Raw genomic sequence first — 188061 nt, 5'->3', positions numbered from 1 at the left:
TAGCTAAGACAGACTTGAAAATAAGACCAATCTATCATAGAGTTCAGCGTAGGATTGAAGCTCACATTTGCATAGCTTTTGCAGCATATAAAATACACAAGGAACTAGAAAGGCAACTCAATGAAAAGAAATCTTCATTAAGTCCTGAGAAGGCTATCAACATAGCAAAAACAATTTATGCGGTAAAAATAAAACATCCAATAACAAAAGAGATAACTTATCTAACTCACATCAAAAGTGAAGAGCAGAAAAAAATTGCAAATCTATTCGATTTTTGATTTGGGTGTCCCAGCGACGAAAACAGGAAAAAGAAGTTTCCAAACGCAGGGCAGATGTTTTCTTTCGTTTGAAACAAGGCGAGTTTATAACTTTTGCTGATGGCAAAGATAAAAGAGTTCAATTTAAACTACAAACGATTAAAAGAGAAATACCAAATCCTCATCAACATTTTACAACCGATGAATTAAAGCTCAATTTTGAACGGATTTATAGAGAGGCAAAATCTATATTTAAGGTTAACTAAAATTAGTAAATAAAGAACAACCATAGTTTTTGCACAACCTGTGCATCGATTAATTTGTATCTTTGTCAAACTTTATGAAAATATTCTTTTCCATATCAATGTCTATTTTATTCTTTTTTCAGGGAATCAGCATTGATATGGACTTTTGTGGGCCAATTAAAGAAATTTCAAGCATTATTACCCATTATCAAGACCATAAAGTTTATGGAGACTCTTTCCTTGAATACGTAGTCGAAGATTACATTGACAATGATGCAAAAAATGAAGGGCATCATAATAACCCAGATAAGGAGAATACACCAGTTCATTCTCATCATCAATGTTGTCACCCTTTAGTGTTAATGATTGCGAACAACAATTCGGCTTTAACCAATCGACTAAAGTTTGAAGATAAAAAACAGTTTAACTTACATAAAGTAAACTTCACTTCCAGATATCTGGAATCGCTTTTCCAACCCCCTAAAGTATAATTCAGTTTTTTTAAGGATAGCTATATCCTAACGTGATGCTTCTCAAGATAGGCATTGCTATATAAATGCGTTGCACTTATTCGTAACGTAAGTTTTAAACTGAATTAATACATTTTCTATGATTAACAAAATCATTTCATTTTCCATTAATAATAAATTTATTATTGGACTACTTACCTTAGCGCTGATAGGGACGGGTATTTGGTCCATGATGACCGTCAACCTGGGATCGGTGCCAGATATTACTAACAACCAGGTTCAGGTGATCACCCAATCACCTAATCTTGCAACAGAAGATATTGAACAATTTGTAACCTATCCTGTAGAACTCTCAATGGGGAACCTGCCCGGGGTTACGGAAATACGATCTGTTTCCCGGTTTGGCCTTTCCGTGGTTACAATTGTTTTTGAGGACGATATGGGCATTTACAAACCCCGTCAACTGGTTCAGGAAAAACTAAACGAAGTCAGGGACCAAATACCTGAAAAATTTGGAAGTCCCGCTATGGGGCCCATTACTACAGGTTTGGGTGAGATTTATCAATATACGATAAAGCCCCAAAAAGAGTATGACACTGTTTATTCCCCTACGGAATTGCGTACCATCCAGGATTGGATCGTAAAGCGTCAAATGACCCTCGTCGAAGGTGTAGTAGAGGTAAATTCATTTGGGGGCTCTATAAAACAATATGAAATTGCCATTAATCCCGAAAAACTGAATGCGTTAAACGTTTCTATTTCCCAAGTCTTCGATGCCCTGCAAAAAAATAATGTTAATACAGGCGGTGCATATATAGAAAAAAATAATATGGCCAATTTTATCCGTGGTGAGGGTTTAATCAGGTCACTAGATGATATAAAATCTATTGTTATCAAGAATGAAAATGGAGTACCTGTAACAATTGGAGATGCAGCTGAAGAGGTCCAGTTTGGTAGCCAGGTACGCTATGGTGCTTTTACCCAGGACGGCCGTGAAGCTGTTGGCGGTATGGTGCTCATGTTGAAAGGTGCAAATCCTAATAAAGTAATTGCAAATGTTCAGGATCGTATGGAGACGGTAGAACAATCTTTGCCTGAAGGTTTATCAATAGAACCCTTCCTTGACAGAAGTGTTTTAATTGAAAGAACTACGAGTACCGTGACCCAGAATCTTCTGGAAGGTGCTTTAATCGTGATTTTTGCCCTGGTGATACTATTAGGTAGCTTAAGAGGTGGACTTATAACAGCGACTACCATTCCTTTATCACTTCTTTTTGCTTTTATATTAATGAAGCAATTTAATGTCTGGGCCAATCTAATGAGTTTGGGAGCTATTGACTTTGGAATTATTATAGACGGTGCTGTGATCATCATTGAGGGTACGGTATATGAAATACAAAAACGGATGCGTTCCGGCAAAATAAAATTTAATAAGGCTAAAATGGATGAAGTAGCCTATGATGCCGGAAGTACGATGATGGGTTCCGCCTTTTTTGGACAAATTATCATTCTTATCGTATTTGCGCCCATTCTTTTTCTAACGGGGGTAGAAGGGAAAATGTTTCGGCCAATGGCATTTACTTTTGGTTTTGCCATGATAGGTGCTATTTTCTTATGCCTTACCTATGTCCCTATGATGTCTGCTTTATTTATGAAACCAATTCAGAATAAAAAGAACTGGTTTGGAAAGTTTGAACGCTGGCTGGAAAAAGTTAGTGATAAAATTATTGGAGGGATTCAAAAAGGATACATGCCTTTATTAAAAGGAGCTTTAAGATTGAAGTTCATAGTATTGGGGTCTGCGGTTGTCTCACTTATAGTAGCCGGTTTTATCTTTTCCAGAATGGGAGGGGAATTTGTCCCTCAACTTGATGAAGGGGATATCGCCATGCAGGCGTTAATCAGGCCTGGAAGTGGGTTGAGTGAAACAATCGATGTTTCCACAAAAATAGAAGATATCCTTCTTGAGAATTTCCCGGAAGTAGAAACCGCCGTAGCGAGGATTGGGGTTGCCGATATCCCTACTGATCCAATGCCTATGGATATTGCCGATATGTTTATTGTATTAGAGAAGGATATGGATAATTGGACTTCGGCAAGTTCTAAAGAGGAATTGATAGAAAAGATCAAAGAGAAACTTAATGAAGAACTTACGGGAGTCAACCTGGTTTTTAGCCAGCCTGTAGAGCTTCGTTTTAATGAACTGCTTACCGGGGTCAGGGAAGATGTTGCGGTAAAATTATATGGCGAAGATTTAGACCTTCTTGCTGAAAAAGCTGATAAAATGGCTGAAATAATACAGACTATACCGGGCGTAGGAGATGTGAACCCTGAACGAACATCTGGTCTTCCACAAATGACGGTGCGGTTTAATCGTAAAAAAATTGCGCAATATGGATTGGACATTGAAAAGATTAACGATTATATAAGTGCAGCTTTTGCCGGAGGAACGGCCGGAGTGATCTTTGAAGGGGAAAAGCGGTTTGATATGGTAATACGTTTTGATGAGGCGCACCGCCAAAGCATTGATGATTTACGTACCCTCTATATAGATCTGCCGGATGGAACCCAGGTTCCGATTAAGGAAGTAGCTGATATTAGTTATGTACCGGGTCCTATGCAAATTTCCAGGGATAACACCTTTAGAAGAACCTATGTGGGAGTTAATGCCCGCGGGAGGGATGTGGAATCTGTGGTAAATGACATCCAGCAAAAATTGGATGAAGAGTTAGATTTACCTCCAGGATATTACATTACTTATGGTGGGGAGTTTGAAAACCTTCAAAGAGCAAAAGGGCGTTTACAAATAGTAGTGCCCATCGCTCTATTTCTGATATTCGTGCTTCTGTACTTTGCACTCCAATCTTTTTCCCAATCAATTATGATCTATATAGCCATTCCACTGGCGGCTATTGGAGGAATATTTGCTCTTTGGTTAAGAGATATGCCGTTTAGTATTTCAGCTGGTGTAGGCTTCATTGTATTGTTTGGGGTTGCCGTTTTAAACGGGCTGGTGCTTATTAACAGGTTTAATTCCTTAAAAGAAGAAGGGGTAACCAGTATAAAAGATAGAATTTTTACAGGAACCAAAGAACGAATACGTCCCATTATGTTAACAGCAACAACAGATATTTTTGGATTTCTGCCGATGGCTTTTTCATCGTCAGCAGGAGCTGAAGTACAACGACCCCTTGCTACGGTTGTTATTGGTGGCATGCTTACAGCTACCTTACTTACGCTGGTTGTTCTTCCTGTCCTTTATACATTTGTAGAGAAGAGACGAGAGAAAAAGGAACAGAACAAGCTTGGTTCTTCCAATTCACGATCTTTAGCCACAATTTTGATAATTGGCTTGATGTTAGGCGGAACCTTTTCCGTAAATGCACAATCTGATGAAATGTCATCGGAAAATCCAATACAGGATTCTTTACAAACTATTAGTTTGGAAGAGGCTAAAGAAATGGCAATCCAAAACTTTCCACAATTAAAAGCTGCCCAACTTGAAATTGAAAGTGAGGAAGTATTGCGTAAAACCGCCTATGATTTTGGGAATACCCAAATCTTTACAGGAAAAGAAGAGGTAGGAAATGGCTCTGATGGGATCTATACCCAAATTGGTGTTCAACAACAAGGCATAGATGTTTTTGGAATAGCTCCCCGTTTGAAATTACAGAAAGAAAGGGTGGCCCTTGCTGAAAATGCTTTAGAACTAAATACCTTAGAAGTGGAACGTGAAGTAAGCAGGGCCTGGGCTTCAGTTTATACAAGTAAAAAGAGGTATCGGGTATATAAGAAAATGGATTCAATTTTTGAAGACATTGAAAGAGCAGCACGAATCAGGTATGAAACAGAAGCTACCTCTAAACTGGAGTATCTTGCTACTTCAAATCAGGGGAATGAGGTGAAAATACAGTTAGAACAAGCTTATAGAGATTACCTGAAATCATTACAGCGTCTAAATTTATGGTTTGTTAGTGATACGATCTATGATGTACCAGATTTGCCTGTTGAAACTTTAGACGAACCTTTAAACTTTCTGGTAGAGTCGCTTGAAAATCATCCGTTGCTGCAGGTTTCGGAACAAAGGATAGATGTTGCCAAAGCGGTTACCAGAGAACGAAAATCTGAATTTTTGCCCAAATTTCAGGGTCAGTACGGTAGGCAGGAAATAGCCGGGCAATCGGGTTTCTTCCAATATCAAATAGGAATTCAAATTCCGCTGTTTTTTGGGCCGGAATTAGGCCGTACACAGGAAGCACAAGTAAATAGACAGATTGCAGAGCAAAACTTTTATCAGGATAAAATCGAACTGGAAACCGCCTATAAAAATATGCGTGAAGACTACATCAAATGGAGAAACTCATGGAATTATTATAGGGATGAAGCACTTCCGCTGGCCAAAGAGCAACAAGGTGGATCAGTGCTGGCCTTTAAGGAAGGCGCTATCGATTATGTGACATTTCTCCAAAATATAAGAGATGCCATTAGAATCGAGGTAAATGCCTGGAGTGCTTTTAACGATTATCTCGACAGCCGCTACCAACTGGAATATTACCTTAAGAATTCAAATTAAAAATTAAAAATTAAAATAAGAAAATCGATATGAATACAAGATCAATAAATATTCTAATGCTTGCCTTAACGCTCAGCATATTCTTTGGATGTAAAGAAAATCCTGCGGCAGGGGAAGATGCTTCCAGCGAAACTGCAACTACTAATACCGAAGAAGGTGAAAATCACGGTGAGGAAGGAGATGAAGAACACGGTGAAGAAGAAGGTGGGATGCGTTCGGTACATCTTTCAGAAATGAAATTCAATAGTCTGGGGATTAAAGTAGATACCTTGCCTAAAAAAGCTTTGTCGGGTATTGTGGAAGCCAATGGCCAGTTAGAAGTGCCGCCACAATATGAAGCTACCGTTACGGCAATTTTAGGCGGTAATATAACTTCTATAAAGGTTATTGAGGGGGATAAGGTAAATAAAGGTCAGGTGTTGGCTTATCTTTCTCACCCAAATTTAACCAGAATGCAGTCTGATTATATTAATGCATATAGTAGGATGCAATTTTTGGAAAAGGAATTTGAAAGACAGAAACGTTTATATGAAGCAGAGGTAGGATCTGGAAAATCTTTTCAACAAACCCAATCAGATTACCAGTCTGTACAAGGTGAAGTGCGGGGGTACGAATCGCAATTGCGCCAGTTAAACCTAAATGCTTCCCAGGTTAGAGACGGTGAATTATATGAATATATTCCGGTAGTAAGCCCAATTGGAGGTTATATTGAAAAAGTACTGGTACAGGTAGGACAATATGTAGACCCTCAGACCAGTATGTTTATGGTAGTTGATAATGAACATGTTCATGCCGATCTAATGGTTTTTGAAAAAGATATTTATAAGGTGAAAGAAGGCCAAAAGATTGCGTTTACACTGGAATCGGTTCCAGGCAGTAATTTAACCGGGGAAATTTATTCAGTGGGGAAACAATTTGAACAAAACCCCAAAGCGGTACATGTGCATGCAGAAATCGATAATAAAGAAGATTTTCTAATTCCGGGGATGTATATAAACGGAAAAATCAGGACCGGTGAAGAAGCTGTTCCTGCCTTACCGGAAGAAGCAATAATTGAAGAAGAAGGAAATCCCTACATCTTTACGGCCCAAAAACACCAGGAAGATGGTGAAACCGAATGGGAATTGAAACCAGTGCAGGTTAGAACGGGAATAAATGAAGATGGTTGGGTTGAAATTAAACTGCTGGAGCCTCTGCCTGAAGGTACGTTGGTTGCCTATAATAATGCCTATTATCTGGTTTCTGAAATGCAGAAAAGCCAGACTTCCCATGGTCATTAAATTAAAAAAATTAGATGGATGGACTCTCTGTTAAATGTTTATCTTAATTAAAATTCCAGAGGGTTCATCCTTAATACTAAAATTAATATTACAGCAATGAAAGAAATAAAAGCATTTATAAAACCGAAACGAGTTCAAAATGTAATTGAAGCTCTTAGTGAAAGCGGATTTAAAAGTATGACCCTTTCCCAGGGAGAAGGAACGGGGGCTTTTAAAGCAAAAGGCGCATCACCTTCTTTAGATTTCCGTGTAACAGACAGTCCGGTTGTAAAGTTAGAACTGGTATGTCAAAACGAAGAAGCACAATCAGCAATAGATATTATCCTTGAGAATGCAAAAACAACTGAACCCGGTGACGGAATAATTTATCTTTCCGATATTGAAGATGCCTTCCAGATAAAAACCGGGGAATCCATAAAGCGTTACGACCCCTAAATACTTTTATAGCAAATGGAAAAAATAGTAAAAAAGTTGGAAAGCAAAGGCATCCGCCCTACGGCAATGCGCTTGATGACCTATAGACGGCTGGCACAACTGAATGTGGCCGTTAGCTTAGGCGACCTTGGAAAGGATTTCGAAAGCTCGGAAAGGAGTACGCTTTTCCGTACTATGAAGACATTTGAAGAAAAAGGAATCGTGCATCAAATTGAGGATGGCACCGGCATCATTAAATATGCCCTGTGCGAAGACAATTGTGAATGTGAGGTGGGAAACGACCTTCACTTACATTTTCATTGCAACAATTGTAATGAAACGGTCTGTTTAACAGAGCATAAAATCCCTCACATCAACTTACCTGATGGTTATATTACCGAGGATATCAACTTGGTGGTAAAGGGTATTTGCGAAAAATGCAGTGGCAATTTGGATTAAACGTTTGGTTTTTAAATTCAATTATTATTTATAAATAGTGAGCAATGATATCAATCTATAAAAAAGAAGCTATTGTATATATGGTGGCAGAGAATAAGCTGGATGCCAAGGATTATGAAAACTTGATACCGGTCTTAACAGAACATATAACTGCATATCAGGAAGTTTCTTGGTATATTGAAATGAAAAATTTTGAAGGTTGGACGGCAGAGACATATTGTAAGGGAATTGAATTAGACCTTCCGAATGGAACGCATTTAAAGCGTGTTGCTTTGGTGGGTAGCGTTAAATGGCAGGAGCAATTTACCGAGGTATTGCTTCCTTTTTCAGAAGCTCATATAAAATTTTATAAGACCGAAGAAAAAGACGATGCCAAAGAGTGGATAAAATAAAAAATGGAAAAACTACAACTAAAAATACCGGTCATCCTTCCGCAAGTTCCTAACGAAAAAGATTCTTGTGTTGAAAGGCTTATTCAAAAACTACAAGCTAAAGAGGGCATCGAAAAAGTGCACATTACCGATGCAAACGGAGATGATGTGCCACAGCTCTGTTTTCATTATGACCCAGATATCATTTCCATTGACCACATTCAATCCCTCGCCGAAAGTACTGGTGCGGAGATTACCGAAAAGTACGGGCATTTGCTCATTGAAGTTAAAGGAATCAGACACACAAGGCAGGCTCGTTCCATAGAGAAAAGCCTTTTGGCAATCAATGGAGTTTTGGAAGCTTCCGTTTCAGGCTCTGGAATGGTACGACTTGAATTTGATAAAAAGCAAACAAATTTTGATGAAATAAGTAAACAAATTGAAAAAGAAGACCTTCAGATTCAGCGGAGTTCTTCAAACGAAAATGATTACACCAAAGCATCCAAAAAACAGGAGCGTTCAAAGAAGGAAGATACTAAAGAACAAACTTCCACAGAGGGCCACGAGCACACAGAGGGCGAGACCCACGAGGAAGGAGAAGAGCACGCCCACGGTGGTATTTTCGGTAAAAATACGGAGCTTATTTTTTCCATTATCTGTGGGGCACTTCTCGGGATAGGTTTCGGCCTTTCCTATGTAGAATCCATCCCAGATTGGGTCAGTCTTACTTTATACATTGGTGCTTACTTTTTCGGTGGTTTCTTTACGGCCAAGGAAGCAGTACAGACTGTCGCCAAAGGCGGTTTTGAAATTGACTTCTTAATGCTTGTTGCAGCCATTGGTGCAGCCATTCTGGGAGAATGGGCAGAAGGTGCATTGTTATTGTTCCTGTTTAGTTTGGGACACGCTCTTGAACATTATGCTATGGAGAAAGCCCGAAAATCTATCGCAGCACTGGCAGATTTGGCACCAAAAACAGCCTTGCTGAAAAAAGATGGCAAGACAGAAGAAGTCGGGATTGAAAAATTAAGTATAGGCGACATCATTGTGGTCAAGCCCAACAGTAAAATATCCGCAGATGGCGTCGTGGTCAATGGAAAAAGCAGTGTAAACCAGGCACCTATTACCGGGGAAAGTGTACCTGTGGACAAAATTCCCGTGGAAGATACTAGCAGGGACTATTCAGCAGACGATGATATCAAGGACGAAAACCGCGTTTTTGCCGGAACTATCAATGGTAATAATACTTTGGAAATTAAGGTAATCAAAGAAGCCAAAGACTCTACGCTGTTCCGACTGGTCAAACTCGTTAACGAGGCACAGACCCAAAAGTCGCCAACGCAATTGCTAACCGATAAATTCGAAAAATATTTTGTGCCTTCTGTACTTGTATTGGTAGGTCTTCTACTGTTGGCTTTTTTGGTCATCGACGAGCCATTTAGTGCCAGCTTTTATAGGGCGATGGCGGTATTGGTCGCAGCAAGTCCCTGTGCACTGGCCATTTCAACACCAAGTGCCGTATTGAGCGGTGTCGCAAGAGCGGCTCGTGGCGGGGTACTTATTAAAGGTGGGCGACCTCTGGAAGACTTGGGCGAATTGACCGCCCTTGCATTTGACAAAACAGGTACGCTTACCGAAGGCAAGCCCAAACTTACCGAAGTAGTACCATTAGGGGATATTGAAGAAAATGAACTGTTAAAGATAGCTGTTGCTGTTGAAAACTTGAGCGACCACCCTTTGGCCAAAGCCGTTGTAAGGGATGGGAAAGAGCGTCTGGAAGGCACTTCAGTACCCAATGCAACCGATTTGGAAGCGGTTCTCGGAAAAGGTATCAAAGCTTCTTTGGGCAAGGATAAAATCTATATTGGAAACCTTGACTTGTACGAAGACCTCGATGAAGCAAAACCATCCGAAGATATATCTAATAAAGTAAAAGAACTTGAAGGTGGTGGAAATACCACAATGCTTATAAGAAGGAACAAAGAATATATAGGTATCATCGCCCTGATGGATACCCCACGGGAAGCGGCCAAGGAAACACTTAAAAAATTAAAGGAAATCGGCATCAAACGGATGATAATGCTAACCGGGGATAATCAAAAGGTTGCCGATGCCGTTGCTAAAGAAATTGGGTTGACCGATGCCTGGGGAAGCCTGTTGCCGGAGGAAAAAGTTGATGCCATTAAAAAATTAAAAGAACAGGAATCCAAAGTCGCAATGGTAGGCGACGGTGTGAACGATGCCCCTGCAATGGCAAACAGCACCGTAGGAATCGCAATGGGTGCTGCGGGCAGTGATGTGGCATTGGAAACAGCTGACATTGCCCTAATGGCCGATAAACTGGAAACCCTGCCCTTTGCCATAGGTTTGAGCAGGAAGGCAAAGACCATTATCAAGCAAAACCTTTGGGTCAGCCTCGGTATTGTGGCATTGCTTATCCCATCGACCATTATGGGTTGGGCCAATATCGGTATTGCAGTGGTCATCCACGAAGGCTCAACGTTACTGGTGGTTTTTAATGCGTTAAGACTTTTGGCCTATAAAAAATAAATTTAATAAAAAGGGTTGCTTTTGAATCAAGGTTAAAATGACCAAAACGGAAAAAATATTATCATATCATGGTATTCGACCTACTCAAATGAGGAAGAAGATATACAAGTTCCTGAAAAGGAAACAAAGTGCTGTGTCCTTTTCCGATTTGAAAAAGGCCTTTGTTCAAAAGAGCGAAACCAATAAAACAGCAAACAGAACGACCTTTTATCGCAACCTAAAGATTTTTGAGAATAAAGGGTTGATTCATCAGATAAATGATGGTGTCGGAGTGTCAAAATATGCGATTTCTGATAAAAATGCCAGAAATAAATACGGTACAGATTTACATATGCACTTTCATTGTACCGAATGCAGAAAAACAATCTGTTTACCAAATAAAATATCGGAAGAAAGCCTGCCAGAAGATTATGAAGTGAACGATGTGAACTTGGTTTTGAAAGGAATATGTGAAAAATGCAGGAAAAAATAACAGCTGGGAGTACTTGAACCTTGAACCCTTGCGCCCAATGGTCCAGTTCAGGTTTCTTCCACCCTCTTTAACTAAAAAATATGGCAGAATTAAAAAAATCATTGGGAACACTTCGACTCACTTTTTATGGCGTTGGGACAATTGTTGGCGCAGGAATCTATACAGTAATCGGCGCAGCAGCTGGACAAGCGGGCACAGACCTTTGGTTGAGTTTTATTTTTGCAGCAATTGCGGCTAGTGTCTCTGCAATGTCCTATGCAGAGCTCTCCTCTACCTATCCCAATGCAGGTGCGGAATTTATTTTTGTACGCAAGGCATTTCCAAAAATTGATATTCCGTCTTTTCTCACGGGTTGGACGATTGCGTTTCATAGTTCGGCCACCATTGCAGCCGTGTTACTTGCCTTTTCGGGGTATTTCAATACGTTTTTTAATATGCCCTCTCTTCTAATAAGTTATGGCATTTTATTGGTGTTGTCATTAATTAGTATTACAGGCATCACAAAATCGTCGACAGCAAATATTATTATGGTCAGCATTCAACTTTTGGGATTGTTATTATTGATAGTATTCGGACTTTTGGAAACTGGTCCACCCAAAGCAGAATTTTTTAAAGTTGAATCGATTTCTGGAACTTTGGCGGCCACAGCCACACTGTTCTTTATCTATACTGGTTTTGAACATATGGCAGCTTTGGGTTCGGAAGTTAAAAACCCAGGGAAAACAATTCCTCGTGCCTTTTTATTGACAATGGTAATAACTACCATAATTTATTTATTTATTGCTTTTACGGTTTTGAATATTGCAGACCCTTCCGCCTTGGCAAACGTGGATTCGCCACTTTCTCTTGCAGCTTCCAATCTCAACAATTGGTTGCCTGTGGTATTGGCTATCGCTGCACTTTTTGCTACGGCTAATGCTGCTTTTAGTGGTATCATATCCATAAGTAGGTTGCTTTTTGGAATGGCCAGTGTGGGAGAACTTCCAAAGTTTATGACCAAAACCAATGCACAGAAAGTACCGTGGGTTACTACCATTGTAGTTATGGCAGCAGTTGCGGGATTTTTATTGTTGGGCGATATTAAGATTGTAGCGGGTATGTCTTCTTTAGGCGCTTTACTTGTTTTTGTTGCCGTAAATGTCGCACTTATCGTGCTTCGGTTTAAAGCACCAGAGCAAGAACGACCATTTAAAGTTCCTTTGGCTATAGGACGAGTGCCGATTTTACCCATTTTGGCGATACTTATAAGTCTATCATTGATAATCCAATTTAATTGGCAGGTTTATGCAGCGTTCGTAGGTGCTGTTATCGTGGGAATTGTGCTTGATTATTTTTTGGACAAAAAGTCAAAAGATGAAATAGACCCTGAAAAAGAAAAGGAACTTTTTAACCATTAAAATGAAGCTATGGACTGGATGTTTGAAGATTTTAAAACCGACCTAGATACCTTAAATCCTATAGTCCGAGAAAAAGCTCTGTCCATAGCTAAAGAACTAATTGAAAAAAAAGATATTTCAGCCAAAGAAGCTTTAACCCAAGGCATCATAAGGGCAGAAGAATGGTTTTACGATTTAGAAGGATAATAATTAATTAAAAATTATATAAAATGTTACAGATAATAGAGTTAAAAGAAAAAAAAATTGTTGCAACAAAAGCTTCGGGCAAATTGAGAAAAGAAGATATAGAAAAAATCCATCCACTTATCCACGCCATACTGGACAAAGGAATGAAAGTCCGGTGGTATTTTGAGATGGTCAACTTTACGGGTTGGGATTTACCTGGTTTATGGGAAGACCTAAAAATGGACACAGCCCACGCCACGGACTATGAAAAAATAGCAATGGTAGGAGATAAAAAATGGCAGGAATGGATAACCCAATTTATGAAGCCTTTTACGAACGCCGAAATTAAGTATTTCAATATAGACCAAAAGGACGATGCCAAAAATTGGATTGAGAGCCAGCCAGTAAGCATACTTCCGTAAAAGACAGACGATGAATAAAAAAAGCATTCTTATTACCATTTTAATTGGGTTTGCCATAGGTGTTTTTATCCTTCAACCTTTTGGGATAACAATTTTCACGTTTATCAGACAGAATTATGAAATTAATTGGTGGCAATATTTAATAAATAATTTCATTGAAATTTTGAATATCAATGGGAATCAAATTTTTGAGAATATTCTTTTCGGATTATTAGGTGCCACTGTTGCGCTGATGTATTATTTCGGTAAAAGAGAAAAGGATATAGATAATAAGTAGGGGGTAAATAGTTGTGTGAAAGAGTGAAATTTTTTATTTAAAATAAATTAAGTGAAAACTTAATTAATAGCAGGCAGCTTTTATGATGCTTCTTAAAGCAAAATGATTAATAGCATTAAAAGCACAAGTAGAAGCTGCTTTTTTTTAATTATACAATTAAAAATGGATATTATGAATTTTAAACATTGTATTTTAATAATCTTGTTGGTTAGTTATTATAAGGTAAACGCCCAAAAAATTTATACAACTGAAGAAGGTCATATTATGATGATGGCTTTGGTTGATGATAAACCCGTCAAGGCAGAAAGCCATAAACTCGCCTTATATCTTGATTATGATTCCAAAGGTGTTAAAGGTGTACTCGACCTTAAAACTTTATCAACAGATAGTCCTAAAATCAATGCCCTTTTAGAACAGCGGGAAGACCCTTTAATACTTCGGTTTACTGGCACTATTCCATCACAGGATTTTTTATCAAAACGGCACGACCCAATTAATTTTAATTGGTTGGTAACGGTTACGTACAAAGACAAAACCTATAAATCAGTCTTTAAAACGACTCTTAACCATTTTGACCAAGGAACAACCACTTCTTGTTTGATAAGTGCCAGAGGGCAGGTTTTGGTTCCAAATACTGGTTTGGATTCCTTAATAGAGGGAATCGATGAAACCATAGAGGTGCAGTTTGCGCAATTGGTATTGAGATTGGAATAACTACAAATTTAAATGAAATTATAATCGAAATTATGAAAAAAAAGAAATTGAATTTAAGAGATTTAAATAAAACTTCATCCGATAATCACAAGCGCAATGATGGCCACAACCATAGCAGTCCGGAAAGTATAGGGAAATTTAAAATTTATGTACCAGCAATTTTCAGCTTTGTAATGCTGATTATTGGTATTGCGATGGATTATTTTGACGTAGCTTTTTTTAAAGATTGGATACGTATTGTCTGGTATGCAGTCGCATATCTTCCAGTAGGTTTTCCTGTGATAATGGAAGGTTGGAACAGCATCAAAAATGGCGATTTTTTTACCGAGTTTTTATTGATGTCCATCGCAACCATAGGTGCATTCGCCATTGGCGAATATCCCGAAGGTGTGGCAGTAATGTTGTTTTATGCGGTAGGCGAATTGTTCCAAAGTGCCGCGGTTAAAAAAGCCAAGGGAAGCATCAAGGCATTACTGGATGTACGACCTAATGAAGCCTTGGTCTATAGGAACAACAATTATGTTTCTGTAAATCCCGAAATCGTTGCTATTGGCGAAAAAGTTCAAGTCCGTGTGGGCGAAAAAATCCCTTTGGATGGTGTTTTATTGTCCGAAAAAGGCTCATTCAATACAGCAGCTCTAACAGGCGAAAGCAAACCTGACACCATTGCAAAAGGAGAAAAAGTATTTGCAGGAAGCATCAATCTGGATGGCGTTATTGAAATTGAAACTACCAAAGAATTTAAGGATAGTTCCATTGCACGTATTCTCGATATGGTGCAAAACGCCACCGCTCGTAAATCAAAAACCGAATTGTTCATTAGAAAGTTCGCAAGAATCTATACACCAATCGTTGTCTTTCTTGCGATTGGATTGACGTTTATACCCTACATTTTTGTGGACGATTATGTCTTTAGCGATTGGTTGTATAGAGCCTTGATTTTCTTGGTTATTTCCTGTCCGTGTGCTTTGGTTATCTCAATTCCGTTGGGCTATTTTGGTGGATTGGGAGCAGCTTCAAAAAATGGTATTCTATTTAAAGGTGCATCATTTTTAGATGAAATGACAAAGGTAAACACCATTGTAATGGATAAAACAGGAACCGTGACAAAAGGTGTTTTCAAGATAAAGGAAATAAAAGCCATTGATTGGAAAGAACCTGAATTTATGAAATACCTGATGGCGATGGAAGAACAATCCACCCATCCCATTGCAAAAGCTATTATGGAATATAAAGCTGATGGCGAAGATTTTCAGGCATCCACAGTAACCGAAGTTGCAGGAAAAGGATTAAAAGGAACAGTAAACGGCAAAACCGTATTGATTGGGAATAAACCATTGATGATTTCAAACAATATCGAAGTTCCATCTGAAACTGATAACATTGTAGAATCCATCGTAATGGTTTCCATTGATGGTAAATTCGCTGGCTATGTCATCATTGCAGACGAATTGAAAGAAGATGCCCACGAAGCCATCAAGCAAATTAGAGAATCTGGAATTTCCAAAATCATAATGCTTTCTGGCGACAAGGATCCCATAACCCAACAAGTGGCAAAAGAAATGGGTGTGGATTGGGCAAAAGGCGGATTGTTGCCAGAAGACAAATTAGCCGAAGTGGAAAAACTGATGGCCGAAACCGACAACAAAGTTGCCTTTATAGGCGATGGCATCAACGATGCGCCAGTATTGGCAGCGAGCGATGTTGGGATAGCAATGGGCGGTTTGGGCAGCGATGCGGCAATAGAAACGGCGGATGTAATCATTCAGACAGACCAACCGAGCAAAATTGCAAAAGCTATTAAAATTGGTCGTTCAACACGTCGTATCGTTTGGCAAAATATAGGTTTAGCTTTTGGTGTGAAAGCAGTCGTATTGGTTTTGGGCGCAGGCGGTCTGGCGACGATGTGGGAGGCTGTTTTTGCAGATGTTGGAGTGGCATTGTTGGCGATTTTAAATGCTGTGCGATTGCAGAAGATGAAATGGAAATAACCAAAAGTAATGTATCAAAAACAGAGAAAAAAAACAAATAAGAGAGTTAGTAAATCATCGAATAACAAAATCACAAAAAAAGATAAGTTCAATAGGATTCTTGCAATAATCTTTGTGGTAATAACCGCGTTCCTATTATACTATTTTGTGCTAAAAGGGAATATTCATAAGCATTAATGAATTAAGGGAATATAATATTCCAAGTGGTTTGTGTGGTTACAAAAATTGAAGTGGAAATGATTGATAAGTAGTAAAAGCGATATTCTATGTTGGAAAATAGACGAAATAAAAAAAACAATAAAGTACCCTAACCAAGAACTCATTCATCATTCCGATAGAGGCTTCCAGTATTGTAATCCTAAATACACAAACTTTGCTGAAAACAATGGTATTACAATGAGCATGACCGAACAATACGACCCTTATGAAAATGCTGTAGCTGAAAGAATTAACAGAACTCTTAAATATGAATATGGTTTAAAGCAAACCATCAAAAACACTGAAATAGCTAGAGATATGACTCATCAAGCTGTATATATTTATAATAACCTAAGAACGCATTTTAGTCTAGACTTTAGAAAACCAGCAGAGGTTCATTTAAATCCGAACATCAAATACAAATCGTATAGAAAAAATAACTTAAATTTACAGGAAATTAAAATATGAGCACAAAGTAAAAAGTTATTCTAATTTTTTTTGGGTCCATTCAAAAGGCCCAGAAAAAAAATTGGAAATAACTTTTGATCGATAATCTAATCAATAACCAAAAAAGAGTCAACCTATATCAGTATAATACACTAAAGAATCTTATGGAAATTTTTCTTCACCCCGAAATTTGGATATCCTTACTTACCTTAATTTTTATGGAAATCGTTTTAGGGATTGATAACATCATTTTTATCTCTATTGTTTCAGGAAAATTACCAAAAAACCAACAGCAAAAAAGCATATATGTCGGCTTGACTTTAGCCTTGCTCATGCGTATTGCTTTATTGTTTAGCATTACTTGGATAATTGGTTTAACAGAACCTGTTTTAAGCATTTACGAGTTTGATTTGAGTTGGCGAGATATCATATTGGCAATTGGTGGTATATTTTTGATTATAAAAAGTATTTTTGAAATTCATCACAAAATAGAAGGAGACGAAAAAGAAACTACAGTCAAAAAAGTCAGTTCATTTAGCAATGCCATTATACAAATTGTAGGTTTAGATATAGTGTTTTCTTTTGATTCTATCCTCACTGCTGTCGGGCTAACCGAAGAAATTATTTTGATGATTATCGCCGTGATTATATCCATTATCATTATGATGATTTTCGCCAAAAAAGTCAGCAATTTTGTCAACAAATATCCAACTATTCAGATTTTAGCTCTTTCATTTCTGATTTTGATAGGCTTTATGCTTTTTGTTGAATCACTGCATTATCATGTGCCTAAAGGCTATATCTATTTTGCCGTATTCTTTTCATTGATTATAGAAATGCTGAATATTCGTTTTAGAAAAAACCGAAAGCAAAAGTAGCGATATGGCAAAAGTTTATAGATCTTTTATTATTTTAACGTGAGTTCGATATAATAAAATACAGATATTTAATCATTTGTAATGTCGATAGAGCGAAGCATGAGCGACGAGACATCTCAGTAGGATGAGATTTCTCCTCATTCTTCGTTACCAATGACAAAATTTGCTAACAAAAACATATAATCATCTGATTTACAGCTTACAATAAATCGAACTCACGTTATTTTAAAAAAATGCAGTACATAAACGATGGTTTTAAAAAAGCCTGTTATATAAAAGTCATCTCACATCTCTCAAAAAATACTCTGAAATATCTTTAGCACACTCATCACAGAAGGCATTAGCAAAGAAATAGCTATACTTTTAAACCCCTATTCACAAGGAAATTGGCAAATAGTTTAGAGATATTAGAGTTACAAATAATTGAATCTGCGAAATTCATATGATTGATTTTATATGAATGTGTTAAACATTAACTAAACCTGAGTTTAGAACTTGTTGATGTGCCAAGCTCTGCTAAATTTGCTCAAAAACAAAAAACATGAAATTTAATACCAAAACCATACACGGTGGGCAAGATAATGTCGATCCAGCATACGGCTCGGTAATGCCTCCTATTTATCAAACATCTACTTATTCTCAAACCACACCTGGAAGCCATAAAGGCTATGAATATTCAAGAAGTGCTAACCCAACACGAACGGCTTTAGAAAAATCTTTGGCTTCTATTGAAAACGGAAAATTTGGTTTAGCTTTTGGCTCTGGTCTTGCAGCTATTGATGCTGTCATAAAAACCTTAAAACCAGGTGAGGAAGTGATTTCTACCAACGATTTATACGGCGGAAGTTATCGTTTGTTTACCAGTATTTTCAAAGATTTTGGCATCAAATTTCATTTCATCGGTTTAGGTGATGTCAATAGTATTGAAGCTCATATCAACGACAACACAAAAATGATTTGGGCAGAAACGCCAACAAATCCTATGATGAATGTTGTTGATATTAAAGCTCTTTCTAAGGTTTCTAAAAAACATAATTTGTTATTGTGTGTTGACAATACTTTTGCTACGGCATACTTACAGCAGCCTTTAGACTTGGGTGCTGATTTAGTAATGCACAGTGCCACAAAATATCTCGGTGGGCATTCTGATGTTGTTATGGGTTCGTTGGTGGTTAATGATGAAGCCTTAGCAGAAAAACTCTATTTTATCCAAAATGCCAGCGGTGCAATTGCTGGACCGATGGACAGTTTTTTAGTATTGAGAGGCATTAAAACACTTCATTTGCGTATGCAAAGACATTCGGAAAATGGTCGTGCTGTTGCTGAATTTTTACAGCAACATCCAAAAGTTGAACAAGTATTTTGGCCTGGACTAACAACACATCCTAATCACGAAATTGCTAAGCAACAAATGAAAGATTTTGGTGGGATGGTGTCTTTTACTACGAAAGGCAACTCTTTTGAAGATGCTATTAAATTTGTTGAAAACCTTAAAGTTTTTACCCTTGCAGAATCGCTTGGTGGCGTTGAATCTCTTGCAGGACATCCCGCAAGTATGACGCATGCCAGTATCCCAAAAGAAGAGCGTGAAAAAACTGGAGTTGTAGATTCTTTAATCAGATTGAGTGTTGGTATTGAAGATAAAGAAGATTTGATTCAAGATTTAAATCAGGCTTTGGGGTCTTAAAACTCTAATTCATATTCTTGTAATATTTCATTCTGATTGTGCATTTGCATAATAACTTTATTTTGTTCAAAGTTGTAGTTCAAGATGCCGTATGAATTTTCAGCTACAACTTTACCTTCTCTATCGGCATTGGGTTCTGATGTGAAGCTAGAAAAAGAATGGGTCAAACTGCTTGAGGTGAAATCAAATATTGGGTAATCATAAGCATCAAGATTTTGACTAGAAAATTCAGAGATATGTCTATCTCCTGACAACATCACCAAATTCTGAGGTTGATATGTATTCAATAAAGTTTTCAATTTTTCTACTTCATGTGGAAAATTGCCCCAAGTTTCAAAGCCGTGTTCATCAGACCAAATTTGAATACTACTCATAATGATGTGGTAATCAGCTTTTGAATTTTTTAGTTCATTTTCTAACCAATTCCATTGTGTTTCACCGAGTAAAGTTCCTTCGCCATTTTGCCAAGGTTTATAGCGTTTATCACTGTTTTTATTTTTTTGCAAAGGACTTCTAAAATAACGTGTGTCTAATAAAATTAACTTTACAGTCTTGTCTTTAACTTGAATATTTTCAGCATAATAAATGCCTTTTTGGCTTCGCCTCTTGTCGGTTGAAGCAACTCCTATAAAGTCTAAAAAAAGGTCTTGGCTTTCCGTTTTGTATTGCCATTCTATACCAGCATCATTTTTGCCATAATCATGATCATCCCAAACGCCATAAACTTGATTATTTATCGTTTCTATAAAATTTTTGTAATCAGGGTTGTTGAGTTGAGTTTGGTAATCTTTTGCCATTTTAGCCATATCTTTAGTATCAGCATAAATATTATCGCCACCCCAAATAAAAATATCAGGCTTTTGTATAGCCATGGCATTCCAGAGCGGTTGTTCTAAGTCTTGTCTGTTACAGCTACCAAATGCCACGACAAAATCAAATGAATTATTTTCAAGAGTTTCTAAATTATTCCCTGTTTGTGTATCAGGTTGTTTTTTATCAGGTTGTTTTTCATTTTTACAAGAAACCATGAAAAGTGTCAAAAAACAAAACCCTAAAATGCGTAAATTAGACATGATTAAAAAGATTAATTAATCATCAAAAATAATTCAATTAACTTCTAAGTGTTTTAAGCATAAGTCAACAAAACATAAAGAAGAGATAAACAATTTTAAAAAGCAATAAGCCAAGACTCAAAAAAGCAATAATAAATTGTCAAAGATTTAAAGAAAAGTTATATTTGTGCCTATTTTTTGATGATTTTACAAAACTAAATTTATGGATTTCAAATTAACCGAAGAACACGAAATGATTCGTCAAGCTGCTAAAGATTTTGCTAAATCAGAATTACTTCCTGGCGTTATAGAAAGAGATAACAAACAAGAGTTTCCAAAAGAACAAATCAAAAAACTCGGCGAGCTTGGGTTTTTAGGTATGATGACTTCTCCAGAATTTGGCGGTGGCGGAATGGATACGATATCTTACGTATTAGCCATGGAAGAATTATCAAAAATAGACGCTTCTGCATCAGTTGTTGTTTCAGTTAATAATTCATTGGTCTGTTGGGGAATAGAAGCTTATGGCAGTCAAGCCCAAAAAGAAAAATATCTAACAAAACTCACTACTGGAGAAGCACTTGGTGCATTTTGCTTAAGTGAGCCTGAAGCAGGTAGCGATGCCACTTCTCAAAAAACAACAGCCATAGATAAAGGCGATTACTATCTTTTAAATGGCACAAAAAACTGGATAACCAACGGAGGCAATGCAGATTATTACCTTGTTATTGCCCAAACCAATAGAGAGAAAAAACACCGTGGCATCAATGCATTTATTGTTGAAAAAGGATGGGATGGTTTTGAAGTTGGCCCAAAAGAAGACAAAATGGGTATCCGCGGTAGCGACACTCATTCTTTAAATTTTAACGATGTTAAAATTCCAAAAGAAAACAGAATAGCCGAAGACGGATTTGGATTCAAATTTGCTATGAAAACCCTTTCTGGCGGTCGTATTGGTATTGCTGCACAAGCCTTGGGCATTGCATCAGGAGCATACGAGTTGGCTAAAGAATATTCAAAAACCAGAAAAGCCTTTGGTACAGAGATTAAAAATCACCAAGCTATTGCCTTTAAATTAGCCGATATGCACACTCAAATTGAGGCTGCTCGACACCTCGTTATGAAAGCCGCCTGGGATAAAGACCAAGGTCAAAACTACGATTTATCAGGTGCTATGGCAAAACTCTATGCCTCACAAGTCGCTATGGATGTGTCAACTGAAGCCGTTCAAATACACGGAGGAAACGGTTATGTTAAGGAATATCATGTAGAACGCATGATGAGAGATGCCAAAATTACCCAAATTTATGAAGGTACCTCAGAAATTCAAAAAATTGTAATCTCACGATCTATTTTAAACGACTAGTTTTAATGCAGTTATGACAATAAATTGTAAGGGACAACTGATAGATTTTGATTGTCCCAAGGTTATGGGTATTCTTAATTTAACACCTGACTCTTTTTACGATGGTGGTAAATACCAAACCCAAAATGCAATATTGAAACAAGCAGAAAAAATGCTCACTGAAGGTGCTACCTTTATAGATTTAGGTTCGTATAGCTCAAGACCAGGTGCAACACATATTGATGTAGAAGATGAAAAAAAAAGGCTTATCCCAGTTGTTGAGCTCTTGGTTAAAGAATTTAAAAACGAGATCTTATTGTCAATTGATACGTTTAGAAGTGAAGTGGCAGATTTGACACTTCAAATTGGTGCAAGTATCATTAACGATATCTCTGCGGGTCAATTAGATACTAATATGCTCCAAGTTGTTGCAAAGCACCAAGTACCTTATGTTATGATGCATATGAAAGGGAATCCTCAGAATATGAAAACTTTAGCCCAATACGACAACTTACTTGTTGAAATTAAAACTTATTTTTCTGAACGACTATCTATAGCTTATCAAAAAGGGATTAATGATATCATTATTGATCCAGGTTTTGGATTTTCCAAAAGCATCCAACATAACTTTGAGTTACTCAACCATTTTGAATTATTTAAAAGTTTTGACTTGCCCCTACTTTGTGGCTTATCAAGAAAATCTATGATTTACAAAACTTTGAAAACACAACCCATGCATGCCTTAAACGGCTCTACAGCACTGCACGCTATTGCGTTATACAAAGGAGCCAATATTTTACGCACTCACGACGTAAAAGAAGCCGTTGAATGTATTAAGCTTATACAGGCATTAAACGCATGACAAAATATTCACCAAATTATAAAAAACCAAATATTCTATAATTTTATCAACCTAAAATATTAAGGCAAACTAAAGCTCAAATAACCAGCTTTATATGTCCAATGAAACGGAACATTGTATTTTTTTGCCGTTTGTTGCCAACGTTCTACATAACTTCTATAATTATTACCATCCGCAATAATATGTTTAGGATGTAAAGTTTCAATTAGCTTCCCTAAATGTATATCAGGCGACTGACATAACACAATAATTTCAGTTTTAGATTCTTTTAAATAAACCCCTGAGCTATCTATTACAGTTAAACTATTTTTATTGAGTTTAAAACTATTTTTCAAAGGTCTAAATTCAGTACTATCAATGCGATGTATCAATTGATAATTACTCAACAAATAAGAGTCTGAAAACCCCTCAGTTTTATCTGAATAAATCTCAAGTTGCCGACCTTGCTTGATGCCAATAAGACTTTGTCTATTTTGATGAAAAACAATTAATTCTGAATGTTTATCAACTTCAGAAATCTCTGAAATACTAACCACTATAAAAGCTAAAAGCGAAAGCAAAAACACAGTGATATAAGATTTTTTAAATTCTCGCATCGTAAACATAAAGCTCAGAACCAAAAGTAAAATGGCTAAAAACATATTTCTAGTAAAGAAAATGTCCTGAAATATAAAATCCTTGAATTGACCAAGCCAGTTGACATAAGCCACTAATAAATCTAATAAATAAGCATAAACCTCAACCAAAGGCGAAATTAAACCTCCAACCAAAGCCAAAACAATACAGATTAAACCACCACCAATTAAAATTCCTAAAAATGGTATAATGACAAGATTTCCTAATAAAAACAAACCTGGAAACTGATGAAAATAAAACAGTTGAAACGGCAACACCCCAATTTGTGCAGCTAAACTCACATAAGCCGTATCCCAAAATATTTTGGGGATTTTATATCGTGGCTGATAGAGTTTTGAAAATACAGGATACAACATCACAATAGCAAACACCGCCGAATAAGACAACTGAAAACCAACTTCAAATAGCAATTGTGGTCTGTAAATTAAAAGAGCCACAGCCGACAAGCATAACATATTAATGCTGTTGGTTTTTCGTCTAAACAATTGACCAAAAGCCAAAAAAGAAAACATTGTTACTGCACGCATTACCGAAGGTGAAAATCCCGCTATGGCCGCAAAAATCCAAAGTGAAAGAATTGTAAACAAAACCTTAAACTGCCTCCCGTATTTGAGACTTAACAAGGGTGAAAATATAAAATTAAGAATAAGAAAAACAATACCTACATGCAATCCCGAAACCGCCAAAATATGTACAACACCGACTTCTGCAAACTCGGCATAAACCTCTCGATTTATCGATTGTTTTTGACCTAAAATCAAAGCTTGAATGAGCTCTAAATGTTCGTTGTCAAATCCTGATTTTTGTAGAGCAGAAACCATTTTTATTCGCCATTGCCCTGCGTAAGCATTTATACTAAAATGAGTTTGTGGAACGACTTCAAATTTATCTTCATAAACCACCGCAAACACGTCCCGATTTTGCATAAATGAAGCATAATCAAATGTTTGAGGGTTTTTGGCTTTATAAAACGGATGTAATGAAGTTGACATTATAACCTTATCACCAGGTTTCAACTCTTCGGTTACAGAATCCTTTGAAACATTGAGTAATATTTTGCCTTGATAAAGTTGGTGGTCAATCTTTAAATGATCTAAAATATATTTTTGGTTGTAAGCATTTTCTCTTAAAACTTCACTAACATCAGCTTCAATCCCAAAGTATTCTTGGCTTTTAAAATCTAAATGAATAAGATGATGGGGTTGATTTTTTGGTAAATGGATATGGGTTGACAGACTTCCTAAAACAGCAAAAAGCACAACACTCGACCATAAAAAAAGTGATTTTTGATTCCAAATCCATCTAAAAATAACCAATAAAGCAACCAAGCTTAATACAAGTGTTACTAGTACTTTGAATTGTAAATCAATAAAAAATCCCAAGTAAATTCCACCGATAAAACCCAAACACAGTTTAATTAAGGTGAAATTGAGAAAGTGCATAATTTAAATCATAAAATCCGCTTCACAAACTTAAAACTTTTTTTCCAGTATTTTTGATATAAGTTTGTTACAACAACACCTTGACTTGTAGTTGAGTGAATGAAACTGATATCACGACCATTAGCACTAACAACCAGACCAACATGATTGATCCCGCGTCCTTTTCCAGGTGTTTTAAAAAACACTAAATCGCCAACTTTAGCTTTTTTGAGCTTTGTTTTGTTACCAAGTTTAGACATGGCTTTTGATGTTCTGGGTAATACAATACCATGTCTGTAAAACACACGATAAACTAAACCTGAACAGTCCATACCTGATGAGTTAGTGCCACCATAACGATATGAAGTGCCTAAAAAACTTTGAGCATAAGTGCTGATTTGTCGGGCTTTACTGTTTTGAGCTAAACGTTTTTTGCTGCCACAAGAAATGAGAGCTAATAGCATAAATAAAACGAAAATCTTGTTTAAAATGTTAGTGCCGTTTTTCATCTTTATCGCTTCAATGTAAAATTTCCTGTAAAAGTCTGACCATCAACATCTAATTTATACCAATAGTCTTGTGACGGTAGAGCTTTGCCTTGATACGTCCCATCCCAAACAAAAGGAGCCTTTACTCCAGATGCAATTAACTTTCCGTATCGGTCAAAAATATAGATGCTAAATTCATTAAAAAACCTGTCTGCTGGAATTCTAAAAAAGTCATAAAAGCCATCGGCATTTGGGGTAAAAAATTGAGGAATCTCTAAATGCGGAAATTCTATAACTTGAATTCCACAATCATTACTTTGAATACTTATATTGTATAAACCGCCAGCTACGTTTTCAAAAATTGGAGAAGTCTGAAAATTTTGACCGTCTATTGAAAAAGAAAAATCGCCTTGGTTTTCTAATGAGATAATAATATCTCGACCATCACTCACAATATCACTAACGACAGCTTCATCTAAGAAAGCTACTTCAAAGATTTTTGTAGAAGTGCAGCCGTTTGGTGTTGTACGTTCAACACTAAAACTGCCTGCTTCATCAACTTCAATTTGTGGTGTGGTTTCATCGGTTGACCAAAGATAGGTTAAATTTGAACTTTCAGCATCCAAAATAACGGAATCACCTGGGCAAATGGCTATGTTTTCGGTTTCATTCTCAGGAGTGCTATTTATAGTTAAACTAATTGGAGTACGGGTTGGGGAAATGCAATTACCAACAATTGTTGTGCTTTCAGCATAAAAAGTACCTTCATTATCAGGTTCAAAACTAAAGCTATTTTCAAGTAACAAATTCCCACCATTTGGAGAATCATACCAATCTATACTAATATTAGAATTGTTCTGAACTTCTAAAACAACACTTTCACCATCACAAATTTCAACATCACCTAAACTTACAGCTGGAATAAAACTTTGGACATTAATTTCAAATACATTAGAAATGCTATTACACAAATTGTTGTTCACATTAATTAAATCTTCTGAAACTTTGACTCTAAAAAATTGAGTAGAATTAATGTTATTAAGCTCTAAAGTTTGAGAAGTTTCACCAGGAATATCATTCCAATTGTTGTTATCATCACTTTGTTGCCACTGATAAAAATGGTTGTCATAAACTGAAAAATCAGGTACAGCTGTCAGCGAGAGACTGTCAATATTTTCGTTTTCACAGACTTCAAGGCTATTAGTATTGTCTTCATCAAAAATTTCAGTTAAATCTCCACAAGACTTAAAGGCAATGTCGTCTATGGCTAAATCATTTCCACATCCGCCTTCACCGTTGTTGAGCATTTTTAGAATTATTGATGTTTGCCCTGGCAAAGTTTCAAATGTAACAGCAAATTGCTCCCAACTAGGGTTTGTTGTGCCAGGAATATCACCAGTACTCCCTTCGGATAGAAGTGTGGTATCGGTTTCGTCCCAAATTTGAAATCTTACGTTTACTGGAATACCTGTGCCAGGACATGCCGCTGACGAAGCATCATAAATGTTTACAAGAAATGCTGAAAATTCATAGGGATTGTTTTCACACAAACCACTAATGGGAATTTGAAAAAACAAACCCGCATCAAAAGATGCATTCACAATTAGAGCTTTGCCGTTAACGTCACCAGTAGTGTTATCAGGAATGTTATGAAAACTACCCAACTGCATCAAATTTGATGAAATGGTGTATTGCCCATCTTGTGGTCCTTGGTCAACAAATGTATAAGTTGTTACACTGGCACCAAGTGGCGGACCATTAGTAGTACCTTGACCAAAATCTTCTTCAAAAATAGCTTCACCTGTATTGCCTGGGCAAAAACTTATTTGTGACCAACTATTCGAGTAAACAATTGAAAATAAGATTAAACTGTATAAAAGTCTTGATTTCATATATATAACTAAGCTTGCTAATTTAATAATTTAAAGCTTTCATCTATCAGCTTTTACTATGGATTACAAGTATTTATCAAATGAACATTATTTTTTATCTATCGATAGCATTTTCTTAAAGCTTCTATACTTTTCTCAGCATTATTAAAAGCATTGGAGCAAGTTTTGTTTTGACAAATAAAAATTTGATTTAGATGTGATTTAACTTTGTGTTGAAGCAGAGGTAAATTTTCAGTTAAGCCACCACAAAAATTACAAAATGGCCAATAGTGTTGTTGTATTTTACTAAGGTTTTCTAAAGCATCAGGACCAGTTATAGCAACATCAATTTGACCTTTATGAATAGCAATATTGAGCTTGTGCCAACGAGCAAAATAAAGCTTGTATTTTTTATTCAATGGTTTGACTTTTTGAAGCATTTGCTTGGCAGTTTCAATATACTTTTCATTGTATAGCATATGCCCAAGTCGCCATAGATTTTCGGCCATCACAGCATTTGAAGATGGTATAACGTTGTCGATAGATTCTATTTTTCGAGCGATGAGTTGTGTTGATTTTTCGGTGTAATAAAAAAGATGTTGGTCTTGGTCAAAAAAATTGTTGTAGCAAAATTCTACTAAGTTTTCTGCAATTTTTAAATATCGTATTTCAAAACTGATCTCATAGCTATACAATAAGGCTTCTATAAAAAAAGCATAGTCGTCTAAAAATCCTTTTGGTGTAGCGTTATCCATCAAACGATTTACAGAAGAGGAATTAGTAATACTTTTTTTAATAAGATTCTGCATAAGGTCAAAAGCTAATTCTTTATACGTTTCGTCTGACAAGGCTTGGTAAGATTTAATTAAACCCTTAACCATCAAGGCGTTATGAGCTGTTATTAACTTGTTGTCTAAACCAGGTTTTTTACGCCTACTTCTTTCAATTTTAAGTTTGGTTTTAATATCTGATAACTGCTTGGTGGCTTGCTCAGATGAAATTTTAAATGTATCAGCCAATTTTTGTAAAGGTAATTTTTGGGCTAAAATATTTCTTTGGTTTTCCCAATTTCCGTTAGGCTCAAGCCCAAAAAAGCTTTCGGCGAGTTTAAATTCATCTCCGTTTAAAATTTGCTTTAATTCCTGAAACGTCCAAGTGTAAAATAAGCCTTCTTCATCATCTGAATCAGCATCAAGAGCGGAATAATAACCGAGATGATTACTTTTTAAATCTGCATTCAAAAACCAGATAGTTTCTTCTATACATTTTTTGTAGTCTTGATTGTGTGAAACTTTATAAACATCAGCATAGAGGCTAATCAATTGGGCATTGTCGTAAAGCATTTTTTCAAAATGTGGTGCAAACCAATTTTCATCTACACTATAACGTGAAAAACCACCACCAACCCAATCATAGATGCCACCTTCCAACATTTGATTTAAAGTTAAATCAATAACCTTTAAAGCTTGTTCATCTTTGTAGGTTACAAAATATTCTAGTAAACTATCCCAAACGACAGGCATGGGAAATTTTGGGGACTTATTGATTCCACCTTTTTCAAAATCAATATGTTGATACCAAGATTTATAAGATTTTAACAATTCATCTTCCGAATGATTTTCAGTTGAAACTTGGGTGTCAAAAATATCTATACTATCAATGCTATCAGTTAATCTTTTGGCGGTTTTAATCAAGGTTTCGGGTTGCTTTTTATAGGCTTCAGCAATATTTCTTAAAATTTTTATCCAGCTGTCCTTAGGAAAATAAGTTCCTGCATAAAAAGGTCTGCCATCAGGTAGTGCAAAAACATTAAGTGGCCAACCACCACGACCCGTTAGGATTTGTGCTGCATCCATATAAATTTGATCAATGTCAGGTCGCTCTTCTCGGTCTATTTTTACGTTGATAAAATAGGTGTTCATCAAAGTTGCCACTTCTTCACTTTCAAAACACTCATGAGCCATCACATGACACCAATGACAAGCTGAGTAACCTATGCTTATCAACAAACATTTGTTTTGATCTTTAGCCAATTGAAGTGTTTGCTCATTCCATTCTTGCCAATGTACAGGATTATCTTTGTGTTGAAGCAAATAAGGATTTGAAGATTGAGAAAGCGTGTTTTTGAGCATAGTATAATAAATGGAAAAATCAACCCAAATGTAAATAATATAGAGTGATTTTAAGCTTACTTTTGTTATCGTTTTGCTTTTTTCTAATTTTAAAATACTTAAAAAAATTTAAAACTCAAACCATCCACTTTAATTTTTACAAATAATTACTTTTGCAGTTATAATTTAAGAAAGTGTTTAAACCTAAAGAAATTACAAAAGTTATTGACAACATTAGCATAGGCTATTCTGCACCAAGCAATATTGCTTTAATTAAATATTGGGGAAAATATCCAATACAAATTCCAGCTAATCCATCTATCAGTTTTACGCTTCAAAATTGTAAAACAGAAACATTTATAGAGGCTAAAAAAAAAACAAAGCCTACAAATACTTTCGATATAGAAGTTTTGGTTGATGGCAAAATACGGGAAGACTTTAAACCTAAAATTTTAAAGTTTTTTGAACGTGTTGAGCCTTATTTTTCATTTCTTAAAACCTACTTTTTTAAAATAAAAACTCATAATACATTCCCGCACAGTAGCGGTATTGCTTCTTCTGCAAGTGGTTTTGCAGCTTTGGCTTCGTGTTTGGTTAGGCTTGAACAATTGCTTTCTGAAAATGAAACCGAAAATTTAGATGTTCAAAAAACATCTTTTGTTGCTAGGTTAGGTTCAGGAAGTGCTACAAGAAGTCTTTCAGGGCCAATGATGTTGTGGGGCAAGCATAAAAACATTGAAAACAGTCAAGATGAATTTGCCATTCCACATACTGATATTGCAGATGTTTTTAAGACCTATCAAGATGTTATACTTTTGGTAGATAAGGGTCAAAAGCAAGTCAGCAGTAGTATAGGTCATGAGCTAATGCAAAACCATCCTTTTGCAAAATCACGCTTTGAGCAAGCCTATAAAAACATGTCCGCTTTGATAGAAATTCTAAACAATGGTGATTTAGATAAATTTATTAGCATTACAGAAAATGAAGCTTTATCTTTACATGCTATGATGATGAGCAGCCAACCTTATTATATTTTAATAAAACCCAAGACTTTAAACATCATTGAACAGGTTTGGGAGTTTAGAAAATCCACCAAAATTCCGTTGAGCTTTACACTTGATGCGGGTGCTAACGTGCATCTGCTATTTCCTAAATCACACAAAGAGAGAGTTTTAGAATTTATTAATACAAGTTTAATTGGCTATTGTCAAAATGAACAGTATATTTGCGATAATATCGGTCAAGGTGTAATACCTTTATCATAAACCAATATATTATGAAAGGTCCTTTATTTTATTCAAAAATTTTATTATTTGGTGAATATGGAATCATTAAAGACTCTAGAGGCTTATCCATTCCATACAATTTTTACAAAGGTGCTTTAAAAATCGATGATTTAGATTCTGATCTTAAAACAAAATCTAACCGAGAATTATCATCTTATGTCAATCATTTAGAAAGTATTCATCATAAAAAAGATACGCCTGTAAAATTTGATTTAGAAAGTTTGAAAGACGATATCGGACAAGGCATGTATTTTGACAGTAGTATTCCACAGGGTTATGGCGTTGGGAGTAGTGGTGCTTTAGTCGCAGCTATTTATGATAAATACGCTTTAGAAAAAATAACCATTTTAGAAAACCTTAACCAAACTAAACTTCAAAAACTCAAAAAGATTTTTGCTGAAATGGAAGCCTTTTTTCATGGTAAATCTTCTGGCTTAGATCCTTTAAATAGTTACTTGAGTTTACCTATTCTTATCAAATCTAAAAATAATATTGAACCTGCTGGCATTCCATCTCAAACCAAAGTTGGCAAAGGTGCCGTATTTCTACTTGATACGGGCAAAGTAGGTCAAACTGCACCGATGGTTAATATTTTTATGGAAAACATGAAGCAAGAAGGCTTCAGGAAAATGTTGAAAGATAAATTTATAAAGCACACTGATGCTTCTGTAGATAGTTTTCTGAAAGGCGATATCAATGCATTGTTTTCTAACGTAAAATCACTTTCAAAAATTGTTTTAGAAAATTTTAAACCTATGATCCCTAAACATTTTCATAGCTTATGGGAAAAAGGCATAGAGACCAATGCTTACTATCTCAAACTTTGCGGTTCTGGTGGCGGTGGCTATATGCTTGGTTTCACTGAAGATATTGAAAAAGCTAAAAAAACTTTAAAAGATTATAAAGTTGAGGTAGTTTACAACTTTTAATACACACAATCATATGGTATGAGCAGTTCAAATAAGTCCATAGTTTATAAACTTGTAGGCTTGTTTGTTAATGTTAGAGGTTATAATATCTTAGTCATTGTCTTGGCACAATATTTAGCTTCAATATTTATTATTTCTCCAGACTATCTCTCTTTAAGAGATGTTTTATTTGACTTAAACTTATTTTTAATTGTGTTTTGTACAAGTTTAGTCATAGCTTCAGGTTACATCATAAATAGCTTTTATGACTCAGAAAAAGATATTATAAACAAACCTTTAAAAACCTATATAGACAATACCGTTAGCCCACAAACTAAGCTTTCGGTTTATTTTATTTTAAATTTTTTAAGCGTTATTCTGGCCAGTTATGTCTCTTTTAGGGCAGTAATTTTTTTTTCAGCTTATATTTTTGGGATTTGGATATATTCTCACAAACTAAAAAAAATTACTTTTTTAGGAAATATCATTGCAGCTCTGTTAGCTATAACCCCTTTTTTTGCGGTTTTTGTGTATTTTAAAAATTTTGAGAAAGTGATTTTTTTTCATGCTATATTTTTGTTTTTACTCATTTTAATCAGAGAAATAGTAAAAGATTTAGAAAACTTAAGTGGCGATTTTGCTCTGGATTACAAAACTTTACCCGTAAAATATGGAGAAAAAACTACAAAAATAATATTGAGTATTCTCATTGGTTTAGCCCTGATAAGTAATCTATTGCTCATAAAATACTTTGATTTGGGCTATATGGACTACTATTTTTATGTCAGTTTAATCGGTTTTGTAATTTTATTTCTATTAATTTGGAACTCTAACCAAAAACTTCAATTTACCCTTATCCACAATTTGCTTAAACTGGTCATAGTTGTTGGTGTTTTTAGCATTTTACTTATTGATGTGGATTTGGTTTTAAAGAAAATTATTAATTTTTAAAACCCTGTGTTTTAGTTAACTGATAGGTTGGTCATAACAATTAAATGTTTTTTGTCTTAGGCTCAATAGCATAAACGCATATAAAATCTTCAATTTCAAAAAAATTTAAGTGGTAATGTTTTTTTAAACCGTGATATGTCACTTCAGCATCAGTTGTTGACGTTTTAAAATCAAAATCGACTACATAAATATCGTGCAGAAACAACAATCCTTGCTTTCCAAACAATTTATACAAAGCTTCTTTTGCACCCCAAACTATGGTTAGTTTTTTTATTAAATCTCGCTGACCTAATGAACGGTATTCTTCTATTGGTGTGAATTTTGGAGCTATACGTTTTATTTTTTCGCGTTGCTTTTCTATATCAACGCCAACTTTCCTATCACTCACGATGACCGTCGTAAATTGGTATGAATGAGAAATTGAAATATGTTTGCCATCTTTGAGATGAGGTTTGCCATTGTCGTCATAGTCCAGATCAAAATCAGTATATCCAAAATTTTTGAGCAAATGCCTGATGCTAATAAATGCCCGTCTGTGTATATCAGATTTCATGGCATCAAAACGCTGCTGACAATAGGCTGAAAGTTCAATACCTTTTGAGAGTTCTTCTAAAGTTTCTTCAACTTTCCAGATTTGAAGTTTTGAAGTTTCATCTATTGTTATTGTTTTGTAAACGGGCATAGTTTTATAAAGATTATGTTTAATTTTGCCAAAATTTTAAACAAATATACAAGATGAGTTCAAAAACAACGAATTACATTCCTTATAAAGTAAAAGATATTTCACTGGCCGAATGGGGTCGCCGAGAAATTGAATTAGCCGAAGCAGAAATGCCAGGCTTAATGTCACTAAGAGAAGAGTACGGTGCTAAAAAACCTTTGAAAGGTGCAAGAATTGCTGGTTGTCTTCATATGACCATTCAAACGGCAGTATTGATTGAAACATTAGTGGAACTCGGTGCTGAAGTCACTTGGAGCTCTTGTAATATTTTCTCTACACAAGATCACGCTGCAGCAGCCATTGCCGATGCTGGAATAGCAGTTTATGCCTGGAAAGGTATGACCGAAGAAGAATTTAACTGGTGTATCGAACAAACTTTATTTTTTGGCGAAGAGCGCCAACCGTTAAATCTAATTTTAGACGATGGTGGCGATTTAACCAATATGGTTTTAGATCAATTTCCCGAACTAGCCGAAGGCATCAAAGGTCTTTCTGAAGAAACTACCACAGGCGTTCACCGTTTGTACGAACGTATGAAAAATGGCACTTTACCAATGCCGGCCATCAACGTCAATGATAGTGTAACAAAATCTAAATTTGACAATAAATACGGTTGTCGTGAATCTGCAGTTGATGCTATTCGTCGTGCAACTGACCTTATGTTGGCTGGAAAACAAGTTGTGGTTTGTGGTTATGGCGATGTTGGTAAAGGCACAGCAGCCTCTTTTAAAGGTGCAGGTTCTATTGTAACCATTACAGAAATTGATCCGATTTGTGCTTTACAAGCCGCTATGGATGGCTTTGAAGTCAAGCGTTTAGAAAACGTATTGCACAAAGCTGACATTGTGATTACCACAACAGGAAACAAAGATATTGTGCGTGGCGAACATTTTAAAGCCATGAAAGACAAAACTATCGTCTGCAACATTGGGCATTTTGATAACGAAATTGATGTGGCTTGGTTAAAACAAAATAGCGATGGTCCTAAGGTAGAAATCAAACCACAGGTTGATAAATATACTATTGATGGCAAAGACATTATTCTATTGGCTGAAGGTCGATTAGTCAATTTAGGTTGTGCTACAGGTCATCCAAGTTTTGTGATGAGTAACTCGTTTACCAATCAAACTTTGGCTCAAATAGAGTTATGGGAGAACGAAGATAAATACAAAAATGAAGTCTATATGCTTCCCAAACATCTCGACGAAAAAGTTGCAGAATTGCACTTAAGTCGTGTTGGTGCAGAGCTTACAAAACTCAAAAAAGACCAAGCCGATTATATTGGCGTTGATGTTGATGGACCATTTAAGCCTGAGTATTATAGGTATTAAAAGTTTATAAAACAACAAGTAAGAAAAATCAAATTTAAACCTCACAGGTCTTCGAGACCTGTGAGGTTTTTTAGTGTTACATTATTATTTTGGTTTAAAAGTCTATTATTTATTTTTGAAGCATGTAACTAATCAGTTTTGAATTCATTAGTGCATTCGTGGTAAATTTAAAATAAATTCCTATTTTGTTTTGCTTGTTTCGTTTATTTCGTTTATTTTTGATTTAAATCAAATCCGAAATGGAACTGTTTAAGACTATAAATAAACCAAGCAAAGACGAACAAAAAATTGCTTTCTCTTCTTATGATACTTTAATTTCTGTTATTAATAAAATTAAAACAGAACATCCTATCATTGAAATAGAAGAGACTGAAGAAAAAATTAAGTTACCCTTAAATGCTTTAAAATTATTAGGGAACATTTTGAAGACTATGAGCGAAGGTAAAGCATTCTCTTTAGTGCCTTCAGCCACAGAAGTCTCTACACAAAAAGCAGCGGAAGTTTTGGGTTGTTCAAGACCCCATTTAGTGAAACTATTAGAGAAAGGAGAACTCAACTATACAAAAGTCGGCAAACATCGTAGGCTAAAATTTGAAGATGTAATGGACTATAAGATACAAATGAAAGCAAACCAAAAACAACACATCATCGATATTATGCAGTCTGATGAAGAATCAGAATTGTATGATTCATAGTGTGAAATTTATTGCCGTATTAGACACAAATGTTGTTTATCCCTTAGAAGTGAGAGATTTGCTTTTTTGGTTCGCTTATTATGATTTGTTCACACCCAAATGGAGTAAACACATTTTTGACGAATGGAAAAGTGTTATGTTTAGAAAAAATATTTCAGAGAAAGAGGCTAATAAAAGAATTAGAAAAGCAAATTTAGCTTTTCCGTATGCATTTGTTAAAAACTATTCAGGCTTGATAAATGCCTTATCACTTCCTGACAAAGATGATTGCCATGTTTTAGCTGCTGCCATTAAAACTAATGCAAATGTAATTGTTACAAATAACCTAAAGCACTTTCCGAATTCATATTTAGCATCCTTTGGTTTAAAGGCTAAATCTGCAGACGATTTTTGCACAGATTTAATCGATCTTAATATAAAACAATCTGTCGAGGCTTTTAGAGAAATGGTCTTTAACAAAAAGAACCCTAATCTTGATGAATATGAAGTATTAGACATATTGAGAAAAAGAAATCTAAAAAATACTGCCGATTTTTTACATTCTCAGTTGTAAATCATTTCAATTTACTTCACCAGCTTTATCAACTTAGGATAATTTAAGTTCGTTTTGCCTTTATTTGTTTTGACTGCAAAAATTACTGGTAAAGCCATATTTAGTACATAAAGACCTATAAAAATAAAAAAGAAATATTCATAATCAGTAGTGTCCGATAAACATTTTTTAAAAGCGGGATTTCCTATATAGGATTTTCCACTTATTTTTATCTTAGTTTTTCCACAAAACTTACATGTGAACAAAAGTAAAAATTTTAGCGGTCAACCCATTATCAAAAAGGTTTTAAGTCTTATTTTACCCAACGATGTTTATCGAACAACAATGATTAACTTATATTTAACAAAACAAAAAAATACAAGTTGTAATTTTGGTTATGTTCAACTTTAAAATTTAATTATCATGAAAAATTTTTCAAAAATTATTGTAGTATTATTTTTTGGAGTATAGACATCCAATCATGCTGTTAGCGAGCTGAATTCAGTTGCAGAAAGTACAGACGGCTATGTGGTAAACGACTGTTCGTTTGGAGAAAAACTATTAGCCACAGACATGCTATATTTTATTGACATCGAATTAAATGGGTCAGTAACTATTAGTGATTGCACTATGACTTATGATATTACAGTTAGTTATAGCATTTTTGATAATAAGGTCACTAGAGTACGTGGAAATTTAACTTTCAGTGGTTCTTGCTCGGGCTCGGTTGATTTTGATATAGAATTGAGGTCTAATAGTGATGATACAATTAATGAATTGCCGGTCATCTATGATGTGGATGTTAATAATAAACGTGATTTTGAACAGTTTCTTGTTAAAGAAATCAATCAAGCTATAATCAATAATTGAAGATAGTATTGCTATTTTAAAAGCCACTCTACGTTTAGAATGGCTCTGTTTTTCTTAAGTTAGATAATTTTAAGATGAATATTATGAAAACTAAAAAATTAAATTTTAATAGTGGTTTAGTAATTGTGTTTTTATTACTTAATCAACTTTCTTTATTTCCCCAAGATTCTTCTCTACAAAATTCCAAGCATGATTCAAAAAAGTTTGTGCCTTCATTCTTTTCATACAAGACAATTATTACAAATGATTTGGGAACAGATATTTCTTTAGAAGAAAAAATCGCTAAATCTGCATTTGATAATATTCAAAGAGATTTTATAGCAAACTCTAATGTTCTTCTCTTAGATGGTTATACTTTTCCCAATCTCAATCCCGGTATATCGGTGAATATTGAGGATCAAAATTTCGTGATCTCTTATCGACAAGGAAATTTCAAGAAAGATGTGTCATCTGATGAATGTTACGAATTTGAACCTGTCAACTTCAAAAAAATGCAAAAACCCGATATGTTCAAGCTCAAACCTACAGAAAGTGCATACGTTCACGAGGATGGTAATTTTATTGTAGTTATCGATAGCACTTTGGATTGGAAAATTCAACCTGCTCTCTTTGCAAAACAAATGTTCCCTTATGGTGTATCGAAAGTTTACGATAAAAATGAAAAAAAATTAACAAAGCTCATTCATGTTGAAAACGCAACATCCGAACAAATCTCTAAATTGGAATCAAATGATTTTAATTCTACCAATTGTACTAAAATTACTAAAATTAAACCATCTTTTTTGTAATGTAAGATAAAATTGTGGCTAAATTAAGTATATTGGAATTTTGTTCATGTGACTTTAAGAAAATGCGATCCAACATTTCTCACTTATTTATAGATATTTTCATTTTCTATGCACTTAATAGTTCGGGGGCTCAAGTTTTTAGTTTAGTCAAATCTGTTTGTTAGTTTGCACTAAATACGGTTCAATACCTTACTTAAGAACTTTTTTTAACGAACATATTGTCCCAATTAGCCGATTATATTGGCGTTGATGTTGATGGACCATTTAAGCCTGAGTATTATAGGTATTAAAAGTTTATAAAACAACAAGTAAGAAAAATCAAATTTAAACCTCACAGGTCTTCGAGACCTGTGAGGTTTTTTAGTGTTACATTATTATTTTGGTTTAAAAGTCTATTATTTATTTTTGAAGCATGTAACTAATCAGTTTTGAATTCATTAGTGCATTCGTGGCAATTACTTATTATAAATCAATCTACTTCACAAACTTTATCAATTTAGGATAATATATTTGGGTTTGCCCTTTATTGGCTTTGACTGCAAAAATTATAGGTAAAACTATGTTCAAAACATAAAGCCCTGCAAATACGTAAAAGAAATACTCATAATTTCCGTAATGCAAAATTTTGAATAGAGCAAATGTTATGATTGATAAAAAAGAAACAACAGTCCAAACCATCTGAAAGTTTAATAGATTGGCTCCTATAGTGTGAAGTCCGATAATTTTATCTTTTTTATTCATCCACAGTATGAGAGGAAGAATAATATTCCCCATAGGAATAACAAGAAAACTCAAAACAGACAAATGAAAAACGACTAAGAAATTATGATTGGTTTGTTTCCCATAATCTAAAATATCTTCAATATTGACCTCCAGAACATTACAGATTAATTGCAGGGTTTTACCGCGTGGTTCGCTCTCGGCATTTTCTATGCGTTGAATGGTTCTTAAATTAACTTTTGCTCGGTCGGCAGGTTCTTCTTGTGAAAGTCCTTTTTGGTTACGAATGCTTTTGATTTTTTGTCCTATATTTTTCATAAATTGTAGGATGTTTTTATTTATCCAAAATTAGCATTTATTTGCTCATAACTCTTACAGTTTTAAACCGACAAGTTAGCGACATTTTTGCCTTAGCTTTGGAAATTGCACAATAGATTTGCAAAAAAAATTTTATTTTTACAAAATGCAAACAAGAACAACATCTTTAAATTTACTCAAAAAATATTTCGGTTATGATAGTTTTCGCCCCAATCAAGAAGCTATTATTCAAGATTTAATAGAGCGTAAAGATGTTCTTGCTATTATGCCAACAGGTGGTGGTAAATCTTTGTGTTTTCAATTGCCAGCTTTGATGCTTGATGGCACTGCAATTGTGGTTTCGCCACTTATCGCCTTGATGAAAGACCAAGTAGATGCCTTGCGAGCCAACGGAATTTCTGCAAATTACTACAACAGCTCGCAGCCTATTGAGGTTCAAAATCAGGTGTTAAATGATTTACATCAACAAAAAATCAAACTATTATATGTCGCACCCGAAAGTTTAAAACTATTAATACCACATCTCAAGGAAACCCAAATTAGCCTTTTCGCCATAGACGAAGCCCATTGCATTTCGGCTTGGGGTCACGATTTTAGACCAGCTTATCAAGAATTAAGTCAGCTAAAAGAGAAATATCCAAACATTCCAATTGCTGCTTTTACGGCTACTGCCGATACGGCAACACAAGATGATATTTTAAATCAGCTGAACATCACAACAGCCCAAAAACACTTAGCATCTTTTGATAGAGCAAACCTGTATTTAGAAGTCAGACCAGGCACCAAACGTTTACCACAAATTTTAGAGTTTTTAAAAAACAAACCTGATGAAAGTGGTATTATTTATTGTTTAAGCCGAAAAGGCACAGAAAGTTTAGCTGATAATTTGGTCAATTACGGTTATGATGCACAAGCCTATCACGCAGGTTTAGACTCTGATGAACGCAGTCAAATTCAGGATGATTTTGTCAACGACCGCACACCGATTATCGTGGCTACCATCGCCTTTGGAATGGGCATTGATAAAAGCAATGTGCGTTGGGTGATTCACTACAATATGCCCAAAAATATAGAAAGTTATTACCAAGAAATTGGTCGAAGTGGTCGCGATGGTTTGCCAGCTCATACGTTGCTTTTTTACAGTTATTCCGACGTTGTAAAACTCAGAAAATTTGTTGATGAGTCTGCAAATCAAGAAGTTCAGTTGGCAAAACTTGAACGCATGCAGCAATTTGCTGAGGCTTTGAATTGTCGGCGAATTACATTATTGAATTATTTTGGCGAGCATACCTCTGAAGATTGTGGAAATTGTGATAATTGCAAAACGCCACCCCAATTTTTTGACGGCACTATTTTAGCTCAAAAAGTTTGTTCAGCAGTATATCGACTCAAACAAAAAGAGCCCATAACTATGTTAATTGATGTGTTGCGAGGCTCAAGAAATGCTCAGGTTTATGACAAAGCTTATCAAAACATCAAAACTTATGGCGTAGCCAGAGATGTGCCTTGGTTAGACCTTCAACAATACATCATCCAAATGATAAATCAAGGAATTCTTGAAATTCGCTTTCACGAAAAAGGACGATTGCTATTGACACCTCTGGCTAAAAAAATACTGTTTGAAGGCCAAAAAGTGAAACTGGCAAGATTACAAACTCAACCCAAACCACAAGAAGTTACCGATTTACCTCAACAACATTCATCAGGTTTATTTGATGAATTGCGACAGTTGCGAAAACAAATTGCCCAAGAAGAGCAAGTGCCAGCTTATGTGGTGTTTAGCGATGCCAGTCTAAAAGATATGGAAAAGCAATTACCTCAAGACGGAAAAGATTTTTTACAAGTCAGTGGTGTTGGTGAAGCTAAAAACAAAAAATACGGACAACGGTTTTTAGCAGTAATCAAAAAATACCAAAAGCAAAAAAAATCAAAATCTAAACAGACTAAAGGTTTGAATTCAACTCATATCGAAACTTTTAATTTACTTGAAAAGGAACATTCTGTAAAAGACATTGCTAAAAAAAGAGAGCTCAAAGAAGAAACCATTTACAACCATTTGACCCGTTTGCACCAAGCAGAAAAACCGATTGACCTGTGGCAATATATCGACAAAACAGAAGTTGAAAGCATTTTGAAAGCCAAAACAGAATTAAACTTAGAAGAAGAAGCACTCAAACCCTATTACGAGTATTTTGAAGAAAAAATGCCGTATTGGAAAATTAAGATGGGCTTGTATTTGGGTGAAATTGAAAGCGAAATAAATTAATGCTTATTACTTATCTTCCTCAATCTCTCTAATCAAATACACAAATACTGGAAAGTGGTCACTGTAGCCTCCAGTAAACCCACCAGCAAAACTTCTATAAGGATAACCTTTCCATCGACCTTTAGGAGTTTGCAAAAATGTTGGTGCAAAAACACCAGATTTATAATATCTAAATTCAGAATAATCTTCACTATTGAGCAAAGGCTCGCTAAAGAAAATTTGATCAAAAATATCCCAACTGCCACGATAGGCGATTGTGCCACCACCTTTTTTACGAATTTCTTCATAAGGATTATAAAATTCTTTAAGGCCAACTTCTTCTTTGTTAAATTTAGCACCGATAACTTCAGCAATACTTTTGTTATATGGTCCATCATTAAAATCACCCATGACCATAATTTTAGCGTAAGGATCTATAGCTTGTAAAGAGTCAATGGCTTTTTTAGTAACTTTGGCAGCAGTAAGTCTTCCTGGCTCAGAACGCTTTTGCCCGCCACTTCTAGATGGCCAGTGGTTGACAATAAAATGAAAATCTTCTCCTCTTAATTTTCCAGATACAACAAGCACATCGCGGGTATAGTTACGCTTACTTTTATCTATTCCATAAAATATTTTGACTTCATGAGCCACAGAATTTGTAGGAATAAACTGTGATTTTTGGTAGAGTAAACCTGTATCGATACTTCTTTCATCAGGCGAATCATAATGAATCACACCATAATTAAATGGACGTAATCGCGGATGATTGACCAAGTCGAGAAGCACATCATCATTTTCAACCTCACAAACCCCAATTATAGCTGGTGGCACTCCAGCAAAATCCGTTCCAATTTTAGAAATAACTTTTGCCATATTGGCAATTTTCTTTTTATAAACATCAGGTCGAGCCGTCGAATCCATTTCCATAATTGGTGAACGCTCATCTAGTTTATTTGGATCATCTTCTATGTCAAATAAGTTTTCTTGATTATAAAATGCCACAGTTAATATCCTGTATTTTTTATCTTGAGATCTTGCACTAAAGGCTATGAGCAATGCTAATGTAAGCAGTCTTAAATCTAAAATTGTTTTCATGTAATATTATTTAATTGTAAATTTTTTAATTTTTATGGTTCAAAAATAGGGAATAAATAAATATTAAATACATTTGCAGTCAAAACATAATAATTTCTTAAAGAGGTTAGACTCATATAATTTTTCAACCAATGAATAAATCAATTTTTCTCTCTTTATTTCTACTTTTTTCTAGTTTAGTTTTTAGCCAGCAAACAAGTGTAACTGGTATTATTGTTCAAGACGTTGATGAGCAACCTATTCCTGATGTAGAATTAAGCATAGAAGGGACATTACTGAGTGTCAAAACCAACAACAAAGGTGTTTTTAACTTACAAGGTTCAGAATTACCACTTGGCGAACAAATGCTGTTAGTCGATAAAGAAGGCTATGTGTCTAAACGATATCCTATCATTATTAACGAAGGCGAAACTTTAGACTTAGGCACTTTATACATAAAAGTAGATATTAGTGAAGAGTCAGAGCAAACAGGCATAATCAGTTTATCAGACAACGAATTGGCTAGCGATGACAATGTTTTATTCAATGTCTCTGGTTTACTCCAATCTACACGTGATGTGTTTTTAAGAGCAGCGGCCTATGATTTTAGTGCGACATTTTTTAATCCACGTGGTTATGACAACGCCCGTGGTAAAGTCCTGATTAATGGAATGGAGATGAATAAATTTTCAACCGGAAGACCACAATGGACGCAATGGGGTGGCTTAAATGATATCCAAAGAAATCGAACACTAAGTATGAATACTCATGCTAATGAATTTCAATTTGGTGATCTTGCTGGAACAACCAATATTGATATGAGAGCTTCTGGTCAACGCAAAGGCGGACGTGTGTCTTTTGCGTCTTCAAACCGTTCTTATCAAGGCAGAGTTATGGGAAGCTATAACTCTGGCATATTGTCTAACGGCTGGTCTTACTCCGTATTAATGTCTAGACGTTTTGGCGAGGAAGGTTTTCAAGATGCTACGCTTTACGATGCCAATTCATTTTCTGCTTCGGTAGAAAAACAAATCAATGACAAACACAGTTTAAACTTTACTGGCTTTTATACTCCAAATCGAAGAGGTTTATCTAATGCTATAACCCAAGAAGTTGAAGACCTGAAAGGTCGTCGATACAACCCAGAATGGGGTTACCAAAATGGAGATAAACGAAATGTAAGAATCAGAACCATCGAACAACCAGTATTTATGTTAAACCACTATTGGGATATCAATGAAAATATTTCCTTAAACACCAATGTTGGCTACCAATTTGGAACTCTGGGAACAACCCGTATTGATAATGGTGGAACCCGAAGAATTCAAGGACCAAATGGTGAAGATACCTACATCGGTGGTGCCAGAAATCCTTCACCAGTATATTGGCAAAAGCTACCGAGTTACTTTTTGCAAGACCCAAATCCTACAACAACAGACCTCGCAAACGCATATACAGCTCAACAAGCTTTCTTAGAAGATGGTCAATTTGACTGGAATGCCGTTTACGAAGCCAACTTAAACAACGCCATTACTGGTGGCAACTCCACCTACATCTTAAAAGAAGATTTGGTTGACGATGATTTGATACAGTTTAACTCTGTATTGAACGCTAAACTTAATGATAGAATAACTTTAAACGCCAGTGTTGATTACCGTTCATTAAACAGTGAAAACTATGCAGAAGTTGCGGATTTACTCGGTGGGCAACAATTTTTAGATATAGATTTCTTTGCTGATGAAAGCACACAAGCTATTGGTTCTGCTGTTGATATTGCTCAATCCGACTTAAGAAACCCAAACCGATTAGTGGTTGAAGGCGACCGTTATAAATATAATTATGAAATAGACGTTGAAGAATACAACGCCTTTGCACAAGCTCAATTTCAATATGATTGGGTGGATTTTTACGTAGCTGGTAAATTTGGACAAACCACTTATCAACGAACTGGTTTATATGAAAACGGATATTATCCTGGTGAACAATCCTTTGGTGAAGGTGAAGAACTTAGTTTTGATAACCTCGCAGCTAAAATTGGTGGTGTTTTTAAAGTTAAAGGCGGTCATTATTTAGATGTTAATGCAGCTTACATTCAAAAAGCACCAACGATAAGAAACTCTTATAGCAACCCGAGACAAAATAATATGGTTGTTGAAGACCTTAAAGAAGTAATTTCTACCTCGGCAGATTTGAGTTACATCTACCGCTCGCCTATAATTCAAGCAAGATTAACAGGTTATTATACCAAAATAGAAGATGAAACCAATGTCGGTTTTTACTTTACCGAAGACCTTACAGGCTTTAATTCAGACAACGCCAGTGCTTTTGTACAAGAAGTGATGACAGGTATAGATCGCCAACACATTGGTGCTGAATTAGGAATTGAAGCTCAAGTCACACCAACCATAAAGCTTAAAGCTGCTGGTGCTTGGGGTCAACATACCTATGATAGCAACCCTAATTTATACTTAACAAGCCAAGATTTTGGCACTCAAAAAATCAGATTCGGAAGTGGTAAAACTGCTTTGAAAGACCTTAAAGTATCAGGTGGACCACAACAAGCCTATCAACTTGGTTTTGAATATCGCGATCCTGATTTTTGGAACATCGGGATTACCTCTAACTACTTTTCTAATGCTTATGTGAGTCCAAGTGGTTTAGTGCGTTCAGATAACTTTAGATTAGATTTAGACGGACAAGAGTTTGCTAACTTTGATCCAGAAATTGCAAGACAAACTTTAAAGCAAGAAGAGTTTGATGACTATTTCTTATTTAACGCTATTGGAGAAAAATCTTGGAAAGTTGGCGATTACTACGTTGGATTTTTTGCTGTGATTAATAATATTTTTGGAGAAGACTACAAAACTGGAGGATTTGAACAATCTCGAAGAGCTAACTTCCAAAATCGCACAGAAGATTTGAGCCGTGAAAACCCGCTATTTGGCAACCGCTACTTTTTTGGTCGTGGCACGACCTATTATTTAAATTTTTATCTTAGATTTTAAAGCTTTATATTCAGAACAAATTAATAATACAACAATGAAGACAATTTCTTTTAAACTTACATTTTTATTAATCTTAGCACTTGGCTTAATGACAACCTCATGTGTTGAAGATGATGATTTTGCTATACCAGATGTGACTGTAACAGATCCTGAAATAGACGGAGAAGTAGTTACTATAAGCTCTATGCTTGGACTTATACAGCAAAACCAAGGCGAAATCAAAACTATTGAAGAAAACATTTATGTAGAGGGTTACGTTATCTCATCTGATGAAGGCGGTAACTTTTTTGAAGAACTCATCATTCAAGATAAACCTGAAAACCCCACTGCTGGGATAAGAGTTTCTGTTAACGTTAATCCTTTATTTACCAAATACAATTTTGGACGCAAAATTTTTATAAAAATGCAGGGGCTTAGCGTTGGTATTTCAAACGGTGTTGGCGTTATAGGAACAGTTGATGGCAATGAGCTTGGTCAAATCCAAGAGGCTCAAGCCGAAGATGTTCTTCTCAGAAGCTCTGAAACGGCTGAAATTGTGCCTTTACCTAAAAGTATAAACGAATTGAAGTCTAGTAATCTTAACACTTTTATTAGATTAAATGAAGTTCAATTTTCTGCAACAGCCTTAGGAAAGACTTTTGCTGCTGAACCTGCAGATGAATTTGATGGTGAAAGAATTCTCGAGGATTGTCAAGATGGCGGCACTATAATTTTTAATACCAGTACATTTGCCGATTTTAAAGCCTTAACAATTCCCGAAGGTTCAGGAAGCATTGATGGTGTATTTTCACTTAACTTCTTTGGCGATACTAATATATTTGCTATCAATGAACCTGCCAATATCAACTTTACAGACACAAGATGTAATATAGAAGAGCCTCTTGAGCCTAACATTACTCTAGCAGAGGTTAAAGATTTGTTTGGGGGAAATCTTATTGAATTTTCTCCTAATCAAAATTTAGTGACCGAAGGCTATGTTGTATCTAGCGATGTCAGTGGTAACTTCTTTAAAAATCTTTATATACAAGATAAACCTGAAAATCCTACAGCAGCTATTCAAATTTTAGCTGATGAAGATAATTTATTTCAAACCTATTCCCCTGGACGAAAAGTGCTTATTAAATTAGATCGATTAGCACTTGGTCAGGCATTTGGTGGTGTAGTCTCTCTTGGTTTTATAGATGGCAACGAAGTAGACAGAATACCAGAAGGACAAATCGGTAATTTTGTTTTTGCTACAGATGAGTCAGTCGATATTGTTCCTACGCCAGCTCAAATTAATCCAGGTGGCATTAGCATAGACGAATTAGACGACAATGGTAACCCCATAGATGACGATGGCGATGGCACTCCAAATCAAATACAGGCTCCTCAAGGCATTCTCATTAATCTTGACGGTGTTCAACTCCCACTTGATGAAGTTGGAAGTGCTTATGCTTTCTTTTCAGGCACTTCTTCTGCCAACCGAAGCATTGAAAGTTGTGATACAGGAGCTGTAACGATTATGAGAAATAGTGGTTTTTCGGATTTTGCTAACGACCCATTTCCAACTGGTCAAGGTTCTATCACCGCTGTGCTTAGTGCATTTAATGGAACAGAACAACTGTTAATTAGAACGACTAATGATGTGGATTTAACAGGTGAACGTTGTGATCCTCTTATTTTTGAATGTGGAACACTACAAAATCCAGCCGCTAATAGTTTTGAAAATGTAGATTTTGAAGGCGAACCGACTAATCAACCCGTTAATATTCCTGGTTGGACAAATATTATAGAAGCTGGTACACAAACTTGGGAAACCTACACAGATAATGGAACAAATGCTTCGTTAGGGGTTTCTGCAAGAGTTGGGTCATTCCAATCTGGTGATGCAAGTTCAGTGGCCTGGTTAATAAGCCCAAATATTCCAATCAGCAGCAACCAAACTGTTTCTTTAGAGTTTCAAACCTCAAATAGTTTTTCTGATGGCAGTACACTTCAAATTTTGTTTTCAACAGATTGGGATGGTACAGAAGCTGGCATAAGTGACGCAGAATGGGGTGTGCTCGCTGATGCGAATGTTGTCAGTGATAGTGAATTTTTTGGGAATTGGGTGAGCTCTGGTGTTGTTGATTTATCCTGTATTGGACAAGATGGCTATGTGGCCTTTAAATATTCTGGTAGCGGTAGCTCAAATCAAGACGGCACTTATGAACTTGATGAAATCGAAATTAACGTAGAATAAATAACCTCAATAGTATTATAATTATCAATCAAAACCTGTCAGTTTTCTCAAACTTGGCAGGTTTTTTTATGTATATTTTTGTATTTTTAAATGATGGAACAACAATTTTCAAGAATTATTCAAGGCTGTATGACTTGGGGTGTTTGGGGTAAAAACTTCAATACCTCTGAGATGGCAAAGCGTATTTCAGAAAATGTTGACCTAGGGGTCACTTCATTTGATCATGCTGATATTTATGGTAACTATACGACGGAAGAAGCTTTTGGTCATGCATTATCACAAAGCCAGGTCCAGCGTGAACAAATTCAGCTTATTTCTAAATGTGGAATTCAACTTGTGAATGAAAATCGACAGTCTTTTGTAAAACACTATAACTATCAAACCAATTATATTATTAGACAAGCTGAACAGTCACTAAAAAATTTAAAAACCGATTATCTCGATTTGTTTTTACTACATCGCCCGAGTCCCTTAATGCAAAATGATGAAATTTTAGAAGCAGTGTCTCAACTCCAAAAACAGGGTAAAATTAAAGCTTTTGGAGTGTCTAATTTTACACCACAGCAAATTGACTATGTAAGTCAAAATTTAAAAGTCTCAGCAAATCAAATTGAATGTTCGTTAACTCATACAAAGCCTATTGATGATGAGGCTTTGCTTTATCATCAACAAAACAACATCACAACAATGGCATGGTCACCTTTGGGTGAGAGTTTAAAACTCGGTGAGAATTCTGTATTAAAGCAAAATCTCAATAAGCTTTCAAAACAATATAATTGCTCAATTTCTCAATTGGTTTTGGCTTGGCTACTCCATCATCCCGCTCAGATTTATCCCGTTATTGGCACTACCGACTCACAAAGGGTTAAAACAGCTATTAAAAGTCTCAATATAAAATTAAAGCATCAAGATTGGTTTGTGCTCTATGAAGCAGCAAGAGGTTACGAAGTCGCTTAAAACTTGAAATCATTTTTTTTTAAATTACGATAGCATAAAAAGAAGTTTCAGCATAGAATTTGGAAGCCTTATGGGTTTATGGTTTTTAACAAATACACCTTTTTATAATATTTGTAAAAAATTAGAAAAAACATGAAAACTTTAAAATCAACATTCCATCTCTTATCTATAGTATCAATTTTACTTTGGTCATGTCAATCTGAAGCCCAACGCCCAAACTTAAAAGATGCCTCTGCTGAAGATATTGCCAAAATGCAAACTGGATATCAAAGCAAACAACTAGATTTAACTGATGAGCAAACTCAAGAGCTCCAATCCATCAATCTAAAATATGCTAAAGAATTGGTGACATTTCGAGAAAAAGATAAATCTGAACGTTCATTTGAAGAGTTGAGATCTTTGAATCAAAACCAAAATCAAGAGGTTAAAGCTATTTTGTCTGATGAGCAATTTAAGCGGTATTTAAAGTTAAAACGAAAAACCCGTGAACGCCTCAGAGAAAGACGACAAAAACAAATGAAAAAAGGTCAAAATAATCAACAAAGAGAATTTAATAAACAACACTAATCATTCACCTCACTTTAAATTCAAGTAGGATTTAAACTAATATTTATGCAGATTTGAGAATTCTGACGGCTAAAGACCGACTTTTTATATAACTTGAAGCTGTCTCAAAACCTTAAAGGCTAGTTATTATAAATTCATTTCAGAATCCTAACCGTTTAGTTTTTCTTTTTGTTATAGAATCTGAAACGCGTTCAGATTATCAAATTAAAAGTTTTGCGGCAGCTTCTTTTAACTGAATTATAATCTGTGGTTTTAATTTAAAAAGTTTCATATTCTAAACCTTGACTTGACGAATCATAATATTAAAACTAAACTGATAAAAGTCACTGTATAGATTTAAAATTTGTTTTAGTTTTAAATCAAATTTTTAAGCTATGACAGACTTAGATATTGCGAATGCCGCTCAACTCCATCATATTAATAGTGTTGCCGAAAAACTTCATATTAAACCCGAAGACCTTGAGCATTACGGCAAATACAAAGCCAAGCTTCCGCTAAGTTTGATCGACGATAAAAAAGCACTAAAAAGTAAATTGATTTTGGTCAGTGCCATTTCACCAACACCGGCAGGTGAAGGCAAAACCACCATTTCAATTGGCTTAAACGAAGGATTTAGAAAACTCAACAAATCAAGTATTGTGGTTTTACGAGAACCTTCATTAGGACCAGTCTTTGGGCTAAAAGGTGGGGCGACAGGTGGTGGAAAATCGCAAGTATTACCTATGGAAGATATCAATCTGCATTTTACAGGCGATTTTTCTGCTATTGAAAAGGCAAACAACTTGCTCGCTGCGATGATTGACAATAATATACAAAGTAAAACCAATAACCTCAATATCGATGCACGAACCGTTAAATGGAAACGGGTTTTAGATGTCAATGACAGAGCTTTACGTCAAATCATAGTGGGCTTAGGCGGAACAACCATGAGTGTTCCTCGTGAGACAGGTTTTGATATCACTGCAGCTTCAGAAATTATGGCAATTTTATGCTTAAGCAACAATTTATCTGATTTAAAGGAAAGACTAGGTCAAATATTTATTGGGTTTACCCATGACAAAACACCAATCTATGCAAAAGATTTAAAAGCTAACGGCGCCATGGCTGCCTTACTTAAGGACGCTATAAAACCAAATTTAGTGCAAACCATTGAAGGCAATCCCGCTATTATTCACGGTGGTCCTTTTGCCAATATTGCTCAAGGCACCAATTCGGTTATTGCCACTAAAATGGGGATGAGCCTTGCCGATTATACCATCACTGAAGCCGGTTTTGGATTTGATTTGGGTGGAGAAAAGTTTTTAAATATCAAGTGCCAAAGCGCTGGCTTAAAACCCGAAGTCGTTGTGTTAACTGCTACGATAAGAGCCCTAAAATACCACGGCGGCAAAAGTCTAAAAGAACTTAATTCACTTGATGCTGAAGCCGTAAAAAAAGGATTGCCAAACTTAGAAAAGCATATTGAAAACATTCAAAAATTCAACATCACACCTATCATTACCATCAATCAATTTACAGCAGATACTCCAGAAGAAATTCAAGCCGTTAAAGATTTTGGAAAACAATGTGGTGTAAAAGTTGCTCTTGCTAATGTTTGGGCTGAAGGTGGAAATGGTGCTTTGGAATTGGCAAAAGAAGTAATTGAAACATTAAAAACAACATCTAAAAATGATTTTTTAGCTTTGTATAAATGGGAATAACCTATTGAAGAGAAAATAGATACTATTGCTAAAAATATTTACGGGGCTTCAAATATTGAATATACTGCTAAGGCTAAATCTGATTTGAAACGCATTCAAAAGCTTGGCTTAAATCATCTTCCTATTTGTATGGCAAAAACGCAGAAATCTCTTTCTGATGATGATTCGCTTCGTGGTAAACCTGAAAATTTTACCCTTTCAATCAGAGAAATTGAAATCGCTTCTGGTGCTGGTTTTATTATTCCTATCGCAGGAAATATGATGCGTATGCCAGGACTGCCAGCTTATCCTGCTGCTGAAAAAATAGACATTGATGCTGATGGAAATATAAAAGGCCTATTTTAAATTTACTAGTTTTTTGACCCATTTACATATTCCATCAGATCTACATCATTACCCAACAAAACATCTTTCGGATTGATGCGGTCTTTGAGGCTGTCATTCTCTAAATTCAACACACCACGAGGACAAACTGCAGAACATATGCCACAACCTACGCAAGAGGAACGCACAATATTTTCGCCTTTTTGAGCGTAAGCTCTTACGTCTATGCCCATTTCACAATAGGTAGAACAGTTTCCACAGGAGATGCATTGTCCGCCGTTGGTTGTAATTCTAAATTTTGAAAACAAGCGTTGCTGAAAGCCTAATATTGCTGCCATAGGACAACCAAATCTACACCAGACCCGATTACCAAAAATAGGGTAAAACCCTGTGCCAATCACACCAGAGAAAATACTGCCAATTAAGAAACCATAAGTGCTTCGCAACTTATAACTATCAAATAAAAACAATTGCACATCTTGAAATGCATGTAATCCCAAAAGTGCTAAAATAACCACCATATAGGCTACAGCACCAATTTTAGCATCTTTTTTAAACTGTTCACGTTTAAAAATCATCACACCAGCAAAAATAAGTGTGAGCAAAATTCCAACTGTCCATAAAAACGTGTCACCATGTAACCAATATTGATCGGTTTTGAGATAAGAATACACCACTGCAGTCGTCATAAGCGTGACGAAAACCAAAACACTGTGGATAACCCAACGCTCTACACGCCAGGCAAAAAGCGATTTGTCGCTTAACTGTCGGAAACTATCGCCTGAGGTTTCTGCTAAACCACCACAGCCACAAACCCAGGAACAATACCAACGTTTGCCATAAAAATAAGTCAATATTGGCGTTATAATAAATATAGAAGCTAAACCAAAAATCAACAAGGCAATGCCAATATCACCAGAACTTATCATGGCATCAATTCTATATTGATCAAAATTGTAATAATTTAAAGGCCATATATTTTTTAAATCGTAATAAGGTAAGTTTAATTTATCGCCATTTAAACGTGCCATAAATTCCGGAATCAAAAAGGCAAAAGAGGTTTGAAAAAACATCACAGAAATGGTTCTGATTTGCTGATATTTGCTGTGTCTATATTTCCAAATAAATTTGATCCCAAAGGCTAAAATCACTAAAGTATAAAGTGTGCCATACACAAACCACTGGCTGGCCGGATTGTCGCTTAAAGCTTTGCTTAAAGGATCAAATAAAGCAATGACACCAGTGTTATCGCCATCTTTTACTAAGCCTAAAAATTCAGGATAAAAATAAAGTAAAATATAAAAACCCGTTAAACCAATACCTGTGAGATAAGCCCAAAGTCCGCGTGATGAAATGGACTTGAAAAATACGCCATCATTTTTAATACCTGGTTCTGTTCCTGCATAAGAAGCTTTGGCATACCAAATAATTCCACCAGCAATCATAATTAGTGACACCGTCAACCAAAGTGCTTGTGGTTGTAATTGCACATTAAAAGCTGAAATACCCAAAATTAATAGACCAACCATACCAATAACAGCCGCTATTTTTTGCTGTGCATTTAAACTATCTGCTGCACGTCCAGTCATAGACATATTTTGTGATGTACTCATATTTTTATGTTTTTTTGACCTCACAGGTCTTTGAGACCTTTGAGGTCTGAATTTAGGTTCTATATCAAACTTCTACAAATTGCTTTCTATAAGTTTCATATATGTCTTTTTCATACCGTTTAAAAAATTCAGGATCAAAATTAGCCTCTTTTAAATGCTCAACCACATCATCGATATCGCGTTCTTCAGTCAACCATTTATCAAAAACTTCGTGACGCATCCGTATGCCGAAAGTATTGATTCCTAAAAACTTGCGTGTATCTTTATGATAAGATAAAGTCACGCAAATCTTCTTTTCAGGATGTCTCCAATGAAAGTGCTTTTCGTATTCTTCACAATGGCGTTTTGGGAAAACCCATCCGTAGGTTTGGTATTCAATATCAAGAAATTTTGCAGAATTAAACCAATGTCCAGGCTTATAGGCGGTTCGTCTTCCGCAAATCGTTTGAGCGACGACTTCGCCCATCATTCTTCCTGTATACCAAACTGCTTCTACAGGTGGTCGTTTCCCCGTAGGCTCTTGTTGTTCCGCACAATCGCCGATGGCATAAACATCTTCAATATTGGTTTCTAAATATTTATTCACTTTTACACCTTTTCCCGTTTCAATACCACTGTCTTTTAAAAAGCCAATATTTGGTGAAACTCCAGCGGTCAAACCGACGTAATCACATTCAATTTCTTCACCAGTTTCTTTAATGATAACGGATTTGGCTTTGCCGTTTTCATCGGCCTTAATACGCTCTAAGTTGACACCAAGTCTTAAATCAATATGATGTTCTAAAATGTGTTCGTTGATCATTTGCGACTCGCCATCGGGCAAAACGCCATTCCAAAAGCTTTTTTCGCGGACTAACATCGTAACTGGTATATCTCTTGAACGTAGCATCTCAGCCAACTCGATACCTATTAAACCACCGCCAACAATTACGCCTCTTTTGCACTGTTCAGGATTTGACGCATATTCTTCTATGGTTTCTAAATCTTGTTTAGAATACATTCCGCTAACCCCATCAAGGTCTTGACCTGGCCATCCGAATTTGTTAGGTTTGGAACCACAGGCAATGATAAGCTTGTCATATTTCAATTGAGATTGATCTTCAAAAAGCAATTGTTTGTTATCTGTATCCACCGTTTTTACATAACCTTGTTTTAGTTCAATACGGTTTTTATCCCAAAACCAATCTTCGTAAGGTTTGATGTGTTGCCATTTCATATGACCCATATAGACATACATTAATGCCGTTCGAGAAAAGAAGTGTTTAGCTTCGGCAGAAATCAATGTGATTTTATAATCCGTTTGTTTTCTAATATGTCTAGCCGCAGTAACACCAGCTATACCATTCCCAATTATTGCGATATGTTTCATAAATTGCTCTTTGCAAAATTAAAGTCGTGTATAAAGCTTTGACCTTAATTATTTTTGAATATTTTAACCCTATAAATCTAATCAAATAACCATAATTGTTTTATTTTCATCACTTTAATTTTTCTATTTAAATCCATTTAAAATAAAATATGCACAAAGCTTTTTTAGGTTTTAGCCTAACAGTCTTGATTTTTCTCTTGTTTAGTAATTGTCAACCACAGACCCAAAAAATATCAAAAATTAACGGATTGAGTTTTGTTGCTTCGAGAGATACAATTCAGCAAAAACACATTAATCCTATTTTAGATATTCACGCGAATTGGGTGTCAATTATGCCATTTGCATTTATGAGAAAAGCAGATTCAACACAACTCTTTTACAATAATGAAAGACAATGGTATGGCGAACGTGTTACAGGTGTGAAACAATACATTAAACTGATGCACAGCAATGGTATTAAAGTGATGCTTAAGCCACAAATATGGATTGGTGGTGGCGATTTTACAGGTTATATTTCAATGAAAACAGAAAGCGATTGGAAAACCTTTGAGCAAAATTATTTGGATATGCTTATGTTATATGCCAAAGTTGCTGAGGAAACCAACGTAGAAATGTTTTGTATTGGTACTGAATTAAACAACTTTGTTTCTGAACGACCTCAATTTTGGACCTCATTAATTAAATCTGTAAAAAAAGTTTATTCTGGCGAGTTGACTTATGCTGAAAATTGGGATAAAATTGAAAATGTGCCTTTTTGGTCTGAATTAGATTATATAGGTGTGGATGCGTATTTTCCTATTTCCAAAGAAAAAACTCCGAGTTTAGATTCAGTAAAAATGGCTTGGCAACCCATTTCGCAAAACCTGAAAACTTTAAGTGAAAAACACGATAAACCAATTTTATTTACAGAATATGGTTATCGTAGTATAGACTTCGCGGGTAAAGAGCCTTGGCATTCAATCAGAATAGATGGTCAAACCAATGAAGTAACACAAGATGTTTTATTAAAAGGTTTAATGGAAAGTGTTTGGGATCAACCTTGGTTTGCGGGTGGTTTTCTTTGGAAATGGTTTCACAATCACGATCAAGCTTCAGAAAGACACGCTAATCGCTTTAGTATTCGACATAAACAAGCTGAAAAAAGTATTAAAAAATATTATGCTAAATTTGAATAAAAATCACATCCATTGGGGAAATACAATCAGTTATAGTTCCCATTTTTTAGTGTGGAAACATTTTATTTTTTGATTAATTTTTTCTGAACCTCGCCATGTGAAGTATAAATTTTTAAAATATAAATCCCTTGTCTTAATTTGCTTACATCAAATTGGTAATTTTCTAAACTGTCTTGTTTTAAAACAATTCTTCCGCTTAAATCATAAATAAGAAGCTCTTGAATATTTGTTTGATTACTTTCAATAAACAGTTTATCTACAACAGGATTAGGGTAAACTTTTACCTTTTGTCTTAAAAACTCCTCTTGACTTAACACATTATCATAAAACGTTGCAACACTACCTTCACTGTTAGTGATATCAAGATAAATTGTGTTGTTTTGGGTTGTAAATGTGTAATAAAAGGGGTTGTAAATTACATCATTTAATTGATCCTCAAACAAAAAGTAATCAACTAAAAATCCTGATGCTGAAGAACTCTCACCTAAGGTTAAAGTTATACTTGAAATCACAAAACTTTGGTTATTAGAAAAAATTAAATTATCGCCTAAAACACTACCATAAACACCAAATTGAAAATAATAAGGAACACCATCATTTTGATTATGAAAGACAATATGATTAAATGTGCCAGTATTTGGGTCTGGATTTGAATCAGGTATAAAAGAATTTGTATCTGTAATTATAGATTCTAAACGCCAATTATATTGAAACAGCTGGGGATCTTGAGCATAAGAACAGCAAACTACCAAAAGTGATATAAAATTTATTAACGTTTTCATGGTCTTTAATTTTTAATTAAGTTTTGTGTATCTAAAACTTGTCCTCCTGAAATCAAATTGACGATATATTGTCCGGAGCTTAAGTTTGTAAGGTCTAAATCTACACTATCTATAGAATTATCTAAGATATAATTATAAAATGAGCCATTTGTTATGTGAGTGAGTTTTATAATGGCGTTATCTTGATCATCAATTAAATACTTAATTGTCACTTGATTTTGAGCAGGATTTGAATCTGCAGTTACGATTTTTTCTAAACGCCAAGTGTGGTCTTCAAATGGTGTAACTTGTGCTTGACTTGAACTTAAAATTAAAAAAAATATAAATATTGAAATAGGTTTCTTGGCATTGGTTTATTAACTAACAGAATACAATTCACTGTTTCACAAATTTTCTCCTAATAATACTGTTATCGCTTGTTAAACTCATAACATACAAACCATTTGCTAAATCACTAACATCCAAATTTTGAGTCTCTAAGTTGTTAAAAAATTTGACGAGTTGACCTTGAAGGCTAAATATTTTGACGGATTTGAATTGTATATTATTAGCTTTAATATTTATAATATCACTAGTAGGATTGGGATATATACTTACCGATTCAAGCTTAAAACTTTCTGTGTTTAAGGTGCAAGTTTCAGAAAAAAAGTAGGGATTGTTGTTGGCACTGATAGTCCATGTGCTGTAAACACCTGTTCCTGCTGTGGCTGCGGTGGCATCTGTAACTTTTATGCAAAACAAATCATCATTATTGCTATCAGCTGATTGTTCCATTAGTGCTAAAGGGGAAATAGATATATCTATGCTTAAATTACTCACATCGGTTGTGCCTGTTTTTAAGTCTATTTGTTTTAAAAGCCAAATTCCAGGCGTCTGAATTAGGTTGATGTTGGGATTTTCGCTTAAGTCTATTTGTTCTACGAAATGTGTAAAAGCATCATCTCCACCATTCATAGTCAATGTTTCCAACATCGTATTAGCCGTAAGGTCTAATGTTAGATTGCTACTACTATTTGATAAATCCAAATTATCTAAAGTAAGGTTCTGAAGCTGGGCAAAATCTTCTAGACCTGTTAAATCGGTAATAAAATTAAATCCAAAGTTCAAGTCATTTATATTATCAATATCACTGGTAAAAACTTGTCCATTGATGATGCCATCCGAATCAATATTTTGATCGATTAAAGTTTGTTCAAAGTTTTGGTCTGGTATTAAGGTAACTTGTGCATTAGTTATAATACACAAAAATAATGCGTTAATCAATAAAAGTTTAAGTTTCATAATTTTAGTTTTTGATTATTGTTTTAGTATCTACAATAACATTGTCTTTTATCAAATTCAGGTTTTCTGGAAATGAAGCTAAAAAATTTGGGTCAGTTGAATAGCTATAATTTGTATTAGGGCTACAGCTACTAGTGGTAAGAGTTGACGGACTTTCAAACGCTTCTGTCATGCAGTCCATATTTTGGCTATAAGATAAAAATGAAAAAAAAACATTAAGCCAAAGAACAAGATGACTTTATGGTATCTAAAGTTGCGTTGTTGCGTTGTTGCGTTGTTGCGTTGTTGCGTTGTTGCGTTGTTGCGTTGTTGCGTTTCATAATAAATGATTTGATATCAAATATTAACTAAATTTTAATAAAATACAAGTTTTAAATGTTAAATTTTTGGTTTTAAGGTTTCCAGCCGTTGAAAAAACCAAGTAGTTTAAAATGTGAATATATTAATCTGCAAAGGTTCAACAAAAAACAATAACAGTTGTATTTTTATTACAAAGTATAGTTATATTGCTCTCGACAAGCTTCAGAAAGACACGCTAATCGCTTTAGTATTCGACATAAACAAGCTGAACAAAGCATTAAAAAATATTATGCTAAATTTGAATAATTAATTATAGAATAAAATGCAAGATTTAATTACAAATAAAAAAGAAAAGCTCAATAAGCTTTGTTTAGAGTATGATGTTAAAACTATGCATATTTTCGGCTCTGCTATCACGGAAAACTTTTCAAAACACAGTGATATTGATATTTTAGTTTCTTTCAAGGCTATTTCTATAGAAAAATATACTGATAACTACTTTGATTTACACGCACATCTTGAACAACTGTTCAACCGAAAAGTTGATTTAATTACAGAAAATTCTCTTTCAAATCCTTTTTTTATTGAAAGTATAGAAAAAACAAAAAAACTGCTATATGTAGCATAACATTAAAAAATATCTGTATGACATCAAAGAGTCTATATCATCGATAGATGACTATTTAGGTGAAGAAAAAAATTTCGAAAAATTTAGAACTAACAAGTTACTTAAAAGAGCAGTAGAGCGTGAACTCGAAATTATTGGCGAGGCTACAAATCGCATACTTAATATTGATGATCAAATTAAAATTTCAGAAGCAAGAAGAATTGTAAATTTGAGAAATATGGTTATTCACGCTTATGATAGTGTAGATGATATTATTATATGGGGTATTTTATCTAAGGATTTGCCAAGACTTAAAAAAGAAGTTGATAGTTTATTGCAAATGTAAAACATACTCAAAGAGGCCAAAATAACATAAAATTTTATAGCATTTTGAATCAATTATCTATCCATAGAAAGTTAACCATTGTAAATTTTGCAATTGTATTTTATTTTATTCTGATTTGGTTAGTTAATGTTTATCAAATTGATTTTGTTTTGGTTGGCGTTTTTAGGGAACTACTAACGATACCGTTTCTTATGGCACAAATTGTATTTTTAGTCCTTGGAAAAATCTATTTAATGAAAAGCAAAAAGAATTTATTATTTACCCTTAGTGTTTTAGCATTAACTATTTGTGCAATTATTACCATTGGTAGTTTCTTTTAAAATTATAAGCTTTGCACAAAAAATATTTCAGATGAAAACCAAAAAAACACTTAAATCCCGCATCAAAACATTAAAAGCCATCTTGTATGTAGTTATGCTTTTTTGGGTGGTTATTCTGATTTATACCATCTACGATTTTATCATTAATGAGATTAATCCTTATTTGGTATTGGCCTTGATTTTGTTGGTCACTTCAATGACCATAATCCGTCAAATAAAAGCGGCTCAGGAAAAAAAGTTGTCAGAATTAGAAGACAATAAAGACTAAACACTCACCGCTTTATTGAGGTATCGTCTAAACGCTAACATCTCTAAATACACTTTTTTGATTTTAATTTTAAAGTCTTTATCTAAAATTTCTTTCTTAGATAAATTATGCATCACTGCAAAACTTTTATAGCGAAGCAAATCAATATGTTCGTGATCTTTTGCATAGCCTTTTGGAGAGGTTTTTAATTTATCGTCGTTCATCATTTCGCCAAAAGTGTTTTTAAAAGAAGTCTTTTTTAGAATAGCTTTAAGAACTTCTCCGTTATAATCTATGGCTTCTCGAATACTTTTTAAATTTGATGATTTGGGTTTATAAAAGCCACCTGCCAAAAAGCTTTCATTGACACCAATATGAATATAAAAATCACTGGTGTTAGGGCGTTTATCCAGACCTGCGCCAAAATGGTCTTTGTAAGTAGGTTTGTTAGGGTGATAAAGCAAATTGTTATTGATGCGATTGAGAATTTTTTTCTTTGGCGTAGGATAATAATCTGAATCAATCTCAGAAAGTTCAACGTCCAATTGCATCAACCATTTTAAATATTCATCTCGTATGTTATGGTAGCGTTGGCGATTAGCATCCATCCAATCCTTATGATTGTTGTTTTGAAGCTCTTCTAAAAAATTAAATAAATTATTAAAATCCATTAATTAATTTTAACCTGACTTAGTTGGGCTTTAAGTTCTTCCATTGAGGCTTCGAGTTTTTTCAGCATACTGTTTTCTGAATGTTCATTGACACTAAAAGTCAATTTACTGGTAACTTCCCACAACTCTTGAATATCTTTAGTTTCGATGGTATAAGGCGGGTAAATTTCGTTAGTAGAAATTAATTTTAAGGTTCTACCATCGCTTTGTTTTTCAATTTTTTTCAGCAAAACAGAATCGTATAAAACGATGATATAAACTTTGTTGTTGGTGGCTAAACTCAAGTTTTCAACGGCTTTGGCCAAAACCCAATCGTCTGGTCTAAAATCAGGCAACATACTGTCGCCTTCTACTTGAAAACCACGATAGGTAGCGTGTCTGTATTCAGGCAGTGGCATATCAAAAGCAGGCAGTTTTTGGTACCACTCAGTATCTTGCACGTTATGCGGGTAACCTGCTGCAGCTTTTTGATTGACCATTGAAATGTTATCTTGACCATCAGGATTGACAGTGACAACTTTAGGCATTGTGTCAGCTTTGTATAAATCAATTTCTTTTTGACGGCTTTCGCCATATAACCAAAGTGGATTGATATTGAAATTTTTAAGCAATTGCATCACCACTTGGCCTGAAAGTTTTGTGCGCCCACGTTCAATATCTGCCGTAGAGTTTTTGATCCCTAAAACCTCAGCAAACTCAGTTTGAGTCAAGCCTTCCGTATCACGTATTTGTTTAAAACGTTGAATTTCAAGAGGTAAATCAGTTTTCATAATATTAGTTTAAGGAAATATTCCATAAAATTAAGGAATTTTTCCACATAAGCAAATTAACTTTGATGTTTTTAATCCAATACTTAAAACTAAGGATAGCTTCGGCTACGCTCATTCACCTTTTAACCTTTAGACCCCACAGGTTTCAAAAACCTGTGGGGTCTTGGAAATTAAGTTGATTTTGTGTGCAAAAGGCTTAATCAATTAGATTAAAACCTAAAACTCGCACCAAACAACACATTAATTCCCGCTTGTGGATAAAAACCTGCACCTTCAACGGTTGTAGGATTGCCGTTTTCATCAGCGCTTTCAAAGAAAAAGAAGAAACCATTAGACTCGTATTCAGCATCAAACACATTATTGATGAGACCTGTTAAGACAATTTCATCAAAAACTGAAATGTTTTTAAAACGGTAAACCAAATTTAAATCATTGACAAAAAAGTCATCCAATTTTGAAGCTTCACTATCAATATTACCCATATACTGCTCACCGACATATTTGCTTAAAAAGTTAATTTGAAACTCTGGAATAGGTTGAAAACTCAATTGATTTCCAGCCACAATTTCTGGCGAAAATGAAATGTTAGTATCACCTAAGTTAATCAATTCACCATTTAATGGTGCCACAAAATCTTGGTTTTTATTTGTGCTTAAAGCGATATTAGGCTGTAGTGACCATTGCTTGCTAAGCTTAAATTGACCTTCAACTTCAAGTCCTAAACGATAAGATTTTCCGCTGGTTTCTCGAATGGGATTTCCCACATCATCTAAAGCTCCAGAAAGCACCAACTGATCATCAAATTTCATATAATAAATATTGGTATTAATATTGGAATTTGCGGTTTGAAAGCGCCAACCCAATTCAAAATCATCTAAGCGTTCAGCAGTATCAATGCCGTTTTCAAAATCCTGTCGGCGTGGTTCGCGATGAGATCTACCATAGGAAAAATAGAGTTGATGATTGGTGTTTACGCGATAGGTCAAACCTGCTTTAGGGTTAAAAAATTCATAACTTTCATCTACCAGCAAATTGACCTTATCTGAAGTTAAACCAGACGTTTCGTAATTGATAAACCGACCTTGCAAATCTCCATAAACTTGCCACTGGTCATCAATTCGCCAAGTAGCTTTGGCAAAAGTGGTGAATTCTTGTTTAGTGCCATTGCCATTGTAATAACGGTCTCGAATCAGGCTATTGCCTGCAAATCTTGACCAAATGACTTCACCAAAATGGTCACCGTCGTAATAGCTATAAAAAGCACCAGAAGTAAAATCCCACTCGTCATCTGTATAGTTTACGTTGGCATTCACAACGAAGTAATCATTATCTAACCAAAGGCGACGGATCAAGTCTGAAGTTTCAATGCTTTCGTTGCCAACTTCAACTGAGCCAATTTCGTGAAAAGCCAAATCGGCGTCTTCCACAAATTGTTCAAAAAATCCTCGACCATAGGTATAATTTAAACTCAAGTTAGAAGACCAATTTTGATCAAAACTTTGGTTCCAATGCAATTGGTAATGGTCTTGAGCATAATCATCAACTTCATTGTCATAAAATTGGGTATTGCCATTCTCGTCAGTGAATTGACCCGCTGGATTAAAAGTTCGGTCGGTTTCAAGCGTTTCTCTATCAACGCCAAACCAAGATTGATAGGTCACTTCTGTTCCGCCAAACACCAAGGCTTTAATTAAAGTGTTTTCATCCGTGTAATTGGCTTGCAAAAAATAAGATTTCAAATCAGATGTAGCACGATCTACATAACCGTCAGATTCGATTTTAGACAATCGACCAGAGACTTCAAAGTGGTCGTTGAGCAAGCCCGTGCTAAACTTCACATTGTTTCGCCAGGTGTTAAACGAGCCGTAACTGGTGTTGTATTCCGCATAAGCTTCTTTAGAATATTTATCGGTCAAAATATTCAAGCTTGCACCAAAAGCACCTGAACCGTTGGTAGATGTGCCGACACCGCGTTGCAACTGAATATTTTCGGTTGAAGATGCAAAGTCTTGTAAATTGACCCAAAACGTGCCTTGACTTTCTTGATCGTTATACGGAATACCATTAATTGTAACATTGACCCGAGAATTGTCATTTCCGCGAACACGAATAGAGGTATAACCCACACCATTTCCTGCATCTGAAGTTGAAACAACCGAAGGTAAAAACTTCATTAAAATCGGAATATCCTGACCGAGATTTCGTTTGGCAATTTCAGTTTTTGAAAAATTAGAATGCGTTATCGGTGAATCTGCATCTACACGAACGGCTTGCACAGAGACTTCTTCCAAGCTTTCTACAGCTTTTGATAAATCGACGTCAAGCGTTTTAGATTCGTTTAAATTAACTTCAATGGTTTTAGTGTTACCAAATGCAAAGACGATTTGATACTTTCCCGACGGAAGTTCAAGCTCATAATAACCCGTTTGGTCAGTTTGTGTAGAATAGCTCGTGCCTTTGGCATAGACCAAAGCATTTTCTAATTGGAGTTGATTTTGAGTGACGGTTCCACTCAATTTAAAGTTCTGGGCGTTTATGTTAAAGCCAAACACCAAAAGGCTAAATAGAAATAATACAGTTTTCATCCGTAAAAATTTTACGAATAAAAGGGGCGATTATTCTGGTTAATATTAATTGATTAAACCCAAATTATAGCTGAAGCTATAATTTGCCCTACGGGCCGACGAAAAGCAAGTTTTGTCGGGATTTTTGCCCTAAAAAAACTTTGTTTTCATCAGGGTAAAAAAAAACCTTGACACCATTATGGTCGTCAAGGAGTTGCATACGTTTAAGATAAAATTCTATCTTAATTATCCCTTGGCAACATTACTTGCCCAGGTTCTTTGGGTATGATCTCAGTCTTGATTCCGATACTTCGGGTCAAAACACCCCTTTGAGATATTGTGCAAAGTTATAAAGATTTTATCATATAGCAAAAATAAGGAAGATGATTTTTGTATTGATATAGCAATATCTTTACTCATCATAAAATTCAAAATGAATCAAATTGTTATATGCAAATACCATTATTAAAAATTGCTTTTTATAATTAACAAATTAACGAATTGTTAATTTGGATTAACATTTTAGTCAATTATATTTGACATATATAAATTATATATTACTTTTATCATAAAATAATTGACTTATGAAAACATATTTATTTCCAAATTCAGTAAAGCTTTGGGCTTGGCTATTACTTTGTATTGGTATTATAGGCGGGATTTCTGTGACTGTGTTTGAATTTGAACCAGAAATATTTGACCTTAAAGTATTAAGCCTTTATAGTACAGATGATTTTTTTAGTCAAAACAATGGATTTTTCAAATGGATAGAACAAAATATATTTGATGATATTTGTGGTATATTCATCATTATTGGCGGTGTTATGCTTGGTTTTTCTAAAGAAAAAATAGAGGATGAGTTTATTATGCAACTGCGTTTGTCTTCTCTGGCTTTAGCGGTTTATGTGAATTATGGAATTTTGCTTTTAGCCTTTTTATTGGTACACGGGTTTGATTTTTTTACGGTTATGGTTTATAATATGTTTACTTTGTTGTTGATTTTTATCATCATATTTCAAGTTAAATTGAAAACTGCGAAAGATGGAAGGTAATTTAAAAAATCACATTAAAGTTTGGCGAGCTAAAAACGATATGACGCAAGCCGATTTAGCCAAAAAAATTGGCAGTAGTCGCCAAGCAGTGCATGCTATTGAAAAAGGAAAATATGTACCTTCTACGCTTTTGGCTTTAAAAATTGCTCAAGTATTTGAAACTTCGGTTGAAGAGGTGTTTGAAATTACAAGTGATTAAAAAATATTACTTTTTTTGAAAATCACAATATTTCTATCGCCTTTTTCTGAACCTCAACTTCACTCCTGATTTCCAAATAAGAAGTGTCTTTCATATTTTTAAAATTCAAAAACTCATATATTTTTCGCATCAAAGTTTATTCTATCTTTGTAAGACATAGGAATAAGTATGGCAAAGAAAAAAACCAAAATCATAAAAAAGCTCTTGCACCGTTATCGTTTGGTTATTCTCAATGAAGACACATTCGAAGAGCGAGTTTCTTTTAAAATCAATAGATTGTATGTCATTGCTTTGCTAATTTTGTCAACTATTGTCATCATAGCTCTGACCTCTGCACTAATTGCTTATACGCCGCTTAAATCTTATATTCCTGGATATACAACCACAGATTTTAAAACAGAAGCCACAAAACTGAATATTCAAATTGACTCTTTACAACAAGTGGTAGAAACCAAAAATGCTTATTTCAATAGTTTAAGAATGGTGTTAAAAGGCGAAACTGATACTATCGTTTTTAATGAAAAAGATGTTGTTGAAACTCAACCTGCAACTGTGGATAAGTCAGAATTATTGCCGAGCAAAAAGGACTCTTTACTTAGAGCAGAAGTAGAACAAGAAGATAAATTTAATGTTTTTCAGCAAGCGGTATTTGAAGGTGATTTCACATTGTTTCCTCCAGTACAAGGTATCGTTTCTGATGGTTTTAATCCCAAGAGCAAACACTATGCAGTTGACATTGCAACAGACAAAAACCAATCGGTCAAATCAGTTGCTGATGGTCGTGTGATTTTTTCTGAATGGACAGCTGACACGGGTTACGTGATTATTATAGAGCACAAGTTTTCGCTGATTTCGGTTTATAAGCACAATGCTTCACTGCTCAAACAACAAGGTGATTTTGTAACCTCTGGCGAAGTTGTTGCTCTCACAGGCAATACTGGAGAACTTTCTACTGGTACGCATCTACATTTTGAATTGTGGAGTGATGGCAACCCGATTAACCCCGAAGAATTTATAAATTTTAATTGATGTCTTTAAAAACTTTTGCCGCAAGAATTTATGCCAAATGGACGCACCGACAAATTAGTCGTTGGGCTAACAATCCTATTGAAACACAACAAAAAGTGTTTAAAAATTTGATGGCTAAAGCCAAAGATACCGCCTTTGGTAAAGACCACAACTTTAAAAATATTCAAACCCCTAAAGATTTTGCAAATCAAGTACCGATTAGAGATTATGAGCAGCTAAAACCTTACATTGACCGTGTGGTTGAAGCTGAAGAAAACGTATTATGGCCAGGTTTACCTTTGTATTTTGCAAAAACTTCTGGCACCACAAGCGGAGCAAAATATATTCCATTGACCAAAGAGTCTATGCCAACGCATATTCAAGCTGCAAGAAATGCAATATTGAGTTATATTGCTGAAACAGGCAACACCGCATTTGTCGATGGCAAAATGATTTTTCTGCAAGGAAGCCCAGAACTCACTGAAACCAATGGTATAAAAACTGGTCGATTGTCGGGAATTGTAGCCCACTTTGTGCCTTCATATCTTCAGAAAAACCGTTTACCCAGTTGGGAAGTCAATTGCATAGAAGATTGGGAAACCAAAATCAACGCTATTGTAAAAGAAACCATTCATCAAGATATGACAATCATAAGTGGCATACCGTCTTGGGTGCAAACTTATTTTGAAAAACTGAAAGACGCTTCGGGTAAACCTATAGGAGAATTATTTGAAAACCTTGAACTTTTTATCTACGGCGGTCTTAATTATGAGCCTTATCGCCCAAAGTTTGAAAAGCTTATTGGAAGAAAAGTTAACAGTATTGAGCTGTATCCAGCTTCAGAAGGCTTTTTTGCTTTTCAAGATCAACAGGATGATAAAGGAATGTTGCTACAACTCAACTCAGGGATGTTTTATGAATTTATAAAATCAGAAGAGTTTTTTGAAGACAATCCCAAAATTTATAGTTTAGACGAAGTTGAATTAAATCAAAATTACGTTTTAATTATTTCTACAAATGCAGGTTTATGGCGCTACAACATTGGAGATACCATTCAGTTCACAAGTCTAAAACCTTTTAAAATTATAGTATCAGGTAGAATTAAACATTTTATTTCAGCTTTTGGTGAACACGTCATTGGTAGCGAAGTAGAAAACGCGATGAAAACCGCTTGTCAACAACATCAATGTAGCATCAACGAATTTACAGTTGCGCCACAAGTCAATCCTGATAAAGGTTTACCCTATCACGAATGGTGGATAGAATTTGATCAACCGCCAAAAGACCTCAATCAATTTGCAGAAACTATAGATCAATCTTTGATAGAACAAAACAATTATTACAAAGATTTGAGAAAAGGCAAAATGCTCAGATCTATTGTTATAAGAAGCTTGCCAGCGGAAAGTTTTAATGCTTATATGAAATCTATAGGAAAATTAGGCGGGCAAAATAAAATACCACGATTGTCAGACCATCGCAAAATTGCTGACCAACTATCAAAACTTTTAAAATCTTAACTAATGAAAAAAAATATCGATAACCATAGAAATCGTGCCCAAGAAAGCACAGCAGCTATAGAACGGATTTACATCACAATGCGTCATTTGTTTATTCGTGGATTTTACAAACCTATGGGCGTTTCAGGAAAAACTTTAAGAGAATCTTTACTCACGTTGAGACCCGAAATATACGGTAGCATCGCCGAACCTAAAGTAGAATTAAACGGTTTACTTTATGTGATGGAAAGATTGCCTTTGGGCATCGAGCAATGCCGATATATCAATTTAACCAGTGATGAAGGTTATGCCAATTCTCATTTTAAAGCCATAATTCCCCATAAAAGACGTCGAAATTGTTATCGTATTGATGATGAGCAAATGAATATTGAAATTACACGAGGTCGAAGCGATATCTATGATGTGCTGACACATTTGACCTTCTTGGTTATTGAATCACATAAAATTATGGAAAACGTCATTATAGATGAAGGTAATAATTTGACAAGAGATTGGGATAAATTAAAAACCGCAGTTAAGAAATCTGAACTGTCACAAAAAGAAAAAGAAATATCCATAACACATACTGCCAATATTTTAGGACGAACATTTTTAGAAGTCAATGAAGTTTATTCACAATTTGCTACATTAGATGATGAGCATCGGTTCTTAAAAATTATATACTATTTAGGCAAACTCGCTCTTGAAGAATTTATAGAAAACGAAAAGCGTGTCATTACTTTTAGTCCAGTATTGAGAGAACGATTAGGACATCATATCCATGGCGAAATATGGGCAAACACAATCAAAAACACACTAAAAGAGAAAGGCTTATTAGAACGCGAATTACACATTATCAGTGCTAATATGCATTCGGTGATGAATACCTTATTTGCAAAATCGGCTTTAAAAGACTTTTGTAAATCTAAATCTGATTTAGAAATTTATGAAGCTTTAAGTAACAGTGAAAACCAAGAACTCAGGGACAAAGTCACGGCTTACGCTTTAAAAAACGGAATGACTTATATCGATGACCAAAGTGGAGCAAACATTGATGTGCAGATTTTTGATATGTCAAAAATGGAGCCATATAAAAATGATCCCGTAATTATTGTTATGGATTATGCTTTTGGTGAGCAAGCTTATGAAACTATGGATGAGCTGCTCAAACCTTTTAAAGCAAACTCTAAAAAACCACAATACCTAAACGTAGATTCTATTTCTATAATGGGAAAAGCAGGAATTTTGGAAGGTGCAAAAGGCGATATTATGATACCAAAAGCACATTTATTTGAAGGCACCGCAGACAACTACCCTTTTACCAATGAATTAAAATCAGAAGATATTAAAGGTAACGGTTTACGAGTATTTAGTGGAACGATGGTTTCTGTTTTGGGAACATCGCTTCAAAACCGCGACTTACTTAAGTTTTTTCACAACTCAACTTGGGATGTCATCGGTCTTGAAATGGAAGGTGCACATTACCAAAAAGCCATCCAAGCTGCATCACAATTACGGGGCAATATTAAACCCGACATCAAAGTGCGTTACGCCTATTATGCCAGCGATAATCCCTTAGAAACTGGAAGCACTTTAGCTTCTGGCGGTTTAGGCACAAGCGGTGTAAAACCAACGTATTTGATTACTGAAAAAATATTAGAACAGATTTTAAACTAAGCGGCAACTGCCATGGTTAAAAGGCTCAGTTTAACATTTTTCAATTTTGATAATTGAATAAAGCACGCTTCTGCAGTAGCACCAGTGGTGATAAGGTCATCTACAAGAACTAAATGTTTACCATCAAAGCTTTGATTTGTTTTAAGTTTGAAATTATGTTCAATTACTTCTGTCCGAGATATACGATTTTTAAAGACTTGTGTTCTTGAGTAGTGGTGTCGGTAAAGTATGTTATCATTGTATTCACAGTTTAAAACTTGACTAAGTGCCTTGGCATAATCTTCAACTTGATTATAACCGCGTTGACGTCTTCTTCTGGCATGAATGGGTACGGGAATAATAACATCAAAGTTTTGAAACCAAGCTTTTTGTTTAAGATTTTCGCCATGCCATAAACCTAAATAACGGCTGATTTGTTTCTGTTGTTTATATTTTAGCTGATGGATAAGTTTCTGGGTCTTGTTTCCTTTTTCAAAATACAATAAAGCATCGGCATAAGCCAGATGAACCCTACCTTTAAGTCTGTCGGTAATTAAATTATCTTGAGCATCTTTCCAATCACAAGTTGGAATGTCAAATCTACATTTTGTGCATAATAAATCTTCACCAGTATGCAAAGCGGACTCACAAGACATACAAATTTGTGGGAATAATAAGTCGATTAAGCCTTTGAAAAGCATAAAATTAAAATCTTTTAATGTTATTTTTAAAGCATTGTTATGTTTTTGAATCACTAATTTAGATAATATAAACAAAATATCCTTTCAGGCAGCTAAATATTCTGTTATTTACGGCTTAGTCAATTACTAAAAGTCGGTACTATTTAACGTGAGTTCGATTTATTGAAATCTGTAAATCAGATGATTATGTCTTTTTGTTAACAAATTTTGACATTTCTAACGAAGAATGATAAGAAATCTCATCCTACTGAGATGTCTCGTCGCTCATGCTTCGCTCTGTTGACATGACAAATGATTAAATATCTGTATTTTATTTGAATTTATATCGAACTCACGTCATTTATTTAAACAGTTTTGTGTATTCTTTAAATAAAAAAATTTTTCCTCTTTTTGCACCTGTAATTTCAGTTAATATATCTAATTTTTCAAGATCCCTAATTAGTTTATAGACAGAAGGTAAAGACAGACCCGTCAATTCTTTAGCCTTTTGTGCATCTACAACAGGTTTTTGGTAAAGATGATTTAAAATTAATTGTGCATTGTATGTTCGATTACCTAATGTTTGTATTTTAAATTCAACTTCTTTTTGTAACTTTAAAATACCATCAAAAGTATTAATTCCAATTTTTGCTGTTTCTATAATACCAACTAAAAAAAATTTAAACCATTGCCTTAAATCATTTTTTTCTCTAACTCTAGTTAGGTTGTCATAATATAGCATTCTGTTTCTTTCAAAAAAATCAGAAAGATAAAGAATAGGTTTTTTTAATATGTTTTTTTCAACCAAATACAACGTGATCATTAATCGACCAACCCTACCATTACCATCAAGAAACGGATGGATTGTTTCAAATTGATAATGTATTAAAGCTATTTTAAGTAAATCTGGAAAAAACGATTCGGTGTTGTGAGCAAACTTTTCTAAATCACTCATATATTCATTAACACTTGTATGAATTGGTGGAACAAAGGCAGCGTCATTAATACTTGCTCCACCTATCCAATTTTGACTTTTTCTAAATTCTCCAGGTAATTTATGCTTTCCTCTTACACCTTGAAAAAGAATTTTATGAGTATCTCGTATTAATCTTGAAGAAAAAGGTAATTTCTCTAAACGCTTAATAGCAGAATTTAAAGCTTCTATGTAGTTTTGAACCTCTTCCCAATCATCTCTTTTTTCATCATCTACGTCTTCTTTGTCTAACAAAGCATCTTCTATGTTTGTTTTCGTTCCTTCAATTTTGCTTGATTGTGTTGCCTCTTTTAAGACGTGCATACTGATAAACAAATCAATATTTGGAATATATTCTGAATACATATCTAACCTTCCAAGCTGTCTGTCTGCTTGGCTCAAAAGGCTTATAACTTCCATATCTTCAACCGTAAATGCTTGATTTATTTTGTGAGGTTGAAAACTTTTATAAGTTCCTTGATTGACGTAATTACCTGCCTGGAAGTTTTTCATTTTAAACAAACATACGTCTTATTTAAGAATATTACAAAAAACTTAAATAGTAGGAAGTGATAATCAAGTATTGACTTAAAATGTTAATTAAAAAAATATTAATTTTAAATTTCTATACTGAAGTCATAAAATGGTAACAGCTGAATCCAGACATAATTCTTACTTTTTATCAAAGAATATATCTCTTTGAAGTCATACAATTAAAGCTCTAAAGCCTTTTTCACATCACCGCCCATCAGCAATTCTTCTGGATTTTCTAAAGCTTTTTTCACTTCAACAAGAAAGCCAACAGATTCTTTACCATCAATAATTCTGTGGTCATAAGATAAGGCGACAAACATGATTGGGCGTATTTTCACTTCACCATCAATAGCTACGGGACGTTCTACGATGTTGTGCATGCCTAAAATACCACTTTGCGGTGGATTGATAATTGGCGTTGAAAGCATTGAACCAAACACGCCTCCATTAGAAATAGTAAACGTGCCACCAGTCATTTCATCAACTGTGATTTTACCATCTCGAGCTCGCGTTGCAAGGTTTTTTACCTCTTGCTCAACACCTCTAAAACTCAAGTTTTCAGCATTTCTGATGACAGGAACCATTAAACCTTTTGGTCCAGAAACAGCCACACTGATATCTTTATAATCGTAAGTAATCATTTCTTTACCGTCAATCATACTGTTGACTGCTGGATATTCATCTAAAGCTCTAACAACTGCAAGAGTAAAAAACGACATAAAACCTAGACTAACGCCGTGTTTTTCCTTAAATTCTTCTTTATATTGTTTTCTAAGATCAAAAATAGGTTGCATATCAACTTCGTTAAAAGTCGTAAGCATTGCCGTTTCATTTTTTGCACTCACAAGACGTTCGGCAACTTTGCGTCTCAACATTGAAAGTTTTTTTCTACTCTCACCGCGTTTGCCCTTACCTGGCGTGCCCATAGCTGGTTTGGGCTGTGCTTTCACTGCGTCATCTTTTGTGATGCGTCCATCACGTCCAGTGCCTTTAACATCATTTGCAGGAATTTCTTTTTCGTCTAAAATTTTCTTGGCTGCAGGCGATGGTGAACCGCTAGCATAGGTGGTCTCTCCCGACCTCTCCGAAGGAGAGGAGCTTTTATGCTCTGACTCTTCTTTAGAAGGTTCTTGTTCTTTTTCCTCAGAGGGACTAGAAGAAGCCTGTTCTTCTCCTTTGGAGGAGCCAGAGGAGGCTTCAGGCTTTTCGGCATCGGTATCTATAAGGCAAACCACTTCGCCGACAGCTACAACATCGCCTTCTTCGGCTTTAAGGGTAATAATGCCGCTAGCTTCGGCTGGTAGTTCTAGGGTTGCTTTATCGCTATCGACTTCGGCTACAGCTTGGTCTTTTTCTACGTAATCGCCGTCTTTGACTAACCATTCTGCGATTTCAACTTCGCTGATGGATTCTCCTGGTGAAGGAACTTTCATTTCTAAAGCCATAATTTTTTTAGTTTCAAGTTAATAGTTTCAAGTTAAAAAGTTGTAAGTGACAAGTTTAAAATTATAATTTACAACTTTGACTTATTAATATTTATTACAAATTAAAATTATCTTTTGAAGCATCAAATACATAATTGATAACTTCTTGGTGTCTTTTTTCAAACCGTTTGGCACTACCTGCTGCTGGCGAACCGTAAAATCTTCGGCTACATACTCTAAATGTTCTTGCTTTTTCGTAATGCAAGACAAGATAGGAATAAGCTCCCATATTTCTTGGTTCTTCTTGTGCCCAAACTATATCTTCAGCAGAGCTGTATCGTTTTAAGACTTTTTCTATCGCTTTAATAGGAAGCGGAAAAAGTTGTTCAATACGAACTAAAGCAACGTCATTTCTGTTATCTTCCTCTTTTCGTTTTAGTAGGTCATAATAAAATTTACCACTACAAAAGACAACTGATTTTGTAGTTTTTGGTTTTGCATCGGCATCATCAATGAGTGTTTTAAATTCGCCTTTTGCCAAATCTTCTTTGGTTGAAACCACTTTAGGATGTCTCAACAAGCTTTTTGGCGTAAAGACAATAAGCGGTTTTCTGAATTTAGTTTTGAGTTGTCGTCTTAAAATATGGAATAAATTGGCAGGTGTTGTACAATTAGCCACATACATATTGTTTTTAGCACAAAGCTGAAGATAACGTTCCATACGGGCTGAAGAGTGCTCAGAGCCTTGACCTTCATAACCGTGAGGTAAAAGCATAACCAATCCGTTTTGGGTTTTCCACTTGTCTTCAGCCGATGAAATGTATTGGTCAATCATAATTTGAGCACCATTGCTGAAATCTCCAAACTGAGCTTCCCAAATAGTAAGCGTTTGTGGACTTGCCATAGCATATCCATAATCAAAACCGACAACGCCATATTCAGAAAGTAAAGAGTTGTAGATATAAAACTTAGACTTATCGTTGATGTTATTGTGCAAAACAATTTCTTCTTCACTGTCTTCCACTTTAATAACCGCATGGCGGTGAGAAAATGTGCCACGCTCTACATCTTGTCCGCTCATTCTGACGTCGTGACCTTCTTCTATAACCGAAGCATAAGCTAAAACTTCTGCCATGCCCCAATCTAAACTGTTTTTTTCAAAATACATTTGGTGACGTGTGTCAATAATCTTGGCTGTTTTTCTAAGAAACTTTTTCTCTTCAGGAAGTTTGGTGATGATTTCAGCAACTTTGTCAAGTTTTTTTAAATCATACGAAGTATCAACAGGCTCGAGCATTTTAGATTGGTCGGCATATTCTGCACCTTCCCATTCTTCTTGCATAATTGGTGTTACAAAGGCAGTATCTTCTTTTTTAGAATCAGCAAGTTTTTCTTCTAAGTCATTTTTATATTCTTCTTCTAATTTTTGAACATAATCATCATCAATAAACTTTTCTTCTTTAAGCTTTTTAGCGTAAATATCTCTAGGATTATCGTGTTTTGAAATAGCTTTATAAAGCTTAGGTTGTGTAAATCTGGGTTCATCGCCTTCGTTATGACCATATTTTCTATAACCCAATAAGTCGATAAAAACGTCTCTTTTAAATTTCATTCTAAACGCCAAAGCAAAATGCATAGCATGAACTACAGCTTCAACATCATCGGCATTGACGTGTAAAACAGGAGAAAGAGTTACTTTGCCAACATCAGTGCAATATGTAGATGAACGTCCGTCAAGATAATTGGTAGTAAACCCAATTTGATTATTAACGACAATATGAATTGTGCCTTGAGTTGTGTAACCTTCTAGTTTTGCCATCTGAACTACTTCATAAGCAATTCCTTGACCAGCAATAGCGGCATCTCCATGCACCACAATAGGTAAAACATTTTGTTCTTCGCCAAGATGGTGATCGTCTTGCTTGGCTCTGGCAATTCCTTGCACTACAGCACCTACAGTTTCAAGATGCGACGGGTTTGGTGCAATGTTGAGGTTGATTTCTTGACCAGAATCGGTTTTACGCTTACACGTCCAACCGAGATGATATTTTACATCGCCATCAAAGACTTCTTGCTCGTAGTCTTTGCCTTCAAATTCGTTGAAAATGGCTTTAGGATCTTTACCAAAAATATTAGCCAAAGTGTTTAAACGGCCACGGTGAGCCATACCCATAACAAATTCTTTTACGCCTATGTCAGCGGCTTTCTCAATTAAAGTGTCAAGAGCTGGAATCAGGCTTTCGTTACCTTCAAGGGAAAAGCGTTTTTGACCTATAAAATTTTTATGTAAAAAACTTTCAAAGGTTACTGCTTGATTGAGTTTTTTGAGAATTTGTTTCTTTTCGTCACTACTAAACTGCGGTTGATTTTCGTTTTTATATATTCTATCTTGAATCCAAGAAACAATTTCTGGCTGTCTAATATAAACGTATTCAATACCTATAGCATCACAGAATACGTTTTCTAAAAATTCAATAATTCTTCTTAAGCTTGCTTTGCCTATACCGATAATTTCACCTGCGTTAAACTCTTTATCTAAATCACTTTCAGAAAGGCCAAAGTTTTCAATGTCAAGTTTTGGACGATAAGTTCTTCGCTCTCTAACGGGGTTGGTTTTGGTAAACAAGTGTCCACGTGTTCGGTAGCCATCAATAAGTCTGATAACTTGAAATTCTTTATGAATACTTTCAGAGCCTTTGACGTGACCATTTTCTTTAAAGCTGATTTCTTGTTGTTGCTCATCGGATACAGACACTTCTTCTACGGTATCTTTGCCAAAATCAAAGCCTTGAAAAAATGCTTTCCAGCTTGGCTCAATGCTGTCGGGGTATTTTAAATATTTTTGATAAAGTTCATCAAGTTGTTGTGGATGAATACTGTTTAAAAAGGAAAATGGATCCATATATGTTTAGGATTTATACCGCAAATTTAAGAATTTAACTCTAATGCAGTAAGGTTTTTTAACGAACACTTATGCTAAATATTCATTTTTTATAAGTCATACAAGGTTTAGACTTCACGTTGCATTAATTCTTGTGCAAAATTTATAAGTTTTTGCTTTTTGTTTTCAGATAAAATCAATTGATCTAAAGACTTCAGTGCCTTGTGTTTGTATTTTTCTATCTGTTGATTTGAAAGTGATTTAACATCGTATTGGTCATAAATTTGTTTAACAGTTTCTATTTTAGCTTTAGTGTTTTTTGGACTTATGCTAAATAAATGTTTCAACTGATTATGATCATCTTCAGAAGAAATTTCAAGAGCTTTTAAATAGAGAAAAGTTTTTTTGTTTGTAATGATGTCTCCACCAATTTGTTTACCAAAAGTTTTTGGGTCGCCATAAACATCGAGTAAATCGTCTTGAATTTGAAAAGCTATACCTAAATTGAGACCAAAATTATAGATGTGGTCTTGATTTTCAATATTTGTACCAGCAATGATAGCACCCATTTTAAAAGCACAAGCTACCAAAACAGCGGTTTTTAGACGTATCATTTCAAGATAATTTTCTATGCTGACTTCTTGCAAGTTTTCAAAATCCATATCGTATTGCTGACCTGAGCAAACTTCTTGAGCTGTTTTGGAAAAAAGTTTTACTAAGGCATAAAAACTGTGTTGGTCATAATCTTCAAAACATTGATAGGCCCAAATGAGCATAGCATCGCCAGATAGTATAGCCGTGTTGACATCCCATTTTTCGTGAACTGTGGGGCGTTGGCGTCTCAACGGGGCGTCGTCCATAATATCATCATGAACGAGCGAGAAATTATGAAAAACTTCTACTGCCATAGCTGCACTATATGCAGTCTCAACATTACCCTCAAACAAATCTGTTGTCATCAAAACTAAAGCTGGTCTGATGCGTTTGCCTCCGAGATTTAAAATATAATTAACTGGCTCAAAAAGACTTGAAGGTGCTTGATTATTACATTTTCGGGTTAAATAAGCATTAAAAACTTCTGTGTATTTTGTTATGCTTTCCATCAAAAAAAATAAAGTTTAAAACTGCTAAAATAGAACCTGAAAATTAAATATTTGGTTAAAAAGATGTAAAATTTAAATTGTCTAATTAATTTTTTAGAAACAATTATTTAGTTAATTTTGTTTCGTATGAATATTCAATTTCACATCAAAAATCTCTTATATCGCCACGACTGCGTTATTGTTGGTGGTTTAGGTGGTTTTGTTACCCAAAAGCAAACGGCTAAAATTGAAGATGGTTATTTTTTACCACCAAGAAAAAGGCTGACATTTAATCAAAATCTTAAAGAAAGTAGTGATGCTTTGCTTGCCAATCAAATCGCGAAAGAAGAAAAGGTGTCATTTCAAATTGCCCAACAAAAAATTAAAGTTTTTAGCCAAAAAATTTTAGAGACTTTAGAGGACGAAGCAGATATTTATCTCAAAGATTTAGGACATTTTAAATTGAATGCTGATCGTAAATTGGTATTTGAACCAGACACTAAATTAGATTGGCTCATTGAAGCTTATGGCTTGCCTAAGTTTAAAGTTGACGAGATAACCATTGCACAAAATAAAGTTGCTAAAACTAAACCTGTTGAACCTATTTCATCACCTGATGTAAAAACGCTTAACGAAGTTCAGTCGAGAAGATCCAACTATTGGAAATATGCTGCTATAGGAATTGTGGCTATAGGTATATCTGGCTTAGTAGGTTCACAAATCTATCAAAAAGAAATCAAAGCATATAATCTTGTTCAGCAAGAAAAAGCAAAACACTTGATAGATCAAAAAATTCAAGAAAGCAGTTTTTTAGTCTCAAAGCCATTAAAGGCTTTGTCTGTAGAAGTCGAGTCTAAAAAAACAGGCAAATATCATATTGTTGGTGGTGCTTTTAGGATAAGAGCCAATGCCAATAAAAAAATTAAACAACTCAAAAAGCAAGGTTTTGATGCTAAGTATATTGGTGCCAACAAATATGGTTTACATCAAGTGGTTTATGCCAGCTTTGATGATAAGCTTAAAGCCTTAAAAAAACTTAGGCAAATCAAATCCCAAAACAATCCTTATGCTTGGCTTTATGTTAAAGAACTTTAAGATTGGTTTAATGCACTAAACCTTATCTTTGCAAAAAAAAAGTTGATGGATATTAAACACCCTAAGGATTCAAAAACAGAACTTACGGATTTGGTTTTACCAAGCGAAACCAATCCCATTAATAATTTATTTGGCGGAGAACTTCTCGCAAGAATGGATAGAGCTGCAAGTATAGCTGCGAGAAGACACTCCCGAAGAATTGTTGTTACAGCTTCAGTAAACCACGTTGCATTCAACAAAGCCATTCCTCTTGGTAGCGTGGTTACGGTGCAAGCAAAAGTATCAAGAGCTTTTAAAACCTCTATGGAAATCTATTTGGATGTATGGACCGAAGACCGAGAAAGTGGACGCCGATTGAAAGCCAACGAAGCTATTTATACCTTTGTAGCCGTTGATGATATGGGCAATCCCGTAACTGTTCCAAAAATAGAGCCAGAAACAGAACTTGAAAAAGAACGTTATGAAGGTGCTTTGAGGCGAAAACAACTCAGTTTGGTATTAGCTAGAAAAATGAAACCACACGACGCCACAGAGCTTAAAGCACTTTTTGATTAAACCTATTTAAAAAATACCATTATGTACACCGCTATTCAAATTCTTCATTCTTATTGGGCTTACTTAGTATTGCTTATCGTAATATTAGCCACTTTTAACGCTATTGTTAAACTTACTACTAAACAACCTTTTGTTGCCCACGATTTTAGGATATCATTGTTTGCTCTTATTGTCATGCATTTGCAACTTCTTATTGGCTTAGTATTGTATTTTGTTTCTCCTTATTTTTCTGCATTTTCAGATGAAGGTATGAGTAGCATTATGAAAAATGAAACCTTGCGTTTATATCTCATCGAACACCCAATAACGATGATTTTGGCCATCGTTTTTGTCACTATAGGTTATTCTAAACATAAAAAGAAACTCTCATCAAATAAAAAATTTAAAACGATTTCTATTTTTTATACCATTGCACTGCTACTTCTTTTGTCAAGAATTCCTTGGCAAGCGTGGTTTTAAGTTAAGCGGTTAACATTAATACATTTGTTTTTAGCTGTTTTTAGCTCGGATCCATAAAGACATGAATTTTGTGCTTTGGTGATAATGATGTTTAAGCAACTGACCTACAATGTTGTGATGCTTTAAATGCCTTAAATTTTTAAGACTTTCATCTATTTTCATTTTAAAACTATTTTTAAAATCAGATAGATTGAAATTTTCTTTTAATATTTGAAAACCATGTTTTTGCTTTATATTCCAAAGCTTTTCATCAGTATATAAATTTACTGAACTTTTGATAAAAGCTTCGTCGTTATCTTCAACGAATCCTGGCCAATCTTTATGAATGCAAATGCCTTCTGCTCCAATATAAGTCGTCACAGATGGTGTGCCAGCTTGCATGCTATCAAGACATTTGCCTTTTAATCCAGCTCCAAAACGCAAAGGAGCTAACATAACTTTATATTTTTTTAAAGTGGTTATAGCTTCTGAGGTTCGACCTTTTACCATTATGCCTTTGTTCTCATTGTGAATTTGCTCTACACTCTTAGGGCAATATGCTCCGTAGATATGCCATTCAGTATTGGGTAAAACACGTTTGATTTCTGGCCAAAGTTGCTGATGTAAAAAATGAACCATATCAAAATTAGGCTTGTGTCTAAAATTGCCAATACTCACAAAATTTTGCCGATCTTTAAAACCTGGACTTTGTTTTTGAATTTCTTCTTTTGTTTGATATACAAATGGTAAATAGAATAACAATTGCTTAGGAATATTGTAATTTTCAACTAAAATTCGAATTTCTTCTTTTGAAATCATCAATGTTAAATCACACCTGTATATTGCAGCCAATTCTCGTTTGGCTTTATCGTTTAAAACTAAATCAGATTGGGTTCTGACAGGCTTTTTTAAACTCTGCTCACGCATATCTCTTAAAAAATGTAAATCTTCTGTATCTAAAATTTTTAAAGCTTTTGGACATTGTTCATCGACAACCCAACCAAACTGTTCTTCTGTAAAAAACCGATCAAACAAGACAATATCAGGTTGAATTTTTTTTAAAATTAACTCAAAACTTTCATCGTTTAGTTTAATAAAATGACAATCTATAGACCACTGCTCAAGTTTAAAAGACAAATTGTTTTTAGGGCTGGAATATGCAAAATTAATATTGTAGCTATAAGACCTAAAGAGATCTATAATTTGAAGCATTCTAACACCGGCAGCAGTAGAAAGAGGTTCAGGAATTTGTGTGCTGATAATTAATATATTCAAGGCGAGTAAATTTTAAGAATTAATTAAAGAATATGTAGGTTAAAACTACTAATTTTAAAACTTAAATCTTAAGTATGCCGAATAAAAAGCTTTCACCAAATTTATGGGTAGATAATTATGCAAATTATTTATTCAATTATGCGATTACACGTGTAAATGATTCAGATATTGCTAAAGATTTAATTTCTGAAACTTTTCTTGCTGGCTTAAAATCTAAAGACAATTTTAAAGGCGACTCAACCGAACGCACTTGGTTGGTGTCTATTTTGAAACATAAAATTATTGATCACTATCGAAAAATAAACTCTAAAAAAGGTAAAGCTGAAGTCAGGATGGATTACGTTTCTGAAGATCAAGAAGGTGATTGGATAGAAGAACGCGTAACTGATCAGTCTGATATGACTGCAGAAGATGATTTTGAAAACAGTGAGTTAGGTTTAGCCATAGAAAATTGCCTTGAACATATCAATGAAAAACAAGCCCAAATCTTTAGGATGAAAACCGTTCAAGAATACGATACTGAAGCCATTTGTAATGTCTTTGATATTACGCCGTCTAATCTATGGGTAATTATTCATAGAGCTAGAAAGTCTTTGGCAGACTGTTTGGATAGGAATTGGTTTAAAAATTAAAAAACAAAATAATAAATGAGTCAAGAATATATAGAAGAAGAAAACATCCCTAAATCTTGTCAACAAATAGCACATTACAGCGACAAACTGCAATACGGTGAAGCCAGTTTTTGGGAAAAATTAAAACTTAAAATACATATTTCATATTGTGAGCGATGCAGGAAATACAATGCTAAAAATGGTTTGTTGACTAATCTTTTTAAGAAAAAAGACTATGAGGTTTTAGATGTTAAAGATTTAGAAGAAATTAAACAAAAAGTCAATTCTAACAATTAAACTAGCCCGCCATTAATCGTGAATTCATTAACTTTGCAAAAACTATAAACAATATTGTGCTTTATGTTTAAAATTTACCTTGCTTTTTTGTCTTTTATAATGGTTTTTAGTTGTCAAGATAACAGCTCTACAACAGAAATAAACCCTATTAAAGAATCCCAAATTGCAAAAACTCCAGTAGAAAAAAAAATAAAAGCCTTTGGGTTTACGCTTAATGATTTTGAAGTTGTAAACGATACCGTAGCAAAAGGTGATTTTTTTGGCTCTATTATGGATAAACATGGTATAACTCCAAATGAAGTTTATAAAATCACACATAGTATTTCCGATACTATTTTTAATTTTAAACGCATCAATGTCGGCAAACCCTATACGATTTTAAAAACAAAAGATAGTCTATCAAAACCTTATGCTTTTATTTATGAAAACAACAAAATAGACTATACCAAAGTTTTTCTAAGCGATAGCATTTATGCTGAAAAATCCAAAAAACCTGTGACTATTAAAACTAAAACGGCTTCAGGTGTTATCAATTCTTCTTTGTCTCTAACAATTGATGAAGCCGGTTTAGATTATATGTTGACTAATCGTTTGGCTGACATCTATCAATGGACAATCGACTTTTTTAGAATTCAACCTGGCGATCGATTTAAAATTGTTTATAAAGAAAAATACATAAATGACAGTATTTACGCTGGAATAGAAAGTGTTGATGCCGCGGTTTTTGTGCATGATGATAAGCCATATTATGCTTTTGAATTTGAAGTTGATTCAATTACAGGCAGAACTGAGTATTTTGATGAGAGTGCTAAAACTTTAAGACGATTTTTCTTAAAAGCACCCGTTCAATATTCACGCATTTCGTCTCGATATAGTCCAAGGCGATTTCATCCCGTCCAAAAACGTTGGAAAGCCCATAAAGGAACAGATTATGCCGCTTCTCGCGGAACACCTATTTGGTCCACAGCCGACGGTGTTGTCATTAAATCAAGCTATACAAGAGGTAATGGGAATTATGTTAAAATAAAACACACTAACAAATACACTACACAGTATTTACACATGAGTAAACGTGCTGTCAAAGTGGGTCAACGCGTTAAACAAGGTGAAATAATTGGCTATGTTGGCAGTACAGGTTTAGCCACTGGACCACATGTTTGTTATAGATTTTGGGTTTACGGTAGCCAAGTTGATCCTTACAAACAAGACTTGCCAGACGCAAAACCAATGCCTGAAAGCTTGAAACCAAAATATTTCAATTATATTGAAAATCTCAAAAAACAACTCGATTATAATTTCTTACAGGAAAACCGACAAAGTATAGCCAATTTAAAATAAATTCCAATTTATACTGGCTAGGGTGTAAATCAAAACAACTATTTTAAAGACTTTGCTCCTTCAATCACTTTTTGTTTCAGCTGTTCTTTATAATCTTCAACTTTTTTGCGGATATCCGCTTGCGTTGCACCGAGAATTTGTGCGGCGAGAATGCCTGCATTTTTGGCTCCATCTAAAGCAACTGTAGCCACAGGAACACCACTGGGCATTTGCAAAATAGACAACACCGAATCCCATCCGTCAATTGAATTTGTGGACTTGACAGGAACACCTATCACAGGCAAAGCCGTAACCGAAGCAATCATTCCTGGCAAATGGGCTGCACCACCGGCTCCAGCGATGATTACACCTATATTTCTGTTTACGGCAGATTTGCCATATTCCATCAATTTTTCTGGGGTGCGATGAGCTGATACAATATCGACCTCTACTGGAATTTCAAAAGATTTTAAAATATCTATGGCGCCTTGCATCACTGGCAAATCGCTTGTGCTTCCCATAATTATAGCTACGGTTTTCATGATTCAATGATTTATTTCTTAAAAGTCATGCTGAATTCATTTCAGCATCAACGCTTTAAACCTTTTCGTTTATGCTTAATTACCGCAAAAATACCAATAAAGATGATAAAAAAATAAGCAATCCGTGCAATATAATCACCGTGCTTAACGTAAAACGTCTTTTTAGTCATCAAAGGAATTTCAGCTTTTAGGCTAATTCTTGTGTTATAAACCGACTGAGACATCACTTCACCTAAGGGATTGATAAAGCCAGAGATTCCTGTATTAGCACTTCTTGCCACGCTTCGACGTGTTTCTACAGCTCGTAATTTAGCATAAGAAAAATGCTGTTTGTGACCTTGGGTTTCGCCCCACCAAGCATCGTTGGTGATGATGCCTAAAATTGTTGCTCCGTTGTTTATATATCCTGTTACAAATTCGCCATAAACGGATTCATAACAAATTATTGGAGCGACTTTAATTTGCTCATCAGCTTTAAATACAGAACGATTTTTTTGGGTAGTTTTCATCGCCACGGTTCCACCTAAATCTAACATAATATCACCCAAAAGCGGCTTGAGAAGTCCTTGATAAGGAAAGTTTTCTACACCAACTACCAATTTTGATTTGTGATAAAATTCTATAGGTTGATCAGCTTTTGCAAAAAACGCTGAGTTGTAGTCATTAAACCAAATGCCTTTTCTTAAGAAATTGGTTTGGGTTTTTATTTGAGATGAATCACGGATGATTTCATACATCGAAATTCCACTAATTAAAGACGATTGAGGAAATTGATTTGTGACTTGTTGAGAAAATTGATATGCTGGACTTGCATTAAACTGCTGTAATCTTGTACCATCAGCAAATACCGTTTCTGGTGCTAATATAACAGTGTTATGGAGAGGTTTTTGTTGTTCAATGAGCTCAAATAAATTTTGAGCAACTTGTGGGTCTTTGGTGTTGTATTTTTCAGAATAAGGATCAATATTGGGCTGTAAAACTACCACTTCTGCAGTTTTTTCAAAGTTGGTGTATTGCGTTTTTATGATATAAGATAAAGCGATTGGTATGCCCAAAAGTAAAATAAGTGAAGCTAAAAATTTAGTTTTATGCAAACGGTTTTGTCGCCATTTGAGATAAGCAATGAAAAGCAAGAGATTAATAATCCAAATCCATAACGTACCACCAAAAGTACCTGTGTATTCATACCACTGAATCCAGTTGATGTTGTCTGAAAACACATTACCAAGATTGAGCCAAGGCCAGGAAAATTCCCAGTGTAGATGTAGTTTTTCAAATCCAATCCACAAAGCGATTAGAAACACCAAGGCATTACGGTTTGAAGTGCGTTTGGCAATAAATTGATAAATTGTAAACACCAAAGCCATCAAAGCCGAATTGACCAAAACAGCAAACCACATCCCAAATGCAGTAGAATAATACAACCAAAAAGTAGTCGTGATATTAAAAATAAAAAAAGTAATGTAAGCTGAAATAAAACTTTTAAGTAAAAGTCGTTTAGGTTTTTCCATCCGCAATTGATAAAACACAATCAACAACGGCACAAAACCCAAAAATATAAAAGGGGAAAACCCATAAGTTGGCCAAGACAAGCTCAGCAAAATACCTGACAACAATATAAGTCCGAGATGTTTGAGGCTTGGCATATAATAATTTATAAATAATATTCTTAAATAAATTAACTTAGTAGTCTTACCACATCCCTCGCAAAATAACTCGCAATCAAAGATGCACCAGCACGTTTGAAGGCGGTGAGTTGTTCTATCATCACCGCATCGTGGTCAAGCCAACCCTGTTGTGAGGCGGCTTTTATCATGGCATATTCGCCGCTGACTTGATAAACCGCTATGGGTTGCTCAATCGTATTGGCTAAATCTCTGACGATATCTAAATAACACAAGCCAGGTTTGACCATCACGATGTCTGCACCTTCTTCAATGTCTAAAAGCGTTTCGGTTATGGCTTCTTTGCGATTCGCAGGATCCATTTGGTAAGTGCTTTTGTCTTTAGGCACATCGGCTTCATCAACGGGTGCAGAGTCTAAAGCATCTCGAAACGGACCATAAAAGGCTGATGCATATTTAGCCGAATAACTTAAAATACCTGTATCATCAAACCCATTTTTTTCTAATATTTCTCTGATGGCTCCAATGCGGCCATCCATCATATCGCTTGGAGCAACCATATCGGCACCAGCTTGAGTATGACTTAAAGCCATTTTGGCAAGAATTTGCACACTTTCGTCATTGATGATTTTTCCGTTTTTAACAATGCCGTCGTGGCCTAAAGATGAAAATGGATCTAAAGCCACATCAGTCATCACGTACATTTCAGGAACAGTATCTTTAATGCTTTTGATAGCTTGTTGCATTAAACCATTATCATCAATAGCAGATAAACCAGTATTGTCTTTGAATTTGTCATCCACTTTTACAAAAAGTAAGACCGATTTTAAGCCCATAGCCCATAAGTCTTTGACTTCTTGTTTAATCAAATCTAAACTCATCCGATAATAATTAGGCATTGATGGAATTTCTTCTTTGATATTCTGACCTTCAACTATAAATAAAGGCACAATAAAATCATCGGGATGCAAACGGTTTTCTTGAACCAAATCTCTGATGGCTTGGCTTTTTCTTAATCGTCTTGGGCGTTGGTATGGATACATAATTTTATGAATTTATCCAATCTTTTGGATGTTGTAAAACTTGAATTAATTGTTCTTCTTTTGAGTTTTTCTCAGGTTGATAATCATATCGCCATTGCACATGTGGTGGCAAACTCATCAAAATACTTTCTATGCGACCGTTGGTTTTAAGACCAAATAAAGTGCCTTTATCATGCACTAAATTAAACTCAACATAGCGACCACGTCGTATTTCTTGCCAGTCTCTATGATGCTTCTCATAAGGTATATCTTTTCGTTTTTCTACAATAGGAATATAAGCTTCAAGGAAACTATCGCCAACTTCGGTAACAAAATCATGCCATTGGTCAATATCTCTGTCAGCAGTGGGTTTTAGGTAATCAAAAAACAAACCACCAATACCTCGACCTTCTTGGCGATGATGATTCCAAAAATAGTCATCACATTGTTTCTTATATTTGTGATAAAATTCTGAATTGTGCTTATCACAAGCCGTTTTACAAACCTGATGAAAATGTTTAGCGTCTTCTTCAAACAGATAATACGGCGTTAAATCCAATCCACCACCAAACCATTGATCTATCATTTTCCCCGATTTATCAAACATCTCAAAATACCGCCAATTGGCGTGTACTGTTGGGACAAAAGGATTTTTAGGATGAAGCACCAAACTCAAACCACAAGCATAAAAATCACAATCTTCAACATTAAAATACTTTTGCATAGATTGTGCTAATGGACCGTGGACTGCGGAGATATTGACGCCACCTTTTTCAAAAACATCACCATTTTGAATGACTCGTGTTTTTCCGCCACCACCTTCTTTTCTTTGCCATTGGTCTTCGTGAAATTTGGCTTTGCTGTCAATTTCTTCAAGAGTAGAAGTAATTCTGTTTTGAAGATTTAAGATATAATTGTAAAAAAAGTCTTTCATATTAAACTTAATGTATTACAAAAGTAATTTTTTCTATATTAAAACTTTCGAACAATAAGTTTTAATAAAAATTCTATAAGCTTATCTGTAAATTTAGCATGTGGGTATTCTAAAGTTTATATGTATCTATTCAAAAGATATCTCAAACATTATTATTTTATCACTTTCATATAAAACAAGAATATTTTAGCTTATAAAAAACTCCTATTGTTGATACTAATTCAGAGATTTTACCTTAAAATTCGCATCTTGTGATTTTAAAACTTGCATAACTTCATTGTAACTTTCTAAATTAACATCAAAGTTTTCTGCAAAATCTGCAGGCAAAATCGCAATTCTAAATGTTTGATTATTAGTAAATGCTGGTCCTAAACTGTCCAGGTTGACATTGCCATCTAAAAATAGGTTAACATCAAGAAAAGTATGATTAAAGGTATAAACCACTTGAGAACCATCGTCTAAAAAGAAAGACTGGGGCAAGGGCGTCCACACGTCAATTGGACCGGTTGGGTCACTGACTTGTTCTTCAAGCAGATAAACCATTACTACATCGCTTTCAAAAACTTCAATATTGTTAGGAAAAGCAATTAAATTTGCATAAGCATTATTGGGTGTAAAGTCAACAGTAACGTCAAAAACGTTACCCAAAATATTCACACCATCTAATCCTGGAGGTCCTGGAGGTCCGGTATCGCCTTCGCAACTGATTAGAGCTAAACTGAAAAGCAGTACAATTAATTTTTTCATCATTATTTATTTTTAGGATTAAAATTCAAACTTAAGGAGTTAACACAGTAGCGTTGTCCTGTTTCGGTTGGACCATCATCAAAAACATGACCGAGATGACCGTCGCAATTGTTACATAATATTTCTACACGTTTCATTCCAAGAGAGTGATCGGGTTCGTAGCGAACAGCTCCTTCTTTGGCTTTATCAAAACTTGGCCAACCGCAGCCACTATCAAATTTGGTGTCACTATCAAATAATTCAGCACCGCAACCTTTGCATACATAAGTGCCATTTTCAAAATGCATATTATACTTTCCTGAATGTGGTGGCTCGGTGGCTTTTTTTCTTAAAACTTCATATGCTTCAGGAGAAAGTTTTGATTTCCAATCGGTATCTTTTAGATTTTTCATTCTTTTATTTTTTTTATTTTTTTTGAAACAAAGTTTAATGCCACACCATTAATGCAGTGTCTTTTGCCTGTGGTTTCACTTGGACCATCGTTGAACATATGACCGAGATGGCTACCGCATTTTGCACAAAGCAATTCGGTTCTTTTATATCCAATTTTTTTATCAGAAGATAAAACTACACTTCCTTCAATAGCACGGTCAAAACTCGGCCAACCTGTTCCGCTATCAAATTTGTGTTTGGTTTTATATAAAGGGTTACCGCAGGCTGCACAGACAAATGTACCAGGTTGTTTTACCTCAAGTAATTCACTTGTAAATGCTCTTTCAGTTCCTGCTTCACGTAAAACTTGATATTCTATATCGCTGAGCTCGGCTTTCCATTCAGCATCCGTTTTAGTTACTTCATAATTATTTTTTTTGCTTTTTTCGTCTTGAGCTGAAGATTGACAACTATATAAGCTGAATATAAGAATAAATGATAGAAATGTTTTCATAACTTTTTGATGTAAAATAACAAATTAAAGTTAGTTTTGAAATATGAGGTTTCGTTAATATTTTGATAAGTTATGATTTAATTTAAACAATTTCGATGCCATAAATTTAAAATTATAAATCTTAAAAAATTAAATCACTGAAAAACAAATGTTTAATGAGGTTAAGGTGTCAGAAATTAATATATTTTTAACGTAATCATTCTATAAAATGAAAATCAGTAGCACCAAAAACTCTCAAATTAAATATTTAAAACAACTCCAATCCAAATCAAAACTTAGAGTTGGCGATGCCCGTTTTGTCGTTGAAGGCGTTAGAGAAATTGAAATGGCGTTGACCTATAATTATCAAATCGAAAAAGTTTTTTTTGCTGAAAATCTCTATCAATCTGATTTGAATTTTTCTGATAAAACTGAAGTGATTTCTATTTCAACTGATGTTTATCAACATTTGGCTTATCGATCTAGCACAGAAGGTGTTGTGGCCTTGTGCAAAAGTCCTAAACATAATTTAAAACATTTGAAATTTAAAGCCTCAAATCCTTTAGTTTTAGTTTTAGAATCGCCAGAAAAACCAGGAAATATCGGAGCTATTCTTCGCACCGCAGACGCAGCTCAGGTCGATGCAATCATCATTGCCAACCCCAAAACAGACTTGTATAATCCCAATACGATTAGGGCGAGTTTGGGTGCGGTGTTTTCAAACCAAATTGCCCTTGGATCTTCAAAAGAAGTTTATGCGTTTTTAAAAGAACATTCATTTTATATGTATTCAGCAACTTTGCAAAATTCAAATTCTTATTTAAATGAAGATTATAAAAACAACACAGCTTTTGTGATGGGTTCAGAAGCCTATGGTTTAACAGAGTTTTGGAGAAATCAACCTGACATCCAAGCCATAAATATTCCGATGTTAGGCCAAATCGACTCGATGAATCTTTCAGTTTCTACTGCTGTTTTGACTTTTGAAGCTCTTAGGCAAAGGCGATCTAAAGTTTAATATCTACTGATTTAAAACTTCAAACCAACAATTTTCACGCTTAACCTTTAATTTTTAATATCTTTACGTTTTAATTTATTCATCAACTAAATAATCGTATTTAGTTTCAATATATAGAAATATGGGATGTGGAAGTTGCTCGACTCAAAAAGATGGCACGCCAAAAGGCTGTAAAAATAACGGTACATGTGGAACAGACAGCTGCAATAAACTCAGTGTTTTTGATTGGTTGTCTAATATGCAATTGCCCAAAGGTCAAGATGCCTTTGATATGGTAGAAGTCCGATTTAAAAACGGAAGAAAAGAATTTTTTAGAAATCCAGAAAACATACAAATTTATATGGGCGATGTTGTGGCTACAGAAGCACAATCTGGTCATGATATTGGTATTGTAAGCTTAACTGGTGAATTGGTCAAAGTTCAAATGAAGAAGAAAAAAGCCAAACCTGAAGGAGATGATTTCCCGAAAATTTATCGTAAAGCTAACCAAAAAGATATTGATGTTTGGCAAAAATACCGTCAAAAAGAAGAAGAGGTAAAAATCAAAGCTAGACAAATCGCTATTAGACTAAAGCTGAAAATGAAAATCAGCGATGTCGAGTTTCAAGGCGATGGCTCTAAAGCTATATTTTACTACACAGCTGAACAACGTGTTGACTTTAGAGACTTAATCAAAGAATACGCTTATGTTTTTAAAGTCCGTATTGAAATGAAACAAATCGGCTTACGTCAAGAAGCATCTCGCCTTGGTGGCATCGGTTCATGTGGCAGAGAACTTTGTTGTTCAACATGGCTTACCGATTTTAGATCTGTCAAAACCTCTGCAGCACGATACCAACAGTTGTCTTTAAATCCATTGAAATTGGCTGGTCAGTGCGGAAAACTCAAATGTTGTCTCAATTACGAATTGGATATGTATGTTGAAGCACTTAAAGATTTTCCAAAATCAGATTATAAACTAATCACCAAAAAAGGAAAAGCCAGTTTACAAAAAATGGATATCTTTAAACGAAAACTATGGTATGCTTACTTTGATGAACCCAATCCTTGGCACGAATTAGACGTTGATGATGTTAATGATATTATTCAAGCCGAAAAACAAAACAAACCTGTGGATTGCTTAGAAGATTTTGTTGACGACACACCAACTCAAACCATAGATTATTCTAATGTTGTTGGTCAAGATAGTTTGACACGTTTTGACAAACCCAAACGCAAAAAACGCCGTAAAAAAAGAAAACCAAGACAAAACCAACATAAAAAGAATTCAAATTAAAATGCTTAAACAAATTTTAGCCATAAGTTTATTGCTCTTCTGTTTTGGAGCTTGCCAAAACAAGCCTTTTTATTATGAATCTAAGTCTTTTGATGGATTTTGGCATAAAGATAGTATAGCTAAATTTGAATTTAAAGCACCTGATACTACCAAAAATTATAATTTTTTTATCCATATTAAAAACACAGCAGATTATCAATACAGCAATTTGTTTCTTATAACAGCTATGCAATTTCCACATGGTAAGATTATTGTAGATACTTTAGAATACAAAATGGCGTTTAAAGATGGAAGACTTATGGGACAAGGTTTTGGAAGTTTAAAACACAATAAACTTTGGTATAAAGAAAACCTTAAATTTAATGAGCAAGGACAATATCAATTAAAAATAAAACAGGCTATGCGTAAAGCCAATGAAACCAATACATTGGCCAAACTCAAAGGTATTGAAGAAGTTGGCTTTAGTTTTGAATTAGCAAATCCTGAAAAATCATGACGGCAAAAAAGAAAAAAACAGACCAGAGCAAATACATCAAAAAATTTTGGATGCTTTATGTATTGCTGTTTCTATTTGTAATATCAATATTTCTACTGGCAAGTGTAGGTGTTTTCGGAAAAATGCCAAGCTTTGAACAATTAGAAAATCCACAAACTGATCTGGCAACAGAAATTATTTCACAAGATGGAAAAACCCTCGGTAAATATTTTAAACAAAACCGAACACCGGTTGATTACGATCAACTTCCTAAACATTTGGTCAATGCCTTAGTCGCTACCGAAGATGAACGATACTATTCGCATTCAGGTATTGACGCCAAAGGTACTTTAAGAGCTATTGCCTATCTCGGCAGTAAAGGTGGTGCAAGTACCATCACACAGCAACTCGCTAAACAGCTTTTTACAGACATGAATCAAACGGGTTTAGCCAATAGATTAACTCAAAAAATCAAAGAATGGGTTATTGCCACACGTCTGGAAAAGCAATATACCAAAGACGAAATCATTGCCATGTATTTCAATATTTTTGACTTTACACGTGGAGCTGTTGGCATACGCTCAGCAGCACGTATTTATTTTGGAAAAGAACCACAGGACTTAAATATTGAAGAATCTGCAACTTTGGTTGCGATGTTCAAAAACCCTGTACTGTACAATCCTTATCGCGATATTTTTAAAGACAACGCACTTCAAAGACGCAATCAAGTGTTAGTGCAAATGGCAAGAAACGAGTTTATCACAGAAGAAGAAAAAGATTCACTAAAGGCATTACCTCTTGAGTTGAATTATACGCCAGAATATCAAAATGACGGTCAAGCCACTTATTTTAGAGCTGAATTAAAAAAATTTATGAATAATTGGATTGCAGAAAATCATAAAGAAGATGGCGAACTCTACAACTTATACAGTGATGGTCTAAAAATTTATACAACACTTGATGCTAAAGCTCAAACTTATGCAGAAAATGCTGTTGAAGCCCACATGAAAAATCTTCAAAAAGTGTTTTTTGAAAAAAATAAAAACAATAAAACAGCTCCTTTTAGAAGTCTTTCCCAAAAAGAAATCGACAGAATAATCGATAGATCTATCAAAAACTCTTCGAGATATAAACAAATGAAAAAGGCTGGTGTATCCGAAGATTCTATTCTGGCTTCGTTTGATAAACCAATCCAAATGAAAGTCTTTAGCTGGGAAGGCAAAAAAGACACCATCATGACTCCAAGAGATTCTATTTATTACCATAAATCATTTTTAAACGCTGGGATGATGTCTATGCGTCCACAAACTGGTGCTATAAAAGCTTGGGTTGGTGGCATTGATTTTGAATACTTTAAATACGAACACGTTCAACAAGCTAAACGACAGGTTGGCTCTACTTTCAAACCTTTTGTTTATGCAACCGCTATCGATCAGCTTCATCTTTCGCCTTGCTATAAACTGCCTAATACAAAGTTTACCATACCTAAAGGAAAATTTGGTTTAATTAAAGACTGGACACCTGTAAATTCTAGTGATGATTACGGAGAAATTAAAACCTTAAAACAAGCTCTTGCTGAATCTATCAATACCATTACCGCAAGAGTAATCGACAAAACTGGTCCTCAACCCGTATTGCAACTGGTTCAAAAATTAGGAATTGATACCAAAAACATTGAACCTTATCCTTCAATAGCTTTAGGAACACCAGATTTGAGTGTTTATGAAATGGTTTCAGCCTACAGCACATTTGCTAACAAAGGCGTTTATGTTGAACCTTACTACGTCAGCAGAATTGAAGATAAAAACGGAACGGTTTTGTATCAACACAAGTCCAAAACGCAAGATGTTTTAAGCTATGAAACGGCTTATGTTACCGTCAAACTTTTAGAAGGTGTAACCCAATACGGTTCAGGTCAACGCTTGAGAGGAACTTGGGCTAAAAATTTACCACACTACAAAAAAGCTGTAACAGGTTATCCCTATGATTTTAAAAACCCTATTGCAGGAAAAACCGGAACCACTCAAAATCAAAGCGATGGTTGGTTTATTGGTATGGTGCCTGATTTGGCTACTGGCGTTTGGGTTGGTGGCGAAGACCGTTCGATTAGATTTACCAACCTCACATATGGTCAAGGAGCAACTATGGCTTTGCCCATTTGGGGAATGTATATGAAAAATCTTTATCAAGATGAAGAATTTGAAGTCTCTGCAGAAGAATTTGAAAAGCCTGAAAACCTAAGTATTCAAGTGGAATGTGATAACGAAACTAAAGACGGTGATAATGCAACATCTCAACCAGATTACAATATCGATTTTTAAGATTTAAACTCCTCTACAATGGCGAACACCAAAAATCATTTTCAGAAATTATCTCAACCTGTTCGCCCAAAAAAGTTTTTTGGACAACATTTTCTGAAAGATGAAACCATTGCCCAAAAAATAGCTGATGCATTAAATTATGAAGCTTTTGATAAACTCATAGAAATAGGTCCTGGCACAGGAATGCTTACCAAATTTTTACTCAAAAAACCTGTTGAACTTTTTGCCTTTGAAATCGATAAAGACTCTATAGCATTTCTCAACGAACATATTTTAAACCCACTTGAAAACCAATCTCGTTTTAAAATCATTGACCAAGATTTTTTAAAAGCAGATTTAGAAACTATTTTAGATGACGATAGCTTTGGAATCATAGGTAATTTTCCTTACAATATTTCCAGTCAAATTTTATTTAAAACCATAGAATTAAGAAATGTTGTACCTGAATTTGCGGGTATGTTTCAAAAAGAAGTCGCCAAACGCATTTGTGCAGAAAGCGGTAATAAAACATATGGTATTCTATCTGTACTAACTCAAGCGTTTTACGAAACTAAATATTTATTTACTGTAAAGCCTCAGGTGTTTAATCCACCGCCAAAAGTAGATAGTGGTGTAATCAAATTGACCCGTAGAGAAAACTACAAATTAGATTGCGACGAAAAATTATTTTTTAAAGTGGTTAAAACCGCTTTTCAACAACGCCGAAAAACCCTTCGTAACAGTTTAAAAACATTCAATTTGAGCGATAATTTAAAATCTGACCTTATCTTTGCTCAACGACCCGAAAGATTAAGTTATCAAGATTTTGTTGATTTAACCCAAAAAATAGCTAAAGATGCAGTTTGAAATTTCAAAAGCATTTATTGAAAAAATAAAATACCTGATTGAAGAAAAAAATAATCAGGAGCTTATGTCGCATCTCGATGATATGCATCATGCAGATATAGCTGAAATTTTAGACGAACTCACACTTGATGAAGCCACCTATATCATCAAACTTTTAGACAGTGAAAAAACGGCTGAAATTTTGATGGAAATCGACGAAGATGATCGAGATAAACTCCTCGAAAATCTGACGCCAAAAGAAATAGCAGACGAGATTGAAGAAATGGATACCGATGATGCAACCGACATCATTTCAAACTTATCTGTAGAACTCAAAGATGAAGTATTTAAAAACCTTAAAGACCGCGACCACGCCCAACATATAGTTGAGCTTATGCGTTATGACGAAGATTCTGCAGGAGGTTTGATGGCTAAAGAACTCATTAAGGTCAATGAAAACTGGAGTGTTACAGGCTGTATGGAAGAAATGCGTGCTCAAGCTGAAAATGTCACAAGAGTGCATTCAATTTACGTTGTTGATAACAAAGGAAAATTAAAAGGACGATTATCGCTTAAAGATTTAATTACCGCTCCAAGTAATGCCAATATCGCTGATGTTTATATCGAAAATGTAGATTATGTCGATGTACATACCTCTGCTGAAGAAGTGGCTCGTATAATGCAAAAATACGACCTTGAAGCCATACCCGTAGTTGATGAAATCGGACGATTGGTCGGTAGAATTACCGTTGATGATATTATCGATTTTATTAGAGATGAAGCCGACAAAGATTACCAAATGGCTGCTGGTATTTCTGAAGATGTCGATGCCGATGATAGCATTTGGGAACTTACACGTGCTCGTTTACCTTGGTTAATTTTAGCACTTTTTGGCGGGTTTATAGCTGTTACCGTTGCTGGTCAATTTGAAAGTGCTATGGTCAATTATGGATTTCTGTTTTTCTTTATGCCACTCATTGCTGCTATGGCTGGTAATGTTGGGGTTCAATCTTCTGCCATTATTGTTCAGAGCATAGCCAAAGGCACACTGACAGGCTCCATTTGGAAACGTCTCGCTAAAGAAGTTGGGCTTAATGTTTTAAACGGCATTGTTTTATCACTCATTCTTTTTATTGGGTCACATTTTATCCTAGGACGTGATTATCTAGTGGCTTTCACGGTATCTATTGCATTAATATCAGTGATTATTATCGCTTCACTCATCGGAACTTTTGTCCCAATTATGTTAGACCGCTACAAGATAGACCCAGCATTAGCAACAGGTCCTTTTATCACGACAAGCAACGATATTTTTGGCTTGCTGATATTTTTTACCATCGCTAAATATATGTTAGGTTTCTGAAATAATTTGCTATGCTAATCCCTATTCCTTTCGAAAAAAAAATTAAAGTTGAAAACGATGTGATAGACCATTTTAATCACGTCAATAATTTAGCGTATATCCAATGGGTTTTAGATATTTCAAAAAAACATTGGACAAGTTTTAGCTTAGAAAGCGTGAGAAATCAATTTGGTTGGATGATTTTAAAACACGAGGTTCATTACAAAAAACAAGCTAAACTCAACGATGAGTTAATCATCAAAACTTGGATAGATGATTTTTCAACAGCAACTTCTGTGAGAAAAACCACCATTACAAACACCAAAACCAAACAACTTATCTTTGATTCTGAAGCACAATGGTGTTTTGTAAGTTTAAAAACCTTAAAACCTACTCGACTTACTTCAGATATTTTGAAACCCTATTTTGAAAACTTATGAAAATTCTTCATCTTGATCAAAACCATCCTTTACTCATCAATCAGCTTGAAGCTATTGGTATGACCAATGAAGAAGATTATTCATCATCAAAATCTGAAATTGAAAAGCATATTGAAAACTATGATGGCATTATCATTCGTAGCCGATTTCCTATTGATAAATCATTTTTACAAAAAGCTAAAAACTTAAAATTTATCGGTCGTGTTGGTGCTGGTTTAGAAAACATTGATGTTGACTTTGCAGAGCAACAAGGCATAAAATTGTTTAATGCACCTGAAGGCAATCGTGATGCCGTTGCCGAACACGCCTTAGGACTTTTGCTGAATTTGACCAATCGGTTATTCATCGCACATCAAGAAGTTAGAAATGGCGTTTGGAAACGAGAAGAGAATCGCGGTGAAGAAATTATGGGTAAAACCATGGGTATTTTAGGCTATGGTTATATGGGAAAAGCTTTTGCAAAACGCCTCCAAGGTTTTGGTTGCAAAGTGATTTGCTATGACATCAAAACTAAGGTTGGCGATAAATTTGCAAAACAAGTCGATTTAAAAACCTTTTTTGAAGAAACTCAAATTTTAAGTCTTCATTTGCCTTTAACTGAAAAAACTCGACATATCGTTGATGAAAAATTTCTATCTCAATTTTCTCACCCTATTTGGTTAATCAACACCGCTCGTGGTCAGGTTATAAAAACTGATGATTTGGTAAAAGCTATAGAAAATAAAAAAGTGAAAGGTGCAGGTTTAGATGTTTTAGAATATGAAAAAAATTCATTTGAAAATTTGTTTACAAATCAATCTCAAATGCCCGAAGCTTTTAAAATTTTAATACAACTCGATAATGTGATTTTATCTCCACATATCGCTGGTTGGACCATTGAAAGTAAGGCTAAATTGGCTCAAACCATTGTAGATAAAATCAAAAGAGAATTTTTAAATTAAAACCTCTAAACAATTATCGGCTTTAAACCCGATATTCTTAATTATCGGCTTTATAGCCGATTTATTTGAATATCTGTTCTAAAACCGATATATTTGTAAAAAATATCAAATAAAAATGATAGCGGTATTAACAGGAGATGTTGTAAATTCTAAAAGCGAAAATGCTGAAGTATGGCTTCAAGTGCTTAAATCGACATTAGAATTTTATGGCAAAGCACCAAAGGATTGGGAAGTTTTTAGGGGTGATAGTTTTCAATTAGCTATTTCAAATGAAAAAGCGATATTAGCGTCAATACATCTTAAATCTGCCATTAAACAATTTGAAGATTTGGATGTGCGAATCGGTATAGGTTTGGGAAAACAAAATTATGAATCAATTCATATCACCGAATCTAATGGTTCAGCTTTTATAAGGTCGGGAGAAAGTTTTGATGCGTTAAAAAAACAAAATATGATTTTAAAATCTGAAAACAAAAAGTTTGACGATACCATAAATCTAATGCTATCTTTATCTTTACTGACAGCAGATCGTTGGAGTCCAACGGTGGCTAAAATCATTAAACTTTCGATTGAAAATCCAAATCTCAAACAAAAAGAACTCGCCGACAAGCTCAACAAATCTCAAAGCAGTATCAGCGAAGCCTTAAAACGTGGTGGATTTGACGAAATGATGATGATGAATAATTATTATAAAAATCAAATTGCTGAATTATGTTAGCTTTTACTTTAAAATTATTGATTGCTCATATCATTGGTGATTTTGTCTTACAACCCAATACTTGGATAAGCGAAAAAAAACGCAAAAAACATAAATCCAAATATTTATATTATCATATTTTGGTGCATACCATAGCACTGTTGCTTCTTTTAAAATTAGATTTTAGCCTTTGGCCTTATATTTTGATGATTTTATTAAGCCATTTTGTTATTGATTTGGCAAAACTCTATTTACAAAATTCTAAAAATGAAAGACGTTTGTTTTTTATAGACCAAGGGCTACATTTATCAGTAATTGGTCTTGTGGTTGATCTTAATTTTCCATTTTCAATTGGTTTTGATAACATCTTTTCAGGTGATTTTTTACTGACGTTATTAGCCATTTTGATGCTAACATCAGTAACTTCAGTTGTTATAAAAACGCTGATGAGTAAATGGCAATTAGATGAAGACCAACCTAAAAGTGCTTTAAAAAATGCTGGTGCTTTTATTGGTATTTTAGAACGCTTGTTTATCTTTTTATTTATTGTATTAGGTCATTGGAGTGCAATTGGGTTTTTAATCACGGCAAAATCTGTATTTAGGTTTGGTGATCTTTCAAGAGCAAAAGACAGAAAACTCACAGAATACATTTTAATCGGAACTTTATTGAGCTTTCTCATAGCTATTGTTATAGGTTTGGGTTATAAATATTTAATTACAATCTAAATTACATAAATGATTTTCAAACAAATCTTTTTGTTTTTACTATTAGTATTTTTAAGCATTCAAAAAGCTTATCCGCAATTCAAAACCGCTTTTGAAATCAACAACAATGACATCAAAGTCGTGTTGTTTCAAGCCAATCAAGTTTCAAAAATTGAAATCAAGACGCATAAATCAGCTTATTTTAAATTCAATTCATCAGCAGAAAGCACCTATAAAACCGAGTTGTATTTTGACTATCGCATTCAAAATGACAGTTTGATTATAAAAAGTATTTATCCTAAAGCTTTAGAATTTGGCGATAATAAAATGACTTCAATGCAGAGTTTTTCCGTAAGCGTTACATTTGATCTTCCTCAACAATCTCAACTTATCATAGAGTCAGATTTAGCTTCAGTTGAAGGTCAGGGTGAATTTGAATATTTTCAACTCAATACAAAATCTGGACATTGTAACCTCAAAGCTTTTGTTGGTCATGCAGATATCAATACGTTTAACGGGAATATAAAAATAAACACCAAAAGAGCTGATATCAAGGCGTTTTCACAAAATGGAATGATAAAAATTGATTCGTTTTATTCAAAAAAAAATCAAATCAACCTCAAGAGCGTAAACGGCAATATCATTGTTAGGCAAATGGAATAAAAACCCTATTTTTGCCTTTCACATCTTTTATATAGATGAACTTAAAAAAATCAATCTGGTTTATAATCGTGATTTTAATTATAGATCAGATTTCTAAAATTTATATCAAAACCCATTTCAAACTGTATGAAAGCATTGAAGTGTTTTCCTGGTTTCAGATTCTTTTTATAGAAAATGAAGGTATGGCTTGGGGAGCAAAAATTCCGGGTGATTATGGCAAAATCATACTCACTGTATTTCGCCTATTTGCTATTGTTGGCATTGGTTGGTGGTTATGGGATTCGACTCGAAAAAAAGCACCAAAAATCTTGTTAATTGCCATCAGCTTTAAGAAAAAAATAAAAGAAATAGCCTTTAATGAGAATTGTCCAATAAAGAAAAGTATAGAAAAAAGAATGGATATCATCTTAAATCATGATCCGCCAAAAGAACATAGAGAATTAATAACCTTTAAAAAAAGACTTATAAAATACAGGAACTATATCTTTACATTCCTCTATCATCTGGATGTCCCTCCAGATAACAACGCCTCTGAAAGAGCTATAAGAAATATAAAAGTAAAACAGAAAATCTCTGGACAATTTAGATCAGAACAAGGCTGTGATAACTTTGCCAAACTTAGATCTGTAACAGGTTCTTGTTTAAAAAATCAGCAACCAGTTTTATCTACACTAAATATTTTTGCTAATTTGCGGATTGATTAGTTACAATTTATTTAAGAAATAATTCTTAAAAAATCAAATATTCCTTACTGAATGAAATTTATCCCAAATTATTTAGAATACGGTGAAAATTCGCCAAAACATCTATCAGATTATTTTTCAATAAATACCATAGAAAGTCTGGCCCAGACAGTAAGGATACTAGAACCCCACCGCCATAGCCATCTTTTTCAGCTGGTTTGGATATCGGATGGTAAATATATTGTCACAATAGATGAAGAAGAACATGAAATACAAAACAATCATTTTCTGCTCCTGTATCCAAACACCATTCACGCAACAAATTTTACTAAAACAGTACAGGGATATTCCATGCATTTCAGCTCAGATTTTTTTGAAATCCATTCTGAAAATAAAAGTCACTTGGCAGGAATTATCAAGCACAATATTTCAAAAAAGTTCTTAATCGTGAAGATGAATAGCTCCACTTCAAAAGAAGTGAATGGTCTAATTCAATATATGAATAGCACTTATGTTAGTGGGTCATTTTTGAAGGATGAGATTATTAGATCCTATTTACATCTTACATTATTAAAACTCTTTGAGTATTATAATTTACATGATAGTAGCACCCAATACACGTCATCTCAAGTGATTGTGAATAAATTTTTTCAAGCTGTTGAAGAACATTTCGTAAGCAAAAAGAGTGTGGCCGAATATGCACGTAATTTAAACCTTTCAGAAGGATATCTTAACCATGTAGTAAAAAACGAAACGGGGCATCCAGCTGGAAAAGTTATAAGAGAGAGAATTCTCCATGAGGCAGAGAGATTACTTATTTATTCGGACAAAACAATATCTGAAATTGCATATCAGCTAAACTTTAATCATCCCACCTATTTCTTTAGGATGTTCAAGAAATATATAGGTAAAACACCTAAAGACTTCAGGAATAGCTATCGTAAAAGATAAACAAACTTCCCATTTCCGAAATCACTACCCATCCAGGACGAAAGACAATATTCGAATTGTGCACTTTTAAGACAATATAATGTATAAATCGTAAGAATTTATATTTTTAACTTTGACGAAACGTTTAGTTAATCTTTAATAATATTAAAACTTAAAACTTATGGAAGAAGTTAATAACCGTATCGTAAAAAGTGCGAATAATACATATATTAATGAATGTGGAGCAAGTCATAAAGAAGCGATTTTGTTTTTGCACGGTTCTGGTCCAGGAGCTAGTGCATGGTCAAACTGGCAATATATTATGCCCGAATTTGGTGAAAAATTCCATTGTATTGCACCAGATTTAATTGGTTTTGGAAAAAGCAACCATCCAGAAAACCCACCTAAAGGAATGCGTAACTGGATGCGGCTATGGATTGATCAAATTATTTCTCTATTAGACGAACTAAAGCTAGAAAAGGTGCATATGGTCGGAAACTCAATGGGAGGAGCTATCAGTCTTCAGCTTTTAATGGATTTCCCCGACCGGTTTAATCGGGTTGTACTCATGGGTCCTGCCGGAGCACCAACCACTATTACTTCAGAATTAGATAGAACATGGGGATATTATGACGATCCTTCACCTGAACTTATGGCAAATATAATTTCCTGGTTTTCATACGATAATAGCTTTATAGGAGATCAATTGGGAGAAATTGCTAAAATGAGACATGAGGCTTCATTAGATCCAAATATCCGTAGATCATTTGAGGCTATGTTCCCAGCCCCTAGACAACAACATCTTGATGAATTGATAATCCCCAATGGTTCTTTGAGAAACATGAATCATCCCATTTTGATCATTCATGGTCAGGAGGATCTATTAGTCAATGTAGAAACCAGCCATTATCTCATCAAACATCTTCCAAATGCTCAGATGCACATTTTTGGTCACTGTAGCCATTGGACCCAAATTGAATATAAAGAATCTTTTCATTTTTTATTGAAAGAATTTTTCGAAAAGAATTATTAATAAAAACAAATTTAATTATGGAAAAAAGACTTGCAAAGTTGGGGCATGTAGCCCTTGTTACTCCAAATCTTGAAAAATCACACTGGTTTTTTCATGATATAGTGGGATTAAATGAACAAAAGCGCGAAGGAAATAAAATCTATTATCGTGCATGGGCAGATTTTGAACATCATTCTTTGATTTTAATTGAAGGAAAGGTAGCTATGTTAGATCATATTGCTTGGAAAACCCAGGAGCCTGATGATGTAGATTATTTTTATGACAAGGTAAAAAATGCTGGCTTAAATCCCTCTTGGGTTCCTGAAGGTGAAGAGGCTGGTCTTGGAAAGGCGTTTCGTTTTAATTTACCGACGGGACAGACTTATGAAATCTATTATGATATGGAAAGACCATTAGCTCCTGAAGGCAAAAGATCCAGACTTAAAAATCAAGTATTTAAATCTTTTGACCATGGAATATCTCCTCGGTGCATAGATCACGTTAATTTCAATGTTGGTAATCCCAGGGAATCTATGGAATTACATGAAAAACTTTTTGGATTTAAAAATCGTGAATACGTCCAATTAGACAATGGATTTGGATTGGCTTTTTGGACATCTGTAACCACTTTAGTACATGATTTGGCTATAATGTTTGACGAAGCTGGACGTAAAAACAGATATCACCATACGGCCTTTTATCTTGATAATTTCCAAGACGTGGCAAGAGCCGCAGATATTTTCAAGGAAAATGGTATAGAGCTTAGTTTAGCTCCTGGAAAACATGGCATCTCCCAAGCAGGGTTCATTTATGCAATTGATCCGGGAAGTGGACACCGGCTGGAACTGTTTAGTGGTGGTTACCATATTTATGATCCCGACTGGAAACCTGTTCTTTGGAAAGAAAATGAATTGGCTGAGGGCATCATTTGGTGGGGACCAGAGTTGTCTCCTGATTTTTTAGCAAACTCTATTGGCCCCGATAAATAAAAGCACGACGCAATGAAACGTTTAAGTAAAATTCTTCGAGAAATACGAAAGTCATTATTGTTAATTCTGTTTTCTTGCCTGCCTCTCTTTCTTCAAGCGCAAGTGAATTTACCTCCAAATGATGTAGGGTTAACAAGTATTAATGACGGAGTTGCTGGTCCAGGAATCCTTTACGAGGCTTTCCTGGGTAGCCAAAATTCAACTAAGCTGACCGATGCAAATGGTGATGAAATTCCTGGGGACAATAGTTTGAACAATTTTCTTTTTATCAATCATTTGGCTATAGTCTCAAAGAAGCCAATGCTGAATGGTTTTCCAGTGGCTGAAATCTTAATTCCCCTGGTTAATGTAGGAATTGAGGTGCCTCCTGCTTTAGATGAAAGCGAATTTGGACTTGGCGATATTATTATAGGAGCAGGTATTCAATGGCCAAATAAAAAATTATTCGGCAAAACATTCTTTCACCGTTTTTTATTGAATGCCATCCTGCCCACGGGGACTTATGATGAAGAAAACTTAGTGAATGTGGGATCTAATGTATGGAGCATTATGCCATATTATGCCTTTACAATATATTGGGACGAAAGCAATACATGGGAAACTTCAATGCGGTTCCGCTATATGTGGAATTCAAAGAACAAAGATCCATTTGTTGGTCTTGGCGTTGAAGAAACCAAACCAGGTCAAGCTTTTTATGTGAATTATGCGGCCTCTTACAATTTGGGGAAAGAATTTAGAGTCGGGGTAGCAGGCTATTTTTTACAGCAATTGTCAGACCATGAAATAGGGGGAAACTCAATACCAGATTCAAAAGAAATGGCATTTGCCGTCGGTCCAGCATTTTTTAAACAATATAAAACTTTTATGTTTCGATTAACAGTAGCATTTGATGTGACAACTGAAAACAGATGGTCTCAGGCACCTTTTGTGAATTTCACATTCACAAAAATTTGGCCTAAATAGACCTTTGGATTTAAAAATTAGTTATATTCAATTTTTTAAAAATAATATGATTTTATGAATAAAAGTAAATATGTACAAATGAATGAACTTCCCCATCTCCAGGTGGAGAAGTTAAAGCTTTTTCCTTTTGCCGGGGATAAGCTAATGACAGTGAAGGCAGAACTACCAAAAGGAAGTATAGCTGCCAAACATTCTCATCCTCATGAACAAATGACTTATGTGGTCAAAGGTCGGGTGAAAGTAAGAATGAAAGGAGAAGAATTTATTTTATCTCAAGGCGGAATTGTACACTTCCCTTCTAATGAAGAGCACGAATTAGAAGCTGCAGAAGACACTATTCTTCTTGACATCTTCACCCCTGTGAGAGAAGATTTTATCCAAAAATTAAAAGATGTTTAAATGATGGAAAGAAAAATTGCATTACTTACAGGAGCTTCTAAAGGCATCGGATATGCCACTGCACAAATGATGGCAAAAAAAGGATATGAATTGATCATTAACAGCAGGAATACATCTAATGCGGTGAAAAAACTCAAGGAATATGGCACAATAGTAGAGGGAGTGGATGGAAGTTTGGGCGATGATGCCACAATCACAGCTTTAATAGCTAAGGTAGAAGAAAGAGGTCAGATAGATGCTCTGCTCCTCAACCATGGAGGACCTCCTGTTAAGTCTTTTTTAGAAGTATCACATGCAGAATGGGAAACTTATACCAAAATCATGTTGCATGGGCCGCTTAGGCTTTTGCGCGAATTGACACCCATCATGCAGAAACAGCAGAAATGTAGGGTGGCAGCAATAAGTTCTTTTACGGTTAAAAGCCCACGTGCTGGGATTGTCTTATCTAATAGTTTGAGGGCAGCCTTGGTTAACGCATTAAAGACCGTAGCTATGGAATTAGGCAGTGACGGGATATTAATCAATACAGTAGCTCCAGGTTACATCGCTACTCAACGAATCCTGGATTTTAATCAGCGTTACGCAGATCAAGAGAACATCAGCAAAGAAGAGGTCGATCAAAGAACAATCAAAGAAATTCCGTTGAAAATGTTTGGAAAACCAGAAGATGTGGCTGGGTTGATTGCTTATCTACTATCGGAAGAAAACCAGTACATAACGGGACAGAATATACATGTAGATGGAGGATTAATAACAGCCAATTAATATAAAATGGATTTACAACTTAAGAATAAAATAGCCTTTGTGGCTGGAGCCAGCCAGGGTATGGGAGCAGCTGTAGCTGAAGAGCTATCCATGGAAGGAGCAATAGTTTATGCATGTGCACGCACAAAAGAAAGTATTCAAGAAAAAACAAAAAATATTCAAGGGCAAACTGGAAACAAAGTCATTCCTTTAGTATGCGATGTTACTAACGAAAGCGACATAATTAAAGCTTTTGATATAATACATGAACAACAAGGAAAATTGGATTTGCTTTTCACAAATTCAGGAGCCCCTTCTGCGGGAAATCTATCTTCCCTTTCTTCCGAAGATTGGGAAAATGGTTACACGACCATTATAGCATCTGTGAGGCATCTCTGTTACCATGCCTTGAAAATTCTTAGTGATAAAGGGAGTATTGTGCTCAATACTTCAAGTTATATACGGCAACCGTCCGTAGATTACACACTGGCTTCCAATCTACGACTAGCTGTGGCTGGTATGGTCAAAACTTTTTCAGAAGAATTGGCGCCTAAGGGTATTCGGGTAAATGGTATTGCCCCGGGATATACCAATACCGAAGTTGTGGCTAAATACGTAGAGATGGTGGCAAATGAAAAAAGTCAAAACATAGAAGAGACAGAAAAACAAATGGCGGCAAACATTCCTTTAGGTCGTTTTGCAGCACCGGAAGAGATTGGTAGAGTAGCAACTTTTTTGCTTTCTCCGGCAGCTTCTTTTGTCACTGGATCAATATGGACTGTTGATGGTGGAGAGTCTAAATTCCCAATTTAGGATATGAAAAACTCAAGGCATATTATTTCAGTCAGCAATAAAGTAAGTGATGAGGAGTTTGAATACTATAAAAAGGAACTTGATGGAATAGCAGAAGTTCATTTTCTTAATGGCTTATCAGCAGAAATTCAGAATAAAAAACTCAAAGACTCGGACATTTTAATTGCTCGAAATCCCACCGTTGAACTACCCGAAGTGGAGGATCGAGCCTTTAAAGGAATTCGGTTTATCCAACTCCTTTCGGCTGGTTATGACCATCTGGATTTTAGCAGGTTTCCTCAGGACACCATTGTAGCTGGTAATATGGGTGCCTATGCAAAGCCAATGGCAGAGCATGGAGTGGGTATGATTTTATCATTGGCCAAAAATCTAAGACTAAGGCATGAAGAAATGAAACATGGAGAATTCAATCAATTTGAGAGTAAATCAATGTTGATTGATCAAAAAGTTTGTGGAATAATTGGTTTTGGAGGTATTGGAAAGCGTATTGGACAAATAATGAAGTCTGCTTTTGATTGTAAAATATTCGCCATAAATACCAGTGGTAAGAGTAAAGAAAAAACCGACTGGGTTGGAACACTGGATGAATTGGATTTCCTGCTCTCTAATTCAGATTTTGTGGTCATTACAATCCCGCTAACAGAAAAGACTAATAATCTTATTGGCCACGCAGAACTCAGTAAAATGAAAGATAACGCTATCCTGGTCAATCTGGCTCGGGGACAAATCATTGAGGAAGAACCTTTATTCCAAAAGCTTAAAGCGACCCCTACTTTCAAGGCGGCTATAGATGCCTGGTGGATAGAACCTTTTTTTGTAAATAAATTTGAATTGAATTTTCCGTTTTTAGAATTACCAAACGTCCTGGGATCTCCGCACAATTCAGCAATGGTTGAAGGAGTGCTGTTGCATTCAAGTAAGATGGGAATAAGGAATGTGAAAAAGTATATCACCACAGGAAAAGCGGAAAAAATCCTGGATCTGTCCAACCATAAAACTTTTTATAGAAAACCATGAATCGGTTATTATCTTCTAAATTTTAAAGACTTCATATAAGTCTCAGCGGACTAATACGCCCGTATAATTGAGGATTTCAATAGATAAGATCAATTTTTAAATTCCAGATATACCAGTTTCTGACCTGGTACTAAGTATTTAATTACAATCTAAATTACATAAATGATTTTTAAACAAATCTTTTTGTTTTTACTATTAGTATTTTTAAGCATTCAAAAAGCTTATCCGCAATTCAAAACCGCTTTTGAAATCAACAACAATGACATCAAAGTCGTGTGGTTTCAAGCCAATCAAGTTTCAAAAATTGAAATCAAGACGCATAAATCAGCTTATTTTAAATTCAATTCATCAGCAGAAAGCACTTATAAAACCGAGTTGTATTTTGACTATCGCATTCAAAATGACAGTTTGATTATAAAAAGTATTTATCCTAAAGCTTTAGAATTTGGCGATAATAAAATGACTTCAATGCAGAGTTTTTCCGTAAGCGTTACATTTGATCTTCCTCAACAGTCTCAACTTATCATAGAGTCAGATTTAGCTTCAGTTGAAGGTCAGGGTGAATTTGAATATTTTCAACTCAATACAAAATCTGGACATTGTAACCTCAAAGCTTTTGTTGGTCATGCAGATATCAATACGTTTAACGGGAATATAAAAATAAACACCAAAAGAGCTGATATCAAGGCGTTTTCGTAAAATGGAATGATAAAAATTGATTCGTTTTATTCAAAAAAAAAATCAAATCAACCTCAAGAGCGTAAACGGCAATATCATTGTTAGGCAAATGGAATAAAAACCCTATTTTTGCCTTTCAAATCTTTTATATAGATGAACTTAAAAAAATCAATCTGGTTTATAATCGTGATTTTAATTATAGACCAGATTTCTAAAATTTATATCAAAACCCATTTCAAACTGTATGAAAGCGTTGAAGTGTTTTCCTGGTTTCAGATTCTTTTTATAGAAAATGAAGGTATGGCTTGGGGAGCAAAAATTCCGGGTGATTATGGCAAAATCATACTCACTGTATTTCGCCTATTTGCTATTGTTGGCATTGGTTGGTGGTTATGGGATTCGACTCGAAAAAAAGCACCAAAAATCTTGTTAATTGCCATCAGCTTGATATTTGCTGGTGCGATGGGCAATATTATCGATTCTGTGTTTTATGGGACTATTTTTAGTGACAGTTTAGATCAAGTAGCTACTATGTTTCCAGAAGGTGGTGGTTACGCTCCTATACTCAAGGGCAAAGTTGTTGACATGCTTTATTTTCCAATTTACGATGATATTTTACCGAGCTGGATTCCCATTTGGGGTGGCGAACGCTTTGTGTTTTTTGAACCTGTTTTCAATATTGCTGATACGGCTATAAGCACAGGTTTTGGAATTCTGTTGGTATTTCACAAAAAAGCTTTCCCAAAAAAAGATAAGACCTCTTAACTATGAACCTCATTTCTGTTGAACACATCGCCAAATCTTATGGCACGCTAAGGCTTTTTGAAGATTTATCTTTTGGCATTAACCACGGTCAAAAAATTGGTTTAGTAGCTCAAAATGGTAGTGGAAAGACCAGTTTGCTCAAAATTTTAGCCCAAAAAGATGTACCCGATCGAGGCGAAATCAATTTTAGAAATGACATAAAAATCGGTTTCTTATCTCAAGAACCTGACCTCAACCCCAATCTAAATGTAGAACAAAGCATTTTAGCATCAGACAACGAAATGCTCAAGGTCATTAGTCAATACGAAAAAGCACTTCAAAATCCCAGTGATGCAGATGCCTATCAAAAGGCTTTTGAAGCTATGGAAGCTCATCAAGCTTGGGATTTTGAAAGTCAATACCAGCAAGTGCTTTCTAAATTAAAACTACAAGATTTACAAAAACCTGTAAAAAGCCTTTCTGGCGGACAGAAAAAGCGACTGGCTTTAGCTATTTTGTTATTAGATTCGCCTGACTTACTTATTCTTGACGAACCGACAAACCATTTAGACCTTGATATGATTGAATGGCTTGAAGGTTATTTTACTCAAGCCAAAATGAGTTTTTTTATGGTGACTCACGATAGGTATTTTTTAGAACGGGTGTGCAACCAAATTATGGAGCTCGACCAAGGCGAACTTTATACTTATAAAGGCAATTACAGCTATTATCTTGAAAAGCGAGAAGAACGACTACAACAGCAAGAAACCTCAACTGAAAAAGCCAAACAGCTTTTCAAAAAAGAACTGGGCTGGATGCGTCGTCAACCCAAAGCCCGAACCAGCAAATCAAAATCGCGTATAGATGATTTTGAAGACATTAAAAAACGGGCTCAACAACGCCGAAAAGACCACGAAATAGAGCTTGAAATCAATATGGAACGCCTCGGTACCAAGATTGTTGAATTTCATAATGTGTCTAAATCTTTTGACAACAATACTTTGTTTGAAAATTTTGATTATAATTTTAAACGTGGCGAACGCGTTGGAATCATCGGTAAAAACGGAAGCGGAAAATCTACATTCCTTAATATCTTAACTGAAAACCTTAAACCCGATACTGGCAAAGTAGTTTTAGGCGAAACTTTAAAGTTTGGTTATTACCGTCAAGGTGGTTTAGAGGTGAAACCCGGCAAAAAACTCATTGAAGTCATCAAAGATTTTGGCGAATATATTCCGTTGGCTAAAGGTCGAAAAATATCAGCTTCGCAATTATTAGAACGCTTTTTGTTTGACCGTAAAAAGCAATACGACTATGTTGAAAAATTGAGTGGTGGCGAATTGAAACGCTTATATTTATGTACGGTTTTAATACAAAATCCTAATTTTTTAATTCTCGATGAACCCACCAACGATTTGGATGTGGTGACGATTAATGTGCTTGAGAATTTTTTGATGGATTTTCCAGGCTGCTTGATTGTTGTCTCTCACGACCGTTATTTTATGGATAAAATCGTTGATCATTTGTTTGTATTTGAAAATGGAAACATCAGAGATTTTCCTGGCAATTATTCAGATTATAGACAATATGAAGCCCAAAAGCCAGCTGAGAAACTCGAACCCAAACCAACAACTTCAAAACCTCAAGAAAAAGAAAAACCCGAAAACAAACTCAGTTATCTCGAGCAAAAAGAACTCAAACAATTGGAAACCCAAATCAAAAATTTAGAAAAGGAAAAAGAAAAACTACAACAAGCTTTTCTAGAAGACTTATCGGCAGAAGATATTAAAGAAAATAGCATTAAGCTTCAAGAGATAGAAACAGATATTGATAAAAAAACGGAGAGGTGGTTTGAGTTGACAGACTAGATTTTATGCACTTCAATAGGTTTAAAACCATTGGAGAATGAAAAAATTCAAGGAATCATATTCCTTTGGTAAGTCTTGAATTGCAAATCAAAAAACCCCTTGCGAACATTGCGAAATCATAGCGACCCTTGCGGTAAAATAACCATCCTGCATTTAAACACCGTTCAAAAAAAGACTAATCTTTACTAAACTCATCCAATCGCCCATCATACTGCATAACAGTTTTATGAACAGGTCTGATGTTGACCCTTACATTTTTGTTGGGGTAAATATCTATTGACACGTCATATTTTTCGTTATTATTTCTTTTTTGTTCTGTTGTAAACTCTAATTTCAATTTAGGCTTTTCCGTATTGATTTGTTTTTTTAAATCCTTAAGAGGTTCTTCAAATTGAATAGCGAGATCTGTTCCGCCATAAGAGCCAGAACTTGTTCGACTTTCTCCAAAAAAAGGCAAATAGCCTGAAACGGTATCGTTTTGTATTTTTATAAAATTGCCATCGCCACTAACATCTATTCTGTTAGCAGAATTGCCTGTGTTTCTCAACAATTCATTAGCTACTTTTGTGGTTGCTACTGAAGCAAAAGGATAAGCCACATTTATTTTTATATGATAATCTTTTTTAGCATATAATGAATCCAAAATCTTTAAATCATTAGCCTTAGCTTCTGCTTTGGCAATTTGATTGGTTTTACAACTCCAAAACAAGCTCAAAATGCTTATCAAATAAAGTAAATTCAGTGCTTTATGTGTTATAATTCTATTCATAATTTTTAAAAATAACATTAATTTTTAAAAATATCAGTCTTATTAACAGAGTGATAAGGCTTTAGTACTTATAAGATACTTATTTTAAAATTCTTTATATTTGAAATAGAAAATGATGAGTTATGGATAACACAAAATTAAGAGCTAAATGGCAAAAGTCAATTTCTGAAGTTGATGAAGATTTTTTGATTCTAATAGATGAAATATATGAAAGTTATAGGAACCATAAGCCGAGTGATTTTTTTGATAATCTTCCTGATGACATTCAAAATTTACTTTTAATAAGTAAAAAACAATCAGATGATCATCAGACGTCACCTCACAGTGAAGTTGTAAAGGAAATAAGAGCAAAGTATAATGTCAAATGACAGGTATTCTATATTTTGGACAAGTATCGCTAAGCAATCATACGTAAACGAATTAGACTTCATAAAATACAAATGGAACCTTAAGGAAGTTGAAAAGTTTATGCATATGGTTGAACATCAACTTTTATTATTGTCAAATAACGTTTTACAAGGAAGATTATCAGTAAAAACAGGGATTTATAAATTAATGATTTCAAAACAAACGAGCTTATTTTATGTTTATAGAAAAGACAAAAAGCAGATTGATTTACTGTTGTTTTGGAATAATAGCAAAAACCCTAAAGCCCTTAAAAATCTACTTTCAAAATTTAAGTCGTAATAATTTTATAATAAAAAAATACAAAAGGCACGATAAAAACCCTTGGTCACTCAAACTGCGTATTTGGAGTTGATTATTTAAAAGAAGAAACTTCAATTAATCCTTTGCATTCTTTTTTTCGCGTTCTTTTTTTGCTGAAGAATTTATGAAATAAATCACAAAACCAACTAGACCGATGATAACAAGTCCAAAAACAACAGTCATCAAAATAGCACCACTAGTCCAATCTACAAAAGGGATAAGATATTGCATAGGTTTGGTTTTAAAAGTAGTCAAAATTATGAATAAGGTTTTTGGTTTAAAATGACAAAGGTCAGTTTTGTGTTGAAAACAAATTATGAATTGGTTTGTTGTTAGGGTTTTAAAACACCGATTGGGTGAATAGCCCTGATTGGAGTGGCATCTTTTTGGGCTGAGCCTTAGCAGATGTTGACTAAACAGAGTGTCGCCACAAGCGGTAATCCTGCCAAGCCAAACAGATGCTTGAGCTCAACCCAAAAAATATAGCGGAAATCAGGTTTCTGCTCCTTATTCTAGGATTCGTTTTCTAAATCTTTAAGTTCGGGATAGAGAAAATTGTTGTAGGGAAATCGCGTTACGTGAATGGAACGCACTTTTTTATATACCTTTCGTCTAAAGGATGTAATGTTTTGTTTTTTGATGGCTGAGATGAAAATGGCATCGTCGCCAACTTTGTTCATCCAAGTATTTTTCCAATCTTTAAGGCTAAAGTGTTTTTCGGTTTTTTCGTTGATGAGGTCATCTTCGTCGAAGCTTTCGGCTTGGTATTGGTCTATTTTGTTGAAAACCATAAGGCAAGGTTTGTCCTTGGCGTCAATTTCGCTAAGTGTTTGGTTGACAGACTCGATGTGGTCTTGAAATTGTGGGTGCGAAATGTCAACCACATGAAGCAATAAATCGGCTTCACGCACTTCGTCAAGCGTGGATTTGAACGATTCTACAAGTTGAGTTGGCAGTTTGCGAATGAAACCCACAGTGTCTGACAACAAAAAAGGCAGGTTGCGGATAACGACTTTTCTTACCGTGGTGTCGAGCGTGGCAAAGAGTTTGTTTTCGGCAAAGATATCGCTTTTGCTGATGATATTCATCAAGGTAGATTTGCCTACGTTGGTGTAACCTACAAGTGCTACACGGACAAGGCTACCACGATTGCCACGTTGAACGGCCATTTGTTTGTCGATGGTTTTGAGCTTTTTCTTGAGTAAAGATATTTTGTCTCTTACGATACGGCGGTCGGTTTCGATTTCGGTTTCTCCAGGACCACGCATACCGATACCACCGCGTTGGCGTTCAAGGTGTGTCCACAGACCTGATAATCTTGGCAACAAATATTCATATTGAGCCAGTTCAACTTGTGTTCTGGCATAGCTGGTTTGGGCACGTTGTGCGAAGATATCAAGGATGAGATAAGTTCGGTCAACGACTTTGCATTTGAGTATTTTCTCGATGTTTTTTTGTTGAGCAGGTGAAAGCTCGTCGTCAAAAATAGCGGCTCCAATGTTGTTGGCATTGACAAATTCGCGGACTTCTTCCATTTTTCCAGAACCGATAAAGGTTTTGGGATTAGGTTTGTCTAACTTTTGCTGAAAGCGTTTAAGGACTTCGCCACCTGCGGTGTAGGTTAAAAACTCGAGTTCGTCGAGATATTCGTCTGACTTGTCTTCGTCTTGGTATTGGTTGATGATACCAATAAGAACTGCTGTTTCGTATTCGGTTTTTTTGGGTTCAAGCATAGATTATAATCTGTTGCAAAGGTAAAGATTTATCGCTGATTATGGTTTTGTTATTCAATTTGCTGAATATCTTTTTAAATATGTTATTAATAACTAATTTTTTAAGATTTATTGTTGATAGAGTTTTGATTTATAGGGTTTGAACTTGTAAAATTTTCTATATTTGTGCTATGATAAATATAGTATTTTTTATTAGCGGTAGTGAGATTGCCGTGGTTTTTTTTATTGTGTTGTTGATATTTGGTGCTGACAAAGTTCCTGAAATTGCAAGAACTTTGGGCAAAACCATAAAATCAATACGCGAGGCTACTGATGATATAAAATATGAAATTACAAAAGAATCTTATAAAGTCAAAGATACGGGAGTTGACTTAAAAAATGAAGTCAAACAGCAAGCCAAATCTCTTGAAAAAGAAGGACAATCTTTAAAAGAAGATATTGAAGAAAAAATTGGACCAATCAAAAGACAATTTTAAGACCTTGAGACTTTTACCCTTAGTTTTATGCCTTTTAGCGAGCCCATGTGCTGTATCAATTCTCAAAATAATTTAGCTTTTTTACAAACAAACCCTATCAAAACCACCGATAGCATTCATTTAATTTTAAGGGATTTTAGAGGTCAAATAATTGATTATAAAATTAAAGACGACAAACTCAAAAACCATTGCGTTAAAGCTATAGAATCTGAAACAAGTTCAGATTGACAAGTTTGGGTTCAGATTGACAAGTTTGGGTTCAGATTGACAAGTTTTGGTCTAGGTTGACAAGTTTTGGTCTAGGTTGACAAAATTGGGTTAAGATTGATAAGATAGAGTGAAACTGGCAAAACAACTATTTTTTATTTTATAGGCTTGAAAAATTTCAATTCATCTTCAACTATTCGTTCAGATTTGATCAGTTGACCTTTAAAAATCGGTGATTTTGTGCCGAGTTTGAGTTGTTTTGGACTTTTGAAAACACGAGCTTCGTCCCATAAATCGGCGTTTATAAATTCCTGTAGCGTAACTCGTCCGCCTTCTACGAGCAGAGACTGGATGTTTCTTTTGTGAAGTTCGTTTAAGAGTTGAGGTAATATCGGTTGTTTAAAATCTATCTGACAAAATGTTGTGGTCTTAAAGTCTGATTCTTGACGACTTGTAAACACTAATGTTTGAGCTTCGTTAGAAAATATTTTGGAAGTTTTAGGAATTTTTAAATTTTTATCAATGACGATTCTCATTGGGTTTTGACCTTTCCACAGTCTTGTGGTCAAGGCTGGGTTGTCCATTAAAGCAGTATGCGTACCGACTAAAATAGCTTGCTCTTGGCTACGCCACTGGTGAACACGTTGTTTGGAATACGAATTGGTCAGCCAAACAGGATCTTGATGTTGGTCTTTACCATATTCAAATGGACTTAAAAACCCATCTTGAGACTCGGCCCACTTGAGAATAATATAAGGGCGTGTGTGTGTGTGAAACGTGATAAAGCGTTTGTTAAGGTCTAAACATTCATCTTCCAAAACGCCCAAAATCACTTCGCAACCCTTAGCCATTAATTTTTGAATGCCCTTGCCTTTCACTTTTGCAAAGGGATCAATACTGCCGATTACTATTTTTTTAAAGCCTTTGTCTATGATTAAATCTGCACAAGGCGGCGTTTTACCGTAGTGACTGCAAGGCTCTAAACTAACGTATAAGGTGGCGTGCTTTATAAGGCTTTGGTATTTAATTTGGTTGATAGCATTAACTTCGGCATGGGCTTGACCTGCACGTTGATGCCAACCTTCGGCAATGATTTTGTCTTTATGCACAATTACGCAGCCCACCATTGGGTTTGGATAGGTTTGACCTAATCCATTTTTGGCCAAATCTAAACAGCGTTTCATATATTTTTCGTGTATATTCACATCGCAAAAATAAGGTTTTTCGTATGAGTCAACGCATTGCAATTAGACCGATTCAAAAAAAAGATAATCAAGCCACTGCAGAAATGATTCGTTATGTTCTCATCGAGCAAAACGCTCCAAAAACGGGCACGGCTTATGAAGACAAAGCACTTGATGATTTGTATGAAACTTACAAAGACGAACGTGCGGTTTACTATATTTTGACTGAAAATGATGAAATCATTGGCGGTGCTGGCATTCAGGCTTTGGATGATGATGACAGTATCTGCGAACTACAAAAAATGTATTTTCATCCCAAAGCCCGTGGTAGAGGACTTGGACAGCAAATGATAGAACAGTGTTTGAGATTTGCAAAAAATCAAGGCTATAAATCTTGTTATATAGAAACTTTGCCGAGTATGAAAGCTGCACAAAAACGTTATCTTAGAAATGGGTTTGAGTATATTGATTACAGATTGGGACAAACCGGTCATCACGCTTGTACGGTTTGGATGTTGAAAGAATTGTAAATATGAATCTAAAAGAAACCCAAAAAAAGTTCCATAAAACCCTTTCAGAAATTTATCCTAAATCTGAAATCGACACGTTTTTTTATTGGATAGTTGAAGATGTTTTACAACTCAAACGTATTGATGTGAGTTTAAATCCTGATTTTGAAATCAATGAAAAGGATTTAAAAACGATTAAAAGTCAAATGAATCGTTTACAACAAAATGAACCGATTCAATATATCTTAGGACATACTGAATTTTACGGAATGCACTTTCAGGTTAATCCTAATGTTTTGATTCCACGACCTGAAACTGAAGATTTAGTTAACTGGATAGTTTCTGATTTAAAACATCAACCGAAAAAACACTTATTAGATATTGGCACAGGAAGTGGCTGCATTGCCATTGCTTTAAAAAAAGAATTGCCAAAATGTGAAATTTCAGCCTTTGATATTTCAGAAACTGCTCTTCAAATGGCTTCAGAAAACGCAAAACAAAATGAGGTAAAAATCAACTTTGTACAACAAGACATTTTAAAGCTTGACTCACTTCCAGAGGATGTTGATATTATGGTTTCAAATCCACCTTATGTCAGAGTTCTTGAAAAAGAACAGATGTGCGATAATGTCTTAAAATTTGAACCGCATCAAGCCTTGTTTGTCAAAAATAATGATGCTTTAGTGTTTTATAGAAAAATCATTGAGTTAGCTATAAATTCTTCAAAATGCAAAACGATTTATTTTGAAATCAATCAATATTTAAAAAAGGATTTGAAAAAATTGATACAGTCTTACGACATTAATAAAATCGAGTTTCGAAAAGATTTTAGAGGCAATGAGCGTATGCTAAAGCTTTTGATTGATTAGCTTTGAAATCTTAGAAATTGTTTTAATTTTATTTTAAAAGAAGAGGTATGAAAATTTATTTTGGGCTGTTGATTTTATTTACTCAAATATTTTGGGCTCAAAATGAGTTGCCACAAGATTATTTTCAAAAACCTATAGATATTCCTTTAGTTTTATCAGGTACCTTTGGTGAGTTGCGGTCTAACCATTTTCACGCTGGTTTAGATATTAAAACACAAGGGCACATTGGATTGGAAGTCAAAGCCAGTGCAGAAGGTTATATCAGCCGAATCAAGATACAGAGATTTGGTTATGGCAAGGCAATTTATATTACACATCCCAATGGTTATCAAACGGTTTACGCACATTTAAATAAATTTGCTCCAAATATTGAAAAATATGTCAAAGCTTACCAATACGATAAAGAAAGCTACGAAGTTCAGCTTTTTCCTTCGCCTGATAAATTACCCGTAAAAGCTCAAGAAGTGATTGCTTATAGTGGCAATACTGGCTCAAGTGGTGGTCCGCATTTGCACTTTGAAATCAGAGACAGCCAATCTAGACCAATGAATCCTTTTCTTTTTGGTTTTGAGGAAGTTAAAGACACAAAGCCACCGAAATTGAAAAATATTTATGCCTTTACCGCCTCTAAGGATGCCCATATTAATTTTAAACGTGGTCGCATAAAACTAAAACCTATAAGAGACCAAAACGGGAATTTCAAATTACCTGAAATTAAAGCTGCTGGCGATATTTATTTTGGCATAGAAGCCTATGACCAATTAGATTATGCTTTTAACAGAAATGGATATTATGAAGTTGATGTCAAACTCAATGGGTTACCTTTTTTTACGTCAACTTTCAACCGGTTTGCTTTCAGTGAATCCCGATATATCAATAGACTCATTGATTATGGTTATTATAAAGAATACAAACGCAAAATCCACAAGTTGAGAAGTTACGATTATCAACGTTTAGAAATTAATGGTAATCCTGTCAATAACGGTATTTTAAGAATTGAAGATACTTTAAATTATAAATACGATATTAAAATTAAAGATTTTAAAGGCAATACCACTCAAATTCATATACCGATAAGCTACGAACCTTTAAATGAAAACATAAAAGATAGTATTGCTAAAACCAATTATTTTGTCAAACACGACTACGCTTTTGCTTACGACAAAGGATTAGTAGATATTTATATTCCAAAACACGCTTTGTATAATGATACTTATTTGGATTTAGAAGTTGAAGGCGAAAGCGTAAAACTACACGATTACAGAACACCTGTTCATAAAGGTATAACGATTGGTTTTGATGTTTCTCAATATACGGATGAAGATAAACAACATTTATTTATAGGAAAAAAAATGCCTTGGGGGAAAATTTATTATGTGAATACCACCAAGAAAAAAAACCGCTTTACGGCTGGTGTTAAAGAATTTGGAGAATATATTCTAACAAAAGATACCACGCCACCTACAATAAAACCGCTCAATTTTCGTAATAAACAATGGTTGTCGAGGTTTCGCTATCTCAAATTAAAAATAGAAGATGATTTGACGGGGATTGATAGCTACAGAGCAACGGTGAATGGTAAGTTTATTTTGATGGAATACGATTACAAAACCAATACACTTGTGCACGATTTTAATGATGGCGTGGTCAACGAAACCGAAAATAATTTTAAGTTGGTAGTTACAGATAAAGTGGGAAATACTACTATATTTGAATCCAAGTTTTTTAGAAAAAATTAAAATCTATTTTTTGAACAAATACGTCTATTTTCTTTTAGTCAGCTTTTTGCTTACCTGTGGATATACACAAACCGCTTCTATCAAAGGTATAATTTTTGACGAAAACCAAAACCCATTGCCTTTTGCAAATATCACTTCGCAAAGCTCGGGAACGACATCAAATGAAAACGGATTTTACGAGCTAAGAATTCCTGCTAATCAAAAAGTAAAAGTGGTGATAAGTTATACAGGTTTTAAAACCATAACCGCTACAATTGAGTTAGGCGTGAACCAAAGTAGAGAATTGAATTTTGTTTTAAAAACCAATGTAGAACAAATAGGTGAAGTTAATATAACCAGCGATAAGCAAACACGAGTTGAAGGTATCGTCACGCTTGAGCCAGCAACGGTAAGACGTATTCCTGGTGCCAATCCTGGCGTTGAAAATTTACTAACATCTTTGCCAGGCGTGAGTTCAAACAATGAGTTGAGCACCCAATACAACGTTCGTGGTGGTAATTTTGATGAAAACTTAGTTTATGTCAATGATATTCAGGTATATCGTCCATTCTTGATTAGAAGTGGTCAACAAGAAGGTTTGAGTTTTGTCAATCCTGATATGGTGCGAAATATCAAATTTTCTGCTGGAGGTTTTAAAGCTCAATATGGCGATAAAATGTCATCGGTTTTAGACATCACTTACGAAAGACCAGTTGATTTTATGGCGAGTTTTGATGGTAGTTTTCTCGGCGGTTCGGCTATGGTTGGTGGCATTTCTAAAGACAAAAAACTGTCTGCTATTACAGGCATAAGATATCGAGACAATTCGCTTTTTGTCAATGCCAAAGATACCGAAGCCAATTTTAAACCGCGTTTTTTTGATGTGCAAAGCTATATCACCTATAAATTTAACGATAAATTTGAATTAGGATTTCTAGGCAATATCTCTATCAATAATTATGAATTTGAACCTTTTACACGACAAACTAATTTTGGAACACTTCAAGACCCAAGAGCTTTGTTGGTGTTTTACGAAGGTCAAGAAGATGATAAATACGAAACTTACTTCGGTGCTTTAAAAGCCACTTATGATGTGTCAGAAAATTATACGGCAAAATTTATTGCCTCAACCTATCACACCCAAGAGCAAGAACACTTTGATATTTTAGCTCAATACCGATTAGGCTCTGTAAATTCAAGTATTGGTGATGAAAACTTTGGCGATGTAGAATTTAGCCAAGGTGCTGGAAGCCAATTTAAACACGCCAGAAATGATTTGGATGCTCTAATTTTTAACTTTGATCACCAAGGCGATATCAAAATAGATGAACATTTAATCAAGTACGGCATAAAATTCACACACGAAGACATTAGAGACAGACTTCAAGAGTTTGAAGTTGTGGACTCGGCTGGTTTTAATGTCAGACCACCTTTGCCAGATTTTGCCAATGACCAGCCATACGCTCCTTTTGACGAACCGATAGAACCGTTTATTAGAATTCGGTCGTTCAATGATATGCAAATCAATCGGTTTACCAATTATTTGCAATGGAGCTATCAAAGTGAAATAGGCAATGCCAAAGCTTGGTATAATGTGGGAATTCGCTCTCATACGTGGAATGTGAGCGGTGATGATATTGAAAATAACACCCAAACGGTAGTCAGTCCACGTGCCCAATTTGCCATAAAACCCGATTGGGATAAAGACATGATTTTTAGAGTAGCAGCAGGATTGTATCATCAACCGCCGTTTTATCGGGAGTTGCGTCGTCCTGATGGAAGTGTAAACGAAAAGGTCAAAGCCCAAGAATCGTTTCATATTGTTGCAGGACACGATTATAGTTTTAAACTTTGGGACAGACCGTTTAAGCTTGTGTCTGAAGTCTATTACAAAAGCCTTACAGATGTCAACCGATTTACGGTAGAAAACGTAAGAATACGCTATCAAGCCAACAACAATGCTGAAGCCTATGCTTATGGGCTTGATATGCGACTGAATGGCGAATTTGTACCTGGCACAGAAAGCTGGTTCAGCTTTGGATATTTAAAGACTGAAGAAAAATTTGACGAACGCGGTTACATCGCTCGACCTACCGATCAACGTTTAAAATTCGCAGCTTTGTTTCAAGACTATATTCCCAACATCCCGAAAATGAAGCTGTATTTGAATTTGGTTTATAACACGGGTTTGCCAGGTGGTCAACCGCAATTTGAAGATCCTTTTGATTTTCAAAACCGTTTGCCCGATTATACACGAGTTGATGCTGGATTTTTCTACACTTTAAAAGAAGAAGGCGATGTTTTAAAAAAAGGGCATTGGCTAAATCCTTTTAAGCACTTAGAGGTTGGTTTTGAAATTTTTAATCTTTTTGACCGCTTAAATTCCATTACCAACACTTTTGTGAGAGATGCTGAAAGCAAAAATCAGTTTGCTATTCCCGATTTTTTAAGTCCACGGGTTTTTAATTTAAGGATTAGAGGGCGATTTTAATCGTTTGAAATAACTTTAATTTCTACCATTTTCATCAGGATACAATTTGTAAACTGGTGTGCTTTGCCAATAGTTTTTAGTTTCTATATCTAAAATAGTTAGAGGTCCTTTAAAAGCCGCAGCAGTATCAACATTTATTACATTTTGAGCTTGCATTGGCGTGAGTTGCCCATATCGATTTACTGGCGTGTGACCGATATAAATTTCTTTAAAGAGTTTGAAGCGTTTAGGATATTTCACATCATTTTTGCTCAAATTTCTATCAGTTGCTACAGCCGTTTCCCAAAGTGTTCTGTCCCAATATACCGTATTGTCATAATACTCATAATCTGGACCGTGCATATTGGCAAAACCTGCATGAACAAATAAACGATTTTGGTTATCAACGTGGTAAGTGGACAAATTTTTGATGAATTTCTGATGAATTTTTTTATGGGTTTCATCCAAATTTTTATAGGCTTCTAAAGTGCTTTTGCCACCGTGCATTAACCACTTTTCGTTTTCGGTTTGATGGATGAGCCAATCGAGTAGGAGTTCATCGTGATTGCCTTTAAGCATAATACAATTATGAGTTTGTTGAAGCGAAATCAAAAAATCTAAAGTCTTAGCACTATCGCTCCAACCGTCAACATAATCGCCTAGAAAAATGAGTTTGTCATCTTTTGTAACTTTTGCCTTTTCGAGAATTTCTTTTAAAGCTTTTAAAGCTCCGTGAATGTCTCCTATAACTAATGTTCTAGCCATAATTAATTGTATTTTATTTTTCTTAAAACCCGCATGGCTTCTTTGTATTTTCTATAAGCTTTACGACTTTTAGCTTTTAAAAAGGATTTAGCCGATTCTAATTTTTCAATGCTATTTTCAAAACCATTTAAATAACCTATCAAATAAACGGATGGCAAATATCGAAGTTCGATGGTTTCTTGTTTGTTCAGACCCTGATTTTTATTTAACTTTTTTAATAAATGATCGTTGGAATTCATATAATGGTGCAAGGTTTTTTGATCAAACTTTGGCGGTTGAAACACCAATTCGCTTTCAATATCGTAACTCATATTGTCTTTAAAGCGAATAGAAGTTTTTTCTAAAGGATAATAATAATACTCGCCTTGTAAACCGAGATGAATGTATTCTAAAATCTTAAACTCGTTTTCACTGATTTCAATTTCAACTTCATCTTGGTCGGAATAAAACAACTTGACTTGCTCGTTAATCAACTCTATATTGACTCTTGAGTAGTAGGTTTTGTTGTTGACTTTTTGTGTTTTTCCAGCCCAACACAACACAAAATATTCTTTAAACACTTTATAAGTTGGATTGAAATCTTTGCTGTTTTGCATAAATTCAAATACACTGTCTAAAGTCATTTTGATATTGTTCTGAGAGTGGTTTTCAATAGCTTTGACCATTTCAGAATTGATGTCTTTAATTTCGATATCAAAAACTTTGGGTTTGCTGATGCTTCCTTCGCGCATAAAAACTGAACCACCATAATATTTCCAAATATTGCGTCTCAAGGCACAAATGCTGTCGTCGTTACGCGGTCTAATGCTTACCAAGCCTACAACTTTGTCAGCAGGCAAATGTGGGAAAGGAATATTTTCATAATTTACCAGTGGTGGATTATCCAAGTAAGCATTAATCAGATTTTGAATTTTAGAGTCGTCAAAAAAATCTACACCAACAATACTGTTATCATCGTCTTTTACGCCAATAACAAGATAAGAGTTGTTTTTGGGGTTGGAATTACTCATGGCACAAACGTGTTTTAAAAACTTAGCTTTGCCTTCACGATTGCTAAAATCGAGTTTGAGTTTTTTATCATAAAAACTATTTTCATCATTATGCGCCAACAGGTTTTTAATCAAAAGTCGTTTGTTAATCATATTCTCATCCCAATTGTTCAAATTTAAGGGTTTTGAATTATAAAAACATACTTTTGTTTTTTATATGATTGTAAAAGTTTTTATCGGATACAGGCATATTGTTTTGATTTCTTTTATATTTTAACACTATCATAACATAAATTAACATATTTTTTGTAAATTTGGTTTTATGAAAGATTATTACACAGTTGGCAGTTGGCAGTTGGCAGTTGGCTTTCGGCTTTGTTCAGCACAAGGCATTGGCTAAATTCTGATTGGATTTTTGGGTTTACTTAGGTTATAAAGTTGATGACATCGAAAACTTAAAAACTTAATTAAAAACCTAAAAATTAAACCCAATTATGAAATTTTATAAATTAATAAAAGCCCTTATTTTTTGTTTAGGGTTAGTTTTTGTGATAAGTTGTGAGGATGATTTCTATAAAGAAGCACCTAATTTTCAGAACATAATTACACTTAAAGGAGATAAAAATACCTTTAAAAAATTAGTATCAAAGTCACAGCAAAAAAAGATTTTAAAACCTTTTAAAAATAACATTAAGTCAAAATCTACTGCACTATATAATCAAGAGTATGATATTTATATTGACACTTCTACAGTTCAAAAAATAAGTTCAGACTACTTTGAAAGTTATACATTTAAAGTGAGTAGATCTAATGCAATTGCCCAAGATTCTATCGAAAACTATGTAGTTAGCTATTTTGCAGACAGCACTTACTATAGTTTCATAATTAAATATGGTGTAAGTATAAATGACCCTAATTTAAGTTATAATGCAGATTTGAGTAGTATTGAAATTGTAGATGGTGATAATCTAGTAGACACTAAAACCAGCTGTATGCCAGAGTTTATAGAAGTTGTAGATTATGTTACAACATGTGTTGATTTTGATTGTGCTTCTGGTCAACACTCCGGAGCTGAACAGAGTAGTGCATGTGATTACGAAGAACCTAACGGTCCTTCAACCCAATGTATTTCAGAATGGGTAGTGGTGGATTGCATGGGTGGTTACAAGCCACCCGACGGTACTCAAACTGACCCTCCAACACCACCAATTGGAGGTGGTTCTTCAACAAATAATGATAATGAAGATACTGAGGAAAATAATACACCTTTAGTGCCTTTAGACGATACTTTAGGAACCATAAAAGAATGTGATAAAATTTTTGATTTTTTATCAGATGAAGAAAATGAAGATTTTAAAGATAAATTGTTAGAACTAGCTAATCCTGATAATTTTAATGAAAATTTAGATATTGAATTTGAAAAATCTATAGCTAAATATAAAAATAATAGTACTTTAGATGAAAGAGAGGGTGATGATAATCAGGCATCTGTAGAGATTGATAAAAACCCTCAAAATAATTATGTTGCCTTAGCACATACGCACCCTAATGATACAGAAGGTACCTATTCTATATTTTCCTTAGCAGATTTAGAAGCAATTGCACTTATAGACAAAGAGAACAATATCGATATTAATAATTTTGTTTCTTTTTTAATAACAAAGAAAGGAAATGAAGTTAAGCATTATGCTTTTACTATACACAGTAAATCAAAATTTAGAGACTTTTTTTATTATCTAATTAATGAAAAAGACTTTGATATAAACACAGCTAGTAGCGATGAAAAAGATAAATACAGGGAATCTGCAAAAAATTATTTTGATCTCACAAAAATATATTTCACTGGTGATGATCCTTTAATAAAATCGAGCGAAACAAATTCAGAATTAATTTTACAACGATTTTCGCTTTTTATGAGTAGAGGCGATTTAGGCATTACACTATTTGAAACAAATGAAAATTTTGATACATTCACTAAAGTAAATTTTGATAATTCTCAAAGCGATAACCTTAAAAGAACAAATTGTAACAACTAAAAAACAAAACCATGAAAACCATAAAACATATATTATTAAACATAAGTCTTTTACTTACAGTAGGTATGCACTCCCAAACAACTCCTATGGATTTGTTTACAGGAACTTGGGAATATCAAGAAAACAATGAAGTTTTTAGAGTAATATTATGGGAATACAATGAAGCTCCCGATGTAATTGTAGGTCATTTTGAAAAGTTTGTCGTAGATGATAATGGCATTATACAAAACTATATATATGCCTCAGAAAAAGGAAAAATACCAGGCGACAGTAAAGGATGGATTCCCTTTGCTATTTATGCGGGTGTTTCAACAGATTTTATAAAAGGTATTTTTAAAGACAATACGATTAACCCTAATTTGTACGATAGAATAAAAACGGGTGAAGTGAAAATTGAAATTTTATCCAATAATCAGCTTACCAATACCGTTACTGCCCGATGGACTGTTAAAGTAAGGGTTGGTGATCATCTTACTTTTAGTTCTGTTTCGCCAGATTTTAATGTACCTACGGATATTATTTTAACTAAGGTATCCGACTAACATAAATCAACCACCCTCTACAACCCCAAGTAGAGGGTGGTTTAAAAAAAAGTTAATGAACCTAAACTCAAAAATTTTAATATTCAGTACCAGTTTAATAATTTCAAATGCTCTTTACTCCCACTAACTCCTATGGATTTGTTTACTGGAACTTGGGAATATCAAGAAAACAATGAAGTTTTTAGAGTAATATTATGGGAAAGTGATATTGTAGATAACTTTATTCAAGGTCATTTTGAGAAATTTGTAATAGATGATAATGGCATTATACAAAACTATATATATGCCTCTGAAAAAGGAAAAATTCCTGGCGATAATAAAGGATGGGTTCCTAGCTCGATTAATGTTGAGGTCACGCCAACTTACCTTTCTGGTTACTTTGTTGACAATACGATAAACCCAAATTTGTACGATAGAATAAAAACAGGTCAAGTCAAAATTGAAATTATTTCTAATAATCAACTTACAAATACAGTTACTGCCCGATGGACAGTTCAGGAAAGTGAAGGGCGGCATCTTACTTTTAGTTCTGTTTCGCCAGATTTTAATGTACCTACGGATATTATTTTAACTAAGGTATCCGACTAACATAAATCAACCACCCTCTACAACCCCAAGTAGAGGGTGTTTTTTAAAAAAAGTATTATTTTTAAGTCATGAACAAAAACGTTTTAAAAATACTTATGTTTGTGTGTTTTACGATTCAAATTTTGAATTGTAAAGCTCAAGGTGATTTGATAGAAATGGCTGATAATACTGATTTGAATTATTATTTTTCAAATATCTCACAAGTCAACGTAAAAAACCATAGTCTTTTTTCAAGAGCAATGTTTGTAAATGTTTATACCGTAGATGACGCCAAAGCAACGCCAGAAAATTATTTTGATGGCTATGACGGCATTTTACATTTTACAAAGCCTTTTTATTTCTGTAAAACCAGACGGTGATTATTATTCGTGGAGTAAATTATTTAAAATAGAAGGTGTTTTAAATCCTGAAATTATAACAATAAACGAATTGAAATACCCTAAATTTGAAATAGTTATAAAGTTTGGAAATAAAAATGATAGAAGTTCAAAATCTTATTTTTTCAGTGAAGCATTTGATTAAAATTAAAGTCCCTCTACAATACTAGCAGATAGTGTTTTTTAAAAAAACATAATTTTTGTTGGCCTACTAGGGCTTCCCTCGGCTACGCTCGGGATAAACTTCTCGCCATATTATGCTTTAAACTCCATAAAAAAAACCTGAACTACCTTAGCAATTCAGGTTGATTTTTGTTGGCCTACTAGGGCTCGAACCTAGACTCTTCTGGACCAAAACCAGATGTGTTGCCAGTTACACCATAGGCCAAAATGGATTTGCAAATTTAAAACATTCTTTTGTTTACGCAAATCTTTACTGCCAATTTTATTTATCTTAATTTTGCGTGTTATGACATTTGATGATATCATCGGACAAGATCACCTGAAAAAACACCTTAAGGCCTGTTATTCTAACAACAGAATGCCACACGCTCAACTCTATGTTGGCGAAACGGGTTATGGCACTTTGCCTATGGCTTTGGCTTGTGCTAACTTAATTTTAAATTCTGATCCGTCCAGACAAACTTATTCATCGGTTTTACAACATCCTGATTTTCATATTGCAGTGCCTGTTAATAATAATAAAGGAAAGCCAAGTAAACCTACAACTTCTGACTTTATTAAACCTTGGTTGAATTTAGCAAAATCTAATCCGTATATGGATTTGAAAACTTGGTATGCTGAAATAGGTATTGAAAAGAAAAAAGGCTTGATGTCAGTTCACGAGGCTGATCGTATTGCAAATGAACTCGCTTTAAAACCACATTCTGGAGTGGCTAAAGTTATGGTCATTTGGTGTGCGGACAAGCTTAATACTCAAGCCGCTAACAAACTATTAAAACTCATTGAAGAACCACCAGAAAAGACGTTTTTGATTTTAACAACAGATAAAGAAGAACTTCTTTTAGATACTATAAAATCGAGGTGTCAACGTTTATATTTTCCACGATTAAGTCAAGAGGCTATTCGAGAAGCATTGGTTAATCGCTTATCTCTCGACTCATCTCAAGCCGATTTTGTGGCTCAACAAGCTGATGGCAATTTTTCAATAGCCTATAATTTAGCTCAAAATAATCAAGAAGAACTCGAGTTTGAACAATGGTTTATCGATTGGGTTCGATTGGCCTTTCAGGCAAAAAAGAATAAACAAGTTGTGATGAAATTGGTAGAATGGAGTCAAACTATTAGCGAAAATACGCGCGATAAACAAATTCGATTTTTAAAATATTGCTTGCATTTTTTTAGACAAGCTTTACTTCAAAATTATCAAGCAAACGACTTGGTTTATTTAAAAACTCAGACTAAATTTTCGTTAGATAAATTTGCCCCTTTTATTCACGGTAACAATATCGAACACATTTATACCACTATACAAGAAGCTATTTTTCATATTGATAGAAACGTCAATTCTAAAATGGTTATCACAGATACGTCTATAAAATTATCGCGGTTTATTCACATGAAAGCATAAAAAACCCAAGCAAAAACTCGGGCTTAATGATTATAAAGTGAATTTTAAACTTTACTGAACCGAATCATTTTTAGGTTCAGCTTCGGCAGATTCATCTGAACTTTCTTCTTTTACGCTATATTTTTCATTTAAAGCTTTAATTACTTTTTCTGTGATGTCTAAGTCTTCTTTGCCATATAAAATATTACCAGATTCGTTGGCACCATAGATATAAGTATAGCCATTTTTTTTGCCATAATCTTTGATAAAATCTTTTACCAAAGTCACTAATGAATCCATTTCAGCGTTTTTGCGTTGTTGAAATTGCTGATTATTCATTTGTTGTTGCTGACCTAAACGCTGTTGAATTTGCATAATTTTGTTATACAGTTTTTCTTCTTCCGTTTTAGACATTTGACCTTGTTTACTTTGGTATTCTTTTACCAAATCTTGATAACCGCTTTCGGCAACCATCGCATCGATTTTTGCTTTTAAAGCTTCTTCTTCTTGCGTGAATTGTTCTTCAGTTTGGGTAAGTTTGTCAAAACCTTCCATTATTTTGGTATTGTTTACGTAAGCGGTTTTGTTTTGTTGGCAACTATAAACGCCAACACTTAAAATGAATAGAATTGCTAATTTTTTCATATTTGATTTATTTTGGTGCGAATGTAAATGCGAATGTAAATAAGAATAAAAGATTGACCTAAAATTTTTACTATAAATATTATTTATTAAATTAAAGTTTTAAATATTCATAAACTATTAAAATTAAATTTGTTTTAAAGCGATTAAAGCCACTTCTTAAAAAATATGTATCAAATGTCGTTTAGGTTTGATGATGGTTTAAAAACGTAAATAATGGATGAATACTCTTTGTTGAACCAAGCTTTTAAGTTTGATAAACTTGCAACCCAAAAAGCAGTTAATAAATTACTCTTAGGTTGATATTGTGTTGATAACATAGACACATAAAAGGCATCAAAAAACATTCCTTTATCTTTTATACAATTAAAATTATGCTTAGAAAAAATAGACGTCATTCCTAACTTAGAAAAATGCCACAAATGCCGAGGCACATCCCAAGCGGCCCAATATTTATCGTAATATTGAGCATCATAGCTTTTGTGATTTGGTACAGCTATAAATAAAACGCCATTAGGTTTTAAAATTCTTCTGAGTTGTTTGACAGTTAATTCAAGATCAGGAATATGTTCAAGGCTATGCCATAATGTAATGACTTCAAAAGATTGGCCATCAAATTGCTCAAGATCATTTACTAAGTTGATTCCTTTTTTAGATAAATTTGACTGTAATTTTTTAGAAGGTTCAATGCTAAATTTTGTCCAAAGTGAATGATCAAAAGCATCCAAAAATTCTCCTGTTCCAGCACCAATATCCAAAATATTTCCTTGTTGATGATGTTTTAACACCATCTTTTTTTTCTTATCAATCATAAAAGATTTGACCTTTTGGTAAATTTTATCTTTAAATGATTTGGCTTGAGTTTGATGCGAAATATATTTGGGCGAATCGTAATATTTAGGTAAATCTTTTTTGGAAGGTTGCGGAAAAGTTTGAAGAATTCCCTTATGTTTTGAAGGTTTAACTTCAAAAGTTTCTTGACTTAAAAAATAATCTTTGATTTTCATACTAAAATGTTCCACGTGGAACTTATCGACCTAAATGCACTAATAACACTGAGATGTCGCTTGGGTTGACGCCACTAACTCTAGAAGCTTGAGAAATACTTTGAGGTTGTATTTGAGACAATTTTTCTCTGGCTTCATAAGACATCGATTTTAACTGAGAATAATCAAAATTTTGTGGTATTTTGATGTTTTCTAAACGATGTAGCTTATCGGCATTTAATTTTTCTTTTTCAATATAGCCTGCGTATTTGATCTGTATTTCGGTTTGTTCTTGCACGTCTTTATCAAGATTGTTTACTTTGATAAATGCATCAACTTTTTTGATTTGTTTTAAATCTGAAAGCGTAACATTTGGACGGGCAAAAATTTTAAACAATTTGCCTTGTTGGTCAACAGGATTTGAACCTTTTGATTCTAAAATCGGATTAATTTCAGAAGTTGTAACGCTGGTGTCTTTAAAAAACTGAACAAACTTTTTGGTTTTTTCTATCTTTTTATCGACTTGTTTCATTCTTTCTTCCGAAGCTAAGCCAAGACGATAGGAACGCTCTGTCAATCTGATATCAGCATTATCTTGACGTAAAAGCGTTCTATATTCAGCACGGGAAGTGAACATTCTGTAGGGTTCTTCAGTGCCTTTAGTGATTAAATCATCTATTAAAACTCCGATATAAGCTTCGTCTCTTCTAAGGATAAACGGGTCTTGAGCTTTGACTTTAAGAGCCGCATTTATTCCAGCCATTAAACCTTGCGAGCCTGCTTCTTCATAACCCGTTGTGCCATTGATTTGTCCAGCAAAATACAGTCCAGAAACTAATTTGGTTTCTAAAGAATGTTGTAGTTGAGTTGGTGGAAAATAATCGTATTCAATAGCATAACCCGGTCTGAAAAATTTGACGTTTTCAAAACCTTTGACTGATTTTAGAGCTTTGTATTGCACATCTTCAGGAAGAGAAGTTGAAAACCCATTCACGTAATATTCAATGGTTGTCCAACCTTCGGGCTCAATAAACATTTGATGACGATCTTTATCGGCAAAACGGTCTATTTTATCTTCTATACTTGGGCAATATCTTGGACCTATGCTTTGTATTCGTCCATTAAACATTGGTGAACGGTCAAAACCTTCTCTGAGTAAATCGTGAACTTCAGGAGAAGTATAGGTCATATAACAAGAACGCTGTTTGTTGATGGTTTTTACATTTTTAAGGAAAGAAAATTTACCAATATTGTCGTCTCCTGGTTGTTCAATCATTTTAGAAAAGTCTAAAGAACGACCATCAACTCTTGGTGGTGTTCCTGTTTTCATTCGACCAGCTTCAAAACCCAATTCTTCAAGCTCTGCTGTGATTCCAGTTGATGCTCGCTCACCTGCTCTACCGCCACCAAAATTTTTATCTCCAATATGAATTAGGCCATTTAAAAATGTTCCATTGGTGAGGACAACAGTTTTAGACCTAATTTCAAGTCCTAAAGAGGTTTTAACGCCTTGAATTTTATTGTTATTAACGATTAATCCAGAAACCATTTCTTGATAAAAATCAAGATTTGGTGTAGCTTCAAGTAATTCTCTCCAACGCTGTGAAAACATCATACGGTCAGATTGCACTCTTGGGCTCCACATGGCTGGTCCTTTAGAACGGTTAAGCATTTTGAATTGTATGGCAGATTCATCAGAAACAATTCCAGAATAACCGCCTAATGCATCAATCTCACGAATGATTTGGCCTTTAGCAATACCGCCCATAGCTGGATTACAAGACATTTGAGCAATGTTTTGTAAATTCATCGTGATCAACAAAGTAGAACAACCCATATTGGCAGCAGACGCAGCGGCTTCACTTCCAGCGTGTCCTGCTCCTACAACAATAACATCATATTCCGTATTAAACATTTCTTCAAGATTTTTTATGTTCCACGTGGAACATATTAAGTGCTTTTTCTTCTTCTGAACGCATTATCTGTTTTTGTTTCTCGTCTTTATCATTATAACCCATACAATGTAAAATACCGTGAACCATCACACGTTTGAGTTCGGTTTCAAAATCTACATTGTTTTGATTTGCATTTTCTTTTACTCTATCTATACTGATGGCGATATCTGCTGATATGGCATTTTGTATGGTATTATCAAAAGTGATGATATCTGTATAAAAATTATGATTTAAATGGGTATTATTGATTTTTAACAACTCATCATCAGTATAAAAGTTGTAGTTGATTTCAGTATATACAAAATCTTTTTTATAAATAAAATCTGAAAGCCAATTTTTAACCTCAATATCTAAAGCGAGATTGAATTTTTCTAAATGATTAAAGTTGATTTGTGCTTTCATCAAAATACTTTTTAATTAAGTTTTTGTATTTGTTTTGCAAAGGTAATTGTTGGCGATTTAATATTTCAAAACTTTCAAAATATTCTTTTGCTTTATCTAAAGGCTGTGAATTGACATTATTTTTATACTCCTTATAATTGGTAGTAGCTTGGCGTCTGTTGTCTTGACCTTGTTGTTGAGCCGCCTTTTCTAATTTTAATAATTGATGTTTGATATTTTGCATTTGTTTTAAAACATCAGATGAAAAACCTTGCATCAACATATCTTCTTCCAATTGGTCAAGACTGCGTTCAAGGTTTTGAGATTCAGATTCTAAACCCAATTCTTTAATTTTGTCTTCAAGTTGATTTCTTAAGTCTTGTTGTTGTTTATAGATTTCAAATATCTCAGCACTCATTTCTTCAGATAAACCATGTTGTTGACCGTTTTCTCCTTTGCCTTGTTGGTTTGAATTTCCACTTTTTCCCTCATTAGCATTTTGGCCTTGTTGACCTGAATGCTGACCACCTTGCTGTTGTCCGCCTTGCTGTTGACCTTGATTTCCATTTTGACCAGGTTTTTGACCAAGTTTTTGACCTTGACCTTTTTGACTCATTTGCTTTTGCAATTCTTCGTGTGATTGAATAATATCAGACAACTGAAAACCTTGCCCTTGCGATTCGCCTTGTTTTCCTTTTCCTGATTGGCCTTGACCTGAGCCTTGCATCTGCATTTGCAATTGATCTAAAGATAAATCAAGCATATTAGCTAATTCATTAGCGTTAACCATAACGTATTGTTGGCTTGTTGTGCCAAGACGCATCTCTGTTTCGGCTAATCGTTCTATAGATTTTTCTATATCAAACTGAATATCAGTAAGTTTTGACGTAATACTTTCTGAAATTATCGGGTTTCTTAAAGCGAGAGCAAACAAACTATCATCTATATGTTCAAAATTTTCTCGAAGTTGACCTTGACGTCGTAATTTTTTGGCAAAACTTGGATTGGTAGCATTGATAGCTTTAAAGTCATCCATCAAGGCTTCTTGTTCTTTAGAAAACGTGATTAGATTATCTAAAATTTGCTTGAGCATTTCAGCGTCTTCACTTTGTTGTTGAGCAGACATACTCATCATAGATTGCGACATTTGTTGAGCCATTTGTTGCATCTGTTCGCTGGCTTTTTTCTGCTGTTGATTGGCTTTTTGTTGCTGTTGTTGTTTTTGACTTTGAGAGCTTTCCTCAGATTCGCTTTTCTCTAAATTGTCTTGAGCTTCTTTTTGAGCTTGTTCCACCTGTTTTTCAGCTAATTCATCTCGCTCAATGGAAATCGGTGTTTTCAACTTTTCATTTTCTTTGTCAAGTTCGTCAAGTTGTTTTTGTAGATCATCAAATTCTTTGTTGAGTTGCTCTTGCTTTTCACTTTCCTTGTCGCTTTCTTGCTTTGAAAGTTCTTCTTGTTTTTCAGCCAATTTATTTAAGTCTTCGGCGAGTTTTTGAGTTTTTTGCTCTACGTAATATCGTTTGGTTAGTTCTAATAATTGTTCTAAACTTCTCTCCTGCTTTTTAGATGATTTTGAAAATTTATCGAGTTTTTCTTTAAGCTGTTCGTTGTCTAATTTATTTTGGTATTTTTCTAATTCTTTCAACAAATCTTCATTTTGTTGAAGCATTTTTTCGTTGTTTTTAATCCGCTCTTGAAGTGCCTTTTTTTCTTCATTGTTTTGTTCGGGTTGAAATTCGGAAAGCGATTTTTCTAAAGATTTCATATACTCTTTCATCATTTGGCGTTGCTGCTTTTGGCGTTCAATGAAGTTTGAAATCTTCTGTTTATCTGAATAGTTGAACTTTTGTTTTTCTTTTTGTAATTGTTCAATAGCCTTGAGGTCTTTCTTTTGTTTCTTTAAATTTTCTAAACCAGAATCTAAGCTATCTAAACTTCGATTTTGTTGGTTCAGCAAAGCATCATCAACTTCTGATTGGGTTTTTTGGCGATAGCCAAACACCTGAGATTGACTTGATTTTGAACCGTTAACCGCATCATTATCAAAAACTTGAAAGTAATATTGATACGATGTTCCTTCTTTTAAATCAAGGTTTTCATTTGGAAATACATAGAAAAATTGTTCGTAAGTTAAAGGTTTTATAGGAATGTCAACTTTAAACGTCTCCTTAGGATTATCAGATTCGTAATATACTAATTGACTGCGTTTTAAGCCATAATCATCTGTCAAATTAACTTGGTAATAAAAGGTTTTTTGGCTGATAGAATCCGCTTTTTGTTGAACACTAATTTTAGGAAATTGATCTTTGATGACCTTGATTTTATAGGAAAGCATTTCGTAATCTTTAAGGTTTTGATTTGAAGTTGAAATGCTGTAATCTAAGTTTTTAGTGATTTTTTTATTGAATAGAAAAAGATTGTTTTGATTTTGAAATGTATCAATTTGAGATTCGCTTAAAAACTTAACGTGGTTTGTAGTTTGTGTTTTTAATTGCCACTCTATTTTAGTGCCTTCGGGAATATTGACACTGCCTTGACCTTGAATGATTTTGTTTTGGTTTTGCGTATAGTTTGGATAATCTAAAAGCATTTTAAAGTCTAAAATTTTAGGCACTTTAATAACCTCAATTTGGTAGTTTTTGGACTTAATACCGTTGGCTGAAAAGTTAAAATTTAGATCATCATTAATTTGATTGAATTGATATTCAAATTGTCCATCGCCAATGGGTTTTAAGAAATAAGATTGGTTATTAATATTGATTTTAGCTTGATTGGGCAAAACTTCTCCAGCGGTTGTAACTTTAAGCTTTAAGCTTTCGCCTTCTTCTACTTTTAGACTTGAGTTATTGAGTTGAAAATAAAACGGTGCTGGCGGTTCGTAATAGGTTTGGTAATTCACGACACGTTTATAAGAATCAGTAAAAAAATCGATTTTCCCAAAAGCAATCACAATGATGATAATGCTTATAGGAATAATGGCGAATTTCAAATACTTGAGATTTGAAGTGAGGTCGATTGCCAATTGAAAAGGAACAGGTTTTAAGTCTTTAGCTTTTTGCTCTATACCAGCAATAACCAACTCATCATGTGCACCTTGAGCTTTAAGTTGAAGCAAGTTGGTCAGCTTATCACTCACTTCAGGAAAATGTTTGCCGATTTGATTAGAAGCGTCGCTATAGTCAATGCCTTTAAACCAACGCATCAGTTTGGCGATAGGCCAAAAAATAAATTTAGCAAACAATACCGATGAAAACAAAACAAAACTCCAAAATAAAATCGCTCGCCCCGTTGAACTTAGCCATAATACATATTCCAGTGCGGTTGTGATGATAAAGTAGAGCAAGGTTGCAGAAAAGAACAATATCAGACCTTTTATCAATTCATTGATATAATACTTGCGTATATATTGATTGATTTTTTGTTCTATGGTTTTATAATTCTGCATTGCTATCGTTTCTTGAAACTCAAATGTAAGATTTATTTGGTAAGCTTGAAAAAGGTGTTGCTAAAGTTTAACCTTTTTAAGGGTTTCTTCTGCTTAGGGTTTTTAGGGTTTTAATATAGGGGTTCACTAATACGCTGTGATGATAGTGAACCCCTATATAGTTAGGAGCGATGAATGAAAACCCTAAGCAGAAGAAACCCTAACATACTCAAGTGCTAATTCTTTATTGATTAAACTTCCGTTTCTATTTTCATAATAATCTTTAGCTGAAGAATAATCCCAATCAGTTGTGGTTATGACTAAGCCCGCTTTATAAGGATTGTTATGAATATAATCAAAGCATATTTGTGGATATTGAGATTTTGGATGTTTGATATTTAAACTTTTTCCATAAATCGTATTCACTGAGTTTGGTGTTAATCCTTTGTGACAAGTAATACAAATGGCTTTGGTTTCTTGTCTGAATAAAGAACCCGAAGTGTTTTCTTGTTTATTAATAGCTCTGGTATATGACCTTAGTAAAATGCCAATAGAATCATTAAACGATCTTGACTTTTGTTGTGAATTTAGTAATTCAAGATGTTTAACATAAACCATTAAATGAAAGTGATTAGGCATCAAACACCAAGCTAAGACATCTGCATAGGGTTTAACGTAAATTTTAAGTTTTTTGACAAAGTAATAATAATTTTGTCTTGAAAAGAAAATGCGACGCCTATTATTACCTTGATTGTAAATGTGATATAAATGCCCTTTTTCAAATTGCATATTGAGTTAAAATGCTTGATTTACAGGGCTAAGATAATATTTTTTTACAATTAAGACTCCTATCAGCAACAATTAAGACTTCACTATCACTGCCTGTTAATTAAGACAACGCTGTGGATAATTAAGACTTCACTATAAACAGTGTGGTGATAGTGAAGTCTTAATTAGGTGGGCGGTGTGAGTGATAGTGAAGTCTTAATAGGGTGAAGTCTTAATTAGGTGGGCGGTGAGTGATAGTGAAGTCTTAATTAAGGGTTGCGTGGCGATACATCGCCACATGGGGAATACCATCTTCAAGATAGCCATCGCCTTGTTGTTGAAATCCGTGTTGTTGATAGAATGATTTCAAATGTTCTTGGGCTGAAAGTTTTATGGTTTGAGGCTTGAATTGTGTTGAAATAAAATCTATGCAAAAGGTCATTAATTTATGGCCTAAAGCTTGTCCACGATGTGTTTCTTTAACAATAATTCGCCCTATACTTAACTCTTCAAAATAGGTTTTAGGTGGTAAAATTCTCGCATAGGCGACTAAAGCTTTCTCATCATAAGCTAAAACATGAGTAGCTATTTGATCGTAACCGTCAATATCTTGATAGACACAATCTTGTTCAACAACAAAAACTTCTGAACGCAGTTGTAAAATGTCATAAAGCTGTTGTTTTTTTAATTCTAAAAAGCTGGAAGTTTGAAATATCATAACTTAATCTTGGACAATAATGTCTTTTGGGTCGGGTTTATTATATTCAGGTTGAATAGTCACGTGATTGATATTGTATTTGGAATTGAGTAAATCTTCTATTTCAATTAAAATATGATCAAATTCAGAGATTTTTAAATTGTTTTCAAAATCTAAATGAGCTTCGAGATGAACTTCATCTTCATTGAGTTGCCATACGTGAACGTGATGAAGTAAAGCCACGCCTTGAATCTTATTGACGTGCTCAACAATTTCTTCAACATCAGTTTCTTTTGGAGTAAACAACATCAAGACCCTATAAGATTTTACGAGTAAATCTATACTCACGACAATAAGATAAATGGCAATTGCTAAGGTAAGTAAACTGTCAATCCAAAAAAATTCATAATATTTCATTAGCAAACCGCCTATCAAAACAGCAACTGAGGCCAACATATCGGTCAACAAATGCAGATATGCCGAACGCATATTCATATTTTTACCGCTTTCTTTTTTAAGCAATAACACACTAAAGCCATTGCCTAGTATAGCAACTAAGGATAAGATAATAACTAAATCAGATTCGATCTCTTGTGGTGAAAAAAAACGCTCAATTGCTTCTATAATTAATATAATAGCTATTACCACTAAAGTAGCGGCATTAACAAATGCCGCTAAAATTTCGGCACGTTTATATCCAAAAGTGCGTTGTGTAGAAGCGTCTTTTGACGCAAATACAGAAGCAATATAGCTGATGATTAAGGAAACAACATCAGTAAAGTTGTGTAAAGCATCAGAAAGTAAGGCTAAACTACCACTAATTAAACCACCAATGACTTGTGCCACGGTAATCCCAATATTGAGAAAGATGGTAATCAGAATTTTTCTGGAATGCGAATTTTTAATATGATTGTGAAAATGATCCAAATTCTAATTTATAAACAAGCTATTTTTTCAACTCGTCTTTGGTGACGACCGCCATCAAATGGAGTATCGAGAAAAATATCTACAAATTTGATGGCTTGTTGAAGTGACACAAATCTTGCAGGAATGCTTAATATATTTGCATTATTATGCTGTCTAGCTAAGGCTACAATTTCATTATTCCAACATAAAGCGGAACGCACACCTTGATGTTTGTTGGCCGTCATGTTAGCACCGTTGCCACTGCCACAAATAACAATGCCAAATTGAGCTTTTTGGTTTTCAACATCTTCAGCAACAGGATGTACAAAATCTGGATAATCTACAGCATCTTCTTGATCTGTGCCGTGATTGATAATTTGATGACCATTTTCTTCTAAATGCTTAATAATGGCTTGTTTATACTCGGTTCCAGCGTGGTCATTACCAATTGAGATTTGCATAATATAATTTTAAACAAAATTACATAAACTCTGCAAATCTCTTATTGATAATTAGAAAATATATAAAGGAATTAACCTTGCATTAAAGAAGTAAGGCGTTGTTGTAGTTCTTTATTATTTTGAAGTAAAGCTGAAATCTTTTGAAAACGCTCAAGTGTTAAACCCGCGTCTTGAATTTTAGTCTCTAATTGCTTCTGAACTTCAGTTTGAATAGCTTCAACTGATTGCATAGCTAATTTATATTTTTTAAGCTCATCATCTGTAGCTTCAACTTTTTTGTTTGGATTTTGCTCCGCTTGGTTGATGAGATTAAAACGTTCTACGGTTAAATCTTCATCTTGAACAGCTTTTATCATTTTCTGTTGTGAAGATTGGTTCAACATTCTCACTTGCTGAAATGCATCTGCAAATTGTTTCAGTTCTTGGTCTGAAATGTCTTGATTTTGTGCAACGAACACTGTTGTGGTAAAGCACAAAATTAAACTTGTGATTGTTTTTAACATGAATCTATTTTTTAAAATTAATTTTCAAATAAAAGAAAAGTTGAAAAGAACTCACAAACTCAATTAGGTTTTAACAAAGACTTATAAGTTTAGATTTATAGAAATGATTTATTTAGTAAAAAAAGTGCAATCAAAGAGTAATATTTTTAATGATATTGACCTAAAATACTGTTTCTCTTAATGTTAACCTAAAGTTAAGGCATTGTTAATTAAATTTTGTAAATATTTGATTTTCAGTATTTAAGTAATTAACAATTCTGTTGATATGTTTTAAGCAGAAAATGAAAAATAGATTTGTTTTTTAGGAAAAAATATTCAGATAGATAAACCAATTTAGTAAGCAAATTTTTTATTCATTTTTTAAAACAAATTTATCAGCACAAAAAACAACTTTATAAACATAAAATTTAGGAGATGAAAATTCCTTTTTATTAAAAACTGAAGTTATAAACAGATGTTGATAAAATTGAATACAAATTGAAATTCAAAACTTTAAAATTCAAAAAGATGTTGATAACCATAAATGAAATTTTAAGAACTTAAAAATCAACTTTTACTTCAAAAAGTTATAACGCTTATTAACACACCATAATAAGCATCATTTTGTTTTAAAATTTTTAAATAAAATAAATGATATGGTATATAGTGTTGATAACTTCATTGTCATTTTTTTAGATTTTCTATTGAAAAAAATAACCACAATATGAAATTTAATATTATCGAAAGTCAGACAGTTGAACGGTTGTCAAACCAACTTCAAAGGCGAATCTGAGGCTTTAAAATCTTTTAAAATTTGCTTGGCTTCAACTTCGTCAGCTTGATGAACCATCAGTAAAATTCCATTGTTACCAATTGCATTCATAGGCATAATACTGGCAAATTGTTCATTTTTAAAAAAATACCGAATGTCAGCTTTGTCTAATAAAAGCTTTAGAATTACATATTCAAAAGTGTAAGAAAAACGTGCTATTGTGGTATAGGTTTGCAAAATATTTTATTTAAATATTACTTTTTAGTGTTATTTGTAAAAATACTATAAAATAGATGATCAAATTTAAGCTAATTACACTTTTACAACGCAATAGCTTCATCTAAATTATGATTTAAAAATAACCATTACTTATGTTTATCAAAAAATAAATACTAATTTTAACTAAAACTATTTTTATTGAACAGTTAGTTGAAATTTATAAAACAATGAACAGAATTTTAAAAAAGAGAAACAAAAGCGAAATTGGTCTATCACCTGATGCACTCATATTTAGGGGTCAAAAAAAACAAGAAGATGTTTTGCTTAGGCTTATTGATTTTGATCCTGAAAATTTAATAGAAAACAATCTGAAATCGGTTAAGGAAATCTCTGAATTTCAAAAACAAGACACCATCACTTGGCTAAACATTGATGGCTTGCACAATACTTCAATAATGCAAGAAATTTCAACATCATTCAACTTTGATACCTTAGTGATGGCAGAAGTTTTAAATACAGATGCCAGACCGAGAATTGTTGAATATGATAACTGCACCTTGATAACAATCAAGATGTTAAGACTGAATGAGACCAGCAATAGAATTATTGTAGAAAACTTGAGTTTGATTCTCACCAAAACCGTTTTAATTTCATTTCAAGAGCAAAAAGGCGATGTGTTTGAACCTGTAAGAGAACGGATAAGAAAGCAAAAAAAACGAATTCGCAATGGTGGCATCGATTATTTAACCTATGCTTTATTAGATATTGTTATTGATAATTACCTATATGTAATTGGTATTTTAGGCGAAAAAATTGAAACCTTAGAAGAAAATCTTTTAATCGACCCTAATCAAGATGTTGTTAACGAAATCAACAATTATAAAAGAGAATTAAATTTTTTAAGAAAAAGCATCAAACCTGCTAAAGAAATGATTTTTTCATTAGCTAAAACCGATTCTGACTTTATCTCAGAAAGCACTTATGTTCATTTTAAAGAACTTGAAGATAATATTAGTCAAGCCAACGATGCTTCGGACAATTACCGAGAAATTCTGTCAGACCAGCTAAACATCTATCACACCACAATCAGCAGTAAACTGAATGATATCATGAAATTTCTCACGGTGTTTTCAGTCATTTTTATTCCTTTAACCTTTATAGCAGGTATATACGGCACTAACTTTGAAAATATCCCTGAGCTTTCATATAAATATAGCTATTTTATAATGTGGTTCATAATGATAGTTATTGTCATAGGTATGCTTTTATTTTTTAAAAAGAAAAAATGGCTTTAAATTAAGCAACATCAATTTTTATAAACACATTTTAAATCCATCGATTAATGAACATAGATTTTCAAGACATATTTAGTGATTTTTTCTATAAAATAAGCCTTCTATTACCAAATATAATAAGTGCAATAGTGGTTTTAATTATAGCAATTATAGCAGGAAAAGTCGTTTTTAAAATAATTGAGAAAGCCACAAATAAAAAATGGAAGGACAGTATAATTTCAAGTTTTTTAGCACAAATAATAAAATGGACATTCTATCTTTTTGGGGTCGTAATAGCTTTAAATTTTTTAGGTTTTACAGGCATAGCAAACACATTATTTGCTGGAGCAGGCGTGAGTGCTATCGTGATAGGTTTTGCTTTTAAAGATATTGGAGAAAATTTTTTGTCAGGAATTATCTTAGCTTTAAAAAGACCTTTTGAAATTGGTGATATCATCGAAATTCAAGGTGACAAAGGCACGGTAAAAGCCCTTGATTTAAGACTCACACATATCAGAAATCCAGAAGGAAAAGACATTTACATTCCCAATTCAACAATCATAAAAAACACACTTACCAATTACACAAAAGATGGGTTGTTAAGAATTAATTTTATGATAGGTATTGCACCAGAATGCGATATTGAAAAAACGAGAAAACTCATTTTAGATTACCTAAAAACAAATAAAAATATTTTAAAAAATCCAGAGCATAATGTAGTTGTTCAAGAATTAGGAGAATACACAACAGATATTCAAGTTTTCTTTTGGATAAATATTCTCTCAGTTAAAAATTTACCCGATGAATATTTAGGTCATAGCATCAGGAGTAAAGTGATAACAGACATCAAAACTATTTTAGATGAAAACAACATAGAAATGCCTTCTCAGGTTATTGAACATAAAATGTATAGACAGAATAAAATTCTAATTGAAGATAATTAACGTAAGTTTGATTTATTGAAGTCTGTAAATCAGATGATTACATATTTTGTAAGCAAATTTTGTCATTTCGAACGAAGAATAAGGAGAAATCTCACCCTACTGAGATGTCTCGTCGCTCATGCTTCGCTCTATCGATATGACAAATGATTAAATATCTGTATTTTATATGAATTTATATCAAACTCACGTTAATTAAATTGAGCGATATGAACCAAGCACTCTAACTTATACACAACAGAAAACTAAAGCGACTGCTCAATCAAAATCTCTAAGTAAATCCAAGTCGCAATTACCCCAACAATAAAAATTGAGACAAACCACAAGATTATTTTTAGAGATTTAGACATAAAATAGAAGTTATTTAGATTACAAATTTAACATTTATTTAAGTGTTTGACAAATATTTTGAGTGTTCAAAGTTTACCAAATCGTTAAGAAAATAAAACAACATTTGTAGCTCTTAACAAATTATTACACACATATTTATAATTTCTTAGTTTATAAAACGTAAATTTGACCGATTTTAATATTTTTATGCAAAAACAAAAACACCACAAAAGCAATAAACCTTCGGAAAAATTCTCTCAAAAAATCCTTAATATCCTTAGAAAACAACCTACTAAAGGATTTAAATTTCCACAAATTGCTGAAAAACTCAACGCCAAAGACACCAAAACCCGAAATAGAATTATCAGGACTTTAGGTGAATTGACGGCAAAGAAAAAATTAGTGCAAACCCAATCTGGTCAATTTCAATTTAACGATACTTCAAATGTTTTTGAAGGTGTTGTCGATATGACCAATCGTGGTGATGCCTACATAAAAGTTGAAGATTTAGAAACTGATATTTACGTACCAGCCAAAAAACTCAACACCGCTTTTCACAAAGACATAGTAGAAGTTTATGTCGCCAACCTTAAGCCACACGGTAGAAAATCTGAAGGTGAAATCACTAAAATTATTGAACGCTTCAAAACCAAATTTGTCGGTAAAATAGAAATCAACGAACGTTTTGCATTTGTCATTGTGCAAGACCCTAAAATGTACACAGACTTTTTCATCGACAAATCAGATTACAACAACGCAAAAGATGGCGAATTAGTTGTTGTAGAAATGACCAAATGGCAAGACAACAAAGATTCCCCAAACGGAAAAGTGCTTGAAGTTCTCGGCACGCCAGGCGACCACAACACTGAAATGCACGCTATTCTGGCACAATATGATTTGCCAGAAGCATTTCCGAAAGAAGTTGAAAATTTTGCCAATCAACTCGATACTAACATTACACCAAAAGACATAAAATCGCGTCGAGATATGCGAGAGGTTTTAACCTTTACCATAGATCCCGCCACTGCCAAAGATTTTGACGATGCGTTGAGTTTTAGAACCTTAAAAAACGGCAATTACGAAGTTGGTATTCACATTGCTGATGTGTCGCATTATCTACAACCTGATACCATTCTTGATGAAGAAGCTTACAACCGTGCAACTTCCATTTATTTGGTTGACCGCGTTGTGCCGATGTTACCTGAAATATTATCAAACGATGCTTGTTCATTAAGACCAAATGAAGACAAATTAACCTTTTCAGCCGTTTTTGAATTAGGCAATAACGGACAAGTTATTCAACAATGGTTTGGAAGAACAGTCACGCATTCCGACCAAAGATTAGCCTACGAAGAAGCCCAATATATTTTAGATACCCAAGATACTACAGTTGATCAATCCGTGTCTTTGACTGGAAAATCCTATGAAGTTTCAGAAGACATAAAAGAAGCCATCCTAAAACTAAACACCTTAGCTGAACAAATGCGGAATCAGCGCTTTCAAAAAGGGGCAATTTCTTTTGATAAAGTAGAAGTTAATTTCAACCTAAGCGACGATAATGAACCAGAAAGCGTTTATTTTAAAACCTCAAAAGAAGCCAACAAACTCATAGAAGAGTTTATGCTTTTGGCCAACAAAAAAGTATCTGAATTTATAGGAAAACAGAAACCACCAAAAACCTTTGTTTACCGCTGTCACGCTGAACCAAGCGAAGATAGACTTGAAGCTTTGGATAAAATCATCAGCCAGTTTGGGTATAAATTAAATTATAAAAACCCAAAATCGTTGAGTCAGTCTATCAATAAACTCTTGAAAGATGTAGAAGGCAAAAACGAACAAAATTTGGTAGATACCTTGGCTATTCGCAGTATGAGTAAGGCATATTATTCTACGCAAAACATTGGTCATTACGGTTTGGCGTTTCCTTATTATTCTCACTTTACTTCGCCTATTCGCCGTTATCCTGACGTGATGGCACATCGTTTACTGCAACATTACCTCGATGGCAAATCCAGCCAAAGCGAAGCCCTTTACGAAGACAAATGTAAGCACTGCAGTGCGATGGAAAATTTATCGACCAACGCTGAGCGTGACTCTATCAAGTTTATGCAAGTCAAATTTATGCAAAAACACGAAGGCGAAATTTTTACAGGCGTGATTTCTGGCGTCACAGACTTCGGTATTTTTGTCGAACTTATCGAGAATAAATGCGAAGGCATGATTCGCCTTAAAGACTTACCAGGCGATTACTACACCTTTGACCCCGAAACCTACGAAGTGGTAGGTAAAAAAACAGGTCAAAGCTACCGCCTTGGTGATGAAATAGACGTGAAAGTCAAAAAAGCCGATTTAATAAAACGGAATTTAGATTTTGAGATGGTTTAAACCATAAATTAGTGCATAGTGATTTAGTTTTAATTGAATAAGATAAATCACTCTTCATCAATAAACATCTCCACAATATCTGTTTTAAACAAAATACTCAGCTTAATTGTTAAAACTAAACTTTACATAAAAATATTTTTTTTAGTAGAGTTTCTTTTTTATTAACTTGCTAAAAATTTTAAGATATGTCAAATACAATAAAGATTTGTGGATTATTAATATTATTCGTTTTCAGCTTTACAGCTTGTGACGATGAACCGCTTCCAGAAGATTTTGAATTAAACGAAAATATCCCTTTAGAAGGAGTTAATGTTGAAGAAAATGAATTGACTGGAGAATGGATGATGACAAGCCACAACTTTTCAGTATCTCAAACTGGTAATGTAACCTTTGATGGTCAAACTATACCTTTTAACCAGACAACTGAGGGAAATTATGTTGAGGGTGACTTAACTATTGTTTTTGAAGAAAATGGTGATTATATAACTTCTGGTACTGCGACTTATAACTTAACTGTGACTCAAGAAGGACTTCCACCACAAACAGAGGAAATTCAAGATAGCTTTGTACCAGAATCTGGTACGTGGTCAATCAGTAATGGTGTATTAACATTAACTAACAGTAATGGGGAAACACAATCTACTATCACGTCTTTTAATTCTCAACAAATGACAATGAGTCAAAACGAAACTTTACCTGGTTTTGATGAATTATTAGATTTAGACTTTAGTAGTATACCAGGCTTTGAAGATTTTCCTGATTTCAATTTCGATGTTGAAAATTCTGTTGATAGTGAAATGATTTTTACTAAAGTAGAATGATTAACATTTGTAAATTGATTTGATTGTAATAAAAATTTACTCTTCCATCGTATGATATACATTCTGCACATCATCGTCCTCTTCAATTTTTTCTAAAAGCTTTTCAACATCTTCAACTTGTTCAGGAGAGAGTGATTTTGTGACTTGTGGAATACGCTCAAACCCTGAGGATAAAATTTCTATATTTCTGGATTCAAGTTCGGATTGTATGGCTCCAAAACTTTCAAAAGGGGCGTAAATTAAAATACCGTCTTCATCTTCAAAGACTTCTTCTGCACCAAAATCTATCATTTCTAATTCGAGTTCTTCTACGTCAACTCCATCAGCATTGACTCTAAAATTGCAAGTATGGTCAAACATAAAAGACACAGAACCAGCAGTGCCTAAATTACCATCGCATTTATTAAAATAACTACGGATATTGGCTACTGTTCTCGTGTTGTTATCGGTAGCGGTTTCTATCAGAACAGCAATGCCGTGCGGAGCGTAACCTTCAAAAAGCACTTCTTTGTAATCACCTTGATTTTTGTCTGAAGCCCGTTTAATAGCCCGTTCAATATTATCTTTAGGCATATTGACCGACTTGGCATTTTGGATAACAGCTCGTAGTTTGGCGTTGGTGTCTGGATCTGGACCGCCTTCTTTTACAGCCATTACAATGTCTTTGCCTATACGTGTAAAGGCTTTGCTCATCGCTGCCCAACGCTTCATTTTTCTAGCTTTTCTAAACTCAAAAGCTCTTCCCATATGTTAAAAATTTTTGAGAGAATAATTCTTAGGCAAATATAATTCTAAATATTGTTTTTAACTCAAATTATTCACAAACCATAGCAAAACTGTGTTTTCGTCGGCTATTATGGAAGATTATGCTCTAATGTATAATTTGGGTTTAATATCAACTTGTTAGAAAAAGACTAAGAAGGTTAGATAAAATAGAATGATAAATTTCTCAATTAGTATAATCTGTTTTATGCCAAAGTAAAATTAAACCCCATATTTCCAACTACTGCCCTTGAGATAAAGAGCGGTTCTTAAAATATCTTTTTGACTGACAATGCCTATAATTTTATTGTTTTCAACCACAGGAAAACGTCGTCTTTTGGAAACTAAAAACTGATTTGCAGCATCAAATAAATTGATATCTGGCGACATAGTATCAACTTGTGTTGACATATATTTTTCTATGCTTGTATCTTCCATGGGCATATTGTAATAACGACTTTCAGAAATTTGCTTGATACAATCGCCTTCAGAAATTATGCCTATAACATGTCTATATTCATCCACAACAGGACCGCCAGAAATACGGTGTTTTATCAATTTTTCTACAACCTCTATCACGTTTTGATCCTTGGTGAAAAGAATCATGTTTTTTGACATACAATCTCTTACCGTTATCTTTTCTGCTTTGGCGTTGACTTCACCAATGTGATTACCTTGAAAACTCTTAATGCCCATAATACTTTAATTTGACAATAAATAAACAAAATATTTATGAATTATTAAAATATATAGATAAATATATTTCATTTTAACAATTTTATACAGAAAGTAAATAGTAAAAATTATGTGTCAAAATTTCGTAACCTAAGTATTTCTCAAACCCTCAAAGTCTTTATTTTTGATAAGATCTTCAACTTTAACCCAAACATTTCCTTTTTGATGAGATTCCACAGCTTTTTCTACAAAACTCATTCCTCTGACGCCGTCAATAATTGTCGGAAACTCGCCTTGGTTGTAAGGTTCTTTATTTATGGCTTTAGCAATGCCTTTATAAATGTTTCCCATAGCATCAAAAATGCCTTCTGGATGACCTGGTGGCAACTTGGTGCCGTCTAAAGAAACACCTGAGTTGTAACCGTGACCTGGCTTCAAAACTTGTAAAGGTTTTCTCTCTTCCATTAAATACAGAAAGTTAGGATTTTCTTGCTCCCATTTTAAACCTGCTTTGTCGCCATAAATTTTTATGATAAAACTGTTTTCTTCACCTGTAGCTATTTGGCTGGTACAAATCACGCCCTTAGCTTTATTATTGAGTCGCAATAAAACTGTAGCATCTACATCCATTTTATTGTCTGAATACACAAAATTGAGATCAGATAAAACAGATTCTATTTTAAGTCCGCTCACGTATTCCAACATGTCAAAAGCATGTGTACCAATATCGCCTAAGCAGCAACTAATGCCAGATTTTTCAGGATTTAAACGCCACGTTGAAGAGCGCTCAGCTTCACTGTGAATAATAGGGTTTATCCAACCTTGGTAATATTGTGCATCTATTTTTTGAACTTTACCTAAAACCCCATTTTTTATCATTTCACGCATTTGCCGAATCATAGGATAACCCGTATAGGTGTAGGTTACCGCAAAAATAAGTTCGCTATCTTTTAAAGTTTGATATAAAATTTTAGCTTCTTCAAAAGTTGTGGTCATAGGTTTTTCACAAATCACATGAAACCCATTTTCCAAAAGCTTTTTAGCCATACTAAAGTGCAGATAATTTGGCGTAAGCACAGACAGGACTTGCATACGCTCATTTTTTGGCAACTTTAATTCTTCTTCAATTAAGTTATCTAAATCATTATAAACTCTATGTGTTGATATACTAATAGATTTTGCAAACGCAAGACTTTTACTAATATCGGTATTAAAAACACCGCCAACAAGTTCGTATTTGTCGTACATTTTTGAAGCAACACGGTGCAAAATTCCAATAAGTGAATTTCCACCACCGCCGAGAAAGCCTAGTCTGATTTTATTGGACATAATTTAAGGTTAAAATCACAGTAAAAAGTTTTCTAAAGCTTATCAATTGATAGACTTAGCTGATTTTAGTAATAAATTTTTGATGGCTAAAATCCCTTCTTTTTCAGATAATCGATCGCCTTCATATTCAACACCAATATAGCCTGTATAACCAGATTCTTTAACTAATTTTATAATTCTAGGAAAATCTAATGTTGTTTCATTGCCGTTTTTATCAAAATCATAAGCTTTTGCACTTACAGCTTTAGCTTTGGTCAGCAACAGTTCTATACCCTGGTACTTGTCTGGATATTCTTCTATGCATTCGCCCCATTGTTCGCCATCTTTTCGTTTTACACACCAATTCCCAAAGTCGGGTAATGTACCACAATTATCCATATTAACTTTGTCAATGGCTTCTATAAGCAATGGTGCATCAGAAGACAACCATCCATGATTTTCACAAAGCACATTGATGTTTTTTGTTGCCGCATAAGTAGATAGTTTTTTGAGACCATCAACTACCGCAGGTAACCATTCTTTGGGATTATTAGTGCCAAAAGTATTCACTCGAATAGAATGACAACCTAATTTTTGTGCCGCATCTATCCACTTTTTGTGATTTTCTACAGCCTGATTTCTTTCATCAATGTTTGGGCTAGCTAAATCGCCTTCGCCATCAACCATAATTAGCACATTTTGCATGCCGTGTTTTTGACTCAGTGTGTTAAGTGAGTCAATAACGGTGTCAAATCCCAAATCTTCAATTTGTTGAGTGTAAATATGGTTGACATATTCTAAGCCTTCAAAACCCATCTCTTTTGCTATTTCAGCAAACTTGAATGGGTCAACACCATCATCGTTAAAAGTGCGGTGCAATGACCATTGAGCTAAAGATAACTTAAAAAATGTGGCTTCATTTTCTGTTTTAGTTACTGACTTGGTTTCATTTTCGGAAGGTTTTTTAGTCTCATTTTTACAGCTTACTGTAAATACTAAAAAACAAGAAATTACTAGGTTTAAAATTATTGATTTCATTAAAAAATGGATTTAATTAAAGTATTCTCAAAAGTGCAAAAAAAATCTGTATAATTAAAAAACAATGTAAAATATTGTATAGATTCGACTAATATTGTTTTTGCTTTAGTAAAAAATCAAACCTTATTTCAAATTTGTTTGATCATGTCATAGAAATCAAACTGACTCATTTTGGATTAATTGAGCTCAGGCTAATATGATATTGTTTTGTTAAGTTCCTGTAAAACTTTAAAAACTTTTATTGTTCTTAAAGTTTCCTAACTAAATTTGCGGCCATGAAAAAGAAAATAATTCAGAAAGCGATGAGTCTGTTTTTAGAATACGGTTTTAAGAGCGTGACTATGGATGAGATTTCGGAGCAACTCGGGATATCCAAAAAAACACTTTATGACCATTTTGACTCTAAAACTAACCTTGTTAAAGTTACAACAACTTATGTTTTTGATAATATTTCATCTACTATTGATAAATTAAGAGCTGAAAAATACGATCCAATCGAAGAAACTTTAGCCATAGAAAATCAAGTTATGCGTCATCTTAAAAATGAAAAGTCATCACCTCAATATCAACTTCAAAAATATTATCCGCAAATTTTTAAAACCCTCAAAAACAAAATTTGGCATAAGTATGACTATTGTATTGAAAATTTTAGACGTGGTATTAAAGAAGGATTCTACAGACCAAATATTGATATTGAAGTTATTTTTAGGTTATATTATTATGGAATGAATTTACTGAAAGATCAAAAGGTTTTTCCTGTTCAAGAATTTTCAAACCAAGACATACAAGATCATTTTTTAGAATATCACCTACGTGGAATTGTTTCTGAAAAAGGGCTAAATCGTTTAGAAGAATTACTCGCACAACAATCAAAATTATGAAATACATACTTTCTATAGCTTGTTTATTAACGAGTTTTTTGGCAAACTCTCAAGAACAAAATCTCTATAAGTTTTCTTTAGAAGAAGCCATAGAAAGAGCTCTTGATAGTAGCTACGTTTCTTTAAATGCAAAACGTGACCAAGCTAAAGCTCTAAAACAAAAATGGGAAACTACAGCCGATGGTTTGCCACAAATCAACGCCGCTGTTGACTATGAGTATAATCCTAAACTCATCGTTACACCGCTTCCCGCCGAAATCATCGGTGGTGAACCTGGCACAACAGTGCCTGTTAGTTTTGGTCAAAAACAAAATATGCGTGCTACAGCTTCGCTTAATCAATTAATTTTTGACGGTTCTTATATTGTTGCATTAAAAGCAGCCAAAACTTTTTTAGAGTATTCTAAAAATTCAAACGAAAAAACACGTCTGCAAGTTCGGCAAAACGTAGTGAGTGCTTACGCGAGTGCTTTGTTGGTAGAATCTAATGTCAATATCATTAAAAATAATGCTACAACCGCTAAAAAGAATTTAGACGAAACCCAAAAGATATTTGAAAACGGTTTAGCAGAGCAAGAAGAAGTCGAACAGCTACAAATCACTTATCAGCAAGTGAACAATCAGCTTAGAAATGCACAACGCAATTTAGACCTGTCTAAGCAAACCCTAAAAATGGTTTTGGGATTACCTGTCAATGCTGACATTGAGCTCACAGACGATTTACAAACCTTGGCTCAACAACAACTTGCAGACTTTGATTTGTTAGAATCTCAACTTCAACTCGAACAAAATGTTGATTACAAAATTGCTGATAATTTGGTTCAACAACGCACTTTAGAATGGCAACTCGAAAGGAGTAAAGCATTACCGACTTTATCAGCTTTTGCCAATTATGGCACAACCGCTTTTGGAGATGATTTTGTGTTTTTAGAGTCTGATACACAATGGTTTCAATTTTCAACGATTGGTGTCAGCCTAAACATTCCTATTTTTAGTTCTTTAAAACGAGCCAAACGCACACAGCGTGCCGAAATTGCTATGCTGCAAGCCAAAACAGATTTTAAACAATCGGTTGAACAGATCAAACTAAACTTTAACCAAGCTAAAAGCGATTATAAATTTGCTTTAGAAAATTATCAAACCGCTAAAGCCAACTTAAATTTAGCAGAACGCATTGAATACAAAAACATTATAAAATACAAAGAAGGCATCAGCACAAGTTTTGAATTACGTCAAGCACAATTACAACTTTACGATGCACAAAATCAATATTTACAATCTATGTTGCAACTTATCAATTCTAAAACCAGTTTAGAAACCATATTAAATGAACCAGATATTAATTGAGATTATGGTAAAGCGTATAAGATTTATGAGTTTAAAGGTCTGAAAAAATTAAAATTTTAACAGCAAGGGACGCCAAGAATACGCAAGTGACGCAAAGAAAATAAAGAATAAATATGTTTAAAACTAAAATCAACAAAACACTTGGCGAACCTTGCGAAACCATAGCGAGCCTTGCGGTAAAAACTTCACCTCAATTAACGTCGAGTTGTTTAGAATATTAATAAAAAATGATTTAAAATGACTGAAAACGAGATTTCTAAAATAGTATTTGATTCAGCTTTAAAGGTTCATAAAACCTTAGGACCAGGTCTTTTAGAAAGTGCTTATGAAGAGTGTTTGATTCACGAATTGAGAAAACATAAACTTAAAGTTGACAAACAAAAGCCATTGCCTTTAGTGTATGAAGATGTAAAATTAGAAGTAGGCTATCGGGTAGATGTTTTAATTGAAAATAAAGTGGTGATTGAGGTCAAGTCCGTAGAAGCCCTGAACGATGTCCATATGGCTCAGGTTATTACATATTTAAAATTATCTGACTGTAAATTAGGTATGCTTATAAATTTCAACGTTTCACTTATAAAAAATGGTATTAAAAGAGTAGTAAACAATCTATAGCGAACCTGGCGAGACCTTAGCGAACTTAGCGGTAAAATTTTAACCGCAAGGAACGCCAAGAATACGCAAGTGACGCAAGGAAAATAAAGAATAAATATGATTAAAATTAAAATCAACAAAACACTTGGCGAACCTTGCGAAACCATAGCGAGCCTTGCGGTAAAAAAAAACACCAAACTATGAAAAATATAATCAAAATAACATTCATCTCACTACTTCTAATTTCCTGTGGGAAAGAAAACTTAGAAAGTCGAGTGGATAAAGCATTAGAATCTAATGACCAAAAAGCTTTGACGGACTTAAAGAAAGAAATCAAAACCCAACAAGAGCAATTGAAAAGCTTAGAAGGTAAAATTCAAAAGGAATTGGCTTCTAAACAAGCCCATCAAACCAACTATACGTTGATCACTGCACGACAAATCAAAACAGACACGTTTAAGCATTTTTTCAATCTTCAAGGCAACGTCAAAACCGATCAAAACATTTTGATTTATCCAGAATACAGTGGTGAATTAGAAAAAATATTTGTCAAAGAAGGTGATGAAGTTAAAAAGGGGCAAGTTTTAGCCAAAATAGACGACGGTGGTTTACGCGATCAGATAAGCGAATTACAATCTCGTGTAGATTTAGCACAAACCACTTTTGAACGCCAAAAACGCCTTTGGCAAGACAGCATAGGGTCAGAAATTCAGTATTTACAAGCCAAAACTAACTTCGAATCTTCTCAAAACAGTTTAAAAAGCCTTCAAAAAAAATTGGATAAAACTGAGATTAAAGCCCCATTTAATGGCAAAATTGACGACATTATTACCGAAGAAGGTCAAGTTGTTTCTCCAGGTGGAATGGCGGTGTTTAGATTAGTTAACCTTTCCGAAATGTATATCGAAACCGAAGTTCCTGAAAACTATCTCAATGATATTTCTATCGGAACACCAGTTCAAGTTCGTTTAAATGCTATTGGCAAAACCTTTCAAGCTCAAATTGACCATATGGGTAGCTTTATCAATCCCAACAATCGAAAATTTAAGGTTAAAATCAATATTCCTAACAATATCAAAGGCGTAAAACCTAATCTGATTGCTAATGTTTTAATCAATGATTATCAGAACAACGAAGCAATTGTTGTATCTGAAAATATTTTGCAAGAAACGGCAGACGGCACTCAAATTTGTTTCAAAATAAAAATGGATAACGACAGCTTAGGTCAAGCCGTACGAATTCCACTTAAAACGGGAAAACACTATAATGGTCTAGTAGAAGTTTTAGAAGGTATTGCCGTTGGTGACATCATTGCTCAAGAAGGTGGGCGAAATCTAAGAGATAAAGAAAAGGTCAAAATCACACAATTAGAAGATTAAATTATGACAAAGTCAAAAATTGATAAAGAATTTAAAATATCCTCTTGGGCCATAGATAACAAAATGACGGTTTACGTCATTATGCTTATTATTTTGGTAGGTGGTATTATGGCTTATGTCAATATGCCAAGAGAAAATTTTCCTGAAGTTGTAGAAACCAAAATCTACGTCAACTCTATCAATCCTGGAAATTCGGCCAAAGACATCGAAAAATTTATTACAGAACCGCTCGAAGAAGAGTTCAATAATGTCAAAGGCGTAAAAGAAATAACCTCGACCACGCAGCAAGATTTCTCAATGGTTATTGTTGAATTTGAAGAAGATATCGAAGTAGAAACAGCCAAACAACTCATTAAGGATAAAGTAGATATCGTTAAATCTGAAACCACTTGGCCAACTTTAGATAATGGTGCCAAAGTTGAACCCAATGTTTTCGATTTGAATATATCTGAAGAAATGCCCATTTTAAATATCAATTTTACGGGTGATTATAAAAGTCAACAACTCAAAGATTTTGCAGAACATCTTCAAGACAAGATAGAATTATTGCCACAAATCAAAGAAGCCTCCATTCGTGGTGTTGATGAAAAAGAAGTTGAAGTAGCGGTTGACATCTATAAAATGACTGCATCTCAAGTCAGTTTTAATGATATTTTTAATGCTATACGATCCGAAAATAGTACCGTTTCAGGTGGAAACATCAAAAATGAAGGTTTGCAAAAAAGCATTCGTGTGATTGGTGAAATTTCAGAACCTTCAGAGCTTGAAGACATTGTTGTTAAAAAAGATGACGGTATTGTTTATTTAAAAGATGTTGCAGAAGTCAATTTTAAAGAAAAAGACCCAACTACTTTTGCCAGAGAATGGGGTAAACCCGTTGTTATGCTTGATGTGAAAAAGCGAGCAGGCAAAAATATGGTAGAAGCAGTAGATCAAATCAAAACCATTGTTGAACACGAAAAAGAAAATTATTACCCACAAAGTTTAGACATCACTTTATCAAATGACCAATCCATTAAAACCATCAATCAAGTCAACGATTTGGTCAACAACATAGTGTTTGGAGTTATTTTAGTGGTTTTGGTCTTGATGTTTTTTCTCGGCTTTAGAAACGCTCTTTTTGTCGGTGTGGCTATCCCTTTATCCATGTTGATGTCTTTGATAATTATATCTAGTTTAGGCTTTACGCTGAATACAATAGTTTTATTTGGTTTGGTCATGGGGCTTGGTATGTTGGTTGATAATGGTATAGTGGTTGTAGAAAATGTTTATAGCTTAATGAGTCAAGGCTATTCTCGTATTGAAGCTGCTAAACAAGGTATTGGCGAAATAGCTTTACCAATTATTGCATCTACGGCAACCACTCTTGCTGCATTTTTTCCGCTTGGACTTTGGCCAGGAACCATAGGAAAGTTTATTATTTATTTTCCTATTACACTTTCAATTGTTCTCGTGTCATCACTATTTGTGGCTTTACTCATCAACGCCATGCTAACGTCCAGGTTTATGAAAATCAAAGAGAAACAACTCACCAGACAAAAAACCATACGTTGGACTTTAATTTTGAGTGTTATTGGCACGTTGATTTTAACACTAGGAATATTTCAAGACTCACGTGTTTTGAGAGCTATCGGAAACTTAGCTTTACTTAGTGCTATAATATTGTGGCTGTTCAAGATGTTTTTAGTGAGAGCTATATTTTATTTTCAATTCGATTTTTTACAACGTCTTGAGAATTTTTATCAAAGACTATTAGCCACTTTTATTAAAGGAAGAAGAGCTTATCTTGTTTTTTTTGGTACACTTAGTTTGCTGATTATAGCTTTTTTAGTTTTAGCTATAGCAAAACCCCAAGTTTTGTTTTTTCCAGAAAATCAGCCCAACCAAACCATAGCCTATATTGAATATCCTGAAGGTACGGCGATTGAAAAAACCAATGCCATGACCAAACAGATAGAGCAACGCATTTATAATGTGATTAAAAAATATGAAGATGAAAATGGTTATAACTTTATGGTAGAATCTGCAGTGAGCCAAGTTGGCGTAGGTGCGGGCAATCCTCAAACTGATGGTGGTATAGTTAGTGAAATGCCACACAAAGGCAAAGTCACTTTATCAATGCGAGAATTCAAATTGAGACGTGGCGTAAAAAGTAGCCAAGTTTTGAGTGAAATACGCCAATCTGTTAAAGACTTTTCAGGTGTGGTTGTTACTGTAGAAAAAGACCAATTAGGACCACCACAAGGTTATGAAATCAATATAGAAATCAAAGGCGAAGACTATGAAGAAATGCTTAATGAAGCACAACAAATGCGACAATATATAGAAAATCAAGAAATTGCAGGCATTGAAGAACTCAAAATAGATATCAACAAGTCTAAACCCGAAATGGAAATTAGAGTTGACCGAGAAAAAGTTGGACAACTAGGAATTTCAACAGGACTGGTTGGACAAACTATCAGACAATCGGTCTTTGGTCAAGAAGCCTCAACCTATAAAGATGGCGATGATGATTATCAAATCAATGTGCGTTTTAATGATAAATATCGTTATGATGAAAGTGCTATTTTTAACCAACCCATCACGTTTAGAAACAACCGCGGGCAATTAAGACAAGTGCCGATTTCAAGTTTAATCAACGTCAAACCTACAGCGACTTTTAACGCCATAAAACGAAAAGACTTAAAACGGGTCATCACACTTTACTCTAATGTTTTGGAAGGTTATAATCCTACAGAAACGGTCAACCAAATCAAAACTGCTTTAGAATCAGGTTATCAAATTAAAGAAGGAATGAATTATGCTTTTACAGGTCAACAAGAAAAACAAGCTGAAAATTTAGCGTTTTTAATTAAAGCTTTATTGTTAGCTGTTGCAGGCATAGCAATAATTATGGTGGCTCAGTTCAACTCGATTTCAAAACCTTTGATTATCATTATGGCGGTGATTTTGAGCTTAATCGGTGTGTTGTTTGGTTTAGTTAGCTTTAAGATGGATTTTATTGTAGTTATGACTATGATGGGCGTGATTACTTTGGCGGGAATTGTTGTCAACAACGCCATTGTTTTGATTGATTATACCCAAATTTTAATCGACCGTAAAAAACAAGCATTAGGTCTTGAAAAAGATGATATCCTCAGCAAACACGATTATTTTGTGAGCATTGTCGCTGGTGGAAAATCTAGATTAAGACCAGTGTTACTAACCGCCATCACAACAGTTTTAGGTTTGATTCCCTTAGCTATCGGTTTAAACATCAACTTTTACACGCTAATCGCAGACCTTGACCCACAAATTTATATCGGTGGTGACAACGTTATTTTTTGGGGACCTTTGGCATGGACAGTTATTTTTGGATTGATTTTCGCCACTTTCTTAACTTTAATCGTTGTACCTGCGATGTTTTATTTGAATATTAGAGCGAAGCTGAGGTTCAGAAAAGGACGATAGAGATATTGTGATTCGAAAAAAAAAGGTTTAAACACTTACAAATCAACAAAATAATTTCGTTTTTGTTATGTAACATAATGATATTCAACACATTAAAGTGTTACTCTCTAATTAGGATTTCCTCAGAAAGTCAGAATTTAAAGTTATAGAATTACTAACACTATTCAAAGCTCATTTTAGCAAACATCTTAATTTAACGTGAGTTTGATTTAAGCTGACAATTTATTTTCAACAATTTCAAGCTTCTGTCGTTGGCATACCATTATTTTATCATTAGAGAGTTTTTCCTAAAATTTTGCCATAGGATGAAATTTATCAATGACATTTTTTAAATGCGTTTTGTCTAAATGTGTGTAAATTTCAGTCGTGATGATGCTTTCGTGCCCTAGCATTTGTTGAATGGCTCTTAAATCTGCCCCATTTTCTAGCAAGTGTGTGGCAAAAGAATGTCTAAACGTATGAGGACTGACGGTCTTTTGAAGGTTTATGGCTTTAGTCAGTTGTTTTATAATGGTAAAAACCATAGCTCTAGTTAAGCGTTTGCCCCGTCGATTGAGAAATAAAATATCTGTTTCGCCAGGTTTGGGTTCTTGATGAATGCGGACGTCATTTTTATAAAGGTTGATATATTTGATGGCACTTGAATTAATCGGCACAAAACGATCTTTTTGACCTTTGCCGTGGACTTTGATAAAGCCTTCGTCAAAAAATAAGTCTGATAATTTTAGATGGGTCAACTCACTCACACGTAGGCCACAGGCGTAAAGCGTTTCAATAATCGCACGGTTGCGTTCGCCTTGTGGATGTGTTAAGTCTATACTGCTGATAAGCTTGTCGATTTCTGCGGTGCTGAGCACTTCGGGTAATTTTTGACCAATTTTAGGCGATTCTATCAGTGCCATAGGATTGTCTGCTCTTTGGTTTTCAAAGATTAAATAATTAAAAAAGCGTTTTAATCCTGAAATTAATCGGGCTTGGCTTCGGGCATTAATGACTTTAGACATCGCATAAATAAAGGTTTTGAGTTCCTCTTCATTGATAGTTTCAGGTGAAGATTTTATATTAAACTCGTCGAGATACCTGATCAATTTTTTGATATCAAACTCGTAGTTGAGCACAGAATTTGCAGTCAAACCGCATTCTATTTTCAAATACATTTTAAAGTCGTCTAAAGCTTGGTGCCAGGTCATAAAAAATTGTTATCCAATATTGATATCCTTATTGAACGTTATGTATTGTCAATAAAGTCCTCATATGAATCTAACGGCAAAACATCTATCTTGTAATTATCCTCATCAACTTTTTCAATAATTACACTATCATAACCAATAACTTCTAACATTCTATATTTTACTAATTCATTTTCCTTTAATTGTAGAGCTTTTCTAAGTATCCACTCTCCTAAGCCTTTATTTGATGATGTCATTAAACCTTTTCCTTTGTTCAATACTTCTCCATCTATTTTAATCTTTGCAGTTTGACACATTTTAGCTTTATAAGTTTTGCCATTTGGTAAATGTAAATCAAAATATAATTTTTTATTTTTTAATATAGGGGGGAAAAAATTTGGAAACTTATGATGAATTATTGCTGGAACAGGAATATAAACTTCATTAAAATCTCTTTTTCTACCACGAGCATTCCACTGATTTAAGCCACTTCTCGGAAAAACAAATTTATCTCCATTATTATAACCATATAGTGGCAATACTACGTAATCGACACCAGGGACTTGTTTTTCTACTTCTAAATATTCATTTTCGTGTTTAAATAGTTTTAATATCAACTCGAAAGGGTCTTTTAATATATCTATATCTTTGAAGTAAGCATCCTTAGATATATAAAATCTTCTGTATAAAGTACTTTTTGATCGATTAAAAGAATACTCATTAATACCATCAGAAAATTTAATTCCTGCTTTAGTTTCCTTAATAAGTCTTATTCTATCTAAATCAATCTCAGCATAATCAGTATCAAATAAAACAAGTTGTTTGTTTTTTCTAGCAACAATATGATAAAGAGAGTCTTTAATATCATAAAGCCTATTTGCTAAAAGTATTCTTTCATTTCGAAATTCCGAAAGTTTATATGCTAATTCATCATTCTTAATATCTAATAATTCATTAGCCTTTGAGTTAAATTCAGCTATTTTTTCCAAACTGTTGTTGGATTGACAAGTAAATGTCTTGAGACCAATTCCTGTGTTTTTCATTTTAGCATCATATGCTGTATCTGATCTAGAAAGGTTTTCAGCGTTAAATGCCTTACAAAAAATATTTTCTGCAACTCTATAATTAATAAATGGAATTGAACTTTCACTGAACAAACCTGATAGTTTTGCAATAGCAGATAGTAAGGTGATGTAATTATTGAAATCTTTATTAGGAAATGATTTCATATCATAATACTTTCATAATTTCTTGACTAATCCTTTCAACTAAAGTAGTTGTTACTGAGTTTCCAGCTTGTTTGTAAAGTTTACTATTAGACAAATCAGGTAGGATAAATTTATCCACTTGATAGCCTTGAAAAGCAAAACATTCTTTTGGCGTAAGTTTTCTTATTCCAAAATCGTCTTTAATTAATGGAACATTATGACCACCTGTTCCCATATTCGCAGTTAAAGTTGGGCAAACTTGACTTTTGTTTTCTCTTACATAAACTCTTCGCCATTGGTAAACTGTATCTTTACTGGTCATTGTTTTTTCTAATTCTGGATAGTATTTATGATTATTTGGGTAGTAAAATTTATCATCTTTTTTATCTTTTTCTAAGATATTATGTATGGTTTTAGTGAGTTTAATTTGTTTTGGAAATTTGAATTTATTATAATCTTTAACTTGCTTAGGGTCAAAAGCTACTATAAAAATACGTTCTCTATTTTGTGGTATATTAGCGTGAGTCATTGAATTAAGCACCTCATAAAAAACTTTATACCCTAATTTTTTTTCTAATATTTCAAGTATTACCTTGAATGTTTTTCCTTTATCATGAGAAATCAGATTCTTTACATTTTCTAAAAAAACAACTTTTGGGTTATGCTTTTCTATGACTTGTTCAACATCAAAAAACAAAGTTCCTCTAGTATCTGAAAATCCTTTTCTGTATCCAGCTATAGAAAATGCCTGACAGGGGAAACCCGCACACAAAATATCAAATTTATGTGGGATAAACTCTTTTACCCTTTTTTTAGTAATATCACCAAAAGGAATATCACCAAAATTTTTATAATAAGTCTTTTGAGCGTTTTCATCCCATTCACTTGTATAAACACATTTTCCTCCAACATTTTGTAGTGCAATACGAAAACCTCCGACACCAGCAAATAAATCAATAAAACTGAAGTATGGTCTTTTTGGTGCTGGATAAGGTATATCTTCTGTATTATTGAATAATAAATACTGTAGAGCATCTTCTGCTACTTTATCAGATATTTTTTTGGTTGTAGATTTGCCTTCTAAAATTTCTTTTACATATTCAACAGCAGAATTTTTATAAGTGCTTGAGTGACCATTTTCTTGGTTTTGTAAAAAATGAGTAAATGAAGCTTGCTTGGTATTATCGGGATCGTATATATTAATCTTAAATTTCAGATTATCGACATTTTCAAAAGTAGTTGTCTTCTTCAACATTTTTTTTAAATCTTAGTTTTCATTGCAATATAAAAAAGTAATTTTTTAAAACTTAAATTCGAATGAAATTTAGCGTTTATATAAAGGTAATTACTTTTCCTCAGTTAAAAGTTCCGCAACAGTAAAAATACTGCCACCTACAAATATAACATCTTTGAGTTGAGCTTCTGATTTTGCACTTTCAAAGGCTTCTTCTAAAGTTAAAAAAAACTGCTTTTGTAAAGACGTATTTTGGAGTTCATCTTTTAAGTCTTCTACACGTTTGGCTCTTGGAATTTTTGGTGCTGAAAAATAATAAACGGCATCTTGTGGCAATATTTTTAAAATGCTTTTCACATCTTTATCATTCACAAAACCCATAACCATGTGTAAGGTTTTATAGTTTAAAGTTTGAAGTTGTTTGGCAACATATTTTATGCCTTCCAAATTATGAGCTGTGTCTGCTACACAAAGTGGATTTTGACTTAAAACCTGCCAACGTCCTTGAAAACCTGTGTTTTTTATGACATTGGATAAACCTTTAGCGATTTGTTCTTCTGAAATTTGCCAGCCTTGGGTTTTTAAAATATCAATAGCCTTTAAAACCGTTTGTTGATTTTTAGTTTGATACAAACCTTTTAAATCAGACACAAACCTCTTAAAATTGTGGTCTTCTGCAAAATAAATTTCGGATGAAGTGCTTTGTGCCGTTTGCCTAAAAACGGGTTCGGTTTCAGGCTGCTTTTCGCCAATCACAACAGGGGTTTTTGGTTTGATGATGCCAGCTTTTTCTTTGGCGATTTGTTTCAAATTATCGCCGAGAAATTTGGTGTGATCTAAACCGATATTGGTGATGACAGCCAATTCGGGTTTAATGATATTGGTAGCGTCCAAACGACCGCCCATTCCTACTTCAATAATAGCTATGTCAACTTTTTTGTCTGCAAAGATTTGAAATGCCAAACCGACTGTCATTTCAAAAAAAGACAAATTTTCTTTTTCAAAAAATGCTTTGTGTTGGCTTATAAAATCAACAACATTTTCTTTTGAAATCATTTGTCCATTGACACGAATTCGTTCTCTAAAATCTTTTAAATGTGGTGACGTATAAAGCCCAACTTTATAACCCGATTCTTGCAAAACAGATGCCAGCATGTGGCTACATGAACCTTTGCCATTAGTACCACCAACGTGAATACTTTTGAATTTCTGTTCGGGATGATTCAAATGAGCAGAAAGTGCTTTGATGTTATGTAAGTCTTTGCGATAAGCAGCTTGTCCCACACGTTGATACATAGGAAGTTGAGAAAAAAGCCAGTTTATGGTTTCTGAATAGGTCAAGAGATGTTTTACACTTTTAGGCATTCCATAAAATTATCTTTGTTTTTAAAATCGCATAATAAATTTAGTTTTCTTCACTGAGTGGTTTTTTGGTTTTCTAATATGTTACTCATTCAATTTTTCGACAAAGTAAATCATAATACCATCATGTTATACCAATTTTGATTAATATAGTTATCCATATTGGTTGAGATAGAATCACAAAACAGGTTTTCTAATTCTTTCTATCACTAATTATTTTTACCTGAGTCATTTCTATTAAATAGTCAGCGTATTTTAAACTGTAAAATTGATTAAAAAAAACTTTTTATACCAATATTAATATTTAATTTTACGGTCAATTTAAATTGTAAATCTCAGTCTAAATGTCTTTAAACCAAACCAAACAATATCGTCTCTTTGAAGAAGAAGCTAATCATAAATCAATAAATAATGATGAAAAAATAAAAGTTCCCGAAATGTTGAACAAGCTTCAAATTTCAGAAGAAGACACCAAAAAAGAAAGCAAGTTAAAACAACTTATCAGTTCTAGGCTAAAGAAAATTGAAAAACAAAAATCTCTTTTAGAGGAAGACAGAAAATTATTAAATAAAATAAAAGCACTTTACCACAAAAACCTACCAGACGATTTAAATGGCTTATGTAAAGATATTGAACGATTTACCGAAAAACTTGTAAAACGCTATAAACAAAAAAGCTTTTCTGAACACCAAAGACGACTTTTAGAATATTTGATAGAAGATAATTTTGATCAACTCTTATTTAAAAAATATACCAGCGAAACTTTGGACTCTTTAATTGATGAATATAATGAATATAAAGAAAAGTATTATGGCTTTGATGAAGATGATAGCATCTATGAAGAAAATGACGACGATGAATTTGGAGATAGTTTTGCAAAGTCGATAGAGAAAGAAATGATCAAACATATGTTAGAAAATATGGGCGTAGATTTGGAGGATGAATTTTTTAAAGATATAGATTTAAACGACCCAAATTTCCAAGATAAATTTAAAGCACGGTTTTTTGAATACAAAGAAAAGCAACAAGAAACTGAAAAACATGAAGAAAAAAAACAGCAAGTAATTACTACAGACAAAGAATTTACAAAGCTGTATAAAACCTTAGTTAAAAAAGTTCATCCAGATCTCACAACTGATGAAACAGAAAGAAAACGCCGTGAAGAATTAATGAAAGAATTGTCTATGGTTTGGAAAAATCGAGATTTATATCAATTGTTGGTATTGCAATCTCAAATAGAGCCAAACAATGATACAAGCATAGAACTTAACAAATCTCAACTCCAGCAGATTGCTGATAATCTTTTAGAAAAAACCAAAGAGTTAGAGCAAGAACGATTTGTGTACAAAAAACATCCTGAAAATGAATTTTATTATAAAAACTTTTTTGGTAGATCAGAAAGAAAAATTTTGCTTCACATTGAAAACTTCAAGAAGCAATTAAAAAAAGAGTCTAAAGAAATAAACAATAATATCTCAAAACTCAAAACCCAAAAAACCACTAAGGAGTTTTTGAAATCTGTAGATGAAAAATTAAATGAAGAAGATATTTTTGATGCTTGGTTTTAAGTCCGTTTTTTAATACACAACTAATCCGACAACTTAAACACATAAGTGATATAGCCAACCTGCCTTGAAGGAGCGTTGCTGTCTTTGTTGAATTTGGTATCTAATGCAGCACGTTGAGCGGGTTTTAATAAACACGGATCGCTGTTGGTTGTGCCTTTTTCACCTGGTGTAGCTTTGATGACATTCCCATTTTGATCCACTTCTATTTTCACAACCACGGTTCCAGATTCGTTGCAGTCTTGGGTGTATTTTGTTTTGGTTAAAGCTTTTCTACCACCAAGCCTATAATTGCCATCGCCGTCAAGACCTTTGCCCGTGCCGTAATAAGATTTAACCTCGGGGTCACCGTCAGGATCGCCTTTGTCGCCTGCGGTTTGGTCGTTGCCTTCGCTGTTTTTAGATTCGCCGTTATTTTCTGGACCATTTAGTAAGTTGTCCATAGCATCGGTTACGGCTTTATCAGGTTTGGGGTCTGGTTTTTTTTCTGGAACTTCTTCGGGTTTTTTCTCTACGGGTTTGGTTTCCTCTTTTGGGACTTCTTCTTTAGGCTCTTCTTTTTTAGGTTCATTTTTTTCGGGTGTGATTTCTTTTTTCTGCTCTTCTTCTTTTATCACTGGAGCTTCTTCGGTCTCTTGAGTTGCCACTTCTTCTTTGACTTCAGAGCTTGTAGGTTGAGTTTGTGGCTGTGGCGTAGGTTCAGGTATATTTTGTTCAGGAGTCGTTTTTACGGGTTTGGTGGGCTGTGTATTGCCTTGCCCCATTTCTGTGGTTCCGAAATTGACGAGAATACCTTTTTCTTTTGGTGGGTCAAAATATTTTAAGCCTAATAGCAACAATAACAAAATCAACATCACATACAAAATGCTTGTGATGACAAATGATTTTTTTTCGTATTTGGTTTCTAAAAAAGACATTTCATAGGTTTAATTCATCTCGATACATCCTGACTGTAAACGGTCAGAGCATTCATGCAACGTTAGCAGGCTCAAAAACTGACACTAATTTGGTTTCACGGCCAAAACGACTTTAAATCGGTTTCTATTTGCAATATCCATTACTTTAACAGCTTTTTCTATAGGAACGCCTTCCTCAGCTCTTAAAATAATGGTTGGATTTTCTATATCTTTTAAACGATTAATCAAATTTTGTTCCAAACCGCTTTCGCTGACTTTATCTTGATTGATATAAATTTCTAAGTTTTTGTTTATGCTTACCGATATGTTGTGTTTGTTAGTCGTTTTGCCTTTGGCTTTTGGCAAAATTAAATCTAAAGCTTCGGGTGTAATCACAGGCGAAGTCAACATAAAAAAGATGAGCAATAGAAAAACAATGTCGGTCATAGACGACATGCTGAAGTCAGCACTGATTTTATTTCGTCCTCTTAAATTCATATCAAGTCGGTTCGTTTAATAAGTCTAAGAAATCAACGGCTGTGGCTTCCATTTGATGCACCACTTTATCGGTTTTAACCACCAAATGGTTATAACCAATATAAGCGATGATACCAACAATAAGTCCAGCAACAGTAGTTGTCATAGCGGTATAAATTCCTTCAGCCAACAAGCCCATTTCAGCTTGACCGCTACTTGTTGCTAACTCATGAAAGGCTAAAACCATACCGATAACCGTTCCAAGAAACCCAATCATAGGAGCTGCACCAGCAATAGTTGCGAGAATACTGACGTTTTTTTCAAGCTTATAGACTTCAAGTCGTCCAGCATTTTCAATGGCAGTATTGATATCTTCAAGTGGAGTGCCAATTCTTGAAATGCCTTTAGCAGTTAACCTTGCTACTGGCGAATTTTCTTGGGCACATCGCACTTTGGCACCTTCAATATTGCCGTTGCTCACATTATCTTTAATCTGAGACATAAAGTTTTTATCGGTTTTGGATGCTGCTTTTATGGCAAACAAACGCTCGAAATAAATATAAATCGCAGCAAAAAGCAAAACGGCAAGGATGATAATAATTATGGTACCGCCTAAACCACCACTAAACAGCAATTCGAGTAGGGAAATAGATTTCTCTTCTGAAACCTCTGCAACTGGATTGGCTTGGTCAGTAACCTCTTGTAAAAGGCTTATAAACATCATTAGATATAGTTTTATGTCTTAACGAAAAATTTTGGACTAAATTACATTTTTAGGTTTAACCTTGTAAGCGGTTTGATGAAAAAATTATTAATGTTTTATCATTTTCATTTTAGCCTTTAAACCATCACGGAAAATTTTAAACATAAGTTTTAATAGTAATGTCAAAAATAAGTATGGCATTTATTAGATTTGCAAATAATTAATTCTCATCTATTTCTCATTTTATGTTAGATATTAAAAATATTAGAACCCATCGTGATAGATACGAAAAAGCTTTGGCAAAAAGAGCTTTTGACGCCAAATCACTTTTTGACAAACTGCTTGAATTAGACAATAAAAGACGATCTACTCAAGTTGAACTTGATGAAATTTTGGCCAAATCTAACAGTATTTCAAAACAAATTGGGCTACTTTTTAAAAACAAGCAGACTCAAGAAGCCAATGAGCTTAAAAAAGAGACTGGCAAACTAAAAGAAAAAAGTAAATCTCTGTCTGAACAAAAAGATACATTAGAATCAGAAATTGAACAGCTATTGTATCAAATTCCTAATGTGCCTCATGATAGCGTCCCTAATGGACAAAGTGAAGAAGATAATGTAGAGGTTTATGCCGAAGGTGATATTCCAAAACTACATAACGAGGCTTTGCCACATTGGGAAATTGCTAAAAAATATGATATCATAGATTTTGAACTTGGGAATAAAATCACAGGTGCTGGATTCCCTGTGTATAAAAATAAAGGTGCTAAACTACAGCGGGCATTGATACAATATTTTTTAGATAAAAATATCGCAGGAGGATATCAAGAAGTACAGGTGCCACTTGTTATCAATGAAGCTTCTGGTTATGGTACAGGTCAACTACCAGACAAAGAAGGTCAAATGTATTATGTGGGTGAAGATAATTTGTATTTAATCCCAACGGCAGAAGTTCCTATCACTAATATATACAGGGGCGACATTATCAACGAGTCTGATTTACCGATCAAATTAACAGGCTATACACCATGTTTTAGACGTGAAGCTGGCAGCTATGGTGCTCACGTAAGAGGCTTAAATCGGTTACATCAGTTTGACAAAGTTGAAATTGTCAATTTTGTGAAGCCAGAATTGTCATATAAAGTTTTAGATCAAATGGTAGAGCATGTGAAAGACATTCTTAAAGAACTTCATTTACCTTATAGAATTCTTAAACTATGTGGTGGCGATTTGGGCTTTACCTCAGCTTTAACCTACGATTTTGAAGTGTATTCTACTGCTCAAAAAAAATGGTTAGAAATATCGTCTGTTTCTAATTTTGAAACCTATCAAGCCAATCGTTTAAAAATCAGGTATAAAGATAAGGCTAATAAAAATAAGCTTATTCACACTTTAAACGGAAGTTCATTAGCATTACCTCGCGTTATTGCAGGTTTACTTGAAAACTTTCAAACCAAAGATGGAATAGAAATCCCTGATGTTCTTAAACCTTATACAGGTTTTGATAGAATCGATTAGATGCTAAAGATTGCTTTTGATTCTATATACCAACACCCACTTCCTGAAGGACATAGGTTTCCTATGGAAAAATACGAATTATTGCCCAAACAATTATTGTATGAAGGAACTTGTGAAGCGGAGAATTTTTTTAAACCAGAAATTGATTTAAAAAATGAAAATTATATTAAACTCGCTCATGATAAATTCTATTTAAAAACACTTTATAATTGTGATTTAGAGCGAAAAGAAGCAAAAAAAATAGGATTTCCTCTTACGGCTCAGTTGGTTAAACGCGAAAGACTTATTGCCAATGGAAGTATAGAAGCATGCAATTATGCTTTAAAAAACGGTGTTGCAATGAATATAGCAGGAGGAACTCACCACGCTTTTAGGCAGAGAGGCGAAGCCTTTTGTATGCTCAATGATCAGGCGATTTGTGCTTATTATTTGCTCCAAAACAATCTGGCACATTCTGTATTAATTATAGATTTGGATGTTCATCAGGGAAATGGCACCGCTGATATTTTCAAAAATGAGTCAAAAGTTTATACCTTTTCTATGCATGGCAAAAACAACTATCCTTTTCAAAAAGAAAAATCTAATCTTGATATTGCTTTAGATGATAAAACAGGAGATGATGAGTATTTAAAAACCCTAAAATCTATATTACCAAAGCTCATTGACAAAGTAAAGCCTGACTTTGCATTTTATTTGAGCGGCGTTGATATTATAAAAACGGATAAGTTAGGCCGATTGAGCTGTACAGTTGAAGGCTGTAAAGCTAGAGATGAATTTGTTTTAGAAACGCTTCATCAAAAGCATATACCTGTTGAAATTAGTATGGGCGGTGGTTATTCTAAAGACATTAAAATTATCATCGAGGCACATGCTAATACATTCAGGTTGGCTCAACAAATTTATTTTTAGTCTTAGCTTTACATAGATAGAATCTTTTTCAGGTTATATCAAAAAACCCTGAAGTTCAAAACTTCAGGGTTGTAGGAATTTTTAATAAGCGTTTCAAATTTTAGCTTATATCAATCAAACGCTTAGGTTGTGTTTTAGCTTCCTCGCGTTTTGGTAAATCTAAATACAAAATACCATTTTTGTAATTAGCTTTTATTTTGTTAGCGTCAACAGTATCTGGTAATGTAAAGCTACGTTTAAAGCTTTCATAACTAAACTCTCTTCTAGTAAAGTTTTTGTCTTCTGTTTCCTTTTCATCTTTAGTTTCAGATGAAATAATCAATAAATCATTGTCTAATTCAATGTTAAAATCTTTTTTAGATTTACCAGGAGCAGCCAATTCCAAACTGTATTTATCTTCTTTTTCTTCGATATTTACAGCTGGTAAGGATTTCAAGGCACTAAAGCCATTTTCGGTTAGCCTGTCATCAAAAATGTCTTCTAATAAATTTGGCAACCATCCGTTACTTGTTCTTGTCATTAGTCCCATAATAATTAAATTTTTTAAGGTTAAACTTTTTTTTAATTTCAAAAACAAATATTCAATTCTTATACCAAGCCAAAACATGTGACGTTTTGGCTGTTTTTTTGAATTTATGAATGACTTTTTGTCTTAAAGCATGTGAGCGAATTAGAGTTTTGTTCAAAAAATTTACTTGTCATAGCAATCTGACTGACATAAATTTTGATAGTCGAACTTATGATAATTTAATATTCAATTTTTAGAAGAAAAACCTTCGAGTAAACGGTCAGTTATAGCAGTTAGCGTGAATTCTATATAAATTCCAATAAAATATATTCATATAAAATACAGATATTTAATCATTTGTCATGTTGACAGAGCGAAGCATGAGTGATGAGACATCTCAGTAGGATGAGATTTCTCCTCATTCTTCGTTCGAAATGGCAAAATTTGCTCACAAAAAGATGTAATCATCTGATTTACAGCTTTCCATAAATCGAACTCACCTGCAGTTAAAGACAATGTTTTGGGTTGTTCAAAGCATTTAATAATAAAACCTTGTTGATTAATACCTTTTTAAATTTTATCCGTCGGGTTTTTTCAAAGCGGTGTTTAACGTATTAACTCTAAACTTTCTCTTATTTGATAAAAGAAAATGTGCTGTCTGTAAATTCTGAGGCTAACATCCCATATGCTTCATCTATATAAACATAAAAATCTTTAGGAAAATAGTTGATTCTATTTGGACTTCTATGGTGACCTAATCGAACGATAAGCAAATCATCTTTAGGAATGCCTATCACGTATTGGCCTAAAATTCCTCGCATTGCAAAAATGTGTTTGTCTTTATAATCACTCAACCAAAAACCATAACCATACTGAGGAGACTCTTCAAACCTTGGATGAGTTGCTTTTTTTACAAATTTATCTTCTATAAGTTGCTGACCATTCCACCACCCATTTTGTAAATAAAGCTGACCCAGCTTTGCAAAATTTCTAGCGTTTGTTGCAATGCAACAATAGCTTTTTTCCATACCGCTTTCTGCACTATCGAGTTGCCATAAACCAAAGTCATTCATGCCAAGTGGACGCCAAAAACTTTGGCTCAAATATTCAGATAAAGATTTATGAGTTGCTTTTTCTATAATCATTCCGAGAAGTTGCGTATTCCCGCTTAAATATTTAAAAGATTGACCTGGTTGGTCTTCAATAGCTAAGCTTTTTATCAATGTTCTGATGTTTTTGTCATAATAGGACTTTGCCGTCATAGAAAATGGACTGTAATATTGCTCATTCCAATTCAAACCGCTTGACATTGAAGCCAAATCGCCTACTGTGCATTGTGAAGCAAATTTGCCTTTAAATTCTGGAAAGAAATCTGTTATGGGTTGATCTATACTTGTAATGTAACCCTCTTGAATGGCTTTAAAAAGAAGGCTGACTGTAAAGCTTTTAGCTACAGAAAAAGAATTGGTTTTTGAAGTTTTGCTATAGTTTTCAGCGTAGTTTTCATACCAAATTTTTCCGTCTTTTATGATAAGAAAAGCTACAGTTCCTAGTTCATCATTGATTTCTTCAAGTTTTTTAGATGCAGAAACCGAATTGTATTGGTCAGACAATTTCCACGGTTGTGGTGTTGATGTTTCTATAGTGCGGTTGTCAAAATAAGGATAATCATCTATAAAAGCTGTGGTGTGACCAGTGAGATAAACCACTTGAATCCCTTTAAATATATAGCCGTAACCTAAAATATAAAGTCCTACGACTAAAATTAATATGCTGACAAGAATCCATTTTAAGGTTTTAATAAATTTTTTCACAATTCTTAAAATTTTCGTTTATTTCAAATCAGTGTAAGGAAAATTAGAATACTCTAAAGACCAAGATTTGCCTTGTGTTAATTCTTGTAAGTTGCCACAATAATAGGTTCCTGGAATAGGGTCATAGGCTAAGACTTCTTCTCCAATTTTTTCGGTTGTTAAATAGGCTAATATACTAAAGTTTTTCAAGACGTCTAAGCATTCAGAAGTGGTTAAGCCTTTAAAGTCAGGGTTGTTCTCTCTTTCTGTGTCTGTTTCTCCTTTTACTTTTAAATGTTGATCTAAAAACAATTGAATATCTTTAGCTTCAATTTTATTGATTTCTTTTTTTGATTCATCTTCAAATTTTAATAACACTTTGTCAAAAGCCAGTTTAAAGCGTTGCTGGTCTTTAATTTTAAACACTTCATTTATATAACGGTCAATAAACTCTGGGACATTTAATTCTGTAGCAGATGGTAAATCGGTTTTAGGTAAAAACACATTGACTATTTTTGTGAGAAATTGTCCTTGTGGAATGCTTAAGAATTTTGGTGTCCACAGTTGAGGTTCTGTAGTACAACTATTTAATATACTCAACACTGTTGGTGTAGCAACCACGGCTGCTGATGCAATACCTATACGTTTTAAAACTTCTCTACGATTCATGAGTAATAGGTTCTTTAAATTGAATTCTTTTTAAGTTGTTTAGCCGCATGATTGGCTGCTCTTGCTGTAAAAGCCATATAGGTCAACGAAGGGTTTTGGCTTCCTGATGAGGTCATAAATGCACCGTCGGTAACATAAACGTTTTTACAAGTATGCACTTGATTGTAGGCATTGAGGACAGATGTTTTTGGGTCACGTCCCATTTGTGCACCACCCATTTCATGAATACCTAAGCCCATTGCTCTGTTTTCTTTAACATCATAGCCTTTTACATTTTTAAAACCAGCAGCTTTCAGCATTTTGACGGCTTGGTCTTTCATGTCTTTTCGCATAGCCAGTTCGTTTTCTCCAAAATCAGCATCGAAAGTTATAGTTGGCAAGCCCCATTCGTCTTTTTTATCATAATTCATAAATAACCTGTTATTATGATTAGGTAAAGTTTCTCCAAAACCAATGAGATCTATCTTCCACTCACCTGGTTTGAGAATGGCCTCTTTCAGTTTAGGTCCATATTTTAGTTCGGCTACCATTTCAGAAATATTTGATCGTGTAGCACCGCCTTGGTAGTTGTAACCACGAACAAAATCTTTGGAGTTGGTTTTGCCCCCAATATTTCTAAACCGTGGAATAAAAACTCCATTAGCACGGCGTCCTTTGTAGTATTTATCATCAAACCCATCAGCAATTGCCGTAGCACCAACCCAAAAATGATGATCCATAAGGTTTCGACCAACCAAATCATTATCGTTACCTAAACCGTTTGGAAATCGTTTTGATTTTGATTGAAGTAAAATAGAATTAGAAGCCATTGCAGAAGCACAAAGGAAGATAACTTTGGCTTTATATTCAATTTTTTCATGAGTTTGTGCATCTATAATTCTCACACCAGAAGCTTTTTGAGTAAGTTCATCATAAACAACTTCATAGACAATAGAGTGTGGTCTTAACGTCATATTACCTGTTGCTTCTGCTGTTGGTAAGGTTGATGCATTGCTACTAAAATAAGCACCATAGGGACAACCACGCATACATCGGTCTCGATATTGACACGTGGTTCGTCCAGCTCCAGGTTTTGTGCCTTCGGTGATATGTGCAACTCTACCAATAGTTAGCAATCGACCATCATCAAAGCTTTCTTTTATTTTTTTCTTTAAATGTTGTTCTACACAATTCAAATTCATAGGCTTGAGCAGTTTTTGGTCTGGCAATTGCTTTAATCCTAAATTTTCGCCACTAATGCCAATAAATTCTTCAACTTTATCATACCAAGGTTCAATATCTTTGTATCGCACAGGCCAATCTATGCCAATGTTTTCCTTTTTGTTGGCTTCAAAATCTATATCGCTTAAACGATAGCTTTGCCGACCCCAAACCAAAGATCGGCCACCTACGTGATAACCGCGAATCCAGTCAAATCGTCTCTTTTCGTTGTAAGGATGTTTGATATCATCAACAAAAAAATGTTGGTGAGGTTCTTGAGTCGTATAGCCTGTTCGGTGTTGTTTAAATTTTCTTTCTTTTGTTTTTCGCGTTGCTGCTATACCGTTAGGAAAGTCCCAAGGATCCATATGAGCGGTTTTGTAGTCTGTGATATGTTCTATATTTCTACCGCGATCTAATACTAAAGTTTTTAAACCATTTTCACATAATTCTTTAGCCGCCCAACCGCCTGATATACCTGTACCTACAACTATAGCATCAAATTGTTGTGGGGAGACTTTAATATTGTTTTTGCTCATATAAATTCTGATTTTTGAAATAAAAATTAAAAATACATTTTAAATTTTTATTTCAAAGCTGGATTTAAGTTGCATATGCAACTTTTTCGTTAAACGATAATTTATCCTTTATAATTATTAGATTTTCATAATTAAATCTTTTTCTGTAAGAGAGGTTGCTATGCGTATATAATTTAACGTGAGTTCGACTAACAACATATATTATGACGAGGGCGAGTTTAGAACTTAAATACAATTCCAGAATAGACGCCTAAAAAATAGGGTTGAAAATCGGTTGTTCCGCTTTGAAAAGTATTGATTTGATATTTGAAAGTCGGTTCAAAATTAAACATAAATCGCTCTGTGAAGTTGTATTCTAAACCGATAGCAAAGTTGGTTGAAAAACTTAGATTGTTGATATTGTTGGCTTCGCCTAATGAAGTTGTTCCGTTTTGGTTTTTTACATCAAGGTTGTTATTGTTTAACAAAAGTGTGCTTGCACCGCCAATGAGATTGATATCGATTTTACGGTCTAAGACTTTATATTCTATCTCCATAGGAAATTCAATATAACCTAATTCTTGTTGAAGTTCAGACGGCACAGTTTCAGACCTGTTAAAATTACCGTTTGTTGAGAGGTTTTGCAATTGTTGCCTATTCAAAACCGATGCTGTAAAGTTGGGGTTAGTCTTGACGTTGTTTAAATTGGCTGTGCCTTGGTTTGGCACTAAAAACACGTCGTTTGTGGTATAGTTAAGATTGACACGATTAACACCAGTTCGGAGTTTTATTTTATCGTTAATTTGATAGGCCACATTTATACCGTAAGACATATTGACTTCGCCTTGACCGTTGTTTTGGGCAAAATTGGGGTCAACGGCACTTCCACTGCCTAAATTACCATAAAAAATAGGGGAGATTTGTGGTTTAATAAACCAAGCGTTTTTTTCTGAGTTTGAAATTTTTAATTCATCTTCATTATTGAGGTTTTCAGCGACTTCTACCAAAGATTTTTTTGGAGATGCCACTTTTTTAATGATTGGATTTTGAATTGTTGAAGCATCAATAGTAGTAGATTTTTGAATAGAACCTTTGGAAGAAAAATTTGAATATGCTAAAGCTTCATCAGTTGAAGTGCTATTGGCTTTTAAAGATTTATTTTTCCTTTCATCTTGTTGTGTTTTGCTGATAATGTTTTTGTTAGCCTTGTTTGACAAAGAATTACTGTTGGTATTTTGAGCTATGCTGGATTTGGGTTTATTAGAAATAGTCTTGTTTTTATTAGAAATACTTGACTCATTTAGAGGGTTTTTATCTTGATTTGAGCTTGTAATGATTGTATTGTCTTCTTGATTGTTTTGTGTGTTTTGTTGAGATGAATTTACGACAGGAATATTATTGAGTTGAGTTGGGTTAAAAAACCACTGCGAACCAGCTATAATCAAAATGGCAATCACTGCTGCAGCACCACTGAGTTTGAGCCAAAGTGGAACAACGCGTTTTTTAGACTTTTGAGTCAATCGTTTTTCAATGCCACTCCAAGCAGATTTTGGGGCATCGACTTCAAAATCTTTAAAAGATTCTTGAAACAACCGGTCTATGTTATGCTGATCACTCATAAAGTTTTGGCTGTTTTATTCAGGTTTTTATTATCGATTATTCTGTTGACTTTATCTTTTAAAATTTGTCTTCCGCGGGCTAAATTTGATTTTGATGTGCCTTCGGATATATTCATCATTTCTGCAATTTCTTTATGTGAATGTCCGTCAAGCACGTAAAGGTTAAACACCATTCTGTATCGATTAGGCAATTCTTGAATACATTTTAAAAGTTCTTGCAGGCTTATGTTGTTTTCGGTGTAATCATTATCGGGTTGGATTAGGTTTTCTTCATAATTCAAAGAAAACACCTTTTGATTGCGATAACGCTGAAGTGCCGTATTAATGGCTATGCGTTTCATCCAACCTTCAAAAGAGCCTTTGTGTTTAAACTGATGAATGTTTTCATAAATGCTTATAAACGCATCTTGAAGATTGTCTTGTGCTTCTGCGTAATTTTTTGAATACTTCAAACACAAGCTAAATAATTTTGAACTGTATATCTCATACAAAGCTTTTTGAGCCTTTAGCTCTTTGTTTTGGCATTGTTTTATGAGGTTTTTTAATTTCAAAACTATTCGATATTTACAGGAATATTTAAGGTAATAAATTGCAATTGACCACTATCTGAAGCCCCTGATAGAAATTTGAAAACATGGTCTTGTTGGATATCAACAAAATATTCAAATTGAACAGTTTCAGTATTAGTTGGTGTATCTTCACAATTGAAATTATCTTCGAATCTTGTTTCCGTTCTTATCGTAAGTTCAGGAGCTTCACCTAAAACATCAAAACCTTCAAAAGTGTGACAAGTTGTTGGTTTTATATAAGTAATTTCAAAGATTTCTGTTTGTTGATAATTTAGAGTATCTGGAGCTACAATATCTACAACATTGGCATTTTGAACAGTTACTATGCTTGGGTTATCAACTGAACAAGATGTTAGTATAGATATTAGACTCAAACTTAAAATAAATTGTTTCATGTTATTTCTAAGATACATAAATTTAAAAACGTTGCGTTTAGTCTTTACTTTTGGCAATTTTTATGGCTTCTTTGATTTTTACTTCAAGTTCGTCCATCAAGTCTGGGTTTTCTTTGAGTAAAGTTTTTACAGCATCACGACCTTGACCGAGTTTGGTGTCGCCATAGCTGAACCACGAGCCTGCTTTATTGATAATTTCATAATCCACACCGATATCTATAATTTCGCCGACTTTAGAAATACCTTCGCCGTACATAATATCAAATTCTGCAACTTTAAATGGTGGTGCGACTTTGTTTTTAACGACTTTGACACGGGTTTTGTTTCCTTTAACCTCGCTATTGCTGTCTTTAATTTGTGTAGAGCGACGTATATCAAGTCTTACCGAACAATAGAATTTCAAGGCGTTTCCACCTGTTGTTGTTTCTGGGTTGCCAAACATCACGCCTATTTTTTCACGTAATTGATTAATAAAAATCACCGTACAATTGGTCTTACTGATACTTGAAGTTAATTTTCTTAAAGCTTGTGACATCAATCTGGCATGAAGACCCATTTTGGAGTCGCCCATTTCGCCTTCTATTTCGCTTTTTGGGGTCAATGCGGCAACGGAGTCAATCACAATAATATCAATTGCACCAGAGCGAATCAAGTTATCTGTAATTTCAAGAGCTTGCTCACCGTGGTCGGGTTGCGATATGATTAAGTTGTCAATATCAATGCCTAAGTTTTCGGCATAGGTTCTGTCAAAGGCGTGTTCGGCATCAATAAAAGCAGCAATGCCACCTTTTTGTTGAGCTTCGGCTATGGCGTGCAAAGTTAAAGTGGTTTTACCAGAAGATTCTGGTCCGTAAATTTCAACAACTCGACCGCGAGGATAACCACCAACACCAAGAGCCAAATCTAAGCCCAGTGAGCCTGATGAAATGGCATCAACATTGACTACCGATTGGTCGCTCATTTTCATCACCGTGCCTTTGCCGTAGGTTTTGTCTAATTTGTCTAAGGTGAGTTTAAGCGACTTTAGTTTAGCTGCTTTTTCTTTATCTTCTGTACTCATGGTTTATTTTTTATTGGAAAGGTAAAAATACAATTTTTTTGTTAGACTGTTTAATTCAACATGAGTTCTATTAATCCAAATTGAGTTAGTTTCGTTTATAAACACCCATTTTCGATATACTTTTCTCTACTTTTTTTGTTGAGAGAAGTCCTACCAATGACATGGGTTGTATTGACTATAAGCGAATTATAGATAATTCAATATTTTGTTTCATTTTTTGTTGAGGCTGAGTCAATATCTTGTTAGTGTTTTAATACACTACCCATACTTAAGCCATACTTAAGCTATAGAGGATCTATACTGGAGTTAAAAATATAATATTAGCAATAAATGTCTTAAATTTTTGAGAATTTAAAAATTGTTGTGTGTTCTCGATACAATTTCTACGGGCTTGCAGCCCATAGAAATCACTCGAACCGACAAGGGGGTTTGTTATTGCGATACCGAAGCTTTGGTAGAGGAATCTTTTTTCACGTTTTGGGGTTTGGTTCACTGAGAGATTCTTCACTCCGCAAGCTCCGTTCAGAATGACAAGGGGTCGGCGGGCTCCGTTCAGAATGACAAGTAGGTTGTCATTCCGACGGCAGGAGGAATCTTTCTCACGTATTGAGGTTCGGTTCACTGAGAGATTCTTCACTCCGCAAGCTCCGTTCAGAATGACAAGGGGTCGGCGGGCTCCGTTCAGAATGACAAGGGAGGTTCGGCTCGCGGAGAGATTCCTCGTCACTGCGTTTGCCTCGGAATGACAGGAGATGTTTGGCTCACTGAGAGATTCTTCACTCCGCAAGCTCCGTTCAGAATGACAAGTAGGTTGTCATTCCGACGGCAGGAGGAATCTTTCTCACGTATTGAGGTTCGGTTCGCTGAGAGATTCTTCACTCCGCAAGCTCCGTTCAGAATGACAAGGGAGGTTCAGTTCGGGGAGAGATTCCTCGTCACTGCGTTTGCCTCGGAATGACAGGAGAGGTTTGGCTCACTGAGAGATTCTTCACTCCGCAAGCTCCGTTCAGAATGACAAGGGAGGTTCGGTTCGGGGAGAGATTCCTCGTCACTGCGTTTCCCTCGGAATGACAGGAGAGGTTTGGTTCACTGAGAGATTCCTCGTCACTGCGTTTGCCTCGTAATGACAGGGGTTTTTGGTTTACTCCGTAAAATCACTCAATTTGACGGCTTTCACGTTAATTTAAGTCAAAACCGATATCTTTTCTGAAATAGAGATCTTCAAAACAAATTTTTTTGATTTGAGTATAAGATTTTTCGAGGGCTTTTTTATAGTTGTCAGCCAAAGCCGTAACCGCTATGACTCGACCGCCATTGGTTAAAACTTGATTATTCTCAACTTTTGTCCCGGCGTGAAATAGCATAGCTTCTTTGGTATCTATATTATTGAGGCCTTGAATGGTTTTTCCTTTTTGGTATTTTTCTGGATATCCGCCAGATACAAGCATTACTGTAGCAGCAGATTGTGATGAGATTTTTAATTCAGCTTTGTTGAGCTGTTGATTGGCCGTTAACTTAAAAAGTTCAACTAAATCCGATTCTATTCGTGGCATAACCACCTCTGTTTCAGGGTCGCCCATTCTCACATTGTATTCCACAACAAAAGGCTCATCGCCCACTTTCATTAAGCCTATAAACACAAAACCTTTGTAGTCGATGTTTTCTTTTTGCAAGCCTTTAATGGTCGGTTGAATAATTTTGGTTTCAACTTTTTGCATAAACTCTTCATCGGCAAACGGCACTGGCGAAATAGCACCCATTCCGCCGGTATTCAAACCTGTATCGCCTTCGCCAATGCGTTTATAGTCTTTGGCATTAGGTAAAGTCAGGTAGTTTTTTCCATCGGTCAATACAAAAACGCTGAGTTCAATACCGTCAAGAAATTCTTCAATGACAACCGTTTGAGAAGCTTCTCCAAATTTGTTTTGCGTGAGCATATTGGCGAGTTCAGTTTTAGCTTCTTCTAAGTTTTTTAAAATTAAAACCCCTTTGCCGCTAGCAAGACCATCGGCTTTTAAGACGTAAGGTGGTTTTAAGGTTTCTAAAAACGCTTGGCCTTCATCGAGGTTTTCAGCTGTGAAACTCTTATAAGTGGCAGTAGGAATATTGTGAGCTTGCATAAAAGTTTTTGCTCGTTTTTTGCTGCCTTCAAGTTCAGCCCCTTTTTGTGATGGTCCAATGACCATCAAGTCTTGAAAATCAGATTTATTGTCAAAAAAATCTTTAATTCCTGCAACTAATGGTGCTTCAGGACCAACGACGAGAATTTTTATGTCTTTGTTGTTTATGATTTCTGCTACAGCTTCAAAATCTGTGGGATTGAGGTTGAGGTTTTGAGCAATTTGAGCTGTTCCTGCATTGCCAGGAGCAACAAAAAGCTGATCGCATTGAGCACTTTCGGCTATTTTTTGTGCTATGGCGTGTTCGCGACCACCACCGCCAAGGACTAAAATATTCATGATGATTTAATTAAAATGAATGAGGTGTCAAAAATAATTGTTTGTAAATTGTCGCCCTAATTAAAATTGATATTATTTGAATCGGTTTGAACGTGTTTTAGAGTTATCGGGCTTTCCATTGAAAAAAGCCAAACCGCATCTTTTGCAAATAGAAAACAAGTTGCAAAATGATGCAAAATCTTATATAGCCGAACAGCGTCAAACCATTTTTCAATATCATCAGCAAAATAATCCTTTTTACAAAAAGTTTTTAGACCAAAACAATATTTCATCTTGGGACGATATACCTGTTATGACCAAAGCCGATTTACAACAACCTCTACATCAGCGTTTGTCTGATGGCTACAAATTAAAAGATGTTTTTGTTAACAAAACCAGTGGTTCAAGTGGTCATCCGTTTAGTTTTGCCAAAGATAAATATTGTCATGCTTTGACGTGGGCAAATATTATCAAGTTGTATCAACAACACGATATTGAGATGGGCAAATCGCTTGAAGCTCGATTTTATGGCATACCAAAATCAGGTATTGCACATTATAAAGAACGCCTGAAGGACAAATTTGCCAAGCGGCATCGGTTTGATATTTTTGATTTGTCTGATGAAGCATTAGCACGTTTTTTAAAAACTTTTCAAACTAAACCTTTTGAGTTTATCAATGGCTATACGAGTTCTATTGTAAGATTTGCCAAACATTTGAAAGCACAAAACAAGATTTTAAAAGACGAATGTAATAGTTTAAAATTGTGTATTACAACCAGTGAAATGTTGTTTGAAAACGATAGAAAATTATTAGAAAAACAATTGGGCGTTCCTATTGTCAACGAATATGGTGCAAGTGAATTAGATGTGATTGCTTTTGAAAATCATAACAATGAATGGTTGGTTAACCGCAAAACGTTATTTGTAGAAGTTGTTGATGAAAGCGGAAAAGCTTTGCCTTTTGGAAAAGAAGGTGAGATTGTTATTACCAGTTTATACAACAAAGCCCATCCGTTTATTAGATATAAAATTGGAGATAGAGGAGTTCTGGCAAGAAATTCTAAATCAGATCAGCCTATTTTAGAACAACTTACAGGAAGAACGAACGATTTTGCAAAATTGCCAAGTGGTAAAGTGATTCCCGCATTGACGTTTTATTATGTTACAAAATCTGCCATAGAAAACACAGGACAAGTCAAAGAAATTGTAGTGGTTCAACATCGTATAGATCAATTTGAAATCAATTATGTAGCAGATAAGATCTTAAACGACCAACAAAAACAGACTATACTCAAAGCCATAGATAAATATCTTGAGCCGAATTTAAAGATTAATTTTAACCGAAAATCACAAATCAAACGTTCAAAAAGCGGGAAGTTGAAGCAGTTTGTGTCTAAGATTTAAAAGCTAATAATTTATTTGGACAATAAAACAGTAATAGAGCTAGCCAAAATTTCTTGCTCACTATATTTTTTATAATCATAGTGGATGTTTAGTTTTTTAAACTTTTTGTATTTATCAGAATTCTTGTTTACATCCTCATAATTCAGAAACTCTATTTTAAAACCAGCTTTTTTAAAAATATTAATGTAATCTGGTAATCTTAGCCTATTATGATAATCAAACTTAGTTTGAATTTTATCCCATTCTTTGTCAGAGTATTTAAGAAAATCGTATAGTGATAATGATTTATCAGAATATGCTCTATGGTCAGATGGCGAGATTAAATGCAATATTTGAGCACTTTTAGAAATCTGATTATATAAATGATAATGTATTTTTAATAGTTCATCTTCGCTAATATGCTCAAGTACAAATCTTGATATCACAAAGTCAATATTATCATTTATTTTGAAATTGCTTACATTAGTAGAAGGAAAGTACTTGATAAATGAAGGTAAATTATTTTTATTAGTCTTAAAGTTATTTTCAAATATTTTTAAAGTTGATTTTATTCTCTTTTTGCTGTAATGTTCATTAATGTCAAAGGTGTAACATTTATTTATGTTCAATTCATTTTTAAAAAGAATTGGGATAATTGGGAACCAACCCGAACCTATTTCTAAAACATTTTTGCCTTCTAAGTTTACCTTGTTATTTCTTAATATTTTTTTAATTTGATTAAAACTTTTTCTGTTGGTATGTTGGTAAAACGAAACCTCTTTTAGGGTTATTTTTTGAAAACCGTGATAAGCCCAATATCCTATTCTTTTTGGTAAGACGTCTAAAATTTTAAAAACTATAGTCTTAACTTTATGCCTTTTCATTTAATTTTTTTTCATAATTTACAATAAATTTCTTTCTAATAATGAAATATTCTATTGAGAATAGAAATAGATAAAATATAGATTTTAATATGTTATAATTTAATTGTTGATAATATACTAAAAAATTATATTTTATTAAATTTAGCTTATTACTACTAATAGAATTTAAAGAAATTCGATATTTAGCCAAAGGTTTTTGTATACCTAAAGCAGGTTTTGTAGATTTTTTTAAAGCATAAAGCCATAAACACCAATCTTGTCTTTTTCTTATTAAAGGATTATATATTTTTCCTAACCTATCACAATCATAGATTCCTGTTAGATTTCCAATGTAATTATTTTTTAATAGTTTTTTGTAAGTTAAATTTTTTAAAGCCACAATTTTCTTTCCTATTTCTTTCCCATTTTCATCAATTTGTAAATAGCTAGTAAAAGAAACTGATACTTTATGTTTAATCATTTGACTTAGTTGTATTCTCAACTTTTCGGGAAGCCATAAATCATCGGCATCAAGAAAAGCAATAAATCTACCTTTAGCTTCTTTTATAGAATTATTTCTCGCGACTGCTGGACCGGCGTTTTGTTTGAGTTTAAATAATTTAATTCGAGAATCTTTATCGGCTAGATTTTGAACAATTTGACAAGTGTTGTCTGTTGAGCAGTCATCAGTGATGAGCATTTCCCAGTTTTGATAGGTCTGGGCTTGAACAGATTTTACGGTCTGTTCAATATACTTTTCAGCATTGTAGGAAGCTGTTATAATAGAAACGAGGCTTTGCATCAATAAGCTTTTTTGTCACCTTTAAAAGCATTAAATATGGTCATAAAAACAATTTTAATATCCAAAAACACCGACCAGTTTTCGAGATAGAAGATATCGTATTTCACGCGGTTAATAATGTCTTTGTCGGTTTCTATTTCACCGCGATAGCCACTGACTTGGGCCAAACCAGTAATGCCAGGTTTTATGAAATGACGCACCATAAATTTATCGATTTTGCCCACAAACATTTCTGTATGCGAAACTGGATGTGGTCTTGGGCCAACAACAGACATATCGCCGAGCAAGACATTGTAAAATTGTGGCAACTCGTCTATGCTGGTTTTTCTGATAAATTTACCGATTTTTGTTACTCTGTTATCATTGGGTTTGACCCAAGATGTTTCAATTTCAGTATTAGGTCGCATTGATCTGAACTTAAAACAGACGAATTCTTTGTAGTTTAAACCATTGCGTTTTTGTTTAAAAAACACAGGACCTTTAGATTCTATTCTAATGAGTAGTGCTATTAGAGGTGTAAGCCATGATAATATAAAAATCACAACAGCAAGTGAAAAAATAAAATCAAAAGACCGTTTGACAAATTTATTGAAAGGTTCTTCTATAGGAATGCTTCTTAGAGATAATATGGGTAAAAAGCCATAATAATCAACTTTGAGTTGTTTGGCATATATGTCTTTTGTGTCTGGTAGAAACTTTAACACAATAAGGTTGTTGTCTGCAAAATGAACTATGGTGTTAATTTGTTTTTGTGTGAGTTCTGCCATAGAACAATAAATTTCGTCAACGTTATTTTCAATTATATAATGAAAACAATGATCTAAAAATTTATCATTTTTTTTTGTACAAAACATTTTTAAAAATTGGTATCCAAATTCAGGGTTTTCATTAAAAAAAGTTTTGAGTTGGTGTGTTCTTAAATTGTCTCCAATTATGATGGTTTTTCTTAAATTTCCTTTATAAAATTTTCTATAATGTTTAAGTAGATAATTGACTAAAAGCTTAAAGCTAAGTATGATAGAAAAGCTTAAAATTAAATATTGAAAAACTAATGCAACTTCAAGCTCAAAGCCTTTATAAATTGCAAAATAAGAGAAAACAATAAGGGTAAACAGAAAAAATTGTTCAAAGGCAAGAGAGAGTATTTTAACAATTTTGGTAAATCTATAAACTTCGTAGTAGTTGGTTTTTAGCGACAATATTAACCAAGCTATGCTATGAAATAAAACAAAAGAGATGGCTTCGTTAAGACTTAAACTTAATAACCAAATGGCAAGTATGCTTATAACAGAAATATCAATTACATAAATAATAGGTCTAAGATATCCGATGTAGCGCCATCTTTTTCTCATAAATTACCTTTGATTGTGTTTTGAAAAATCTTTATGCTCACTGGCATGTAGTTCTTCTTTTGATAAGCTTTTAAAATAGTTATAGGTAGTTTTCATCCCTTCGGCTCTATCGACTTTTGGTGACCAGTTTAATTTTTCTTTAGCTAAAGATATATCAGGTTGGCGTTGCATAGGGTCATCTTTGGGTAAAGGTTTAAAGATGATTTTTTGGTTGGTTCCTGTGAGTTTGATGATTTCTTGAGCAAAGTCGAGAATGCTAATTTCGTTTGGGTTACCAATGTTTACAGGTTTTGAATAGTCTGAGTGTAAAAGTCTAAAAATGCCATCTACTTGGTCGTCAACATAGCAAAATGATCGGGTTTGAGAACCGTCGCCAAACACGGTTAAATCTTCGCCTCTCAAGGCTTGACCGATGAATGCAGGAATCACTCTGCCGTCGTTGAGGCGCATTCTTGGCCCATAGGTATTAAATATTCTTACAATTCGAGTTTCTAAGCCGTGAAACCTGTGGTAAGCCATTGTTATGGCTTCTTGAAAGCGTTTAGCTTCGTCGTAAACGCCACGTGGGCCAATACTATTGACATTGCCATAGTAATCTTCTTTTTGAGGATGAACCAAAGGATCGCCATAAATTTCAGAAGTGCTGGCAATAAGTATTCTGGCGTCTTTGGCTTTAGCTAAACCCAGCAGATTGTGGGTTCCTAAAGATCCAACTTTAAGGGTTTGAATGGGAATTTTGAGATAATCGATTGGGCTGGCTGGCGATGCAAAATGCAAAATGTAATCAAGCTTTCCAGAAACGTGCACAAACTTTGAAACATCGTGATGATAAAATTCAAAATGCTCATTCTTAAACAAATGGCTGATATTTTTCATATCGCCAGTGATGAGGTTGTCCATCCCGACTACTTTGTAGCCTTCATTTATAAACCTATCGCAAAGGTGAGACCCAAGAAAACCAGCGGCACCTGTAATAAGAACTCTTTTCTTCATAGTTTTTTTTAAATAAATTGCCTGCCAACAGAACGATAACTGAACTTTTGAGTTTTTATTTCTTCAATATCATACAAATTACGACCATCAAAAATGACGTGGTTGTTCATCAGTTGTCTGAGTTTTTCAAAATCTGGTGTTCTAAAAATGCTCCATTCCGTGCAAATTAAAAGCGCGTCAACATCTTTTGAAGTTTCATACATATCATTAGCATAATATAATTTGTCGCCATATTTTGCTTTGACATTGTCCATCGCTTCAGGGTCAAAGACCTTGATTTTTGCTCCAGCTTCTAAGAGTTTGTCAATCATATATAAAGCTGGTGCTTCTCTAATGTCGTCGGTTTCAGGCTTGAAAGCTAAGCCCCAAATGCCAATGGTTTTATCGTTTAAATCGTTTTTAAAATACTCTAATATTTCAGGAAAGAGTATTGTTTTTTGATTTTCATTAATATCGACAACCGCTTCCAAAATTTTGAAATGGTGATTGATATCATTACCCGATTTGTGTAAAGCTTTGACATCTTTCGGGAAACAAGAGCCGCCATAGCCAATACCAGGAAACAAAAAGCGTTTGCCAATCCTTGAGTCTGTTCCCATACCAAGACGAACTTTGTCAACATCTGCACCAACTTTTTGACAATAGTTAGCGATTTCATTCATAAAAGTAATCTTAGTGGCGAGAAAAGAATTTGCTGCATATTTGGTGAGTTCGGCTGATTTTTCATCCATTATGATAATGGGATTGCCAGAACGGACAAAGGGATTGTAAAGCCTTTGCATAATATTTTTGGCTCTATCGCTACTTGTTCCTATCACAATGCGTTCTGGTTTTAAAAAGTCATCTACGGCAAAACCCTCTCTCAAAAACTCGGGATTTGAGACCACGTCAAAATCAGTTTTAGCATTTTCGGCTATGGTTTCCTTAACTTTTTCAGCGGTGCCAACAGGAACTGTGCTTTTATCAACAATGACTTTGTAAGAGGTGATGTATTCTCCAATTTCTTTGGCAACACCGAGAACGTATTTTAAATCTGCTGAGCCGTCTTCGTCTTCAGGCGTTGGTAGAGCCAAGAATATAACTTCTCCAAAGTCAAGACCTTGATGAAGGTTTGTTGAAAAGGTCAAGCGTCCAGCATCGATATTGCGTTCAAACAACACATCAAGATGAGGTTCGTAAATAGGCACAATACCGTTTTGCATTTTTTCGACCTTGTCTTTATCTATATCTATACATAAAACGTCGTTGCCTGTTTCGGCGAGACAAGTACCTGTAACGAGACCGACGTAGCCAGTTCCAATGATTGTGATTTTCATATAAATTTTATTTTAAAATAGAAAAGTAAAAATTTGATGATAGAAGTTTAATAGATTAAAACCTTAGGGACAAAAATATGATTATTTTTGCTCTAAATGAAAAAAATTAAAGTATTACACATTTCTGAAACTTTTGTCACAGGAGTTTATACTTACATTCAATCTATTTGTGCTTTTACAGCCCAAAATTCAAATATTGAAACGCATATTATTTATAGTCCAAACCGCGAAGGCACGGATCAACTTAATTTTAAAAAAGATTTTTCGCCTGACACAAAATTAGTAGCGCTTCCCATGCTACGAGAAGTTTCTTTTTTGAAAGATTACAAAAGTTTGCAACACCTTAAAAAAGCCATAAAACAAATAAAACCCGATGTCATTCATTTACACTCATCAAAAGCAGGAGTTTTGGGGCGAATAGCAGCAAAATTTTGGCCTACAGCAAGAGTCTATTACACGCCAAATGGTTATGCGTTTTTGAGAGAAGATGTTTCTCCGCTTAAGCAAAAGCTGTTTAAACTGATAGAACGTTGGATACCCAAAATTTATGGTGGCACAACCATAGCTTGTGGAGACACGGAGTACGAGTATGCAAAAGCCTTTGGAAAGTCTAAAATGGTGAGAAACGGCATTAATTTATCTGAACTTGAAAACATAAATGTCAGTTCAAACTCAAATCTTAAAAGTATTGTGACTTTAGGAAGAATAAGTGCACAAAAAAACCCGAAATTGTTTAATGCTGTTGCTGAGAAATTTCCTGATCTAAAATTTGTTTGGATTGGCGAAGGTGAGTTGCGGCATTTACTCACGGCATCAAATATTGAAATCACAGGATGGTTAGACCGCGAAAGCGCATTAAAACAATTAGCCACACACGATGTCTATATGCAAACTTCGCTCTGGGAAGGTTTGCCTTTTACTATTATTGAAGCTATGGCCTTGCAGAAGCCTATTTTGGCTACAAATGTGGTTGGTAATAAAGATGCGGTTTCTCATCAACACAATGGTTTTTTGTGTGGTAATTTAGAGGAGTTTGAAAATGCCATCAAACAATTACAATCTGAACCTGAATTGCTCAAAACCTTTGCAGAACAATCTCAAAAACTGGCTTATGAGAAGTTTGATCGGGATAAGAATTTTAGGGGGTTAATTGAGATATATTCAAAACATTCTCATTGAGAATTATTAACTTTCTTTTCTATCCTATAACTTAGAATTAGCGAGCCAAACAGTGCAAAATAAAATAAGCCTTGCTGAACATCTAAATAACTATCAGTTAGCATAGAAGTTATAATCAGAAAAAATATTAAAGTATATTCTAAATGACGGATAGCTTTTAAAAATATAGAAACAAGTATAAACAAAAAGACACTTAAGCCAAGTATTCCATATTGAAATGTAACAGACAAAAACTGATTATGAGCGTGAACTTTGTGAAGGTCTAAATCACGTGATTTCAATTCTCTATGGATCAAGTCTTTTTCAGTGCCTGCACCATAGCCTAAAAAAGGCCTTTCTTTAATTAAATCTATTGCTGCTGGCCAGAGCTTAAGTCTAAAATTTATTTGATGGTAATCAGTAGCAATTTCTGTAACATTATCTTTTCCAATGTCTATGTTCATAGAATGTAATGTGCTGAATATTTTGTCTTTTGTATATTTATTAGAACTTATTAATACAGAGCCTAAAATTAAAACTAATATAAAAGCGACTGTGTTTTTTAAATTAATCAGCCTCTTTCTATTCATAATAAGATAAACTAAAATTATACTTGCAAACTGAAGAATACCAAGTCTTACACTAAACAAAAGCAAGACAGAAAAAAACAGAATACTTATCCCTACACGCAGATATTTATTCCATTGGTTAAAACTAAACAGCATAAAAATTAATGCCGTACAAATATACATCGCATCTTGTGGCATATAGTTATGGAGCATGGACGCCTGAAAGAAATTATAGAAATGCCTTTGCTCAGGATATTTAAACCAATAAATCAACAGCTTAAATAGTGAAGTTAAGCAAAATACAACCCAAGATATCAAGAACAAAAACTTGCCAGTTCTTAAAGCCTTTGGGCTGATTTTATTGAAGTAAAATCCTAAAGGAACGAGAATTAGTGCCAAATTTTTAAATACCTTTTGCAGGCTTTCTTCAACATTACAGGTGTAAGACAGGCTGATTAAACTCACAAAAAAAAGTAAAGTAATAACAAGAACAGATGAGTTTTTATCTTTCTTTTTAAAGTTTAAAACTATTCCAGCAAACAAAAAAACACCAAACGAAATCACCACTAATGCATCGTTTAGGGGCAAAAGCAAAATACAGAGATAAAAGATATAATCTTCTATTTTATGAATTTTCAAAAAACTTATAATAGCGTTCAATTTAGCTGTCTTTTTTTAATGATGTTTAAGAATGCAAAATACAAGATCAGGAAAATGGCCATAAAAAAAACTTTATAAAAATATCCCATAGTAAAAGCATAAAGCAACCATATATAAAACTGAAAGGTTATAACCGCTAGAATTTTTGCATTTCTTTCAATAAATTTTCTTAAAACCCAACCTGCAAAACCTAAAAGTACAATAGTTAAAAAAATATGAGTCAACAGTGCAATGAGAACAGGAAAAATTTTAAACAAAATCCCAGGATAAGCATTGGTAAAATTAAAGCCACTATCAGCGTTGTTTTCTAGAACTTCTTTACTATCAGCAAATTCACTCATCATATTGGGCATGCCATAAAGTAAATCTGTAGGATTATAAGATCTTTCGGTATCATCAAATACAAAACGTTCTGTTGAACCCCACATCAAGTGACCTTGAAGACCGAAAATTCTATAAAAAATAGCTTCGTCTGGATCATAAATTTTAATATTAGCAAAGGGAACTCTAGCTTCGTATCTAGTGTAGATAACTTGGTATATCACAAAAGTTGAAATAGACAATATCACAATTATACTAAGTAATCTTTTCTTTAAAAATTGCTTAACCTTGTTTCTGTTCATAATAACAATAGGCAGGAAGAAACTGAAACTGCCATTAAGAATAGGTGAGAATTTTTGACCAATTAAAAAATTATAGAAAAAATATATCAGTAACATAATGGTTGAAAACCTCTTGTTCTTTGGGGCCAATATGCCGAGTATGAAAGGAATAAATGTTGCAGTATTACCAAATAAAGTATTAAGGAAAGGAAACCTAGAGTTTGACCAATATGTAAATCTTGACAGTGACATATCAAACAGTGGAAGTGGAGAAAGTGCCGCATTAAAAAGTAATATTGAAAGCACTATAATAGTGCTTGCCTTTAAAATTAAACTTTCAGCGTTTTTCCCTTTATATTTAAATATAAATGTTCTAAAGTCATATTTATCTAAAGACTTATGACTTAAATAAAGCGTCAAAAGAGTTATAATGAAGTAAAAACAGGTTATAACCGTAGCCCAACTAAAGTAACTATTTCTGCCTTGCTCGTTGATATAAATACCAGATTCTATGTATATTAGAGAAGGTAAAATGGTTAAAGACTGAAAAATAATTAAACCATATATAAAACTAAACGCAAAAGCTTTCCTTACAAAGTATATGCAAATCAGCAAATACGCAGCAAATGAAAAATAATTGATAATTTGATAGATATCCATTTATCCGCTTAGTTTTATAAAATTTAAATGTTCAAAAAGACGAGATATTTCATTGTTTATAATAGGCTTAAAGATAATTTTTAATTTTGATTTTGAACCTTCATCGCATCTTGAATATATTGTTAGCAATGCACTAGATATCATACTTGCAATATATTTTGACTGAATGTTTTTAAAATAATCTTCTTCTGCTAATAAATCATTATCTAAAATTTGAACTCTATTTTCCCCAAAAGCATTTTGCAAATAAGCTAGTTCAAAATCTAAGTATTGATGTCTTGGTTTATAGTAAACTCTATCAACCTGGAATGATTGTTCTTTTTCTTTTAGCTCGTCAATGAAATTAAAAAAAGTTTTTTTATATTCATTAAAACCAAAGATTTGAATTAAATTTTCTTGACCTAAGATATATAGGTTGTTTTTAAAATGATAAATGGTTTCTGTTTGTGTTGGTAATTTATGAACTCTTTTAGGAATAAAAGCTTTTTCGGGAAATGACAAATATTGCATAGTAGATTTATCATATTCTATACCTGACGAATGCCCTTGGTATTTTTTAAAAGGGATTCCAAAAATCTGAGACAATATTTTTTTTGTATAAAATCTGGTTTTACTTATGTTTTTAAAGCTGTGGTTGTAGTAGTTCAATACGCCGTCTTCAACAACTATAACTTCTGCATTTTTGTGAAAATTAAAAAAAAGATAGTTTGATAAAATATCTTCAATGTAAGCTAAATATATTCTAACTTTTTCTTCTTTTTTATATGGTTTAAGTTGATTAATAATTTTTCTATACGCCTTGATTTTTTTTATCATAAAATAAAAGTTATGAAAAAAATTGGTTCCTTTTTGCAAGAAATAAGCGTCCGATTTTATCACTTTTGCCCATATTTTTGGGCTGTAGTTTTTATTATCTGTTATTAGTATTTTTTGAGTATGCTTTTGATGAATTTCAGCTTGAATAATACACTCAAAGTTTTCTATATGTTTATCGGTTAGACCAAAATATACTTCAACCATAATATTTTAGAGTGTAAAGTGAGATTTAATACCCTTTCTTAAGCGAAGATAGGCTGAAGAAGAAATATTCCAAACAAACATACTTATAGATGTTGAAATAGCTGCTCCAATACCACCATAAATCGGGATAAGGGTTATGGTTAAAATAATATTTAAAATCAATGCAATGATAACTATGTTTCTAAAGACTTTTTGCTGGCCTATCATCTGCATTACCACACCAACTGGTCCAGTAAATGCATTAATGATTTGACCTGCACAAAGTATAATCAAAATAACTTCTCCTTCTACAAACTGTTCGCCAAACAAATTGAGT

177 protein-coding genes, 1 tRNA gene and 2 pseudogenes (1 of these 180 cut by a window edge) are annotated in these 188061 nt (G+C 34.2%); 103 read left to right on the top strand and 77 right to left on the bottom strand.

The window, feature by feature from the left end; all coding sequences use genetic code 11:
• From ACSSV5_RS01140 to ACSSV5_RS01050, 19 genes and pseudogenes are all read left to right on the top strand, one after another.
• Positions 1-278, top strand: a pseudogene (locus ACSSV5_RS01140) (IS1634 family transposase); the annotation flags it as partial.
• A complete protein-coding gene (locus tag ACSSV5_RS01135) occupies positions 275-523 on the top strand; it encodes a hypothetical protein (RefSeq protein ID WP_454244434.1) in 249 nt (82 codons plus the stop codon). The pseudogene ACSSV5_RS01140 and the gene ACSSV5_RS01135, both read left to right, overlap by 4 nt.
• A 74-nt stretch (positions 524-597) precedes the next feature.
• Positions 598-993: a hypothetical protein gene (locus ACSSV5_RS01130; RefSeq protein WP_454244433.1), complete on the top strand. Its 396-nt coding sequence runs from the start codon at positions 598-600 to the stop codon at positions 991-993.
• 118 nt (positions 994-1111) lie between these two features.
• Positions 1112-5545: a CusA/CzcA family heavy metal efflux RND transporter gene (locus ACSSV5_RS01125; RefSeq protein WP_454244432.1), complete on the top strand. Its 4434-nt coding sequence runs from the start codon at positions 1112-1114 to the stop codon at positions 5543-5545.
• 29 nt (positions 5546-5574) lie between these two features.
• Positions 5575-6825, top strand: coding sequence for an efflux RND transporter periplasmic adaptor subunit (locus tag ACSSV5_RS01120; RefSeq protein WP_190324899.1), 1251 nt, complete (start codon positions 5575-5577; stop codon positions 6823-6825).
• A 96-nt stretch (positions 6826-6921) separates the two neighbouring features.
• On the top strand, positions 6922-7260 hold the full coding sequence (locus ACSSV5_RS01115; RefSeq protein ID WP_009778856.1) for a P-II family nitrogen regulator: 339 nt from the start codon (positions 6922-6924) through the stop codon (positions 7258-7260).
• Between the two features lie 15 nt (positions 7261-7275).
• Positions 7276-7698, top strand: a complete 423-nt coding sequence (locus ACSSV5_RS01110; RefSeq protein ID WP_454244431.1) for a Fur family transcriptional regulator — start codon at positions 7276-7278, stop codon at positions 7696-7698.
• Positions 7699-7742: 44 nt separating this feature from the next.
• Positions 7743-8090: an STAS/SEC14 domain-containing protein gene (locus tag ACSSV5_RS01105; RefSeq protein WP_454244430.1), complete on the top strand. Its 348-nt coding sequence runs from the start codon at positions 7743-7745 to the stop codon at positions 8088-8090.
• Positions 8091-8093: 3 nt separating this feature from the next.
• Complete coding sequence (locus ACSSV5_RS01100; protein WP_454244429.1) at positions 8094-10619, top strand: heavy metal translocating P-type ATPase; 2526 nt, start codon at positions 8094-8096, stop codon at positions 10617-10619.
• Positions 10620-10656: 37 nt separating this feature from the next.
• Entirely contained in the window at positions 10657-11091 is a 435-nt protein-coding gene (locus ACSSV5_RS01095; protein ID WP_211065207.1) for a Fur family transcriptional regulator, read from the top strand.
• Positions 11092-11171: 80 nt separating this feature from the next.
• Entirely contained in the window at positions 11172-12488 is a 1317-nt protein-coding gene (locus ACSSV5_RS01090) for an APC family permease (protein WP_454244428.1), read from the top strand.
• A gap of 9 nt (positions 12489-12497) precedes the next feature.
• Positions 12498-12674, top strand: a complete 177-nt coding sequence (locus ACSSV5_RS01085; RefSeq protein ID WP_211065206.1) for a hypothetical protein — start codon at positions 12498-12500, stop codon at positions 12672-12674.
• A 23-nt stretch (positions 12675-12697) separates the two neighbouring features.
• Positions 12698-13075 carry a SpoIIAA family protein gene (locus ACSSV5_RS01080; RefSeq protein ID WP_211065205.1) on the top strand — a complete coding sequence of 126 codons (378 nt, stop codon included), beginning with the start codon at positions 12698-12700 and terminating at the stop codon, positions 13073-13075.
• A gap of 10 nt (positions 13076-13085) precedes the next feature.
• Positions 13086-13352, top strand: a complete 267-nt coding sequence (locus tag ACSSV5_RS01075) for a hypothetical protein (RefSeq protein ID WP_211065204.1) — start codon at positions 13086-13088, stop codon at positions 13350-13352.
• 171 nt (positions 13353-13523) lie between these two features.
• Positions 13524-14066: a hypothetical protein gene (locus ACSSV5_RS01070; RefSeq protein WP_454244427.1), complete on the top strand. Its 543-nt coding sequence runs from the start codon at positions 13524-13526 to the stop codon at positions 14064-14066.
• 32 nt (positions 14067-14098) lie between these two features.
• A complete protein-coding gene (locus tag ACSSV5_RS01065; RefSeq protein WP_454244426.1) occupies positions 14099-16057 on the top strand; it encodes a heavy metal translocating P-type ATPase in 1959 nt (652 codons plus the stop codon).
• Positions 16058-16297: 240 nt separating this feature from the next.
• Positions 16298-16723, top strand: coding sequence for a transposase (locus ACSSV5_RS01060; protein WP_454244425.1), 426 nt, complete (start codon positions 16298-16300; stop codon positions 16721-16723).
• A gap of 143 nt (positions 16724-16866) precedes the next feature.
• A complete protein-coding gene (locus tag ACSSV5_RS01055) occupies positions 16867-17580 on the top strand; it encodes a TerC family protein (RefSeq protein ID WP_211065201.1) in 714 nt (237 codons plus the stop codon).
• 541 nt (positions 17581-18121) lie between these two features.
• On the top strand, positions 18122-19267 hold the full coding sequence (locus ACSSV5_RS01050) for a cystathionine gamma-synthase (protein WP_454244424.1): 1146 nt from the start codon (positions 18122-18124) through the stop codon (positions 19265-19267).
• On the opposite strand, the gene ACSSV5_RS01045 is transcribed toward ACSSV5_RS01050, so the two are convergent.
• Positions 19264-20340: an alkaline phosphatase D family protein gene (locus tag ACSSV5_RS01045; protein WP_454244423.1), complete on the bottom strand. Its 1077-nt coding sequence runs from the start codon at positions 20338-20340 to the stop codon at positions 19264-19266. The genes ACSSV5_RS01050 and ACSSV5_RS01045 overlap by 4 nt on opposite strands.
• A gap of 202 nt (positions 20341-20542) precedes the next feature.
• On the opposite strand from ACSSV5_RS01045, the gene ACSSV5_RS01040 reads away from it, so the two are divergent.
• A complete protein-coding gene (locus ACSSV5_RS01040; RefSeq protein WP_454244422.1) occupies positions 20543-21685 on the top strand; it encodes an acyl-CoA dehydrogenase family protein in 1143 nt (380 codons plus the stop codon).
• 13 nt (positions 21686-21698) lie between these two features.
• Complete coding sequence (gene folP / locus ACSSV5_RS01035) at positions 21699-22526, top strand: dihydropteroate synthase (protein ID WP_454244421.1); 828 nt, start codon at positions 21699-21701, stop codon at positions 22524-22526.
• 59 nt (positions 22527-22585) lie between these two features.
• Here folP and ACSSV5_RS01030 read toward each other — a convergent pair whose 3' ends face one another.
• The 4 genes from ACSSV5_RS01030 to ACSSV5_RS01015 all read right to left on the bottom strand — a co-directional run bounded on the left by ACSSV5_RS01030 (position 22586) and on the right by ACSSV5_RS01015 (position 29074).
• The gene (locus ACSSV5_RS01030; RefSeq protein WP_454244420.1) at positions 22586-24604 is read right to left on the bottom strand and encodes a ComEC/Rec2 family competence protein; all 2019 of its coding nucleotides are present in this window, start codon (positions 24602-24604) and stop codon (positions 22586-22588) included.
• Between the two features lie 8 nt (positions 24605-24612).
• Positions 24613-25047, bottom strand: a complete 435-nt coding sequence (locus ACSSV5_RS01025) for a C40 family peptidase (protein WP_454244419.1) — start codon at positions 25045-25047, stop codon at positions 24613-24615.
• A gap of 47 nt (positions 25048-25094) precedes the next feature.
• Complete coding sequence (locus ACSSV5_RS01020; RefSeq protein ID WP_454244418.1) at positions 25095-26963, bottom strand: T9SS type B sorting domain-containing protein; 1869 nt, start codon at positions 26961-26963, stop codon at positions 25095-25097.
• A 98-nt stretch (positions 26964-27061) separates the two neighbouring features.
• Positions 27062-29074: a thioredoxin domain-containing protein gene (locus ACSSV5_RS01015; protein ID WP_454244417.1), complete on the bottom strand. Its 2013-nt coding sequence runs from the start codon at positions 29072-29074 to the stop codon at positions 27062-27064.
• 173 nt (positions 29075-29247) lie between these two features.
• Here ACSSV5_RS01015 and ACSSV5_RS01010 point away from each other — a divergent pair, with 173 nt between their 5' ends.
• From ACSSV5_RS01010 to ACSSV5_RS01000, 3 genes are read left to right on the top strand one after another with little or no spacing between them, the layout of a single operon-like run.
• Positions 29248-30318: a diphosphomevalonate/mevalonate 3,5-bisphosphate decarboxylase family protein gene (locus tag ACSSV5_RS01010; protein WP_454244416.1), complete on the top strand. Its 1071-nt coding sequence runs from the start codon at positions 29248-29250 to the stop codon at positions 30316-30318.
• A gap of 11 nt (positions 30319-30329) precedes the next feature.
• Complete coding sequence (locus ACSSV5_RS01005) at positions 30330-31268, top strand: mevalonate kinase family protein (RefSeq protein WP_454244415.1); 939 nt, start codon at positions 30330-30332, stop codon at positions 31266-31268.
• A gap of 18 nt (positions 31269-31286) precedes the next feature.
• A complete protein-coding gene (locus ACSSV5_RS01000; protein ID WP_454244414.1) occupies positions 31287-32198 on the top strand; it encodes a geranylgeranylglycerol-phosphate geranylgeranyltransferase in 912 nt (303 codons plus the stop codon).
• A 40-nt stretch (positions 32199-32238) separates the two neighbouring features.
• Here ACSSV5_RS01000 and ACSSV5_RS00995 read toward each other — a convergent pair whose 3' ends face one another.
• The gene (locus ACSSV5_RS00995; protein WP_454244413.1) at positions 32239-32880 is read right to left on the bottom strand and encodes a 4'-phosphopantetheinyl transferase family protein; all 642 of its coding nucleotides are present in this window, start codon (positions 32878-32880) and stop codon (positions 32239-32241) included.
• A 53-nt stretch (positions 32881-32933) separates the two neighbouring features.
• Between ACSSV5_RS00995 and ahcY the strand changes: the two genes are divergently transcribed.
• The 5 genes from ahcY (at position 32934) to ACSSV5_RS00970 (ending at position 37425) form a co-directional block, all read left to right on the top strand.
• Complete coding sequence (ahcY, locus tag ACSSV5_RS00990) at positions 32934-34250, top strand: adenosylhomocysteinase (RefSeq protein WP_454244412.1); 1317 nt, start codon at positions 32934-32936, stop codon at positions 34248-34250.
• A 239-nt stretch (positions 34251-34489) separates the two neighbouring features.
• On the top strand, positions 34490-34945 hold the full coding sequence (locus ACSSV5_RS00985) for a helix-turn-helix domain-containing protein (RefSeq protein ID WP_211065189.1): 456 nt from the start codon (positions 34490-34492) through the stop codon (positions 34943-34945).
• Entirely contained in the window at positions 34935-35498 is a 564-nt protein-coding gene (locus tag ACSSV5_RS00980; RefSeq protein ID WP_454244411.1) for a PIN domain-containing protein, read from the top strand. The genes ACSSV5_RS00985 and ACSSV5_RS00980 overlap by 11 nt, the downstream gene beginning before the upstream one ends.
• A gap of 932 nt (positions 35499-36430) precedes the next feature.
• Positions 36431-37135, top strand: a complete 705-nt coding sequence (locus tag ACSSV5_RS00975; RefSeq protein ID WP_211065186.1) for a hypothetical protein — start codon at positions 36431-36433, stop codon at positions 37133-37135.
• 218 nt (positions 37136-37353) lie between these two features.
• A complete protein-coding gene (locus tag ACSSV5_RS00970) occupies positions 37354-37425 on the top strand; it encodes a hypothetical protein (RefSeq protein ID WP_371815988.1) in 72 nt (23 codons plus the stop codon).
• Positions 37426-37609: 184 nt separating this feature from the next.
• Here ACSSV5_RS00970 and ACSSV5_RS00965 read toward each other — a convergent pair whose 3' ends face one another.
• Positions 37610-38173: a helix-turn-helix domain-containing protein gene (locus ACSSV5_RS00965; RefSeq protein ID WP_211065185.1), complete on the bottom strand. Its 564-nt coding sequence runs from the start codon at positions 38171-38173 to the stop codon at positions 37610-37612.
• Positions 38174-38318: 145 nt separating this feature from the next.
• Here ACSSV5_RS00965 and recQ point away from each other — a divergent pair, with 145 nt between their 5' ends.
• Positions 38319-40439 carry a DNA helicase RecQ gene (recQ, locus tag ACSSV5_RS00960; protein ID WP_454244410.1) on the top strand — a complete coding sequence of 707 codons (2121 nt, stop codon included), beginning with the start codon at positions 38319-38321 and terminating at the stop codon, positions 40437-40439.
• Positions 40440-40445: 6 nt separating this feature from the next.
• Here recQ and ACSSV5_RS00955 read toward each other — a convergent pair whose 3' ends face one another.
• The gene (locus tag ACSSV5_RS00955) at positions 40446-41513 is read right to left on the bottom strand and encodes an endonuclease/exonuclease/phosphatase family protein (RefSeq protein ID WP_454244409.1); all 1068 of its coding nucleotides are present in this window, start codon (positions 41511-41513) and stop codon (positions 40446-40448) included.
• Positions 41514-41644: 131 nt separating this feature from the next.
• On the opposite strand from ACSSV5_RS00955, the gene ACSSV5_RS00950 reads away from it, so the two are divergent.
• The 5 genes and pseudogenes from ACSSV5_RS00950 (at position 41645) to ACSSV5_RS00930 (ending at position 50290) form a co-directional block, all read left to right on the top strand.
• Complete coding sequence (locus tag ACSSV5_RS00950) at positions 41645-44497, top strand: TonB-dependent receptor (protein ID WP_454244408.1); 2853 nt, start codon at positions 41645-41647, stop codon at positions 44495-44497.
• Between the two features lie 34 nt (positions 44498-44531).
• Positions 44532-46721, top strand: a complete 2190-nt coding sequence (locus ACSSV5_RS00945) for a DUF5689 domain-containing protein (RefSeq protein WP_454244407.1) — start codon at positions 44532-44534, stop codon at positions 46719-46721.
• 93 nt (positions 46722-46814) lie between these two features.
• Entirely contained in the window at positions 46815-47678 is an 864-nt protein-coding gene (locus ACSSV5_RS00940) for an aldo/keto reductase (protein ID WP_454244406.1), read from the top strand.
• 132 nt (positions 47679-47810) lie between these two features.
• Positions 47811-48245 (top strand): hypothetical protein, encoded by a 435-nt coding sequence (locus tag ACSSV5_RS00935; RefSeq protein ID WP_454244405.1) that lies wholly within the window; start codon positions 47811-47813, stop codon positions 48243-48245.
• A gap of 374 nt (positions 48246-48619) precedes the next feature.
• Positions 48620-50290 (top strand): annotated as a pseudogene (locus ACSSV5_RS00930) (formate--tetrahydrofolate ligase).
• 5 nt (positions 50291-50295) lie between these two features.
• Here the strand turns inward: ACSSV5_RS00930 and ACSSV5_RS00925 are convergent.
• Both ACSSV5_RS00925 and ACSSV5_RS00920 read right to left on the bottom strand, forming a co-directional pair.
• Positions 50296-51882: a 4Fe-4S binding protein gene (locus ACSSV5_RS00925; protein WP_454244404.1), complete on the bottom strand. Its 1587-nt coding sequence runs from the start codon at positions 51880-51882 to the stop codon at positions 50296-50298.
• A gap of 64 nt (positions 51883-51946) precedes the next feature.
• A complete protein-coding gene (locus ACSSV5_RS00920; RefSeq protein WP_454244403.1) occupies positions 51947-53251 on the bottom strand; it encodes an NAD(P)/FAD-dependent oxidoreductase in 1305 nt (434 codons plus the stop codon).
• Positions 53252-53400: 149 nt separating this feature from the next.
• Here ACSSV5_RS00920 and ACSSV5_RS00915 point away from each other — a divergent pair, with 149 nt between their 5' ends.
• Positions 53401-54426 carry a glycoside hydrolase family 113 gene (locus ACSSV5_RS00915; protein WP_454244402.1) on the top strand — a complete coding sequence of 342 codons (1026 nt, stop codon included), beginning with the start codon at positions 53401-53403 and terminating at the stop codon, positions 54424-54426.
• Positions 54427-54488: 62 nt separating this feature from the next.
• Here the strand turns inward: ACSSV5_RS00915 and ACSSV5_RS00910 are convergent, their stop codons facing one another.
• The 4 genes from ACSSV5_RS00910 to ACSSV5_RS00895 form a co-directional block, all read right to left on the bottom strand.
• Positions 54489-55208 (bottom strand): T9SS type A sorting domain-containing protein, encoded by a 720-nt coding sequence (locus ACSSV5_RS00910; protein WP_211065177.1) that lies wholly within the window; start codon positions 55206-55208, stop codon positions 54489-54491.
• Between the two features lie 5 nt (positions 55209-55213).
• Positions 55214-55420 carry a hypothetical protein gene (locus ACSSV5_RS00905; RefSeq protein ID WP_211065176.1) on the bottom strand — a complete coding sequence of 69 codons (207 nt, stop codon included), beginning with the start codon at positions 55418-55420 and terminating at the stop codon, positions 55214-55216.
• A 163-nt stretch (positions 55421-55583) separates the two neighbouring features.
• Positions 55584-56489 (bottom strand): T9SS type A sorting domain-containing protein, encoded by a 906-nt coding sequence (locus ACSSV5_RS00900; protein WP_211065175.1) that lies wholly within the window; start codon positions 56487-56489, stop codon positions 55584-55586.
• Between the two features lie 4 nt (positions 56490-56493).
• Complete coding sequence (locus ACSSV5_RS00895; RefSeq protein ID WP_211065174.1) at positions 56494-56661, bottom strand: hypothetical protein; 168 nt, start codon at positions 56659-56661, stop codon at positions 56494-56496.
• 450 nt (positions 56662-57111) lie between these two features.
• Between ACSSV5_RS00895 and ACSSV5_RS00890 the strand changes: the two genes are divergently transcribed.
• The 4 genes from ACSSV5_RS00890 to ACSSV5_RS00875 are packed head-to-tail and all read left to right on the top strand — an operon-like array spanning position 57112 to position 58330.
• A complete protein-coding gene (locus ACSSV5_RS00890; RefSeq protein ID WP_247653504.1) occupies positions 57112-57417 on the top strand; it encodes a nucleotidyltransferase family protein in 306 nt (101 codons plus the stop codon).
• 1 nt (position 57418) lies between these two features.
• Positions 57419-57742 carry a HepT-like ribonuclease domain-containing protein gene (locus ACSSV5_RS00885; RefSeq protein ID WP_247653755.1) on the top strand — a complete coding sequence of 108 codons (324 nt, stop codon included), beginning with the start codon at positions 57419-57421 and terminating at the stop codon, positions 57740-57742.
• 44 nt (positions 57743-57786) lie between these two features.
• On the top strand, positions 57787-58062 hold the full coding sequence (locus ACSSV5_RS00880; RefSeq protein ID WP_211065173.1) for a hypothetical protein: 276 nt from the start codon (positions 57787-57789) through the stop codon (positions 58060-58062).
• Positions 58063-58093: 31 nt separating this feature from the next.
• Entirely contained in the window at positions 58094-58330 is a 237-nt protein-coding gene (locus tag ACSSV5_RS00875) for a hypothetical protein (RefSeq protein ID WP_211065172.1), read from the top strand.
• Here ACSSV5_RS00875 and ACSSV5_RS00870 read toward each other — a convergent pair.
• The 3 genes from ACSSV5_RS00870 to ACSSV5_RS00860 all read right to left on the bottom strand — a co-directional run bounded on the left by ACSSV5_RS00870 (position 58327) and on the right by ACSSV5_RS00860 (position 62335).
• A complete protein-coding gene (locus ACSSV5_RS00870; RefSeq protein ID WP_211065171.1) occupies positions 58327-58980 on the bottom strand; it encodes a DUF2461 domain-containing protein in 654 nt (217 codons plus the stop codon). The two genes, ACSSV5_RS00875 and ACSSV5_RS00870, sit on opposite strands and share 4 nt — an antisense overlap.
• Positions 58980-59750 (bottom strand): LexA family transcriptional regulator, encoded by a 771-nt coding sequence (locus ACSSV5_RS00865; RefSeq protein ID WP_454244401.1) that lies wholly within the window; start codon positions 59748-59750, stop codon positions 58980-58982. Before ACSSV5_RS00865 ends, ACSSV5_RS00870 begins: the two co-directional genes overlap by 1 nt.
• Positions 59751-59959: 209 nt before the next feature.
• Positions 59960-62335, bottom strand: coding sequence for a TonB-dependent receptor (locus ACSSV5_RS00860; protein ID WP_454244400.1), 2376 nt, complete (start codon positions 62333-62335; stop codon positions 59960-59962).
• Between the two features lie 563 nt (positions 62336-62898).
• Here ACSSV5_RS00860 and ACSSV5_RS00855 point away from each other — a divergent pair.
• The 5 genes from ACSSV5_RS00855 to ACSSV5_RS00835 all read left to right on the top strand — a co-directional run bounded on the left by ACSSV5_RS00855 (position 62899) and on the right by ACSSV5_RS00835 (position 67746).
• On the top strand, positions 62899-63366 hold the full coding sequence (locus tag ACSSV5_RS00855; RefSeq protein ID WP_454244399.1) for a hypothetical protein: 468 nt from the start codon (positions 62899-62901) through the stop codon (positions 63364-63366).
• Positions 63356-63565 (top strand): helix-turn-helix transcriptional regulator, encoded by a 210-nt coding sequence (locus ACSSV5_RS00850; RefSeq protein WP_454244398.1) that lies wholly within the window; start codon positions 63356-63358, stop codon positions 63563-63565. The genes ACSSV5_RS00855 and ACSSV5_RS00850 overlap by 11 nt, the downstream gene beginning before the upstream one ends.
• A 168-nt stretch (positions 63566-63733) precedes the next feature.
• Positions 63734-64594, top strand: coding sequence for a M23 family metallopeptidase (locus ACSSV5_RS00845; protein ID WP_211065166.1), 861 nt, complete (start codon positions 63734-63736; stop codon positions 64592-64594).
• The gene (locus ACSSV5_RS00840; RefSeq protein WP_454244397.1) at positions 64594-66090 is read left to right on the top strand and encodes a GH3 auxin-responsive promoter family protein; all 1497 of its coding nucleotides are present in this window, start codon (positions 64594-64596) and stop codon (positions 66088-66090) included. Before ACSSV5_RS00845 ends, ACSSV5_RS00840 begins: the two co-directional genes overlap by 1 nt.
• Positions 66091-66093: 3 nt before the next feature.
• Positions 66094-67746, top strand: a complete 1653-nt coding sequence (locus ACSSV5_RS00835; RefSeq protein ID WP_454244396.1) for a DUF6909 family protein — start codon at positions 66094-66096, stop codon at positions 67744-67746.
• Here ACSSV5_RS00835 and ACSSV5_RS00830 read toward each other — a convergent pair.
• The 5 genes from ACSSV5_RS00830 to ACSSV5_RS00810 all read right to left on the bottom strand — a co-directional run bounded on the left by ACSSV5_RS00830 (position 67743) and on the right by ACSSV5_RS00810 (position 75320).
• Positions 67743-68480, bottom strand: a complete 738-nt coding sequence (locus ACSSV5_RS00830) for a ComF family protein (RefSeq protein WP_454244395.1) — start codon at positions 68478-68480, stop codon at positions 67743-67745. The two genes, ACSSV5_RS00835 and ACSSV5_RS00830, sit on opposite strands and share 4 nt — an antisense overlap.
• Before the next feature lie 286 nt (positions 68481-68766).
• Positions 68767-69891, bottom strand: a complete 1125-nt coding sequence (locus ACSSV5_RS00825) for a Fic family protein (protein ID WP_454244394.1) — start codon at positions 69889-69891, stop codon at positions 68767-68769.
• A 200-nt stretch (positions 69892-70091) separates the two neighbouring features.
• Positions 70092-71357: a 2-oxoglutarate dehydrogenase complex dihydrolipoyllysine-residue succinyltransferase gene (gene odhB / locus ACSSV5_RS00820; RefSeq protein ID WP_454244393.1), complete on the bottom strand. Its 1266-nt coding sequence runs from the start codon at positions 71355-71357 to the stop codon at positions 70092-70094.
• Positions 71358-71451: 94 nt separating this feature from the next.
• On the bottom strand, positions 71452-74238 hold the full coding sequence (locus ACSSV5_RS00815; RefSeq protein ID WP_454244392.1) for a 2-oxoglutarate dehydrogenase E1 component: 2787 nt from the start codon (positions 74236-74238) through the stop codon (positions 71452-71454).
• A 107-nt stretch (positions 74239-74345) separates the two neighbouring features.
• A complete protein-coding gene (locus ACSSV5_RS00810) occupies positions 74346-75320 on the bottom strand; it encodes a polyprenyl synthetase family protein (RefSeq protein ID WP_454244391.1) in 975 nt (324 codons plus the stop codon).
• 126 nt (positions 75321-75446) lie between these two features.
• Here ACSSV5_RS00810 and ACSSV5_RS00805 point away from each other — a divergent pair, with 126 nt between their 5' ends.
• From ACSSV5_RS00805 to ACSSV5_RS00795, 3 genes are read left to right on the top strand one after another with little or no spacing between them, the layout of a single operon-like run.
• Complete coding sequence (locus ACSSV5_RS00805; RefSeq protein ID WP_454244390.1) at positions 75447-76394, top strand: HU domain-containing protein; 948 nt, start codon at positions 75447-75449, stop codon at positions 76392-76394.
• A gap of 45 nt (positions 76395-76439) precedes the next feature.
• A complete protein-coding gene (locus tag ACSSV5_RS00800; RefSeq protein ID WP_454244389.1) occupies positions 76440-76949 on the top strand; it encodes an acyl-CoA thioesterase in 510 nt (169 codons plus the stop codon).
• Positions 76950-76970: 21 nt separating this feature from the next.
• Positions 76971-77408 carry a hypothetical protein gene (locus ACSSV5_RS00795; protein ID WP_454244388.1) on the top strand — a complete coding sequence of 146 codons (438 nt, stop codon included), beginning with the start codon at positions 76971-76973 and terminating at the stop codon, positions 77406-77408.
• Between the two features lie 30 nt (positions 77409-77438).
• On the opposite strand, the gene ACSSV5_RS00790 is transcribed toward ACSSV5_RS00795, so the two are convergent.
• The gene (locus tag ACSSV5_RS00790; protein ID WP_454244387.1) at positions 77439-78662 is read right to left on the bottom strand and encodes a glycosyltransferase; all 1224 of its coding nucleotides are present in this window, start codon (positions 78660-78662) and stop codon (positions 77439-77441) included.
• Positions 78663-78736: 74 nt separating this feature from the next.
• Between ACSSV5_RS00790 and ACSSV5_RS00785 the strand changes: the two genes are divergently transcribed.
• The 3 genes from ACSSV5_RS00785 to ACSSV5_RS00775 all read left to right on the top strand — a co-directional run bounded on the left by ACSSV5_RS00785 (position 78737) and on the right by ACSSV5_RS00775 (position 80908).
• Positions 78737-79294, top strand: coding sequence for a sigma-70 family RNA polymerase sigma factor (locus tag ACSSV5_RS00785; protein WP_454244386.1), 558 nt, complete (start codon positions 78737-78739; stop codon positions 79292-79294).
• A gap of 15 nt (positions 79295-79309) precedes the next feature.
• Complete coding sequence (locus ACSSV5_RS00780) at positions 79310-79570, top strand: hypothetical protein (protein WP_454244385.1); 261 nt, start codon at positions 79310-79312, stop codon at positions 79568-79570.
• Between the two features lie 63 nt (positions 79571-79633).
• Positions 79634-80908: a peptidoglycan DD-metalloendopeptidase family protein gene (locus tag ACSSV5_RS00775; RefSeq protein WP_211065151.1), complete on the top strand. Its 1275-nt coding sequence runs from the start codon at positions 79634-79636 to the stop codon at positions 80906-80908.
• Positions 80909-80946: 38 nt separating this feature from the next.
• On the opposite strand, the gene purE is transcribed toward ACSSV5_RS00775, so the two are convergent.
• The 7 genes from purE to msrB (ACSSV5_RS00740) form a co-directional block, all read right to left on the bottom strand.
• The gene (gene purE / locus ACSSV5_RS00770; protein ID WP_454244384.1) at positions 80947-81429 is read right to left on the bottom strand and encodes a 5-(carboxyamino)imidazole ribonucleotide mutase; all 483 of its coding nucleotides are present in this window, start codon (positions 81427-81429) and stop codon (positions 80947-80949) included.
• Positions 81430-81476: 47 nt separating this feature from the next.
• Positions 81477-83075, bottom strand: coding sequence for an apolipoprotein N-acyltransferase (gene lnt, locus ACSSV5_RS00765; protein ID WP_454244383.1), 1599 nt, complete (start codon positions 83073-83075; stop codon positions 81477-81479).
• A 32-nt stretch (positions 83076-83107) separates the two neighbouring features.
• The gene (gene hemB / locus ACSSV5_RS00760) at positions 83108-84097 is read right to left on the bottom strand and encodes a porphobilinogen synthase (RefSeq protein WP_454244382.1); all 990 of its coding nucleotides are present in this window, start codon (positions 84095-84097) and stop codon (positions 83108-83110) included.
• A gap of 4 nt (positions 84098-84101) precedes the next feature.
• Positions 84102-85010 (bottom strand): oxygen-dependent coproporphyrinogen oxidase, encoded by a 909-nt coding sequence (gene hemF, locus ACSSV5_RS00755; protein ID WP_454244381.1) that lies wholly within the window; start codon positions 85008-85010, stop codon positions 84102-84104.
• Between the two features lie 216 nt (positions 85011-85226).
• Positions 85227-85757: a hypothetical protein gene (locus ACSSV5_RS00750; RefSeq protein ID WP_454244380.1), complete on the bottom strand. Its 531-nt coding sequence runs from the start codon at positions 85755-85757 to the stop codon at positions 85227-85229.
• A 2-nt stretch (positions 85758-85759) separates the two neighbouring features.
• Complete coding sequence (gene msrB, locus ACSSV5_RS00745) at positions 85760-86149, bottom strand: peptide-methionine (R)-S-oxide reductase MsrB (protein WP_211065146.1); 390 nt, start codon at positions 86147-86149, stop codon at positions 85760-85762.
• Positions 86146-86643: a peptide-methionine (R)-S-oxide reductase MsrB gene (gene msrB / locus ACSSV5_RS00740; protein ID WP_454244379.1), complete on the bottom strand. Its 498-nt coding sequence runs from the start codon at positions 86641-86643 to the stop codon at positions 86146-86148. The genes msrB (ACSSV5_RS00745) and msrB (ACSSV5_RS00740) overlap by 4 nt, the downstream gene beginning before the upstream one ends.
• A 208-nt stretch (positions 86644-86851) precedes the next feature.
• Here msrB (ACSSV5_RS00740) and ACSSV5_RS00735 point away from each other — a divergent pair, with 208 nt between their 5' ends.
• The 23 genes from ACSSV5_RS00735 (at position 86852) to ACSSV5_RS00625 (ending at position 108167) form a co-directional block, all read left to right on the top strand.
• Positions 86852-87640, top strand: coding sequence for a TrmH family RNA methyltransferase (locus ACSSV5_RS00735; RefSeq protein ID WP_454244378.1), 789 nt, complete (start codon positions 86852-86854; stop codon positions 87638-87640).
• Between the two features lie 121 nt (positions 87641-87761).
• Positions 87762-88916 (top strand): PSP1 domain-containing protein, encoded by a 1155-nt coding sequence (locus tag ACSSV5_RS00730; RefSeq protein ID WP_454244377.1) that lies wholly within the window; start codon positions 87762-87764, stop codon positions 88914-88916.
• Position 88917: 1 nt separating this feature from the next.
• Entirely contained in the window at positions 88918-89412 is a 495-nt protein-coding gene (locus ACSSV5_RS00725) for a gliding motility lipoprotein GldH (RefSeq protein ID WP_211065142.1), read from the top strand.
• Positions 89409-91712 (top strand): penicillin-binding protein 1A, encoded by a 2304-nt coding sequence (locus ACSSV5_RS00720; protein WP_454244376.1) that lies wholly within the window; start codon positions 89409-89411, stop codon positions 91710-91712. Before ACSSV5_RS00725 ends, ACSSV5_RS00720 begins: the two co-directional genes overlap by 4 nt.
• An 18-nt stretch (positions 91713-91730) precedes the next feature.
• On the top strand, positions 91731-92558 hold the full coding sequence (rsmA, locus tag ACSSV5_RS00715) for a 16S rRNA (adenine(1518)-N(6)/adenine(1519)-N(6))-dimethyltransferase RsmA (protein WP_454244375.1): 828 nt from the start codon (positions 91731-91733) through the stop codon (positions 92556-92558).
• On the top strand, positions 92548-93900 hold the full coding sequence (mgtE, locus tag ACSSV5_RS00710) for a magnesium transporter (RefSeq protein WP_454244374.1): 1353 nt from the start codon (positions 92548-92550) through the stop codon (positions 93898-93900). Before rsmA ends, mgtE begins: the two co-directional genes overlap by 11 nt.
• An 11-nt stretch (positions 93901-93911) precedes the next feature.
• Positions 93912-94319: an acyl-CoA thioesterase gene (locus tag ACSSV5_RS00705; RefSeq protein ID WP_454244373.1), complete on the top strand. Its 408-nt coding sequence runs from the start codon at positions 93912-93914 to the stop codon at positions 94317-94319.
• A complete protein-coding gene (locus ACSSV5_RS00700) occupies positions 94316-95260 on the top strand; it encodes a 2-hydroxyacid dehydrogenase (protein ID WP_454244372.1) in 945 nt (314 codons plus the stop codon). Before ACSSV5_RS00705 ends, ACSSV5_RS00700 begins: the two co-directional genes overlap by 4 nt.
• 115 nt (positions 95261-95375) lie before the next feature.
• Positions 95376-95978 carry a SatD family protein gene (locus ACSSV5_RS00695; RefSeq protein WP_211065137.1) on the top strand — a complete coding sequence of 201 codons (603 nt, stop codon included), beginning with the start codon at positions 95376-95378 and terminating at the stop codon, positions 95976-95978.
• Positions 95972-96685: a DUF3307 domain-containing protein gene (locus tag ACSSV5_RS00690; RefSeq protein ID WP_454244371.1), complete on the top strand. Its 714-nt coding sequence runs from the start codon at positions 95972-95974 to the stop codon at positions 96683-96685. Before ACSSV5_RS00695 ends, ACSSV5_RS00690 begins: the two co-directional genes overlap by 7 nt.
• A 9-nt stretch (positions 96686-96694) precedes the next feature.
• Positions 96695-97327, top strand: a complete 633-nt coding sequence (locus ACSSV5_RS00685) for a DUF4097 family beta strand repeat-containing protein (RefSeq protein WP_454244370.1) — start codon at positions 96695-96697, stop codon at positions 97325-97327.
• A gap of 35 nt (positions 97328-97362) precedes the next feature.
• A complete protein-coding gene (locus tag ACSSV5_RS00680) occupies positions 97363-98031 on the top strand; it encodes a signal peptidase II (RefSeq protein WP_211065134.1) in 669 nt (222 codons plus the stop codon).
• Positions 98032-98082: 51 nt separating this feature from the next.
• Positions 98083-98961 (top strand): AraC family transcriptional regulator, encoded by an 879-nt coding sequence (locus tag ACSSV5_RS00675; RefSeq protein WP_454244369.1) that lies wholly within the window; start codon positions 98083-98085, stop codon positions 98959-98961.
• A 160-nt stretch (positions 98962-99121) separates the two neighbouring features.
• The gene (locus tag ACSSV5_RS00670; protein ID WP_454244368.1) at positions 99122-99973 is read left to right on the top strand and encodes an alpha/beta fold hydrolase; all 852 of its coding nucleotides are present in this window, start codon (positions 99122-99124) and stop codon (positions 99971-99973) included.
• Positions 99974-99990: 17 nt separating this feature from the next.
• Complete coding sequence (locus ACSSV5_RS00665) at positions 99991-100941, top strand: VOC family protein (protein ID WP_454244367.1); 951 nt, start codon at positions 99991-99993, stop codon at positions 100939-100941.
• A gap of 12 nt (positions 100942-100953) precedes the next feature.
• Positions 100954-101904 carry a SphA family protein gene (locus tag ACSSV5_RS00660; protein ID WP_454244366.1) on the top strand — a complete coding sequence of 317 codons (951 nt, stop codon included), beginning with the start codon at positions 100954-100956 and terminating at the stop codon, positions 101902-101904.
• A 150-nt stretch (positions 101905-102054) separates the two neighbouring features.
• The gene (locus ACSSV5_RS00655; RefSeq protein ID WP_454244365.1) at positions 102055-102303 is read left to right on the top strand and encodes a cupin domain-containing protein; all 249 of its coding nucleotides are present in this window, start codon (positions 102055-102057) and stop codon (positions 102301-102303) included.
• A 3-nt stretch (positions 102304-102306) separates the two neighbouring features.
• Positions 102307-103068, top strand: a complete 762-nt coding sequence (locus ACSSV5_RS00650) for an SDR family oxidoreductase (protein WP_454244364.1) — start codon at positions 102307-102309, stop codon at positions 103066-103068.
• 6 nt (positions 103069-103074) lie between these two features.
• On the top strand, positions 103075-103860 hold the full coding sequence (locus tag ACSSV5_RS00645) for an SDR family oxidoreductase (RefSeq protein ID WP_454244363.1): 786 nt from the start codon (positions 103075-103077) through the stop codon (positions 103858-103860).
• Between the two features lie 3 nt (positions 103861-103863).
• Entirely contained in the window at positions 103864-104877 is a 1014-nt protein-coding gene (locus tag ACSSV5_RS00640; protein ID WP_454244362.1) for an NAD(P)-dependent oxidoreductase, read from the top strand.
• A gap of 162 nt (positions 104878-105039) precedes the next feature.
• A complete protein-coding gene (locus tag ACSSV5_RS00635) occupies positions 105040-105576 on the top strand; it encodes a hypothetical protein (protein ID WP_454244361.1) in 537 nt (178 codons plus the stop codon).
• Positions 105577-105708: 132 nt separating this feature from the next.
• Entirely contained in the window at positions 105709-106320 is a 612-nt protein-coding gene (locus ACSSV5_RS00630) for a lipoprotein signal peptidase (protein WP_211065124.1), read from the top strand.
• 2 nt (positions 106321-106322) lie between these two features.
• Positions 106323-108167, top strand: a complete 1845-nt coding sequence (locus tag ACSSV5_RS00625; RefSeq protein ID WP_454244360.1) for an ABC-F family ATP-binding cassette domain-containing protein — start codon at positions 106323-106325, stop codon at positions 108165-108167.
• A 175-nt stretch (positions 108168-108342) separates the two neighbouring features.
• On the opposite strand, the gene ACSSV5_RS00620 is transcribed toward ACSSV5_RS00625, so the two are convergent.
• A complete protein-coding gene (locus ACSSV5_RS00620; protein WP_211065122.1) occupies positions 108343-108936 on the bottom strand; it encodes a DUF4251 domain-containing protein in 594 nt (197 codons plus the stop codon).
• Between the two features lie 122 nt (positions 108937-109058).
• On the opposite strand from ACSSV5_RS00620, the gene ACSSV5_RS00615 reads away from it, so the two are divergent.
• Both ACSSV5_RS00615 and ACSSV5_RS00610 read left to right on the top strand, forming a co-directional pair.
• A complete protein-coding gene (locus ACSSV5_RS00615) occupies positions 109059-109304 on the top strand; it encodes a hypothetical protein (protein WP_211065121.1) in 246 nt (81 codons plus the stop codon).
• Positions 109294-109623: a hypothetical protein gene (locus ACSSV5_RS00610; protein ID WP_454244359.1), complete on the top strand. Its 330-nt coding sequence runs from the start codon at positions 109294-109296 to the stop codon at positions 109621-109623. Before ACSSV5_RS00615 ends, ACSSV5_RS00610 begins: the two co-directional genes overlap by 11 nt.
• Before the next feature lie 96 nt (positions 109624-109719).
• On the opposite strand, the gene ACSSV5_RS00605 is transcribed toward ACSSV5_RS00610, so the two are convergent.
• Positions 109720-109875, bottom strand: a complete 156-nt coding sequence (locus ACSSV5_RS00605) for a hypothetical protein (RefSeq protein WP_211065119.1) — start codon at positions 109873-109875, stop codon at positions 109720-109722.
• Positions 109876-110156: 281 nt separating this feature from the next.
• Complete coding sequence (hflX, locus tag ACSSV5_RS00600) at positions 110157-111377, bottom strand: GTPase HflX (protein WP_211065118.1); 1221 nt, start codon at positions 111375-111377, stop codon at positions 110157-110159.
• A gap of 170 nt (positions 111378-111547) precedes the next feature.
• Here hflX and ACSSV5_RS00595 point away from each other — a divergent pair, with 170 nt between their 5' ends.
• Positions 111548-111853, top strand: coding sequence for a Sec-independent protein translocase subunit TatA/TatB (locus ACSSV5_RS00595; RefSeq protein ID WP_454244358.1), 306 nt, complete (start codon positions 111548-111550; stop codon positions 111851-111853).
• 27 nt (positions 111854-111880) lie between these two features.
• Positions 111881-112081 (top strand): hypothetical protein, encoded by a 201-nt coding sequence (locus tag ACSSV5_RS00590; protein ID WP_211065116.1) that lies wholly within the window; start codon positions 111881-111883, stop codon positions 112079-112081.
• 134 nt (positions 112082-112215) lie between these two features.
• Here ACSSV5_RS00590 and ribD read toward each other — a convergent pair whose 3' ends face one another.
• Entirely contained in the window at positions 112216-113265 is a 1050-nt protein-coding gene (ribD, locus tag ACSSV5_RS00585; protein ID WP_454244357.1) for a bifunctional diaminohydroxyphosphoribosylaminopyrimidine deaminase/5-amino-6-(5-phosphoribosylamino)uracil reductase RibD, read from the bottom strand.
• Between the two features lie 23 nt (positions 113266-113288).
• On the opposite strand from ribD, the gene ACSSV5_RS00580 reads away from it, so the two are divergent.
• Genes ACSSV5_RS00580 through ACSSV5_RS00565 form a run of 4 tightly spaced genes read left to right on the top strand, consistent with a single transcriptional unit; the run spans position 113289 to position 118831 of the window.
• Positions 113289-113774, top strand: coding sequence for a GNAT family N-acetyltransferase (locus tag ACSSV5_RS00580; RefSeq protein ID WP_454244356.1), 486 nt, complete (start codon positions 113289-113291; stop codon positions 113772-113774).
• A 2-nt stretch (positions 113775-113776) separates the two neighbouring features.
• Positions 113777-114622: a peptide chain release factor N(5)-glutamine methyltransferase gene (gene prmC, locus ACSSV5_RS00575; protein ID WP_454244355.1), complete on the top strand. Its 846-nt coding sequence runs from the start codon at positions 113777-113779 to the stop codon at positions 114620-114622.
• Positions 114623-114669: 47 nt separating this feature from the next.
• Entirely contained in the window at positions 114670-116361 is a 1692-nt protein-coding gene (locus ACSSV5_RS00570; RefSeq protein ID WP_454244354.1) for a M23 family metallopeptidase, read from the top strand.
• A 10-nt stretch (positions 116362-116371) separates the two neighbouring features.
• A complete protein-coding gene (locus ACSSV5_RS00565) occupies positions 116372-118831 on the top strand; it encodes a TonB-dependent receptor (protein WP_454244353.1) in 2460 nt (819 codons plus the stop codon).
• Between the two features lie 15 nt (positions 118832-118846).
• Here ACSSV5_RS00565 and ACSSV5_RS00560 read toward each other — a convergent pair whose 3' ends face one another.
• Together ACSSV5_RS00560 and ACSSV5_RS00555 are read right to left on the bottom strand one after the other, a co-directional pair.
• The gene (locus ACSSV5_RS00560) at positions 118847-119575 is read right to left on the bottom strand and encodes a metallophosphoesterase family protein (protein ID WP_454244352.1); all 729 of its coding nucleotides are present in this window, start codon (positions 119573-119575) and stop codon (positions 118847-118849) included.
• A 2-nt stretch (positions 119576-119577) separates the two neighbouring features.
• The gene (locus ACSSV5_RS00555; protein ID WP_211066907.1) at positions 119578-120717 is read right to left on the bottom strand and encodes an ATP-binding protein; all 1140 of its coding nucleotides are present in this window, start codon (positions 120715-120717) and stop codon (positions 119578-119580) included.
• Between the two features lie 341 nt (positions 120718-121058).
• Between ACSSV5_RS00555 and ACSSV5_RS00550 the strand changes: the two genes are divergently transcribed.
• The 5 genes from ACSSV5_RS00550 to ACSSV5_RS00530 all read left to right on the top strand — a co-directional run bounded on the left by ACSSV5_RS00550 (position 121059) and on the right by ACSSV5_RS00530 (position 124252).
• Positions 121059-122600 carry a hypothetical protein gene (locus ACSSV5_RS00550; RefSeq protein ID WP_454244351.1) on the top strand — a complete coding sequence of 514 codons (1542 nt, stop codon included), beginning with the start codon at positions 121059-121061 and terminating at the stop codon, positions 122598-122600.
• Positions 122601-122611: 11 nt separating this feature from the next.
• Positions 122612-123142 (top strand): DUF6705 family protein, encoded by a 531-nt coding sequence (locus tag ACSSV5_RS00545; protein WP_454244350.1) that lies wholly within the window; start codon positions 122612-122614, stop codon positions 123140-123142.
• 132 nt (positions 123143-123274) lie between these two features.
• Positions 123275-123730 carry a DUF6705 family protein gene (locus ACSSV5_RS00540; RefSeq protein ID WP_454244349.1) on the top strand — a complete coding sequence of 152 codons (456 nt, stop codon included), beginning with the start codon at positions 123275-123277 and terminating at the stop codon, positions 123728-123730.
• 122 nt (positions 123731-123852) lie between these two features.
• A complete protein-coding gene (locus ACSSV5_RS00535) occupies positions 123853-124089 on the top strand; it encodes a hypothetical protein (protein WP_454244348.1) in 237 nt (78 codons plus the stop codon).
• The gene (locus tag ACSSV5_RS00530; protein ID WP_211065105.1) at positions 124034-124252 is read left to right on the top strand and encodes a hypothetical protein; all 219 of its coding nucleotides are present in this window, start codon (positions 124034-124036) and stop codon (positions 124250-124252) included. The genes ACSSV5_RS00535 and ACSSV5_RS00530 overlap by 56 nt, the downstream gene beginning before the upstream one ends.
• A gap of 170 nt (positions 124253-124422) precedes the next feature.
• Here the strand turns inward: ACSSV5_RS00530 and ACSSV5_RS00525 are convergent.
• Positions 124423-124495, bottom strand: a tRNA-Gln gene (locus tag ACSSV5_RS00525).
• An 81-nt stretch (positions 124496-124576) separates the two neighbouring features.
• Here ACSSV5_RS00525 and ACSSV5_RS00520 point away from each other — a divergent pair.
• Complete coding sequence (locus ACSSV5_RS00520) at positions 124577-125698, top strand: DNA polymerase III subunit (RefSeq protein WP_454244347.1); 1122 nt, start codon at positions 124577-124579, stop codon at positions 125696-125698.
• A gap of 51 nt (positions 125699-125749) precedes the next feature.
• On the opposite strand, the gene ACSSV5_RS00515 is transcribed toward ACSSV5_RS00520, so the two are convergent.
• The 11 genes from ACSSV5_RS00515 to ACSSV5_RS00465 all read right to left on the bottom strand — a co-directional run bounded on the left by ACSSV5_RS00515 (position 125750) and on the right by ACSSV5_RS00465 (position 137391).
• Entirely contained in the window at positions 125750-126322 is a 573-nt protein-coding gene (locus tag ACSSV5_RS00515; RefSeq protein ID WP_211065103.1) for an OmpH family outer membrane protein, read from the bottom strand.
• A 170-nt stretch (positions 126323-126492) separates the two neighbouring features.
• A complete protein-coding gene (locus ACSSV5_RS00510; protein WP_454244346.1) occupies positions 126493-127326 on the bottom strand; it encodes a class I SAM-dependent methyltransferase in 834 nt (277 codons plus the stop codon).
• A gap of 22 nt (positions 127327-127348) precedes the next feature.
• Entirely contained in the window at positions 127349-129220 is a 1872-nt protein-coding gene (mnmG, locus tag ACSSV5_RS00505; RefSeq protein ID WP_454244345.1) for a tRNA uridine-5-carboxymethylaminomethyl(34) synthesis enzyme MnmG, read from the bottom strand.
• Positions 129221-129224: 4 nt separating this feature from the next.
• Complete coding sequence (ybeY, locus tag ACSSV5_RS00500; RefSeq protein ID WP_454244344.1) at positions 129225-129662, bottom strand: rRNA maturation RNase YbeY; 438 nt, start codon at positions 129660-129662, stop codon at positions 129225-129227.
• Positions 129640-133089 (bottom strand): DUF4175 family protein, encoded by a 3450-nt coding sequence (locus ACSSV5_RS00495; RefSeq protein ID WP_454244343.1) that lies wholly within the window; start codon positions 133087-133089, stop codon positions 129640-129642. The genes ybeY and ACSSV5_RS00495 overlap by 23 nt, the downstream gene beginning before the upstream one ends.
• A gap of 183 nt (positions 133090-133272) precedes the next feature.
• Positions 133273-133857: a hypothetical protein gene (locus tag ACSSV5_RS00490; protein WP_211065099.1), complete on the bottom strand. Its 585-nt coding sequence runs from the start codon at positions 133855-133857 to the stop codon at positions 133273-133275.
• Between the two features lie 244 nt (positions 133858-134101).
• Positions 134102-134554 (bottom strand): GNAT family N-acetyltransferase, encoded by a 453-nt coding sequence (locus tag ACSSV5_RS00485; protein WP_454244342.1) that lies wholly within the window; start codon positions 134552-134554, stop codon positions 134102-134104.
• A 3-nt stretch (positions 134555-134557) separates the two neighbouring features.
• Positions 134558-135460: a cation diffusion facilitator family transporter gene (locus tag ACSSV5_RS00480; RefSeq protein WP_211065097.1), complete on the bottom strand. Its 903-nt coding sequence runs from the start codon at positions 135458-135460 to the stop codon at positions 134558-134560.
• Positions 135461-135468: 8 nt separating this feature from the next.
• Positions 135469-135900: a ribose 5-phosphate isomerase B gene (gene rpiB, locus ACSSV5_RS00475; RefSeq protein WP_211065096.1), complete on the bottom strand. Its 432-nt coding sequence runs from the start codon at positions 135898-135900 to the stop codon at positions 135469-135471.
• A gap of 71 nt (positions 135901-135971) precedes the next feature.
• Positions 135972-136403, bottom strand: coding sequence for a DUF4168 domain-containing protein (locus ACSSV5_RS00470; protein ID WP_211065095.1), 432 nt, complete (start codon positions 136401-136403; stop codon positions 135972-135974).
• Between the two features lie 745 nt (positions 136404-137148).
• The gene (locus ACSSV5_RS00465; RefSeq protein WP_211065094.1) at positions 137149-137391 is read right to left on the bottom strand and encodes a putative signal transducing protein; all 243 of its coding nucleotides are present in this window, start codon (positions 137389-137391) and stop codon (positions 137149-137151) included.
• Between the two features lie 209 nt (positions 137392-137600).
• Between ACSSV5_RS00465 and corA the strand changes: the two genes are divergently transcribed.
• The 4 genes from corA to ACSSV5_RS00445 all read left to right on the top strand — a co-directional run bounded on the left by corA (position 137601) and on the right by ACSSV5_RS00445 (position 143124).
• Positions 137601-138668 (top strand): magnesium/cobalt transporter CorA, encoded by a 1068-nt coding sequence (corA, locus tag ACSSV5_RS00460; RefSeq protein ID WP_454244341.1) that lies wholly within the window; start codon positions 137601-137603, stop codon positions 138666-138668.
• A 47-nt stretch (positions 138669-138715) separates the two neighbouring features.
• Positions 138716-139591 carry a mechanosensitive ion channel family protein gene (locus ACSSV5_RS00455; protein WP_454244340.1) on the top strand — a complete coding sequence of 292 codons (876 nt, stop codon included), beginning with the start codon at positions 138716-138718 and terminating at the stop codon, positions 139589-139591.
• 534 nt (positions 139592-140125) lie between these two features.
• Positions 140126-142303: a ribonuclease R gene (rnr, locus tag ACSSV5_RS00450; RefSeq protein WP_211066906.1), complete on the top strand. Its 2178-nt coding sequence runs from the start codon at positions 140126-140128 to the stop codon at positions 142301-142303.
• A gap of 185 nt (positions 142304-142488) precedes the next feature.
• Complete coding sequence (locus ACSSV5_RS00445) at positions 142489-143124, top strand: lipocalin family protein (protein ID WP_211065089.1); 636 nt, start codon at positions 142489-142491, stop codon at positions 143122-143124.
• A 36-nt stretch (positions 143125-143160) separates the two neighbouring features.
• Here ACSSV5_RS00445 and ACSSV5_RS00440 read toward each other — a convergent pair whose 3' ends face one another.
• From ACSSV5_RS00440 to ACSSV5_RS00425, 4 genes are all read right to left on the bottom strand, one after another.
• Positions 143161-143871, bottom strand: coding sequence for a YebC/PmpR family DNA-binding transcriptional regulator (locus ACSSV5_RS00440; RefSeq protein ID WP_454244339.1), 711 nt, complete (start codon positions 143869-143871; stop codon positions 143161-143163).
• Between the two features lie 237 nt (positions 143872-144108).
• Complete coding sequence (locus ACSSV5_RS00435) at positions 144109-144582, bottom strand: CBS domain-containing protein (protein WP_454244338.1); 474 nt, start codon at positions 144580-144582, stop codon at positions 144109-144111.
• Positions 144583-144711: 129 nt separating this feature from the next.
• Positions 144712-145890 carry a Gfo/Idh/MocA family protein gene (locus ACSSV5_RS00430; RefSeq protein ID WP_454244337.1) on the bottom strand — a complete coding sequence of 393 codons (1179 nt, stop codon included), beginning with the start codon at positions 145888-145890 and terminating at the stop codon, positions 144712-144714.
• Positions 145891-145932: 42 nt separating this feature from the next.
• Positions 145933-146907: a sugar phosphate isomerase/epimerase family protein gene (locus ACSSV5_RS00425; protein ID WP_211065086.1), complete on the bottom strand. Its 975-nt coding sequence runs from the start codon at positions 146905-146907 to the stop codon at positions 145933-145935.
• A 275-nt stretch (positions 146908-147182) separates the two neighbouring features.
• Between ACSSV5_RS00425 and ACSSV5_RS00420 the strand changes: the two genes are divergently transcribed.
• The 5 genes from ACSSV5_RS00420 (at position 147183) to ACSSV5_RS00400 (ending at position 154557) form a co-directional block, all read left to right on the top strand.
• Positions 147183-147788, top strand: a complete 606-nt coding sequence (locus tag ACSSV5_RS00420; RefSeq protein WP_454244336.1) for a TetR/AcrR family transcriptional regulator — start codon at positions 147183-147185, stop codon at positions 147786-147788.
• Entirely contained in the window at positions 147785-149134 is a 1350-nt protein-coding gene (locus tag ACSSV5_RS00415; RefSeq protein ID WP_454244335.1) for a TolC family protein, read from the top strand. Before ACSSV5_RS00420 ends, ACSSV5_RS00415 begins: the two co-directional genes overlap by 4 nt.
• Before the next feature lie 237 nt (positions 149135-149371).
• Complete coding sequence (locus tag ACSSV5_RS00410; RefSeq protein ID WP_454244334.1) at positions 149372-149749, top strand: GxxExxY protein; 378 nt, start codon at positions 149372-149374, stop codon at positions 149747-149749.
• Between the two features lie 179 nt (positions 149750-149928).
• Positions 149929-151107, top strand: coding sequence for an efflux RND transporter periplasmic adaptor subunit (locus ACSSV5_RS00405; protein WP_454244333.1), 1179 nt, complete (start codon positions 149929-149931; stop codon positions 151105-151107).
• Between the two features lie 3 nt (positions 151108-151110).
• Positions 151111-154557 carry an efflux RND transporter permease subunit gene (locus ACSSV5_RS00400; protein WP_454244332.1) on the top strand — a complete coding sequence of 1149 codons (3447 nt, stop codon included), beginning with the start codon at positions 151111-151113 and terminating at the stop codon, positions 154555-154557.
• A gap of 287 nt (positions 154558-154844) precedes the next feature.
• Here ACSSV5_RS00400 and xerD read toward each other — a convergent pair whose 3' ends face one another.
• The 4 genes from xerD to ACSSV5_RS00380 all read right to left on the bottom strand — a co-directional run bounded on the left by xerD (position 154845) and on the right by ACSSV5_RS00380 (position 159533).
• Complete coding sequence (gene xerD, locus ACSSV5_RS00395; protein ID WP_454244331.1) at positions 154845-155747, bottom strand: site-specific tyrosine recombinase XerD; 903 nt, start codon at positions 155745-155747, stop codon at positions 154845-154847.
• A gap of 38 nt (positions 155748-155785) precedes the next feature.
• Positions 155786-156955: a restriction endonuclease gene (locus tag ACSSV5_RS00390; RefSeq protein WP_454244330.1), complete on the bottom strand. Its 1170-nt coding sequence runs from the start codon at positions 156953-156955 to the stop codon at positions 155786-155788.
• A 1-nt stretch (position 156956) separates the two neighbouring features.
• Positions 156957-158189 (bottom strand): DNA (cytosine-5-)-methyltransferase, encoded by a 1233-nt coding sequence (gene dcm, locus ACSSV5_RS00385; RefSeq protein WP_454244329.1) that lies wholly within the window; start codon positions 158187-158189, stop codon positions 156957-156959.
• Positions 158190-158279: 90 nt separating this feature from the next.
• Entirely contained in the window at positions 158280-159533 is a 1254-nt protein-coding gene (locus tag ACSSV5_RS00380) for a bifunctional folylpolyglutamate synthase/dihydrofolate synthase (RefSeq protein ID WP_454244328.1), read from the bottom strand.
• Positions 159534-159874: 341 nt separating this feature from the next.
• Here ACSSV5_RS00380 and ACSSV5_RS00375 point away from each other — a divergent pair, with 341 nt between their 5' ends.
• Positions 159875-161098: a hypothetical protein gene (locus ACSSV5_RS00375; protein WP_454244327.1), complete on the top strand. Its 1224-nt coding sequence runs from the start codon at positions 159875-159877 to the stop codon at positions 161096-161098.
• A 20-nt stretch (positions 161099-161118) separates the two neighbouring features.
• Here ACSSV5_RS00375 and ACSSV5_RS00370 read toward each other — a convergent pair whose 3' ends face one another.
• From ACSSV5_RS00370 to ACSSV5_RS00360, 3 genes are all read right to left on the bottom strand, one after another.
• Entirely contained in the window at positions 161119-162012 is an 894-nt protein-coding gene (locus ACSSV5_RS00370; RefSeq protein WP_454244326.1) for an energy transducer TonB, read from the bottom strand.
• Between the two features lie 84 nt (positions 162013-162096).
• On the bottom strand, positions 162097-162489 hold the full coding sequence (locus ACSSV5_RS00365) for an ExbD/TolR family protein (protein ID WP_211065076.1): 393 nt from the start codon (positions 162487-162489) through the stop codon (positions 162097-162099).
• A 1-nt stretch (position 162490) separates the two neighbouring features.
• The gene (locus ACSSV5_RS00360) at positions 162491-163189 is read right to left on the bottom strand and encodes a MotA/TolQ/ExbB proton channel family protein (RefSeq protein ID WP_454244436.1); all 699 of its coding nucleotides are present in this window, start codon (positions 163187-163189) and stop codon (positions 162491-162493) included.
• A gap of 227 nt (positions 163190-163416) precedes the next feature.
• On the opposite strand from ACSSV5_RS00360, the gene serS reads away from it, so the two are divergent.
• Both serS and ACSSV5_RS00350 read left to right on the top strand, forming a co-directional pair.
• Positions 163417-164688, top strand: a complete 1272-nt coding sequence (serS, locus tag ACSSV5_RS00355) for a serine--tRNA ligase (protein WP_454244325.1) — start codon at positions 163417-163419, stop codon at positions 164686-164688.
• On the top strand, positions 164689-165597 hold the full coding sequence (locus ACSSV5_RS00350) for a histone deacetylase family protein (RefSeq protein WP_211065073.1): 909 nt from the start codon (positions 164689-164691) through the stop codon (positions 165595-165597).
• Positions 165598-165697: 100 nt separating this feature from the next.
• Here the strand turns inward: ACSSV5_RS00350 and ACSSV5_RS00345 are convergent, their stop codons facing one another.
• From ACSSV5_RS00345 to purD, 9 genes are all read right to left on the bottom strand, one after another.
• On the bottom strand, positions 165698-166126 hold the full coding sequence (locus ACSSV5_RS00345; RefSeq protein ID WP_454244324.1) for an Hsp20/alpha crystallin family protein: 429 nt from the start codon (positions 166124-166126) through the stop codon (positions 165698-165700).
• 611 nt (positions 166127-166737) lie between these two features.
• The gene (locus ACSSV5_RS00340; protein WP_454244323.1) at positions 166738-167919 is read right to left on the bottom strand and encodes a serine hydrolase domain-containing protein; all 1182 of its coding nucleotides are present in this window, start codon (positions 167917-167919) and stop codon (positions 166738-166740) included.
• An 18-nt stretch (positions 167920-167937) separates the two neighbouring features.
• A complete protein-coding gene (locus tag ACSSV5_RS00335) occupies positions 167938-168567 on the bottom strand; it encodes a gluconate 2-dehydrogenase subunit 3 family protein (RefSeq protein ID WP_454244322.1) in 630 nt (209 codons plus the stop codon).
• Positions 168568-168581: 14 nt separating this feature from the next.
• Positions 168582-170306 (bottom strand): GMC oxidoreductase, encoded by a 1725-nt coding sequence (locus tag ACSSV5_RS00330; RefSeq protein WP_454244321.1) that lies wholly within the window; start codon positions 170304-170306, stop codon positions 168582-168584.
• Positions 170307-170524: 218 nt separating this feature from the next.
• On the bottom strand, positions 170525-171904 hold the full coding sequence (locus ACSSV5_RS00325) for a hypothetical protein (RefSeq protein ID WP_454244320.1): 1380 nt from the start codon (positions 171902-171904) through the stop codon (positions 170525-170527).
• Entirely contained in the window at positions 171901-172455 is a 555-nt protein-coding gene (locus tag ACSSV5_RS00320; RefSeq protein WP_211065066.1) for an RNA polymerase sigma factor, read from the bottom strand. Before ACSSV5_RS00320 ends, ACSSV5_RS00325 begins: the two co-directional genes overlap by 4 nt.
• Before the next feature lie 2 nt (positions 172456-172457).
• A complete protein-coding gene (locus ACSSV5_RS00315) occupies positions 172458-172868 on the bottom strand; it encodes a hypothetical protein (RefSeq protein ID WP_211065065.1) in 411 nt (136 codons plus the stop codon).
• A 37-nt stretch (positions 172869-172905) separates the two neighbouring features.
• Complete coding sequence (gene recA, locus ACSSV5_RS00310) at positions 172906-173928, bottom strand: recombinase RecA (RefSeq protein ID WP_454244319.1); 1023 nt, start codon at positions 173926-173928, stop codon at positions 172906-172908.
• Positions 173929-175106: 1178 nt separating this feature from the next.
• Positions 175107-176387 (bottom strand): phosphoribosylamine--glycine ligase, encoded by a 1281-nt coding sequence (gene purD / locus ACSSV5_RS00305; RefSeq protein WP_454244318.1) that lies wholly within the window; start codon positions 176385-176387, stop codon positions 175107-175109.
• 76 nt (positions 176388-176463) lie between these two features.
• Here purD and ACSSV5_RS00300 point away from each other — a divergent pair, with 76 nt between their 5' ends.
• On the top strand, positions 176464-177771 hold the full coding sequence (locus tag ACSSV5_RS00300) for a phenylacetate--CoA ligase family protein (protein WP_454244317.1): 1308 nt from the start codon (positions 176464-176466) through the stop codon (positions 177769-177771).
• A gap of 11 nt (positions 177772-177782) precedes the next feature.
• Here ACSSV5_RS00300 and ACSSV5_RS00295 read toward each other — a convergent pair whose 3' ends face one another.
• The 5 genes from ACSSV5_RS00295 to ACSSV5_RS00275 are packed head-to-tail and all read right to left on the bottom strand — an operon-like array spanning position 177783 to position 183076.
• Positions 177783-178634 carry a hypothetical protein gene (locus tag ACSSV5_RS00295; protein WP_454244316.1) on the bottom strand — a complete coding sequence of 284 codons (852 nt, stop codon included), beginning with the start codon at positions 178632-178634 and terminating at the stop codon, positions 177783-177785.
• Positions 178621-179415, bottom strand: a complete 795-nt coding sequence (locus ACSSV5_RS00290) for a glycosyltransferase family 2 protein (RefSeq protein ID WP_454244315.1) — start codon at positions 179413-179415, stop codon at positions 178621-178623. The genes ACSSV5_RS00295 and ACSSV5_RS00290 overlap by 14 nt, the downstream gene beginning before the upstream one ends.
• On the bottom strand, positions 179415-180767 hold the full coding sequence (locus ACSSV5_RS00285; protein ID WP_454244314.1) for an undecaprenyl-phosphate glucose phosphotransferase: 1353 nt from the start codon (positions 180765-180767) through the stop codon (positions 179415-179417). Before ACSSV5_RS00285 ends, ACSSV5_RS00290 begins: the two co-directional genes overlap by 1 nt.
• Positions 180768-180770: 3 nt before the next feature.
• Positions 180771-181760, bottom strand: coding sequence for a UDP-glucuronic acid decarboxylase family protein (locus tag ACSSV5_RS00280; protein WP_454244313.1), 990 nt, complete (start codon positions 181758-181760; stop codon positions 180771-180773).
• An 8-nt stretch (positions 181761-181768) separates the two neighbouring features.
• A complete protein-coding gene (locus tag ACSSV5_RS00275; RefSeq protein WP_454244312.1) occupies positions 181769-183076 on the bottom strand; it encodes a UDP-glucose dehydrogenase family protein in 1308 nt (435 codons plus the stop codon).
• A 96-nt stretch (positions 183077-183172) separates the two neighbouring features.
• On the opposite strand from ACSSV5_RS00275, the gene ACSSV5_RS00270 reads away from it, so the two are divergent.
• Positions 183173-184255, top strand: a complete 1083-nt coding sequence (locus ACSSV5_RS00270) for a glycosyltransferase (RefSeq protein WP_454244311.1) — start codon at positions 183173-183175, stop codon at positions 184253-184255.
• Here ACSSV5_RS00270 and ACSSV5_RS00265 read toward each other — a convergent pair.
• Together ACSSV5_RS00265 and ACSSV5_RS00260 are read right to left on the bottom strand one after the other, a co-directional pair.
• The gene (locus ACSSV5_RS00265) at positions 184249-185442 is read right to left on the bottom strand and encodes an O-antigen ligase family protein (RefSeq protein ID WP_454244310.1); all 1194 of its coding nucleotides are present in this window, start codon (positions 185440-185442) and stop codon (positions 184249-184251) included. The two genes, ACSSV5_RS00270 and ACSSV5_RS00265, sit on opposite strands and share 7 nt — an antisense overlap.
• Before the next feature lie 17 nt (positions 185443-185459).
• Complete coding sequence (locus ACSSV5_RS00260; protein WP_211065002.1) at positions 185460-186086, bottom strand: DUF6418 domain-containing protein; 627 nt, start codon at positions 186084-186086, stop codon at positions 185460-185462.
• 139 nt (positions 186087-186225) lie between these two features.
• Here ACSSV5_RS00260 and ACSSV5_RS00255 point away from each other — a divergent pair, with 139 nt between their 5' ends.
• Positions 186226-186468 (top strand): hypothetical protein, encoded by a 243-nt coding sequence (locus ACSSV5_RS00255; protein WP_211065001.1) that lies wholly within the window; start codon positions 186226-186228, stop codon positions 186466-186468.
• A 257-nt stretch (positions 186469-186725) separates the two neighbouring features.
• Here the strand turns inward: ACSSV5_RS00255 and ACSSV5_RS00250 are convergent, their stop codons facing one another.
• Both ACSSV5_RS00250 and ACSSV5_RS00245 read right to left on the bottom strand, forming a co-directional pair.
• The gene (locus ACSSV5_RS00250) at positions 186726-187745 is read right to left on the bottom strand and encodes a hypothetical protein (RefSeq protein WP_211065000.1); all 1020 of its coding nucleotides are present in this window, start codon (positions 187743-187745) and stop codon (positions 186726-186728) included.
• A 6-nt stretch (positions 187746-187751) separates the two neighbouring features.
• Positions 187752-188061, bottom strand: the end of a protein-coding gene (locus ACSSV5_RS00245) for a lipopolysaccharide biosynthesis protein (RefSeq protein ID WP_454244309.1). It continues 1007 nt past the right edge of the window; 310 of the gene's 1317 nt are visible here — the last part of the coding sequence; its start codon lies off the right edge, out of view; the stop codon is at positions 187752-187754.

The sequence above is a fragment of the Psychroflexus sp. MBR-150 genome, assembly GCF_053628795.1.
This window is presented reverse-complemented; position numbering and strand designations above follow the sequence as displayed.

What these genes read in the sequence shown, in the direction of transcription:
- ACSSV5_RS00370 (WP_454244326.1), bottom strand. Translation starts at nt 162,012, where the DNA reads ATGTCTTTTTTAGAAACCAAATACGAAAAAAAATCATTTGTCATCACA.
- ACSSV5_RS00800 (WP_454244389.1), top strand. Translation starts at nt 76,440, where the DNA reads ATGGATATTAAACACCCTAAGGATTCAAAAACAGAACTTACGGATTTG.
- ACSSV5_RS01130 (WP_454244433.1), top strand. Translation starts at nt 598, where the DNA reads ATGAAAATATTCTTTTCCATATCAATGTCTATTTTATTCTTTTTTCAG.
- ACSSV5_RS00795 (WP_454244388.1), top strand. Translation starts at nt 76,971, where the DNA reads ATGTACACCGCTATTCAAATTCTTCATTCTTATTGGGCTTACTTAGTA.
- ACSSV5_RS00330 (WP_454244321.1), bottom strand. Translation starts at nt 170,306, where the DNA reads ATGAGCAAAAACAATATTAAAGTCTCCCCACAACAATTTGATGCTATA.
- ACSSV5_RS00920 (WP_454244403.1), bottom strand. Translation starts at nt 53,251, where the DNA reads ATGAAACATATCGCAATAATTGGGAATGGTATAGCTGGTGTTACTGCG.
- odhB (WP_454244393.1), bottom strand. Translation starts at nt 71,357, where the DNA reads ATGGCTTTAGAAATGAAAGTTCCTTCACCAGGAGAATCCATCAGCGAA.
- dcm (WP_454244329.1), bottom strand. Translation starts at nt 158,189, where the DNA reads ATGTTGAAGAAGACAACTACTTTTGAAAATGTCGATAATCTGAAATTT.
- ACSSV5_RS00415 (WP_454244335.1), top strand. Translation starts at nt 147,785, where the DNA reads ATGAAATACATACTTTCTATAGCTTGTTTATTAACGAGTTTTTTGGCA.
- corA (WP_454244341.1), top strand. Translation starts at nt 137,601, where the DNA reads ATGAACAGAATTTTAAAAAAGAGAAACAAAAGCGAAATTGGTCTATCA.
- ACSSV5_RS00650 (WP_454244364.1), top strand. Translation starts at nt 102,307, where the DNA reads ATGGAAAGAAAAATTGCATTACTTACAGGAGCTTCTAAAGGCATCGGA.
- ACSSV5_RS00780 (WP_454244385.1), top strand. Translation starts at nt 79,310, where the DNA reads ATGAGTCAAGAATATATAGAAGAAGAAAACATCCCTAAATCTTGTCAA.
- ACSSV5_RS01020 (WP_454244418.1), bottom strand. Translation starts at nt 26,963, where the DNA reads ATGAAATCAAGACTTTTATACAGTTTAATCTTATTTTCAATTGTTTAC.
- rsmA (WP_454244375.1), top strand. Translation starts at nt 91,731, where the DNA reads ATGGCGAACACCAAAAATCATTTTCAGAAATTATCTCAACCTGTTCGC.
- ACSSV5_RS00615 (WP_211065121.1), top strand. Translation starts at nt 109,059, where the DNA reads ATGGATAACACAAAATTAAGAGCTAAATGGCAAAAGTCAATTTCTGAA.
- ACSSV5_RS00605 (WP_211065119.1), bottom strand. Translation starts at nt 109,875, where the DNA reads ATGCAATATCTTATCCCTTTTGTAGATTGGACTAGTGGTGCTATTTTG.
- ACSSV5_RS00855 (WP_454244399.1), top strand. Translation starts at nt 62,899, where the DNA reads ATGAAAACATATTTATTTCCAAATTCAGTAAAGCTTTGGGCTTGGCTA.
- ACSSV5_RS00910 (WP_211065177.1), bottom strand. Translation starts at nt 55,208, where the DNA reads ATGAAAACGTTAATAAATTTTATATCACTTTTGGTAGTTTGCTGTTCT.
- ACSSV5_RS00545 (WP_454244350.1), top strand. Translation starts at nt 122,612, where the DNA reads ATGAAAACCATAAAACATATATTATTAAACATAAGTCTTTTACTTACA.
- ACSSV5_RS01005 (WP_454244415.1), top strand. Translation starts at nt 30,330, where the DNA reads ATGAAAGGTCCTTTATTTTATTCAAAAATTTTATTATTTGGTGAATAT.
- serS (WP_454244325.1), top strand. Translation starts at nt 163,417, where the DNA reads ATGTTAGATATTAAAAATATTAGAACCCATCGTGATAGATACGAAAAA.
- ACSSV5_RS01045 (WP_454244423.1), bottom strand. Translation starts at nt 20,340, where the DNA reads ATGTCTAATTTACGCATTTTAGGGTTTTGTTTTTTGACACTTTTCATG.
- ACSSV5_RS00850 (WP_454244398.1), top strand. Translation starts at nt 63,356, where the DNA reads ATGGAAGGTAATTTAAAAAATCACATTAAAGTTTGGCGAGCTAAAAAC.
- msrB (WP_454244379.1), bottom strand. Translation starts at nt 86,643, where the DNA reads ATGAAAACATTTCTATCATTTATTCTTATATTCAGCTTATATAGTTGT.
- ACSSV5_RS00335 (WP_454244322.1), bottom strand. Translation starts at nt 168,567, where the DNA reads ATGAATCGTAGAGAAGTTTTAAAACGTATAGGTATTGCATCAGCAGCC.
- rpiB (WP_211065096.1), bottom strand. Translation starts at nt 135,900, where the DNA reads ATGCAAATCTCAATTGGTAATGACCACGCTGGAACCGAGTATAAACAA.
- ACSSV5_RS01120 (WP_190324899.1), top strand. Translation starts at nt 5,575, where the DNA reads ATGAATACAAGATCAATAAATATTCTAATGCTTGCCTTAACGCTCAGC.
- ACSSV5_RS01110 (WP_454244431.1), top strand. Translation starts at nt 7,276, where the DNA reads ATGGAAAAAATAGTAAAAAAGTTGGAAAGCAAAGGCATCCGCCCTACG.
- prmC (WP_454244355.1), top strand. Translation starts at nt 113,777, where the DNA reads ATGAATCTAAAAGAAACCCAAAAAAAGTTCCATAAAACCCTTTCAGAA.
- ACSSV5_RS00980 (WP_454244411.1), top strand. Translation starts at nt 34,935, where the DNA reads ATGATTCATAGTGTGAAATTTATTGCCGTATTAGACACAAATGTTGTT.
- ACSSV5_RS00430 (WP_454244337.1), bottom strand. Translation starts at nt 145,890, where the DNA reads ATGTCCAATAAAATCAGACTAGGCTTTCTCGGCGGTGGTGGAAATTCA.
- ACSSV5_RS00510 (WP_454244346.1), bottom strand. Translation starts at nt 127,326, where the DNA reads ATGAAAATCAAAGATTATTTTTTAAGTCAAGAAACTTTTGAAGTTAAA.
- purD (WP_454244318.1), bottom strand. Translation starts at nt 176,387, where the DNA reads ATGAATATTTTAGTCCTTGGCGGTGGTGGTCGCGAACACGCCATAGCA.
- ACSSV5_RS01075 (WP_211065204.1), top strand. Translation starts at nt 13,086, where the DNA reads ATGAATAAAAAAAGCATTCTTATTACCATTTTAATTGGGTTTGCCATA.
- ACSSV5_RS00250 (WP_211065000.1), bottom strand. Translation starts at nt 187,745, where the DNA reads ATGGTTGAAGTATATTTTGGTCTAACCGATAAACATATAGAAAACTTT.
- ACSSV5_RS00440 (WP_454244339.1), bottom strand. Translation starts at nt 143,871, where the DNA reads ATGGGAAGAGCTTTTGAGTTTAGAAAAGCTAGAAAAATGAAGCGTTGG.
- hemB (WP_454244382.1), bottom strand. Translation starts at nt 84,097, where the DNA reads ATGTATCCATACCAACGCCCAAGACGATTAAGAAAAAGCCAAGCCATC.
- ACSSV5_RS00445 (WP_211065089.1), top strand. Translation starts at nt 142,489, where the DNA reads ATGTCAAATACAATAAAGATTTGTGGATTATTAATATTATTCGTTTTC.
- ACSSV5_RS00435 (WP_454244338.1), bottom strand. Translation starts at nt 144,582, where the DNA reads ATGGGCATTAAGAGTTTTCAAGGTAATCACATTGGTGAAGTCAACGCC.
- ACSSV5_RS00840 (WP_454244397.1), top strand. Translation starts at nt 64,594, where the DNA reads ATGTCTTTAAAAACTTTTGCCGCAAGAATTTATGCCAAATGGACGCAC.
- ACSSV5_RS00775 (WP_211065151.1), top strand. Translation starts at nt 79,634, where the DNA reads ATGTTTAAAATTTACCTTGCTTTTTTGTCTTTTATAATGGTTTTTAGT.
- ACSSV5_RS01115 (WP_009778856.1), top strand. Translation starts at nt 6,922, where the DNA reads ATGAAAGAAATAAAAGCATTTATAAAACCGAAACGAGTTCAAAATGTA.
- ACSSV5_RS00945 (WP_454244407.1), top strand. Translation starts at nt 44,532, where the DNA reads ATGAAGACAATTTCTTTTAAACTTACATTTTTATTAATCTTAGCACTT.
- ACSSV5_RS01070 (WP_454244427.1), top strand. Translation starts at nt 13,524, where the DNA reads ATGAATTTTAAACATTGTATTTTAATAATCTTGTTGGTTAGTTATTAT.
- recA (WP_454244319.1), bottom strand. Translation starts at nt 173,928, where the DNA reads ATGAGTACAGAAGATAAAGAAAAAGCAGCTAAACTAAAGTCGCTTAAA.
- ACSSV5_RS01050 (WP_454244424.1), top strand. Translation starts at nt 18,122, where the DNA reads ATGAAATTTAATACCAAAACCATACACGGTGGGCAAGATAATGTCGAT.
- ACSSV5_RS00360 (WP_454244436.1), bottom strand. Translation starts at nt 163,189, where the DNA reads ATGTTTATAAGCCTTTTACAAGAGGTTACTGACCAAGCCAATCCAGTT.
- ACSSV5_RS00555 (WP_211066907.1), bottom strand. Translation starts at nt 120,717, where the DNA reads ATGATTAACAAACGACTTTTGATTAAAAACCTGTTGGCGCATAATGAT.
- ACSSV5_RS00675 (WP_454244369.1), top strand. Translation starts at nt 98,083, where the DNA reads ATGAAATTTATCCCAAATTATTTAGAATACGGTGAAAATTCGCCAAAA.
- ACSSV5_RS00720 (WP_454244376.1), top strand. Translation starts at nt 89,409, where the DNA reads ATGACGGCAAAAAAGAAAAAAACAGACCAGAGCAAATACATCAAAAAA.
- ACSSV5_RS00965 (WP_211065185.1), bottom strand. Translation starts at nt 38,173, where the DNA reads ATGAAAAATATAGGACAAAAAATCAAAAGCATTCGTAACCAAAAAGGA.
- rnr (WP_211066906.1), top strand. Translation starts at nt 140,126, where the DNA reads ATGCAAAAACAAAAACACCACAAAAGCAATAAACCTTCGGAAAAATTC.
- ACSSV5_RS00540 (WP_454244349.1), top strand. Translation starts at nt 123,275, where the DNA reads ATGGATTTGTTTACTGGAACTTGGGAATATCAAGAAAACAATGAAGTT.
- ACSSV5_RS00400 (WP_454244332.1), top strand. Translation starts at nt 151,111, where the DNA reads ATGACAAAGTCAAAAATTGATAAAGAATTTAAAATATCCTCTTGGGCC.
- mgtE (WP_454244374.1), top strand. Translation starts at nt 92,548, where the DNA reads ATGCAGTTTGAAATTTCAAAAGCATTTATTGAAAAAATAAAATACCTG.
- ACSSV5_RS00955 (WP_454244409.1), bottom strand. Translation starts at nt 41,513, where the DNA reads ATGAAAACAATTTTAGATTTAAGACTGCTTACATTAGCATTGCTCATA.
- ACSSV5_RS00520 (WP_454244347.1), top strand. Translation starts at nt 124,577, where the DNA reads ATGACATTTGATGATATCATCGGACAAGATCACCTGAAAAAACACCTT.
- ACSSV5_RS00705 (WP_454244373.1), top strand. Translation starts at nt 93,912, where the DNA reads ATGCTAATCCCTATTCCTTTCGAAAAAAAAATTAAAGTTGAAAACGAT.
- ACSSV5_RS01030 (WP_454244420.1), bottom strand. Translation starts at nt 24,604, where the DNA reads ATGCACTTTCTCAATTTCACCTTAATTAAACTGTGTTTGGGTTTTATC.
- ACSSV5_RS00490 (WP_211065099.1), bottom strand. Translation starts at nt 133,857, where the DNA reads ATGCAATTTGAAAAAGGGCATTTATATCACATTTACAATCAAGGTAAT.
- ACSSV5_RS00375 (WP_454244327.1), top strand. Translation starts at nt 159,875, where the DNA reads ATGTCTTTAAACCAAACCAAACAATATCGTCTCTTTGAAGAAGAAGCT.
- ACSSV5_RS00665 (WP_454244367.1), top strand. Translation starts at nt 99,991, where the DNA reads ATGGAAAAAAGACTTGCAAAGTTGGGGCATGTAGCCCTTGTTACTCCA.
- ACSSV5_RS00260 (WP_211065002.1), bottom strand. Translation starts at nt 186,086, where the DNA reads ATGAACAGAAACAAGGTTAAGCAATTTTTAAAGAAAAGATTACTTAGT.
- ACSSV5_RS00995 (WP_454244413.1), bottom strand. Translation starts at nt 32,880, where the DNA reads ATGCCCGTTTACAAAACAATAACAATAGATGAAACTTCAAAACTTCAA.
- ACSSV5_RS00365 (WP_211065076.1), bottom strand. Translation starts at nt 162,489, where the DNA reads ATGAATTTAAGAGGACGAAATAAAATCAGTGCTGACTTCAGCATGTCG.
- ACSSV5_RS01080 (WP_211065205.1), top strand. Translation starts at nt 12,698, where the DNA reads ATGTTACAGATAATAGAGTTAAAAGAAAAAAAAATTGTTGCAACAAAA.
- ACSSV5_RS00845 (WP_211065166.1), top strand. Translation starts at nt 63,734, where the DNA reads ATGGCAAAGAAAAAAACCAAAATCATAAAAAAGCTCTTGCACCGTTAT.
- ACSSV5_RS01055 (WP_211065201.1), top strand. Translation starts at nt 16,867, where the DNA reads ATGGAAATTTTTCTTCACCCCGAAATTTGGATATCCTTACTTACCTTA.
- ACSSV5_RS01040 (WP_454244422.1), top strand. Translation starts at nt 20,543, where the DNA reads ATGGATTTCAAATTAACCGAAGAACACGAAATGATTCGTCAAGCTGCT.
- ACSSV5_RS00635 (WP_454244361.1), top strand. Translation starts at nt 105,040, where the DNA reads ATGATTTTTAAACAAATCTTTTTGTTTTTACTATTAGTATTTTTAAGC.
- ACSSV5_RS00680 (WP_211065134.1), top strand. Translation starts at nt 97,363, where the DNA reads ATGAACTTAAAAAAATCAATCTGGTTTATAATCGTGATTTTAATTATA.
- ACSSV5_RS00515 (WP_211065103.1), bottom strand. Translation starts at nt 126,322, where the DNA reads ATGAAAAAATTAGCAATTCTATTCATTTTAAGTGTTGGCGTTTATAGT.
- ACSSV5_RS00785 (WP_454244386.1), top strand. Translation starts at nt 78,737, where the DNA reads ATGCCGAATAAAAAGCTTTCACCAAATTTATGGGTAGATAATTATGCA.
- ACSSV5_RS00420 (WP_454244336.1), top strand. Translation starts at nt 147,183, where the DNA reads ATGAAAAAGAAAATAATTCAGAAAGCGATGAGTCTGTTTTTAGAATAC.
- ACSSV5_RS00890 (WP_247653504.1), top strand. Translation starts at nt 57,112, where the DNA reads ATGCAAGATTTAATTACAAATAAAAAAGAAAAGCTCAATAAGCTTTGT.
- ACSSV5_RS00730 (WP_454244377.1), top strand. Translation starts at nt 87,762, where the DNA reads ATGGGATGTGGAAGTTGCTCGACTCAAAAAGATGGCACGCCAAAAGGC.
- ACSSV5_RS00610 (WP_454244359.1), top strand. Translation starts at nt 109,294, where the DNA reads ATGTCAAATGACAGGTATTCTATATTTTGGACAAGTATCGCTAAGCAA.
- ACSSV5_RS00895 (WP_211065174.1), bottom strand. Translation starts at nt 56,661, where the DNA reads ATGACAGAAGCGTTTGAAAGTCCGTCAACTCTTACCACTAGTAGCTGT.
- ACSSV5_RS00975 (WP_211065186.1), top strand. Translation starts at nt 36,431, where the DNA reads ATGAAAACTAAAAAATTAAATTTTAATAGTGGTTTAGTAATTGTGTTT.
- ACSSV5_RS00640 (WP_454244362.1), top strand. Translation starts at nt 103,864, where the DNA reads ATGAAAAACTCAAGGCATATTATTTCAGTCAGCAATAAAGTAAGTGAT.
- hemF (WP_454244381.1), bottom strand. Translation starts at nt 85,010, where the DNA reads ATGAAAGACTTTTTTTACAATTATATCTTAAATCTTCAAAACAGAATT.
- ahcY (WP_454244412.1), top strand. Translation starts at nt 32,934, where the DNA reads ATGAGTTCAAAAACAACGAATTACATTCCTTATAAAGTAAAAGATATT.
- ACSSV5_RS00285 (WP_454244314.1), bottom strand. Translation starts at nt 180,767, where the DNA reads ATGAGAAAAAGATGGCGCTACATCGGATATCTTAGACCTATTATTTAT.
- ACSSV5_RS00985 (WP_211065189.1), top strand. Translation starts at nt 34,490, where the DNA reads ATGGAACTGTTTAAGACTATAAATAAACCAAGCAAAGACGAACAAAAA.
- ACSSV5_RS00695 (WP_211065137.1), top strand. Translation starts at nt 95,376, where the DNA reads ATGATAGCGGTATTAACAGGAGATGTTGTAAATTCTAAAAGCGAAAAT.
- ACSSV5_RS00325 (WP_454244320.1), bottom strand. Translation starts at nt 171,904, where the DNA reads ATGAGTGATCAGCATAACATAGACCGGTTGTTTCAAGAATCTTTTAAA.
- ACSSV5_RS01100 (WP_454244429.1), top strand. Translation starts at nt 8,094, where the DNA reads ATGGAAAAACTACAACTAAAAATACCGGTCATCCTTCCGCAAGTTCCT.
- ACSSV5_RS00380 (WP_454244328.1), bottom strand. Translation starts at nt 159,533, where the DNA reads ATGCCTAAAAGTGTAAAACATCTCTTGACCTATTCAGAAACCATAAAC.
- ACSSV5_RS01025 (WP_454244419.1), bottom strand. Translation starts at nt 25,047, where the DNA reads ATGCTATTAGCTCTCATTTCTTGTGGCAGCAAAAAACGTTTAGCTCAA.
- ACSSV5_RS00810 (WP_454244391.1), bottom strand. Translation starts at nt 75,320, where the DNA reads ATGGAAAGCATAACAAAATACACAGAAGTTTTTAATGCTTATTTAACC.
- ACSSV5_RS00875 (WP_211065172.1), top strand. Translation starts at nt 58,094, where the DNA reads ATGAAAACCAAAAAAACACTTAAATCCCGCATCAAAACATTAAAAGCC.
- ACSSV5_RS00275 (WP_454244312.1), bottom strand. Translation starts at nt 183,076, where the DNA reads ATGAAAATCACAATCATTGGAACTGGCTACGTCGGTCTCGTTACAGGT.
- ACSSV5_RS01095 (WP_211065207.1), top strand. Translation starts at nt 10,657, where the DNA reads ATGACCAAAACGGAAAAAATATTATCATATCATGGTATTCGACCTACT.
- ACSSV5_RS00455 (WP_454244340.1), top strand. Translation starts at nt 138,716, where the DNA reads ATGAACATAGATTTTCAAGACATATTTAGTGATTTTTTCTATAAAATA.
- ACSSV5_RS00860 (WP_454244400.1), bottom strand. Translation starts at nt 62,335, where the DNA reads ATGAAAACTGTATTATTTCTATTTAGCCTTTTGGTGTTTGGCTTTAAC.
- ACSSV5_RS01105 (WP_454244430.1), top strand. Translation starts at nt 7,743, where the DNA reads ATGATATCAATCTATAAAAAAGAAGCTATTGTATATATGGTGGCAGAG.
- ACSSV5_RS00295 (WP_454244316.1), bottom strand. Translation starts at nt 178,634, where the DNA reads ATGAAAAGGCATAAAGTTAAGACTATAGTTTTTAAAATTTTAGACGTC.
- ACSSV5_RS00485 (WP_454244342.1), bottom strand. Translation starts at nt 134,554, where the DNA reads ATGATATTTCAAACTTCCAGCTTTTTAGAATTAAAAAAACAACAGCTT.
- recQ (WP_454244410.1), top strand. Translation starts at nt 38,319, where the DNA reads ATGCAAACAAGAACAACATCTTTAAATTTACTCAAAAAATATTTCGGT.
- ACSSV5_RS00735 (WP_454244378.1), top strand. Translation starts at nt 86,852, where the DNA reads ATGAAAATCAGTAGCACCAAAAACTCTCAAATTAAATATTTAAAACAA.
- ACSSV5_RS00550 (WP_454244351.1), top strand. Translation starts at nt 121,059, where the DNA reads ATGAAATTTTATAAATTAATAAAAGCCCTTATTTTTTGTTTAGGGTTA.
- ACSSV5_RS00345 (WP_454244324.1), bottom strand. Translation starts at nt 166,126, where the DNA reads ATGGGACTAATGACAAGAACAAGTAACGGATGGTTGCCAAATTTATTA.
- ACSSV5_RS00865 (WP_454244401.1), bottom strand. Translation starts at nt 59,750, where the DNA reads ATGAAAACTGATTTACCTCTTGAAATTCAACGTTTTAAACAAATACGT.
- ACSSV5_RS00350 (WP_211065073.1), top strand. Translation starts at nt 164,689, where the DNA reads ATGCTAAAGATTGCTTTTGATTCTATATACCAACACCCACTTCCTGAA.
- ACSSV5_RS00530 (WP_211065105.1), top strand. Translation starts at nt 124,034, where the DNA reads ATGACGGCATTTTACATTTTACAAAGCCTTTTTATTTCTGTAAAACCA.
- ACSSV5_RS00390 (WP_454244330.1), bottom strand. Translation starts at nt 156,955, where the DNA reads ATGAAATCATTTCCTAATAAAGATTTCAATAATTACATCACCTTACTA.
- ACSSV5_RS00270 (WP_454244311.1), top strand. Translation starts at nt 183,173, where the DNA reads ATGAAAAAAATTAAAGTATTACACATTTCTGAAACTTTTGTCACAGGA.
- ACSSV5_RS00290 (WP_454244315.1), bottom strand. Translation starts at nt 179,415, where the DNA reads ATGCAAAGCCTCGTTTCTATTATAACAGCTTCCTACAATGCTGAAAAG.
- ACSSV5_RS00410 (WP_454244334.1), top strand. Translation starts at nt 149,372, where the DNA reads ATGACTGAAAACGAGATTTCTAAAATAGTATTTGATTCAGCTTTAAAG.
- ACSSV5_RS00580 (WP_454244356.1), top strand. Translation starts at nt 113,289, where the DNA reads ATGAGTCAACGCATTGCAATTAGACCGATTCAAAAAAAAGATAATCAA.
- ACSSV5_RS01065 (WP_454244426.1), top strand. Translation starts at nt 14,099, where the DNA reads ATGAAAAAAAAGAAATTGAATTTAAGAGATTTAAATAAAACTTCATCC.
- ACSSV5_RS01085 (WP_211065206.1), top strand. Translation starts at nt 12,498, where the DNA reads ATGGACTGGATGTTTGAAGATTTTAAAACCGACCTAGATACCTTAAAT.
- ACSSV5_RS00900 (WP_211065175.1), bottom strand. Translation starts at nt 56,489, where the DNA reads ATGAAACTTAAACTTTTATTGATTAACGCATTATTTTTGTGTATTATA.
- ACSSV5_RS00560 (WP_454244352.1), bottom strand. Translation starts at nt 119,575, where the DNA reads ATGGCTAGAACATTAGTTATAGGAGACATTCACGGAGCTTTAAAAGCT.
- ACSSV5_RS00825 (WP_454244394.1), bottom strand. Translation starts at nt 69,891, where the DNA reads ATGAAAAACTTCCAGGCAGGTAATTACGTCAATCAAGGAACTTATAAA.
- ACSSV5_RS00620 (WP_211065122.1), bottom strand. Translation starts at nt 108,936, where the DNA reads ATGAATAGAATTATAACACATAAAGCACTGAATTTACTTTATTTGATA.
- ACSSV5_RS00425 (WP_211065086.1), bottom strand. Translation starts at nt 146,907, where the DNA reads ATGAAATCAATAATTTTAAACCTAGTAATTTCTTGTTTTTTAGTATTT.
- ACSSV5_RS00950 (WP_454244408.1), top strand. Translation starts at nt 41,645, where the DNA reads ATGAATAAATCAATTTTTCTCTCTTTATTTCTACTTTTTTCTAGTTTA.
- ACSSV5_RS00925 (WP_454244404.1), bottom strand. Translation starts at nt 51,882, where the DNA reads ATGAGTACATCACAAAATATGTCTATGACTGGACGTGCAGCAGATAGT.
- ACSSV5_RS00645 (WP_454244363.1), top strand. Translation starts at nt 103,075, where the DNA reads ATGGATTTACAACTTAAGAATAAAATAGCCTTTGTGGCTGGAGCCAGC.
- ACSSV5_RS00835 (WP_454244396.1), top strand. Translation starts at nt 66,094, where the DNA reads ATGAAAAAAAATATCGATAACCATAGAAATCGTGCCCAAGAAAGCACA.
- ACSSV5_RS00940 (WP_454244406.1), top strand. Translation starts at nt 46,815, where the DNA reads ATGGAACAACAATTTTCAAGAATTATTCAAGGCTGTATGACTTGGGGT.
- ybeY (WP_454244344.1), bottom strand. Translation starts at nt 129,662, where the DNA reads ATGAAAGCACAAATCAACTTTAATCATTTAGAAAAATTCAATCTCGCT.
- folP (WP_454244421.1), top strand. Translation starts at nt 21,699, where the DNA reads ATGACAATAAATTGTAAGGGACAACTGATAGATTTTGATTGTCCCAAG.
- ACSSV5_RS00570 (WP_454244354.1), top strand. Translation starts at nt 114,670, where the DNA reads ATGAAAATTTATTTTGGGCTGTTGATTTTATTTACTCAAATATTTTGG.
- ACSSV5_RS00935 (WP_454244405.1), top strand. Translation starts at nt 47,811, where the DNA reads ATGAAAACTTTAAAATCAACATTCCATCTCTTATCTATAGTATCAATT.
- ACSSV5_RS00670 (WP_454244368.1), top strand. Translation starts at nt 99,122, where the DNA reads ATGGAAGAAGTTAATAACCGTATCGTAAAAAGTGCGAATAATACATAT.
- ACSSV5_RS00690 (WP_454244371.1), top strand. Translation starts at nt 95,972, where the DNA reads ATGTTAGCTTTTACTTTAAAATTATTGATTGCTCATATCATTGGTGAT.
- ACSSV5_RS01015 (WP_454244417.1), bottom strand. Translation starts at nt 29,074, where the DNA reads ATGCTCAAAAACACGCTTTCTCAATCTTCAAATCCTTATTTGCTTCAA.
- ACSSV5_RS00700 (WP_454244372.1), top strand. Translation starts at nt 94,316, where the DNA reads ATGAAAATTCTTCATCTTGATCAAAACCATCCTTTACTCATCAATCAG.
- hflX (WP_211065118.1), bottom strand. Translation starts at nt 111,377, where the DNA reads ATGCTTGAACCCAAAAAAACCGAATACGAAACAGCAGTTCTTATTGGT.
- ACSSV5_RS01000 (WP_454244414.1), top strand. Translation starts at nt 31,287, where the DNA reads ATGAGCAGTTCAAATAAGTCCATAGTTTATAAACTTGTAGGCTTGTTT.
- ACSSV5_RS00590 (WP_211065116.1), top strand. Translation starts at nt 111,881, where the DNA reads ATGCCTTTTAGCGAGCCCATGTGCTGTATCAATTCTCAAAATAATTTA.
- ACSSV5_RS00280 (WP_454244313.1), bottom strand. Translation starts at nt 181,760, where the DNA reads ATGAAGAAAAGAGTTCTTATTACAGGTGCCGCTGGTTTTCTTGGGTCT.
- ACSSV5_RS00815 (WP_454244392.1), bottom strand. Translation starts at nt 74,238, where the DNA reads ATGGATCCATTTTCCTTTTTAAACAGTATTCATCCACAACAACTTGAT.
- ACSSV5_RS01125 (WP_454244432.1), top strand. Translation starts at nt 1,112, where the DNA reads ATGATTAACAAAATCATTTCATTTTCCATTAATAATAAATTTATTATT.
- ACSSV5_RS00630 (WP_211065124.1), top strand. Translation starts at nt 105,709, where the DNA reads ATGAACTTAAAAAAATCAATCTGGTTTATAATCGTGATTTTAATTATA.
- ACSSV5_RS01090 (WP_454244428.1), top strand. Translation starts at nt 11,172, where the DNA reads ATGGCAGAATTAAAAAAATCATTGGGAACACTTCGACTCACTTTTTAT.
- ACSSV5_RS00625 (WP_454244360.1), top strand. Translation starts at nt 106,323, where the DNA reads ATGAACCTCATTTCTGTTGAACACATCGCCAAATCTTATGGCACGCTA.
- xerD (WP_454244331.1), bottom strand. Translation starts at nt 155,747, where the DNA reads ATGACCTGGCACCAAGCTTTAGACGACTTTAAAATGTATTTGAAAATA.
- ACSSV5_RS00725 (WP_211065142.1), top strand. Translation starts at nt 88,918, where the DNA reads ATGCTTAAACAAATTTTAGCCATAAGTTTATTGCTCTTCTGTTTTGGA.
- msrB (WP_211065146.1), bottom strand. Translation starts at nt 86,149, where the DNA reads ATGAAAAATCTAAAAGATACCGATTGGAAATCAAAACTTTCTCCTGAA.
- ACSSV5_RS00660 (WP_454244366.1), top strand. Translation starts at nt 100,954, where the DNA reads ATGAAACGTTTAAGTAAAATTCTTCGAGAAATACGAAAGTCATTATTG.
- ACSSV5_RS00495 (WP_454244343.1), bottom strand. Translation starts at nt 133,089, where the DNA reads ATGCAGAATTATAAAACCATAGAACAAAAAATCAATCAATATATACGC.
- ACSSV5_RS00255 (WP_211065001.1), top strand. Translation starts at nt 186,226, where the DNA reads ATGAAAGGAATAAATGTTGCAGTATTACCAAATAAAGTATTAAGGAAA.
- ACSSV5_RS00315 (WP_211065065.1), bottom strand. Translation starts at nt 172,868, where the DNA reads ATGAAACAATTTATTTTAAGTTTGAGTCTAATATCTATACTAACATCT.
- lnt (WP_454244383.1), bottom strand. Translation starts at nt 83,075, where the DNA reads ATGCCAAGCCTCAAACATCTCGGACTTATATTGTTGTCAGGTATTTTG.
- purE (WP_454244384.1), bottom strand. Translation starts at nt 81,429, where the DNA reads ATGAAAACCGTAGCTATAATTATGGGAAGCACAAGCGATTTGCCAGTG.
- ACSSV5_RS00750 (WP_454244380.1), bottom strand. Translation starts at nt 85,757, where the DNA reads ATGAAAAAATTAATTGTACTGCTTTTCAGTTTAGCTCTAATCAGTTGC.
- ACSSV5_RS00405 (WP_454244333.1), top strand. Translation starts at nt 149,929, where the DNA reads ATGAAAAATATAATCAAAATAACATTCATCTCACTACTTCTAATTTCC.
- ACSSV5_RS00685 (WP_454244370.1), top strand. Translation starts at nt 96,695, where the DNA reads ATGATTTTCAAACAAATCTTTTTGTTTTTACTATTAGTATTTTTAAGC.
- ACSSV5_RS00805 (WP_454244390.1), top strand. Translation starts at nt 75,447, where the DNA reads ATGAATATTCAATTTCACATCAAAAATCTCTTATATCGCCACGACTGC.
- mnmG (WP_454244345.1), bottom strand. Translation starts at nt 129,220, where the DNA reads ATGTTTAATACGGAATATGATGTTATTGTTGTAGGAGCAGGACACGCT.
- ACSSV5_RS00870 (WP_211065171.1), bottom strand. Translation starts at nt 58,980, where the DNA reads ATGGATTTTAATAATTTATTTAATTTTTTAGAAGAGCTTCAAAACAAC.
- ACSSV5_RS00595 (WP_454244358.1), top strand. Translation starts at nt 111,548, where the DNA reads ATGATAAATATAGTATTTTTTATTAGCGGTAGTGAGATTGCCGTGGTT.
- ACSSV5_RS00915 (WP_454244402.1), top strand. Translation starts at nt 53,401, where the DNA reads ATGCACAAAGCTTTTTTAGGTTTTAGCCTAACAGTCTTGATTTTTCTC.
- ACSSV5_RS00470 (WP_211065095.1), bottom strand. Translation starts at nt 136,403, where the DNA reads ATGTTAAAAACAATCACAAGTTTAATTTTGTGCTTTACCACAACAGTG.